The sequence below is a fragment of the Thiohalorhabdus denitrificans genome, from assembly GCF_001399755.1.
GTDB lineage: Bacteria > Pseudomonadota > Gammaproteobacteria > Thiohalorhabdales > Thiohalorhabdaceae > Thiohalorhabdus > Thiohalorhabdus denitrificans.
This window is the reverse complement of sequence record NZ_LJCP01000011.1, coordinates 1-227,046: the sequence shown is the minus strand read 5'-3', so window position 1 is coordinate 227,046 and position 227,046 is coordinate 1. Positions and strand designations below refer to the sequence as shown.

Below are 227,046 nucleotides of genomic sequence, written 5' to 3'. Positions count from 1 at the left end.
ATCGCGTACGATTCATATTTTACGCACTCGGCACCCGAAATCGCAGATACAGGCGGGGGTTTGGGGACCGTAAGGCGGCTGCGGCGGGCGTTCGCAAATGGGTATATGAATTGGCGTTATGGCACCGCCCTAATACCCGTAATCCGCGCCGGCGCATCCATTGCCCCACTGCTCCCCTCCTTGAAACGGAGGTTGGATCTTCGTTTTCGCTATCTACCAAGAGCAAGCGAGGGTTCCCGGGTGCTCGACGTGGGTTGTGGCAATGGAACATTCCTGCGCTGGGCCCAAAAAGCGGGTTGGGAACCCTACGGCATAGAACCGGATGCAAAAGCAGCCGAGCAGGCTAGGGGGATCGGGCTCAATGTCCAGGGAGGTTCGGTAGAGGCGGTTCGCGATTACAACCATTTCTTCGATGCAGTGACTCTAAGCCATGTGATTGAACACCTCCATGATCCGTCCGAAACCCTACGTCAGTTGAGACAGGCCATGAAGCCCGGGGCCCACCTGTACATCGACACCCCAAACCTAAATAGTCTCGGACACCAACGCTTCGGTCGACATTGGCGTGGCCTTGAACCACCGCGTCATTTGGTGCTCTTCACCCGTCCCTCCCTAACCGAGTTGCTTCGTCGTACTGGTTTCGATGAAATTCGTTATATTAAGCGTACTGAAGTTGCCGGACATATACATTCTGTAAGTAAACATTTGTGCCAGGGTGGATACCCGTACCCAGAGCCAAAACTTTTTCCGGACATAGCGGCTCGTGTCGCCTCAATGCGTGGGCTGTTAAACCCTGATCATCTGGAATTCGTGACGGTGGTGGCCCGTGCGTCATGCAGTCCGGCAAAAAGGTCCTAGCAGATATGAGGATTTCCATTGCAATGGCGACCTACAACGGCGCCGACTATCTGCAGGAACAGCTTGACAGTTTCGTCGCGCAGACTCGTCAGCCAGATGAGTTAGTTGTGTGTGATGATGGCTCGACGGATGGCACGAAAGGAATACTGCACCGGTTCGCGCGTAAGGCGACCTTCGAGGTGCGGATCGTGGAAAATGAAGTCAATATCGGCTATAAGAAAAATTTCGAAAAAACCATGACATTATGTTCAGGCGACATAATATTTTTAAGTGATCAAGATGATGTATGGTTCAAGGAAAAGATTTTCAAAGTAATACAGGATTTTTTAGGCAACCCGGAAAAAATGGTAGTAATTAACGATCAGTTTATTGCCGACGAACGGCTAAGTAATAGCGGTGTTACTACGTTAGGCAACACAAGGGCTCTGGGATATAAGGATTCCTGGTTTGTTTGGGGTTGCTGTACGGCCTTTCGAAAAGAGTGGGTAAAACTTGCCTTACCAATTCCAGAATACATCAAATCACATGATATTTGGATCAATAATTTAGCGGAGGCTCTTGGTACCCGGTTTATACATGAAGACCCTTTGCAGTTATATCGCAGGCATGGCAGAAATGCCTCCGAAGCTGAAACTAATAAATGCAAAAAGCTTTCGCAATTTACTTTATTAAAGATGTACGGCCTGAATGATGCCCGTGAAGGCTGGAAAAAAGAAATCAGAGATTTGGAGCCATACCAAGAGCATTTGAATGGCCGCCGGAAGGATTTCGTTGAATTTTTTTGGGATAAAACGCTGGATGAGGCCTTGGATAGGATGAAAGAGAAACGGGAATCCTTGGATCATAGGATTACAATAGTTTCTTTGCCTCGCTGGCGGCGTTGTTTTCCTTTGTATGCATTCTGGGTTTCTGGTGGGTATCGATATATGTCGGGATGGAAAAGCGCCCTCAAGGACCTTATTAGGCCATGAGAGACCTTCCATCGGGATCAAAAAATTGTTTGGGGCAGAGATGCGTTTTACATGTCTTGACATCGCTCGATTTCGGTGGTGTCGAAAAACATATCGAACTTCTTGCTGATGAGGTAGAGGGCTCCGAGCATGTGCATTGCTTCTGTGCCATTGGGCAGGGTGGGTTTGTTTCTGACAGACTCGAGGCCAGAGGCAGCCCGGTTTGTTGCCTAGAAAAGCCAGAGAGGATTCCCAGTTTAGGAGCGGTTCTTGCGCTCTATCGACTTTTCCGACGTTTGAGGCCGGAAGTCGTGCATACCCATGGTGCCGAGGCGAACTTTCATGGACTGATTGCTGCTTGGCTTGCCCGGGTGCGGGTGCGCATTGGTGAGGAAATTGGCATTCCTACCCATGGTGGTCGGGCAAAATGGGTGTTTCGCTTGATCTATTCCCTCGCACACCGTGTCATCGGTGTTTCTAATGCAGTCAGGGATTGGCAGATTCAGAGCGGTGAGGTTCCGCCGCACAAGGCGATCCGCATTTATAACCCAGTCCGGCTGCCTACTACTAAATCCCAGGTTTACGATCCCGAACAGGTTTTCCGTATTGGTTTTGTGGGGCGCCTTGAGCCAGTGAAAAACCCGTTGGCGCTTGTCGATGCGGTTGCAAGGGTTATGGAGTGGGGTGTAGTTGCTGAGCTGTGGATAATCGGGGATGGTAGTCAGCGTGAAGAGGTTGAGCATCGTATTGAGCAGCGTGGCCTGACCGGGAGCGTGTGTCTGTGGGGGTACCGTGAAGACCCCGTGGAATATGTATGCCAGTGCCACCTATATGTTCAGCCGTCCTTGTCGGAGGGGTTCGGGATCGCCCTGGTGGAGGCCATGGCCTGCGGAGTCCCGGTGTTGGCCACCGCCGTCGGCGGAGCCCCCGAAATCATAACCCATGGGGAGACAGGGTGGTTGATTGACGACTCGGATGCAGGGCCCCTGGCGGAAGCGCTCATGGAGATTTGGCAGCAGCGAAGTTACCTTTCCTCCATCGGTGTAGCCGGTCGATTGGCGGTGGAGGGGCGGTTTGCGCCAAGCATTTACGTCAAGCAACTTGATTCTCTTTACCGTACCCTGCTTGCGAACAAGTGATTCTTTCCTGTTGAAAAAACGAACCTTATCGTGAAGAAGATACGTGTACTGCATTGCCTGGAAACTGTCGGTTCCGGAGGTGTCGAGCAAACGCGCTTATCCCTGGCTAAAAGGCTTGACCCCGACCGCTATGAACAGCGCTTGGTTTGCACGAAGGCTATCGGGGGGTTGCCCGACCAGTTCGAGCAAGCGGGTTGTTCCATAACCGAGGTAGGCAAGTTTAGAGGAATTTTTGATCGTCGACCGTATCGAGAAGCCTTCAGGATAGTCAGGGGGTTTCGACCTGACATCATCCATGGTGCTGTTTACGAGGGCGTTGCATTGGCGGCTGTGGCCGGCCGGTTGGGGCGGGTGCCGGTTATAATCGGTGAAGAAACCAGCGACCCACAGAACCGGAGCTGGAAGGGCAGCCTGCTATACCGGATTATAACTGCATTCACTGATCAAATGGTGGCGGTTTCTCCCGCGGTGGAATCCTACCTCCGGCAAGATATCAGGTTGCCCGAGAGCAAGGTCAGCATGATTGCCAATGGTGTGCCCAAGAAACAGCCGGCGAAGCCGGAGGTTGTTGCGCGGGTACGGGAAGAACTGGGAATTGGGCCTGAGGATTCCATTATCGGGACAGTAGGCCGGCTGTTTGACGGGCACAAGCGGGTGAGTGACCTCATTCGCGCCCTCCCCCTAGTCACCCAGTGTGTGCCAAACGTCAAGTTGCTTGTTGTGGGTACGGGGCCGGACGAGGACATCTTGCGTGATTTGGCCGTTGAACTTGAGATCGCAGATAGGGTGATTTTTGTTGGGTATCAGGCCGATACCCAACCTTATTATCAAATGATGGATATTTTTGCCTTGGCATCGGCCCGTGAAGCTTTTGGAATGGTATTGGTGGAGGCGATGTTTTCCGGGCTCCCCATTGTGGCTACACGTGCGGGCGGTATTCCCCGGGTGGTGGATGAAGGCGAGACAGCTTTATTGATTGACCCATACAGTCCGCAGGAACTCGCAGCCTCGCTTGTTCACCTGCTCGACGATCCGGAGACTGCTCGTGCGATGGGTAGTCGGGGGGGCATCCGGGCCAAAGAACATTTTAGTGAGGAGCGTTATGTCTATGACGTGGACCATCTCTACACGCGGCTGATGGCTGAACGCGGGTTGGGATGAAGATTTTATTCGTGACTTGGGACGGACCACAGGTTTCTTACCTGGAGGGTCTCTTCCTGCCTATCTTTCGTCGATTGGCGGACGAAGGTTTTGTGTTCCACGTGCTCCAGTTTACCTGGGGGAATAAACAGAAAATTTCACGTGCGCGGACAGCCTGCGAATCATCCAGCATTCCGTACCGGTCTGTGCGGGTCTGGCGAAGGCCTGTATCCGCCGGCTCTCTGCTAACGGCTTTGTACGGGCCTAGGGCGATTAGGCGCACCATTCGTGAGTGGGGGATCGATGTCGTCATGCCCCGCAGTACCTTGCCGGCCCTGTCGACGTTGCTTGCCTTGCGTGGCCGTAGCCTGCCGATGGTCTTTGACGCGGATGGCCTGCCCATAGATGAGCGGGTGGACTTTGACGGGCGATCGCCATCCGGTCTTGTTTATCGCTTTCTGCGCGATATTGAGGCGCAGGCTTCCCGTCGGGCCGATGTGGTTCTTACCCGGTCGTCTCGGGGGGGGCAAATCCTGCATGCACGCGCTGGAGCGGGCACCGCACCGGAACGTTTTTATGTGGTGGGCAACGGCCGGGACGGGGACCCATTCAATCCCCAGGAAGAAAGTTATAGGGAATCGGTCCGGGAGAATCTGGGGCTTCCGCGGAATGCTCCTCTTTTGGCGTACGCGGGCTCGATGGGGGAGCAGTATTGTGTTCCTGAGATGTTGGGCCTTTTCGAGCGCGTGCTCTCGCGGCGGCCCGACGCTCGGCTGCTTCTTTTGACGGGCTCGCCAGAGGCCGTTCCTCCCGCCCTTTCCTCCTTCCCGCATCTTAAAGAAGCGGTAACTACCCTGTCCCTGCCCCCAGATCAGGTCCCAGGCTACCTCGCTGCGGCTGACTTGGGGCTGGCCCTGCGTTCGCCCAAGTTTTCCATGCAGGCGGTGGCGCCCATCAAGGTAGGGGAATATCTATTGTGCGGGCTCCCGGTGGTGGCCACTTCCGGCATCGGGGATACGGATACTTTATCGGGAGACGTCCGCTATCTTCTGGAAGACATGAGCTCGAGGGAGCTGGACGAAGCGGCTGATTGGTTCGTGGATATGGTTCTCCCCCACCGAGAGGTCTTTCGTGACCGTTGCCGTCACGCGGGCGAGGCCAGTTTTTCCCTAGAGGCCAGCGTAGCGTCGTACTTAGCCGCCTTTACTTCGCTTCCCGGCGGGGAAGATTTGGCTGGGGTGGCGGAAAGGCCGGTTCTTGATGGCTGAAGGGCCGAAGGTTCTCTTCCTAACCAAATACGCCCGAAAGGGGGCAAGCAGCCGCTACCGGACCTTTCAATTTCTGCCCTATTTGGAGGCGGCGGGTTTCCGCTGTACCGTCTCCCCGCTGTTTGACGATTCCTATCTTGCCCACAAGTACAGCAGCGGCCGGGCCCGTTGGAGGGATGTGGTGGGCGCCTTCGGGGGTCGGCTGCGGGCGATACTTGGATCTCGCCGTTTCGATCTGGTCGTCATCGAGAAGGAATTGCTCCCGTATAGCCCGGCGCTTCTCGAACGGCTGCTGGGTTGGGCCGGTGTCCCTTATGTAGTTGATTACGACGACGCCCTTTTCCATCAATACGATCGCCACCCCCGGCCGTGGGTGCGGTGGCTCCTGGGCCGCAAGATTGCCCGGGTAATGCGGGGTGCGGCCCTGGTGACGGCGGGCAACGAATATCTGGCCGGTTACGCGCGGCGGGCGGGTGCGCCTCGGGTGGAGGTCCTGCCGACGGTGGTGGACCTCGATCGGTATCCGGCACCCGCCGGACCTGGGGGGAACGCAGTCTTCACCATCGGCTGGATCGGTTCGCCGACCACCGCGCAGTACTTGGAAAAGATTGCCCCGGCCCTGGCCAGGGTCTGCGCCGATGGGCAGGCCCGTGTCCGGCTCATCGGTTCCGGAAAGGTGGACTTGCCTGGTGTGCCCCACGAGGTGATCCCCTGGCGGGAAGGCGAGGAGGCCGAGCAGCTGCGGGCGATGGACGTCGGCATCATGCCGCTGCCGGATACCCCGTGGGAACGTGGCAAATGCGGGTTCAAACTGATCCAGTACATGGCTTGTGGGCTGCCTGTGGTTGCCTCCCCGGTCGGTGTAAATGCCGATATCGTAGAAGACGGGATCAATGGCTATCTGGCGGGGGACGAGGAGGCCTGGGTGGCCGCTCTAAACCGGCTGAAAGGGGAGCCCGAGCGGCGCCAGGAATTTGGTAAAGCGGGTCGCAGCAAGGTGGAGGGGGAGTACAGCTTGGAGGTTACCGCCCCCCGTTTTGCAAGGCTCCTCTGGGAGCAGTGTTCTGACTCTCCGTAAAGCATCTTTGGTGTCTGTAGGGTAAACGCAAGGCCCATCCGGCACGGAGATGCGGATCCGCGATGAGGCCTGAATGGCGCTGGCCGTCGGGCCTGTTGGGCAGCCACACTCGGGAAAACCAAGAGGATGTATTGCCTGATATGTGGCCCTACTGGCTGCTCTTTCTGATCCCTTTCCTCGGCACTCTGGGGCCGATTCGTCTCGATCCCCGGGCCTTGAACCTGGCCTGGTTCGGGGTGGCGACCCTGTTTGCTCTCATTATCGGCCTGCGGCACCAGGTGGGCGGGGACTGGGGGAGCTATCTGCTGCATTTGCGGCTGGTTTACGAAATGGGGATATTCGGGGCCCTGGCCCATGGGGATCCCGGGTACTACTTTGTTAACTGGCTCGTGGCCCAGCTGGGTGGGGACATCTACTGGGTGAACCTGGTCTGTGGGGCCCTGGTGATGATGGGGGTGGTCACCTTCGCCCGCCAGCAGCCCCTGCCCTGGCTGGCCCTGCTGGTGGCGGTGCCGTATCTGATCGTCGTGGTGTCCATGGGCTACACCCGCCAGTCCGTGGCCCTCGGCCTGGCCCTGCTGGGACTGGCCGCGCTGAACAATGGCCAGGTCCGGGGCTTCGTGGCCTGGGTGGTCTTGGGCGCCCTGTTCCACAAATCCGCCGTCCTCCTCCTGCCCATCGCGGCCCTGGCGGCAAGCCGGCGCCGGTTGTGGAATTTCTTCTGGGTGGGGGTGACCGCTGCAGTAGCCGCCGGTTTGTTGGTCTGGGATTCCAGTCAGGCCCTTTGGGCCAACTATGTCGAAAGCGGCTACGAGTCCAAGGGCGGTCTGATCCGGGTGGCCATGAACGCTGTCCCTGCGGCATTGTTCCTGATGTTCCACCGGTATCTGGCCCTGGGGTATTCAGAGAGGCGGCTTTGGTGGTGGATGTCGGTGCTCGCGTTGGCCAGTCTGCCGCTGGTGCCGTTCGCCTCCACGGCGGTGGATCGGGTTGCGCTGTATTTCATTCCCCTGCAGATGTTCGTCTTCTCTCGCCTGCACCTGATAAGGAACGAGTTGGATGAGCGGGGCTTTATAATTCTAGGGGTTGTGGGCTATTACGCACTCGTCCAGTGGGTTTGGCTGAACATGGCCACCCATGCCCCTTATTGGCTTCCCTACCAGTTCGCCCTCTTTCACTAAGGCCCGGAATGCTCGTAACCCTCTCCGCCAATACCGCCTGGTACCTCTATAATTTTCGTTCCGGGGTAATTCGGGCCTTGATGGAGCGTGGCTACCGGGTCGCTACCCTGGCGCCTCCGGATGCCATGAGCGAGCGGCTGGCGGAGCTGGGCTGCGAGGTCATCGACTTCCCCATGGACAACAAGGGCAACGACCCTGTCCAGGACCTGCGTACCATCTGGCGATACAGGCGGATGTATGCTTGTCTGCAGCCCGACCTTGCCCTGCACTTCACTATCAAGCCGGTCATCTACGGCAGCCTCGGAGCGCGGTTGGCGCGGGTGCCCTGCATAAACACGGTCACGGGGCTGGGTACGGCCTTCATCCGGGAGGGCTGGCTGACCCGCATGGTGGAGGTCCTCTACCGCGTCTCCCAGCGCTGGCCCAGCCGGGTGTTCTTCCAGAACGGCGATGACCTCGAGCTATTCCTCCGACGGTCCCTGGTCCGCCGGGAGCTCATCGGCCAGCTCCCCGGGTCCGGGGTGGACCTGTCCCGCTTTCAGGTGTCCGCCATGGAGAAGATAGAGGCGCCGGTATTCCTGTTGGTCGCCCGCATGGTCTGGGATAAGGGGGTGGGGGAATTCGTGGAGGCGGCTCGAATCCTCCGGGGCCACTATCCGGCGGTGCGCTTCCAGCTCCTCGGCCCGCTGGGCGTGGAGAACCGGACCGCGATCCCCCATGAGACCTTGGAGGAGTGGGTCGAAGAGGGCCTCGTGGAATACCTGGGCGAGGCCGACGACGTGCGCCCCCACATTGCTCGGTCCAGCTGCGTGGTACTGCCTTCCTACCGGGAAGGCACGCCCCGCACCATGCTCGAGGCCGCGGCCATGGGCCGGCCGGTCATCACCACCGACGCCGTGGGATGCCGGGAGGTGGTGGATGACGGGGAATCGGGGTTCCTCTGCCAGCCGCGGGATGCCGAAGACCTTGCCCGGCAAATGACCCGCTTTCTGGAGCTGGAGATGGGTGAGCGGGAGACCATGGGGGTGGCCGGGCGGGCCAAGATGGAGCGCGAGTTCGATGAGCGGATCGTCATCCAGCGCTATTTGGAGGCGATCGACGAAGCCGTGGACCAAGCGGCTGTAAGGCCTGCCTGATACAAGCCGGTTCCTTTTTGCCTACCAGGTAAGCGCGGTTCGCTTCCCGGGCCGGACTTGATCCGGGGCAAATTGCCCCGGCTTGACGGGAGATTGTGTGTGCAAATCGCCTTAGGATAGTAGAGACGCCTGGGCCGGGCATTTTTAAAGGTTTGTTCCTGTTTGGAGGGGGGCGCCCGGCTAGGGGGTGCCATAACAGAATTGGCATTCTCCTTTCATATGGCACCCGTACCATGCTACGGTATTACCTGATCGCCCGTTCGGTAAGGCTCCTCCTTTGGAGCGGGCAGGCCCTGCTTGTCGCTGGCGGGAGCAACCCCGGTTCTCTGTGCCCAACGTGGCATGGTTAGAGCCTGGTTACAGCCAAGTCCTTCGGATTTTAGTCCTACCTGAACATTCACGTTGCCTCGGCTTTGCGCCCTGGCGGGAGTGTTCGTTTTTTGTGCAAGAAATCGGGCTCGGGGCGCCGATGCATGCATAGTCCAAAACGGGCCGACTGACAGCGAAACCAAAGCGCCAGCTTGGCTGGCGATTACAAAACACTGGCTTGCCGGGGGGGAGGCCTTCACGCTCACAAGGGACAGGGTGGGCCATGGCCTATTTTCTTCCGTTCTCGGTTTCCCTCTTGCTTATCCGGCTCCTTATGCCGGTTTCTCATCGGTTAGGGTGGGTGGATCGTCCCGGCGGACATAAGGTCCACAAGCAGACCACGCCTGTGATCGGGGGTCTGGGGGTTGCGGCCGGGACGCTTGTCACCCTGTTGTGGCTTGAGCCTTCGGCGGTAAGTGGTTGGGAGGTCTACCTCATGGCCTCCCTGGTGCTGATCGGTGTTGGGGCCTGGGATGACCGGGCCCCGTTGCCCGCGCTTCTCCGGATCGCGATCCAGTGCCTGGTGACCTACTGGGTGGTGGCTTACGGCGGCATGGTGGTGGAGTCGCTGGGGACCTTCCCGATTATTGGGGAGCTGCGGCTGGGCCCCCTGGCGGAGCCTTTCACCGTCCTGGTCACCGTCGGGCTGATGAACGCCCTGAACATGTTGGACGGCCTGGACGGCCTCCTGGGCGGGGTGGTGATGGCCATCCTCGGGGTGCTGGGCCTGGCGGCCCTCACCGGGGGCGCCCAGGATTACGGCCAATTGGCCCTTGTGGTCCTCACGGCTGTGGCCGCCTTCTACATCTACAACTTCCGCTGGCCGGGCCGAAACCGGGCCCTGGTGTTCCTGGGGGACGCCGGGAGCACCTGGCTGGGCCTGACCCTGGCCTGGCTGGCCATCGGCATCTCCCACACCACGCCCGCCGCCCTGGACAAGGCCGCCGTGGCTTGGGTCCTCGCCCTCCCGGTTCTGGATACCTTGTCCACCATCGCCCTGCGACTGAGCAAGGGCAAGCACCCCATGGAGCCCGGCCACGAGCATATCCATTTCGTCCTCCGGGACCATGGGGTATCCGTCAATGCCACCGTGCTGCTCGTGACCGGCCTCACCGCCGTCATGGGACTGGTGGGCCTGGGCATGGCCCGAATCGGCTTGGCGGACTATTGGATCCTGACCGCCTTCCTCCTGCTCTTCATCCTGTATGCGGAGTCCATCCAGCACCTGAGGCGCTTGGGTAGCTGGTTCGGATGGCTGCTCCCGAAGGGGGCTCGGGAGCGGTCCCAGGGCCCTGGCGCCTAGCACCGCCTCCTAACGGGCCGAAGGCCTATGTGAGGGCGGTATCCGGGAAATGGTGCTGAAGGGTGGGCACCGGACCGTTCGTGCGGGCCGGCTCAGCCAAGGGCGCCTACCGGTTGTTCTGCTTCTCCTTCCGAGTCCCGCTCCCCGGCGGGCGGCGTTGCCGCGAACCCCTCCGGATACAGCACGCCCAGGGCATGCAGGTAACGGGCCAGGACGTCCCCCTGGGCGTCCAGGTACCGCCGGGCGGCCGACCCCAAGGCCCGGCGCCGTTCGGGGTCGGCCAGGAGCTTGGCCACCACCCCCTCGAGAGCGGCCGCATCGGCTACCTGGATCGCACCCCCTGCCGCACGGAGCGCTGCGGTCTCGTCCGGAAAGTTTTCCATATGGGGCCCCGTGACCACCGGCTTGCCGAAGGCGGCAGGCTCCAGGAGGTTGTGCCCGCCACGCGGCACCAGCGAGCCGCCCAGGAACACCGCATCGGCATGGGCCATGAATCGTGTCAGTTCGCCCAGGGTGTCCACCAGGTAGATGTCCGTTTCCTCGGTTACCGGCTCGTCACGGCTCCGGACCGCCACCTGGAGGCCCTGTGCCTTGAGCTCCTGCAGGATGCGGTGGCCTCGCTTGGGGTGGCGGGGGGCGATGACCAGCACCCGCCCCTGGTGGTTCATACGCCGCCACATACCTCCCAGGCGGGCCTCTTCTCCGGCGTGGGTGGAGCCGGCAAGGAGGAAGGGCCGCGGGATGGGCGGCTCCGGGGAAGCGTCCGCAACCGTGTCCAGGGTCCGGGCATGCTTGAGGTTCCCCAGCACCTGGATGCGGTCCCCGGCGAGGCCGAGCCGTTCGAAGCGTCGGGCATCTTCCTCGGACCGGGCCAGACAGCTTTCCACGTTTCTCAGGGCATCGCGGAGAATGGCACGCACCCAGGCGGGCGCTTGCAGGGTGCGCTGCGATAGGCGGCCGTTGAGCAGGAACAGGGGAACCCCCGCCCGGCCACAGGCATTGAACAGGTTGGGCCAGAGCTCGGTCTCCACGATCAGGGCGCAGCGGGGCTGGGCCTGGTCCAGGAACCGGCGAACGGCGCCGTGGCGGTCAATGGGTAGGTAGGCGTGCTGGGCGCCTTCCGGCAGCTGGCTGGCGGCCGTCTCCGCCCCGCTGGTCGTGCAGGTGGACAGGAGAATGCGTTTGCCGGGGTGTGTCCGGGCGATGGCATGGACGAGGGGCAGGGCGGCCTGGGTCTCGCCGACGGAGACACAATGGATCCAGTAGTCGTAGGGCCCGGCGGGAAACCCCCACCCGAGCCGCTGCCGGACATAGCGCCTGCCCCGTTTTTCGGTGGCCGCACGCCAGAGGATATACCCGGTCGCAGGGAGGGCGGCCAGGGGCGCCACCAGTCTGTAGGGGTCCAGGGACATGGGGGTGGATTCCTTGGCGAACAGCGGGGCTAATCCTGCACTGTAAAGACACGGTTGCAGCTCGAGCAATAATAGCGGCGGGAGGAGGGGAGTAGCCGCATCCACCACCGGCGCCGTATGCGGTGCAGGGCCATGCTATTGCAAGATGGGCATTCCGGTGGTTTGTGGAGAGGTGCGCCCTGAGATCGGGCCGCGGGGCCTGGCCTGTTCTGCTCCTTTGCGGACTGCATGCCTTCTCCCCTCTTGCAAAGCCCGGGATCCATCCCCGGGGGATGGGTAAAGGCAAACGTAAAATGGTGGGCTCGAGGAGGGGAATTAGTGAAAACCCTTACACTGCGCGGAATATGCCCTTTTCCGGCCGCGCAAGGGCCCTTCAGCTCGGGGCGGTAAGGAAATGCACGTCCCGCTGGGGAAAGGGAATGGTTATGCCGTGCTCCCGGAACAGGGCGTCGATCCGGAAGCGGAGGTCCGAGGGCACCGTGAGGACGTTGTCGAGGTGGGTGAAACAGCGCAGCTCGAAGAGCAGGGCGCTGTCGCCGAAGTCCCGGAAGAACACCGCCGGCTCCGGGTCCGGGTAGACCCCCGGGTGCTCCCGGGCGGTCTGGAGGAGGAGCTCCCGGACCTGCTGGGTATCGGAGCCGTAGGCCACCCCCACGGTGATGATCAACCGCGTGCGGTAGTCGGAGTGGGTCCAGTTGGTGACCGTGAAGGACACCAGCTCGGAGTTGGGCACGATCAGCTCGGCGCGGTCGTAGGTGCGCACCACGGTGGAGCGTACCCGGATGTGCAGCACCTCCGCCCACTGGCCCTGGTATTCCACCACGTCGCCCACCTTGATGGGGCGCTCGAAGAGCAGGATCAGGCCGGAGACGAAGTTGTTGATGACGTTTTGCAGGCCGAAGCCGATGCCCACGGACAGGGCGCCGGCGATGATGGCGAGGTTGGTGAGGTCGAAGCCGGCGGCGGAGATGGCGATGAAGCCGCCCACCACCAGCACCGCGTAGAACACCAGCGACGAGATGCTGTTGCGCAGCCCGATGTCGGGGGTGAAGCGGGGCAGGACGCGGTGGTGGAGGCCCGCCCGCAGCCAGCGGCCGAAATAGAACACCACCAGGAACACGGCCAGCCCCACCCCCAGCCCGACCAGGGAGAACTCGTACTGGCCGATCTGGAACCCGAACAGCACTGGCCGGATGGACCACCAGACCCGCTCCAGCGGGAACTGCCAGAGGGCCAGGACGCTGAGCACCCCGCCCAGCAGCACCACGCCCCGCACCAGGACGGCGAGCAGGTCCACGACGTTGGCCTGGCGGTCCGGGGTCAGGATGGGGGCGAGGCTTTCCGGCGGCCTCCCCTGCTTGAGGCGGCCGATGCCGCGCGCCAGGCCGGTGGCCAGGGCGCCCGCCGCCAGCAGGAGCAGGATGGAGGCCAGGAGGTTGAGGAGCAGGAATCCGGCCAGCCGGTAGTGGCCCGTGGCGGCCAGGGCCGGCAGACCCAGGGCGGTGGCGGCCACCAGGAGCCGGCCGAGCCCGAGGGCCAGCTCCCGCGCCGGGGCCAGGCGCTCCCCGGCCTCGGCGCCGCCGATGCTGCGCCAGCCCGCACGGTGGCGCAGGCCCCACAGGGGCGGCAGGGCCAGGAGGGTAAGCAGCAGGGTGACCACCGACTGCAGCTCCACGGGGAGCGGGTAGTTCTGGTGGGCGATGAGCAGGAAGGCCGCCACACCGGTCACGGCGAACAGGCCGCGCCCGGCGTTCCAGAGGCGCTTGACACCCGGCTGGTCGAGCCGTTTGGCCAGGTCGTCGGACTCGAAGGGCCGCAGGAGGACCGGGAACAGGGCCACACCGAGGCGGTAGACGGCGAACAGGCCCAGGGCCACCTCCAGCAGGAAGGCCGAGGGCAGGTCGCGGGCCTCCACCAGCTCCAGGGCCCCCACCAGCGCGGCGGGTACGGCCAGGGAGAAGGCCCGGTCGCGCACCGCCCACGCCAGGCCCTGCCCCAGGTGGCCCAGACGGCTGCGGCGCGTGTCGTCCCCCCGCCCACGGCCCCAACGGTCCGCCGTGCGGCGCAGGTACCAGCCGATGGCCAGGCCCGCCACCAGGCCCAGCCCGAGGCCCCAATGGACTTCCTCCGCGGTGGGCAGGCCCCAGCCGGGACGGATGGAGGCGATGGCCACCGCCTGGCCGCCGGCCTTCTCCAGGGTCTCGGGGGCCCAGGGGTACGGGCCTTCCTCCACCACCGTCTCCATGGGCACCTCCGCCTCGCCGGCCAGGCTGAGCAGCGGCAGGAAGGGCAGGGCCAGAAGGAGGGGCAGCGCCAGCAGGCCGACGAAGGACAGGCGCCCGAAGGCGGTCTTGCCGGATTCCTCCATGGGGGTCCTCAATCGGTGGTGGCGCCGAGGTGGGCCTCATGGGCGAGGCGGGCGTATTTGGCCAGGATGCCCCGGGTGTACCGGGGGGCCGGCGGCTCCCAGCCCTCCAGGCGCCGCTCCAGCTCCGCCCGATCCAGGTCCACCGCCAGCAGGCGGTGCGCGGCGTCGATGGTGACCCGGTCGCCCTCCTCCAGCAGGCCGATGGGGCCGCCGGCGGCCGCCTCGGGGGCCACGTGGCCCACCACCATGCCGTAGGTGCCGCCCGAGAAGCGGCCATCGGTGATCAGGCCCACCGAGTCGCCGAGGCCCTGTCCCACCAGCGCGGAGGTGGGGCCCAGCATCTCCCGCATGCCCGGTCCGCCCTTGGGGCCTTCGTTGCGGATCACCACCACGTCGCCGGCATTGATCTCGCGGTTCTCGATGGCGTCCATGGCGGCGTCCTCGGAGTCGAAGACCCGGGCCGGGCCGGTGATGGACGTGGTCTTGAGCCCGGAGATCTTGGCTACCGCCCCGTCCGGGGCCAGGTTGCCCTTGAGGATGGCCAGGTGCCCCTGCGGATACACGGGGTCGTCGAAGGGGCGGATTACCTCCTGGCCCGGGTCCGGGTCCGGCGGCACATCCGCCAGGACCTGGGCGACGGTCTCCCCGGTGACCGTCAGGCAGTCGCCGTGAAGGAGGCCGCGGTCGAGCAGCATGCGCATCACCTGCGGCACCCCACCGGCGTGGTGGAACTGGGTGGTGACGAAGCGCCCGGAGGGCTTGAGGTCGCACAGCACGGGCACCTGGCCGCGGATCCGCTCGAAGTCGTCGATGGACAGGTCCACCTCGGCGGCGCGGGCGATGGCCAGCAGGTGCAGCACCGCGTTGGTGGAGCCGCCCAGGGCCATGACCACGGCGATGGCGTTCTCGAAGGCCTCGCGGGTGAGAATGTCGCGGGGCCGGATCTGCGCGTGGATGGCGTGCGCCAGAGCGTGGGCGGAGTCCTCGGCGGACTTGGCCTTCTCCTCGTCCTCGGCGGCCATGGTGGAGGAGTAGGGCAGGCTCATGCCCATGGCCTCGAAGGCGGAGGACATGGTGTTGGCGGTGAACATGCCGCCGCAGGATCCGGCGCCGGGGCAGGCGTTGCGCTCCACGCCCTGGAGGTCCTCCTCGGCGAGTTTGTGGGCCTGGTATTTCCCCACCGCCTCGAAGGCGGAGACGATGGTCAGGTCCTCGCCCTTGTACCAGCCGGGCTTGATGGTGCCGCCGTAGACGAACACTGCCGGGATGTTCATGCGGGCGATGCCGATCATGGCCCCGGGCATGTTCTTGTCGCAGCCGCCGAGGGCGATGACGCCGTCCATGGACTGGCCCTGGCACACCGTCTCGATGGAGTCGGCGATCACCTCCCGCGACACCAGGGAATACTTCATACCCTCGGTGCCCATGGAGATGCCGTCGGAGATGGTGATGGTGCCGAACAGCTGGGGCATGGCCCCGGCCTCGTGCAGGGCCTCCTCGGCGCGGCGGGCCTGGTCGCCGATCTTCACGTTGCAGGGCGTGATGGTGCTGTGGCCGCTGGCCACGCCGACGATGGGCTTGCCGAAGTCCTCGTCGCCGAAGCCCACGGCCCGGAGCATGGCGCGGTTGGGGGTGCGCCGCACCCCCTCGGTGGTGGCGCGGCTGCGGCGGTTATCCGGCATGGCGTGGTGCCCCCTGTTTGGACCGAAGAATCACCCTTACCAGACTACCCGCTTAGGGGGCCAGCAGGCTGCCCCTGGGTCCAACGGCGTCCGAGTCCGCATAAAGCCGTCCGTAGGAGCTCACTTTAGTGAGCGATTACCCTCCCGAGCCCTGGCGGCTCAATTCCGCCATCGCCCGCTAAAGCGGGCTCCTACGGGTGCCCCGTCGCACCGGCTGAGTCCCTCAGCCCTCCACCTGCGACAGATCGCGCACGGCGCCGCGGGCGGCCGAGGTGGTCAGCGCGGCGTAGGCGCGCAGGGCCTGGGTCACCGGACGCTGGCGCTCCGCGGGCCTCCAGGCCTTGGCACCGCGCTGCTCCATGGCGGCCCGGCGGCGCTCCAGCTCGGCCTCGTCCGCGTCGATGCCGATGGAGCGGCCGGGGATGTCGATGACCACCGTGTCGCCCTCCTCCACCAGGCCGATGGGCCCGCCCTGGGCCGCCTCCGGGGAGACGTGGCCGATGGACAGCCCGGAGGTGCCGCCGGAGAAGCGCCCGTCGGTGATCAGGGCGCACTGCGCCCCCAGCCCCTTGGACTTCAGGTAGCTGGTGGGGTAGAGCATCTCCTGCATGCCGGGGCCGCCCTTGGGGCCCTCGTAGCGGATGATCACCACGTCGCCAGCGTTGATCTTATCCCCGAGGATGGCCTCCACCGCCGCCTCCTGGCTCTCGAAGATGCGCGCCGGGCCGGTGAACTGCAGGATGGATTCGTCCACCCCGGCGGTCTTCACGATGCAGCCCTCCGGGGCGAGGTTGCCGTAGAGCACCGCCAGCCCGCCGTCGGGGCTGTAGGCGTGCTCCACGTCGCGGATGCAGCCGTTCTCGCGGTCCAGGTCCAGGGACGGCCAGCGGGTGGCCTGGAAGAAGGGGTCCTGGCTGGGGATGCCCGCCGGCCCGGCCAGGTAGCGGCTGACCACCGCCTCATCCTCCGTACGGCGCACGTCCCAGCGCGCCAAAGCCTCGTCCATGGTGGGGCTGTGCACGGTGGGGAGGTCGGTGTGCAGCAGCCCGCCGCGCTCCAGCTCGCCGAGGATGCGCATGACGCCGCCGGCGCGGTGGACGTCCTCCATGTGGTACTGGTTGCTGGAGGGCGCCACCTTGGACAGGTGCGGCACCCGCCGCGACAGCCGGTCGATGTCCTCCATCTGGAAGTCCACCTCGCCCTCGCGGGCCGCCGCCAGCAGGTGCAGCACCGTATTGGTGGAGCCGCCCATGGCGATGTCCAGGGACATGGCGTTCTCGAAGGCCTCGAAGGTGGCGATGGAGCGCGGCAGGACGGTCTCGTCGTCGCCCTCGTAGTAGCGCTTGGCCAGGTTCACCACCAGCTCGCCGGCTTCCTCGAACAGCGCCCTGCGGTCGGCGTGGGTGGCCAGCAGCGAGCCGTTGCCCGGCAGGGAGAGCCCCAGGGCCTCGGTGAGGCAGTTCATGGAGTTGGCGGTGAACATGCCCGAGCAGGAGCCGCAGGTGGGGCAGGCGGAGCGTTCCACGTTCTCCATGTCCTCGTCGGACAGCTCCGGGTTCACGGCGTAGACCATGGCGTCCACCAGGTCCAGCTTGGTGTCCTTGCCCGCCAGCTTGGTCTTGCCCGCCTCCATGGGCCCGCCGGAGACGAACACCACCGGGATGTTCAGCCGCATGGCGGCGTTGAGCATGCCGGGGGTGATCTTGTCGCAGTTGGAGATGCACACCAGCGCGTCGGCGCAGTGAGCGTTCACCATGTACTCGATGGAGTCGGCGATCAGCTCCCGCGACGGCAGGCTGTAGAGCATGCCGCCGTGGCCCATGGCGATGCCGTCGTCCACGGCGATGGTGTCGAATTCCTTGGCGATGCCGCCCGCCTGCTCCACCGCCCCGGCAACCAGCTGGCCCAGGTCCTTGAGGTGGACGTGCCCGGGCACGAACTGGGTGAAGGAGTTGGCCACCGCCACGATGGGCTTGCCGAAGTCGTCGTCCTTCACGCCGGTGGCCCGCCACAGGGCGCGCGCGCCGGCCATGTTGCGGCCGTGGGTGGTGGTGCGGGAGCGGTATTGCGGCATGGGAGTCGTCTCCAGAGGCTAAGTCGATGATGAACCGCCAAGGACGCCAAGGACGCCAAGGACGCCAAGGACGCCAAGGACGCCAAGGACGCCAAGGACGCCAAGCGCGCCAAGAAGGCGAAAAGGCCCAAAAATGTCGGAAAACGGAGTGTAGGAGCGGCGGCCCCCGCCGCGATGCCTTTCGGTCTGGGGGACGTTATTCGGCAGGTCGCCGCGAGGGGCCGCCGCTCCTACAGGAGGATTTTGCCGTTTGGGGCCGTTTCTCCTTGGCGACTCTTGGCGTCCTTGGCGGTTTGGCGTTTTCTGTTTTTAGGAACCGCCGTGCTCGGCGGCCAGCGCCCGCAGCTTGGGCACCTCCAGCCCCGCCTCGTCGGCGTAGCCGATGGCGCGCGCCAGCCGGTCCGGGGCGGAGCGGCCGGTGTTGCCGTGCTCGGGGTCGGCGAGCATGGCCTCGGCCATGCCGGCCACCAGCCGCTCGCGGTCCAGCTCGGCGCCGGTGAGCCAGGCCTGGATGTCCATCACCTCGTCGGCTACCTGCTGAGCCAGCTCGCGGTGGTGGTTCCACAGCTCGCCGGTGGTGCCGCCCGTCTCCAGCCCGGCGATGTTGGTGGTGAGGATGTAGACGTTCTTGCGCACCAGCTCGAAGAGCATCTCGTCGTAGTCGTCCACTCGGCGCGCGCCGATGCCGATGCCGTCCAGGGCGTTCACCAGCAGGTCGGCGCCGGGGCCGTAGGCGGGCGAGGCGATGATGGGGTTCACCGCCTTGCCGGGCTTCTTCTCGAACCACACCGCGCTCACCGTGGGCTGCGGCAGGTCGTGGGCCTCCCAGTCGCGGGGCAGGAGCTCGTTCTGGATCAGGCCCACCCGGTCCCGCCAGGCCGGGGGCAGATCGGCCAGCACGGTATGGAGGTCCTTCTCGCCCACGGTAACCAGGGCCAGGGCGGGGTCCGGAACGGCCGCTGCCGCCTGCTCCGGGTCCATGTCGCGGGTGACCGGATAGACGGGATGGCCGGCACGCAGAAGGCCGTGGGCGAACACGCTTCCCATCTCGCCGGCGCCGATGAGCACGACGGGCTGGTGCATGGAGAACCTCCCTTTGCGAGTCGGTAATCGGGTCCAGGGCCGGCCGGTACGGGGCCGCTCTCCCTACTCCTGCGCCTTCTGGCGCAGCTCCTGCAGCCGGGAGCGGGCTTCCTCCAGCTTCCGGCGGAGCTCCTCCAGCTGCTTCTTGGCCTGTTCTTCTTCTTCCTTGAGCCCCTCGATCCGCTCCAGGTAGCGGACGTAATTCTGCTCGTTGCCGAGCCGGACCTTCTCCCCCTCGATCCGGTTCTCCCGGGCCTGCTCGTAGATCTGCCGGGCCTTCTCCACCTGGTCTTCCAGCTTCTTTGCCTGGATCTCGGCCTCGGAGATGTTCACGTCGGCGGCGCCGCCGTCCTCCTCCTGGTCGGGTTCGGATTCCTGCTCCTGGCCAACCTCCGGGCGGGGGGCGCCGGACTCGATCTCCAGGCGCTCCACGTCCTGCTGGCCCGGCGGGGGCGCGTCGGAGTAGTGGACGGTGCCGTCCTCGTCGGTCCACTTGTAGACGGTGGCCGCCGTGGCCGGGACGGCCAGGCAGACGCCGAGAGCCAGGAGCAGCGGGGCGGCCTTCCCCCGGATGGGAGCGAGGCGCGGCTGCCGGGCGTTGGCGGGCAGTGGCATGGGTTCGGGTCCCCCTTCTTTCCGTGTGCTCAGGCCCCGGAAGGGGCCGTCTCGCCGCTTTCCCCGTGCGGCACGTGCAGATGCACCTGTACGTCGTGGGCCTGGGTCTGCGCCCGGATCTCCTCCCGCAGCCGCTCGGCGATCCGGTACGCCTCGCCGAGGGTGTGGCTCGCGTCCACCTCCACGGCCAGCTCCAGGGTGATCCGTCCACCCAGATAGTGGACCGTATAGTCGCGGATGGCGAGATCGTGCTCCAGGGCCTCCGTGCACCGGAACACCTCGGCCATGATCTCTTCCCGGTTGGGAAGCAGCGGGATGCCATGCTCGTCGTTCTCCGGGTCCACGTGCACCAGCACCTCGGAGACATCGGGATGGCTCCGGATGAGGTGCTTGCGCACCCGCTCGGCGATCTGGTGGCCCTCGGAGACGCTGACGGTGCCGGGCACCTGCACATGCACGTCCACCAGGGCCTCGGGGCCCATGCGCCGGGTCTTGAGGCCGTGCACGGCCTTGACCCCCTCGATGCGCAGCATCTGCCGGTGCAGACGCTCCACCTCCTCGCGCTCCAGGGAGGTGTCCACCAGCTCCTTGATGGCGTCCCAGCCCAGCTTGCCGCCGGCCCAGATCACCATGGAGGCCACCGCCACGGCGGCCACGGTGTCCAGCACCACCAGGCCCATCATGGAGCCGGCGATGCCCACCAGGGCGGCCACCGAGGAGAGGGCGTCGGTGCGGTGGTGCCAGGCGTTGGCCACCACGCTGGAGGCCTGGTACTTGCGCCCGATCCGCACCTGGATGCGGAACAGCCACTCGTTGGCGCCGATGGAAAAGGCGGCGGCCACCAGGGCGGGCCAGGTGGGCAGGGCGATCTCGCCGGCGGCGAGCCGGGTGGCGGCGTTTACGGCGATGCCCAGGCCGGCACCGATGAGGATCAGCCCCAGGACCACGGTGGCCAGGGTTTCGAAGCGGCCGTGGCCGTAGGGGTGGTCGGCGTCCGGCTCCCGGGCGCCCATGCGCACCGCCACCAGCACCAGGGCGTCGGTGAGCAGGTCGGAGAGGGAGTGCAGGCCGTCCGCGATCAGCGCCTGGGAGTTGGCGAAGACGCCGAACACGGTCTTCACCAGGGCCAGCACCAGGTTGGTGACGGCGCCGATCACCGTCACCTTCTGCGCCGCCGCGGTGCGCTCCGGATCGGAGGCCGCGGAGCCGGGGCCGGCCTCAGGCGTCGTCATCGTCCGCGCCCACCCGCAGGACCACCACCAGCTCGTCGCCCTCCTCGCGGGCCTCCAGGACGGTGTGGCCGTTGACCCGGCACCAGGCCGGGATGTCGTGCAGCACGCCCGGATCGCTGGCGCGCACCTCCAGCTCCGTGCCGGGCTCCAGCTCGGCGATGCGCTCCCCGGCGCGGATCACCGGCATGGGGCACAGCAGGCTGCGCGCGTCGAGGAATTCCCGTTCCTTCTCCTCAGACATGCCATTCCTCGGGGATCTGCGCGGGCGGCATGGGCGCCACCTCGGTCACGTAGGGCTCGCCGCCCGGCGGGGTGATCTCCGCGCGGATGCTTTCGGCGCTGCGGCCCTTGCCGTAGCGGGCCGTGATGCGCGCCGCCGTCTCCAGGTCCGCCTCGTCGGGCTCGCCCTGCACCAGCGCCAGCGGTCCCGGGTAGTCCAGGTCGCGCACGGCGTGGAAGCGCTTGCGGTAGCCGTTCATGAAGCGGTTCTCGCCGTCCTCGCGGGCGATGATCAGCTTGTAGTTGGGCGCCGGGCGCAGGTGGCGGCCCATCTTCAGCAGCATGACGTCGTCGAGGTCGTACTCCTTGCTCCCGCGGGCGCTCCACAGGTCCGCCAGCTTGCGGGAGAAGTTCTCGTCGGTGAGGAAGCAGCAGCCGCCGGCCGGCTGGCTGTACTCCTCGAAGCCGTACCGCTCGGCCAGCTCCATCTGCGGCTTGCGCGAGCGCCCGGTGAAGTCGTAGAGGCGCTCACGGTCCACCCAGCCTTCCCGCTCGGGGAGCGTGGGCGCCAGCTGCTTGGCGCACAGGGGGCGCAGCAGCCGGTCGTCCGCCCCGGATTCCTTCTCGATAATGGGGAAGGTGTCGCGCCGCTGGGACTTGGGCCGCTGGCCGATCACCTCGCCGGTGATGATGAAGTCGAAGCCGTTTTCCTCCATCCACTCGCGGGCCTTGGCCACCATGAAGCCCTTGCAGTCCAGGCAGGGGTTGAGGTTCTGCCCGTAGCCGTGCTTGGGGTTGGTGACGACCCCCACGTATTCCTGGGAGATGTCGACGATGTGGAGCTTGATCCCCACCTGCTCGGCGGACCACAGGGCGTTGTTGCGCTTGGCCTTGTCCTTGTCCTTCTGACGGATGGCGTGGGTATGGCCCTCCACGCAGAAGCCCGTGAAGAAGTTGATGCCTTCAACGTGGACGCCCTGCTCCTTGGCCACCGCGGCGGCCAGCATCGAGTCCAGCCCGCCGGAGAGCAGTGCCACGGCCTTGGGCTGCTCGCTCATTCCGCCTTCCTCCTGCATGTATGTGCGCTCCCGTCGAGGGGAGAAACAAACCTTGTGGAACGGTACATCCGCCCCCGGGGCAAATTCCCCCGAGGGCCCGGTTGGGCGTAGAATTCCAGCCCCGGATGGTAACGTATTGGCGCAGAAAATTCCCATGGATGGGAGCTCCGCCCCGAGGGGGCACGGATTCCCACGCTCAGGAGACGTCCATGACCGAAAAAGGTTCCCGAATCCCCGACGAGGACCCCCAGGCCATCCTCGACCGCGCCCGGCAGCGCGCCCGGGAAAAGGGCAAGGACTTCACGGGCGAGATGACCCCCGAGGAGGCCTACGCGGTGCTGGAGAAGCTCCCCAACGCCCAGCTGGTGGACGTGCGAACCCAGGCGGAGCGGGACTTCGTGGGGTACCCCGCTCTGGGCACGCACGTGGAGTGGGAGACCTACCCGGGCATGGAGTACAACCCGGACTTCCCCGCCCAGCTGCAGTCCGAGGTGGGTACCGACACCTCCCAGGTGCTGGTGTTCATGTGCCGCAGCGGCGGGCGCTCCGGCAAGGCCGCGGAGGCCATGGCCCGGCAGGGGTACGCCGAGACCTACAACCTGCTCCAGGGCTTCGAGGGCGACAAGGACGAGCAGGGCCACCGGGGCAAACAGGGCGGCTGGAAGGCCGCCGGGCTGCCGTGGGAGCAGAAGTAGCCACGGGTTCTGCCGGCTCGGCCCGCAAACCCACACCCTCGCCAAGGTCCACGTAGGAGCCCGCTCCGGATCGCCCGCTAAAGCGGGCTCCTACAGCCTTTGCCGGGCGGTATCAGTCGCCGAAGCGCCGCTCCCAGCCCAGGTGGAAGGTGACGTCGGGGGCCCGCTCCGGCGTGAGGTCCTCGGAGACGCCGAGGTCCAGGCGGCCCCAGGCCGGCAGCTCCACCTCCGTGCCCAGCCGGGCCTCCGCCGCCGGTTTGCCCAGGGTGCCCACCTCGCTGCGGTAGAAGGGCGTATGGACGTCCACCTGGGCGCGCAGGGTGAAGGTGGACCCGGGCCGGACCGCCCCCGCCAGCCGCAGGAAGCCCGCCCAGTTCCGGTGGAGCTCGGCCAGCACCCCCGAGCCGGTCATGGCCACCATTCCCGCCGCCCCGTGCAGGGCCCCCGGACCGAGCCACGTGGCTCCGGGCAGGGTGCCCCCCGCCCACAGGCTGGTGTCCCAGCCGCCGCTGCCGAGGAGCCCGTCCGGGTCGCCGGTGGGCGCCTCCACCCGCACCCCCACGACGGCCCTTCCCTCCCCGTCGTCTTCGGCCACGGGGAACCGCGCCCCCAGCGCCACGTCCCCCAGGCCCGAGGCCGAGCTGTCCCGGCGCAATAGCGTTTCCCTGTCCTCAACCACTACGTAGAGCAGTTCGTCCGTCGGGCGCCGGCCCCGGTTGCCCTCCGGAAGCCCGAGGGCGCTGTGCCAGATGTCGAGGGTCCCGTCCAGGAAGCCCCCCGAATGGGCCACGTGGGGCACCTCCAGGGTCCACTCCCCCAGCCGCCGGGGCAGGGGGCCCGAGACGCTCAGCGTGGTCCGCTGGGTCTCCCCGTCGAACAGCACCCCGCTCCGAGCACCCCCCTCCAGCACGTCGTGGCTGGCCCGGTCCAGGTCGAGGCGGAGCCGTAGGCCTCCCTCGGGCGCGCCGACGGGCTCCGTGTCCCGGGGCAGGCCGTAGACCTGCTGAACAGGGGAGAGCGTGGCCGTGGGCAAGGAGGGCCGGAGCCCCTTGCCCTCGGCCTCGGGCGGCTGGCAAAGCCCGAAGCCGGCCAGGGCGGCGAGGAGTCCGGGCAGGGGGAACGGTAGCCCCCCGGGCCGGCGGTTCTGGAAGGATGCTTGGGACAAGGTTCACGGGCTAGGTGGCGAATGGGGCGGCGATGGTACCGCAAAAGGCGCCCTTCCGGGCCGGCAAAGTCCCCCATCAACCCTGGGACAGAGGGATCGGTTGTCGCAAACAATGTCCGATTGCACTTCTTTTTCGGGACATTGGTCTTCAGAACCCTTCATTCTCAGGAATTTGACAGGAAACACTGGACGGGAGTAAAAGCAGGGGCCCGGAAAAATCCGGAAAGCCTTTGTGTCTTCCAGCCGGGAAGTGGGTACCTGCCGCAAGGGGTCGTTGGTCGGGCACCGGGCCCGCAAGTTTGGGGCTGTTCCCGGTTTGGGTAGGCACGGGCGAAACAAAAGGGGAAAAGGAGGAAGTGATGAACGGCACGAAGGTTTCCATGCTGGCCGCCGCCCTGGCGGTGCCTGTTGGTCTGGTGGGCTGTGGTAGCAGCGGTGGTGGCGGCGGTGGTGGAACCGTCACCTATACGGGCAGCACCAGCGAGGCCGAGATCGACGAGAGCAACGGCTCGGATGCCCTGAGCGGGGTGCTATCGGGATCCACCACGGCGGCCAGCTCCGAGGATACGGTTTCCGCTGTGGAGGGGTCTCTCCCCACGGAGGCCGTAAATGTCCTGCAGGTGGGACTGGACCGGGCCAAGAAGGGCCTTGATCAGGAGGTGTCAGGCGGTGGCCAGGAAGTGCTCGCCGGGGCGGATTACACCGAGGAAAAGTCCTGCCCGGAAGGGGGAAGCTATTCCTTCACCCTCAAGGACAACGACGGCAACGAGGCCCTCAGTGACGGGGACGAGATGGTTTACTCCTTCGACAGCTGCGTGGAGGAGGATGGCCTGACCTTTGATGGGGGGTTTGCGGTTGCCTACACCGCGGGCGCTGCGGACGGGATGGACATCGATTGGTCCATGGATTTTCGCGACCTCACCATGCAGGGGTCGGGGATGGATTTCGGTGTGGACGGCGATTTCCGGATGCTGAGCGGCACCGAGGCCCAGAATTACGACGCCGAGGGTGACGGGCCCGGGATGCCGCACGAGGCTCCGGCCTCGGTGGACATGGTGATGGTGGCCAATATCGAAATGGTGGATTTCGCCCAGGGCGAGCAGTTCCTGCTCGAGAACGCGGAGATCTGGGCCGGTTCTGACGATAGTACTTTGGACCCCGTCCTGGTCTATCACGGCACCGACCCCGAAAACGGCAAGGTGTACAAGAGCTGCCTGGGGGACCTGGGCTGCGTGACCGTGGACCATGATAAAACCACCTACTTCACCTGGTCCGATTACTCGACCAATTCCAACCCCTATCCGGCTACCGGCGTCCTGCGGGTCAATGGTGGAAACGGTACCTGGGTAAAGCTTGACGCGAACACCGGGGATAACTCCACCGTCTATGTGACTACCTCGGATAAAACGCTAGACATGGAGCCAATGGACTGGAGCGAGGTCTCCGCAGCCACCATGGACACCCTTTTGCAGTAAGGAAAGGGGCCCCGGTCCTGAACGAGCGCCGGGCGGCAAGCCCGGCGCTTTTTAATGGCTGGGGCGGTTCAGCTCTGGCAGGCCGGGCAGAACACGCTGGCGCGGCCCTGGATCTGGCGCTTCTCCAGCGGGCCGCCGCACTTGGGGCATTCCTCGCGGCCCTCGTCGCGGGAGCGGGTGAGGTAGGTCTTGGGGAGCTGCTGGGGGTTGGCCTGGCACTGCACGGCCTTCTGCAGGGTGGCCTGCACCGCCTCGCGCAGGCGGTCGGCCTCCTCGTCGCTCAGGTCGGAGGCGCGGTGATCGGGGCGGATGCCCGCCTGGAAGAGGATCTCGTCGGTGAACAGGGGGCCGAGGCCGGCGATGAGGGTGGGCTCCAGGAGCAGGCCCTTAATCTGGGCCCGCCGGCTCTTCAGGGCCTCCCGCCACTGCTCGGGATCGGGCTGGCCGTTCAGGGCGTCGGGGCCGAAGGTGCCCAGGTCGGGGACCTCGGCCTCGTCCCGCAGGAGGGTGAGCCAGGTACGAGCCTGCGGGTCCACCACCGCCAGGCCGCCGCCGTCCTGGAACAACAGCCCGAGCCGGGTGCTCTTGGGCGGCTCCTCCTGGGGGCGGACCTGCTCGACGCTGGCGCTGGCGCTGAGGCCGAGGAGCAGCGCGGCCTCGCCGCCCACCTCCAGCAGGAGGTAGTTGCCGAAGCGGGCGATCCCGGTGAAGGAGGCCCCGATCAGTCCCTCCCGCAGCTCGTCGGCGGGGATCTCCCGCAGGATTCGCTCGTCCAGAACCGTCAGGGCATGCAGGGGACGGTTGAGGATCTTGGGATCCAGGCGCTGACGGCTGATCTCGATCTCGGGTAGTTCCGGCATGGTATCCGATGGTGGCGCATAAGGGGGGTCGAGCCGAGGGGCTCGACTCTCGCGGAAAGAGAGGGTACCAGCTTCCCGGCGGGCGTGCATTGCCGCTGTACCCGGAACCGGTAGCGGGCATGATACCGGATTCCCGCGGGTGGCGGGCATCGGGGGAATCATGACAAAAACCCCCGGGGGCCCGCCAGCCTTTCCCTTGAGGCGGGTCAGGGTCCGGGGCGGGAACGGCCCCGCCCATAGGCCCGTGCTTCCGCGATTCGGCCGCCCTGTGTCACAATTTAACGTTTGGGTGGTCCCGGCCCGCGTTGGTGGTGCCGGGGCTTGTTCGTCAGGGGAACCCCGATACCGGCAGGGTCGCCATGGAGCGTGAATACAACCCCCATGAGGTGGAGCGGGCCGTGCAGGCCCGCTGGGAAACGGAGGACACCTTCGCCGCCGCGGAGGATCCGGAGCGGGAGAAGTTCTACTGCCTCTCCATGTTCCCGTATCCGTCCGGCCGGCTGCACATGGGCCACGTGCGCAACTACACCATCGGCGACGTGATCGCCCGCTACCAGCGCATGGAGGGCAAGAACGTCCTGCAGCCCATGGGCTGGGACGCCTTCGGGCTGCCCGCGGAGAACGCCGCCATCGCCCGTGGCGTCTCCCCGGCCGCCTGGACCCGCCAGAACATCGAGGAGATGCGCGGCCAGCTCAAGCGGCTCGGCTTCGGCTACGACTGGAACCGCGAGCTCGCCACCTGCGACCCCGACTACTACAAATGGGAGCAGTGGCTGTTCGTGCGCCTCCTCAAGGAGGGCCTGGCCTACCGCAAGAAGGCGGCGGTGAACTGGTGCCCCAACGACCAGACCGTGCTCGCCAACGAGCAGGTGGTGGAGGGGACCTGCTGGCGCTGCGACACGCCCGTGGAGCGCCGCGAGATCGACCAGTGGTTCCTGCGCATCACCGACTACGCCGACGAGCTGCTCGAGGAGCTGGACAACCTGCCCGGCTGGCCCGACGAGGTGCGGGCCATGCAGCGCAACTGGATCGGCCGCTCTGAGGGCGTGGAGGTGCGCTTCCCCGTGGAGGGCGCCGAGCGCGAGCTGTCGGTGTTCACCACCCGGCCCGATACCCTCATGGGCGTTACCTACGTGGCGGTGGCCCCGGAGCACCCCCTGGCGCAGGCCGCGGCGGAGCGCGACAGCGACGTGGCCGCCTTCGTGGAGCGCATGAGCCACCGCTCCACCGCCGAGGGCGACCTGGAGGCCCAGGAGAAGGAGGGCATCCCCACCGGCGACTACGCCCTGCACCCCGTCACCGGCGAGCGCCTCCCCGTGTACGCCGCCAACTTCGTGCTCATGGAGTACGGCGAGGGCGCGGTGATGGCCGTGCCCGCCCACGACCAGCGGGACTTCGAGTTCGCGGGCAAGTACGGCATCCCCGTCCGCGTGGTGATCCGCCCCGAGGACGGCGACCTGGAGGCCGCCGCCATGGAGGAGGCCTTCACCGAGCCCGGGGTGCTGCAGAATTCCGGCGACTTCGACGGCCTCACCTCCGCCGAGGCCTTCGGCGCCATCGCCGACCGGCTGGAGACCCTGGGCCGGGGCGAGCGCCGGGTGAACTACCGGCTGCGCGACTGGGGCGTGTCCCGCCAGCGCTACTGGGGCGCGCCCATCCCCGTGATCCACTGCGAGGCCTGCGGCGCCGTGCCGGTGCCCGAGGAGGACCTGCCGGTGGAGCTGCCGGAGATGGAGCTCCACGAGGCCGGCTCGCCCCTCAAGCAGGCCCCCGAGTTCTACGAGACCGCCTGCCCCGAGTGCGGTGGCCCGGCGGTGCGCGAGACGGATACCTTCGACACCTTCGTGGAGTCCTCCTGGTACTTCGTCCGCTACGCCTGCCCCGACAGCGGCACCGCCATGGCCGACGAGCGCGCCCGCTACTGGCTGCCGGTGGACCAGTACGTGGGCGGCGTGGAGCACGCCGTGCTGCACCTGCTCTACGCGCGCTTCTTCAACAAGCTCATGCGCGACGCCGGCCTGCTGGACAACGACGAGCCCTTCCAGCGCCTGCTCACCCAGGGCATGGTGCTGAAGGACGGCGCCAAGATGTCCAAGTCCAAGGGCAACGTGGTGGACCCGCAGGAGATGATCGACCGCTTCGGCGCCGACACCGTGCGGTTGTTCATCCTCTTCGCGGCGCCGCCGGACCAGGCGCTGGAATGGCAGGAGGAGGGGGTGCAGGGCATGCACCGCTTCCTCCATCGCCTGTGGCGGCTGGTGGGGGGTTACGCCGAGGGCGGTACCGCCCCGGCGCTGCCCGCCGAGCTTCCGGAGGAGGCCGCCGAGCTGCGCCGCCAGGTGCACGAGCTGGTGCAGCGGGCCAGCGTGGACGTGCGCGAGCGCTACCACTTCAACACCGCCGTGGCCGCGGCTATGGAGATCACCAACGCCCTGTCCAAGGCGGCGGAGGCCACCGACGAGGCGACTCGGGCGGTGGTGGGCGAGGGCCTGGACGCCGTGGTGCGGCTGCTCGCCCCCATGACCCCGCACGTCGCCAACGCCCTGTGGGCGGGCCTGGGCAAGGAGGGCGCCGTGGAGGACGCCGCCTGGCCCGAGGCCGATCCCGCCGCCCTGGAGCGGGACACCATCGAGCTGGTGGTGCAGGTGAACGGCAAGAACCGCTCCCAGATCCAGGTGCCCGCCGACGCGGACGAGAACACCATCCGCGAGCAGGCGTTGGCCAACGAGCGGATCCGGGAGGTGGTGGGCGATACCCCGGTGCGCAAGGTGATCGTGGTGCCGGGCAAGCTGGTGAACGTGGTGGCCAAGTGAGCCGGGATCGGCTCGGATCTCCGGAAGGGCCCTTTGGGAGCGGCTATCAGCCGCGACCTGGAGGTGGCCTGTTCGGTCGCGGCCACTGGCCGCTCCCACAGGGGGTCCACTGGTTACGGCCTGCCCGGGTGCTGCTGCTCCTGGTTCTCATCGCCCTCACCGGCTGCGGCTACCGCTTTCCGGGCGTGGGTGCCTTTCCCGCCGGGGTCGAGCGCGTCTACCTGGAGGCGGAACCGGAGGACTCGCAGCTGGTCCGCGCCCTGGAGGACGCCCTGAACCGGGACCGGGCCGTGGATCTGGTCGATTCCCGCGCCGGGGCCGAGGCCGTGCTCCGGGTGGAGGGCGGGGAGGCCACCAGCAGCGCCGCCGCCATCGGCGCCACCGGCGAGGCCACCGAGTACGAGGTGACCCTGCGGGCGGATTACCGCCTGCTCCGGCCCCGGGTGGACGGCGTCGCGCCGGAAGGCGGGGAAGCCCCGGGGGAAAGCGAGAAAGCCCCGGAGGAAGGCGAGGCCCGGGAGGAAACCGACAAGGCGGAGCCCGACTTCGAGGTCCTCCGGGAGCGGAGCGGACTGGTGGAGAGCAGTACCTACCCCTACGACCCCGCCACCAGCCCCGCCGCCGAAGAGGCCAACAAGCGCCGGGCTGCCCGCCAGGCCGCGGAGGCGCTGGCCGAAGGGATCCTGGATTCCATCAAGAGCGGGTTCTAGGGGCCCGTAAGGCCGGAGCCCGCTGCAGCGGGCGATTCCTCGAATGCGCCCCGGGGGGCAGAAGGGGCGCACCCCCGACCAGATGACGAGGCAACCCTGACATGGCCCTGCGCTCGGTGGAGGAGCTGGAGAAGCGGCTGCACGGTCAGCCGCCGCCGGTGATCCTGGTCCACAGCGACGCCCCGCTGCTGCGGGAGGAGGCGGCGGAGCGGGTGCGCTCGGTGCTGCTGGCCGACCCGGAGGTGGAGCGCCACGCCTTCCGCGCCGACGACCAGGTGGACTACACCGCCATCCGCCAGGAGCTGGCGGCGCCCTCGCTGTTCGCCCCTCGGCGGCTGGTGGAGATCCACTACGGCGGCGGGGCGCCCAAGGACGAGGGCGGCAAATGGCTCCAGGAGTACTGCGCCGACCCCGCCCCGGACGTGGTGCTGCTGCTGACCGCCGGCTACCAGTCCAAGAAGGACCAGCAGAAGAAGTGGTTCCGGGCGGTGGAGGAGGCCGGCCTCACTCTGGCGCGGTTTGCCCCGCGCCGCCACGAGCTGCCCGACTGGCTGCGCGGCCGCGCGGCGGGCTACGGTCTGGAGCTCTCCCCCGACGCCCTGACCTTGTTGGCGGAGCGGGTGGAGGGCAATCTGGAAGCGGCGGCCGGCGAGGTGGAGAAACTCGCCCTCTACACCGGCGGCCCGGCGCGCCTGGACGTGGACGGTGTGCTGGCGGCGGTGGGCGACCAGGCCCGCTTCTCGGTGTTCGACCTGGCGGAGGCCGCGCTGGCCCGGGATCCCCGCCGCACGGTGCGGGCGGTGGCCGCCCTGCGCGCCGAGGGCGCGGAGCTGCCGGCGGTGGTGGGGGCCATGGCCCGGGAGGTGCGCAACGTTATCGTCCTGCGGGACCGCCACCGCCGCGGCGGGGATTTGGAGGCGGCCTGCAAGGAGCTGAAGCTCTTCCCGCCGCGCAAGCAGGCCGCCCAGAAGCTGGCCCGAAATCTGGGCGAGGGCGAGGCGGAGCGGGTGCTCGCCGCCCTGGCCCGGGTGGACCGCATGAGCAAGGGCGCCGAGGCCGGTGACCCCTGGGCCGCCCTGGAGGACGCGGCGCTGGCGCTGGCCGGGGTGGAGACCGGCCTGCCGGCGGGGGCCTGACGGCGCAATCGGGCGAAAGGTGGTCGCGACGGGGGCCGTCGCTCCTACGGGCGGACCGCCTGGAGTAGAAGCCCGATTCAGCGGGCGAGTGCCAGCATCATCCACGGTGGCCGGGATGGAATCGCCCACTAAAGTGGGCTCCTACGAGGAAGCTCCAGCGGGAGCAAGGGGGCCATTGTAGGAGCGGCCGTCCCGGCCGCGACCGGATTGGCGGCTTCCGGGGGAATGCCCAGACGGGAAGTGTGGGAGCGGCTACCAGCCGCGACCCCGGGGTTGGCCGGTTCGGTCGCGGCCACTGGCCGCTCCCACAGGGGGGACCGGGGGATCGTGGCGGTTCCGCCGCTGCAAATGGGTAGAAGGACCAGTCGGGCACGCGCTTTGGGAGGAAGGACCATGGACGACGTTACCGCATACGTGCAGGAGCTGGGCCGCACGGCCCGCGAGGCCGCCCGGCAGATGAACCGGCTGGACCCCGGCCTCAAGGACAAGGCCCTGCTGGCCATGGCCGACCGCATCGAGGCCGAGAAGTCGGACATCCTCGCCGCCAACCGCGAGGACCTGGAGCGCGCCGCTTCCGAGGGCCTGGACGCCGCCCTGGTGGACCGCCTGGAGCTGAACGAGGACCGGGTATCGGCCATGGCCGACGGCCTGCGCCAGGTGGCCGGCCTGCCGGACCCGGTGGGCGCCATGAACGACCTGAGCATGCGCCCGAGCGGCATCCAGGTGGGCAAGATGCGGGTGCCCCTGGGCGTCATCGGCATCATCTACGAGTCGCGGCCCAACGTCACCGCCGACGCCGCCGCCCTGTGCCTGAAGTCCGGCAACGCCGCCATCCTCCGCGGCGGCAAGGAGGCCATCTCCTCCAACCGCGCCATCAGCCACATCATGCGCACGGTGCTCGCCGAGGTGGGCCTGCCGGAGGGCGTGGTCTCGGTGGTGGACACCCCCGACCGCGCCGCGGTGGGGGCGCTGCTCGGCATGCCCGAGCACGTGGACATCATCATCCCGCGCGGCGGCAAGGGCCTCATCGAGCGGGTGGCGGCGGAGTCCCGGGTGCCGGTGATCAAGCACCTGGAGGGGGTCTGCCACACCTACATCGACGCCGACGCCGATCTGGACAAGGCCGCGGACATCGCCGTTAACGCCAAGACCCAGCGCTACGGCACCTGCAACACCATGGAGACCCTGCTGGTGGACGCCGCCGTGGCGGGGGCCGTCCTGCCGGGACTGGGCGAGCGCTTCCTGGACGCCGGGGTGGAGCTGCGCGGCTGCCCCCGCACCCGGGAGCTGGTTTCGGGGGCCAAGGAGGCCGGCGAGGAGGATTGGGCCACCGAGTACCTGGGCCCCATCCTGGCGGTGAAGGTGGTGGACGGCCTGGACGCCGCCATGAACCACATCGCCGCCTACGGTTCCGGGCACACCGACGTGATCGTCACCGAGAACTACACCAGCGCCCGGCGTTTCCTGCGCGAGGTGGATTCCTCCTCGGTGATGGTCAACGCCTCCAGCCGCTTCGCCGACGGCTACGAGTACGGCCTCGGCGCGGAGATCGGCATCTCCACCGACAAGCTGCACGTGCGCGGCCCCGTGGGCCTGGAGGGCCTGACCACGGAGAAGTTCGTGGTGCTGGGCTCCGGGCAGACGCGGGGCTGAGGGCGGCGTGACCGAGGGCACGGGCGCATTGGATCCCCTGGGCGGAGAGGGGCCGCTGCTCCTCATGGGCGGCACCTTCGATCCCGTCCACTACGGCCACCTGCGGCCCGCCGAGGAGGTCCGCCAGCGGGTGGGGGCGGAGCGGGTGGTGCTGGTGCCTTCCGGGGAGCCGCCCCACCGCGCCGCGCCCAAGACCCCGGCGGCCCACCGCCTGGCCATGACCCGGGCGGCCGTGGCGGGCTTCCCCACCTTGGGGGTGCTGGACTGGGAGGTGCAGGCGGCCGGGCCCTCCTACACGGTGCGCACCCTGGAATGGCTCCGGGAACGTTTGGGGCGTCGGCCGATACTAATTATTATAGGTAGCGACGCCTTCACCCAACTCAACCACTGGCACCAGTGGGAGCGCATGCTCGACCTGACCCACATCGCGGCCGTCCGCCGCCCCGGAACCTCCCTGGAGGCCCTGGAGCCGGAGCTGGCCCGGGCCCTGGAGGGGCGCTGGACCGAGTCCCCCGCAGTGTTCCATGAGCAGCCCGCGGGGGCGGTGATGGCCTTCGATGTGACCCGCCTGGACATCAGCGCTACCGCCATCCGGGAGATGGTCGGCGCGGGGGCGAGCCCGCGCTTCCTGCTGCCCCACCAAGTGGAGGAATACCTTTCCGCTCATGGCCTCTACCGCCAAGAACCGTAAGCCGACGGCCAGCAAGCAAGAAGCGGATCGCCTGCTGGAGATCATCCAGACGGCCCTCGACGACCGCAAGGCGAAGGACGTGCAGACCCTGGACGTCTCCGAGCGCAGCGGCTTCGCCGATTACTTCGTGATCGCCACCGGTACCTCCGACCGCCACGTGGGCTCCATCGCCAATCACCTCCAGGAGGAGGTCAAGCACGCCGGGTTCCAGCCCGGCGGCATCGAGGGCGCCGACGGCGGCGACTGGATCCTGCTGGACCTGGGCGGGGTGATCGTGCACGTCATGCGGGCCGAGACGCGGGCGTTCTACAACCTCGAAGAGCTCTGGAGCGACATCCTGTCCGGGGATTCGGACAGCGGGTCCGGGCCGGCCTCGGATCAATAGGCCGCCAGTCCCCGTATGACCGATCCCGTCCCCCTCTACCTCGCCAGCCGTTCGCCCCGCCGGGCGGAGCTCCTGGAGCAGATCGGCATCCCGCACAGGCCCGTGGAGTCGTCCGTGGACGAGACCCCGCGGGCCGGGGAGGCGCCCGCCTCCTACGTGGAGCGCCTGGCCCGGGACAAGGCCGCCGCGGGGGCCGCGACCGTGGGCCTCCCGGACCGCAAGGGCGCCCTTGTCCTCGGCGCGGACACCGCCATCGAGCAGGACGGCAGCATCCTGGGCAAGCCCGGCGGGCCGGGGGACGCGCGACGGTATCTCCAGTCCCTGTCCGGCCGGGAGCACGAGGTGCTGTCCGCCGTGGCCGTCACCGACGGCCGCCGCACCGAGAGCCGCCTCAACCGCACCCGCGTGCGGGTGCGGCCCCTGGAGGCGGCGGAGATCGAGGCCTACATCGAGACGGGGGAGCCCATGGACAAGGCCGGCGCCTACGCCATCCAGGGCCGGGGGGCCGTGTTCGTGGAGGAGATCACCGGGAGCTATTCGGCGGTGATGGGATTGCCGCTGTGCGAGACCGACCAGCTGCTGCGGGGCTTCGGAGCCGGGACGCTTTGAGCGGCAGCGAGATCCTCATCAACGTCACCCCGCAGGAGGTGCGGGTGGCCATCGTCGAGAACGGCCTCCTCCAGGAGGTCCACATCGAGCGGCCCCGCACCCGCGGCATCGTCGGCAACATCTACAAGGGCAAGGTGGGCCGCGTCCTGCCCGGGATGCAGGCCGCCTTCATCGACATCGGCCTGGAGAAGGCCGCCTTCCTGCACGCCTCCGACGTCCTGCCCCCCGAGAACACGGACCTCCCCCGCAACGGCCAGGAACCGAAGATCACCGAGCTGCTCCGAGAGGGCGACGAGGTGGTGGTGCAGGTGAACAAGGACCCCCTCGGCACCAAGGGGGCCCGGGTCTCCACGCAGATCACCCTGCCGTCGCGTTTCCTGGTGTACATGCCCTACATCGACCGGGTGGGGGTGTCCCGCCGCATCGACGGGGTCGAGGAGCGGACCCGGCTGAAGGAGGCGGTGGAGGCCTTCCACCCGCCCGAGGAGCCGGGCGGATTCATCGTGCGCACCGTGAGCGAGGGAGTCCGTGAGCAGGAGTTCGAGCGCGACGTGCGCTTCCTGCGCCGGCTGTGGGAGTCCCTCCAGGCCGACATCCGCACCGCCAAGGCCCCCGCCCTGATCCACGAGGACTTCACCCTGCCCATGCGGGCCATGCGGGACATGGTGGACGATCAGGTGGACAAGGTGCGCATCGACTCCCGGGAGACCTGGGACCAGATCCAGACCTTCGCCCGCGACTTCGTGCCCGAGGTGGCCGACCGCATCGAGTACTACCCCGGCGAACGGCCCATCTTCGACCTCTACTCGGTGGAGGAGGAGATCCAGCGCTCCCTGGACCGCACCGTCTACCTCAAATCCGGCGGGCACCTGGTCATCGACCAGACCGAGGCGCTTACCTCCATCGATGTGAACACCGGCGGCTTCGTGGGGCGCAAGACCCTCGAGGAGACCATCCTCAAGACCAACCTCGAGGCCGCGCAGGCCATCGCCCGCCAGCTCCGCCTGCGCAACCTGGGCGGCATCATCATCATCGACTTCATCGACATGGAGAAGGCCGACCACCGCGAGCGGGTCTTCCGCGCCCTGGAGTACGCCCTCTCCCGCGACCGATCCAAGTCCCACCTGGTGGGCTTCTCCGAGCTGGGCCTGGTGGAGATGACCCGCAAGCGCACCCGGGAGTCCCTGGAGCGCCTGATGACCGAGCCCTGCCCCTACTGCCAGGGCCGGGGCCGGGTGAAGTCCCTGCAGACCGTCTGCTACGAGATCTTCCGCGAGACCCTCCGCGAAGCCCGCCAATACCCCGCCGAGCAGCTCCTCATCCTCGCCAACCCCTCCGTGGTAGACGTCCTCCTCGACGAAGAGAGCAAGGGCCTCGCCGACCTGGAGGCCTTCATCGGCAAGTCCATCACCCTGCGCTCCGAGGCCGGCTACACCCAGGAGCAGTTCGATGTGGTGGTGCTTTGAAACCTGGCTATTACTAACCGGTCCCAAGCCCCCATGGAAATTTGCCGGGAACGGGGCAGGTAGGCATGTTGGAAAAAGTGGGGCAAGGGTGCCGGAATGGCAGTAAAGAATGACTTTTTTTAACCGCGGCCGTGGCGGAGGGGCTCACCCAGAAAAGGCAGCACATCGGCTGCCTTTTCATAGCAAAACAGACGTTGGATGCTAATAAATTTAATTAGTACCCAACAGTGCTGGTCGCGCTAGAAAACAGCATTCCGCCAATAACAATTTGGATAACAATCATGGCTGCGATTCCGGCTGTTACGGAAATGGCAATCCTTTTTACGCCTTGTTTCCTCTCTAGCTCGTCGCTCCCAACAATTTGCATAACACCCTTAAAGCCTTGCCAGATCATGGCAATTATGATGGCAAGGTAGATGAGTGAAAGAAAAATTACAGAGCCCACTATTCCCTCCTGTGGTTAATTTCCCCTATAAATTTATTAGGGGTGTGGGGTTTAGGTGTTTCTAATTATAATAAATTTCTTGGAGCGTTTGAATAGGAGTTAGGGTTTAATGATTTATTTTTTTAAAATTTTAATTCCCAACGTCCAAGGTAAGGTTCTGGGTTGTTTCGCTAACAAAAGCTAGCTGTATGAGGTCTCTCTTCAGGAAGATAGGTTAGCAAGGGCTTATTTCGGTCAACGATAACCGCAATATGCTTTGTGCTGGGATGAGGCTCTCATTAGCGGACACATAGAGCGAACTCGGTCCTCGGCAATATAGGACGCTTACCGGTTCCAGGGTGTTGTCCGTCTCAACGGAGAAGCCAGAGTCTCCAGCGCTTCTGGGCCCCCAAGCCCTGGGGATTGGCCGAAACATCACCGGATCCAGCGTTCGAGTAAGCCGAACTCCCTGAACCACTGCACCCTTTAAGGGCCAAGGCCGTAGCCAGGAGGCTGGGGTTCATAAGCCGAAGGCAATTGCCCGGCTGAGCAGCAGGGCTCGCCCCTTACCAGGTTGAAAGCCGCCCCCTCGGGGGCGGCTTTCTTCGTCGCGGCGGAAGGACCGCCTAGCGCCGCAGGATCTTGATTCCCTCCACGTGGCTGTCTACGAGGTGGTCGTATTCGGCCTCCAGGTCGAATTGCACGATGGCCGCCTCCGCGGCGTCGCCCGCCAGGCCGCCCTCGATGCTGCCGCTGGCGGAGCCCTGGCGGGTACCGGTGACGGTGTAAATGATGTCGCCCTCCATGCCGTCCGCTACGAACACCGCCGGGTTGCCGTCCTGGCCGAGGCTGGCCCGCGACGCGCCGGTCAGCGCCAGGGTGGCGTCGTAGTTGCCGCCGTCGTTGAAGGTGAATTCGGCGCCGGTGAGGTCCTGGTTGACGAAGTCCACCGTCAGGCTGGCGCTCTTCAGGTTCCAGTTGCGGCCAACCCCGCTGTGGGCGCTGGTGTCCACCAGCGCCGGCCCCGTGGCGTTGGTGGCGGTGTAGGTGGCGCTGCTCACGCCCGCGTTCACCAGGGCGTCCATCTCGGCGGCGGTGGTGTAGTTCTGGGTCTTGGCGTAGAACAGCGAGCCGCTGCTGTCGAGGTAGTCCGTGCCGCCGTGGTCGATCTGGAAGTCGCCGGTCCAGCGCCCCCAGGAGATGCCGAGGCCCGCGTCGCCGCCGGACTCGGCGAGCTGCATGGACTCGTAGCGCACGGAGGGGTCGCCGAGGTTGCTGCCGGCGCGCACCAGGACCACCCGGCCCTGGTTGTCTACCCACACCTCGCCGAGGGAATTGGTGTCGAAGGCCCCGCCGTCGGCGGCGGAGACGCCCGTGCCCTGGAAGTCGGCGGGATCGCCCGCCCAGCCCGCGGCCACCAGCCCCTTGTAGTCGTTGGCGTCGGCGAACATGTCCGGCGAGCCCCAGGCGTCCACGTCGGTGGCCTCCTGGAAGCTCATCCGGGGCACGGCGTCGGCGGGGTCGGCGTGGGTGGCGGGGCCGCCGGTCGCGGCGCCCTTAGCGGCGCCCAGCCCGGAACCGCCGCCGTCGCCCTGCTCCCCGGACCGGCTCTGGCCCGCGCCGGAGGCGTCCCGGGCGACCGTGGTGCCCTCGAGGAGACCGGCCGGCGGCGTGATGATGCGGCGGGCGGGGTCGGCGGCGCTGGCGGCGTGGAAGTACTGCCCCGCGCCGAAGCGGGCCTGGCCCCGGTCGTTGTCCACGGTGATCTCGCCCTCGCGGACCGCGCCGTACAGGCCCTCCTGGGCCCCGCCGGAGCAGTCGCCCTCGCAGACCCGCAGGGCGTAGGCGGTGCCACGGACGCCGATGGACGCCACCGGGGTGTCCAGGCGGTACTCCTGGTCCTCCTTGCCGCCCTTGATGGCGCCGGTCACGGTGCGCAGGCCGCCCTCGACCAGCCGCAGGAAGGCCCCGGCCTTCTTGCCCTGCCCGGCCTCCTCGCGGTAGCGGAAGACGGTGAACCGCGTGTCCGGCTTGAGGGCCACCAGGCCGCCGTCCCGGAACCGGATCTGGGCGCGGGCCCCTTCGCCGCTGATCAGGATCTCCTTCTCCTGGATGATGGAGCCGCGGCGGAGGTCGCGCTTTTCGCCGTTGGGGCCGACGGCGAAGACCTCGCCGGTCTCCATGACCACCTTGCCGATGACCCGGTTCTCCGCGTGGGCCGGGGCGGACAGGGCGGCGGCCAGGGCCGCGGCGGTGAGGAGGGTGCGTTGCGGGTTGGTGCTCATGGCCGCTCCTTCAGTCGAGGTCGTAGCGGACGCGGAGCCAGTACCGGGTCCGTTCGTAGGCGTAGAGGTCGAGGTTGGCGTCGTTCACGGCGTACGAGGCCCGGGGGCCGACGCGCAGCCCGGCGGCGGGCGTCCAGTCCAGGCCCGCCTCGGCCTGGTACAGGGTCTCCTCCCGGGCCTCCCCGAACAGGGCCTGCTCGCCCGCGTACTCGCTCCGCCGGACGGTGCCCGTGGCGGTGAACAGGAACGGGCCGGAGGGGGCCACCGACAGGCCGAACCGTCCGCCGACCATGTCGCGCTCGGCGATGGCGCTGGCCGCCTCGGTGTCCTCGTCGGGGATCTCGCTGCCGTAGAAGCCGTTCAGGGCGGTGCGCACCTGCCAGGGCAGGTTCCAGACCTTGGAGAGGCCGAGGCCGGCGTTCCAGAGGATGGAGTTGCGCACTTCCTGCTCGGGGTAGGCGAGGCGGTCGCCCCGGGCGGTCCAGGACACCTGCCACGTCTCGCCGACGCGGACCTTCCCATCAAAGAAGACCCCGTAGGCGTCCTGGTAGGGCTCGCTGTCGAGGTAGAACCGGCGTCCGGAGGCGCCGAGCCGAATGTCCACGGGCCCCACCCACCACTGCGCGCCCAACTGGGCGGCCCCGAGGGCGGTGTCGTACGGGGTCGCCTCGGCGTGCATGGTCCGGGAGCCGTCCACCTGGAGGAAGAAACCCCGGTACGGCGTGGTGGGGACGGTGAGTCCGAGTCCGGCCCGGACTTGCCCGAAGTTGTCGTCGATGGCCTTGGACTCGTCGTCCAGTTGCAGGGCCAAAAGGCCGTCCATGATGGTCACCGAGTCATCGGCGGTGGCGCTGTTGACGTTGGAGTCGTGGCCGCCGGCCAGCTCGATGTGGCCGGTGAAATCGGTGTGCCGCTTGTGGTCGCGGGAGCGGATGGCGGCGAGGTAGCCGTCCACGGCCTCCGCCACCTCCGGCGGGGTGTCCTTGTCGTCGAGGGTCTCGAACTCCTCCTCGGCCCGGCGGTCCTCGCCCATGAGGTAGTAGGCCCGCGCCAGTTCGAGGCGCGCCCGATCGAGGTCCGGCTGGCGGAGGAGAACCCGCTCGAGGGCCATGGTCCCCTCGGTGTAATGGCCGGTGTCGACCGCAGCCACCCCGTAGTAGAAGTCGAACCGGGGGGTTCCCTCGTATTGATGGCGATATTCAAGGCCTAATTCGTAGGCCCTCTCAGGCTGTCCGGATTCCACCCAGACACTGAGCTTTTCAATGATGTTCGGAGCGCCCCAGGCAGGGGTGGTGAAGAGCAGTACGAGGAGGGTCAGGTTGATGCGTTTTGGCATGGAGTTCCCGTTGGAAGAGGTTTAAAGACAAAAAATCTTGTCCCCTTCCACCGAGACCAGCTTAAACCAGGCGGTTCCAAAGGCCTTAAGCTGTGGATTCAGCAGGGAAAGCCAGCCTTGCAAAAGGCTTCCCGCTGGGAGTCGCCGGCGGTTCCCGGAAAAGCGGGATTCCCGTTTGTGCCGACGGGCCGGAATTTCGGTAGGGGGACGAAAAAGCCCGCTAGGGCAAACAGCTAATCTGATCCCAGGAGATGATCCCGGTATCCCCCCCCCACCAGAGAAAACGGAGTTTAAAGCCGCTTCGGACACTTTTCAAATTTTGTCCGGGCATTGTCTATCGGAGTGGGTTCTGGGTGCGAACCTCCACGGAGCAAAAAATAGGCACAAGTTATTGAATTTTTTATATGGTACGGGGACCGCGGAAAGATAAGGGTTATGGGGGCTTAAAAAAGAAAAATGGCAGGAAGGGCTGAATCCTCGGGCGGCCCGGGAGTGAAGACGGAGTACATCCGTTTTCGAGGGCCTGAACGCTAGAGTTGGGGAGGCCAGGCTTACCACTTGGTACGGGGGGGATTGGCGAACTCCCCCCTGGCATCGCCTTACGGAGGTCCGTGATAGGGGCAGGCTCGGGCCCCGGCCAGGAATGGTGTTTGACGCTTGTTGGGGGTCTTTCGCTGGGGGTGGGAATTGCGTTTTGAGTGAAACCCCCGAAGGGCCCATGGCAGGCCTACCGGTAGGAATATTCCCACTCGTTGTCCGCCAAGGCTTCCAACACGCTCCCCATGATGAGCCCCGCATGGGTGTGATAGAGGCCCATCCGGCACCTTACGGGCTCGTGCAGGCCCGTGCGCGCCTTGGCCTCGAACTCGCTCCAGGAGATGATCGGTAGGTCGTGCCGGGCGGCGTCCACCCCCAGCCAGGCGTCGTCGGTGAAAATCATCTCCAGGCCCGGATGGTCGGGGACGTTGACCCGTACCGGCAGGCGCCGGCTGCGCATCAGCCGCACCCGGATGCGGTTGTAGCACTCCGCATCGATCCGCTTCGGCCGCACGCGTAGCGGCGTCAGTCCCTCGAGGATCTCGCTCACGGCCCCACCCTCCACCGGTCCCGGCTTCCGGTCCGTGTCCGCGCGGCTCAGCGATTCATCGCTGGATCCGCATCGGGCACCCCCTGCTCGAACACGCTGCTCGCCCGGATGTCCTCCGCCTTGATGGTCTTGAGGTCGGCCTTGGTGAGGTTGGTGTCGCCGGCGAACAGGCGGTTGGCCTGGCGCAGCCGGGCGCGGTCGATGGCGTTGCGGATGGAGCGGGCGTTGGCGAAGTGCGGCATCGCCATGCGCCGCTCGATGTATTCCTGGAAGGCCTCCTCGGCCTCCAGGCTGAAGTCGTAGTTGAGGTCGCCCAGCATTATCCGCGCGATCTCCATCAGCTCGCCCCCCGAGTAGTCGGGGAAGTCCAGGTGGTGGGCGATGCGGGAGCGCATGCCCGGGTTGCTCTGGAAGAAGCGGTCCATCTTGTCCGCGTAGCCGGCCAGGATCACCACCAGATCGTCGCGATTGTCCTCCATGACCTGCAGCAGGATCTCGATGGCCTCCTGGCCGTAGTCCCGCTCGTTCTCGGGGCGGTACAGGTAGTAGGCCTCGTCGATGAACAGCACCCCGCCCATGGCCTTCTTGAGCACCTCCTTGGTCTTGGGCGCGGTGTGGCCGATGTACTGGCCGACGAGATCGTCCCGGGTCACCGCCACCAGGTGCCCCTGCCGCACGTACTCCAGGCGGTGCAGGATCTCGGCCATGCGCATGGCCACGGTGGTCTTGCCGGTGCCCGGGTTGCCGGTGAAGCACATGTGCAGGGTGGGCGTCTCGGTGGTGAGCTGCATCTGCTTGCGCGCCCGGTCCACCAGCAGCAGGGCGGCGATCTCCCGGATGCGCTGCTTGACCGGCTCCAGGCCCACCAGCTCGTGGTCGAGCTTGTCGAGCACCTCCTGCACGTTGGAGGCGTGGAACTCCGCCTCCAGGTCGATGGGGGTGTCGTCGGGCGGTTCCCCGCCGGACGGCCCCGCTTCCTGGTTCTCGGGCAGATCTTCCGGGTTTACTTCCTGCATGGGTGGATACTCCTCGAAAGAGTGCTGGGTCAGCCTGGTTCCCGGAAGGGCCTGGGGCCCTTGCGGTACGCGGTCCTGGGGTGCGGCCCGGGCGAAAGGCGGTCGCGACGGGGGCCGTCGCTCCTACTACGCCCTTCAGCCATTAGGTGCAGGAGCCCGCTTCAGCGGGCGATTGCCGGAATAGGCGACGGGGTCCGATTCGGATTCGCCCGCTGAAGCGGGCTCCTACACCGGTATTGCGGCGCAGAAGGGGGCCGGGGCGGCGCCCGGCCCCTCGGCCGTGCCTCAGCGGTATCGCTCGCCCTCCGGCCGGTCCTGCGTGACGTAGGGCTGGATCGTGTAGCGGATCGTGCGCCCTTCGTCCTCGGTGCGGACCAGCCGGAAGCCCGGCTCCTCCTCGGTGGGCCGGTTGACGATGAAGGACAGCCGCGGCGTCTCCCAGCCCCGGTTGGAGTCGAAGCCCGTCACCCGGATGTAATGGCTGGGGAAGGCCTTGCGGCACTCGTTGATCTCGTACAGGACGGCCGCCGGGTCCTTCACGTCGAACATGGGCATGCCCCACATCTCCCAGTAGGTGTTGCGGGGATGGGGGTCGTCGGTGAACTCCACGTTCACCGCCCAGCCGTTGGCCAGGCAGTACTCCACCTGGCTCTTGATCTCCTCGTCGGTTAGATCGTGCAGGAAGGAGAAGGTCCCCTGCGTGATCCGGCTGCCGGGATTGGTCATTGCCATGGTGTCGCCTCCTCAGCTGCTGGCCGTCGTCTCGGGGACGAAGTCGGCGGTGTCCGTGGACTCGTAGTTGAAGGAGATGTCCTTCCAGGTATCCAGCGCCTGCTTGAGGGGCGTGCACCACTTGGCCTCCTTCTGCAGGATGTCCGGGCCCTCCTCCATGATGTTCCTGCCCTCGTTGCGGGCCTTGACCATGGCTTCCAGCGCGACTCGGTTGGCGGTGGCGCCGGCCTGGATGCCCATGGGGTGCCCGATGGTGCCGCCGCCGAACTGCAGCACCACGTCCTCGCCCAGATAGTGCAGCAGCTGGTGCATCTGCCCGGCGTGGATGCCGCCGGATGCCACCGGCATGGTCTTGTTGAGCGACGCCCAGTCCTGGTCGAAGAACAGGCCCTGCTGCAGGTTCTGCGGCACGTACTCCTTGGTCAGGGTGTCGTAGTAGCCGGCGATCATGTTGGGATCGCCTTCCAGCTTGCCCACCACGGTGCCGGCATGGATGTGGTCGACCCCGGCCATGCGCATCCATTTGGAGATCACCCGGAAGCTCACGCCGTGGGTCTTCTGGCGGGTGTAGGTGCCGTGCCCGGCGCGGTGCAGGTGGAGAATCATGTTGTTCTTGCGCGCCCACTTGGCCATGGACTGGATGGCCGTGTAGCCGACGATCAGGTCGATCATGATGATCGGCGACCCGAGCTCCTTGGCGAACTCGGCGCGCTCGTACATATCCTCCATGGTGGGGGCCGTGACGTTGAGATAGTGCCCCTTCACCTCGCCGGTGGCCGCCGACGCCCGGTTCACCGCCTCCATGCAGTAGAGGAAGCGGTCGCGCCAGTGCATGAAGGGCTGCGAGTTGATGTTCTCGTCATCCTTCACGAAGTCCAGCCCGCCTTTGAGCGCCTCGTAGACCACGCGCCCGTAGTTGCGGCCGGACAGCCCCAGCTTGGGCTTGGTGGTGGCGCCGAGCAGCGGCCGGCCGAACTTGTCGAGGCGCTCGCGCTCCACGACGATGCCGGTGGGCGGGCCCTGGAAGGTCTTGAGGTAGGCCACCGGCATGCGCATGTCCTCGAGGCGCAGGGCCTTCAAGGCCTTGAAGCCGAACACGTTGCCGATGATCGACGCGGTGAGGTTGGCGATGGAGCCCTCCTCGAACAGGTCGAGGTCGTAGGCGATGTAGGCGAAGTACTGGGCATCCTGGCCGGTGCCCTCGCCGGTGTTCGGCACCGGGTCCACGCGGTAGGCCTTGGCCCGGTACAGCTCGCAGTCCGTCAGCCGGTCGGTCCACACCACGGTCCAGGTGGCCGTGGAGGACTCGCCGGCCACCGCGGCCGCCGCTTCCTCCGCATCCACGCCCTGCTGCGGCGTGATCCGGAAGCAGCAGATCACGTCGGTGTCCTTGGGCTCGTAGTCGGGCTCCCAGTAGCCCATCTTCTTGTAGGGGATGACGCCCGACTTGTACCGCTCCTTCGGGTCCTGAATCTGCCCTTCGTTACCCATGGCCGGTCCTCCTGCTGGTTGGCACCTGTTGGCCGACCCCGGAACGATGCGTCCTATTCCGGAGTGTTTCACTCAGGAATAGAGTGGTACACCTGAGTCATAGCTAACAGTCGAAATGTTTTTGCCATTCCTTAGATGCGGGTCTATGGATCCGCGGAGGGACCGACCATGGAGCGGCCGACCATGAACCTGCGCCGGCACGCGAGCCTGCGCCAGCTGGAGGTCTTCGAGGCCATCGCCCGGCTGGGCAGCTTCAAGCGCGCCGCGCAGACGCTGCACGTGACCCAGCCCACGGTGTCCATGCAGATCCGGAAGCTCAGCGAGGCGGTGGGCATGCCGCTTTTCGAGCAGGTGGGCAAGCGCGTCTATCTCACCGATGCGGGGCGCTCCCTGTACGAGAGCTGCCGGGAGATGTTCGGCAGCCTGGAGCGCTTCGAGATGGACGTGGCCAACATGAAGGGGCTCACGCAGGGGCGCCTGCGGCTGGGGGTGGTGACCACCGCCAAATACTTCGCGCCGCGTCTGCTGGGGGGATTCTGCGAGCGCTACCCCGGGGTGGACGCCTCGCTGAAGGTGACCAACCGCGAGCGCGTCCTGGAGCGGCTGCAGAGCAACGAGGACGACCTCTACATCTTCGGCCAGCCGCCGGCGGGGGTGGACGTGGAGGCGGTGCCCTTCCTGCGCAATCCCCTGGTGGCCCTGGCCCCGCCGGGCCACCCGCTGGCGGGCCGGGCGGGGGTGCCCCTGGCCGAGCTGGGGGAGTACCCGTTCCTGGCCCGCGAGCCCGGTTCCGGAACCCGCCTGGCGGTGGAGCGCCTGTGCGACGAGCACGGGGTAACGCTCCGGGTGCGCATGGAGCTGGGCAGCAACGAAGCAATCAAGCAGAGCGTGGCCGCGGGCATGGGGGTATCGGTGCTTTCGGAGCACACTCTGGCGGGCGGGGGCGAGGAGGTGGCGGTCCTCGACCTGGAGGGCTTCCCCATCGAGCGCCACTGGTACCTGGTCTATCCGGCGGGCAAGCAGCTGTCCGTCGCCGCCCGGGCCTTTATGGACTACCTGCTGGCCGAAGGGGCGCGCATGGCGGAGTCGGGGGTCTCGGAGATCCCGCGCTCGCCCCAGGGAGGGTGGCCGGTGGGCCCTGCCGCGGATCGTGAGCCCCCAGGGCCGGAAGGGCGGTCCTAGGGTTGCCGGTAGGCTGCCATGGGCCGGTAGCGGGGCCGTCGGGGCGGGAGCGCCGGGAGCTCAGAGGCCCCAGCGCTCCCGGGCGGCCGCGAAGGCCTCCGGGTCGGCCCCGGCGAGGCGCAGCTCCTTGTCCTTGCCCTTCGCGCCCCGCTCCACGCTGGCGGCGGATTTGGGGAGGCCCAGCTCCTTGGCGAGGAACTGGGCGAGGTGCTTGTTGGCGGCGCCCTCCACGGGCGGGGCGGTGGTGCGCACCTTGAGGGCCCCGCCGTGAAGGCCGGCGACCTGGTCCCGGGCCGCCTTGGGCTGCACGCGCAGGCGCAGGATCAGGTCCTCGCCGTCCCAGCGGAAGAAGGCCTGCTCCGCCACGGCGCGGGCCTACATCCCGTAGGCGAGCTGCTGCAGGCTGCTTACCACGAGGATGCGCAGGAACTCGATGCCGAGCAGGACCACGATGGGGGAAAGGTCCAGGCCACCCACGGGGGGGATGAGGCGCTGGGCGGGGCGCAGGATGGGGTCGGTGATCTGGGTCAGGGCGCGGACCAGGGGGTTGGCGGGGTCCGGGCTCACCCAGGACATGAGCACCCGGATCAGGATGACCCAGAAGGCCAGCCGGAGGATGGCGTTGACCAGGAAGGCGACGGCGTCGATGAAATTGGCGGCGAATCCCATGGGTGCTCCTAGAACGGGTTGATACTTCCCACGGAGGACAGGAGGTTCACGAAGGATAGCATTGGAGGCAAGAATTCAGCTTCCCAGCTCCCGGGAGCGCCGGGCGGCGGCGGCCACGGCGTCCATGAGGGCGGTGCGCAGGCCGCCGCGCTCCAGGGCCTCCAGGCCGCGGGCGGTGGTGCCGCCGGGGCTGGTGACGCGGCTCTTGAGCACGGGGCTGGGGTCGCCGGTCTCCCGGGCCAGGGCGGCGGCGCCGCCGGCGGTGTGCACCGCCAGGGTGCGGGCGGTCTCGCGGTCCAGGCCCTCGGCCACCGCCGCCTCCTCCAGGGCCTCCAGGATCAGGAAGAAGTAGGCGGGGCCGCTGCCGGAGACGGCGGTGACGATGTCCATGTGCTCCTCCTTGGCCACCCACACCACCTCGCCGGCCGCCTGCATGACGGCCTGGGCGGTGTCCCGGTGCTCGGCGGAAGCCTCCGCGTCGGCGCAGAGGGCGGAGATGCCCGCGCCCACCAGGGCGGGGGTGTTGGGCATGACCCGCACCAGGGGGCTTTCCATGCCCAGCCATGCCCCCAGCTTGGCCAACGGGATGCCCGCGGCCACGGAGATCACCAGGGGCCGCGCCTCGCGCAGGACGGGGCCCAGGTCCAGGGCCACGGTCTCCATGACCTGCGGCTTCACCGCCAGCACCACCGTCGCCGCCTCCCGGGTCGCCTCGGCGTTGTCCGCGGTGGTGCGCACCTGGTAGCGGGCGGTCAGGTCGGCGCGACGGTCGGCGTCGGGCTCCGCCACCACCAGCTGGTCGGGCCGCCAGCCGGCGTCCACCAGTCCGCCGATGAGGCTGGCCGCCATGTTGCCGCCGCCGATGAAGGCGATGGGGGTCTGCGCCGCCATGGGCTTCTCCTTTGGCTAGTCCGTCTTTCCGGGGTAGGTTCGTTCGCCGAATAGGGCCGAGCCCACCCGCACGTGGGTGGCGCCTTCCTCCACGGCCACCTCGAAGTCCCCGCTCATGCCCATGGACAGGGTGTCCCAGGGCGGCCCCGGCACCGTCTCCCGCAGCTCGGCGAGCAGGCCGGCGAGGCGCCGGAAGGCGGGGCGCGATTCCTCCGAAGTCGCACCGGGGGCCGGGATGGCCATGAGGCCGCGCAGGCGGAGATGGGGGCATTCGTCCCGGATCCGGGTCGCCAGTGCCGGGGCCTCCTCCGGCGCGCAGCCGGACTTGCTGGCCTCGTCGCTGATGTTCACCTGGAGGCAAACGTCCAGGGGCGGCTGGCCGGTACGGTGGCGGTCCAGGGCGCGGGCGATCTTTGCCCGGTCCACCGAGTGCACCCAGGGAAAGGCCGTGGCCACCCGCCCGGCCTTGTTGCTCTGCAGGGGGCCGATGAAGTGCCAGTCCAGCGACAGGTCCGCTAGCTCCGCCTGCTTGGCCTCCGCCTCCTGGACGTAGGACTCGGCGAAGGCCCTCTGGCCCGCCTCCGCGAGGGCGCGCACGGCCTCGGCGGGGAAGGTCTTGGACACCGCCAGCAGGGTGACCGCCCCGGGGTCGCGGCCGCCGCGCCGGGCCGCGGCCGCGATCCGCTCGCGGATGTCCGCCACCCGCCTGCCGTATGCGGAGGATTCGTCCATGCGCCTGCTCCGGGCCTCGTTTCGCGGGAAGGGGAATATTATGGGCCCCCGCCGCGTCCGGGCAAAGCGGGGATGCAGAGGGTCCCCGTAGACGGTAGGATTGCCCGGAACCGGTCAGCAGGAAACCGTAAGGGGGACGCAGATGGCGATGGACATTTCCGAACTACTGACCTTCGCGGTCAAGCACGGGGCGTCGGACCTGCACGTGTCCGCCGGCGAGCCCCCCATGATCCGCGTGGATGGCGATATCAAGAAGATCAAGGCCCCGGCCCTGGACGAGAAGCAGGCCCACGACCTGATCTACGACATCATGACCGACGACCAGCGGAAGAACCTGGAGCAGGAGCTGGAGGCGGACTTCTCCATGGAGGTCCCCAACGTCTCCCGCTTCCGTGTCAACGCCTACCACCAGGATCGGGGCCTGGCGGCGGCCTTCCGGACCATCCCTTCGGAGATCCTTACCCTTGAGGACATCAAGGCCCCGGACATCTTCCAGCAGATCGCCGAGAAGCCCCGCGGCCTGATCCTGGTGACCGGCCCCACCGGCTCGGGTAAGTCCACCACCCTCGCCGCCATGGTGAACTACATCAACGAGACCCGGCAGGGCCACATCCTCACCATCGAGGACCCCATCGAGTTCGTGCACCCCACCAAGAACTGCCTGGTGAGCCAGCGCGAGGTGCACGCCCACACCCACAGCTTCGCCAACGCCCTGCGCGGCGCCCTGCGCGAGGACCCGGACATCATCCTGGTGGGCGAGCTGCGGGACCTGGAGACCATTCAGCTGGCCCTCACCGCCGCCGAGACCGGCCACCTGGTGCTGGGCACCCTGCACACCAGCTCTGCGCCCAAGACCATCGACCGTATCATCGACGTCTTCCCCGCCGCGGAGAAGGACATGGTGCGCGCCATGCTCTCCGAGTCGCTGCAGGCGGTGATCTCCCAGGCCCTGCTGAAGAAGAACGGTGGCGGCCGGGTGGCGGCGCACGAGATCATGCTCGGCACCCCCGCCATCAAGAACCTGATCCGGGAAAACAAGATCTCCCAGATGGTCTCCTCCATCCAGACCGGCCAGCAGATGGGCATGAAGACCCTGGACCAGGACCTGCAGCGCCTTATCCAGAACCGGGTGGTCACCACCGAGGAGGCGCTCACCAAGGCCAACAACCCCGAGTCCGTTCGGGCGGCCTGACCGCCTCCGGCCCCCTTCCCGCCCGGGGAGCGGGAACTACACTGGACCTTCGGAACGGCGGAAGAGGAGGCTGGGGATATGGCGGAGCCGCGCTGCACCGTGGACATCATCATCCACGATCCGGGGGACCGGGTTCTGCTGGTGGAGCGGGCCAACCCGCCCCACGGCTGGGCGCTGCCGGGCGGCTTCGTGGACCCCGGGGAGGCCCTGGACGGGGCGGCGCGCCGCGAGGCCCGGGAGGAGACCGGCCTGGAGCTGGAGGAGCTCTTCCAGTTCGCAACCTATTCGGCCCCGGAGCGCGACCCCCGCGGCCACACCATCTCCACGGTCTACGTGGCCCGCCCTGCCGGCGAGGCGCGGGCGGCCAGCGACGCCGCCAGCCTGGACTGGTTCCCGCTGGCCGACCCGCCCGAGACGGCCTTCGACCACGGCGCCATCCTCGCCGACTATCGGCGTTTCCTGGAGACCGGGGAGCGGCCGCGGCTGCCCTGAGCGATCCGCTCCCCACCGGCGCACGGCCCGATCAGAAGCCGCCGCCCATCTGGTCCTGCATCTCCAGGTAGACGTTGTAGGCGTTGCGGCGGTGGGTGGCGTCGAAGGCGGGCAGCCCCTCGTACTCGGACCAGTCGGTCTCGGCGTAGGCCTCCTCGAAGGGCACGAGGTTCTCCACCGCCTCGCCCATGCGCTCGCGCAGCTTGGAGATGTAGCCCCGCATGAATTCCACGGCCGCGGCGGCGTCCTTGTCGGCGGGGCCGTGGCCCGGAATGATCATCCGCGGCTCGGGCTCCAGCTCCGCCACCCGCTCCACGCCGGCCAGCCAGTTCTCCGAGTCCACGTTGTCGCCCACGAAGGGGATCCGGCCGTCGAAGAGGATGTCCCCGGAGAAGACTACGTTGGGCCCGTGGACGATCATCAGGGTGTCGTCCGGGGCGTGGGCGGGGCCGACGTGGACGAGCTCCACGCGCTTGTCGCCCATGTCGAGCACCTTGCGGTCGCCGAAGGTCTCGTCGGGCCCCACGATGCGGGTGTCCTCGTCCACCCAGGGGAACAGGGCCTCCCGGCGCTGCTTCAGGCGGGCCTCCGCCCCCGGGCCGCTCACGTAGCGCTCCGCCGTCTCGTGGGCGAGGATGGTGGCGTCGGTGTGGTCCTGGAAGGCCTGCAGGCCGTAGATATGGTCGGCGTGGTAGTGGCCGATCACCACGTGCGTCACGGGCTTTTTGGTAACGCCGCGGATCTTCTCCAGGAGCTTCCAGCCCAGCGAGGGGGTGCCCAGGGCGTCGTAGACCACCACCCCCTGCTCGGTGACCACGAACCCGGCGTTGGACATGAAGCCCTGGTTGTCGGCATCGGGGACCCCGTTGCGGCCAATGACGTAGTAGACGTCCTCGGCGGCCTGCTCCAGCTCCATGGAGATGTCCGCCTCCGCGTAGGAAACGTCCTCCCAGGAGACCGACTCCGCGCCCGCCGCGGGGGCGAGGAAGCCGAGGCCGAGGAACAGCGTTATCCACCAGTGGCGGCGTATGGCTCGCGACATGGAGTCCCTCCGATATGTTGACCGACCGAGGAAACGACCTTAACCGTTCTGCTGATGGGGGAAAATAGCATGCAAGGCGATTCGAGCGCGTCCGCCCTGGCCCGGGTCACGCTGCCCGAGGATGGCGGTTCGGCCAGCCGGGCCGTGGTCTGGCTGCACGGCCTGGGCGCCGACGGCCACGACTTCGCCCCCCTGTTCCAGGGGGTGGAGGAGCGCCTGCCCGGGCTGCGGGTGGTCCTGCCACACGCCCCGCAGCGCCCGGTGACCCTCAACGGCGGCATGCGCATGCGGGCCTGGTACGACATCGTCAGCCTGGAGCCCGACGCGGAGCAGGATCTGGACGGGATCCGGGCCTCTGCCACCCTGGTTGGGGGGCTGCTCGACGAGCTGGAGGGGGAGGGCATCCCCGCCGAGCGGACGATTCTGGGCGGTTTCTCCCAGGGCGCCGCGCTGGCGCTGTGGACGGGCCTCGGGCGGCCCCGCCCCCTGGCCGGCATCGTGGCCCTTTCCGGCTACCTGCCCGCCGATCCCCCGCTGGCGGAGGCCCAGCGGGAGACACCCATCTTCCTGGGCCATGGCCGCCACGACGGAGTAGTGCCCTTCCCCCTCGGGGAGACCGCACGCGACCGCCTGCGGACCCTCGGCTGCCGGTCCGTCACCTGGAACCCTTACGAGCTGGACCACGGCGTCGACGCGGAAGAGGCCGGGGACCTGCTGGCCTGGGTGGAGGGGGTGCTGGGGGAATAGGGTTGAGGCCGGTTCGGGCGACCGGCGCCAAACCGGCTTGGTGCGTCGGCGGCCGTTGGATCCCCGCTAGGGGAACGTGCCAAGCACCACGTCCCGCTGGCGCAGGTCGGCGAGGATGTCCGCGCCGAACGCCACCACCCGCTCAGGGTCGGGGTGGGCGATCTCGGCGGCGATGCGGCGCAGCAGCTCCGCTCCGGGGGCCGGCTCCTGTTCCATCAGCTCCAGGAGGCGGGCGGTGACGGGGTTGATCTCCAGGAAGCCGACGGCATCGGCGCGGTCGCGGTAGACCACCAGGCAGGTGGGCGCCCCCGGCGGTTCCTCGGGCCGGAAGTCGGGGCCGATGCGGTGCACGGGGGAGCGGTAGCGGAGGCTCCAGGCCAGGGGCGAGCGCACGGGTGTTCCGGTGAGGAGGTCGCCGTCCGGGTCGGCGGGGACGCCGGATGGGTCCTCGTCCGCCGTGTACAGGGCAAGCTCCGCCCATTCGTAGTGGGCCAACTCCGGCAGAAAGGGCGGGTCCTCCGGCCGCTCGCCCCGCCCCTCGGCCAGGTAGGCGAGGAATTCCTCGGCCACCCGGGGGAAATAGGGCGTGGCGGCGCGGTGGTCGGCGAGGAAGTCCGCCACCAGCTCCCGCCAGGCCTCCTCGTCGAGAGTCCGGCGCAGGACGGGGAAGGTGGAGGCGAGCAGGCCGTGGAGGTTGTTGAATACCAGGCGCCGGTAGACGGAGCGCCCCCGCTCGTCGAGGCCCGGTGGGGGCGGATGGCGGTCCGGGTCGCGCAGGTGGGCGGTGAGGGCCTCCTGCTGCTCGCGCAGGGCCGCCGGGGGCGCGGGCTCGTCCCCGCCCCGCCGGCTCATGCCTCGGCCTCCGCATGCCGCTCCTGGGCGCGGCGGATGGCGGCCACCTCCTCCAGCAGCTCCGGAAGCGGCGGGATCTCGGTGTCCCGCTCCAGCAGAGTGGGCAGCGGGCCGAAGCGCCGGTAGGCGGTGTCCAGCAGGTCCCAAACGGGGTCGATCACCGGCGCGCCGTGGGTGTCGATGAGGAGGTCCGGGGCCTCGCGGCGATGGCCGGCGATGTGGAGGTAGGCCACGCGGTCGGCGGGCAGGGCGTCCAGGAAGGCCATCGGGGCGTAGCCGTGGTTGGCGCTGTTCACGTAGACGTTGTTGACGTCCAGCAGCAGGTGGCAGTCGGCCTCCTCGGCCACGGCGGCGGTGAACTCCGCCTCGCCCATCTCCTGTCCGGGCGCGGCGTAGTAGGAGACGTTCTCCAGGGCCAGGGGCCGCTCCAGGTGCTCCTGGACCCGCTGGACGCGCCCGGCCACGTAGCGCACCGCCTCCTCGGTGAACGGGATCGGTAGCAGGTCGTAGAGCTGGCCGTCGTCGGCGCAGAAGGAGAGGTGCTCGCTGTAGACGGCCACGTCCAGGCCGTCCAGGAAGCCCTTGAGGGCGTCGAGGTGGGCGTGGTCGAGCGGGGCGGGGCCACCGATGTTGAGGGACAGGCCGTGGGCGGCCAGCGGGCGGCCCTCCACCGCGCGGCGGAAGTCCTTTCCGCGGGCGCCGCCCACGCCGATCCAGTTCTCCGGGGTCACCTCCAGGAAGTCGAGGTCGGCCCCCGGCTGCTCCAGGAGGGGGGCCACTAGGGCCCGGCGCAGGCCGAGCCCCGCCCCGTTCAAACCTCCTGTCGGGAGGCCGTCAGCCACCGGCGCACTTGCCCTCACCGCATTTCCCTTCGCCGCCATCCTTCTTGTCCTTGGCGGCCTTGTCCTTTTCGCCCTTGGATTTGTCGGAGTCGCTCATGCCGCCGCACTTGCCTTCTTCCCCTTTCTTATCGTCGTCGGTGGCGCCGCCGCACCGGCCCTCCGCCTGGTTTTCGGCCACCATGTAGCCGCTGCCGAGGTCGGCCACTTGAAAGGGGTTGGTATCGGCCTGGGCGCCGAGCGAGCCCAGGGCGAGGCCTCCGGCCACCGTGGCCCCGAGCATGTAATTGAACCCGTTGCTGCCGGTCTTGCGCTCATCCGTCATGGTTCGCCCTCCCGTTTGGAAATGGCCTTCGTTCCGCGCCGGTCGGCTGTGCCCGCGCGGGCGAAGGGGTCAGGACCGTGCGCTAATGGTCAGCCCTTGATACGCACTCTACCCCTGGACGATTTCCAGAAAAAACCCAATTTTTCTGGAAAGCTCGTCCAGACCTATAGGATCAGCGGTTCCTTCGGATGATCCGCGAGGGGGGAAAAGCCTAAATGGGGGGCGAGCGGCCCTGTTTGGTCCGGGCTTGCCCCCAGGGTCGCCGCCACGAACGGGTCCGTGAGGGTTGTGACGGCCCTTGTCCCGGTCCCCGAAGCCAATCCGTACAGCATGGGGGCGGGCTCTTATCGTTCGTGCTCCTTTAGGTAGCGGGCGGTCACCGCCAGGGCGTCCGGGTTCACGGAGATGGTGTCGATGCCCGCTTCCACCAGGAACTGGGCGAACTCCGGATAGTCGCTGGGCGCCTGGCCGCAGATGCCGATCTTGCGGCCCTTGGCCTTCACCTTGCGGATGGCCTCGGCGATGAAGCGCTTTACCGCCTCGTCGCGCTCGTCGAACAGGGGCGACACCAGGGCCGAGTTGCGGTCCACGCCCAGGGTGAGCTGGGTCAGGTCGTTGGAGCCGATGGAGAAGCCGTCGAAGATTTCGGCGAACTCCTCGGCCAGGATCACGTTGGTGGGCAGCTCGCACATGATGTAGACCTCGAGGCCGTCCTCCCCCTGGCGGAGGCCGTTGGCGGCCAGCTCGGCCCGTACCTTCTCGCCCTCCTCCACGGTGCGGCAGAAGGGCACCATGATCTTCATGTTGGTGAGCCCCAGCTCATCGCGGGCACGCCGGATGGCCTCGCACTCCATGGCGAAGCCTTCCCGGTAGGCCTCCGAGTAGTAGCGGGAGGCCCCCCGGAAGCCGATCATGGGGTTCTCCTCCTCCGGCTCGAAGTACCGCCCGCCGATGAGGTTGGCGTACTCGCTGGACTTGAAGTCGGACATGCGGACGATGACGTCCTTGGGCCAGAAGCTGGCGGCGATGGTGGCCAGGCCCTCGGAGAGGGTGCGCACGAAGAACTCGTGGTTGTCGGCGAAGCCCTCCGTGCGGCGGCGGATCTCCGCCCGGTCCTGGTTGCTGGTGCGGTTGGGGTGGAGCAGCGCCATGGGGTGGACGGCGATCTCGTTGTTGATGACGAACTCCATCCGCGCCAGGCCCACCCCGTGGTTCGGTACCTGGGCGAAAGTGAACGCCCGCTCCGGATTGCCCACATTCATCATCAGGCCCACGGACTCGGGCAGGGACCCCTCGTCGACCTGCAGGTCCTCGACGGTGTAGTCCAGCTCGCCCGCGTAGATGTAGCCCGTGTCCCCCTCCGCGCAGGACAGGGTCACCCGCTGGTCCGGATCCAGGACCTCGGTGGCGTTGCCCGCCCCCACCACCGCCGGGATCCCCAGCTCCCGGGAGACGATGGCGGCGTGGCTGGTGCGCCCCCCGCGGTTGGTGATGATGCCGGCGGCCTGTTTCATGATCGGCTCCCAGTCGGGATCGGTCATGTCGGTTACCAGGATGTCCCCGGTGTTGAACTCCTTCAGGGCCTTGGGGCTCTCCACCACCCGCACCGGCCCGGTGGCGATGGCCGACCCCACGCTGCGGCCGGACACCAGCACCTCGCCGGTCTCGTTCAGGCGGTAGGCGCGCATAAGCCCCGGCTTCTTGCCGGCGTGCACCGTCTCCGGGCGGGCCTGGAGCATGAACAGCTCCCCCGTGTCCTGATCGCGGGCCCACTCCATGTCCATGGGGGTGGGCTTGCCGTGCACGGCGGAATAGTGCTTCTCCACGGCCACCGCCCAGCGCGCCAGGGTCAGGGCCTCCTCGTCGGAGAGCACGAAGCGGTTGCGCTCCCGGGCCGTCACGCGCTCGTTGTAGGCGTTCCCGTCCTCCCCGTAGACCATGCGCAGGGCCTTGTCCCCCAGCTTGCGCCGGATCAGGGCGGGCTTGCCCCGCTCCAGGAGGGGCTTGAAGACGTAGTACTCGTCGGGGTTCACGGCCCCCTGGACCACGTTCTCGCCCAGGCCGTAGGCGGCGGTCAGGAACACCGCGTTTTCGAAGCCGGATTCGGTGTCGATGGAGAACATCACCCCCGCCGCGCCGTGGTCGGCGTAGACCATCCGCTGCACGCCCACGGACAGGGCCACGTCCAGGTGGTCGAAGCCCCGCTTGGTGCGGTAGGAGATGGCGCGGTCGGTGAACAGGGAGGCGAAGCACTTGTGCACCGCGCGGACCAGGTTGTCCGCGCCCCGCACGTGCAGGTAGGTCTCCTGCTGCCCGGCGAAGCTGGCGTCGGGGAGGTCCTCGGCGGTGGCCGAGGAGCGCACCGCCACCGCCATGTCCTCGAGCCCGGACTCGGCGCACATCTGCCGGTAGGACTCCCGGATGCCCTGCTCCACCTCCTCGGGCAGGGTGGCGTCGAGGATCCAGCCGCGTGCGCGCTCGCCGGCGTAGGCGAGGTCGGCGCGGTTGGTGATGTCGAGGTCCCGGAACAGCTCGCGCAGCGGCTCCCGCAGCCCGGCCTGGTCGAGCAGGGCGCGGTAGCCCCTGGCGGTTACGGCGAAGCCCCCGGGCACCCGCACCCCGGCCGCGGCCAGGTTGCGCGTGATCTCGCCCAGGGAGGCGTTCTTGCCGCCCACCTGGGCCACCATGTCCATGCTCAGGTCCTGGAACCAGATGATGTGGGGGATTTCGTCCATGGATCTCTCCGTATCCGGGTGCCGGGGCGGGACCGGGGGCGGAGCCCTTACGGGCGCCTTCCATCCTCGTCTTCATGCGGGCGGGTCCGCTATACTATGCGCATTGGCAGCCGGGGGCGGCCGCTTCCGGAGCCAGTGTGACGCGGAAATCCACCCCGGGAAAGGGGCCGCAGCCAGCGCGGGAACCGCACCATGAACAGCACCGACCTGACGGGCCACCTGCTGATCGCCCTGCCCACGCTCCAGGATTCCAACTTCGAGCATAGCGTGGTCTACATCTGTAACCACGGGGACGATGGGGCCATGGGGGTGATCCTCAACCATCCCTCCACGGTGACCCTGGGACAGGTCCTGGACCAGTTGGAGATCCCGCCCACGGACCTGGGGGTGCAGGAGGAGCCGGTGTTCTCCGGCGGTCCGGTGCAGCCGGAGCAGGGCTTCGTGCTGCATTCCCCGGACCGCCTGTGGGACCAGAGCCTGCCGGTGAACGAGTTCAGCGCCCTCACCAGCTCCAGGGACATCCTGGAGGCCATTGCCGGCGGCGAGGGCCCGGAGCGGTTCCGGCTGACGCTGGGCTACGCCGGCTGGGGGGCGGGCCAGCTGGAGGGCGAGCTGCAGCAGGACGCCTGGCTCACCGTGCCCGCCAGCCCCGCGCTGCTGTTCGAGACCCCCTTCACCGATCTGCGCGAAGCCGCTGCCCGTTCCTTGGGCATCGACATGAGCCTGCTGGTGCAGCACGGCGGGCATGCGTAGCGGATAGCCGGCGTCCGGACCCTTGAAGGACCCCCCGTAGGAGCCCGCTTCAGCGGGCTCCTGCAAGGGCTCGGCCCCCTGGGGTAGGAGGCCACCGCCCCCAAGCGAACCAAACCACTCCCGCAAGGTGTGACGCATTCATGAATGCCCCCGCCAGCCCGGCCGCCGCGGATGCCCTGCCCCGCCACTTCCTGGGGCTGGAGGACGTATCGGCGGCCACCATCAACCGCATCCTGGAGGAGGCCACGCGCTTCCGGCATCTGGTGGAGCAGCCGGACAAGAAGACGGACACCCTCAAGGGCCGCACGGTCATTAACCTGTTCTTCGAGTCCAGCACCCGCACCCGCACCAGCTTCGAGCTGGCGGGCAAGCGCCTGTCCGCGGACGTCATCAACATCAATGCCTCCGCCTCCGCCACCCAGAAGGGCGAGACCTGGATGGACACGGTGCGGACGCTGGAGGCCATGACCCCCGACGCCCTGGTGATCCGCCACGCCGAGAGCGGGGCCCCGCACCTGGCCGCCGGGGCGCTCACCAGCCACTGCTCGGTGATCAACGCCGGCGACGGCGCCCACGAGCATCCCACCCAGGCCCTGCTGGATATCCTGACCATCCAGCTGCACAAGGGGCCCATCCAGGGGTTGCGCGTGGCCATCGTGGGCGACACGGCCCACTCCCGCGTGGCCCGCTCGCAGATCCATGCCCTGCACACCATGGGCGCCGATGAGGTCCGGCTCATCGGCCCCAAGACCCTCATCCCGGCGGCGGCCGAAGAGGCCCTCGGCGTCCGGGTGTTCCATGACGCCGACGCCGGCCTCGAGGGGGTGGACGTGATCATCATGCTGCGCATGCAGATGGAGCGCATCCGCGGGGCGGCGGTGCCCAGCCAGCGCGAGTACTTCCGGCTCTACGGCCTGGACCGGCGGCGGGTCGGACGGGCGGCCGACGACGTGCTGGTGATGCATCCCGGGCCCATGAACCGGGGGGTGGAGATCGCCTCGGAGGTCGCCGACGGCCCCTACTCGGTGATCCTGCCCCAGGTCACCAACGGCCTGGCCATCCGCATGGCGGTCCTGAAGCTCCTGGCGGGAGGGGAATCCGCATGAGAACGCTGATCCGCGGCGGCCGCGTCATCGACCCGGCGAGCGGCCGCGACGAGGTGGCCGACGTCGCCATCGCCAACGGCCGCATCCAGGCCATCGGCGACGCCCCCGGGGACTTCGGGGCGGACCGGGTCATCGACGCCGACGGCCTGGTGGTCTGTCCGGGGCTCGTGGACATGCACGTCCACCTGCGCGAGCCCGGCCAGGAGTGGAAGGAGGACATCGAGAGCGGCAGCCGCGCCGCCGCCGCGGGCGGGGTCACCTCGGTGGCCTGCATGGCCAACACCCGGCCCGTGAACGACCGCCGCTCCGTGACCGAGCAGATCAAGTCCACCGCCCAGCGGGTGGGGCTGAGCCGGGTGCATCCCATCGGCGCCATCACCCGCGACCTGGCCGGCGAGACCCTCACCGAGATGCACGAGCTGGCCGGGGCGGGCTGCGTGGCCTTCTCCGACGACGGCCGTCCGGTGCCCGACGCCGGCATCATGCGCCGGGCTCTGGAGTACGCCGCCACCTTCGATTACCTGCTGATCCTGCACGAGGAGGAGGGGGCGCTGTCGGCGGGGGGCGCCATGAACGAGGGGGCCCACGCCACCCGCATGGGCCTGCCCGGCATCCCCAACGCCTCCGAGGACGTGATGATTGCCCGCGACGTGATCCTCGCCGAGCTCACCGGCGGGCGCATCCACATCGCCCACGTGGCCACGAGCGGCGGCGTTGAGCTGATCCGCCAGGCCCAGGCCAGGGGCCTGCCGGTCACCGGCGAGGCCGCGCCCCACCACCTGTTCCTCACCGACACCGACGTGGGCGCCTTCGACAGCCACGCCAAGATGGCCCCGCCCCTGCGCAGCCCGGAGGACCGCGCGGCGGTGCGCGCGGCGGTGGCCGACGGCACCCTGACCGCCATCGCCACCGACCACGCCCCCCACGAGGCCGACGCCAAGAGCGAGGCCTTCGCCTGCTGCGCCAACGGCGTCACCGGCCTGGAGACGCTGTTGGGCCTGACCCTGCGCCTGGTGGACGAGGAGGTTCTGGACCTGCCCAGCGCCCTGGCGCGGGTCACCAACGGCCCCGCGGAGGTGCTGGGCCTGGAGGCGGGCCGGCTCGGGGTGGGCGAGGTGGCGGACGTGTGCCTGTTCGACCCGGAAACCGAATGGACGGTGGAGCCGGAGCGCATGTACAGCCGCTCGGTGAACACCCCCTTCGCGGGCTGGCGGCTGCGGGGCCGGGTGACCCACACCCTGGTGGGCGGCCGGCTGGCGTATCCCTTCGGGGACGCCGAGTGACCCGGCGCGAGGCCTCCATCTTCGTCGAGGACGCCGAGGTCCTCGCCCACCGGGCGTGGCCGGGCGAGCAGTTCGAGCTGCGGGTGCGGGCGCCGGAGACGGCCGCCCGCGCCCGGCCGGGGCAGTTCGCCCACCTGCGCTGCGCCCCCGAGCTGCCCATGCGCCGGCCCCTGTCCATCCAGCGGGTGGAGCCGGAGGCGGGGGTGGTGGAGTTTCTCTACAAGCGCCTCGGCCACGGCACGCGCCTGCTGGCCCGGCGGGAGCCCGGCGAGGCCCTGAGCCTGATGGGTCCCATCGGGCAGCCCTTCCGGGTGGACGAGGCCGTCCACTACCCGGTGCTCATCGGCGGCGGGGTGGGCATCCCGCCCATGGTGTTCCTGGCCGAGACCCTCAAGGACCGCAGCGATGTGGCCCCGGCGGCCTTCCTCGGCTCCGAGGTGCCCTTTCCCTTCGAGACCCGCCCCTCGGAGCTGGAGCTGCCCGGCCTCCCGACCGAGGCCACCCATGCCGACGCCCGCCTGGAGGACTGGGGCGTACCCAGCCGCCTCGCCTCCCTGGCCGGCCTGCCCGGCGCATATGAGGGGTACGTTACCGACCTGGCCCGTGCCTACCTGGAGCCCCTGGCCCCCGCCGAGCGTCGCCGGGCGGCCATCTTCGCCGTGGGCCCGGAGCCCATGCTGGCGGCGGCCGCCCGCTTGGGTCGGGAGCTGGGGGTGGCCACCTGGGTCTCCCTGGAGGAGTACATGGCCTGCGCCGTGGGCGGGTGCGCCGGATGCACGGTGCGCGTGGAGGAGCCCACCGGTCCGGCCATGCGGCGGGTGTGCGTGGACGGCCCGGTGTTTCCCGCCGAGCGGGTCTTCCCCGAACCGTAGTGCGGTCTTTCTGCATAGGAGCCCGCTTTAGCGGGCGATCCTGGGCCCGGGCCCCGAGTCACTCCTCCATCACCCGCTCCAACCGGTTCCGGTATTCCGACTCGGGGGCGATTTCCTGGATCAGCTGCAGCATCTGCCGCGCCATCCGTGGGTGGCCCGCCTCCTGGTAGAGCTTCCCCGCCTCGTAGAACTCCCGCGAGGCCTCGCCGTCCCGACCCTCCCCCCAGTGGGCGGTGCCCAGATTGTAGTGGGCGGAGATGTGCTCCGGGTCCAACCGGATGGCCTCCCTGTAGGCCTCCATCTCCTTCTGGATCTCGCCGCTGTGGGCGTAGGCCACCCCCAGGTTGTAGAAGGCCTTCGCCGAATCGGGCCGGAGCTCGGTGGCCCGCTTCAGCGCCTGGGCCGAGGCCCGGGGGCGATCCTGCTGGGCGAGGGCCACGCCGAGCTCCAGGTGGGCTTCGGCCTGACGGGGATCCATGTCGATGGCGTCCCGGTACAGGGCGACGGCCGCCCCCCACTGATGGTTGCGCGCGTAATCCTGGCCGTGGTTGAGGAAGGTCCGGGCCTCCTCTCGGAGAGGCGCCGGCTGTTCCACCCCGGCCGCCGTCGCCGCCGCGGCCCCGAGCGTGCCCAGCAGGGCACCGCCCACCAGAAAGGCCCGGAACCCCGCACTCCGATGGGGTTCGCGATGATAGCGATGGGCCATGGTTTACCTCCGTGCTCGGGTATTGCCCGCCATGGATAGCAGGCTCTTGGGAAAAGGGGAACTCTTTTTGGAAGGCCGGAGCGCGGGGAAGGTTCCCGGGCTCGGAGGCCTATTCGGGGCGCGACCGAGCGGTTATTCTGTGGCCTTTGTCCGAGTGGCAGTCCGCCCCGCGGCGCACTGGCCCCGGTCCCCAACCCCCAGCAGGAGAAACGGATGGCAGCAGGGGAGCCCATTCGGGTTCTGGTCGTGGACGATTCGGCGGTGGTCCGCTCCGTGTTGAAGAAGGGGCTGGAGGAGGCCGGCGGCCTGGAGGTGGTCGGTGTCGCCCATAACGGCCGCCAGGGCCTGGAGATGGTGGGGTCACTGAGGCCGGACGCGGTGATCCTGGATGTGCTCATGCCGGAGATGACCGGCATCGAGTTCCTGGACCACCTGCAGCCGGGGCAGGCGGGGGCCCCCGTGGTGCTCATGTTCAGCTCCATGTCCAAGCAGGATGCGGAGGTCACCGTGGAGTGCCTGTCGCGGGGCGCCGAGGAGTTCATCAACAAGCCCGACCCGGGCCGGACGGGGATGCGCGAGCCCCTGGAGGAGACCGTGGACGATCTGGTCCGGACGGTCCGGGAGCTGGTGCGGGCCCGGCGGGAGCCGGGCCCGGATGGGGGCGGTCGCCGGGGAAAGGCGGCCCGGGAAAGCCCGTCCGGGCAGGGGGGCATGCCCGCGGGGTTCCAGCCGGACCTGGTGGTGATCGGCAGCTCCACGGGGGGCCCGCAGACCCTGCACGCCATCCTGGGGGAACTGGACCCGGAAGGGGCGGTCCGGGTGCCGGTCCTGCTGGTCCAGCACATGGCGCTGGGCTTCACCGGGGCCTTCGCCCAGCGGCTCGGGGACCGGGGGCCGTTCCGGTGGCGGGAGGCCGAGGACGGCGAGAAGATCCCGCTGGGCGCCGGGCTCGTGGCCCCCGGCGACTACCACATGCGCGTCTCCCGCGACGCCAAGCGCCTGACCGTCCATCTGGATCACCGGGAGCGGGTAAACTCCTGCCGCCCGGCGGTGGATCCGCTGTTCATCTCCGCCGCCGAGCTGCAGGGCACGCGGGTGCTGGGGATCGTGCTGACGGGCATGGGCCGGGACGGCCTGGAGGGAGCGCGCCGGATCCGCGAGGCGGGCGGCATGGTGGTGGTCCAGGACGAGCGGAGTAGTGCGGTCTGGGGGATGCCGGGGGCCATCGCCCAGGCGGGCCTGGCGGACGCGGTCCTGGAGCCGGGGGAGATCGCTGCCCTGCTGGACCGGGTGCTGTTCTCCCGGGCCACCTCGGCGTGAGGTCCCGCCCATGAGCGAGCTCAGCCCGTATTCCTTCGATCTCCTGGCGCGGTTCCTGAAGAAGGAGTCGGGGATCGTCCTGAAGCCGGAGAAGAGCTACTCCCTGCGCTCCAAGCTCCAGCCCCTGGCCCGCGAATGGGGCTATGACGGCCTGAACGACCTGGTGGGCCACGTGTACCGGGAGCGCCACAATCCCGAGGTGGTGGAGGCCATTCTCAACGCCCTGACCATCAAGGAGACCAGCTTCTTCCGGGACGGCCGCCCCTTCGAGGTGCTGCAGAGCCATGTCATCCCGGCAATTGCCGAGGAGCGAGCCGGGCGGGAGCTCAAGCTATGGAGCGCCGCTTGCTCCACGGGGCAGGAGGCCATTAGCCTAGCCATCAACCTGCGGGAGGCCCTGCCGCCCGAGCGGGCCGACCAGTGCATGGTGGTGGGCACGGACGTGAGCCAGAAGGCCATCTCCCGGGCCAAGAGCGCGGTCTATTCCGAACTGGAGATGCAGCGGGGCCTGCCCCCGGACATACGGCGCCGGTATTTCGAGCCGGTGGAGGGGGGCTACCGTCCGGTGCCGGAGATCCGAAGCATGATCCGCTACCGAACCATGAACGTCCTGGAGGCCGATTTCCCCCTGTCCCGGTTCGACCTGGTCCTGTGCCGCAACGTCCTCATCTATTTCGACGAGGAGGGTCGGCGGAAGGCCATGGACACGGTCCACCAACGCCTGGTGGCGGGCGGGTACCTGTTCACCGGGGCCGGAGAGGACGCGCAGCGAATGGACAGCCGGTTCGAGCGGGATCGGATCGACGGCGTCCAGTGCTTCCGCAAGGGCGGGGAGGGCTAGTCTCCCGCCCAGGCTTGAACGGCAAAAACGTGGAGGAGCCCATGCCCCTGACGCGGGTAGTAACCAACCAGGAGCTGTCCACCAGCGAGGAGCGCCGCCGCCTGCTGGGCGCCCTCTCGGAGCGCACCGCCGAGCTGCTGGGCAAGCCCGAGAGCTACGTGATGGTCACCCTGGAGACGGGCCGGGACGTCCTGTTCGGCGGCAGCGACGAGCCGGCGGCCTACGTGGAGCTGGCTAGCCTGGGCTTGCCCCAGGACCGGACCCAGGAGCTGTCGGCGGGGCTGTGCGACGTCCTGAACGACCGGCTAGGGGTTCCACCGGGGCGCATCTACATCCATTTCCAGGACGTGGAGCGCCACCTCTGGGGCACCAACCGCACTACCTTCGGCTGAGTCGCCGGATCACCGGGCCGGACCCCGGTGGGGGCACGGCCCGGCGGGTCTAGTCCCCGGTCCCCGCAGCTTCCCGCGCGGAGTCCGCCCGGTCGGCGAACAGGCTGGCCACCTCGCGGGGGTAACGCTCCTTCACCACCTTGCGCCGGATCTTCAGGGTCGGGGTTACCTCGCCCGCTTCCTCGGTGAAGGGCTGCGGTAGCACACGGAAGCGCCGGACCTGCTCCCAGGCGGGCAGGTCCTGCAGGGCGTTATGGACGGCGCTGCGGATCAGGCGCGTGACCGCGCCGTCCTCCGGGTCCTCCGGCGGCGAATCGGCGCCCAGCTGCTCGGTGACCTGCTGCCAGTTGGGCACGATCAGGGCCCCGAGGTAGGCCTCGCCGTCCCCGAACACCACCGCCTGCTGGATCAACGGCTGGGCCCCTAGGCGCAGCTCCACCCGCTGCGGGGGGATGTTCTTGCCCCCCGAGGTGACGATGAGGTCTTTCTTGCGGTCGGTGACGTACAGGTAGCCGGCCTCGTCCATCCCGCCGATGTCCCCCGTGCGCAGCCAGTCTCCGGCGAAGGTCTGCGCGGTCTCCTCCGGCTTGCCCCAGTAGCCCCGCATCACGGAGGGCCCCCGGACCAGGATCTCCCCGTCCTCCGCCGCCCACGCCTCCACGTTGGGCAGCGGGGGCCCAACGGTTCCCGGGCGGATGGCTTCGGGTGGGTTAACGCTTACCACCGGACTGGTTTCCGTCTGACCGTAGCCCTCCAGGATGGGGATCCCCGCCGAGCGGAAAAACGCGGCCACCTCTGGAGCCAGGGGGGCGCCGCCGCTCACCAGCAGGCGGACGCGGCCGCCCAGGCGCTTGCGCAGTCGTCCGCCCAGCAGACGCCGGCCGAGGGCCCGCCGCAAGGGGCCGCCCCCCTCCGCCCAGGCCAGGGTCAGGCCCGCCAGGCGGCTCCGCTCCGCTTGGGCCATGGCGCGCTCGTGGAACAGCTGGAAGAGCCGGGGCACCGCGAGCAGGATGGTGGGGCGGGCGGTGGCCAGGTCCGAGGCGACGGACTGGGGGCCCCGGGCATAGGCCACCTCGGCCCCGGCGAGGTAGGCCAGGAGGTGGCCCGTGGTGCGTTCAAAGATGTGGGCCAGGGGCAGCACGGAGAGGAAGCGGTCGCCTTCCTCGACGGAGAGCACCTCCAGGATCCCCTCCAGATTGGCCAGCAGGTTGCCGTGGGTGAGCTCCACGCCCTTCGGCCAGCCCGTGGTCCCGGAGGTGTAGACCAGCGTGGCCAGCTGGTCCCGGTGGATGCTGTCGGTGCGCATGCGGACGGTGGCCCGGTCCACCGCCTCCCCGGCAGAGAGGAAGGCTTCCCAGCTGCGGAAGGGCGGCTCCAGCGCCTGGTCGCCGGGATCGCGGACCGCTACCGGGGGCAGGTAGGAATTCCGCGCCGTCAGCGCCGACAGGTCCGCCAGGGACTTCGGGCCCTGGATGCAGATCAAGGAGGGCCCGGAATCCTCCAGCAGGTAGCGCAGGTCCGTGGGCTGCTGGCCCTGGTAGAGGGGCACCACCACCAGGCCCAGCAGCTGGGCGGCCCAGTCCACCGCGGCCCAGAAGCGGCCATTGGGCCCCATCAGGGCCACCCGATCCCCGGCCACCAGGCCGGAGCCGGCGAAGGCCCGCGCGATGTCCACTACCTCCTCGGCGAACGCCCGCGCGGTGACCGGATGGAAGCGGTGCCCGTCCGGTTCCAGGCAGGCGGTAGCCTCGGGGTGGGCGGCAACGCGGTCCAGGAAGGCGGCCCCCAAGTTGGAAGCGTTCCGGATCCGTTCCAGGGGGGAGGAGGCGAGGGCTGGTTGCGTCGGTGCCTCGTCTACCATGGTGGGGCCTTTCAGTCGCCGGCGCGGATCAGGCTGCCCAGTCCGGCGTCCAGCAGGGCCCCCTCCACCCGGGTCCGGGTGGAGCTGGGGCACTCGTCGCTCTGGGCCAGCTCGGCGAGCTCCCGGGTCTGGGTCGTGGAAAAGGAGCGCAGGACCCACTTGATGCGCAGCAGGGCCCCGGCGCTCATGGACAGATCGTCCACCCCCATGCCGGCGAGCAGCAGGGCGCCCACCGGATCGGCGGCCATCTCGCCGCACACGGAGACCGGGCGGCCCTCGCCGTGAGCCTCCTCCACCACGGTCCGGATGGCGTGCAGCACCGCCGGATGGAGGGAGTCGAACAGGCTGGCCACCCGGGCGTTGTTGCGGTCCACGGCGAGGAGGTACTGGGTCAGGTCGTTGGTGCCGATGGACAGGAAGTTCACCCGCCGGGCGATGGCCGCGGTCTGGAAGACCGCCGAAGGCACCTCGATCATGGCCCCCACCGGAAGCTCCGGGGCCGACTCACCCACGGCCGCCAGCTCCTTGCGGGCCCGTTCGATGAGCCTCAGGGCCTCGTCCAGCTCGTCCACGGTGGTGACCATGGGCAGGAGCACCCGGACGTTGCCCGAGGGGGCTGCCCGCAGGATGGCCCGGAGCTGGGTGAGGAAGATCTCCGGGTGGTCCAGGGACAGGCGCAGCCCCCGCCAGCCCAGGAAGGGGTTGTCCTCCTGGATGGGGAGGTAGGGAAGCAGCTTGTCCCCCCCGATGTCCAGGGTGCGGATGGTCACCGGCCGCGGGGCGAAGGTCTCGAACACCTGGCGGTAGATGCGGATCTGCTCCGCCTCGCCCGGGAAGCGGTCCCGGGTCAGGAAGGGCAGCTCGGTGCGGTACAGCCCGATCCCCTCCGCCCCGGAGCGCAGGGCGGGATCCAGGTCCGCCAGGAGCCCCGTGTTGGCGTACAGGGGAATGACCCGGCCGTCGGGGCTCTCGGCGGACTGGTCGCGCAGCACGGCAAGGCGCTCGGTGAGGGCCGCCTCCTCGGCCTCCAGGCGCTGGTACTCCTGGAGGATCTTGGGGGAGGGGTCCACGTACACCCTTCCGCTGTAGCCGTCCACCACCACGCGCTTGCCGTCGATGAGGGCCACGGGCAGGTCCTCCACGCCCATGACGGCGGGGATTCCGAAGGCGTGGGCGAGGATGGCCACGTGGCTGCCCCCCGATCCCGTGGCGCTGATGACCCCCTTGAGGTGCCCCTCGGGGACGCTCGCCATGTTGAGCGGCGAGATCTCCTCGCCCACCAGCACCGTGTCCGAGGGAAGCTCGCCGTCGTGGCGATGGCTGCCCTGCTGGAGGTGGGCGATGAGGCGCCTGCCGAGGTCGCGCATGTCCGCCGCCCGCTCCCGCAGGTAGGGGTCGTCCATGTTCTCGAAGGCCTCGATGTACTCCCAGACCACGTCGCGCACCGCCGCCTGCACCCAGGTGCCGGCGTCGATGCGGGCCTCCACGCGGCGCTGGAACCCCTTGTCCCGGAGGATGTGGAGGTAGGCGTGGATGAGGTCGGCGTCCTCCTCGTCGATGCGCTCGTTGAGGTTGCCGCCCAGCTCCGCCATCTCCTGGTCGGCTGCGTTCAGGGCCCGCTGGAACTCGCGCTTGTCGCTCTCGGGGTCCTCGCAGGGGCGGTCGGCGATGGCGGACAGGTCCGCCGGCGGGTACACCGCCCAGGCGGTGCCGATGGTGATGCCCTGCGCGCCCCCCTGTCCGGCCAGGAAGGCCTCGACACGGGGCGTCCCTTCCTGCTCGCCGCCCTCCGTGGGGGCGGTGGAGCGGATCCCCAGGCGCTCCAGGACCTGGGCGTGGGCGATCACCCCGCCCAGCTGCGCCGCGGCGGTGAACAGGAGCGTGGCGTGCTCCTCGTCGAAGCGCTCCGACTTGGTCCCCTGGACGGAGATGACGCCGAGCACCTCGCCGCGGTGCAGGATGGGTACCCCGAGGAAGGCCGGGAAGCGCTCCTCCCCCGTTTCGGGGAAGTAGCGGAACAGGGGGTGCTGGCCGGCGTTGTCCAGGTTCACCGGCTCCTCCTCGCGGGCCACCAGCCCGACCAGCCCCTCCCCGGGGCCCAGGCGCACCCGGCCCACCGACTCCGGATTGAGGCCGTCGGTGGCCCGCAGCACCCAGCCGCCCTCCACCTCCGGGTCGGAGAGGTAGACGGTGCACACCTCCGTGCTCATGGCACGGCGCAGGCCGGACACCAGGATGGCCAGCGCCTGCTGGAGGTTGGGGGCGCGGCCCACCTCCTGAGTGATGCGGTGCAGGGTGCGGAGGACGTTAGTCGGCTTCACGGCGTTCCTCGTCGGCGGCCCAGCGCGGGACCAGTTCGTGGTCCACCTCCAGGTGGTCCAGAACCCGCGCCACCACGAAATCCACCAGCTCCTCCACGGTGGCAGGCCGGTGGTAGAAGCCCGGGTTGGCGGGCAGGATGGTCACCCCCATTCGCGCCAGCCGGGTCATGTTCTCCAGGTGGATGAGGGACAGCGGGGTCTCCCGGTGCACCAGCACGAGCTGCCGGCGCTCCTTGATGGTGACGTCCGCGGCCCGCTCGATCAGGTTATCACTGGTGCCGTTGGCGATGGCGGCTACGGTGCCCGAGGTGCAGGGGCACACCACCATGGCCCGGGGGGCGTTGGAGCCCGAGGCCACCGGCGCCGTCCACTGCTCGCGGCCGTACACCCGCAGGGTGTTCGATCCGCATCCCAGGTGGGTCACCAGCGCTTCGCGCATGGCCTCGGGCTGGGCGGGCAGGTCCAGGTCCGTCTCCTGGCCCAGCACCACCTGGGCCGCCTTGGAGACGATCAGCTCCACTCGCACGCCAGCGGCCAGGAGCTGCTCCAGGAGGCGCAGCCCGTAGGCGGCGCCGGAGGCGCCGGTCCAGGCGAGGGCGATGCGGTCCGCCCCGTGGGAAGACTGGGATGCCACTTACCCGCTCCGGCCGTCAGACACTGAAATACTTGGCCTCTGGGTGGTGGCAGACGATGGCGGAGGTGGATTCCTCGGGGTGCATCTGCTGCTCGTCCGCCATGGTGATGCCCAGGCGGTCCGCCTGCAGGATCTGCAGCAGGGGCCGCTGGTCCTCCAGGTTGGGGCAGGCCGGGTAGCCGAAGGAATAGCGGGAGCCCCGGTAGCCCTGCTTGATCAGCGCCTGCGGGTCGCGGTCGTCCTCACCGGCGAAGCCCAGATCGGCGCGAATCTGCTTGTGCACCCACTCCGCCAGGGCCTCGGTGGTCTCCACGTTGAGGCCGTGCAGGTACAGGTAGTCGGTGTAGCGGTCCTCGTTGAACCACTCGCGGGCCACGTCGGAGGCGTGCTGACCCACCGTGACCACCTGCAGGCCGATCACGTCCATCTCCCCGGATTCCTTGGAGCGGAAGAAGTCGGCGATGCAGAGGTTCTTCTTGCCGTCCTGACGCGGGAGGGTGAAGCGCTGCAGCTCCTCGCTCCCGTCGGGGTCCGTGTAAAGGACGATGTCGTTGCCCTCGCTCTGGCAGGGGAAATAGCCGTAGACCGCCTGGGGGGTCTGGATCTGCTCCCGCTCCACCCGGGCCAGCATGTCGTTGAAGATGGGGTCCACCTCCTGCTTGGCCCACTGCCAGTACTCGTCCTTCTTGCGCCCCGCCTTTTTGAAGCCCCACTGGAACTGGTAGAGCATGGTCTTGTTGATGTAGGGCACCAGGGCGCGCACCGGGATGTGCTCGAGCACGCGGGTGCCCCAGAAGGGCGGGGTGGGAACGGGGTTATCGGTGGCGACGTCGGAACGGATCACTTGTTCGGTCATGGTCTTACCTATGCTGGGCGCCGCGTACACGCCTTTCGTCCAACCTTAAATCACTATCAGGTCGGCGGGAAAATGGCAAAAGCCGCGTAGCGGGGCCGTTAAAACCGGGTAAATCTGTCGGGTTTTACGCCTAAAAAAGGGGCCGCGCCCGGCGGCCCCCTGACTGCGGGTCAGGAGCCGCCGGTTACTCGGCCTCTTCCTGCTCCGGCTGGGCGTTGCCGGTGAGGCGGTCCATGAGCTGGAGCCCGGCGAAGGCGTCCTTGGCGTACTCCACCACACCGTCGCCGTAGGCCTCGGAGCAGTCCTGTTCCACGAAGTTGCGGGTCAGGGCGGCGCCACCCAGGAGCACCGGGGTCTTGATGTCCCGGCCGCGCATCTCCTCGAGGTTGTCCTTCATGATCACCGTGGACTTCACCAGCAGACCGGACATGCCGATGACGTCGGCGTTGTTCTCCTCGGCGGCCTCGATGATGGCCTCGCAGGGCTGCTTGATGCCGATGTTGACCACGTTGTAGCCGTTGTTGGTGAGGATGATATCCACGAGGTTCTTGCCGATGTCGTGGACGTCGCCCTTCACCGTGGCCAGGACCATGGTGCCCTTCTCCTCGCCTTCCTTCTTCTCCATGAACTGCTCGAGGTGGGCCACCGCGGCCTTCATGGTTTCGGCGGCCTGGAGCACGAAGGGCAGTTGCATCTCGCCGGCGCCGAACAGCTCGCCCACCACCTTCATGCCGCCGAGCAGGTGCTGGTTGACGATCTCCAGCGGCTCGTACTTCTCCATGGCCTTGTCGAGATCTTCCTCGATGCCGTCGCGGTCGCCGTCGACGATGCGCTCCTTGAGCACCTCCTCGATGGTCTCCGGCTTCTTCTTCTCCGGCCCGCCCTTGGCCTCCTTGTCCTTGAACAGCTCGATGAACTTGTGGAGCGGGTCGTAGCCTTCCTCGCGGCGGTCGAACAGCAGGTCCTCGGCGACCTTGTACTCCTCCTCGTCGATCTTGTGCTTGGGCAGGATCGCGGAGGAGTGCATGATCGCGGCGGTGAGGCCGCGGCGCTGGGCGTGGTGCAGCATCACCGAGTTCAGCACCTGGCGCGCCGCCGGCTTCAGGCCGAAGGAGATGTTGGACAGGCCCAGCACGATCTGGACTTCGGGCATCTCGTTGGCGATGGCCTCGATGGCGTCCAGGGTGTTGATGGCGTGCTTGCGGTCTTCCTCGTTACCCGTGCAGACCGTGAAGGTCAGCGGGTCGTACATCAGGTCGTGGGCCGGCAGGCCGTGCTGGTTTACCGCGAAGTCGTAAAGACGGCGGGCGATCCGCATCTTGTCGTCGACTTCCTTGGCCATGCCGTCTTCGTCGATGGTCAGGGCGATCACCCCGGCACCGTACTTCTTGGCATAGCCAAGCACGGTGGCGGCCTTCTCCTCACCTTCCTCGAAGTTGATGGAGTTGATCAGCGCCTTGCCGCCGTAGAGCTTCAGGGCGGTCTCGATGACCGGGGTCTCGGTGGAGTCGATCACCAGCGGGATGGTGACGTCGCCGCGGAAGCGGGAGATCACCTCGGTCATGTCGCGGACCTCGTCGCGGCCCACGTAGGCGGTGCACACGTCCAGGGTGTGGGAGCCTTCCTTGACCTGGTCCTTGGCGACGCGGGTGATGCCGTTCCAGTCCTCCTCATTGAGGAGCTCGCGGAACCGCTTGGAGCCGTTGGCGTTGGTGCGCTCGCCGATGGCCATTACCGCGTTCTCCTGGCGGAAGGGCACCTGGTTGTACAGCGAGGCCAGGGCGGGCTCCAGCTTGACGTCGCCGCGGTCCTTGGGCGCCTGGAAGCCGATCTTGTCGCGCAGCGCCTTCATGTGCTCCGGCGTGGTGCCGCAGCAGCCGCCGATCAGGTTGACGCCGTCCTCTTCGACGAAGCGGGCCACCCAGTCGGCCATCTCCGCGGGCTGCAGGGGATAGGTGGTCTTGCCGTCCACCAGCATGGGCAGGCCGGCGTTGGGCAGCACGGAGAAGGGCTTGGGCCAGTTCTCGCCGAGCCACTTGACGTGCTCGGACATCTCCGCGGGGCCGGTGGCGCAGTTCATGCCCATCATGTCCACGTCCATGGCGTCCAGGATGGTGGCCGCCGCCTGGATCTCGGTGCCCACCAGCATGGTGCCCACGGTCTCGATGGTCACCTGGGAGATGATGGGCAGGTCCACGCCGGCCTCGCGCTGGGCCAGGCGGATGCCGTTGATGGCGGCCTTGATCTGCAGCGGGTCCTGGGAGGTCTCGGTCAGGAACACGTCCACGCCGCCGTCGATCAGGCCCCGGGCCTGCTCCGCGTAGGAGTCTTCCAGGGTGTCGTAGTCGATATGGGCCAGGCTGGGCAGTTTGGTGCCCGGGCCCATGGAGCCCACCACGAAGCGCGGCCAGTCGTCGGTGGCGAACTCATCGGCCACCTCGCGCGCCTGCTCGGTGGCGATGCGGTTCAGCTCGCGGGTGCGCTCGGTGAGGTCGAATTCGGCGAGCACCAGCTTGTTGGAGCCGAAGGTGTTGGTCTCCACCGCGTCGGAGCCGGCCTCGTAGAAGGAACGGTGAATGTCCTTAACCACGTCGGGCCGGGAGTCACAAAGGATCTCCGAGCAGTTTTCCAGACCCAGGAAGTCTTTCTCGAGGTCCAGGTCGTATTCCATCAAAGCGGTGCCCATCCCGCCGTCCAGGATCAGCACGCGCTCTTTGAGTCGGTCCATGAAACGGCTCATCAGAGGCTCCTCTAGTAATCGTTGAGGTGTGAGGAGTAAGGAGTGAGGAGAAAACCGATGCGGGGGGTGAGAAGCGGTTACGCCTCACCCCTCACGCCTCGCTCCTCACAGCCCCAAGTTCTGCCAGATGCGCTTGGTGGCCTCGGCCTTGTTCAGAGTGTAGAAGTGGATGCCGGGGATGCCCTGGGCGAGCAGATCCTCGGCCTGCCGGGTGGCGATGTCGATCCCCAGCTCCTTCTGCGATTCGGTGTCGTCGCCGAAGTGCTCCATGCGCTTGCGGATCCATGCCGGGATGTCGGCGCCGCACATCTGGGAGAACCGGTCGATCTGCTTGAAGTTGGTGATAGGCATCAGCCCCACCTTGATGGGGATGTCCACGCCCATCTTCTGCACATCGTCCACGAACTTGTAGTAGGACAGGTTAGTGAAGAAGTACTGGGTGGTGGCCACGTCGGCGCCCGCCTTTACCTTACGGACGAAGTTCTCCATGTCCGTGACCGGGTCGGGAGCCTCCGGGTGGAACTCGGGGTAGGCGCCCACCACCACCTCGAAGGAGGGGAAGTCGCTCTTGATGAATTCCACCAGTTCGTTGGCGTAGCGGAAGCCGCCCTCCTTGAAGGCCTCCTCGTCCTCGGGGATGTCGCCGCGCAAAGCGATGACCCGCTTAACTCCGGAGTCCTGGTAGCGCTGCAGGATCTCGCGGATGTCCTCCTTGCGCGAGCCGATGCAGGACAGGTGAGGGACGGCCTCAAGCCCGGCCTCCTTCTGGATCCAGTCCACCGTGTCGAACGTGCGCTCCCGGGTGGATCCGCCGGCGCCGAAGGTCACCGAGCAATAGGCCGGATTCAGCGGCTTGAGCTCGTGGACCGCTTCCTGGAGCCGCTTCTCGCCCTCGTCATTCTTGGGCGGGAAAAACTCGAAGGAAAATTCGTAATTTTCCCGTTTGAAACCCATATTCGTATCCTCGCTTCGCGGTAGATGCCTGGCGGCCTCGCCGCTTTCGAAAAATCCCCATTGGTGGGCCGCCCCGGCGGGACGGCCTACGAATGGGGACGAACCCCATTCGGGAGGAGGGCGGACCTCCTCCTACCGATGCCTACCGCGCCGATTAGTAGCGGTAATGCTCCGGCTTGTACGGCCCCTCGACCGGGGTGCCGAGGTAGTCGGACTGGTCCTTGGTCATCTCGGTCAGATGGCCGCCGAGACCCTCCACGTGGACCCGGGCCACCTCCTCGTCGAGGTGCTTGGGCAGCACGTAGACCTTGTTCTCGTACTGGTCACCCTTGGTGAACAGCTCGATCTGGGCGAGAACCTGGTCCGAGAAGCTGTTGGACATGACGAAGCTGGGATGGCCGGTGGCGTTGCCCAGGTTCATCAGACGGCCCTTGGACAGCAGGATGATGCGCTTGCCGTCGGGCCAGATGACGTGGTCCACCTGCGGCTTGATCTCGTCCCACTCGAGGTTGGACAGGCCCGCCACATCGATCTCGTTATCGAAGTGGCCGATGTTGGACACGATGGCGTTGTCCTTCATCTGGTCCATGTGGGCGCGGGTGATCACGTCCTTGTTGCCGGTGGCGGTGACGAAGATGTCGGCCTCGGGGGCCACCTCGTCCATGGTGCGCACCTCGAAGCCCTCCATCTGGGCCTGCAGGGCGCAGATGGGGTCGATCTCGGTGACCGCCACGCGCGCGCCCATGGCCTTCAGGGACTGCGCGGAGCCCTTGCCGACGTCGCCGTAACCGGCCACCACGGCGTACTTGCCGGCCACCATCACGTCGGTGGCGCGCTTGAGGCCGTCCAGCAGCGACTCGCGGCAACCGTACAGGTTGTCGAACTTGGACTTGGTCACCGAGTCGTTGACGTTGATGGTCGGGGTCTTGAGCTGACCCTGCTTCTCCATGTGGTACAGGCGGTGGACACCGGTGGTGGTCTCCTCGGTGACGCCGCCGATCTGCTCGAGAAGCTCGGGATACTTCTCGTAGACCATGGCGGTGAGGTCGCCGCCGTCGTCCAGGATCATGTTGGGGGTCCAACCGTCCGGGCCGTGGATGGTCTGCTCGATGCACCACTCGTACTCTTCCTCGGTCTCGCCCTTCCAGGCGAACACCGGGGTGTTCTCGGCGGCGATGGCCGCGGCGGCGTCGTCCTGCGTGGAGAAGATGTTGCAGGAGCTCCAGCGCACTTCGGCGCCCAGGTGCTGCAGGGTCTCGATGAGCACGGCGGTCTGCACGGTCATGTGGATGCAGCCGGCGATCCGGGCACCCTGCAGGGGCTGCTTGGAGCCCCACTCTTCGCGCAGCTTCATGAGACCGGGCATCTCGGTCTCGGCGATCTTGATCTGCTTCCGGCCCATACCGGCCAGGCCGATATCGGCTACCTTGTAATCTTCAGCCATTCTCTAAAGCTCCTTCATATCGCGAAACGGAACCGTTGCCGTAATTCGCGAAGCAAAAAGACAAACTGTTAGAAAGCCCCGGCTAGACCGGGCCAGCCGGGGCGACCGCGGCGTCCGCGAAGCTTAAAGCCCGGCGTCGGCCTTGAGGCCCTCGGCCTTGTCGGTCTTCTCCCAGCCGAATTCCGGCTCCGGCCGGCCGAAGTGGCCGTTGGAGGCGGTCTTCTTGTAGATCGGCCGCAGCAGGTCGAGCATCTGCACGATGCCCTTCGGCCGCAGATCGAAATGCTTCCGGATCAGCTGCTCGATCTTCTCCTCGTCGATCTTGGCGGTGCCGAAGGTCTCGACGTGGACGGAAACCGGGTTGGCGATGCCGATGGCGTAGGCCACCTGCACCTCGCACATGTCGGCGAGGCCGGCCGCCACCACGTTCTTGGCCACGTAGCGGGCGGCGTAGGCGGCGGAGCGGTCCACCTTCGTGGGATCCTTACCGGAGAAGGCGCCGCCGCCGTGACGGCCCATGCCGCCGTAGGTGTCGACGATGATCTTCCGGCCGGTGAGGCCGCAGTCGCCCACGGGGCCGCCGATCACGAACCGGCCGGTCGGGTTGATGAAGTACTTGGTGTCGTCGGAGAGCATGGAGGAGGGGATGATCGGTTTGATCACCTCTTCCTGGATGGCCTCCTTGAGGTCATCGTGGCTGACGCTCTCGTCGTGCTGGGTGGAGATCACCACGGCGTCGATGGCCTTGGGGGTGTTGCCCTCGTAGCGCACGGACACCTGGGACTTCACGTCAGGACGCAGCCAGGGAAGCTTGCCGTTGTTGCGCAGCACCTTCTGCTGCTCGGTCAGCTTGTGGGCGTACTGGATGGGCATGGGCATGAGGTCTTCGGTCTCGTTGGTAGCGAAACCGAACATCAGGCCCTGGTCACCGGCGCCCTGGTCGAGGTCGAGGCCGGTGCCTTCGTCCACGCCCTGAGCGATGTCCTGGGACTGCTTGTCCAGGCCGATGAGCACGGCGCAGGTGTTGCCGTCGAAGCCCATGTCGCTGCTGTTGTAGCCGATGTCGGTGATGGTCTTGCGGACCACGTCGGTGTAATCGACGTTGGCGCCGCTGGTGATCTCACCGGAGATGATGGCCATGCCGGTGTTCACCATGGTCTCGCAGGCCACACGGGACATGGGGTCCTGCTCAAGCAGGGCGTCCAGAATGGCGTCCGAGACGTTGTCGGCCACCTTGTCAGGATGGCCTTCTCCAACCGATTCGGAGGAGAAGAGATATTCGCGTGCCATACCCGAAATGCTCCTCGTGTTGCAAAAAGTTGAGGGTTGATGAAATCTTTGGGGCGCGCCGGAGCCCTCCGGCGCGCGGTGCTACAGGAAACTCGCCGCCCGCCTCGCCCGTTCATGCCGGGATACATACCCCGGCGGGACGGGGCGGGGTGACCCGGATCAGCCGCGAGGCTTGTAGGCCACCTGCTGGATGAAGTCCACCTCGTCGCGGTCGTACGGCTTCTCGAAGTCGCCGTAACGGACTACGTTGATGAAGCCCGCGTCTTCCAGCAGGTGGGAGACGTAGTCCTGCCGCAGCGGGTACATCTTGAGCTGGAACTTGGCGCCGTCCGGGAATACGTACTCGAAACGGGCCAGGTAGCGGTTCAGCTCCGCGGGGTAGGCATCCACGCCCTTGCCGGAGTAGTAGTAGTTGTGCTTCGAGCTGTAGCCGTGCTCCAGCATGGAGTCGTAGTTGCGGTGGTCGATGACGACCATGCCGCCGGGCTTCACCACCTTGAACATCTCCTCCAGGGCGTCCCGCCGGGCCTCGTGCTCGAACAGGTGGGTGAAGGAGTTGCCGAGGCAGAGCACGGCGTCGAAGGTGTTCTCGCCGAGGTCCTTGGAGAGCTTGACCCAGTCCACGGTCTTGGTGCTCTCGAGGTCCACGCCCACCTGCTTGGCGTTCTCCTCGGTCTTGCGGACCATGTTGTCGGAGCCGTCGGAGGCGGTCACCTTGAAGCCATTCTTGGCCAGGGTGATGGCGTGGTAGCCGGTACCGCAGGCCACATCGGCCACGGTCTCGCAGTTGGAGGCCGCCAGCAGGCGCTCGTAGAAGCCGCCTTCGCCCTCCTCACGATTTTCCCAGCCGACCAGGTGGTCCCAGTAGTCGGCGAAGTCCGGGGTGTACTGCTCATGCTCGAGCCCGGTGTTCTCGTTTCGAATCCCCATAGGAGAAACTCCTCCCTCGATGATAGACGGATATTGGCGAATTCTGGCGGCCGCTAGGGGCGAAGGGCGGGTTGGCGCAGTGCCCGGGCGTGGTCGCCCCGAGGGGCGTAACGGGTGCGGCGCGCCCCGGAACCCCGGGGCGCGCGAGCGGGAGCCGAATCACGAACGGCCTTCGCGATGGTGTGCGGAGGTAAGCACGACGGCCCGCGCGGGGCGGAGGATCCACCGGCGCGGGCTTCGGAAGATGGTGCAGCCTGGAGCGGGACCAGCGGTCGGCGGCCAGGGATGTGTGCAAAGCACGAAGCGGTGTCAGGAAGCAAGAAGTCGCCTGCTCGGTTTGAACTGCACGGTATCCTATCACCAACTTCAAGCATGACCAAATGCGCTTCCCCCGCCAGTGCGGGGATTTGCGGAAAAAGGTGCGGCATTGCCGGGAATTGGCCGGCCTCCCGACCGGCCCGCCCGGGCGGGGTGAAGCCCGGGTCGGTCATTGACAGCATCACCAATCACCATACAATGTTTTCGCCGAGAAGAAGTGAAAATTTGTGCGGCCCAGACGATCCCGATGGGAGAGACCCCGCCGTAGGCGGGGCGCCGAAGGGGAAACTCCTCCCGGAAGCTCTCAGGCAAAAGGACCATCGGGGGATGGGGCTCTGGAGAGACCTGGCCGTGGCTCCCGTGCGGGGCGCCGGCAGGGCACCGAAGGGGTAGCTTCGCTCCAAACTCCCTGATCGCCCTTCGCATGGGCAGGGATTTTGCGGCGAAGTGAACTCTCAGGTTTCCAGTACAGAGGGGAGGATGGCACGGGTGTGCCGTCCTCCCCTTTTTTATTGGGCGATGACGGCCGATCCCGCGACACGGGAGGAAGCCACGATGGACCAGCAGCCGATCAAGTTCCACGGCGGCAATGCCTCGCGCATGCCCTCGTGGATCCGATATGCCCTGGGCGACGCCCGGGATAGCAAGTACGGGGCCACGGCCCGGGCGGTGCACGGCAACCGCCTGGTGACCATCTGCGAGGAGGGCAATTGCCCCAATCGCGGTGAGTGCTGGAGCCGCGGCACCGCCACCTTCATGATCCTCGGCGAGACCTGCACCCGCGCCTGCGGCTTCTGCTCGGTGGCCACCGGCAAGCCCGGCGTGCCCGCCGACTATTCGGAGGCGGAGCGGGTGGCCGACGCCGCGGCCCAGATGGATCTGTCGTACGTGGTGCTCACCTCGGTGAACCGCGACGACCTGGACGACGGCGGCGCCGGCCTGTTCGCCGCCACCGTGCGGGCCTTGCGCGCGCACAAGCCGGAGATGGGGGTGGAGCTGCTCACCCCCGATTTCCGCAAGGTGGTGGACCCCGCGGTGGCCACCATCGCGCCGGAGGCCCCGCTCGTCTGGGGCCACAACGTGGAGACCGTGCCGCGGCTCTACAAGCCGGTCCGCCCGGGCTCCGACTACGCCCGCTCCCTCTACGTCCTGGAGCGCGCCGCGGCCATCGAGGGCGTGGAGGCCAAGTCCAGCCTCATGCTCGGCCTCGGTGAGACGGAGGCCGAGGTGCTCGCCGTCATGCGCGACCTGCGCGAGGTGGGCGTGACCCGGCTGGCCCTGGGCCAGTACCTGCGGCCGGCTCGGGACAAGCTCCCCGTGCAGGAATACATCCATCCCGACCGGTTCGCCGCCCTGGAGGAGGCGGGCCGGGAGATGGGCTTCTCCTGGATCAAGGCCGGCCCGCTGGTGCGGAGCTCCTACCACGCCGAAGAGGTCCAGGGCTAGGCGCGCCGCCGGTGCTCCGGCGGCCCGACGGAAGCAACAAGGGAAAGCGACCATGGGGCTGAGAACGCCACTGTATGACACCCATGTCTCCAGCGGGGCCAAGATGGTGCCCTTCGGGGACTGGGATATGCCGCTGCACTACGGCTCGCAGGTGGAGGAGCACCACGCGGTGCGCCAGGCCTGCGGCATCTTCGACGTCTCCCACATGCTGGTGGTGGACCTCACCGGGAACGAGGCCCGGCCTTTCCTGCGTAGGCTGCTGGCCAACGATGTGGCCAAGCTGGACGATGGGGAAGGGCGGGCCCTGTACACCTGCATGTGCACGGCCGACGGCGGCGTAATCGACGACCTCATCGTCTACGCCATGCGGGAGGACTGGTTCCGCATGGTGGTCAACTCCAGCCGCCGGGAGACCGACACCGACTGGATCCGGGCCCGCCGGGACGAGGCCTATCCCGGGGTGGAGATCACCGAGCGCCACGACCTCTCCCTGCTCGCCGTGCAAGGCCCGCGCGCCGAGGAGATCCTGCCGCCCCTGCTGGGCACCGCCGCGGCCGAGTCGGTGAACGCCCTCAAGGGGTTCCAGGCGGCGGTGGTGGACAGCGAGCTGGGCGAGCTGTTCGTCGGCAAGACCGGCTATACCGGGGAATCGGGGTACGAGATCGCCCTGCCCGACGACGACACGGTGGCTTTCTGGAACGCCGTGGTGGAGGCGGGGGCCCGCCCGGCCGGCCTGGGAGCGCGGGATACCCTGCGCCTGGAGGCGGGTCTGAACCTGTATGGCAACGACATGGACGAGACGACCACCCCTCTGGAGGCGGGACTGGCCTGGACCGTCGCCTGGGAGCCGGCGGACCGCGACTTCATCGGCCGCGCCGCCCTGGAGCGGCAGCGCAGCGAGGGCCCGCAGCGCAAGCTCATCGGCCTAGTGCTGGAGGGTAAGGGCGTGCTGCGCAGCCACCAGGAGGTCCACTTCGACGGCCTCGAGGAGGTGGGGGAGATCACCAGCGGTACCTTCTCGCCCACCCTGGAGCGCGGCATCGCCCTGGTCCGGGTCCCGGCGGCGGCCGCCGAGCCGGGCCGCGCGGCCAAGGTGGTGGTGCGCAGCCGCGAGCTGCCCGCCAAGCTGGTTCGGCCGCCGTTCGTGAAGGCCGGCCAGGCCAATTTCGAAATCTGACTGCAAATCCCCGCCGAACAAGCCCTGTACAAGGAGGGAACGCCATGGATGTCCGGGATGATCGCCGCTACACCAAGAGCCACGAGTGGGTGAAGGAGGAGAGCGACGGCACGGTCTCCATCGGGATCACCGATTACGCCCAGGACCTGCTTTCCGACGTGGTGTTCGTGGAGCTGCCCGAGACCGGGAACACCGTCGCCACCGGTGACGAGGTGGCGGTGGCGGAGTCCGTGAAGGCCGCTTCCGACATCTACGCCCCCATCTCCGGCGAGATCGTGGCCGCCAACGAGGACCTCGAGGATAGCCCGGAGAAGGTCAACGAGGAGCCCTTCGACGGCGGCTGGATCTTCCGCATGAAGCCCAGCGACCAGAGCGAGGTGGAGGCGCTCATGGGTCCCGAGGCCTACCGGGAGCTGTGCGAGTCCGAGGAGTAGCGCATGCCTTTCATTCCGCACACCGAGGCGGATGTCCGCGAGATGCTCGACACCATCGGGGTGTCGAGCGTGGAGGAGCTGTTCGCGGAGATCCCCGAAAACATCCGGGCCAAGCCTCTGGAGAAGGTGCCCGAGGGGCTCTCCGAGATGGAGCTCATGCGCCTGATGCGCGAGCGGGCCGCCCGCGACGAGGCGGGGCTGCGCACCTTCGTCGGCGCGGGGGCCTACGAGCACCACATCCCCGCGGCGGTCTGGGAGCTGGCCACCCGCGGGGAGTACTACTCCGCCTACACGCCGTACCAGGCGGAGGCCAGCCAGGGCACCCTGCAGACCATCTACGAGTTCCAGACCATGGTGGCGGGCCTCACCGGCCTGGAGGCCGCCAACGCCAGCCTCTACGACGGCGGCACGGCCCTGGCCGAGGCCATCCTCATGGCGGTGCGTGCCCACAAGGGCAAGAGCCACAAGGTGCTGGTGCCCGAGACCGTGCACCCCTCCTACCGCCGGGTGGCCCACAGCTTCTGCGAGGCGCAGGGCATCACCCTGGAGACGGTGCCCTATGACGAGGCCACCGGCGTCGTGGACCCCGGCGCCCTTGTCGGGGAGGCCAACGAGCACGCCGCCCTGGTGGTACCGCAGCCCAACTTCTTCGGCCGGCTGGAGGACGCCGAGGCCCTGGCCTCCTGGGCCAAGGAGCGCGGTGCCCTGGTGATCGCGGTGGTCAACCCCATGTCCCTGGCCCTGCTGACGCCCCCGGGCGAGTGGGGGGCGGACATCGCCGTGGGCGAGGGCCAGCCCCTGGGACTGCCCATGTCCAGCGGCGGGCCCTATCTGGGCCTGATGGCCACCACCAAGAAGCTGGTGCGGCAGATGCCCGGACGACTGGTGGCGCGCACGGTGGACACCGATGGCAAGGAGGGCTTCGCCCTGACCCTGCAGGCCCGCGAGCAGCACATCCGCCGGGCCAAGGCCAAGTCCAACATCTGCACCAACCAGGGCCTGGCCATGACCGCGGCCACCATCTACATGGGTCTGGTGGGGGAAGAGGGTCTCAAGCAGGCGGCCGGGGTAAGCCACACCAACACCCGCAAGCTGGTGGACAGGCTCACCGCCATCGACGGCGTGGAGCAGCGCTTCGACGGGCCCTTCTTCCACGAGGCGGCCCTGCGCCTGCCCAAACCGGCCGGCAAGGTGGTGGAGGCGCTGCAGGATCACGGCATCCTGGCGGGCTTCGACCTGGGCCGGGAGTACGACGGCCTGGACGACACCCTGCTGGTGTGCGCCACCGAGACCAAGACCGACGCCGACCTGGACGCCTTCGCCGAGGCCCTCAAGGCGGTGTTGTAGAACAAGGGGCAGGAACCGCGGAGACGCGGAGAGCGCAGAGGAAGGCGGAAGTTTGCCCGGGCCCAATCGAGGCGGGTGCGGAAAGCTTCCCCACAGCCGCCAGATCGGGCCCCAAGGAGGCCGGCGCTGTTTTCCTCAGCCTCCTCCGCGCCCCTGCGGTCAATCCGCTGCCTACGAGCGCCCCGAACCCCTGAGGGGCCCGATTACCGACGAGGAAGCATCCATGCTGATCTTCGAGCATAGCCGCGAGGAGCGGACCAACCGGGCGCAGATGCCCCGCGGGGAGGTGGCCCTGGACGACCTGCCGGAGGGCCAGCGCCGCGGCTCCGGGCTGGGCCTCCCGCAGGCCAGCGAGATGGACGTGGTCCGCCACTACACCCGGCTGTCGCAGCAGAACTTCTCCATCGACACCCAGTTCTATCCCCTGGGGTCGTGCACCATGAAGTACAACCCGCGGGGCGCCAACGAGGCCGCCATGCTGCCGGGCTTCCTGAACCGCCATCCGGAGACGCCGGCGCGCTTCAGCCAGGGCATCTTCTCCGTGCTCTACGACCTGCAGGAGATGCTGGCCGACATCTGCGGCATGCACGCGGTGTCGCTGGCGCCGGCGGCGGGGGCCCAGGGCGAGTACGCCGGCGTGGCCATGATCCGGGCCTACCACGAGGCCCACGGCAACCACGACCGCGACGAGATCATCGTCCCCGACTCCGCCCACGGCACCAACCCGGCCACCGCCTCCATGGGCGGCTTCAAGACCGTGGAGATCGCCACCAAGCCCGACGGCGACATCGACCTGGAGAGCCTGGAGGAGGCCCTGTCGGAGCGCACCGCGGGGCTGATGATCACCAACCCCTCCACGCTCGGCCTGTTCGAGCGGGGCATCAAGGAGATCGCCGACAAGGTCCATGATGCCGGCGGCCTGCTCTACTACGACGGCGCCAACCTCAACGCCATCCTGGGGAAGGTACGGCCCGGCGAGATGGGCTTCGACGTCATGCACTTCAACCTGCACAAGACCTTCTCCACGCCGCACGGCGGCGGGGGACCGGGCGCGGGGCCGGTGGGCGTGAGCGAGCGCCTGCTCCCCTTTGTCCCCGTGCCGCTGGTGGCCGAGGGCGAGGACGGCTCCTACTTCCTGGAGTACGAGCAGCAGCGCCCGCAGACCATTGGCCGCATGACCGCCTTCCCCGCCAACATCGGGGTCCTCCTGCGCGCCTACGCCTACATCCGCATGGTGGGGCGCGAGGGCATGGAGCGCATCGCCGAGCACGCGGTGCTCAACTCCAACTATCTGATGGAGAAGCTGCGGCCCCACTACAAGGTGGCGTACCCGGAGCGGCGGGCCATGCACGAGTTCATCCTCACCCTGGAGGACCTGGCCAAGTCCGAGGCCCACGTGGCGGCCATGGACGTGGCCAAGCGCATGCTCGACTACGGGGTTCACGCGCCCACGGCCTACTTCCCGCTGTCGGTGCCCGAGTGCTTCCTGGTGGAGCCTACCGAGTCCGAGGCGAAGGAGACCCTCGACCACTTCGCCGACGTGCTGGCCAAGGTCCGGCAGGAGGCCGAGTCGGAGCCGGAGACGGTCAAGAACGCCCCCTATACCCTCCCCGTGAAGCGCCTGGACGATGTGCGCGCGGCCAAGGAGCTGGACCTGGCCTGGAACGGGGAGCGCAAGGCGGCCGGCTAAACAAGCCGGCCCCTGCGGCCCGATTACCGAAAAACCCCACGAAGGAGTAAACCATGAGCGCCCTGATCGCCGGATCCTTCGCGTTCGACAACATCCTGGTGTTTCACGACAAGTTCAAGAACCACATCCTGCCGGACAAGGTCCACATCCTGAACGTGGCCTTCCTGGTGCCGAGCATGCGCCGCGAGTTCGGCGGCACCGCCGGCAACATCGCATTCAACCTCAAGCTGCTGGGCGATGACCCCATCGCCATGGGCGCGGTGGGCACCGACTTCGGCCCCTACGCCGAGTGGATGGACAAGCACGGCATCTCCCGCAAGTACGTGAAGGAGATCCCGGAGCACTTCACCGCCCAGGCCTTCATCACCACCGACGAGGACGACAACCAGATCACCGCCTTCCACCCGGGCGCCATGGGCGAGGCCCACCAGCAGAAGATCGCCGATGTCACCGAGAAGGTGGAATGGGGGATCGTCAGCCCGGACGGCAAGGACGCCATGATCGAGCACTCCAAGCAGTTCAAGGAGGCGGGCATCCCGTTCATCTTCGACCCGGGCCAGGGCCTGCCCATGTTCTCCGGTGACGAGCTGCTCGAGCGCGTGGACGAGGCTGAGATCCTGGCGGTGAACGATTACGAGTGGCAGATGGTGCAGGACAAGACCGGCCATACCGCCGAGGACCTGTCCAAGCGTGTCTCCACCCTGATCGTCACCAAGGGCGGCGAGGGCTCCGAGATCTACACCCAGGACGGCATGGTCCACGTGCCCACCGCCAAGCCGAACTCCATCGAGGACCCCACCGGCTGCGGCGACGCCTACCGCGCGGGCCTGCTGTTCGGCCTGACCAACGGCTTCGACTGGGAGACCACGGGGCGCATCGCCGCCACGATGGGGGCCTACAAGATCGAGTCCAAGGGCCCCCAGAACCACTCGTTCACCATCGACGAGTTCAAGGCCCGGATGGAGGAGAACTTCGGCAGCAGCTTCTAGGCCGAGGCGCCCCCGAGCCAAAAGGCCCGCCCCGCCAGGGGCGGGCTTTTTTTGTGCGGCTTCCGGGGCAGGGGGTTGTCCCGTGAAGAGGGGGAGTCAGTACCGGCGGCCGGCCCAGGCGATCCGGCCCAGGACCCGGAGCCCGGAGCGATCCTCCCGGGGCATGGTGAGCTCGGGATAGACGGGGTTGTCGCAGCCCACGCGCAGGGCGCCGTCCGGCAGGGGGACGGCGCGGCGGGGAACGGCGATCCCCTCGAGCAGGAAGAGGTACAGCCCGGCGGTCTCCACGCGCGTCGCCCGGGCGTCGGCCAGTACGAGGTCGCGGGGCTGGAGGGTGGGGGCCATGGCGTCGTCCGGGCTCTCGGCGAGCAGCAGGGATTCCGGGTCCAGGTGCTGGGATTCCAGCCAGGTCCGTTGGAAGCGCAGGGGGGCGATGCCGTCGCCGAACCGGGAAGGGGCGACCCATTCCGATTCCGAGGTGTAGGCCCCGTTGCCGTCGCGGATCCCCCCCGGGCCGGGGCCCCCGCTTCGAGGGGTGCCGTAGGCCAACCATTCGAGGGAGACGTCTCCCGCATCCGCCAGGGCCGCCGCGGTGGCCAGGGAGGGGATGTTGTCGCCCCGGATGTACCGGAAGAGCTGGCTCTCGCGAACGCCTGCCTTGGCGGCGAGGCGCCGCTTGCCCCCAACCCTGTCCGCAAGGGCGGCGATGCGCTCGCCCAATCCGGACAGGGGGGCATGGGTAGGGTCCTGAGGCGTTTCGGGGGCGGGTGGGCTCATTGCTTGGGGGTGACTGTCGGATAGGTTTGTTTGGTGGTGCCGTTTTTGGTATGTTTCTACCGTTTTTGCGTTATGGGCTGCCAAATGGGAGCGGCATGGACTGGGACCCCGCGGACATCGTGGCTGCCTTGCACAAGGCCGGATGGTCGCTACGGCGGCTGAGCTTTGCCCATGGCTATCGGTCGGACGCCCTGAAGCATGCGCTGCGGCGCCCCTATCCGCGGGCGGAGCGGCTCATCGCCGAGACGCTCGGCCTGGAACCGCGGGACCTATGGCCCAGCCTTCACGGGGCCGAAGACCCCGAGGATCCGGAGGCGACGGATAGGCGGCCCTCGGACCCCTGTACCCATGGGGACAGCGGGCAGGATACCACCCCGGGGGAATGAGCCAATGCCAGGAGAGGAGCGCAACGCAGGGTGCGGGGACTGCCCCGCTTGTCGGGACGCCGGCCCACCGGAGGCTTGCCTGGAGGGAATCCTGGAGGGGCTGGGGGCGGGCGGCCTGCTCACGGACCGGGGCCGGACCATCCATTGGGTCAGTGAGGCCTTGCAGGATTGGTGGGGCCTGCATCCGGAACATTGGCTGGGGCGGCCGCTGGAGGCCCTGGGCGCCCACCCCGCCATCGGGCCCTGGATCGGACCCTTGCTGGCCGGGGACGCCGCTACTCCCGCTGGCCCTGTCTATTGCGAGGTGGGGGGCAGCTGGTTCCGGGTGACGCGTAATCGGGGGCCGATACCCCGCCTGGAGGGTGACCTACTGGGAGTGGTGGATCTCACCAGCGAGGGGCGCCGCCTGCGGCGGCTGGAGCGCGCGGCCGTCAGGGACGACCTGACCGGCCTCCCCAATCGCCGCAGCTTCCGGGAGCGGCTGGGGGCCGCGGTGGACGGCTCCTGCCGGCACGGCTACCCCGTCAGCCTCGCCTATCTGGACCTGGACGATTTCAAGCGGGTCAACGACCGCCTGGGCCACGTTTCGGGAGACGCGGTTCTCCGGGCGGTGGGAGAGACCCTGGCGGGGTTCGTGCGCCGCGAGGACACCGCGGCCCGCCTGGGTGGGGAGGAATTCGCGATCCTGTTCTCCCACACGGCCCCCGAAACGGCCCGCGCCAAGGCGGAGGAATTCCGCGAACGGCTCATGCGGGCTGCCCTGCCCGGCCCCGAAGCGGCCCCCGGATCCGTGCTGACGGTCAGCATCGGGACGGCCGGGGGTAAGCTCGCGGGCCTGGGCCGGAGGGAGGAGGCCCTCGGCGAGTGCCTGCTGGCGGCGGCGGACCGGGCCCTGTACGCGGCGAAGGCCGAGGGGAAGAACCGGGTCCGCATGGGGGTGCTGCCGGGGCCGGTCAGACGTCCTCCTTGAGCTCCCCCTCCCACGAGCAGTCGTCCCCGATCCACACCGCCGCTCCGCCGGCGATGTTGTAGACCTCCTCGAAGCCCATCTCCTGGAGGGTGGCGGTGGCCATGGCGCTGCGCCCTCCCGATTTGCAATAGAGCAGGATGGGGCGCTCCTGGGCCCGGCACAGGACGGGATGGGGGTTCTTGTAGTCGGGGTCGGCGGCGGATTCCAGGATGCCGCGGGGGACGTTGACCGCACCGGGGATGTGGCCCATGGCGAACTCGTCCGGCTCCCGCACGTCGAGGATCAGGACCTCCTCCCGATCCTCGAGGATCTCTTCGGCACTGTCCGGGTCGATCTCACGGATGCGTCCGCGGGCTTCGGTGACGAAATCCTTCAGGGCCTTGGCCATGGTCGTTCCTCGGTAAGGTCTTGGTGCAATGTGGGCGGGGAATGGTACCGCAGAGACGCGGAGGGCGCAGAGGACGACGGTGAGGAGGCAGGGCGGAGCCCGGCACGAGGCCAAACGGGCCGCAGGTCGGTTATTGTTTGGTCTCCGCGTCCTCGGCGCCTCAGCGGTTAGTCCCCCGTTGGCTCCGGCCCCTCGGCCAGAGCCGCCTCGAAGGCCGGGCGGTCGGTGATGGGGGCCGAGCATTCGGTGCCGTGGCAGAGGTAAGCAGTCACTTCGCCGCGGGGCGTGCGGTTGCCCAGCGCCTCCGGCAGGTCCGCCGCATCCTCCGGTATTCGGTAGATGCGGCGGCGGGGATGATAGCCGGTCCGGGCGGCACGCTGCCATTCCGCGGCCGCTGCACCACCGCGGAGGGTTGCCAGGGTGGGCGGCTGGACAGCGTCCTCCAGGGCCGTGATCAGCGCCACGTAGGCCCCCGGATGGGCCTTCAGCTCCGGCATGAACAGGCGCAAGGCCCGCTCCGCGGCGTCCAGGTAGCGCGGCTCCCCGAGCAGGTGGCCCAGCTCCAGCAGGCCCTGGGCCGCGGCGCCGTTGCCGGAGGGCAGGGACTGGTCCAGGCCCGGTTTGGGGCGATGGATCAGGGCCTCGTGGTCGTGGGCGGTCATGAAGAAGCCGCCTTCGCCGGAGTCCTCGAAGCGTTCCAGCAGGGTGTCGGCCAGCTCGCGGGCGAAGGCAAGGTCGGCGTCCCGCCAGTCCTCCTGGAGCAGCTCCAGGAGACCGTTAAGCAGGAAGGCGTGGTCCTCCAGGTAGCCGGGCTGGTGCGAGACGCCGTCCTTGTGCACCGCGAGCAGGCGATCCCCGTCCCACAGCCGCTGGCGGATGAAGTCCACGGCGGCGCGGGCCAGTGCGCCGTAGCGGGTCTCGCCGGTGGCGCGGGCGGCCCGGGCGAGCCCGCCGATGAGCAGGCCGTTCCAGGCGGTGAGGACCTTTTCGTCCCGGCCGGGATAGGTCCGGTCCTGCCGGGCCGTGAACAGCCGCTCGCGGGCGGTGGCCAGGAGCTGGTGGGCCCGCTCGGCATCCATGCCCAGCTCCGTCGCCGCCTCCTCCGGCTCGCGGATCCGCTTCAGGTGGTTGCTGCCCTCGAAGTTGCCGGCCCGGCTCAGCCCGTAGACCCGGGTGGCCACCGCCAGCTCCGCCTCCCCAAGGAGCGCGGATACCTCCCCGTAGGACCAGAGGTAGTAGGCCCCCTCCACCCCCTCGCTGTCGGCGTCCAGGGTGGCGTAGAAGGCCCCCTCGGGATGGCGCATCTCCCGCTCCAGCCAGCCCACCGTCTCGCCGATGGCCTCGGCGTAACGCCGTTCCCCGGTGCCGGCGTGGGCGTCGGCCAGCACGCCGAGGAGCTGCGCGTTGTCGTAGAGCATCTTCTCGAAGTGGGGAATGATCCAATCGGCGTCCACGCAGTAGCGGAAGAAACCGCCGCCCAGGTGGTCGTACAGGCCGCCGTCCACCATGGCCCGCAGGCTGTGCCGGCCCATCCCTCCCGCCCGGACGTCGCCGTCCAGGGCTTCCCGGCGCAGGCAGAAAACCACCTCCCCGGCGTGGGGGAACTTGGGGTGCCCGCCCCAGCCGCCGTGCTGGGGGTCGTAGTCGCCGTCCAGGTCGCCCCGCAGCCGCTGCACCGCCTGGCCATCGAGGGGCTCCGCCCCGGCGGGACTGATGCTCCGCAGGCCCTCCACCACGGCGTCACCGTTCTGGGCCACGGCCTCGCCGTTATCCCGATAGAATTCGGCCACCTTCTCCAGCACCTCCCCGAAGCCCGGCATGCCGTACTTGGCCTCCCGCGGGAAGTAGGTGGCGATGAAGAAGGGCCGTTGGTCGGGGGTCAGGAAGGCGGTAAGCGGCCACCCACCGCCGCGTTGGTTCATAAGCTGATGGGCGAGCTGGTAGATCTGGTCCAGGTCGGGGCGCTCCTCCCGGTCCACCTTGATGGGAACGAACAGGCGGTTCATGCGCTCGGCCAGGTCGGGATCCTCGAAGGATTCATGGGCCATGACGTGGCACCAATGACAGGCGGAATAGCCGATGGAGAGCAGGATCGGCCGCTCCAGGTCCCGCGCCAGCTGAAGGGCGGCCTCGTCCCAGGGCTGCCAGGCCACGGGGTTGTCGGCGTGCTGCTGCAGGTAGGGGCTGGAGCAGGCCCCGAGGCGGTTTTCGGTGAGCACCTCGCCGGCCATGATGGGCTCCTGCGGTAGGTGGAAAGGAAAAACCTACCAAATTGGTCAAGATGCAAAAAGTGAGAAAACCGCCAAGTGCGCAAAGAACGCCAAGGAAAACAGAAACCGGCGATCCGGTTAGCTCAGAAGCTGTGGTTGTGGGAGCGGCTATCAGCCGCGATTAGCCAAAAGGGTGGCTGGCCTAGTCCCTCCCAATACGGCCTGGGGTGGGGCTTTAACCAATTCCCGAACTAAACCGAATAGGCAGTAGACAGAAAACCTCTCGTCTTGGGTCTTCTTGGCGTCCTTGGCGGTGATCCGCGCAGTTAGCCGATCCAGACGCTCTGGACGTTGGTGAACTCGCGGATGCCCTGCTGGCCGAGCTCGCGGCCGTACCCGGAGGCCTTGATCCCGCCGAAGGGCAGGCGGGGGTCGCTTTTCACCATGCCGTTGACGAACACGCAGCCCACCTCCAACCGCTGGCCCACGGCCTCCGCCCGCTCGCGGTCCGCGGACCACACGGCGCCGCCCAGGCCGTAGCGGCTGCGGTTGGCCAGGGCTACCGCAGCCTCGTCGTCGGGCACGCGAAAGACCGGGGCCACCGGGCCGAAGGTCTCCTCATCGGCCACGGGCATGCCCTCGGTGACCCCGTCGAGGAGGGTGACCGGATAGTAGTAGCCCTTCCCGGGGGGCATCTCCCCGCCCATGAGCAGGTCGGCCCCGGCCTTGACGCTGTCCCGGACCTGGCGGTGCAGAGTGTCGCGCAGGTCGTGCCGGGCCTGGGGACCGATGTGGGTTTCCGGTTCGGCGGGGTTGCCGAGACGGAGTTCCTCCAAGTGCGCCCGGAAGCGCTCCAGGAAGTCGTCGGCCACCCGGTCGGCGACGATGAAACGCTTGGCGGCAATGCAGCTCTGGCCGCTGTTGATGGTGCGGGCGGTGGCCGCCACCCGGGCCGCCTCGTCCAGGTCGGCGTCCTCGAGCACCAGGAAGGGATCGGAGCCGCCCAGCTCCAGGACGGTCTTCTTGATGGCCGCCCCGGCGGTGGCGGCCACCTTGCGACCGGCCGCCTCGCTGCCGGTGAGGGTGACGGCCCGGACCCGCGGGTCGTTGATGACCGCCTCCACCCGGCCGGAGCCGATGGCCAGGTTCTGGAAGGTGCCCCGGGGCAGGCCGGCCTCCGCCAGGATCCCCTCGATGGCGGCGGCGCAGGCGGGGACATTGGAGGCGTGCTTGAGCAGCATGGCGTTGCCCGCCATCAGGGTGGGGGCGGCGGCGCGGAACACCTGCCAGAAGGGGAAGTTCCAGGGCATCACCGCCAGGACCGGGCCCAGCGGGGCGTAGCGCACGTAGCTGCGGCTGGCGTCCGTGTCGATGGGCTCCGAGGCCAGGAAGCGCTCGCCCTGCTCCGCGTAGTAGTCGCACGCCCAGGCGCATTTCTCCACTTCGCCCCGCGCTTCCTTGACGGGCTTGCCCATCTCGCGGCTGATGAGCTCGGCGTATTCCCCCGTGTTCTGGCGGAGCAGGGCGGCGGCCGCCTGCAGCACCTTGCGGCGCTGGGAGAAGGTGGTGGCGGACCAGGCGGAGAAGCCTTCCCGGCTGGCCTCCAGGGCCGTTTCCAGCTGCTGGTCGGTGAGCTCCTCGAAGACCTCCAGGACTTCCCCGGTGGCGGGATTGATCGATTCCATCACCATGGTTGCCGCTCCTGCTGTGTGGGATGGCGGGGGAGGGCGGCGGCCGCCGAGCCTCCTTGACGGGAGGCAGGCCCCATTTGAGAATAAACTCCCTTCAAGCAAGGGATAAAGGGCCCCGTTTCCGCGCGGGTGACGGGGCTTCCCCTATGCCCTCCCGAAGGGCTCCAGGCTGACGGACGGGGCCCGACCACAGTTTCAAGCATAAAAGCCTGGGGAGAAACGGATGAGCATCAAGCGGGTCTGTGTGCTGGGCGGCAGTGGGTTCGTGGGCCGCCACGTGGTCCACCGTCTCCACAAACACGGCTATGAGGCCCGGGTGGTCACCCGCGATATCGCCCGCCATCAGGACATGCGGGTCATGCCCGGCGTGGAGGTGGTGGCGGGCAACCCCCTGCGCCAGGCCGATCTGGACCGGCATTTCCGGGACGTGGACGCGGTCATCAATCTGGTGGGCATCCTCGCCGAGAAGCGGCCCGGACGCCGGGACTATCCGCCGGAGCGGCGTGGCGATTTCCACGCCGCCCACGTGGAGCTGCCCCGCATGGTGGTCAAGGCGGCCAAGCGGGCGGGCATCCGCCGGGTCCTGCACATGAGCGCCAACGGGGCGGACCCGCTGGCCCCCAGCCAATACCAGCGCTCCAAGGGCCTGGGCGCCCGAATCATGCGGGAGGCCGGCGAGCGCAGCGAGGGGCTGCCGGAATCCTGGCTGAACGGGCCCAAGATGACCCGCGGCGAGGGCCTGGACGTCACCATCTTCGAGCCGAGCATCATCTTCGGGGAGGGCGACAGCTTCTTTACCCGCTTCGCCAAGCTGTTGCGGCGGACGCCGGCGGTGTTCCCCCTGCCCAAGGGGGATACCCGCTTCGCTCCGGTCTGGGTGGAGGATGTGGCCGAGGCCTACGCCAAGGCCCTCGGCGACCCGCGCACCCACGGGGAGACCTACCAGCTGTGCGGACCCCATGAGTACGCCTTCGCCGACATCATTCGCATCATCGCCGAGCTGGAGGGCGTCAACCGGCGCGTGTGGTCCATGCCGGACTGGCTGGCCTGGGTGCAGGCCGCCTTCCTGGAGCGGGTTCCGGGGAAGCCCCTGACCCGGGACCAGCTCCTGAGCCTGGGCGAGGACAACGTCTGCGACGGACCCTTCCCGGAGATCTTCGGGATCGACCCGCAGCCCGTGGAGGCGGTGGTGCCCACCTACATCGGCGACCGGAACCGCTCCATGGACGATCTGTACAAATACCGGGCCGCCGCCCGGCGGGATCAGTGAGCCCGCGCCGGTCTGGGGAGGGATGAATGGTAGAATTTCTGCAGGACAACTGGCTTCTGGTGGCCGGCCTCGTGGTGCTGGCCGGGATCATGTTCAAGGGCCCCATCACCATGTGGCTCACCGGAATCCGCTCGGTGGACCCGGCCGAGGCGGTCCGCCTGGTCAACCAGGAGGGCGCCCAGGTGGTGGACGTGCGCGAGGATCAGGAATGGCAGCAGGGGCACATCCCCAACGCGGTGCATGTGCCGCTGGGCCAGATCTCCGACCGGCTTACGGAGCTGGAGCGCTACAAGCAGTCCGAGACGCCCCTGGTGATGGTCTGCCGCTCCGGCAACCGTTCGGCCAGCGCGGCGCTGCGCCTCCGCAAGGCCGGGTTCACGTCCGTCTACAACCTCAGCGGCGGCACCATGGCCTGGCAGCAGGCCGGCATGCCGCTGGAGAAGTGATCCCCGAGGAAGGACGATCATGGCACGAGTCGAGATGTACGCCACCCGGATCTGCCCCTACTGCAGCATGGCCGATGCCCTCCTGCGCTCCAAGGGCGTGGAGCCGGAGAAGACCCTGGTGGACGTCCATACGGAGGAGCGCGCGCGCATGCTGGAGCGCTCGGGGGGACGGCGCACGGTGCCGCAGATCTTCATCAACGGCCAGCATATCGGCGGTTTCGACGAGCTGAAGGCCCTCGACCAGAAGGGGGGGCTGGATCCCCTGCTGGCGGAGGCCGCCGCGGAAAAGTAGCGGGCCTCCCTGGGGCCCGGAACGGTGGGTACGGTCACGCGCGGACGACGGGAGCGGGTATGAGTGAAGAGCAGGGCGCCTCGGGGGAACAGCCTGTATTCGCCTTGGAGCGGGTGTACGTCAAGGATGTCTCCTTCGAATCCCCCAACGTGCCGGATGTGTTCACCTGGCAGGGGCAGCCGCAGGTGAACGTGGAGCTGGGGACCCAGGGCAGGGTGGTTAGCGACCAGGGCCATGTGGAATCGGTGCTCACGGTGACCGTGCGCTCCACCCATGAGGACCGGACGGTCTTTATCGCCGAGGTGCAGCAGGCGGGGCTGTTCCGGGTGTCGGGGGTTCCCGATGAGCAGCTGGAGCAGCTCATGGGGATCAATTGCCCCACCATCCTGTTCCCCTACGCCCGGGAGGCCATCTCCAATATGGTGACCCACGGCGGGTTCCAGCAGCTCCTCCTGGATCCGGTGAACTTCCAGGCCCTCTACGAGCAGTCCCGTCAGCAGCAGGCGGGGGAAGCCGGGGAGCATTGATCGTGGCCGGATGGCGCGTCGGTGCGGTTGCGGTCCTGGCGGGACTCGCCCTGTTGGCGGGCAATCCCGCCGGGGCCGCCCCCTACAAGTCCATCGACGCGGGCAAGGTGAACCTGCGGGCCGGCCCCGGAACGGAACACCCGCGGCAGTGGGTGGTCAGCTACGGCTATCCCGTGCGGGTCCTGGAGACCCGGAACGGCTGGGCCCGGGTGGAGGACTACGAGGGCGACGTGGCTTGGGTGGCCGAGCGCCTGCTGTCCGATCGGCGCACGGTGCTGGTGACCAAGCGGCTGGTGAACGTCCGCGAGGGGCCGGACACGAGCCACGACATCGTCTTCCAGGCGGAGCAGCACGTCCTGTTGCGCTACCTCGGCAAGCGGGACAATTGGGTGCACGTCCAGCATGCCGACGGCGAGAAGGGCTGGGTGTACGCCGCGCTGGTGTGGGGGGACTGAGCATGGAGCGGGCCGCCGTCCTGGGGGCGGGCGCCTGGGGCACCGCCCTGGCCATCCACTTGGCCCGGTGCGGCTTCCGGGTCCTCCTCTGGGACCGGAGCCCCGAGCGGGCGGCGGCCATGCAGGAGGCCCGGGAGAACCGGGACTACCTGCCCGGGGTCCCCTTCCCCGAGGAGGTGACGGTCACCGCCGACATGGCGTCGGTGGCGGGCTGCCGGCGCCTCGTGCTGGCGGTCCCCAGCGCCGTGCTGCGTGACGTGGCAACGGCCGTGGCCGCCCATGCGGATTCCGGGTCCTGGGTGGTCTGCGCCACCAAGGGCCTGGAGGAGGGGTCGGGCAAGCTGGCCCACGAGGTCCTGACAGAGGTGTTTGGCGAGCGCACCGCCGGCTGGGCCGTCCTCTCGGGGCCCAGCTTCGCCGACGAGGTGGGGCGGGGCCTGCCCACCGCCATCACCGTGGCCCAGCCCGATCTCGGCCGCGCCGAGGCCATGGCCGCCTGGTTCCGCTGCGACCCCGTGCGGGTCTACACCAGCGACGACCCGGTGGGGGTGGAGCTGGGGGGCGCGGTCAAGAACGTCATCGCCATCGCCGCCGGCATCGCCGACGGCATGGGCCTCGGCTACAACGCCCGCGCGGCCCTCATCACCCGGGGGCTCGCGGAGATGAGCCGGCTGGGGGTGGCCTGGGGCGGTCAGGCCGAGACCTTCGCCGGCCTCACCGGGCTGGGGGACCTGGTGCTCACCTGCACCGGGCCCCTTTCCCGCAACCACCAGCTAGGCGAAACCCTGGGCCGCGGCACCGCGGTGGACCGTGTGCCCGCCACCCTGTGGCGCCGGGCCGAAGGGGTGCGGGCCGCCCGCGCCCTGCACGCCAAGGCCCGCGAGCTCGGCGTGGAGATGCCCATCACCGAGCAGGTCTACCGCGTCCTGTACGAGGGGGAGGATCCGCGGCAGGCCCTGCACAGCCTGATGCACCGCAGTCCCAAGGCGGAGCAGCCCCTGAGCGCCCGGGACGATCAAGCCTGAGCCCCCTGCTGCGGGACGCGCGGAACTTCCAGCGAGGGTGTGAGCCCAATATCCAGGCCCGCTGCGTCGCCCCGGCCACGGAGGGGCGCGCGGGCGCACTTCGGCCGGAGGGAGAGATGGCGGACAAGATCGCCGAGATGAAACGTCTGATGGTGGAAGCGCTCCTGGAGCGCCAGGGGCGGTGCTTCGTCCACGTGGTTCCCTCAGTGGGCGAAGAGGCCTCGGCCCTGCCCGCGGAGTACCTGGACCGGGACAGCTGCACCCTGGCGTTGAACATGGCCACCCAGGTGCCGGTGGTCAACGAATGGGGCGTGGAGGTGTCCACCCGCTTCGGGGGGCGCGCCTTCAACTGCGCGGTGCCCTGGTCGGCGGTGGTCCAGGTGTTCGATCCCGACCAGCAGGCGGCGGTGCTGGCCTGGCTGTTCCCTGTCCAGGAGGGCGCGGACAGTGAGGACGGATCCGAGGAGGCCGCCGCGGACACCGAGGGCGCCTCGGAGGACACCTCCAACGACACCGGCCGGGAGGGCAAGCGCGCCGGCCATCTGAAGGTCATCAAGTAGGACGGCCCGTCCGTCCCAACCGCTCAGATCGGGGTGGGCCAGGGAGTCGCTCGCCACAAGGCGGGAGGAAAGTCCGGGCTCCACAGGGCAGGGTGCCGGGTAACGCCCGGCGGGGGTAACCCCGGGAAAGTGCCACAGAAAGCAAACCGCCTCGCCCCCATGGGGCGGGGTAAGGGTGAAAGGGTGCGGTAAGAGCGCACCGCGTCGTCGGTAACGGCGGCGGCACGGTAAACCCCACCCGGAGCAAGGCCGAATAGGGGAGCATGGGCGTGGCCCGCGTCGCTCCCGGGTAGGCTGCTCGAGGCGGTCGGTAACGGCCGTCCCAGATGAATGGCTCCCACCCGTCGCCCTCTGGACGGCGGGGACAGAACCCGGCTTATCGGCCCACCTCGATTCCTATTCATTGCTGGAAAGACCGGAAGGTCCTCAAGCCCGCCTGATGGCGGGCTTTTTTGTTTGGTTTTATGGCGGATTCGGATATCCCGGGCGGCCGGGGAATTTCCTTGACGGGGGGGTAGGCCCTTAATAGAGTTCGCTGAAGGGGGACAAAGTGGGATGCAGTGGGGTACGGTGGGACAATGTTCCGTGGGGCCTTCGAGCATACGATGGACGAGAAAGGACGTTTGTCCATTCCGTCCCGGTATAGAGAGCTGCTGGAGGCCAACAGCCACGGACAGGTCGTGGTAACGGTGGACCCGGACCGCTGCCTGGCCGCCTACCCCTTTCCGGAATGGGAAAGCATCGAGTCCCGCCTGGGGGAGATGTCCATGCTGCGCCGGGAGGTGCGCCAGTTGGAGCGCTTTCTGGTGGGCAACGCGGTGGAGTGCGAGCTGGACCGCCAGGGGCGCATCCTCGTTCCGCAGACCCTGCGGAGCTTCGCGGGTCTGCAACGCGAGGTGGTGGTGGCCGGCCAGATCAAGAAGTTCGAGATCTGGGACCAGGAGCAGTGGTCCCAGCAGCAACAGCAGTGCCTGGATTCCATGGAAGGTGCCATGGAGGTCCTGGCGGAGCTGGGCCTGTAAGCGGGTCCGGCCGGGAATGGAGGCTGCACTGGGTGATGGCGGCGGAAGGGAGGCAACATCTCCCGGTCCTGGCGGAAGCGGCGGTGGACGCCCTCCGGCCGGGACCGGACCGCCGTCTGGTGGACGCCACCTACGGGCGGGGCGGCCATGCGCGGCTGATCCTGGATAGGCTCGGCGAGACCGGGGAGCTGCTGGCCCTGGACCGGGATCCGGAGGCCGTCGCCCATGGGCGTGCCGAATTCGCGTCCGACCCCCGCTTCCGGATCCTCCGTCACCCCTTTTCCCGGATCGGCCCGGCCGTGGCGGAGGCGGGCTGGACCGAGGGCGTGGACGGGATCCTGGCCGATCTGGGGGTTTCCTCGCCGCAGCTGGACGACGCCGCCCGGGGTTTCAGCTTCCGCGAGGAAGGACCGCTGGACATGCGGATGGACCCCGGGGCGGGCCCCAGCGCCGCCGAATGGCTGCGGGAGGTGGACCCCGGCGAGCTGGAGCGGGTCCTGCGGGAGTACGGGGAGGAGCGCCACGCCCGGCGGGTGGCGCGCGCCATCCTGGCGGCCCGGGAGCGCCTTGCTACCACCGGGGACCTCGCGGAGGTGGTCCGTGCGGCGGTTCCGGGGCGCGGCGAGCCGGGCAAGGACAAGGCCACCCGCACCTTTCAAGCGGTGCGGATGGCGGTCAACGACGAGCTGGGGGAGCTGGAGGCCTTCCTCGAGGCGGCGGTGGAGGTGCTCCGGCCGGGCGGAAGGCTGGTGGTGATCGCCTTCCATTCCCTGGAGGACCGCATGGTGAAGCGGTTCATCCGCGAGGAGGCCCGAGACTGCGTCTGTCCCCCCGATTTTCCGGTATGCCGCTGCGACAAGGCGGCGCGCCTGCGGCCGGTGGGCAAGCCCCTGCGTCCCGGGCCCGAGGAGCGGGAGGTCAATCCCCGCGCTCGGAGCGCCATCGCCCGGGTGGCGGAGCGGCTGGCGGCGTGAGGCGGGCGGGCGCCGTGGCGGTCCTTGTGGCCCTAGTGCTGGCGAACGCGATGGCCGTGGTGTGGGTCCGGGAGGAGGCCCGGCAGCTGGACCTCACCATCCAGGAGCACCGCGACCGGGTCCGGGCGCTGGAGACGGAATGGGGACGGTTGCAGCTGGAGCGGGCCGCCCTCGGGGCCCGCAGCCGGGTGGAGGAGCTGGCGCGCGAGCGGCATGACATGCACACCCCCGACCCCGGGGAGATCTGGGACTTTCGGCCATGAAGCTCGCCTGGCGGGGACGGTTCGCATATTTCCTCCTGCTTATGGGGTTTCTGGGCATCACCGTCCAGCTGCTCCGGGTGCAGGTGGTGCGCGCCCCCGACCTGCAGGAGAAGGCCCGGCAGCAGGCGTTCCACAAGGTCCGGGTGCCCGCTATCCGCGGCGCGGTGCTGGATCGGAACGGCGCCCCCCTGGCGGTGAGCACCCCAGTGAAGTCGGTGTACGCGGCCCCGCCCGAGGTGGCCACGGGGCGGGGAGACCTGGAGCGGCTGGCCCGGGCCCTGGACATGGAGCCCCGGGCCCTGCGCGAGCGCCTGGAGCGGAGCAGCCCCTTCGTCTATTTGCGGCGGCAGGTGCCGCCCAGCGTGGCCGAGGCCGTGCAGGCCCTCGGCATCAACGGCATCGGTACGGTGCAGGAATACCGCCGCTACTACCCGGCGGGTGAGGTGGCGGCCCATGTGGTAGGGTTCGCCGGCGTGGACGGCATCGGCCTGGAGGGGGTGGAGCTGGCCTACGACCGGACCCTGAGCGGCACCCCCGGCAGGCGCTTGGTGGAGCGGGACGCCCTGGGGCGGGACATGCGCACCCTGCGGGTGGAGAAGCCGGTGCGGCGGGGCGACGACCTGCGCCTCAGCCTGGACAGCCGGCTCCAGTACGTGACCTACCAGGCCCTCAAGGAGACGGTGGCCCGGTACGAAGCCAAGGCGGGCATGGCGGTGGTGGTGGACCCCCATACCGGGGAGGTGCTCGCGCTGGCCAACGTCCCCTCGTACAATCCCAACCGCCGCGGCGGGCAGGGCGGGGCCGCGAAACGCCGCAATCGGGCCATCACCGACGCGATGGAGCCGGGATCCATTCTCAAGCCGTTCACCGTGGCCGCCGCCCTGGAGGAAGGGCAGGTGCGGCCGGATACCGAGGTGTTCTGCGAGAACGGGCTGATGCGCGTGGGAGGCCACGCCATCCACGATGCCCATCCCATGGGCGAGGTCCCCGTGCAGGAGGTGATCCAGAAATCGAGCAACATCTGCGCCGCCAAGATCGCCCTCGATCAGGACAACCAGCAGCTGTGGGGTCACCTGCGGGGCTTCGGCTTCGGGCTGCGGCCCGGTACGGGCTTCCCGGGGGAGGCCAGCGGGGTGCTGCGTCCCCCCTACCAGTGGAACCGCTTCGAGCGGGCCACCATAGGCTTCGGCCACGGCATGACCGCCAGCGCCCTGCAGGTGGCGCGCGCTTACGCGGTGCTGGCCAATGGCGGGGTGCGCCTGCCGCTCACCCTGCGGCGGGTGGGACCCGATGAGGTGGTTCCGGGCAAGCGGGTCCTCGGCCGGGAAACGGCGGAGGAAATGGCGGAGATGCTGAGCCTGGTGGTGGGCCCCGGGGGAACGGGCAAGCGCGCCGCCCTGGAGGGGTACGGGGTGGCGGGCAAGACCGGCACCGCGCAGAAGCCGGAAAAGGGCGGCTACGCGGAGGACAAATACCTGTCGGCCTTCGCCGGCTTCGCTCCCGTGAGCAACCCCAGCCTGGTGGCCGTGGTGATGGTGGATGAGCCCCAGGGCGAGCACTACGGCGGCAAGGTGGCGGCCCCCGCTTTCCGCCGCATCATCGCCCAGGGGCTGCGCCTGCGGCAGGTCCCGCCGCGGCCCAGCGAGGAAGGGGGCGGACCGCCGCCCCCGTTGCGGCAGGCCCGCGGGACCGGGGAGCCCGCCGCCGCGTCGGGGTCCGCGTCATGAGGTGGGAACAGCTGGTCCCCGAGGCGGTGGCCGAGGGCGCCGGCTGGCTCCCGGTGGAGGCGGTGGCCGCCGACAGCCGCGCGGTGCGCCCCGGCACCCTGTTCTTCGCCCTCCAGGGGACGACGGCCGACGGCCACGACTACATCGGCGAGGCCATCGCCGCCGGGGCGGTGGGCGTGGTGGCGGAGCGCGCGGTGGATCTGCCGCCGGAGGCGCCGCTGGCGGTGCATCCCGGGGCCCGGCGGCTCCTGGGCGAGGCGGCGGCGCGCCTGGCGGACCATCCGTCCCGGGACCTGCCGGTGGTGGGGGTAACTGGGACCAACGGCAAGACCACCCTGGCCTGGCTGCTGGCGGCCCTGTTCGACGACGGGGCGGTGATCGGCACCCTCGGCTGGGGGCGGCCCGACGCCCTGCACCCCTCCGGGGAGACCACCCCGGATGCCGTGACCCTGCAGGAGCGCCTGGGCTACCTGCGTACTGAGGGGGTGACGGGGGTGGCCATGGAGGCCAGTTCCCACGCCCTCGACCAGGAGCGGCTCGCCGGCACCACGCTGACCGGGGCCGTCTGGACCAATCTGACGCCGGAGCACCTGGACTACCACGGGGATCTGGGCGCCTACCGGGCGGCCAAGCGGCGGCTGCTGGAGCGTCCGGGGCTGAGCTTTGCCGTGATCAACGCCGAGGACCCCGCGAGTGGGGACTTCGCCGCGGCGGTGGCCCCCGGGGTCCCCCTTTGGCGGTACGGCCTGGAGGTGGGGGGCGTGCGCATGGAGCAGGCGGAGTGCGGCCCGGAGGGGATCCGCCTGCGGGCCGCCACCCCCCGAGGCGAGGTTGCGGTGCGCTCTGCCTTGGTAGGCCGGGTGAACCTGTCCAACCTGCTCGCGGCGGTGGCCGCCGGCCTCGCCCTGGGGCTGGAGCCCGCCGAGGTGGGGCGGCGCCTCTCGGTCGCGCCCCCGGTGCCCGGCCGTATGGAGAACCTGGGTACGACGCCCCGCGGGGCCCGGATCTGGGTGGATTACGCCCATACCGCCGACGCCCTCGAGCGCACCCTCGAGGGGGCCCGGGAGCTCACGGAGGGCTCCCTGTGGTGCGTCTTTGGGTGCGGCGGGGAGCGGGACACGGAGAAGCGGCCGGCCATGGGCGCGGTGGCGGCACGCCTCTGCCAGGAGGTGGTGCTCACCTCGGACAACCCGCGCGGCGAGGACCCCGAGGGGATCATCGCGGCGATCCGGGCCGGAATGGGAGAGAGCGAGCCGGTGGCGATCCCGGACCGCGGGGCGGCCATCGAGCACGCCCTGGAGGCGGCTGGCGCGGGAGACGCGGTGGTGATCGCCGGCAAGGGCCACGAGCGGGAGCAGGAGCTGGCCGGGCACCGCATACCCTTCAGCGACCGAGAGGCGGTCCGCCATTGGCTGGCGAGCTTCCGGGAGGCCGCGGGCCATGATGAATCTGGCTGAGGTGGCGGAATGGACCGGCGGTCGCCGCCACGGCGAGGCCGTGGTGTCGGAAGTGGATACCGATACCCGTCGCCTCCGGCCCGGGGCCCTGTTCGTGGCCCTGCGCGGGGAGCGCTTCGACGGCCACGACCACCTCGACGCGGCCCGCGAGGCGGGCGCCGCGGCGGCCCTGGTGGAACGGGGCGCGGCGGCCGGTGATCTGCCCCGGGTGGAGGTGCCCGACACCGGCCAGGGGGTGCTGGATCTGGCCGCCGGCTGGCGGCGCAGTCTGCCGGCTTCGGTGGTGGCGGTGACCGGCAGCTGCGGTAAGACCACGGTCAAGGAGATGCTGGGGGCGGTGCTGGGCGCCGCCGGGGGCCTGAGCCACGCCACCCCCGGCAACTGGAACAACACGGTGGGCGTGCCCCTGACCCTGTTCGGACTGGGGCCGGAGCACCGCTACGCGGTGGTGGAGGCGGGCATCAACCAGCCCGGGGAGATGGACCGCTTGGCGTCGGCGATCCGGCCGGACGTGGCGGTCATCACCAACGCCGCCGCCGCACACCTGGAGGGCCTGGGGTCCCTGGAGCGGGTGGCGGAGGAGAAGGGCCGTCTCCTGCACGGTCTGGGTCGCGAGGGGGTGGCGGTTCTGAACGCCGATTCCCCCTTCGGGGAGCAGTGGGCCCGCGCGGCGCCCGGACCGGTGCTGCGTTTCGGCCTGGAGGCCCCGGCGGAGGTGCAGGGGGAATGGGCGCCGGAGGGCGATGGCGGGCGCCTGTGGCTGCGGCTGCCCGATGGGGAGGCGGAGGCCCGCCTGCCCCTGCCGGGCCGCCACAACGCGCGCAACGCCTTGGCGGCGGCCGCCGCGGCCGCCGCCCTGGGCATTTCTGCGGCGGACGTGGCCCGCGCCCTCGAAACGGTCGCCCCCGTGGAAGGGCGGCTGCGTTTGCGCCGGGGCCGGGCGGGCCTTACCGTCCTGGACGACACGTACAACGCCAACCCCGCCTCCCTGGAGGCGGCCCTGGAGGTGCTCGCCGAGGGCCCGGGCCGTACCTGGCTGGTCCTGGGGGACATGGGGGAGCTCGGACCCTCCGGGGCCGAGCACCACCACCGGGCGGGGGAGCAGGCCCGGGCCCTCGGCGTGGACGCGCTCATCGGGGTCGGCGCCCTCGCCGGCGAGGCCGCCCGGGGCTTCGGCGCGGCCGCGCGGAGCGTCGCCGACTGGGAGGAGGCCGCGGACATCCTGGAGACCGAGGCGGCGAGCGGGGACCGGGTGCTGGTAAAGGGGTCGCGGACCATGCGGCTGGAGAGGCTGGTGGCCCGCCTTAGGGGAGACGACTAGGTGCTGTATCACCTGCTATTCGAACAATGGGGGGACTTGCCCGGCTTCTCCCTGTTCCAGTTCATCACCTTCCGCACCATCGCGGCGACGCTCACGGCGCTGATCCTGTCCTTCCTGGTGGGGCCGTGGATGATCGCGCGGCTGAGCCGCTACAACATCGGCCAGACCGTGCGGGAGGAAGGCCCCGAGAGCCACCTGCCCAAGGCGGGAACGCCCACCATGGGAGGGACCCTGATCCTGGTGGCGCTGGTGGTGCCCACGCTGCTGTGGGCGGACCTCAGCAACCGCTATGTGTGGGTGGTGCTGCTGGCCACCGCGGCCTACGGGGTGATCGGCCTGGTGGACGACTACCTCAAGCTGGCCAAGCAGGACCCTCGGGGCATCGGGGCGGCCAACAAGATGGGGGGGCAGCTCCTGGTGGCCACGGCGGCCGCCGTGTACATGTACAGCCTGGCCGACGCCCCCGTGGACACGGCCCTGGCGCTGCCCTTCATCAAGGACGCCCTGATCCCGCTGGGGATCGTCTACATCCCGCTAACCGTGCTCGTGGTGGTGGGGACCTCCAACGCGGTAAACCTCACCGACGGTCTGGACGGGCTGGCCATCTTCCCGGCCCTGATGATCGCCTTCGGCCTGGGGATCTTCGCCTACGTCACGGGCCACCTGGGATTCGCCGAATACCTGCAGATCCCCCATGTGGACGGCGCGGGGGAGATGGCGGTGATCTGCGGGGCGCTGATCGGCGGCGGGCTGGGCTTTCTGTGGTTCAACGCCTACCCGGCCCAGGTGTTCATGGGCGACGTGGGGGCCCTGGCCCTGGGCGCCGCGCTGGGGCTGATGGCCGTGGTCGCCCGCCAGGAGATCGAGCTGGTCATCATGGCCGGCATCTTCGTGGTGGAAACCCTGTCGGTGATGATCCAGGTGGCCTCCTACAAGCTCACCGGCCGGCGGGTGTTCCGCATGGCGCCGTTGCACCACCACTTTGAGCTGCAGGGCTGGCCGGAGCCGCGCATCGTGGTGCGGTTCTGGATCATCACGGTGATCCTCGTCCTGGTGGCCTTGTCCACGCTGAAGATCCGCTAGGGAGCGCGAGATCGTCATGACCGCCGAAGCCCCCCGGATTCCCGCCGCCGCCCGCGCCGACCTGGCCGGGTGGCGCGTGGCCGTGGTGGGGGCGGGCAGCACGGGCCGGAGCGCCGTGCGCTTCCTGCAGGCGGCGGGCGCTCGCGTGGCGCTCACCGACAGCCGTCAGGATCCCCCGGGGCTGGAGGGTCTGGACCGCAACGAGGTTTTGGCTGGGGGGCTGTCCCTGGGCGGCCTCGACGGCGACCTTCTGGCGGCCCAGGACCTGGTGGTGGCCAGCCCCGGCGTCCCGCCGACGGAGGCGGCCCTGCAGCGGGCCCGGGCGGCGGGGGTGCCTGTGATCGGCGACGTGGAGCTGTTCGGTCGCTACGCCGGGGCCCCGGTGGTGGCCATCACCGGCTCCAACGGCAAGAGCACCGTGACTACCCTGGTCGGTGCCATGTTCGAGGCGGCGGGCCGCTCGGTGCGCGTGGGCGGCAACCTGGGGACCCCTGCCCTGGACCTCCTGGACGGTGCCGCTCCCGACGCCTACGTGCTGGAGGTCTCCAGCTTCCAGGCCGAGGGCCTGGACCGCTTCCGGCCCGGAGTGGCCGTGCTGCTGAACCTGAGCGCCGATCACCTGGACCGTTATCCGGACGAGGTGGCGTACTTCGACGCCAAGCTGGCCCTGTTCCGCAACATGGGTGAGGGCGACACCGCGGTGCTGAACGCCGACGATCCGGAGGTGCGGGAGCGGGCGCAGGCGGTGCCGGCGGAGGTGCGGCGGGCCTGGTTTGGCGCCGGCGCCCCGGCGGCCGGCGGGGCCGGGCGAGTGGAGCGGGCGGACGGCCCGTGGCTGGCCCTGGGGGGTCCGGAGGGCCCCGAGCCGGTGCTGCCGGAGGCCGAGTGGCCCCTGGTGGGGATCCCCAACCGCCAGAACGCCCTGGCTGCCCTGGCCGCCGGACGGGCCGCCGGCCTGGAGCCTGAGGCCCTGGCGGACGCCATGCGGGGATTCCGTGGGCTCCCCCACCGCATGGAGCTGGTGGCCACCGTGGGCGGAGTGCGGTATGTGAACGATTCCAAGGGCACCAACGTGGGGGCCGTGGCCTCCGCCCTGGAGGGGCTGCCGGGACGCTGGGTGTGGATCGCCGGCGGCATCAACAAGGGCGGGGATTTCACGGTCCTGCGCCCCCTGCTGGCGGAGCGCTGCCGGGAGGCGGTGCTGATCGGCGAGGCCGCCGGGGAGATCGCCGCCGCCATCGACGGGGCGACCCCGGTCCACCAGGCCGGCGACCTGCACGCCGCCGTGTGCCGGGCCGCCGCGGTGGCGGAGGCGGGGGACACGGTGGTGCTCTCGCCGGGCTGCACCAGCTTCGACCAGTATCCCGGCTTCGCGGCCCGCGGGGAGGACTTCCGGCGGGCGGTGACGGCCCTGGAGGAGAACCATGCCTTCCGCTGATATCCAGTGGCGGCGCGTCCTCCCGGACCCGCCCCTGCTGGGGGCGGTGGCGGCCCTGCTCGGCCTGGGGCTGGTGATGGTCTATTCCGCCTCGGCGCCCCTGGCCACGGAACAGGTGGGCAGCTCCTTTTACGTGGTGGGCAGGCAGCTGGTCTATATCCTGCTGGGCCTGGCGGTGGGAGCCGCCTGCACCCTGACTCCGCCGGAGGTGTGGCGGCGCCTAGCCCCCTTCGTGCTGCTGGCGGGGCTGATCGCCCTGGTGCTGGTGCTGATCCCCGGGGTGGGGGAGCGGGTGGCGGGGGCCGCCCGTTGGCTGGACCTGGGGGTGGCCCGGGTCCAGGTCTCGGAGCCGTTCAAGGTGGCGTTCATTCTCTACCTGGGCAGCTATCTGGTGCGCAAGGGGGAGGCGCAGCTCGGCACCTTCGTCCACGGCCTCCTGCCCATCCTGGTGATCGCGGGGCTGTCGGCGGCCCTGTTGCTGCTGGAGCCGGACTTCGGCGCCGCCGCCCTGGTGGTGGGCACGGGGCTGGTGATGGGCTTCCTCGGCGGCATCCGCCTGCGCCACCTGCTGGCGGCCGCCCTGGGCGTCCTGCCCTTCGCTGCCTGGGCGGTGTTCGGCAGCGACTACCGCTACCAGCGGGTGGTGGCCTTTCTGGACCCCTGGGCCGATCCCCTGGATTCGGGGTTCCAGCTGCGCCAGTCCCTGATCGCCTTCGGGCGCGGCGAGTACGGCGGGGTGGGTCTGGGGGACGGCATCCAGAAGCTGTTCTACCTCCCCGAGCCCCATACCGATTTCATGTTCGCCGTGGTGGGCGAAGAGCTGGGGCTGGTAGGGACGCTGGCGGTGCTGGTCCTCTATGGCGTGGTGGTCCGGCGCGGCTTCGTCATCGCCGAGCGGGCCGGGGATGCCTACGGCCGCCTGGTGGCCCAGGGGATCACCTTCCTCCTGGGCTTCCAGGCGCTCGCCCACATGGGGGTCAATCTGGGCCTGCTCCCCACCAAGGGGCTGACCCTGCCGCTGATGAGCTACGGCGGCTCCAGCCTGGTGACCACCCTGGCCGCCCTCGGCATCCTGGCCTCCATTGATCTCCACCGGCCGGGCCGGGGAACGGGAGGCGGCCGGGCCGCTCCCCGGCAGCTGGCGGGGGCGGCGGCGTGACGGGGCCGCGCGGCGACCTCCGGCCCGAGAAGGCCCGCAGGGGGCAGGGCCCGGTGCGCGTGGTCATCGCCGCGGGCGGCACCGGCGGCCACGTCTTCCCGGCCCTGGCGGTGGCCGATGAGCTGAGCCGACGGGGCGTGGAGGTCCATTTCGTGGGGACCGGCGCCGGGGTGGAGGCCCGCGCCGTTCCCGCCGCCGGCTACCCCTTGCACCGCCTGGAGATGCGTGGCCTGCGGGGCAGCGGTTGGCGGCGCTGGGCGGCGCTTCCCTGGGCCCTGGGCCGGGCCGTGGCGGCGGCGGGGCGCACCCTGCTGCGCCTGCGCCCGGCGGCGGTGCTGGCCATGGGCGGCTACGTGGCCGCGCCGGCGGGCCTGGGGGCCTGGGTGACGCGGCGCCCCCTGGTGCTGCACGAGCAGAACGCCGTGCCCGGGCTCGCCATCCGTTTGCTGCGCCGCCTGGCGACCCGCATCCTGACCGGGTTCCCGGAGGCGGCCGAGCGTCTGGGTCCCCGGGCCCGCTGGGTGGGCACGCCGGTGCGGACGGAGCTGCTGGGCCTGGAGGAGCCGGCAAGGCGGTACGCCGAGCGCGGCGGCCCCTTGCGGGTGCTGGTGTTCGGCGGCAGCCAGGGGGCACGCTTCCTGAACCGCGAGGTGCCCCCGTGCCTGGCCGGCCTGGCGGAGGAGCGGCCGGTCACCGTCTGGCACCAGGCCGGGCGGGACGAGGGGGAGGCCGTGGAGCGGGCCTATGCCGACGCCGGGCTGGAGGCCACGGTCACGCCCTTCATCGAGGACATGGCCGCCGCCTACGCCTGGTGCGACCTGGTGTTCTGCCGCGCCGGGGCGGCCACGGTGGCCGAGCTGGAGGCGGCCGGCGTGCCCGCCGTGCTGGTGCCCTTCCCCCACGCGGTGGACGATCACCAGCGCAAGAACGCGGAGGCCCTGGTGGACCGCGGCGCAGCGGTGTGCCTGACCCAGGAGGAATGGGAGGGCCGGGAGGTCATCGGTCTGTTGAGGAATCGGCTAGCCGATCGGGAGGCGCTGGCGGCCATGGGCGAGGCGGCCCGTGGCCTCGCCCGCCCCGAGGCGGCCAAAGCGGTGGCGGATAGCTGCCTGGAGGGAAGGGAACATGCCGGATAACAGGCCCTTTGAGGCGGCGGAGCGGCCGGCCGGGCCGGAGCGCCACCACCGGATCCATTTCGTGGGGATCGGGGGCGCGGGGATGAGCGGCATCGCCGAGGTGCTGCTGGCTCTGGGCTTCCCGGTAAGCGGCTCGGACCTCAAGGAGTCGGCCACGGTGGCCCACCTGCGGGAGCTGGGCGCCAGGGTGCATATCGGCCACGACCCGGAGAACGTGGCGGGGGTGGACGTGGTGGTCACCTCCTCGGCGGTGAAGCGCACCAACCCCGAGGTGGCCGCCGCCCTGGACGCCGCCATCCCGGTGATCCCGCGCGCGGAGATGCTGGCCGAGCTAATGCGCTTCAAGCGCGGGGTGGCGGTGGCGGGCACCCACGGTAAGACCACCACCACCTCGCTGGTGGCCACGCTGCTCCACGAGGGCGGCCTGGACCCCACCATGGTCATCGGCGGCCGCCTCAACAGCATCACCGGCAACGGCATGCTCGGCGAGGGGGACTACCTGGTGGCGGAGGCGGACGAGAGCGACGCCTCCTTCCTCTACCTCCATCCCCAGATGGCGGTGGTCACCGGCATGGACCCGGACCACATGGACACCTACGGCGGCGACCCGGAGCGCCTGGAGGCCGCCTTCCTGCAGTTCCTGCAGCAGGTGCCCTTCTACGGCCTGGCGGTGCTGTGCCGCGACCACCCGCGGGTGCGGGAGATGCTGCCGCGGCTCACCAAGCCCTGGGTCACCTACGGCTACGATTCGGAGGCCCATTACCAGGCCCGCAACGTGGCCGCGCGTGGGAGCCGCATGACCTTCGAGTGCTGGCGTTACGGCGAGGAGGCGCCGCTGGTGGAGGTGGCGCTCAACCTGCCGGGGCGGCACAACATCGCCAACGCCCTGGCCGCCATCGCCGTGGCCGACCGCCTGGGGGTGGCCCCCGAGGCCATCCGCCGGGGGCTGGAGGGCTTTTCGGGTGTGGGGCGGCGCACGGAGGTGCGCGGCGAGCGCGACGGCATCCTGTACGTGGACGACTACGGCCACCACCCCGAGGAGGTGCGGCTCACCCTGGCGGCGGTGCGCGAGGCCTGGCCGGAACGCCGCCTGGTGGTGGCCTTCCAGCCCCACCGCTACACCCGAACCCGGGATCTGCTGGAGGAGTTCGGCGGGGCCTTTGGCGAGGCGGACGAGCTCCTGCTCGCCGAGGTCTATCCGGCCGGCGAGGAGCCCATTCCCGGGGCGGAGGGCCCGGACCTCCACGATGCGGTGGTGCGCCATGGCCATCCCCGTGCCCGTTTCGTCGGCCCGCTGTCGGGGATGGCGGAAGCCCTGGGCGAGACCGCCCGGCCCGGCGACGTGGTGCTGACCCTCGGCGCCGGGGACATCGGCGCCCTGGCCCGGGAGCTGTGCCCCGGGGAGGAGGCGGGCCCGTGAGCGCCCCCGCCCAGCGCTCCCGGCTCCGGCGCGACGTGCCCATGGCGCCGCGCACTACCTGGCGGGTGGGCGGCGCGGCGGAGCGGCTGTTCTCCCCCCGTACCCTGGAGGAGCTGCAGGCGTTCCTGGCCTCCGGGGAGGCGGTGGAGCCGCTGCTGTGGGTGGGGCACGGCTCCAACCTCCTGGTGCGCGACGGCGGCGTGGGCGGGACGGTGATCTGCACCCGCGGCGGGCCCAAGGCCCTGGAGCGCCTGGCGGACGACCGGGTGCGCGCGGAGGCGGGGGTCAGCTCCGCGCGGGTGGCCCGGTTCTGCGCCGAGCAGGGGCTGGCGGGGGCGGAGTTCCTGGCGGGCATCCCGGGGGCCATCGGTGGCGCCCTGGCCATGAACGCCGGGGCCTACGGCGCCGAGCTGGCCGACATCCTGGCGGCGGTGGAGGTGATCGACCGCCGGGGTGCAGTGCGCACCGCGGATCCGGCGGAGTTCGCCTTCAGCTACCGCCACTCCCGCCTGCCCGAGGGGGAGTGGTTCGTGGCCGCTCACCTCCGGTTGGAGCCGGGCGACCCGGAGGCCATCCGGGAGCGGACCGACGAGCTGCTGGATCACCGCGGCCGCACCCAGCCGGTGAACCTGGCCAACGCGGGCTCGGTGTTCCGCAACCCGCCCGGCGACCACGCCGCCCGCCTGATCGAGGCGGCGGGCCTGAAGGGCACCCGTCTGGGCGGGGCGGAGGTCTCCGAGCGCCACGCCAACTTCATCGTCAACCGGGGCCAGGCCTCGGCGGCGGACATCGAGGGCCTGATCCGGCTGGTGCAGGAACGGGTGGCGGAGGACGCCGGGGTTACCCTGGAGCCGGAGGTGCGCATCGTGGGGCGCGAGCCATGAGCGGTCCGGTGGCGGTGCTCTACGGCGGCCCCAGCGCCGAGCGCGCCATCAGCCTCGCCAGCGGCGAGGCGGTGGCCGCCGCGCTGGAGCGCAAGGGGTATCCGGTGGCCCGCATCGATGCCGGGCGCGACCTCCCGGAGCGCCTCCGGGAGGTCGGCGCGGAGCGGGCCTGGATCGCCCTGCACGGCCCCTTCGGGGAGGACGGGGTGGTGCAGGGCTGCCTGGAGACCATGGGCGTGCCCTACACCGGCTCGGGGGTGCTGGGCTCCGCCCTGGCCATGGACAAGCTGCGCTCCAAGCGGGTCTGGCAAGCGGCGGAGTTGCCCACTCCGCCGGTGGTGGACCTGGGCCGGGAGCCCCTGGAGACGGTGCCCGCGCGCCTGGGCTGGCCGGTGATGGTCAAGCCCGCCTGCAGCGGCAGCTCCCTGGGCATGGCCCGCGCCGAGGGGACCGAGGAGCTGGAGGCCGCGCGGGAGGCGGCGGCCGCCTACGACGATACCGTCTTCGCCGAGGCCTGGGTGGACGGCGCCGAGGTGACGGTGGGGATCCTCGACGGCGCGCCCCTGCCGGTGCTGCGGCTCGAGGTCGAGCGCGGCTTCTACGACTACGCGGCCAAGTACGAGCACGGCGCCGGGACCCAGTACCTGCACCCCACCGGGCTCGGCGCCGAGGTGGAGGAGCACTGCCAGCGACTGGCCCTGGACGCCTTCGACACCCTGGGCTGCCACGGTTGGGGCCGGGTGGACATGCTGGTGGGCGATTGCGGGGTGCAGGTGATCGAGGTGAACACCGTACCCGGCATGACCGAGCACAGCCTGGTGCCCAAGGCCGCCGCCCACGCGGGGATCGGCTTCGACGACCTCGTGGAGCGCATCCTTGCCGCAGCGGCGCCGTGAAGGCGGGAGGAGGGGCCTTCCGATACCGCGCCTGCGGTACCTGTTCCTCGGGGCGGGGGCCCTGGCCGCCGCCGTCTGGGTGGCGGGGATGCTGGACGACGCCAGGGCCTGGCTCGACCGCCAGAGCCCGGTGCGCAAGGTGGCCATTGGCGGCGACCTGCGGCACACGGATCCGGAGGCCCTGGCCCGCTGGCTGGGCGACCGGCTGCAAGGAGGCTTCTTCACCGTGGACCTGAGGCGCCTGAAACGGCAGTTGGAGGCCCGCCCCTGGGTACGGTCGGCGCGCATCGGGCGCCAGTGGCCCGATACCCTTCGGGTGCGGGTGGCGGAGCATAGCCCGCGGGCCCTGTGGTCCGACGGCGGCCCCTGGTTCCTGGTGAGCCGGGAGGGGACGGTGTTCAAGCCCCGGGACCTCGACGATGAGGCGGGTCTGCCGCGGCTGGCCGGCCCCCGCGACCGGCTGGGAGCCCTGCTGGAACGCCTGGCGACCCTCCGGGCCCGCCTGGAGGATCACCGGGTGAGCCGGCTCCGGGTGGATGCCCGCGGGGCCTGGTCGGCGGAGGTGGACGGCCGGGTCCTCCTCCGCTTCGGGCGCAGGAACTGGGAGCGACGCCTGAACCGTTTCCTCCGGGTGGAGCGGGAGTGGGAGCTCCTGGAACGTACCGTCAGCCGGATCGATCTGCGGTACCCCGACGGCCTGGCCGTGGCCCCCGAGGCGGAGGCGGGGCAAGGGGACCGGGCGGCGACCAAACACCCCCCGAACCAAGGGTGACATAGGGTGGAAATGACCAGGAACACGGACAACAACCTGATCGTCGGCCTCGATATCGGCACCTCCAAGGTCTGTGCCGTGGTGGGCACGCGCACCGCGGACGGCGGCCTGGAGATTATCGGTATCGGGCGCCACCCCAGCCGCGGGCTCCGCAAGGGGGTGGTGGTCAACATCGAGTCCACGGTGGCCTCCATCCGGGCGGCGGTGGAGGAGGCCGAGCTCATGGCCGGCTGTACCATCGAGTCGGTTTGGGCGGGCATCGCCGGCAGCCACATCCGCGGGCACAACTCCCAGGGGGTGGTGGCCATCAAGAACCAGGAGGTGGACGAGGCCGACGTCCAGCGGGTCATGGAGAACGGCCGGGCCTTCGCCCTGCCCACGGACCAGAAGATCCTCCATGTGCTGCCCCAGGAGTTCATCATCGACAACCAGGAGGGTGTCCGCGAGCCCATCGGTATGTCCGGGGTGCGCCTGGAGGCCAAGATCCACGTGATCACCGGGGCGGTGTCGGCGGTGCAGAACATCATCAAGTGCGTGCGGCGCTGCGACCTGGAGGTGAACGACGTGGTCCTGGAGCAGGTGGCCTCCAGCGCGGCGGTCCTCTCCGACGACGAGCGGGAGCTCGGGGTGTGCATGGTGGACATCGGCGGCGGCACCTCGGACATCGCCGTGTACACCCAGGGCAGCCTGCGCCACACGGCGGTCCTGCCGGTGGGGGGTGACCAGATCACCAGCGACATCGCCTTCGCGCTGCGCACCCCCACCTGGGCCGCCGAGGAGATCAAACAGAGCTACGGCTGCGCCCTCACGGATCTGATCCAGGAGGACGAGGAGATCGACGTGCCCAGCGTGGGCGGGCGGGAGCCGCGCAAGCTGGCCCGCCAGACCCTCACGGAGATCATCCAGCCGCGGGTGGAGGAGCTGTTCAACCTGGTACAGGAGGAGCTGCGGCGCTCCGGCCTCGAGGAGGTGGTGGCCTCGGGGATCGTCCTTACCGGCGGCTCCAGCCAGATGGAGGGCATGCAGGAGCTAGCGGAGGAGATCTTCCACGCGCCGGTGCGGATGGGCTTTCCGGAAGGAGTGGGCGGGCTCAACGACGTGGTCCGCAACCCCATGTACGCCACCGGGGTGGGGCTGGTGGAGTTCGGTCGCGAGCACGGCCGGGATCCCTCCATCCGGGACTGGAGCGGCTCCGGTTGGAAGACCATCGTGAAGCGCATGCGGGCGTGGTTCCGCGAGAATTTCTAACCGTCATTTCCGGGCCGCGGGCACGGGCCCGGGCGGGAAGGGATGGGCGCGGATGAGAGCAGACGGTTTCGATCCAAGGAACGGCAAAGCGAGCCGCGCTCGTTGCAGCTGTTGCCGCGCGTCCTCGCCGCTGCCGGCGGCTGGGATACCGGTGCGCCGGGGAGTGACCGGGCGCACCGGAGCGGGCTTGCGGGCCGGTACCGCATCCGCCGGCTGTGTCGAGGAAGCGGGCCAAGGCTAGCGTCAGGAGGAGGGGAGCGATGTTCGAACTGGAAGATACGGTGGGTCAGGACAGCGCCACCATAAAGGTGGTCGGGGTTGGCGGCGGTGGTGGCAACGCCATCTCCAACATGGTGGCCTCCAACCTGGACGGGGTGGAGTTCATCGTCGCCAACACCGATGCCCAGGCGCTGCGTCGCATCAACGTGGAGAACAAGATCCAGCTCGGGGCCAACATCACCAAGGGCCTGGGTGCGGGTGCGTCGCCGGAGGTGGGCCGCCAGTCCGCCGAGGAGGACCGTGACCGCATCCGGGAGGTCCAGGCCGGCTCGGACATGGTGTTCATCACCGCCGGCATGGGTGGCGGCACGGGGACCGGCGCCGCGGCGGTGTTCGCCCAGGAGGCCAAGGAGCAGGGCATCCTGACGGTGGCGGTGGTTACCAAGCCCTTCGAGTTCGAGGGCAAGAAGCGCCAGCAGCAGGCGGAAGCGGGCATCGAGGCCCTGTCCAAGCACGTGGACTCGGTGATTACCATCCCCAACGAGAAGCTCCTCCACGTGATGGGGCGCAAGGCCAGCCTGCTGGACGCGTTCAAGCGGGCGGACGACGTCCTCCTGAACGCGGTGCAGGGCATTTCCGAGCTGATCACGCGCCCGGGCCTGATCAACGTGGACTTCGCCGATGTCCGCACGGTGATGTCGGAGATGGGCATGGCGGTGATGGGGTCCGCGGCGGCCTCCGGCGACGACCGGGCCGAGGAGGCGGCCAATCACGCCATCTCCAGCCCTCTGCTGGAGGACATGGACCTCTCCGGGGCCCGGGGCGTGCTGGTGAACGTCACCGCCGGCATGGACATGGCCATCAGCGAGTTCGAGTCGGTGGGCAACGTCATGCGGGAGTTCGCCTCCGAGGACGCCAACGTGGTCATGGGCACGGTGCTCGACCCTGAGCTGAGCGACGAGCTGCGGGTGACCGTGGTGGCCACCGGTCTGGGCGAGGCCAAATCCCGGCCCAAGCCCATGGCGCCGGAGCCCCAGGCGGCGGTGCGGCCCAAGAAGGAGAGCACCGAATCGCTGGATACCCCCACCTACCTGCGGCGTCAGCGGGAGCAGGGGCAGGGGAGCCAGCTCGATCAGGACGATCTGGACATTCCCGCGTTCCTGCGCAAGCAGGCCGACTGACGGACCGTTTCTATAAGGACGGATTTGCGGTAGGATAACCGTTTACAAGGAACCCGTCCGGTCCACAGGCGGACGCCCACGCGGCGTCCAGGAGGGTGGGTCCGGTCCCCTCCACAGGTGCATAGGCCATGGTCGCTCAACGGACACTGCGAAACTCCATTCAAGGGACCGGGATCGGTCTCCATTCCGGCGAGAAGGTGGCGGTGACCCTCCATCCCGCTCCCGAGGACACCGGCATCGTCTTCCGGCGCGCCGACCTTCCCGAGTGCCCGGAGATCCCCGCCTGGGTGGAGAACGTGGTGGAGACCACCCTCTGCACCACCCTCGGCGTCAACGGCATCCGGGTGGCCACGGTCGAGCACCTGATGGCCGCGTTCGCCGGCTTGGGGATCGACAACGCCTACGTGGACCTCGACGGTGCCGAGGTCCCCATCATGGACGGGTCGGCCGCTCCCTTCGTCTTCCTCCTCCAGTGCGCCGGGGTGCGGGAGCAGGAGGCGGCCAAGCGGTTCATCCGCATCAAGCGCCGCATCCAGGTGTCCGACGAGGACCGCAAGGTCAGTTTCGAGCCCTGTAACGCCTTGCGCATCCACTTCCAGATCGACTTCGACCATCCCCTGATGCGGGATAACAACGAGGTGGAGCTGGACTTCTCGGAGACCGCCTTCACCCGGGAGATCAGCCGGGCCCGCACCTTCGGCTTCGCCCGGGACGTGGAGCGTCTGCAGGAGCAGGGGGTGGCCCTCGGCGGCAACCTGGACAACGCCATCGTGGTGGACGACCACAGGCTCCTGAACGAGGAGGGGCTCCGCTACCACGACGAGTTCGTCCGCCACAAGGTGCTGGACTCCATCGGGGACCTGTACCTCATGGGGCACCCGGTGCTGGGCTGCTTCCGCGGCTACAAGTCCGGCCACGCCCTCAACAACCGCCTGCTGCGGGCCCTGCTGGCCGATTCCACCGCCTGGGAGATGGTCGAGCGGGAGGAGTGCTCCCTGGAGCCCCGCCCCTACCTGGACCCGCTCCCCTCCCACTGAAGCGCGGGAACGGGCGCGTTGTTCGTCCTCCGTCTGACGCTGTTCCTGGGCGGCCTCGCCGCCCTTGCCTCCCTCCTGCTCTGGGTGGTCACCCGGAAGCGGGCCTTCCTGCGCGGGTTCGTCCGCATCCTGCAGGTGGTACTGATCCTCCTCCTCATCGCCCTCGGCTACTTGTTCGGAGGCCGGTTGTACGCGGGCCTTTAGCCGCGACCTGACCGCAGGCCCCGACCGCGCCAGGGGACCCTGCGCCCACTCTCCCGTGGAGGCGCAGGGGAGCCATCGTCCCCACGGCCTACTACGCCCCGCCGTCCTCCCCGGGCGGGGTGTGCAGGTGGTCCGCCAGGCGCAGCAGGGCGGCCCGCAGGTCCGGATCGGCCACCTCGGCGGCGCTGTCGGCCACCCGGGCCGCCGCCTCGGGACTGTACCGCCGGTGGCGGGGCGGCGGTGTCCGCTGTCCCACGGGCCGGACCACGGGGCGCAGCTCCTGCAGGCCGGCCAGACCTTGGGCGCGCAGCCGCCCGGCGAGCTCGTCCGCCTCGAAGCGCAGCCGGGTGGCGTTCCCTGGGTTGGCGACGCCGATGGTCAGGACGGTGCCGTCCCAGCCTTCCACCCAGGCGTGTTCCCGCCAATTCGGGCCCGCCACGCCGTCCCAGATCCGGGTAACGGCCGCAAGCCGCTCAAATTCCTCGGTCATGCCCTGCTTGCGCAGCAGGGCCCGTATGGTGCCGGCGACAGAATCTGGACGAAATTTGGTGTAGCGCATAATGTCCTGCGGAGGCAGCTTCCCTTGCGGGGGCAGGTTTGCTAGTTTTTATGGTGCTTGAGGAAGAAAAATCCCGCCGTCGCAGAGGAAGAAAAAGTGGCACGGAACTGTAAAGAGAGTTACTGCCTGGTGCTGACACGGGGATCCACCGGGCGGCCCCTCCATGTCAGTTTCAGTCGCACCACCCTCTTCGGGGGGATTGTATCGTTTCTGAGCTTCATGGCCGCGTTCGCCTATCTCGCCTCCCAGTTCCTCCTCACCCCCCCCGACGCCTCCACGCTGAAGAAGAAATACGAACAGCGGCTGGCACGGGTCGAGGCCGAGCGGGTGGACCTGCAGGAGGATATCAAGCGGTTCCGGGAAACCCGCGAGGGAATGGAAGCGGCCATGCAGGCCCTGGGTCAGCAGATAGGCACCATGCAGGCCCGCGTGACCCGGCTGGACTCCCTGGGCGAGCAGGTGGTCAAGGTGGCCGGCCTGGACGATGGCGAGTTCGATTTCGCCCCGGATCCGGCGGTGGGCGGCCCCGAGGAAACCCTAGAGGGGCAGGGCGGACCGGTGAAGCTGGGCGGACAGGACCTCACCGAGCTGGCCCGGGAGGTGGAGCGGCTGTCGGAGCGGATCGCCAACCGTCAGGGGCAAATGGAGCTGCTGCGGGGCATGATCGACCGGCGCAACGTCCGGCAGCAGATGCGTCCCGACGGCTGGCCCACCGACGGCGGCTGGCTCTCTTCGCACTTCGGGCGCCGTATCGACCCCTTCTCCGGCAATCCGAGCTACCACGACGGCGTGGACATCGCCAACAAGGAAGGCGCCGAGGTCAAGGCCATCGCGCCGGGGGTCGTGACCTGGGCCGGGGACCGATACGGCTACGGCAAGCTGGTGGAGATTGACCACGGCAACGGCTACCGCACCCGCTACGGGCACAACCAGGAGGTGGCGGTAGAACTGGGGGAATCCGTGGAGAAGGGGCAGCAGGTCGCTTCGGTGGGCAACACGGGGCGCTCCACGGGTCCGCATATCCACCTGGAGGTGCTGCGCGAGGGAAAGGCCATCGATCCGCGCAAATTCCTGGACCGGTAGTCCGCCGTTCCGCTATCGTACCCCCGCTATCTCGCCCAGAGAACCATTCGCCCGAATACGTGACCAAGGGATAGCCCCGCTTTCCGGAGCCCCGGAAAGCGGGCGTATCGCGGCCCTTCCCCAATCGCCAGCCAAACGGACCAAGCATGCTGACCAAGCTGATCGGTAAGACCTTCGGAACCCGGAACGAACGCCTCCTGAAGCGCTACCACAAGCTGGTGGAGCGGGTGAACGAACAGGAGGAGGCCGTACGGGCCCTGAGCGACCAGGACCTGGCGGCGCAGACCGAGCGGTTCCGGGAGCGCCTTGCCGGAGGGGAGAAACTGGACGATCTGCTCCCGGAGGCCTTCGCCACGGTCCGGGAGGCCAGCTACCGGGTGCTGGGCATGCGCCACTTCGATGTCCAGCTCATCGGCGGCATGGTGCTCCATGACGGCAAGATCGCCGAGATGAAGACGGGTGAGGGCAAGACCCTGGTGGCCACCCTGCCTGCCTACCTGAACGCCCTCCCGGGGGAGGGCGTCCACGTGGTCACGGTGAATGACTACCTGGCCGGCCGCGATGCGGAGTGGATGGGCCAGGTGTACCGCTTCCTGGGCCTCTCCGTGGGCACCATCCGGGCCAACATGCCCACCGAGGAGCGCCAGCAGTCCTACGCCTGCGACATCACCTACGGCACCAACAACGAGTTCGGTTTCGACTTCCTGCGGGACAACATGGCGTTCCGCAAGGAGAACCAAGTCCAGCGGGAGCACGCCTTCGCCATCGTGGACGAGGTGGACTCCATTCTCATCGATGAGGCCCGCACGCCGCTGATCATCTCCGGGCCCACCGAGGACCGCACCGACCTCTACTACAAGATCGACCGCATCATCCCCAACCTGGAAGCCGAGACCGACTACGCGGTGGATGAGAAGGCGCGCCAGGTGACCCTCACCGAGGACGGCAACGAGAAGGCGGAGCGTCTCCTGGACGAAGCGGGATTGCTGAACGAGGGCGACCTCTACGACGCCGCCAACGTCAACCTGGTGCACCACGTAAGCCAGGCCCTGCGCGCCCACGCCCTGTTCACCCGGGAGAAGGACTACATCGTCCGCGACAACCAGGTGGTCATCATCGACGAGTTCACCGGGCGGATGATGCCGGGCCGGCGCTGGTCCGACGGCCTCCACCAGGCGGTGGAGGCCAAGGAGGGGGTGGAGATCCAGAACGAGAACCAGACCCTGGCCTCCATCACCTTCCAGAACTATTTCCGGCTCTACGACAAGCTCTCCGGCATGACCGGCACCGCCGACACCGAGGCGGTGGAGTTCAAGCAGATCTACGACCTTGAAGTGGTGGTGGTGCCCACCCACAAGCCCATGGTTCGCGAGGACCTGGACGACGTGGTGTACCGCACCAAGGGGGAGAAGTTCGACGCCCTGGTGGAGGAGATCCGGGACTGCTACGAACGCGGCCAGCCGGTGCTGGTGGGCACCGCCTCCATCGCGGTGTCCGAGGAGCTGGACGAGCAGCTCAACCAGGCCAAGATCCCGCACAACGTCCTGAACGCCAAGTTCCACGAGAAGGAGGCGGAGATCATCGCCCAGGCCGGCCGGCCGGGGACGGTGACCATCGCCACCAACATGGCCGGCCGTGGCACCGACATCGTACTCGGCGGCAACCTGGACCTGGAGCTGCGGGCCATCGAGGAGGACGACAGCCTCTCCGAGGAGGAGAAGGACCGGCGCCGCGAGGAGACCCGCCGGGACTGGCAGGAGCGCCACGACCGCGTGGTGGAGCTGGGCGGGCTGCATATCGTCGGCACCGAGCGCAACGAATCCCGGCGCATCGACAACCAGCTGCGGGGCCGCGCCGGCCGCCAGGGCGACCCCGGCGCCTCCCGCTTCTTCCTGTCCCTGGAAGACGACCTCATGCGCATCTTCGCCTCGGAGCGGGTGAGCGGCCTCATGCAGCGCCTCGGCATGCCGGAGGGCGAGCCCATCGAGCACCCCTGGGTAAACAAGGCCATCTCCAACGCCCAGCGCAAGGTGGAAGGCCGCAACTTCGACATCCGCAAGCAACTGCTGGAGTACGACGACGTCAACAACCAGCAGCGCCAGCTCATCTACGAGCAGCGGCGGGAGCTCATGGAGTCCGAGGACATCTCCGACACCGTGGAGGCCTTCCGCGAGGCCGTGCTGGATTCGGTGTTCCACCAGCACATCCCGCCGCAGTCCGTGGAGGAGGAGTGGGATACCGCCGGCCTGGAAGAAGGCCTCTACCACACCTTCGGCCTCCACCTGCCCGTCCGCCAGTGGCTGGAGGAGGATCCCGACCTCCACGAGGAGCCCCTGAAGCAGAAGCTCTGGGAGGCGATCACCGATTTCTACCGGGAGAAGGAGGCCTCCGTCGGACCGCAGGTGATGCGTGAGTTCGAGAAGGTGGTGGCCCTGCAGGTTCTGGATACCCAGTGGAAGGACCACCTGGCCGCCATGGACCACCTCAAGGAGGGCATCCACCTGCGCGGCTACGCCCAGCGGCAGCCCGTCCAGGAGTACAAGCGGGAGGCCTTCAGCATGTTCGAGGCGCTCCTGGACCGGTTCAAGCAGGAGGTGGTGGAGCTGCTGTACAAGGTTCAGGTGCGCGCCGAGTCCGACCTGGAGGCCTTCGAGGAGGATGCCTCCGAGCCGGCGGACATGGAGTACCAGCACCCCACCGCCGAGGGGGCGGTGGCCTCCGAGGTGGTGGGCTCAGAGGGCGGCCATGCCGCCCGGGCCGAGGCCGAGCCGGCCGAGGAGCCGCAGACCGTCCGCCGGGAGGGCCGCAAGGTGGGCCGCAACGAGCCCTGCCCCTGCGGCTCCGGGAAGAAGTACAAGCAGTGCCACGGGAAGGCGAGCTAGCCATGGCGGTGGGTCCGGACAACCGGCCCGAGCTGGCATCGGTTTCCGGGGTCCGGCTGGGGACGGCCGCGGCCGGCTTCAAGGATCCCGACCGGGAGGACCTACTGCTGGTTGCCCTGGCCCCCGGTAGCCGGACCGCAGCGGTGTTCACGCGCAACCGCCTGCGTGCCGCACCGGTGCTGGTGGCCGAGGAGAACCTGGCCACCGCCGCACCCCGCGCCCTGCTGGTGAATTCGGGCAACGCCAACGCCGCCACCGGGCAGCCCGGCATGGAGGTGGCCCGGGAGAGCTGCCGCCTGGTGGCCGAAGCCCTTGAGGTGGATGCCGACACGGTGCTGCCGTTTTCCACGGGCGTTATCGGGGAGCCCCTCCCCCTGGAGCCCTTCGACGGGGCCCTGCCGGTATGCGTCAGCCGGCTCCGGGAGGAGCCGGAGGCCTGGTGGGCGGCCGTCGAGGCCATCGGCACCACCGACACCCGACTGAAGGGGGCGAGCCGTACCCTGGAGGTGGCGGGGACCCCGGTCCACATCACCGGAATCGCCAAGGGGTCCGGCATGATCCACCCCAACATGGCCACCATGCTCGCCTTCGTGGCCATGGACGCCCCGGTGGCGGACGAGCCCCTGCGGGTTATGCTAGAGACGGCCGTGGCAGAGAGCTTCAACCGCATCAGCGTGGACGGGGACACCTCCACCAACGATGCCCTGACCCTCTCCGCCACCGGACAGGCCGCCATGGCTCCGGTGGATTCCGTCACGGACCCCAGGTACAACGAGCTCGCCGAGGCGGTGACGGGGGTCTGCCGGGACCTCGCCCTGGCCATCGTGCGCGACGGCGAGGGGGCCACCAAGCTCCTCACCATCCGAGTGTCCGGCGCCGCCGCAGACGCCGAGGCCGAGGCTGTCGCCGACCGGATCGCCCGATCGCCCCTGGTGAAGACCGCGGCCTACGCCAGCGACCCCAACTGGGGGCGGCTCCTCGCGGCTGCGGGCGCCGGGGCGCCGGAGGACCTGGACTGGAGCCGGGTGACCCTGCACCTCGGCGAGGTATGCGTGGTACGCGGCGGGGTGCGGGCGGACGATTACACCGAGGCGGCCGGACAGGCGGCCATGGCGCCCGAGGAGGTGACCGTGCACCTCGACCTGGGCCGGGGCCGCGGATCCGCCCTCCGCTGGACCTGCGACTTCTCCCACGAGTACGTGACCATCAACGCCGAGTACCGCACCTAGGTACCCGCGGCTGTGGGGACCGCAGAGACGCGGAGGGCGCCGAGAAAAGCCCCGCAAAGGCCGGCAGGACCCTTTGCCCGGAGGAAGGATCCCCTTTCCCTCTGGATTCCCTTTTCCCCATTCTCGTTTCCTTCTCCGTGACCTCAGCGGTTAATCCAGCATCGAACAGGGGCAACCGTGGCCGTCGACCCTGAGCTCCATGTGGCGGTGGGATTGGTTCGGCGGGAGGGGTGTTTCCTCCTCGGAAGCCGGGACCCCGACAGGCCGGGAGGCGGGATCTGGGAATTCCCGGGCGGCAAGCTGGAAGCCGGTGAGACGGCGGAGGCGGCCCTGCATCGGGAGCTGGCCGAGGAAGTGGGCATTCACGTTCACTCGGCCCACACCTACCCGGCCTACGACCACCGTCAGCGGGACTACGCCGTGCGCCTGTATCCCTTCCTGGTGATGGAATTCCGCGGCAGGCCCAGGGGGCTGGAGGGCCAAGCCGTGCGCTGGGTGGCGGAAGCGGAGCTGTGGGCGGAGGCCGACGCCATGCCCGGCGCCAACGCCCCCCTGCTCCACCACCTGGCCGAATGCGGCCTGTTCGGTCCCCGCTAACCCCCGCGCCTTCCGATCCGGAAGGCTTCCCGCGTTTACCCTTCCAGCACAGCCAGCAGGCTCCGTACTGCCCAGGAGACGTCCGGGGCGGCCAGAATGGCGTCCATGCAGGCCACGCCCTGGGCACCGGCCTGCCGGGCCGTGGCGGCGTTGGCGGGGCTGATGCCGCCCAGCGCAACCACGGGAACGGGGCTACCCGCGGCCAGGGCGGCGAACCGCTCGGGCCCAAGGGGGCGGGCTTCGGGGTGGCTGCGGGTCTCGAACAGGGGGGAGAGCAGGGCGAAGGACGCGCCTACTTGCCGGGCGCGCTCCAGCCCGGCGCGGTCGTGGGCGGCCACGCTCAGGGGCCCGTCCCATTGGTCGGCGGCCGGGCGGGGGAGCCCCTCGGGCAGGTGGAGGCCGTCGGCCGCCACCGCCCGGGCCAGCCCGGGCCGGCCGTTGACGAGGAGGCGCGCGCCGCGCGCGCGGGTTGCCTCGCGCAGGGCGGTGCCGAGGACCAGGGCCTCGTCCTCGGGCAGGTCGCGGTCGCGGAGCTGAACGGCTGGAAGGCCCGCATCCAACGCCCTTTCCACCACCTGGGACAGGGGTCGGCCGCCGGTGCGGTTGCGATCGGTGATCAGGAGGAGGGGGGGAGCCTCAAGCGTTTTCGGCCTCCATGGCCTCAGCGATGGGCCCCTGTAGCTTGGTCAGCGCCTTGCGCTCGATCTGACGAACCCGCTCGGCGGAGATCTGGAGCTCGTCGGCCAGCTCCTGGAGGGTGGCCGCCGGGTCGGTAAGCCAGCGCCGCTGGATGATCTCGCGGCTGCGCTCGTCCAGGTTCGCCAGGGCGCTGGCCAGCGCCTCGCCGGTACGCTCCTTGTGCTCCGATTCGGCCAGCTCCTCCTCCACGGATTCGCCGCCGTCGGGGAGCATGTCCACCCGGGTGTCGCCGTCTTCGTCCTCGCCGATGGGCTCGTTGAGGGACTGGTCCCCTCGGGACATCACGGCGTCCATCTTGAGCACCTGCTCCTCGGGCACCTGCAGGTCGTCGGCGATGTCGCGGGCCTCCTCGCGGGACAGCCAGGAGAGGTGCTTCTTGGCCTTGCGCAGGTTGAAGAACAGCTTGCGCTGGGCCTTGGTGGTGGCCACCTTGACCATGCGCCAGTTGCGCAGGATAAACTCATGGATCTCGGCCCGGATCCAGTGCACGGCGAAGCTCACCAGCCGGACGCCCCGGTCCGGATCGAAGTTCTTCACCGCCTTCATGAGGCCGATGTTGCCCTCCTGGATCAGGTCCGCGAAGGGCAGGCCGTAGTCCTGATAACCGCGTGCGATCCGGACCACCACCCGCAGGTGGGACAGGACCAGGGCGCGGGCGGCTTCCAGATCCTCCTCGCTACGGTACCGCCGGGCGTAATCCTGCTCCTCCTCCCAGGAAAGCAGGGGGAGCCGGCGTACGTAGGACAGATAGCTCTCCAGAGAGCCGCTATGGGCGTCAATCGAGAGGGTGAGGCTCTTGGAAGCCATGGGCTGGACCTCCCCTGGTTGCAAAAGGGTTCCGGACTCGGCTGGCGACGAAGCGCCCCGATGCCTTGCCGGGGGACGTAAGTCGTTACGCCGTCGCCGTTATTCCTTAGAGGCCGTTTCCCATCCGAAGTTCCGGGGGCGTGGCCCGGTCTCCCTCCTAAGGTGGGGGCCAGCCCGAAGGATTTCAAGGGGTCGCCCGGAAGGGCGGTCCCCTTCAGGCGGGCTCGATCTCCCGCAGGTGGCGGCGGACCGCCACCCGCGAGCCCAGCCAGCCGAGGGCGCCGCCTGCCAGCAGCAGGTAGCCGTAGAAGCCCGCGCCGGGTCCTTCCAGGCCCAGGCGCGCCCCGTAGCGGGCGGCGAGGTCGGCCACGGCCGCGTCCAGAAAGGCCAGGGCAACCGCCACCAGCACCCCCGCCCCCACCGCCGCCAGGAGGCCCTGAATCAGGCCCGCGTACAGGAAGGGCCGGCGCACGAAGGCGTCGGTGCCGCCGATCATCTTCACCACCTCGATCTCCCGACGCCGCGCGGCCACGGCCAGGCGGATGGTGTTGCCGATGACCAGGATCACCACCCCGCCCAGGACCAGGGCGATGCCCCCGCCGAGGCTGCCCAGGAAGTCCACCACCGCCTGGAAGCGCTCCACCCACTGGCGCTCGTACTGCACCTGATCCACCCCCGACCAGCCGCCGATGTCCTCGGCCAGACCGGACATACGTTCGGGGGCGCGCTGGGCCGGGGCGACGGTGACCCGGAAGCTGCCCGGCAGGGGGTTGTCCGGCATTCCCGCCAGGGCGTCGCCGAGCCCCAGTAGGTCGGCGGCCTCCTCCAGGGCCTCATCGGGGGGCGTGAACGCCACCGCCCGGACGCCGTCGAGACCGCGGAGCCGCTCCTCCAGGGCCTCACGGTCCGGGGGATCGTTGGGGACGAGGAAGACGTTGAGGGTCCCCGGGGCGTCGAAGCGCTCCGTGAGGCGCTCCAGGTTATCGGTGGTCACCAGGAGGGTGGCGGGCAGGGCCAGGGCGAGGGCCAGGACCAGGGTGGTTAGCAGGGTGCTGCCCGGGGCCCGCCCGAGCTGGGCCAGGGCGTCGTCCAGGGCCTCGCGGTGTTGGTGGAGCCGGATGCGGGGGTTCATTGAGCGGCCAGCTGCCCTTCTTGCAACTGGATCTGCGGCAGGCCCAGCCGCTCCGGTTGCCCCAGGTCGTGGGTGGCCACCAGCACCGTCACGCCGAATTGGTGGAACTCGTGGAACAGGTTCATGACCTCGTTGGCCAGCTTGTGGTCCAGGTTGCCGGTGGGCTCATCGGCCAGCAGCAAGGACGGCTTGTTCACCAGGGCGCGGGCGATGGCCACGCGCTGCTGTTCGCCGCCGGAGAGGGTGATGGGCGCCTTGTTCTGGTGGCCCTCCAGGCCCACCTTGGACAGGGCCGCCTGCACCCGGCCCCGGATGCGGCGGTGGGGGAAGCCGGCCACCCGCAAGGCCAGGGCCACGTTGTCGAACACCGTGCGGTCGTAGAGCAGCTTGTGGTCCTGGAAGACGGTGCCGATGGCCCGGCGCAGATGGGGGATGCGGCGGCGCGGGATGCGGGTGATCTCCTCGTCGCCGAAGAAGATCCGCCCTCCCGAGGGCCGCTCCATGGCGGTGGCGAGCTTCAGTAGGGTGCTCTTGCCCGCCCCGGAGTGGCCGGTGAGGAAGTGCATGGAGCCTGGGGCCAGGTCCAGGGAGACCCCCTGCAGGGCCGTATGGCCCTGGGGGTACCGCTTGGAGACCCGGTCAAGGCGCAGCATCGCCCGCATCCGTTCCGGTGTCGAGAAGGGCGTCCACGTAGGCCTCCGGGTCGAAGGGGCGCAGGTCCTCCACCCCCTCGCCGATGCCGATGTAGCGGATGGGCAGGCCCAGACGCCGCACCAGGGAGACCGCGATGCCGCCCTTGGCGGTGCCGTCCAGCTTGGTCACCACCAGGCCGGTAAGGGGCACCGACTCGTGGAACTTCTCGGCCTGGGCAATGGCGTTCTGGCCGGTGGTGGCGTCCACCACCAGCCAGGTCTCGTGCGGGGCGTCCTCGTCCAGGCGGTTCACCACCCGCCGGACCTTGGCAAGCTCTTCCATGAGGTTGGTCTTGGTGTGCAGCCGGCCCGCCGTGTCGGCGAGGAGGACGTCCGCTTCCCGGCTGGCGGCGGCCTGCACGGCGTCGTGGATCACCGAGGCCGAGTCCGCCCCGGTGTCCTGGGCCACCACCGGGCAGCCGCAGCGCCCGCCCCACTGCTGGAGCTGCTCCACCGCCGCCGCCCGGAAGGTATCGCCGGCGGCCAGCATCACCGACAGGCCCTCCTCCTGGTACCGGGCGGCCAGCTTGCCGATGGTGGTGGTCTTGCCCACGCCGTTGACCCCCACCACCAGCACCACGCGCTGGTCGGCCCCGGGCTGCCAATCCAGGGGGTCGGCGGGGGCGGACACGGCCTCCACCAGGTGCTCGCGCAGCGCCTGCACCAGCGCCTCGGGGTCGTCGAGGTCGCGGCGTTTGACCCGCTCGGTGATGGCCTCGATGATCTCGGTGGTGGCCTCCACACCGACGTCGGCGGTGATCAGGAGGGTCTCCAGCTCCTCGATGAGCTCGTCGTCGATCTGCTTCTTGCCCGCTACCAGCCGGGCCAGACCCTCGGTGAAGCTGCCGCGGGTCTTGGCCAGGCCCTGCTTCATGCGGGCGAAGAGTCCCCGCCGGCCGTTGCCGTTGTCGGCGGGCTCCTGCGATTGGTTCTTACGCTTGAACATGCGCTCTCACTGCGTTGGGGGTGCGGCGGGCGAATCGCCGCCCCATGATAACCTGGAAGGCCCCGGATGCGCAGGATCCTTAACCTAGGAGAAGACATGCTCAAAGGTCCAGCTGCCGTGCGCCTGTTCTCCGCCCTGGGCGCCCTGGTACTGGCGGCCGCGCCCGCCCAGGCCCAGGAGGAGGTGGTCTCCCGCACCCTGTCCAACGGCATGGAGGTGCTGGTGAAGTCCGACCACCGCGCGCCGGTGGTCACCTCCATGGTCTGGTATCGGGTCGGCGGGCTCGACGAGCCCCGTGGCCGGACGGGCATCTCCCACGTGCTCGAGCACATGATGTTCAAGGGCACGGAGGAGGTGGGCCCCGGCGAGTTCTCCGAGATCATCGCCCGCAACGGCGGCCAGGAGAACGCCTTCACCGGCCAGGACTACACCGCCTATTTCGAGCAGCTCGCCGCCGATCGCTTGGAGGTGGCCCTGCGCCTGGAGGCGGACCGCATGGTCAACCTCCTGCTGCCTCCCGAGGAGTTCGAAAAGGAGGTCCAGGTGGTCATGGAGGAGCGCCGCCTGCGCGTGGAGGACAACCCGCAGGCCAAGGCCCGGGAGGTGCTGTCCTCGGTGGCCTTCGACGCCAGCGGCTACGGCGACCCCATCATCGGCTGGATGCCCGACCTCAAGGCCCTCACCGTGGAGCAGACCGAGGCCTGGTACCGCGAGTACTACGCCCCCGCCAACGCTCGCCTGGTGGTGGTGGGCGATGTGGAGCCCGAGGAGGTCTTTGCCAAGGCCGAGGAGCACTTCGGCGCCCTGAAGGGCGGCGAGGAAGGGCCGCAGCGGCCCGACTACGGGGCGGAGCCGGGGGGCGAGCGCCAGGCGGACATCACCGGCCGGGCCCGGGTGCCGTACCTGGTGGCCGGCTACCGCGTGCCCAACCTGCCCGCGTCCGAGGAGGAGTGGGAGCCCTACGCCCTGCGGGTCCTGGCCGGGATCCTGAGCGAGGGGCGGTCCGCCCGCTTCCCGGCGCGGCTGGTGCGGGAGCGGGGCGTGGCCGCCGCGGCGGACACCTACTACGACCCCGCCAGCCGGGACTCCGGGCTGTTCTACGTGGACGGCGTACCCGCCCGCGGCACCTCCCTGGCGGACCTGGAGGAAGCCCTGTTGGCGGAGGTCCGCGCCCTGCGGGAGGAGCTGGTGTCCGGGGAGGAGCTGGACCGGGTCAAGCGCCAGATCGAGGCGGCCGAGGTGTTCGAGCGCGACTCGGTGTTCTACCAGGCCATGCAGATCGGCATGCTGGAGACCATCGGCTACGGCCACGAGTACCTGGACACCTACGTGGACCGTATCCGCGCGGTGACCCCCGAGCAGGTCCGGGAGGTGGCCCGCAAGTACCTCCAGCCCGGGCGCCGCACGGTGGTGCGGCTCCACCCCGAAAAGCCCCAATCCGCGGAGGAGGAATCGTGAGCACAGGAACGGCGACGGGGATGCTCCGGAAGGGCGCGCGCGCCCTGGTGCTGGCGGCCGGACTGGGCCTGGCCCTCGGGCCGGGGAACGCCCCGGCGGAGCCCCGGGAGGACGGGGCGGGGGAGGGCGAATATTCCGTCCCCATCGAGACCTGGCGGATGGACAACGGGGCGCGGGTCTATTTCGTGCACCGCCCCTCGCTGCCCATGGTCAGCGTCCGGGCCACCTTCGACGCAGGCAGCGCGCGGGATCCCGAGGGACGCCACGGCCTGTCCGCCCTGGTGGCGCGCATGCTGGACGAGGGCGTCGGCGACCTATCCCCCGACGCCTTCGCCCGCGAGGTGGACGGGCTGGGCATGGACTTCGGGGCCTCGAGCAGCCGCGACACCTTCTCGGTGCAGGTCACCAGCCTCACCAGCGAGGACACGGAAGAGCAGGCCCTGGACCTCATGGCCCGGGCCCTGCGGGATCCGGCCTTCCCCGAGGCGGCCCTGCAGCGCGAGCGCCAGCGCCAGATCATCTCCATCCGCCGCGACCGGGAGGATCCCCAGACCGAAGGGGTAAAGGCCTTCTTCCGGGCCGTCTACGGCGACCACCCCTACGCCCACCCCGGCAAGGGCATCCCGGAGCACCTCCGGGGCATCGGCCGCGAGGACCTGCGGGACTTCGCGGAGCGCCACTTCGTGGGGGCCAATGCCACCATCGCCGTGGTGGGGGATCTGGAGCGGAAGGAGGCGCGGCAGCTTCTGGCGGACTCCCTGGGCGGGCTTCCCGAGGGCTCCCGTCCCGAACCCCTGCCCGAGGTCCCCGAGCTCGACGGTCCCCGGCAGGTTTTCCTGGAGCGCGACGTCACGCAGTCCCACGTGCTCATGGGCCAGCCCGCCATCCGACGCGGCGGGGAGGACTACTTCCCCCTCCTGGTGGGCAACTACAGCCTGGGCGGCGGCGGCTTCGCCTCCCGCCTGATGGGGGCGGTGCGCGAGGAGCGCGGCCTGTCCTACAGCGTGTTCAGCACCTTCCGCGGCCTGCAGCGCCGGGGTCCCTTCGTCGCCGGGCTGCAGACGGCCAACGAGAACCTCGAAAAGGCCCTGGAGGTGCTGCAGGGCGAGGTAACGGAGTTCATCGAGAACGGGCCCACCGAGGAGGAGGTGGGAGCCGCCCAGCGCTACCTCACCGGCTCCTTCCCGCTGGATATCGCCGGCAACAAGGACATCGTGAGCAACCTGGCCACCATGGGCTTCTACGGCCTTGGCGAGAACTACCTGGAGCGCTACATCCCCCGGGTCCGCGCGGTGGACGGACAGGCCATCCAGGCCGCCATGGGCGGCCGCCTCGACCCGGCGCGTATGGTCACGGTGGTGGTGGGGGCCAAGCGTCCCGAGGGCTTCGAGGAGCTCGAAACGGGGCAGTGAGGGGGAAAAGCCGATAGGTTTCCATGACAAGGCATGTTGTGGGAACCTATAGCCCGAACTGTCCCAGTTGAGGCAGGGGCGTTGTCCGGGGCGGGGTTCCCCGTACGAGTGGCATGGCTCGCCCCCGTAATGGGCCACAGCCGGAGGGAAGAAACATGGCCGATGTCGTACAGCGGGTGCTGCTGGTGGAGGATTCCGCTTCCTCCCGGCAAATGCTGGAGCATATCCTGCGTTCCGGCGGGTTCGATGTGATCTCCGCCGAGAACGGGCAGGAGGCGCTGGAAAGCCTGCAGCTGCGGCGCCCGGACGCCATCGTCTCCGACATCATGATGCCGGAGATGGACGGCTACGAGTTTTACCGCGAGGTGCGCAGCCAGGGCCGGTACGCCCTGGTGCCGTTCCTGTTCCTCACCGCCAAGGAGGAGGTTCAGGATCAGGTCTACGGCCTGTCCCTCGGCGCGGACGACTACATCACCAAGCCCATCGAGGCCGAGGAGCTGCTGGCCCGGATCCGCACCGCCCTCAAGCGTACCGAGCGGTTCTTCCAGGTCTACCAGCGCGACCCCGTCACGGGCATGATGATGCCGGAGCCCTTCCGGGAGCAGGTGATGGCCGAGGAGTCGCGGGCCGAGCGCTTCGGACGGCAGTTCAGCGTGCTCACCCTCAAGCTCGACCAGCTCTCCAGCTATCGCAAGGAGTTCGGCGATTTCACCGCCGACGCCTTCCTGGAGCAGGTGGGCAAGCTGCTGGGCCAGAACATGCGCAAGTACAACCAGATCAGCCGTTCCGGGATGGACCATTTCACCGTCCTGCTCCCCGAGGCCGGCGCCCAGGACGCCCAGGACGCCGGGGCCATCTGGAAGGACCGCATCGCCGGCCAGCGCTACACCACCCCCCAGGGCGGGCGCGAGCTGGACCTGACCGCCACCGCCATCACCGCCACCTATCCGGAGGACGGCGGCACCAGCGCCCTGCTGGAGCACTGCGGAGTGGGGCTCGAGCGGAAGTGGTGAGCGCCGGGCCGCCCCGGTCCGGATGAGGAACGCGCCGTGCGGGTGATCGGCGGACAGGCCAAGGGGCGCAGCCTGCGGGTGCCCAGGGGCAAGGGGGTGCGCCCCACCGCCGACCGGGTGCGGGAGACCCTGTTCAACTGGCTCCAGGGCGAGGTGGAAGGCAGCGTCGCCCTGGACCTGTTCGCCGGCAGCGGCGCCCTGGGGATCGAGGCCCTGTCCCGGGGCGCGGACCACGCCACCTTCGTGGAATCGGCGCGCCCGGCCCAGGCCGCCCTGCGGGAGAACCTCGCCCTGTTCGGCGAGGATCCCCGCATCCGGGTGCTGTCCGCCTCGGCGTGGCGGTTCCTGGACGGCGCCGCGGAGCGCCCCTTCGACCTGGTCTTCCTCGATCCCCCCTTCGGCCACGGCTGGGCCTCCCGCGCCGCGGCCACCTTGGAGGAGGGCGGCTGGCTGGCTCCGGAGGCCCGGATCTTCCTGGAGGTGGGCGGCGACGAAGACCCCCCGGAGGTCCCGGCGGGCTGGCGGGACGACCGGCGGGGCACCTGCGGCGAATCCGCCTTCCATCTCTACCGGCGGGAGGGCTAGCCCCGCCCAGGGGAGGAAAGCCGTGACAGCGAAAGTACCGGGGCGGGATCCCCGGGTGGCCCTGTACCCGGGCACCTTCGATCCCATCACCAAGGGCCACGAGGACCTGATCCGCCGGGCGAGCCGCCTATTCGACGAGGTGGTGGTGGCGGTAGCCGCCAACTACGCCAAGGGGCCCTGGTTTCCTCTGGAGGAGCGCGTTGCCTTGGTGGAGCGGGTCATGAGCGACGTGCCCAACCTGCGGGTGATCGCCTTCGACCGGCTGCTCATCGACATCGTCCACGAGCAGGGCGCTGGCGTGATCCTGCGCGGCCTGCGGGCCATTTCCGATTTCGAGTACGAGTTCCAGATGGCCTCCATGAACCGCAAGCTGGATGCGGACGTGGAGACCATGTTCCTGATGACCGGCGAGTCCTATACCTACCTCTCCTCCGGGCTGGTGCGGGAGATCTACCGCATGGGCGGCGACGTCTCGGCCTTCGTCCACTCGGAGGTGGTGAGCGCCCTGAACCATCGCCTGGGCCCTGGCACGGGGCCCGGGTCCGGGGAGGATTGAAGCGGTGTCCCTCTACATCACCGACGAGTGCATCAACTGCGACGTCTGCGAGCCCGAGTGCCCCAACGAGGCCATCTACCAGGGCGAGGAGATCTTCGAGATCGACCCCGGGCGCTGCACCGAGTGCGTGGGGCACTACGACGAGCCGCAGTGCGTGGAGGTCTGCCCCGTGGACTGCATCCTCCCCGATCCCCAGCGGCGCGAGAGCGAGGAGACCCTCTTCGCCCGCTACGAGGCCCTGATGGACGAGGCCTCCTGAGCCGGCCCCGACTCCCGCGCGGCACCGTTCCAGGAGCACCCATGTTCCGGCCCACGCCAAGCCTCCGGCGCTTCTTCCCCTTCCTGATGATCCTCCTGCTCCTCCCGCTACCCGTCCTGGGGGATGGAACGCCGGGGAAGGCAGCCGTGGTAAGCGCCCACCCCAAGGCCACCGAAGCGGGGCTGGAGGTCCTGGAGGCCGGCGGCAACGCCTTCGACGCGGCGGTGGCCGTCTCCGCCGCCCTGGCGGTGGTGGAGCCCTACGGCTCGGGCCTGGGCGGGGGCGGCTTCTGGCTGCTGCGCACCGCGGACGGCCGGGAGGTCATGGTGGACGGCCGCGAGGAGGCGCCGGCGGCGGCCACCCCGGACATGTACCAGGACGCCGAGGGCCAGGTGATCGAGGGGGCCTCCATCAACGGCCCCAAGGCGGCCGGGGTGCCCGGCGAGCCTGCGGCCCTGGCGCACCTGGCCGAGAAATACGGCGCCCTGCCCCTGGCCGAGAGCCTGGCCCCGGCCATCCGCTACGCCCAGGAAGGCTTCGCCGTCACCGAGCACTACCGCACCCTGGCGGAATTCCGCCAGGAGGTCCTGCGCCGCCATCCGCGCGCCGCGGAGGTGTTCCTCGCCGAGGGCGAGGTGCCCGAGGTCGGCACGGCGATCCGCCAGCCGGACCTGGCCCGAACCCTGGAGCGGCTCGCCGCCGAAGGCCGGGACGGTTTCTACACCGGCCCGGTGGCCCGGGAGCTGGCGGAGAGCAACCAGGCCGCCGGGGGCCTCATCACCCGGGAGGACCTGGAGGGCTACGCGGTGGTGGAGCGGGAGCCCGTCGCCTTCGACGTGGCTGGCCACCGCGTGGTCTCCGCCCCACCGCCGTCCTCCGGGGGGGTGGCCCTGGCTCAGATCCTGCGCATGCTGGAGGCCAAGGACTACGCCGGGCGCAAGGGGGCCACCCGGACCCACCTGTTCATCGAGGCCATGCGCCGGGCCTACCGCGACCGGGCGGTCCACCTCGGCGACACCGACTTCGTGGACGTGCCCCTGGACCGTCTGACCAGCCGGGACTACAACGCCGGCCTGGCGGCCACCATCCATCCCGAAAAGGCCCTGCCCAGCGCGCACCTGCCCGGCCCCCCGGCGGCCATGGGGGGACGGAACACCACCCACTTCTCCATCCTGGACGGGGAGGGCAACCGGGTGGCCGCCACCCTGTCGATCAACTACCCCTTCGGCAGCGGTTTTGTGGCCGGGGACACGGGCGTGGTGCTGAACGACGAGATGGACGACTTCGTGGCCAAGCCCGGAGAGCCCAACGTCTATGGGCTGGTGGGCGGGACGGCCAACGCCATCGAGCCCGGCAAGCGGCCGCTGTCGTCCATGAGCCCCACCTTCGTGGAGGGCCCCGAGCGGACCCTGGTCGTGGGCACCCCCGGCGGTTCCCGCATCATCACCATGGTGGCGCGGGCGGTGGCGGGCTTCGTCTACGACGAGGGCGGCCCCGAAGCCCTGGGGCACTGGGTGGAGCGGCCCCGCTACCACCACCAGTACCTGCCCGACGAGGTCCAGCACGAGCCCGGGGCCTTTCCCGAAGGGGGGCGCGCCGCCCTGGAGGAGATGGGCCACACCCTGGCGGAGATGGACCGCACCTACGGGGACATGCAGGCGATCCTGTGGAACCGCGAGAGCGGAAGTTTGAAGGCCGCAGCGGACCCCCGGGGCGAGGGAGAGGCGAAGGTGCTGAGCCCCACGGCCCCCTAGCGGCCTCCCCATTGCCCCCGGTCCGCGCGCTTCTCAGGGGCCGGGGGCTTCACCTTCGAACCGCACCAGCCTCCCCGCCTGCCCTCTGTTCCCCCACCGGCACCCGTATGGACCATGAAGAGGCCCCGCCGGGGAGGCGGGGCCCATGAACCGCACGGCAGGTGGCTCAGCTTACCTTGGTGAGGCGCAGGTAGGGCTTGAGCTCCTCGAAGCCCTGCGGGAATCGCTTCTCCGCCTCCTCGTTGCTCACCGTGGGCGGGATGATGACCCTGTCGCCCTTCGTCCAGTCCGCCGGGGTGGCGATCCCGTGGGCGTCCCCCACCTGCAGGGCGTCGATCACCCGGAGGATCTCGTCGAAGTTGCGGCCCACCGACATGGGGTAGGTCATGGTCAGGCGGATCTTCTTCTTGGGGTCGATGATGAAGACCGAGCGCACCGCGGCGGTGCTGCTCTCCTCCGGATGGATCATTTCGTAGAGCTTGGAGATCTTGAGGTCCGCATCGGCCACGATGGGGAATTCTAGGGTGGTGTTCTGGGTCTCGTTCACGTCCTCGATCCACTTGACGTGCTCTTCCACGGTATCGGTGGAAAGCCCCAGCGGCTTGACGTTGCGGGCCTCGAATTCCTTGGCCAGTTGGGCGGTACGCCCCATCTCGGTGGTGCATACGGGGGTGAAATCCGCCGGGTGGCTGAAGAAGAAGCACCAGGAGTCGCCGATCCAGTCGTGGAATTTGATGGTGCCCTTGGTGGTCTCGATCTCGAAGTCCGGTGCGGTGTCGCCGAGGTGAAGTGCCATAGGATGCTCCTTTCGCGGTTGGTGGGGAGGTCCTACCCGTTGGACACTCCGCGCGGGCCAGAATCCTCCCAACCGGGCTCCCTGCGGGCATCCCTTATCCAGGTTTTCGAGGGGGAAATCGCTCCGGTCTACCGCTGGCAGCCCGGGCAGAAGAAGCTCGACCGCTGGCCGATGACCACCTTGCGGATGCCCCGCCCGCAGACGGGGCAGGCCTCCCCCTCCCGACCGTAGACCGCGAGCTCCTGCCGGAAATAGCCCGGGGCGCCCTCGCCGCTGGTAAAGTCCCGCAGGGTGGTCCCGCCCGCCGCGATGGCCTCCTCCAGGACCGCCGCCACGGCCGCCGCCAGCAGGACGTAACGGTCCCGTCCGACGCGGCCCGCCTCCCGGCCGGGATGGATGCCCGCCCGGTACAGCGCCTCGCTGGCGTAGATGTTGCCCACCCCCACCACCACCTGGGCGTCCATGAGGAAGTTCTTCACCGCCAGGCGCCGGCCCCGGCTGCGACGGTACAGGTAGTCGCCGGTCAGCTCGGGGGAGAGGGGCTCCGGGCCCAAGCCGGCCAGGCGGGGGTGGCGCTCCGGCGGCTCCGGGGTCCAGAGGACGGCCCCGAAGCGGCGGGGATCGCGCAGGCGCAGAACCATTCCGCCCTCCAGCAGCAGGTCCACGTGGTCGTGGGCGGTGGGCGGGGTTTCCGCGGGCACCACGCGCAGGCTCCCCGACATCCCCAGGTGGAGGAGGAGGGTTCCCGAGGATTCCAGGCGCAGCAGGAGGTATTTGGCGCGCCGCTCCACGGCCGCCACGCGGCGGCCACGCAGGATCGCGTCCAGATCCTCCGGAACCGGCCAGCGCAGGCGGGGCTCCCGGACCCGGGCGCCTTCCAGCCGCCGGCCCTCCACGTGGGGAGCGATGCCGCGGCGGGTGACCTCCACTTCCGGCAGCTCGGGCACGGTTACGTATCCTCGGGGTAGGGGGTTAGGGGGAGAGGCAGCCGCCGGCGCCCAGTAGGGCCGCCGCCAGCACGGCGACCTCCCCCAGCTCGCAGGCGGTGTCCAGGACCGGGGTGTTGAAGCCGCCCAGCACGCGCTTGGCAACCCAGCGCAGGAGCGCGGCGAGCAGGGCCAGGGCGCCGAGGGCCGCCAGGGGGCCGGAGGCGGCCAGGGCCACGAGGATGGCACCGGCCAGGGTCCCCACCAGCACCGCCGCCCGGTCCATGCGGGGGATCCAGGGCAGGTCGCCGGGCTCGGCGGCGTGGGGCGTGGTGGCCAGGAGGGTCGTCAGCAGCACGCGGCCGGCCACGGGGGCCGCCAGCAGGCTCGCCCAGAGCTGATGGTGGATCAGGCAGCCCACCGCCGCCGCCTTGGCGGCCGTCACCAGCACCACCGCGCCCACGGCCCCGGCCCGGGGCCGGTCGGCGCGCATGATCCGCAAGGTGCGCCGCCGGTCCCCGCCGCCGGCGACGAAGGCGCCGAGGGTTTCGGCCAACCCCCGCAGGTGGCTGGCCCCCGTGAGCCCCACCCACAGCGCCGTGACGAGCAGGGCCGCCAGGACGGTGGGTAGGCCCTGGAGGAGGAGGGCGGCCGCCACCAGCCCCGCCCCCGCCACCAGCCCCGCCAGGGGGTACCAGGGCGCGGCCCGGGCATGCTCGGCAAGGGTGGCCCGGGCGGTGCCCGGCACGGGGATCAGGGTCAGGTCGGCGACGGCCAGCAGCGCCGGGTGCAAGTCAGCCTTCCGGCGGCCGGGGAGCCAGATGGCCGAGCCGGGGCCGGCCGTAGGGGGACTGGAAGCGGGCCCGCCCGGCGTAGGGGATCTGGAGCTGGAAGAGGTTCTCCAGGGGCATCCCCAGGTTGTGGGCGATGATGGTGCGCAGCACCCCGGCATGGCCGACGATAAGCAGGGGGCCGTCACCGGGAAGGTGCTCCTCGTAGGCGGCCAGCACCCGCCGCGTAAAGTCCTCCATGGGCTCCGTGCCCGCGGGACGGTTGCGCCAGGGGTCGCGCAGGAAGGCCTCCAGGGCCTCGGGCTCCTCCGCGCGGAGCTCGTCCAGGGTCCGGCCGGACCAGGGCCCGTAGTCCACCTCCATCAGGCGCGGGTCGCTGACCGTTTCCAGGCCCATGGCCCCGGCCAGGGCCTCGGCGAAGGCGGAGCAGCGCAGCAGGGGCGAGGTGACGATGCGCCGCCAGGGGCGGTGGGAGCCGACGGCGTCCCACATCTGCTCCCAGCCCCGCTCGGTGAGCGGATCGTCGGTCTGGCCGCGGTATTTTTTGCCTCCCTCGGGCTCGCCGTGGCGGAGGAGGTCGATGGTGTCTTCCATGGCGGTGTCGTCTTGCTCTTGGGACAGGGGTTCGTTGTCCCCATTTTATCGGAAGACAGGCCGCCCGGCAGGGTTGCAGGCGGTCGGCGCGGGGGCCATACTCAATTCCCGCAAAAAGGCTGGGCCTGTTTTTTAGACCTTGTCTAAATTTTTCGTGGATGATAATAATACGCTTACATTCTTGATCGCTAAACGCTTGGACAAGGAGAGGGGTATGAAGGCGACTGAACGGTTGCATTCCTGGGGACGGCGGGGAGGCTCCCTGTTAGCGGCGGCCGGCGCGCTGTTCATGGCCGGCAACGCCGCGGCCTACGACTGGCAGACCCTGCCCGAGGAGGCGCCCTCCCCGGAGGACAACCCCACCACCGAGGAGAAGGTGGAGCTGGGCAAGAAGCTGTTCTTCGATCCCCGCTATTCCGCGACGGGCACGGTCTCCTGCAACACCTGCCACAACGTGATGGAAGGCGGTGACGACGGCCGGCCCACCTCCATGGGCGTGCACGGCAAGACCGGCCCGCGCAACGCCCCCACGGTCTGGAACAGCGCCTTCCATGCCTCTCAGTTCTGGGACGGCCGCGCCGCCACCCTGGAGGAGCAGGCCAAGGGCCCGGTGCTCGCCGAGGTGGAGATGGGCGTGGAGGCCCTGGAGGTGGCCCTGGAGCGGGTGGCGTCCATCCCCGGCTACCGCGATATGTTCAAGGAGGCCTTCGCCGACGACGAAGAGCCCGTCTCGGTGGAGAACGCCGCCAAGGCCGTGGCCGCTTTCGAGCGCACCCTGATCACGCCCAACAGCCCCTACGACCGCTACGTGCAGGGCGACACAGACGCGCTCACCGAGCAGCAGGTCCGCGGTATGAAGACCTTCAACGAGGTGGGCTGCACCTCCTGCCACAGCGGGCCCAACTTCAGCGGCAACCAGCTGAAGCAGGAGAAGGGCGAGGGCGTCTATCAGAAGTTCCCCGCGTTCAGCGACAACGAGTACGTGGAGAAGTACCATCTGACGGACGACAAGGGCCGGGCCAAGGCCACCGGTGATGAGGCGGACGCCCACATGTACAAGGTGCCCACCCTGCGCAACGTGGCCCTGACCGCGCCCTACTTCCACAACGGGCTGGTGGAGACCCTGCCCGAGGCGGTACGGGTGATGGCCAAGACCCAGCTCAACCGCGACCTGACCGAGCAGCAGGTGGCCGACATCGTGGCCTTCCTCGAGGGTCTCACCGGGGAGTTCCCGGAGATGACCATGCCTCGCCTGCCCTCCAAGTCTGGCGAGAGCATCGTCCCGGCCACCGCCGCGGACGAATACGAGGGGGACGGCGGCGGCCACTAAGCCGATCCCCTCGATCCTGAAAGCGCCCGCCTACCCGGCGGGCGCTTTTTTATGGAACCTTTCCAGCTTTCGGGTGCTCCCGGGGGAGGCCGCCGGCCGGTACGGGCCTCAGTGCTTGCCGGGCTCCAGGGCCACGCCCCGACGGTCCCAGTTGATGTAGGCCTCCAGCTGGAGCATCTCGGCCGAGTCCAGCGCGAGCTCCTCGCCGTCCAGGGTGTTGTCGACGCACCAGTTGATCATGTCCCGCAGCTCCACCACCTCCCCCATCTGCTGCCGCCAGTCCTTCAGTTCCTCCTCCATGAACTCGTCCGCCGCCGCCGGCTGGACGGCAAGGGCTAGAACCCCTAGGCCTTCAGCCCGTCTCTGCCCATGGCAAGGGCAAGGCCGTCGGTGAAGGCCCGGTCCGGCTCGTGGCAGCTGGCGCAGCTGATGGTACCGTCACCGCTGAAGCGCTGTTCGTTGAACAGGCGTTCTCCGAGTGCGACCTTGGCTTCGGTGACCGGGTTGTCCTCGGGCACCGGCACCGGCGGCAGGCCGAGGGAGGGATCCCCGGGATCGGGATTCTGCGCCCAGGCAGATGGTCCGGCCAGCAGCAGGGCACCGCCCAGGACCATCGGTATGAGGCGACACATTGCGCTCCCTCCTCGTACAACCTTCCAGGTTTATACTTAGGTTAAAGTGGCGCCAGGGAATAAATAAGTTCAAACCACTGAAAAAATTAAGTTATTAAGAAAACTTTAATATTCCAAGGAAGACAAGAACGGTCCGTCTGCCGCGGGAGGGCATCCGGGAAGGGGGATACCCCCCAACCCCCTGTCCGCGGGGGCTGCGGGCCGATTGGGCGGGCTGCGGAGGTCGGGGAGGGGCGCGGCGGTACGTCCAGCGGGTCCGTGCCGTTGGCCCGAATGTACAACGGACCCCCCGGATGTCGTTGCCCAACGACAAAGAAAAAATCCTTTAAAAACAGAGTATAGAAAGGGGTGCTGGTGAAGGGGCGTTGCCAAGTGGGGACAGGGTAAGACCCGTTTTGGAGGCGTTGGCAGGGTTGAGTTATAGGCCCTTTTTTATGTTTTTGAAATTAATGGTTTTTTTGTTTTGGCACGGGGGTTGCTATATAGGGGGTGAACCGCTCCGCAGGCGGTTATCGGGACCGAAGCTCAAACGCTTAAGGAGGCCTGCCATGACGGGGCGACTGCTTTTTCTCCTGATCTTCGTGGCCATGGCCTGGGGTCTGCCCAAGCTCATGTAGCCCGCCCCCCCCTCGGGGCATAGATACCGACTTCAAGCTGGGCCGGGAAATGTGGGGGGAGCACAGCCGGCGGGCCCACCCCCAGGGCCCCTAAGAATGCACCTGGTTCCATGGGAATCCCCGTGATCCGGGGTGTGGGGGACAGCCCTCCTTCGGGAGGGCTTTTTTTATGTCCAAAGGCCGCCGCGGCGCGTCCGCCTCGGTAGCTTCCCGCCTGTCCCGTAGGATACATTGATCCTTACGGGCCGCACTCGCGGCCTCTCTCCGTTTCAGCGTCCAATGCAGCCCAAGCAAGGGGGTGGGAGAGGGTGACCGCAGCCAATCGCCTCATGATCGACATGACCAACTTTTTCGCCGACGCCGTGGGCGAGAGCGGCGTGGAGGCCTCGGAGGTGGAGGCCCTGAGCCCCCGTTTGGAGGGTCTCCGGGAGCGCCTCCAGGGGTGGCGCGCCGGGAAGGAGCCCAGCTTCTTCCACCTGCCCTTCGAGCCGGAGCACCTGGAGACCGTCTACGAATGGGGCCAGGAGATCACCGCCGGCTTCGAGCAGCTGCTCGTCCTCGGCATGGGCGGCTCCAGCCTCGGCGGCGAGATGCTGGTGCACTGTTTGGGGGGCTCCGAGGAGTTCAGCGACGTCCTGTTCATCGACAACGTGGACCCCGTGCGCATCGAGGAGACTCTGGAGGGCGTGGAGTGGAGCGATACCATGGTCCTCGCCATCTCCAAGTCCGGGAATACGGCGGAGACCCTGGCCCAGCTCCTCACCCTGCTGCCCCACATGGAGCGGGCCATCGGCGCCCGCGCGGTGAAGGACCACCTCCTCATCATCACCGAGGACGAAGGCGGCGGCCTCGCCGAGGTGGGGCGCACCCTCCGCGCGCCCATGGTGCCCCACCCGCCGGTGGGCGGGCGCTACTCGGTGCTCTCCCCGGTGGGGCTGCTGCCGGGCTACGTGGCCGGCGTGGACGTGGAGGGCATCATCGACGGCGCGGCGAGCATGGCCGAGCGCTGCCTGAGCGCCGACATCCGCGAGAACCCCGCCTTCTGGGGCGGCGCCACCCAGTACCTCCTCGCCGAGCAGGGCAAGAGCCTCACCGTGCTCATGCCCTACTTCGAGCGCCTCAACAAGGTGGGCTCCTGGTTCCGCCAGCTGTGGGCCGAGAGCCTCGGCAAGCTGGACGCCGAGGGGGAGAACCGCGGCCTGACGCCTTCCCGGGCCATCGGCGCCACCGATCAGCATTCCCAGCTCCAGCTCTACCTGCAGGGCCCCGCGGACAAGCAGTTCACCCTCTTCATCGCCGACGAGATGATCTACTACGGCGACCGCATCCCGGCCCGCTTCAAGGACATCCCCGCCGTTTCCCCCCTGGCGGGCCACTCCGTGGGCGAGCTGCTGGCGGCGGAGTTCATGGCCACCCGCGAGACCCTCACCCGCAACGGCCGCCCGAACCGCACCATCCGCATGCCGGCCCTGGACGCCTTCACCCTGGGCGAGCTGATCATGCTGCTGGAGATGGAGACGGTGGTGGTGGCCGAGCTGCTGGGGGTGGATCCCTTCGACCAGCCGGCGGTGGAGGAGGGCAAAGTCCTCACCCGCGAGTACCTGGCCCAGATGGAAGGACAGCTGTCCCTGTGAGGGGGGCTCGCGCCCCCGCCCCGTTCCTGTGGGAAAATGCCCGGTAGGGCGCGAGGCCCTTCGTAGGAGCGCACTTTAGTGCGCGATCCCGTTAGGATGCCGCGTCCTGTCGGTAGATCGCCCGCTAAAGCGGGCTCCTACGGCCGACGGCGCGCCCCATGGCACGCATCCAACCGCCCAGGAGGCAGCATGGCGACCATCTTCACCAAGATCATCAACGGCGAAGTCCCCGCGGAAAAGCTCGCGGAGGACGACCGCTTCCTGTCCTTTCTGGATGTCCGTCCCATCCGCCCCGGCCACACGCTGGTGGTGACCAAGCAGGAGACGGACTACATCTTCGACCTGGACGACGACACCCTCGGCGGTCTGCTGCCCTTCGCCAAGCAGCTCGCCGATCCCATCCAGCGGGCCACGGGCTGCAACCGCGTGGGAATCATGGTGGCCGGGCTGGAGGTCCCGCACTGCCACGTCCATCTGGTGCCCATGGACCGCATCAGCGACCTGGACTTCGGCAAGGCCAAGGACGCCACCGCCGACGAGCTGGCGGAGATGGCGGCCCGCATCCGGACGGAGCTGTAGACCCGACCGGACTCCTGGCCAAGAGGCTATTGTGGGAGCGGTCCGTGACCGCGACCTTCAGCGAGTCCATGGCTGGATCTGGCCAAAATTTGGTCGCGGTCACGGACCGCTCCCACAGCGCCTTATTTGCTCGATGGCAAAGCAAAAAAAGGCCCGCCCCCGGAGGGGCGGGCCTTTCTGCGTCCACGGCGCCGGGTTCAGCCCACGGGCATGGGGATCACGCCCAGGAACGAGCCCACGGTGATCAGCGCCGCGATTACGGCGAGCACCCCGAAGAAGGGCCACTTCTCACGGGTGAACATCACCCAGGCGCTGGCGAGGATGGCGGGGATCACCACGAAGACCCCCAGGGCCATGCCGAACATGGCCAGCCCCTCGCCGGTGGTCAGGTAGGACAGGTACCAGTGGTCCCCCGAAGGCCGGTCGATGCCGGTGCCCTGCCACACCCCGGCCACCTTCTCGCCCTCCCAGATGCGGGACAGCAGAATGGCCGGGGAGATCTTGCTGTCCGGGGTGAGGAAGCTGATCACCTGCCCGATCACGGCGACCACCGCCGAGAGGATGGTACCCCAGTAGATGGTGTCGCCGTAGACCACCCCGGCAAAGGGAATCTCGGGGCGCTGCTCGTTGCTCTGCTTTTCCTGGCTCATTGGTGCCCCTCCTTCTAGAGAACCGGGATGTCGATGCCCATCAGGGTCTCAAGGCCGCGCGAGATCAGCTTCAGGCTGGTGAGGAACAGAAGCACGATCAGGATGTAGCGGATGAAGTTGGCCTTGACCCGGGCGAGGATGTGGGCGCCCATGATTCCGCCGATGACCTGGCCCAGCATCCAGGGCACCGCCAGGGCGGCGATCAGCGCGCCGGCCTTGATGTACGGCCAGATGGCGGCGCTGTTGCCCATGGCCAGCAGCACGCCGCTGCCCGCAGCGGAGATCTTCAGGGGCGTGGTCATCACCAGGTTGAGCACCGGGACCACCGCCCAGCCGCCACCGAGGCCGAAGAAGCCGCCGGTGAAGCCCACCAGCAGGAACAGGATGCCGCCGAGACCCACGCGGGTGGACTGGTAGTGCACCACCCGGCCCAGGGATTCCTCGTAGTAGGAGCCCTTGAGGCCCACCCACTCGCTGAAGCGGCTCACCTTGCCCGGCTGCGGGTACTCGGTGTTCGCGCCGCCGACGATGAACATGGCGGCGATGAACACCAGGATCAGGCCGAGCAGCAGGCGCACGATGCCGTCGCCCGTGGCCCCCATGGTCTCGGACAGGGCGATGGCGGCGTAGGAGCCGAGCATGGCGCCCAGGATGATGGGGATGGCGCAGTAGAAGACGATCTTCACGTCCGCCAGGCCCTTGCGCATGAAGGGCCCGGAGGACACCAGACCGCTGAACATCGCCACCACCAGGCCGGTGGAGCGGATGATCAGGGTATCGATGGTGGTGAAGGCGAGCATGATGGGCGTGAACAGGACGCCGCCGCCCACCCCTGCGATCACCGCGACGATGGCGATCAGGGTGCTGAGGATGAAGGAGGCCAGCACCAGCAGGAAGGCCGCGTTGGCGTCCAGCACCTCCGTCCCGGAGAGCTGGTTGAAGGCGCCCATCACGAAATAGGCCAGGATGCCGAGCCCGATCAGCAGCGAGAGCTCGGGAACCCTTTTGACAAGCTTCTGCATGCAGTTCCCTCCCGTGGCGAAGGTGGGCCTGGGCGCCGGGAACCGGGCCGCCAGGCTATGTCAAAAAAGAATCATCTATGCCCAAAAAGAAAAACCGATCCGGGATTCGACAAAGCGCGCAAACTGTGTGGGCGCACCGAGAAAATACGCGGGAAAACGGAAGAACGAAAGGGGCCGGGAAGGGCAAAGGAGGGGTGTTACCCCGAAGGGGTATGGGAAAAACGAATCAGGTGGGCCGCCGGACCCCCTGGGTGGCCCCGGTCTGCGTGGTGGACTGGGCGGCCACGCGGTTGGCCCAGGCGCCCAGGGCGCGCACCGTGTCCTCGTGCAGACCGGCCAGATCGTCCGGCCCCAGCTGTCGCTCGATGACCCCGGTGAGCAGCGCCGCGGTGAAGGCGTCCCCCGCGCCGGTGGTGTCCACCACCGTCACGGACTCCCCCGAAAGGTCCACCCGGCTGGACGGGGTGGCCATGGTGGCGCCGTCGGCCCCGCGGGTGACCGCAACCAGCCGGACGCCGTGGTCGAACAGGTGCGCCAGGGCCCGGTCCTCCTGCTGGGCGCCGGTGAGCTGGAGCAGCTCCTCCGCGCTGGCCTTGAGGAGGTGGGCCCGCTCGATGGCCGAGCGCGCCCCCTCCAGGGCGCCGGGGCGGGTCTCCATGAGGGCCGGGCGCAGGTTGGGGTCGTAGCTCACCAGGCCGCCGTGGGCGCGGACCTTGTCCGCCGCCGCGCGGGTGGCGCCCGCCGCCGGCTCGCTGTACAGGGAGATGCTGCCGAAGTGGAAGACCCGGGCCGCGTCGAGCAGCCCGGCGGGGATGTCCTGCGGCCGGAGCAGCTCGTCCGCCCCGGGGTTGCGGTAGAAGCGGAAGTCGGGGACCTTGCCTTCACCGTACTGGATGAAGGCCAGGGCGGTGAGGGCCTCCCGGGTGCTGGTGAAGCCGCTCGTGTCCACGCCCCCGTCGCCCAGGTGCTGCTGGAGGAGCTCCCCGAAGGGGTCCTGTCCCCGCTTGCCCACGAAGGCGGCGGACACCCCCAGCCGGGCCGCGGCCACCGCCACGTTGGCCGGGGCACCCCCGGGGTGCGGACAGAAGCAGCCCCGCTCGTCGGGGACCATATCCACCAGGCATTCGCCACAGCTGATCAGTTCCGGCATGGCACCTCCTTGCCTCCCCTAATGCCCCGGAAGCCGGGGCGTGTCAAGCGCAGAGCCTCCCGGCCCCGACACCGGCCGGTTATCATGAGGGACGGGAAACCCAGCGAAGGGAGCGCCTATTATGCGGGTCCTGGCCGGAGACGTGGGCGGCACCAACGCGCGCCTGGCGCTAGTGGAGGCAGGGGCGGGGGCCCTGCGCGTGACCGCGGAGGAGTGGCTGCCGAGCGCGGACTACCGCGGGCTGGAGGACCTCCTGCGCGCCTTCCTGGACCGCCACGGCGGCCCCGCCGTGGAGGCCGCGGCCTTCGGCCTGCCGGGGCCCGTGCTGGGCGACCGGGTGCGGACCACCAACCTGCCGTGGGAGGTGGAGGCCGGCTCCCTCGGCCTGGTGCTGGGAACGGCCCGCGTGCGGCTGCTCAACGACCTGGAGGCCACCGCCCGCGGCATCGCCGAGCTGGCGACGGAGGACGTGGAGACCCTCGCCGCGGGCGAACCCGTCCCCGGCAGCAACCGGGCCCTGATCGCCGCCGGCACCGGCCTGGGCGAGGCCGGCCTGTTCTGGGACGGGGCCCGCCACCGCCCCTTCGCCACCGAGGGCGGCCACGCCGACTTCGCCCCCGCCGACGAGAGGGACCGCGCCCTGCACCGGTACCTGGCAGAGCGCCACGGCCACGTGAGCTGGGAGCGGGTGGTGTCCGGGCCGGGCCTGGTGAACATCCACGCCTTCCTCACCGCCCATCGCGGCCGGGCCGTTCCCGACCGGCTGGAGGCGGCCATGGCGGAGGGCGACCCGGCCGCCGCCATCGCGGCCGCCGCCGAGGACGGCTCCTGCCCCGTGTGCACGGAGGCCATGGAGCGGTTCGTGCGCTACTACGGCGCCGAGGCCGGCAACCTCGCCCTGAAGCTCATGGCCACGGGCGGCGTCTACCTGGGCGGCGGCATCGCCCCGCGCATCGCCGCCCGCCTCCGCGAGCCCGCCTTCCTGGAGGCCTTCCGCGCCAAGGGCGCTATGACCTCCCTCCTGGAGCGCATCCCCGTGCGCCTGATCCACAACGACCGCGCCGCCCTCCTCGGCGCCGCCCGCCACGCCGCCTCCGGCTGACCGCACCGGACCCCTCCCCCCGCCCGCGGCTTCCCCCGATGGTCGCCGCCGCGGCGTTCTGATACGCCGGTAGGGAGCCAGCCATCACCGAGCCGGGGGGAGCTGATGGAGGAAGACCGGAGCGCGGCGCCCGGCCCCGAGGGGCGGGGGTCCCTCGCGCAGCTGTTCGAGGACGGAGGGCTGCTCCAGCACCTCTTCCACCATTCCACCGAGGGGTTCCTGGCCCTCGATTTCCGGACCCTGGAGACCGTGGAGGTCAACGACGCCTTCTGCCGGATGCTGGGGCGCTCCCGGGCGGAGCTGATCGGCGAACGGCCCGACGCCTGGCTGGCCCCCGAGGACCGGGAGCCCTTCTGGAAAACGGCGGTGCGCCGGGGCGAAGAGGACAGCCGCCAGTACGAGGCGCGCCTGGTGGCCCGGGACGGCACCCGCGTGCCCGTGCTGGCCAACGCCAGCACCTGGTCCGCCGGGCCGGAGGGGCCGGCTATGTCCCTCGTCTTCGTCACCGACCTCACCCGCCTCAAGCGCACTGAGGAGCTTTCCGAGCAGCTCATGCACGTCCTGGAGGCCTTCCCCGGCCTAATCGGCATGTGCGACGGCCACCTGAACTTCCTCTACCACAACGCCTACGCCAAGGAGTTGCTGGGCGCCGACCGGGCGGAGGGCGTCACCATGCGGGGAACCCACCCCGAATGGGCCTTCCGCGTCATGCGGGAGGAGGCCTTCCCCACGGCGGCCAACGAGGGGTATTGGGTGGGCGATAGCGCCCTTCTGGACAAGACCGGCCGGGAGGTTCCCTTCCTGGTCACGGTGGTGGCGCACCACGACCGCGCCGGGGAGGTGCGGCGCTATTCCCTGGTAGGCATCGACCAGTCCGTGCAGAACCTCGCCGAGGAGAGGAGGCATCGCTACGCCGAGCAGCTGCGCAGCATCAGCCGGCTCATCTCCCTGGAAGGGCTCACCTCCCTGCTCGCCCACCAGCTCAACCAGCCCCTGGCGGCGCTGGGCAACTACGCGGTAGCCGGCCAGCGGCTGGTGCCCCAGGAATGCCCCGAATCCACGCGCCTCCGGGACCTGCTGGACAACATGCAGCGGGAAACCCGCAAGGCCAGCGATACCCTGGTGCAGGTGCGCAAATTCCTGAAGGGGGAGGGGCCGGACTTCCACGCCCTGGACCTGAACGACCTGGTGCGGCGGTTGCCGCCCTTCCTCCAGGAAGGCACCGCCTCGGGCCGCGTGCCCGTCCGCCTCCAGCTGGCGAAGGGGCCGGTTACGGTTGTGGGCGACCACCTGCAGCTCCAGGAGGTCCTGCACAACCTCGTCCACAACGCCCGGGAGGCCAATCGCGAGCGGAGCCCGAGTGACCCGGACCCCGTGGTCCTCCGCACCCGGCGGCAGGGCGGGGAGGCCCAGGTGGACGTGGTGGACGCCGGCCCCGGGCTGCCCCCGGAGATGGGCACCGACGTGCTCGTCCGCCCCTTCTACACCACCAAGAAGGGCGGCATCGGCCTGGGGCTCTGGGTGGCCTACACCATCCTGGAGGGCCACAAGGGCCGGCTGGAGGCCTTCGACAACCCCGACGGCCCCGGGGCCACCTTCCGCGTTCGCCTGCCCGTCGAGCCCTAATCCCGCGTCGGCGCCAGCCCCAGGAAGCGGTCCCGCTCCTCCCGTTCGGTCAGCAGGCGCAGGGTGTCCGGGGAGGTGGCGGCATCCAGGTAGGCGTAGCCCGCGTAGTCCCCGTTATCCGCGTTGCAGAGCTCCACGGTAAGGGCCAGGCGGAAGAGGTTGGGGGCGTCCGAAAGCGCTTCGAGGTCGCCCTGGTAGCTGCAGCCGTCCGCGCCGCTGCCGGTGACCGAGCCAAGGCTGTTCACGGAGAGGGAGAGCGTCCCGCCGTCGCGGGTCTGGGACCAGGTTCCCGTCAGATCCTCCAGGGAGACGGACTCTTCGAAGGCGTCCGCAGGGCCCAGGTCCAGGTCCCCGTCGCGCTCCGTGCCGGTGACCGTCGCCGTGAGCTCCTCCTCCGGGGCCACCGTGGCGGACACCGAGCCGGCCCCCTGCGCCTCCCCGACCGCCGAGTAGGCGCGGAAGTCCCCCTCCAGCGCCACCGGATCCTCCCCGGAGTCCGCCGTCCGCGACAGCCCGCCGGCGTAGGCTGCATCCGCCCCCGCGCTCACCACCACCAGCTCGCCTTCCCAGAGCACCGCCGTGGCCGAATCCCCCGCGGCGGCCCCTTCCAGGGTGAGGGTGCCCGTCCAGATGCCGTCCATCGAGCCTGCGCCCGTGCCGTCCTCCTCCTCGCCGGAAGACTGGGAGAACGCCACCCCCCAGCCGTTTTCCAGCTTGCAGCCGGAGGTGAGGGTGGTGATTGCCAGAAGGCCGAGGATTACCGAACCTGCCCGCATGGAATCCTCCCGGGGGAGAGCCAGCCTCGAATACAGGGAAGTGTTCCTTCACCCTTAGGGGAACCCTCTACCAAGCCTACCAGGACGACCCGTGGATTCTGGCTGGTCGTTGCACATGCCGGAACGCACCGGTCTGGCTCATGGCCGGGCCCCTTTCGGGTAATCAGCGCCTCCGGGGGGCCGGAGGCGGTGCGGGGGTGTTCCCTGCGTGCCGGCCTTCTGGAAAGGGAAATCCCGGAGGAGGGTTGGGGCTAACCCTTTGAATTCGGACGATAGTCCCGGAGGGCGGCGGTGTCCAGGCGGGCGGGGGACACCGGGTGGTTGCGCGGGAGCGGCGGGACTCGGCTACAATCCTCCCTTTGGCGGTGCGAGGGAGTACGGGATGAGCGAGTTCGCGGAGCGCTATTGGGGCAGCTTCACCGGCTGCATCCGTTGGGAGCAGGCGGAGGCCGTGGCCGAGCGGCTGGCGGCCACGGAGGGCCCCTGGTATGTGGTTTCGCCGGAGGAGGGCGCGGCGGCGGCCGTGGAGGAGCTCGCCCCGACCGAGGCCGCCGAGCGCCTGGGCGGCCACCTCGCCGAGATGCAGCGGCTCAAGAAGGGCCCCTACTGCAACCTCGCCTTCGTGGACGACGCCGAGGATCCCCGCTTGATCAAGCTCTTCCACCCCAAGCGCGCGGGGGACGCCTGCCGGGTAGGCGGCGACCCCATCCCGCCGTGGGTGGTGCTGAGCCGCTACCCGGTGGACCCCGCCGTCTTCGCCCCCGCCCGCGAGGAGCCCCAGGGGTCGTGGTGGCAGCGCATGATCCGCATCGGCTCCCCGGATTGAGCGGCATGGAGGGGCTCAATCCGCAGCAGCGCAGCGCCGTGCTCACCACCTCCGGGCCCCTGCTGGTGCTGGCGGGGGCGGGCTCGGGCAAGACCCGAGTCATCACCGCCAAGATCGCCCACTTGGTGGAGAACGAGGGCCTGCCGGCGCGCTCCATCATCGCCGTCACCTTCACCAACAAGGCCGCCCGGGAGATGGAGGGCCGCGTCCGCGAGCGCCTGGCGGGCGGCTCGGCGCGCGGGCTCACCGTGTCCACCTTCCACCGCCTGGGCATGAAGATCCTGCAGCGGGAGATCAAGCGGCTTGGCTACCGCGAGCCCTTCTCCATCTTCGACACCGAGGACCAGATCGGCCTGGTGCGCGGGCTCATGCAGGAGACGGGCAACTTCGGCGCCACCCAGCCCGACGAGGTGCGCGGGCGCATCTCGGCGTGGAAGAACGACCTGGTGGGCCCGGAGGCCGCCCTGGAGCAGGCGGCCAACGACGACGACCTCCGCGCAGCGCGGGTCTACGCCCGCTACCAGGAATCCCTGCACGCCCACAACGCCGTGGACTTCGACGACCTCATCGGCCTGCCGGTGCGGCTGTTCGAGGAGCACCCCGACGTGGCCGACCGCTGGCGGGAGCGCTGCCGCCACCTGCTGGTGGACGAGTTCCAGGACATCAACGGCGCCCAGTACGCCCTCATGCGCAAGCTGGCGGGGGAGAACGGCAGCTTCACGGTGGTGGGCGACGACGACCAGTCCATCTACGCCTGGCGCGGCGCCTCGCCGGAGCTGCTTAATCACCTGCAGGGGGACTACCCGGGCCTGCAGGTGGTCAAGCTGGAGCAGAACTACCGCTGCAGCGGGCGCATCCTGAACGCCGCCAACTGCCTGATCGCCAACAACCCCCACCTGTTCGAGAAGCGGCTGTGGTCGGACCGCGGCGGGGGCGAGGCCATCCAGGTGCTGGAGGCCAAGGACGCCGAGCACGAGGCGGAGCGGGTGATCTCCGCGCTGCTGCGCCACCGTTTCCAGAACGCCAGCCGCTACGGCGACTACGCCATCCTCTACCGCTCCAACCACCAGTCCCGCGAGCTGGAGCGGGCCCTGCGCGACCAGGGCATCCCCTACCAGCTCTACGGCGGCATGTCCTTCTTCGACCGCGCCGAGATCCGCGACGTGGTGGCCTACCTGCGGCTGCTGGCCAACCCCGACGACGACATGGCCTTCCTGCGGGCGGTGAACACCCCGCGGCGCGGCGTGGGGGCGGAGAGCCTGGAGCGCCTGGCCGGGCTGGCCAGCGAGGCGGGGGCGAGCCTGTGCGCCGCCGCCGGCGACCCGGCCCTGCGCGACCAGCTGCCCAAGCGGGCGGCCGCCGGGCTGGCGGAGTTCGCCGGCCTCATCGACAACTACGGCGCCCGCTGCGACAACGAGGATCCGGGCCAGGCGGCCCGCGATCTGGTGGAGGAGATCGCCTACAAGGACTTCATCGCCGAGCGCGCCGAGAGCGACAAGGGCGCCGAGCGCCGCGCGGGCAACGTGGACAATCTCCTCAACTGGCTGGACCGCTTCCGCGAGGACAACGAGGACACCGAGGACGACGTCATGGGCGGGTTCGTGCGCCGCCTCACTTTGCTGTCCGCCCTGGACCGCCAGGAGGACGCGGAGGAGGCCGACGGCGTGCACCTGATGACCCTGCACACCGCCAAGGGCCTGGAGTTCCCCTACGTCTTCCTGGTGGGCATGGAGGAGGAGATCCTGCCGCACCGCAACAGCCTGGAGGCGGGCTCGCTGGAGGAGGAGAGGCGGCTGGCCTACGTGGGCCTCACCCGTGCACAATATGGCCTCACGCTCTCCTGGGCGCGCAGCCGCCGGCGCTACGGCGAGACCCTGGAGTGCGAGCCGTCCCGGTTCCTCGACGAGCTCCCCGCCGAGGAGCTGCGCTTCGACCGCCTGGAGGCCGAGGACCCCGAGGAGAACCAGGCCCTGGGCGCCGCCAGCCTCGATCAGATGCGCAATCTGCTGAACTAAATCTCCGCCTCCGCGGTCCCACGGTGCGGACATCATTAGTGTCAGCTTTATTGCCGCTTGCAGATAGGCCACAATAGGGCCACGTCGAACGAGCACCGTTTCCTGTAAGGGGAGTTCGTGCGTGATAGGCTGGCGCAGCTCGAGGCCGAGCTGGCCCGATTGGCGGCGGAAGTCCAAGACCTGCGGGCGGAACGGGATCGCTTGAAGCGCGAGCTGGAGTCGGGCGAGGCCCTCCGCGGGCAGGTGGAGGGACTGCGGCAACGCAACCAGGACCTGGAGGCGGAGCGCGGCCGGCTGCGCGAGCGGTTGGCGGCCCTCCTCCGCCGGGTGGACGGGGCGATCGCGGGCGGCGAATGAAAAAGGACGGCACCGAAACCGTACCGGTCGTGATCCTGGGCAAGGAGTATCCGGTCCGGTGTCCGGCCAACGAGCGGGACCGCCTGGAGCGGCTGGCCCGGTTCGTGGACGAGAAGATGCGGGAGGTGCGCGATTCCGGGGCCGCCCTGGGCACCGACCGGGTCGCGGTGGTGACCGCGCTGAATATCGCCAACGAGCTGTTCGAGGTACAGGACAGGCGACGCGAGGAGGCGGAAGAGGTAGGAGCCCGGACTTCCCGGATGCTGGAGACGGTCCAGCGCCTCTTGGACGAGGAGAGCGACGAGGACGGGCTCGCCGACCGAACAGCCGAATAGCCGATTTGACATCCCCTGCGGTGTTCGCAAAAGCCGAAGCGTAACTTGAACCAACACTTTTGAACCCAGGGAGCCCTCACTTGGCGTGGAAGAGAGCCCGGACGCCGGGTTCCGGAAGCGTTAACGGGGCACCCACTTGTTGAGCGTGGGTTCAAATACGCGGCGTAGCGGCACCAGCGGGGGATGTTTTTTTATGCATAACGAATCGAGCGCCACCAAGAAGCGGCGGATCCGCAAGGAGGTGCGCAAGGCCCGCCGGGCCTTGTCCCGCCGCGAGGTTCGCCGCAAGAGCCAGGCGGCGGCTCGGTTCGTGGCCCGCACGGGGGCCTTCCACCGGGCGGAACGGGTGGCCTTCTACCTGGCCGCCGACGGGGAGCTGGATCCCCGCTACCTGGTGGAGCGCGCCCGGAAGCTGGGCAAGCACTGCTTCCTGCCGGTGATCGACACCAAGCTCGGGGGCCGGCTGGCCTTCGCCCCCTACACGCCCGACACCCCCCTGCAGCCCAACCGGTTCGGCATCCCCGAGCCCGCCGTGCCCCGCGCCTTCTGGGTGGGCCCGCGGCGGCTCGACGTGATCTACGCCCCCCTGGTGGCCTTCACCCCGGAGGGCGGCCGGCTCGGCATGGGCGGCGGCTTCTACGACCGCACCCTGGCCCACCGCCGCCACCTGACGCTGTGGCGGCGGCCGCGGGTGTTCGGCCTGGCCCTGGAGCTGCAGAAACGGGAATGGCTCCCCGAGGAGCCGTGGGACATCCCGGTGGACGGGGTCGCCAGCGAGGCGGGCCTGTACCCGGGATGGAGCAGTTTTCGTTGATGACGATTGCAGAAATGGAGGTCGTGCCGGCGGCCCCGCCGCCGGGTTGGTGACCAATGATGCGGAGGATACACGGTGGAAACCTTGATCGGACTGGCCGTCGGCCTGCTCCTGGGAGCGGCGTCGACGGGCGCAGGGATGTATATACGCTCCCGCCGGTCCCGCCGGGCGCTGGAGGACCGCCTCGCCGAGGAGCGGCAGCGCCTGGAGGAGGACCTTGAGCGCAACCTCCTGCGGCGGGAGCAGGAGATCCGTGAGGAGGCGGAGCGCAAGGCCGAGGAGCGGGCCGAGGCCCGGGAGGCGGAGGCCAGCAAGCGCCTGGAAGAGGTGAGCGAGCGCGAGCGGGAGAGCCGGGAGCGCGAGGAGAAGGTCATCCGCAAGCTGGAGGCCCTCGACGAGAAGGAAACCCACCTGGTCGAGCGGGAGAACCGCCTGGAGCAGGAGAAGAAGGACCTGGAGAACCGGCGCCGGGAGGTGGACCAGCTCGAGGAGGAGCGCAAGAAGCGCCTGGAGGAGGTGAGCGGCTACAGCCTGGAGGACGCCCGCAAGGAGCTGGTTTCCGTCCTGAAGGACGACGCCCGCCGCGAGGCCGAGAGCTACGTCCGCGAGGTGGAGGCCGACGCCAAGTCGCGCGCCCAGGCCAAGGCCATCGAGGTCATGGCCACGGCCATCCAGCGCTGGGCAGGGGAGTACGTGGCCGAGCGCACGGTATCGGTGGTCAACCTGCCCGGCGACGAGATGAAGGGCCGCATCATCGGCCGCGAGGGCCGCAACATCCGCGCCCTGGAGCGCGAGCTGGGCGTGGACATCATCGTCGACGACACCCCCGGGGCGGTGGTGGTCTCCTGCTTCAACCCCATGCGCCGCACCATCGCCGTGCGCGTCCTGGAGGAGCTGGTGGAGGACGGCCGCATCCACCCGGAGCGCATCGAAAAGGCGGTGAAGAAGCAGCAGGAGACCATGGACGCCGAGGTCAAGGAGGCCGGGGAGAACGCCCTCATGGACGCCGACGTCCACGGGGTGCCCGAGGACCTGGTGAACATCGTCGGCCAGCTCAAGTTCCGCACCAGCTACACCCAGAACGTGCTGCACCATTCCGTGGAGGTGGCCCATTTCGCCGGCATCATGGCCGGCGAGCTGGGGCTGGACCCGGTCCTGGCCCGGCGCGCGGGCCTGCTCCACGACATCGGCAAGGCGGTGGACCACGAGCACGAGGGCGGCCACGCGGCCATCGGCGGCGACCTGGGGCGCAAGTACAAGGAGAAGGCCGAGGTGGTCAACGCCATCGAGGGCCACCATTTCGACGTGGACGCCATCTCCCCCTACACGCCGCTCATCCACGCCGCCGACGCCCTGTCCGCCGCCCGCCCGGGCGCGCGCCGGGAGCAGATGACCAGCTACATCAAGCGCCTGGAGGAACTGGAGGAGATCGCCGGCCGCTTCCCCGGCGTGGCCCAGGCCTACGCCCTGCAGGCGGGGCGGGAGCTGCGGGTGATCGCCCGCCAGGACGAGATGGACGACCAGGGCGCGTTCCTGCTCTCGCGCAAGATCGCCCACGAGATCGAGGACGAGCTCACCTATCCCGGCGAGATCAAGGTGACGGTGATCCGGGAGACCCGGGCCACCGAGGTGGCCCATTAGGGGGCAGGCCGGGACGATGAAAGCCGGTTGCGGTCCCATGTAGGAGCGGCGTCCACGCCGCGACCGGCACGTTGGTCCAACGGCGTCGCGGTCACGGACCGCTCCCACAACGGCCCGTTTCGACCCCAGGGGCACCTTTGCCCGGCTTCTGTGGGAGCAGCCAGTGGCTGCGACAGGCTTCTTTTGCCAACGGCGTCGCGGCCACTGGCCGCTCCCACAATGGGCCGTACCGGCCCCAGGTGGCCGACGGTAGCGATTTTTTCTGGAACCAGGACGCAGAACAACGATGAATATTCTTTTTGTGGGCGACATTTTCGGCAAGCCCGGCCGCCGGATCTTCCGGGACGAGATCGACAACCTCAAGCAGCGCCTGGAGGTGGACCTGTTGATCGTCAACGGCGAGAACGCCGCCGGCGGCTTCGGCATCACCGAGGAGATGGGCGAGGAGATCCTGGCCAAGGCCGATGTGATCACCTCCGGCAACCACATCTGGGACAAGAAGGAGACCCAGCCCTACATCGGCCGCCAGCGGCGGCTGCTGCGCCCGCAGAACTACCCCCCGACGACGCCGGGGCGGGGCTGGTACATCTACGAGAGCGCGTCCGGCGAGCCGGTGGGCATCCTCAACCTCATGGGCCGGGTCTTCATGGACCCCGTGGACTGCCCCTTCCAGACCGCCGACCGCATCCTGGCCGAGAAGCCGGACCACGTGAAGACCGTGTTCGTGGACATGCACTGTGAGACCACCAGCGAGAAGTGGGCCATGGGCTGGCACCTGGCGAGGCGCGTCTCCGTGGTGGTGGGTACCCACACCCACGTGCCCACCGCCGACGAGCGCATCCTCAAGGGCCACACCGGCTTCATCTCCGACGTGGGCATGACCGGCACCTACGACTCCGTGATCGGCGTGAAGAAGGAGAACGTCCTCAAGCGCATGGTCCACAAGCTGCCCGAGCGCTTCGAGGCCGCCAGCGGCCCGGCGGAGCTGAACTCCGTGCTGGTCCAGGTGGACGAGGAAACCGGCGCCTGCACCAGCATCCGCCGCATCCGGGTTAGCGAGGAGGACTAGCCCGCCCAGGCTGGACAGTAAGGCCCGGATCCGGGTATTATTCCGCCCTTGACCAAGCGCGATTAGCTCAGCTGGATAGAGCGTCGGCCTCCGGAGCCGAAGGTCGCAGGTTCGAATCCTGCATCGCGCACCAACCGATGCGCTGGACCCAGGGGGGCCTAGGCGAATGCCTAGGCCCCCCTTTTTTGTTCGGCAGGTCCTCTGGTATCCGGAAAGGGATGGAGGTCTGCCCCCCGTCCGAGGGGACTACGGGAATGCCCCTTCGTGGATAGGGGCGCCCCTCATGCAGGGGATGGAGGGGAACACCCTAATTCCCCGGTAGACCAATGGAGATTGCAAGCAGACAATGGCCCGAATGATCATAAAAGGCCGGATGAAGGCATGAGCCAGTCACCGCCGGAAGAGGCCGGTCCCACCCCCGCGTCCTTTCCCGTGGTAGGCATCGGTGGCTCGGCGGGGTCTCTCAAGGCCCTGCAGGAGCTGCTCGAAACCCTCCCCGAGAAGTCCGGCGTGGCGTTCGTCGTCGTGACCCACCACCCATCGGGCCACCGCAGCATGCTGCCCGAGATCCTCGAGCAGAGCTGCGACTTGCCGGTGGTGGAGGCGACAGGGAGTACCCCGCTGGAGGCCGACCACGTCTATATCGCCATCCCCGATGCGGGGGAATGGAGGCTGGCGGACGGTTTCCTGGTGCGGGAGGAGGCGGGTACCGGGGAGCCGGAGGATTCGGCCCCCGGTGGCGCGCGCCGCAAGAGCCTGCCCCACGCGGTGGATACCTTCTTCCGCTCCCTGGCGGCGGAGCGGGGGCGCCAAGCCGCGGCCATCGTGCTCTCCGGAACGGGGACGGACGGCACCCTGGGGATCAAGGCCATCAAGGCCGAGGGCGGCATGGTGATGGCCCAGGACCCCGCCTCCGCGGAGTTCGGGGGCATGCCCACCAGCGCCATCAACACCAATCTGGTGGATTACGTGCTGTCCCCGGGCGACATGGGCGCCACGCTGCTTCCCTATCTGCAGGGGCTCGTCGACCGCAAGTCCACGGCCACCAAGGAGCTGCTGGACGTTCCCGAGAAGACCCTGGACCGGATCCTGGAGAGCCTCCGCGAGCGCACCGGCAACGATTTCTCCGGCTACAAGCAGAGTACCCTCCTCCGGCGCCTCGAGCGGCGCATGCATGTGCACCGGATCGAGGATCCGGAGGAATACGCCGACTACCTCGCGCGCAATCCCGCGGAAACGGACCTCCTGTTCCGGGAGGTCATCATCAGCGTTACCAACTTCTTCCGGGACCCGGAGGCTTGGGAGGCCCTCGCCGATGGGTTCCTCCCCGATCAGCTCCGGGCGGCCGCGGACGAGGAGCGCGAGTTCCGGGCCTGGGTGATCGGCTGCGCCACCGGCGAGGAGGCCTATACTTTGGCCATCCTCGTCACCGAGTGTATGGAGCGCCTCGAGCGGAGGCCCCCGGTGCAGATCTTCGCCACGGACGTGGACTCCATGGCCATCGACACCGCACGGGGGGGGCGGTATGCGGCCGGGATCGCCGAGGACCTCACCGAGGAGCGGCTGGCCCGGTTTTTCGTCGCCGAGCAGGATGCCTACCGGGTCAGCAAGGAGATCCGGGACATGGTGGTGTTCGCCGAGCACAACGCCCTGCGCGATCCGCCCTTCACCCGCCTGGACCTGGTCAGCTGCCGCAACCTGCTGATCTACCTGGAGCGGGACCTGCAAAGGGAGCTCCTCCCCCTGTTCCGCCACGCCCTTCGGCCGTTGGGCCTGTTGTTCCTGGGCGCCTCGGAGTCCGTGGACGACTTCGGCGAGATGTTCACGGTGCAGAACAAGCGCTGGCGGATCTATCGCGCCGGCCCGGAGGAGGAGCGCCATCCGCTGCCCATGAAGCCGGGCCAGCGGCCCGAGCTTCCGCGCACGGGCCACCCCGGCCCGGCGGAGGGGCAGGGGGGAGAGCCCTCCGTGGACCTGACCCGGAATATGGAGCAGCTCCTCGCCAACCAGTTCGGCCCCCCGAGCGTTTTGGTGAACGACCGCGGGGAGGCCCTGTTCTTCCACGGCCGCACGGGCCGCTTCCTGGAGCCTGCCCGTGGCCCCATCCAGAACCAGCTCCTGGAGATGGCGCGCCCGGGCCTGCGCGCCCCGTTGAGCAAGGCGCTGCGCGATGTCACCAGCGCCGGGGCCGAGGAGGCGGGGCAGAGGGTCCACCTCCAGGCCGACGGGGAGGCCGAGGAGGTCCTTCTGGAAGTCCGGCTGGTTCGCGCCCCCCGCGCCCTGCGCGGATTCCGCCTGGTGACCTTCCGGACCCCGGCGGCCGCGGAGCCCGAAGGCCCGGAGGAGGCGCCGCGGGAAGCCCCGGAGCCGGCCGAGCGGGCCCCCGAGGACCGGGTCGTCCAGCTGGAGCGGGAGCTGGAGGCGGCCCGGCAGGACAAGCAGGTGACCGTGGAGGAGCTGCAGGCCTCCAACGAGGAGCTCCAGTCCCTCAATGAGGAGCTCCAGTCCATGAACGAGGAGCTGCAGAGCAGCAACGAGGAGCTCGAGGTCTCCAAGGAGGAGGTGGAGTCCCTCAACGAGGAGCTGCGCAGCGTCAACGCCGAGCTCGAGTCGCGCGTCCAGGAGCTTTCCGGCGTCAACGACGACCTGAAGAACCTGCTGGACAGCACGGAGCTGGCCATCGTGTTCCTGGACGAGGACCTGCAGATCAAGCGGTTCACGGAGGCGGCGCGCCAGCTGATCTCCCTGCGGCCCATGGACGTGGGGCGGCCCATTCAGGAGCTGACCACGGAGCTCCAGTACGAGGCCCTGACCGAGGACGCCGAGGAGGTGCTGAGCACGCTGGTCCCCAAGGAGGTGGAGGTGCAGAGCACCAGCGGCCACTGGTTCCAGGCGCGGCTGCGGCCCTACCGGACCACCCAGAACCAGATCGGCGGGCTGGTCTGCACCTTCCGGGACATCCAGACCACCAAGCGCATGGAATTCCGGGAAGCCTACTTCCGGGCCATCGTGCAGACGGTGCGGGAGCCCCTGCTGGTGCTGGACCCGGAGCTCCGGGTCCAGTCCGCCAACGACGGCTTCTACCGGGTGTTCGGGCTCCGGCCCCAGGAGGTGGAGGGCCGCCACCTGTTCGAGATGGGCGGGGGGCAATGGGATCACCCCGAGCTGCGGGCGCTGCTGGAGGAGGTGCTGCCCACCGACGAGAGCTTCCAGGACTTCGAGCTGACGGCCGATTTCGGGGACCAGGGGCCGGAGCGGGTCTGGCTGAACGGCCGGCAGCTCCAGCGGGATACCGGCGAGCCCGAGCTGATCCTGCTTACCATGGCGACGGCGAACGCGCCCTCTCCCTAGGGAGGAAGGAGTGCCCAATGGCCGATGAGGAATCCCCCTCCGGCAAGGAGAATAGCCTGCGACAGCGGGCGCGCGAGCGCCTGGGCGCGCGGGGCACCGACGTTTCCGTGATGTCGCTGGCGGACACCCAGGCGCTGGTGGAGGAGCTCCAGGTCCACCAGGAGGAGCTGGCCATCCAGAACGAGGAGCTCCAGGAGATCCGGGAGGCCCTGGAGCGGGCCCGGGACCGCTATCGGGACCTCTTCCAGCACGCCCCGGTGGGCTACCTCATCCTGGACACCCACGGGCACATCCTGGCGGCCAACTGGCAGGCCACGGAGCTGCTGGGCGCCAACCGCAGCGAGGCGGAGGGGCGCCCCTTCTCAGGGTATGTGAGCCCCGACTCCCAGGACGCCTGGTTCCTCCACCGGCGGGCCCTGGCCCGGGAGGGGGGGCGCCAGCGGACCGAGCTGGTCCTGGCCCCCGTCGGTGACCAGCCGCGGATCGTGCGGGTGGAGACGGTCCCTGAAGCGGGCCTCGATGCGGAGGAGCCGCGCTACCGCAGCGCCCTCATCGACATCACCCAGAGCAAGGAGGACGAGGAGGCGATCCTGGAGGGGGAACGGCGCAAGGACGAGTTCCTGGCCCTGCTCGGCCACGAGCTTTCCAACCCCCTGACCCCCATCACCTCCCTGAGCGAGCATCTGCTGGAGAACTGGGACCAGATCGATGCCGAGCGGGTGCGGGAGGCGGTGCTGATCATCCGCCAGCAAAGCCACCACCTCGCCCGCATGGTGGAGGAGCTGCTGGATCTGAGCCGGATCAAGCAGGGGCGCCTCATCCTACGCAAGACGGAGGTGGATGCCCGCGAGATCGCCCGGCAGGCCCTGGATGCCGTTTCCCCCCGGCTCGAGGAGCAGCGGCAGGTGCTGGAGGTGGCGCTGCCCGAATCCCCCCTGACCACCTTCGCCGACCCCACCCGCCTGGAGCAGATCCTGAGCAACCTCCTCCGCAACGCCTGCAAGTTCACCCCTGCCGGGGGGACCATCAGCCTGTCGGGGACCCGCGAAGGGGAATGGGTGCTGTTCACTGTCAGCGATACGGGCACGGGGATCCCGTCCGAGCATCTGTCCGGGATCTTCCACGACATCGGCCATAAGCCCTACCAGGACCAGGATTCCGGCGGACTGGGGCTGGGGCTCTCCCTGGTGCGTCGCCTGGTGGAGCTGCACGAGGGACAGGTCGAGGCCCGCAGCCCGGGCGAAGGGCAGGGCTCCACATTCCGCGTCTGGCTGCCCGGCCGTTAAAAGGAACGAGCCCCATGCTGCCCATCACCGACGGCATCCAGCTCTCCGCCCTGGGGGTGCTGCTCGTCCCGCTGCTGGTGGCGGCGGGGCTGTACCTGCTCCACCGCCTGGACCGCCGCGACCGGGAGGACTGATCAACCTCTTCCCGGAGCCCGCTCGTCTCGCTAGGTTGGGGGGTACGGACACCCGCGCAGCCCGGGAGGGCCCGTTGGCGATCTTCCCCGTCGGTCGGGCCGCCGGTAGCGGCCCGCCGGGACCATAGGCCGTTACCTTGGCTTCCAGCCTGCTCCTGGAGGGGGGCCTGGCGGCGCTTGCCTTCCTGCTGCTGGCCGCCTACCACCTGCGTCTGCTCCGCCGCGTGCGGCGGCGCCCCGAGTCCACCGCCCTCGGACTGGCGGATCGCGTCCGCGACCGCTGGGTGGAGATGGTGATGACCGAGCGCCGTGACATCCTGGCGGTGCAAACCCTGCGCAACTGGACCATGGCCGCCACCTTCCTGGCCTCCACGGCCATGCTCATCGCCCTCGGCATCCTGAGCGTCGCCGCCACCAGTCAACGGATCGTGGAGGTGTCCCGGCTTCTGACCTTCCTGGAGGGGGCCACCCCGCGCCTCACCCTGGTCAAGCTCATGGTGCTGGCGGGGGTCTTCCTGTTCGCCTTCTTCAGCTTCACCCTCGCCATCCGCTACTACAACCACGCCGGTTACCAGCTGGCCCTGCCCCCCGACCGGGAGCCCCGCCTGTCCCCGGCGCTGGTGGCCCGCGGCCTGAACCGCGGTGGCCTCCACTACACCCTCGGCATGCGCGCCTACTACCTGGCGGTGCCCCTGGCCCTGTGGCTGTTCGGCCCGGAGCTGCTCCTGCTCGCCGCCCTGCTGGTGCTGCTGGCCCTTTCCCGCATGGACCGCCCCTGAGGGTCGTACCCGTCGGGAGGCTGCTCCCGAGGCAGGCCTGGGAAGCTGAAGGCTCCTACCTAGGGTGTGGAAGCGCCCCAGCCAATGGGGCAGGGTGAGGGAAAGGAGGTCGATCCCGACCCTATGAACGCACCCCGATCGCCCATCCTGCGCGAGGGCCGCAACTGCTGGCGGCTGTGCCGGGCGGACCGGCTGGCCCTCCTGGTGGACGGCCAGCGCTATTACCCCGCCGTGGTGGACAGCCTGGCCCAGGCGCGCCATGCCGCCTGGATCCTGGCCTGGGACATCGACGGCCGGATGCGCCTGGACCGCGGCCCGGTACCCGACGACCTGCCCCCCACCCTGGCGCGGTACCTGGACGCCCTGTGCGAGCGGCGCGAGGGGCTCCACGTGCATGTCCTGCTCTGGGACTACTCCATGATCTACACCCTGGAGCGGGAGCCCTTTCCCAGCATGAACCTCGGCTGGCGCACCCATCGGCGGGTCCACTTCCGCATGGACGGCGCCCATCCCGTGGGGGCCTGCCATCACCAGAAGGTGGTGGTGGTGGACGACGCGGTGGCCTATACGGGCGGCTTCGATCTGAGCAAATGGCGCTGGGACACCCCCGCCCACCGCGCCGGCGATCCCGTCCGCACGGATCCCGAGGGAAATCCCTATCCGCCTTTCCACGACGTGCAGTGGGTGGTGGACGGCGAGGCGGCCCGTGCCCTGGGGGAGCTGTGCCGGGACCGCTGGGGTCGGGCCGGGGGGCGGAGCCCGGCGGTGCCCCGCCCGGAGGGCGACCCGTGGCCGGCGGGGGTGGAGCCGGATCTGCGCGGGGTGCGGGTGGCGGTCGCGCGCACCCATCCCGCCTACGGCGACCGCCCCGAGGCCCGCGAGATCGAGGCCCTGCACCTGGACGCCATCGCCGCGGCCCGGCGCTTCCTCTACATCGAGAACCAGTACCTCACCAGCCACGCCGTGGGCGAGGCCCTGGAGGCGCGCCTGGCGGAGACCGACGGCCCCGACGTGGTCATCGTGCTGCCCCTGCGCAAGGACGGCTGGCTGGAGCGGCAGACCATGGATGTCCTGCGCAGCCGACTGCTGCGCCGGCTGCGCGCGGCGGATCGCCACGGCCGCCTGCGGGTCTACTATCCGCACATCCCCGGTCTGGAGCCGGATTGGGTGAGCGTTCACGCCAAGGTGCTGGTGGTGGATAACCGGCTCATCCGGGCGGGGTCCGCCAACATGAGCAACCGTTCCATGGGATTGGATACGGAATGCGACCTCGCCCTGGAGGCGGGGCCCGACGACACCGAGGTGCGGGCGTTCATCGCCGGGGCCCGCAACCGACTGCTGGCCGAGCACCTGGGGGTGAGCGAGGCGGAGGTGGCCCGTGCCCTGGAGGAGGCCCCCTCGCCAGTGGCGGCGGTGGAGGGCCTGCGCACCCTGGAGGGCCGGAGCCTGCGGCCCCTGAACGGCACGGTGAGCCCCTCCTCGGAGCGGGTGCTGCCGGATGCGGCGGTCATCGACCCCGAGCGGCCCATGGACCCCGACGAGTTCGTGGAGGTCTACGTGCCTCCCGAGGACCGCAAGACCGGCCGGCGCCAGGCTTTGCTCTTTGCGGGCCTGCTCCTGGGCCTAGTGATCCTCGCCGTCCTCTGGCAGGTGACCCCCCTGGATGAGTGGTTCCAGGCGGAGCGGGTGGCCCGCTGGCTCGAGCACATCCGCTACAGCCCCCTGGCCCTGCCGGTGGTCATCGGGGTGTACGTGGTGGCGTCCCTGCTGACCCTGCCCCTGGCGGTGATGATCGTGGGAACGGCCATCGCCTTCGGCCCCTGGCTGGGGTTCGCCTACGCCATGGTGGCCGCCCTGCTCACCGCCGTGCTCACCTACGGGGTGGGGGCCGCGCTCGGCCGGCAGTCTGTGGCCAACCTGGCCGGGGCCCGCCTCAACCGCATCAGCCAGTGGCTGGCCGACCGCGGCGTCCTCGGTGTGGCCACCCTGCGGGTGCTGCCGGTGGCGCCCTTCGTCATCGTCAACCTGGTGGCGGGGGCGGTGCACATCCGCTTCCGCAGTTACTTCTGGGGCTCGGCCATCGGCATGATCCCGGGGACGCTTGCCATCTCGGTGTTCGCCGACAGCCTCCTGGCGGTGCTCGTCGACCCCAACTGGACCGGGATCGGTGTCCTGGCGGGCGTCACGGCCGGCGTGGTGGCGGGCACGCTGCTGGTGCGCCGCTGGATGCGTGGCCGCGCGGCCCGCTCCGGGGAAGGGGGGGCAACCCTTGGCTGAGGGGGGAAGGCCGGGGGACGACCGGGTCGGGGTGCGCGTGGCCACCTACAACATCCACAAGGGCGTGGGCCGGGACCGCCGGCGGGACCCCGGGCGCATCGCCGCGGTGATCCGCAACCTGGGGGCGGGGGTCTTGGCCCTCCAGGAGGTGGATACCCGCCAGGGCCATCTGCCATGGGTCCACGAGATGGACTACCTGGCGGAGACCTCCGGCTACACGGCGGTGGTCGGGCCTACCCACACCCGTTACGACTACCACTTCGGCAACGTGGTCCTGTCCGCCCACCCCGTGAGCGCGGTGCGCCATGTGGATTTGAGCATCTACCGCCGGGAGCCGCGCGGCGCCCTGGAATTGGAGCTGCAGGTGCACGGTACGCCCCTGCGGGTGGTGGCCACCCATCTCGGCCTGTACCCCGGCGAGCGCCTGCGCCAAGTGCGCTGGCTCCTGGAGCACCTCGGCGGGGTCCCGGCGGAGCCCACCGTGCTCCTGGGCGACCTCAACGAATGGCTGCCCTGGGCGCGTTCCCTGCGGCTGCTGCACCGGGTGTTCGGCCGGTCCCCCGGGCCCCCGAGCTTCCCGGCCGCCTTCCCCGTCCTGGCCCTGGACCGCATCTGGGCCCATCCCAGGGAGGGGCTGGAGGACGTACGCGCCTGGAACACTCCCCACGCCCGCGGTGCCTCCGACCACCTCCCGGTGACCGCCCATTTCGAGTTCTCCCGGGCCGGGGTCAGCGCCGACGATAGGTATCGAAGTCCCGCTCCAGCTCCTCGGGATCGAGCTGTGCCGCGTTGACCATCTCGCCGGCCAGGAGTACGGGCTCCCCCTCCGCCCGCCAGCGGTCGCGCTCGGCGGCCGAGGCCCGCGGGGAGAACCAGCCCAGCCCGGCGTACAGCAAGCCGATCAGGGGGGACAGCCAGCAGGCCACGGCGAAGGGCGCGTAGGCCAGGGTGGGGATGCCCAGGGCGCCGGCGGTGAAGGCGCCGCCGGCGCTCCACGGCACGAGCGGATTGATCAGGGTGCCGCCCTCCTCGATGGAGCGCGACAGGTTGAGCATGGACAGCCCCCGGCCCCGGTAGACCGGGCCGAACATGCGGCCGGGCAGGGCCACCGCCAGGTAGGGGTCGCCGGTGACCAGGTTGGTGCCCACGGAGCCACCGGTGCTGGCCGCCACCAGCGACAGGCGGCCGCGCACGCGCCGAACGATGGCGTTCAGGAGCACCTCCAGGCAGCGGGTCTGTTCCAGGATGCCGCCGAAGCCGAGGGCGATGAGCACCAGGGAGATGGTCCACATCATGGACTGGATGCCGCCCTTGGACAGCAGCTCGTCCACCGCCTCCACCCCGGTGGCGCTGGAGAAGCCGTCCTGCATGGCGGCGGAGATCTCCGGGACGCTGGCCCCCTGGCCCAGGTAGGCGGTGACCGCCCCGGCGAGGACACCGAAGAACAGGGTGGGCAGGGCGGGGAAGCGCCGCACCGCCAGCACCAGCACCAAGAGGGCCGGGAGCAGCAGCAGGGGGTGGAAGGCGAACTGCCCCTCCAGGGCCGCCATGATGGCCTCCACCCGCTCGGCGTGCAGGGCCTGGCCGGCGTAGCTCTGCCCCAGGAGCCAGAAGAGGGCCGCCGCCGTAAGCATGGCGGGGACGGCGGTGGCCATCATGTTGCGGATGTGGCTGAACAGGTCGGTGGAGGTGACCGCCGGGGCAAGGTTGGTGGTGTCCGAGAGGGGCGACATCTTGTCGCCGAAGAAGGCCCCCGAGACGATGGCGCCGCCGGTGAGGTGGGCGGGGATGCCCAGCCCCTCGCCGATGCCCACCAGGGCCAGGCCCACCGTGCCCACCGTTCCCCAGGAGGTGCCGATGGCCACCGAGACCAACGCCGGCAGGACCATGGCGGCGAGCAGGAAGTACTCCGGGGTGATGAGCTGCAGCCCGTAGTAGATGAGCAGGGGCACGGTGCCGGACAGGATCCAGGTGCCGATGATCATGCCCACCGTCATGAGGATGGCCACCGAGGGCAGCCCCACGTGGACCACGTGGTAGAGTCCGGTCTCCATGTCCCGCCAGCGGTAGCCCCAGGTCCAGGCGAGCAGTCCGGTAAAGGCGATGCCCAGGGCCAGGGGGATCTGGGGGGCGAATTCCTCGAAGACCGCGAGCTGCACCAGCATGAGGACCATGGTCACCACCAGGGGCAGCAGGGCCATGGGCGGGCTCGGCTTGGGCAGCTCGCCGCCGGGCGCGGGGGGTTCCGGGGTCATGGGCTCCCTTTCCGGGTTGGTCGGGGCTCGCCGGATTATAACGTCCCGTCCGCGCATGTCCCGGGTCCGTCTTGACGCCGCCCCACTGCTGGTCCATGCTCAGGCCTCCGCGCTGACCGACCGGTCAGCCCCGTTCCGAAGCCCGGCCCCCGTCATCCGCAAGCTCTTGCAAGGGAACCCCGAGCCATGATCAAGCGCATGATCCTTATGGTGCTTGCCCTCGCCGTCGTCTTCGGGGGCATCTTCGGCTGGAAGTTCTACCAGGGCATGCTCATGCAGGAGTACATGGCCTCCCAAAAGCCGCCTCCGGTGACGGTGACCACCGAGGAGGCGAAAGCGGAGACCTGGCAGCCGGAGCTGAAGGCGGTGGCGAGCCTGCGGGCGGATAACGGGGTGGCCGTGAGCCCGGAGCTGGATGGGCGGGTGGCGGAGATCGCCTTCGATTCCGGCCAGGAGGTGGATGAGGGCGATCTTCTGGTGGCCCAGAGCACCGCCACCGAGGAGGCTGAGCTGGAGCGGCTGCGGGCCCGCCGGGATCTCGCCGAGGCCCGGCTGCGTCGCCAGCGCAAGCTGGTCCAGCAGAACCAGACCTCCCAGGAGGCGGTGGACGAGGCGGCGGCCGAGCTGCAGAGCCTGGAAGCCCAGATCGAGGGGCAGCGCGCCCTCATCGCCAAGAAGCACATCCGGGCCCCCTTCGCCGGGGTGCTGGGCATCCGGCACGTGGACCGCGGCCAGTTCGTTTCCCCGGGGCAGGACCTGGTGACCATTCAGGCGCTGGAGCCCCTGCATGCGGATTTCGACCTGCCGCAGCAGAGCCTGGGCCGGGTGCGCGTGGGTATGCCGGTGCGCCTCACCGTGGACACCTTCCCGGACCGGACCTTCGAGGGCGAGGTCACGGCCATCGAGCCCGAGGTGGCCCAGGAGACCCGCAACTTCCCCGTGCGCGCCACCTTGCCCAACGAGGACAGGGCCCTGCGCCCGGGCATGTTCGCCCAGGCGGCGGTGCAGCTTCCCGAGCAGCGGGACGTGATCACCCTGCCGCAGACCGCCGTCTCCACCGACCCCTACGGCGAATCGGTGTTCATCGTGGAGGAGGCCGAGGGCGAGGAGGACGCCCCAACCGTCACAAAGCGCTTCGTGCGCACCGGCGAGCGCCGTGGCGACCAGGTGGCCATCGAGGACGGCGTGGAGCCCGGCGAGACGGTGGTCACCAGCGGCCAGCTCAAGCTGGAAGAGGGGGCCCGCATCCGGGTGGACAACAGCGTCCAGCCCGCCAACGATCCCGATCCCCAACCGGCGAACAAGTAGGGCCGGGGCATGAACGTCACCGACATCTTCATCCGGCGCCCGGTGCTGGCCACGGTGGTCAGCCTGCTGATCGTCCTGCTCGGCGTGCGCTCCTTCCAGCTGCTGAACGTGCGCGAGTACCCCGAGACCACCAACGCGGTGGTCACGGTCAGCACCGCCTACCCCGGCGCCGACGCCGAGCTCATCAAGGGCTTTATCACCGCGCCGCTGGAGGAGGCCATCGCCACAGCGGACGGCATCGATTACCTGGAGTCCACCTCCGTCCAGGGCACCAGCCAGATCCAGGCCCACATCGAGCTCAACTACGACCCCTACAAGGCCCTGACCCAGATCTCCTCCAAGGTGGACCAGGTGCGCTCGGAGCTGCCCGAGGCCAGCGAGGAGCCCACCCTGAACGTGGAGGTGGGCGAAACCACCGCCACCATGTACATCAACTTCCACAGCGAGGAGCTGGAGACCAACCAGGTCACCGACTACCTGAACCGGGTGGTGCAGCCGGAGCTGAACACCGTGCTCGGCGTGCAGGAGGCGGAGCTGCTGGGCGGGCGGCCCTTCGCCCTGCGCGCCTGGCTCAAACCGGACCGGATGGCCGCGGTGGGGGTGAGCCCCGCCGACGTGCGGCGGGTGCTGGAGGCCAACAACCACTTGGCGGGGGTGGGGCGCACCAAGGGCTCCATGGTCAGCGTCCGCCTCAAGTCGGAGACCAGCATCCACTCCGTGGAGGCGTTCGAGGACCTGGTGGTGAAGCGCACCGATGCGGGCACCATCCGCCTGTCGGACGTGGCCGACGTGGAGCTGGGCGCCGAGACCTACGAGAACCAGGTGGTGTTCAAGGGGACGCCCGGCACCTTTATCGGCATCCAGGTGACCCCCACCGCCAACCCCCTCGACGTGGTGCCGCGCGTGCGGGAGACCCTGGCGGAGCTGGAGCCTCAGTATCCGGCCACGCTGGAGCACACGGTGGTCTACGACGCCACGGACTTCATCGAGGAGTCCATCACCCAGGTGCAGAAGACCCTCCTTGAGGCCTTCCTCATCGTTGTGGTGGTGATCTTCCTGTTCCTGGGGTCGTTGCGTGCCGTGGCCATCCCGGTGGTGGCCGTGCCCCTCTCCCTGGTGGGGGCGGGCTTTCTCATGCTGGCCTTCGGCTACTCGGTGAACATCCTCACCCTGCTGGCCATGGTGCTCGCCATCGGGCTGGTGGTGGACGACGCCATCATCGTGGTGGAGAACGTTCACCGCCACATCGAGAACGGCGAGCGGCCCTACGACGCCGCCATCTACGGCGCCCGCGAGCTGGCCGGGCCCATCGTCGCCATGACCCTCACCCTGGTGGCGGTGTTCGCGCCCATCGGCTTCATGGGCGGCGTCACCGGCACCCTGTTCTCGGAGTTCGCCTACTCCCTGGCCGGGGCGGTGGTGATCTCGGGGATCGTGGCCCTGACCCTGTCGCCCATGATGGCCTCGCGCATGCTCAAGTCCGACGAGGAGAGCGGCAGCCGCCTGGCCGCCTTCCTGGACCAGGCCTTCGACAAGCTGCGCTGGGCCTACGAGCGGCTCCTGCACCGGACCCTGAACTACACCCCGGTGTGGGTGGTGTTCGCCGTGGCCGTGCTGGGCAGCGTCTTCTTCCTGTACACCGGCGCCCAGAACGAGCTGGCCCCGGACGAGGACCAGGGCTCCCTGTTCGTGATGTCCACCGGGGCACCGGATGCGACCCTGGACCAGACGCGCATGTGGACCGACATGTACAACCCCATCTTCGAGTCCTTCGAGGAGACGGCGGTCTACTTCAACGCCAACGGGATCTCCCCCGGCGGCCCGCCGGCGCCCAACAGCGCCTTCTCCATCATGCGCCTGAAGCCCTGGAGCGAGCGCGAGCGCACCGTGATGGACCTGAAGCAGGAGCTGCAGGGCAAGCTGGGCTCGGTCCCGGGACTGGACCCGGCGGTGTTCCTGCCGCCGGCGCTACCGGGCTCCGGCGGCGGGCTTCCCGTGCAGTTCGTCATCGGCACCACCGACGATCCCGCGGTGCTGAACGAGGTCTCGCAGGAGCTGAAGAAGGCGGCCGAGGAGTCGGGCCTGTTCGCCTTCGTCGACACCGACCTCAAGTACGATCTGCCCCAGGCGCGCATCCAGGTGGACCGGGACAAGGTGGCCGATCTCGGCCTCACCATGCAGGAGGTGGGCAACGAGGTGGCCTCCATGCTCGGCGGCGCCTACGTGAACCGCTTCAGCATCCAGGGCCGTTCCTACAAGGTGATTCCCCAGGTGCAGCGGGTGGACCGCCTGAACCCGGAGCAGCTGGAGAGCTACCACATCGAGGCCCCCGACGGCTCCATGATCCCGCTGTCCACGGTGGTCTCCCTGGAGCGGGAGGTGCAGCCGGAGCAGCTCAACCGCTTCAACCAGCTCAACAGCGCCACGGTCTCCGCTGCGCCCATGCCCGGGGTCACCATGGGGCAGGCCCTGGAGTTCCTGGAGTCCAAGGCGGACGAGATCTTCCCGCGAGGGTACAGCATCGACTACGCCGGGCAGTCGCGGAACTACGTGGAGGAGGGCGCCCAGCTGGTGACCACCTTCTTCCTGGCCCTGGCGCTGATCTTCCTGATGCTGGCCGCCCTCTACGAGAGCTGGCGGGACCCGCTGGTGATGCTGGTCTCCGTGCCCATGTCCGTCGCCGGGGCCCTCATCTTCCTGTTCCTCGGCTTGGCCACGGTGAACATCTACACCCAGATCGGCCTGGTGACCCTCATCGGCCTGATCAGCAAGCACGGCATCCTGATCGTGCAGTTCGCCAACCAGCTCCAGGAGGAGGGCTACTCCAAGCGCCGCGCCATCGAGGATGCCGCCGGCATCCGGCTGCGTCCCGTGCTCATGACCGCCGCGGCCATGGTCTTCGCCGCCCTGCCGCTGGTGCTGTCCAGCGGGGCGGGCGCGGAGAGCCGCTACGCCCTGGGCCTAGTGATCACCACCGGTCTGTCCATCGGTACCCTGTTCACCCTCTTCGTGGTGCCCACCATGTACATGGTCCTGGGCAAGGAACACGGGCGCGGGGAGGCGGAAGAGCCCGCATCCTGAGTCCCCCACCCCCGGGCTCGTGGAGGCCGCCCTGCTTGGGCGGCCTTTTTATTGGGCTGGGATGATTCTCATTTGATGCGGATCAAGGGCCATGGGCCCCTGCCCGCACGCCCGGGCGGTTTCCCCGTCTAACTGTATGAATCCTTGACACGCGACGAGGGGGGGAGCCATGTCCCGAGGCCAAGGGCAATGGGACCACCAGCAATGGGCGGAGCATCTGCGCGAGGTGCGGAGCGCCCTCAAGAAGCGGGATGCCATCGACCGGAACCTGGAGGGCGCCGCCACCTACGGTTCCGCGGAGGAGGCCCTCCGCGAGCGCTCCGCCTGGGCGGCCCGGGCCAAGGCGCATCTGCGACGGATGGCGGTGTTGGCCGAGGCAGCGCCCGACCCGGACAACGCCCGGGGGGTGGTGGGGCGCCTGGACCGCTGGCGGGCGCGGTCCCGCTGAGGGTTGGCAGGGGGCGGCATGCACCTCGCCGACCGGAACGTGGTGGCCACGGTGCGGGATCGTGCCTACGCCGAGGCCCGCCGGGCCCTGGGTGAGCTCGGGGACGTGACGGGGACGGCTACCCAGCCCGGGGGAGGAGCGGTTGCTGGACGGCTTCGTCCAAGAACCCCTGGCGGGGAAGGGCAGGGAAACGGGCGTGGACTTCCGGAACAGGATCGGATTCTGGACGTGGAGACGGTAGGGCAGCACGGCGAAACGGCCCTGGGGTGCCGGGCGGACCTGCGCCGCTCCCCCTTCCTGCACCAGGACGGAGCAGGGTGGCGTGGGCGACCGTTCCTATTTGGACCCGCGCCGTACCAGCTCGCGCTCGCGCTCCCGGGTCACCACCTTGACCAAGTCGTGCATGTACTCGGTGAAAAGCTCGAGGAGGTCGTCCACGGTGATGATGCCCTGGAGCTCCCCCGAGGCGCTCACCACCGGCAGCCGCCGCACCCCCCAGCTCTGCATGCGCAGCAGGGTCTCCCAGAGGTCGTCCTCCTCGCGGGCCAGGGCCGGCTCGGCGCTCATGACATCGCCCACGGTAACCTCGTCCACCCCTACCTCTTCCGCCAGCACCTCCACCACCAAGTCGCGGTCCGTGACGATCCCCACCGGGATCACCTCCCCCTCGAAGCGCTCCACCACCACCAGGTCGCCCACGTGGTGGTTGCGCATGAGGCGGGCCGCGTCGCGGATGGAGCGCTCCCGCTCCGTGACCGCCACATCCCGGTTGCAGTACTGGCCGATGCCCTGGGGCGGGAGGACGGAGCGGGTGGCGGCGCTCATTCCAGCTCCTCCCGGGTCATGTTCTCCAGGCCCTCCGCATCCCGCACCTTGAAGCCCCGCTTGGACACCTCCACCAGTTCCAGCTCGTGGAGGCGGGCCAGCCCGCGGCTCAGAGTCTCCGGGGCCAGGCCGAGGAAATTGGCGAGGTCCCGCTTGGGGATGCGGAAGGTGGCCGCGGAGGCCGCCGAGGTCGGGGTCCGGCGGTGCAGCTCCGCAAGGAAGTGCGCGATTCGGTAGAGGGCCGAGCGCCTGCTGAAGAGGCGATGCCGGGTGCCGTTGCGCGCGATGCGCTGGCTCATGGCCCGTAGCAGCTCGGTGTGCAGGCTGCCGGAGCGGCCCGACATGGCCACGGTGAAGGGCAGGGCGCAGATGCTGGTGGTGTCCAGTGCCCGGGCGGTCTCCGTGTGCCGGCCCTGGGCGATGGCGTCCAGGCCCAGGATGTCCCCGGGCAGATGGAAGCCGGTGATGGTGGCCTGGCCCCTGGAGTCGGTGTGAAAGGTCTCCATGAGGCCGGACCGCAGCAGGTAGAGGCATTCGAAGGTGTCGTCCTGCTCGAAGGCCTCCTCGCCCTTGCTTAGTGGACGGCCCCGCAGGATGCGAGCGTCCAGGTTCCGGCGCTCGTTGTCGTCCAGGTGGCCCGCCAGGCACGCGGGCAGGTTGCTGCACCGGTCGCATTCCGCGCCCAGGGATTCGACGGCGGCCGTTCGAGGGCGCCTGTGTGCTGTCATGATGCGGCCCCCTCAGTGCGCGTAGCGGGCGGGGGAGACTCCGGGAGACGCACCCGAGCCTCGTTCCGCCCAGCCTTGCAGGTACGCCGCCGCCTCCTCCGGGAGGGAGCTGTAGGACAGGACCAGGTGGTTCTTGTCGCACCGCACCACGCGCGTGGGAAGGCGAAAGCGGCTCTCGGGCTCCGCGAGATCGAACTGCACCTCCACCTCCAGGTCGGTGTTGCGCTCGTAGCGCAGGGGCCCGCAGTAGAGCTCCAGGCTCTCGGGGGTGAAATGCTTCGCGGAGCAGATGGCTACGGGAATGCTGTTGTGGTAGAGCAGTACCCGGTCAGGCAGCGTCGAGCGGTTCGCTAGGGTCGCCATGGGTGGCCTCCTGTGGGTGTACAAACCTGTCCGGCTCGGAGTCCCCGCCGGGGAGAGCCGGTGTCGCGATGCTCCTCCCTCAGGAGGTGGGCTGGTTGGCCCGCTTGACTTGAAAGGCGTACCGCCCCTTGGCCAGATACCGGGTGATCTCCAGGTTCAGGCTGTACCCCTGGTTGGAGTGGATGGTCAGGGGGCCATCATAGTCCGTCGGCTTGCGGTTCTTGCCCTTGAGCTCCATATCCCCGTAGACGCGGGGCCGACCCCATTCATCCTCCTCCTGGTCCAGGCGGAAATTGACCACCGAAATGAATTCCCGATCTTTTACGAGGTAGCCGAGGTTCTTGCGGCCACGGGTTGAGAAGTTAAAGCTCACTGTCGACCCCCTTCGAGGTTTGGTTGTCATAGTCGGAATACACGCCGTCGCGTTCATCGAGCTGGCTCCGTAACCGGCCGGCCGAGTCGGCGAGGCCGTTCCGGATGAGCAGCTCCTCCGTCCGGTGCAGGACGCTGTCCAAAGGAATACGCCCCCGCAGGAAGGCCCAGATCACTTGGCCCAGCTGGCGACGCTCCGCTTGCGACACATGGGGGGAGAGCTCGTCCCACGCCGTGCCCAGAACGGCGCCGAGGCCCTCTTTGGTTACGGGTTCCCGCAGGGCCCCCAGGTAGGCCTCCAGATAGGAGCGCGCGATCTGCTCCGCGGGGTAGGTACCGGCCTCCGCCGCGGTGACCAGGGTGGAGAGCCGCGCGTGCTCCCGCGGGGCCCGGGCCATCACGACCGGCCCCTGCTCCTCGTGAAAGGCCTTGAGGGCGGAAACCGGGTCGGCCCTCTCGAACAGCTCCCGCCAGCGCCGTATGGCCCGCTCCCGGCGTTGGTATTCCCGTCGGACCCGCGCCCTCGGCTCTCCACCCGAGGCCCACCGCCCGGAGGCCCGCGCGACCCCCTTCAGCCCTGGATATCGGGGTCCCTCGCGTTCCGTCTTCTCTGCAAGCGGAATCAGCTCCACGCCCTCCGGAAAGATCGGGCTCACCCGCTCCCTCCCCATGGGCTGCCGCCCGTTCGCCACGGACTCTCCTGACTGCACCATCTGATTGACCCCGATACGGACTGTGTCGGTGCGCATGGAGCGCCCCTGCCTTCCCGGGACCCAGGCCTCGGTTGGAGGCTCGGTCACCGGACCGTTGGGCCGGGTCCGGCAGGCTTCCGTGCGACTCCTTGCCGGTTCGGCCAGAAAGCGGGAATTACACCCCGCTCGGTAGCGTTCTTTTTAGGACACAGGGGAAAGGGGTCCAATTGGGATGTTGGCTTAAATTTTTAGGGGAAAACCCTAATGCAAGAGGAAGATGCGGGGCCTCGCCGGTTGTTCCGATATTTCTTTGGCACCCCTTCGGCAGAAGGCGGGAAGATGAAATATGGTTCCCGCCCTTATGCAATTCCCGACAAACAGTGGGGTACTTGATCTGGATTGGTGGTTGGCGGGTAGGCGGCCCGATGGCTGTGGCTATACGGTGGAATTCCGGGATTCCTTACGTCCCTGAACGTTTCCCCGTAATTGTTTTGTGGGATACCAGGGACGGCCCCGGAAAAGGGGGGCGGGAGCGCGCCAAGGCGACGGTCCTCCCGCCGGCGCGGCGGAGACCGCCGTCCCAGCCCGGCTGCAGGCCATGGGGAAGGACGGTATGAGGGAAAGCTTGGAGCAAACGGGTGGGTTGAAGGTGCCGTCGCGGATCCCCCTTCACGTACGACGGGGGCGCCGGCAGAAGGACGGGGAAGAGGGGCCGTTCGGGCCGGACTCGGAGCCCCTGGAAGAACAGCGCGCGGATTTCTACGAGTCCTCCCCCGTTCCCCAGATCGTCTGTCACCGCTCGGGGCGGGTGTACTCCCTGAATCGGGCCGCCCGGGACCTGCTCGGTCGGTCAGGATCCAGCATCCTGGGACGGCCCCTGCAGGGCTTCCTGTCCAGGCCCGATGGGAGAAGGTTCGAGACCTTCCTGGAGGAGGTGCTCGCCGGGGAGGGTGGGGCCGGTCTGGAGGTGCGCCTGGAAGCGGAGCCGAGCCGGGTGCAGGAGGTGGCCCTGGAGGGCTCGCCGGGCGGGCCGATGGGGGACGGCGAGGGCCTGGTGCTGCTCGCGGCGCGCGATGTCACCCGGCAGCGCGCGGCGGAGGAGATCCGCTACCGGGGCGAGCGGGCGCTCCGCGCCCTGAACGCCACCAACCAGGCCGTGCGCTGGGCCCCGGACGAGGGCACTCTGCTCCAGGAGATCTGCCATTTCCTGGTGCGCGGGGCCGGCTACACCCTGGCGTGGATCGGTGAGCCGGCCGGGGAGGACGGGGAGCCCATCCGGGTGCTGGCCTCGGCGGACCTCGATGGCTGCCTGGAGCGGATCCAGGACCCCATCGCCTGGGGTTTCCTCCCCCACGGACGGGGCCCCTTCGGTCGGGCCCTGGAGACGGGCAAGCCCGCCATGGTGGCCAACGTCGCCATGGACCCGCAGTACGACCTCTGGGGAGAGCAGGCGGCCGGTCAGCGCTTCCGCTCGGTGCTGGCCGTGCCCTTGCAGGACGAGCGCCGGGTACACGGTGTGCTGTGCATCTACGCCGAGGAGGCCGCGGCCTTCGACGCCTACGAGCTGAACATGCTCTGCCGCCTGGCGGACGAGACCGCCAACGCCATGGCCTCCTTCCGGGCCCGGGAGGCCCAGCACCGGGCCGAGCGGGAGCGCGACCGGCTGCTGGAGCTTCTGAACGCCACGCCGGACGCCGTGGCCATCGCGGATCCGCTGGGGGAAATCCTGTACGCAAACCCGGGAGCTTTCCGGATGGCGGGGCGGAGCCCGAGCTGCGACTCTGGCAGGGCCTTCCTAGGGGATTTCCTGGCCCCTGTTGCGGCGGAGCGCCTCCGCCGGGAGGGTTTCCCGCAGGCCCGGGAGGCCGGGCTCTGGAGGGGGGAGGCGGCCCTTCGCGACGCCGAGGGGCAAGACATTCCCGTGGCCATGGTGGTGGTGGCGCACAAGGACGGAGCGGGGCGCGTGGAGCGGTTCTCGGTTATGGCCCATGACCTCAGTCAATTCAAGAGCCAGCAGGCGGAGCTGGAGCGCGTTCGCCGGCTGGTGAGCCTGGGGGAGCTGGGCTCGGTGCTCGCCCATCAGCTGAACCAGCCGCTGGCCTCGGCCATGAATTTCGCCCAGGGGTCCCTGCGGCGGCTGGAAGAGCCCGACGAGGCCGGCAATATCCGATTCGGCCTCGAGCAGGTGGTGGGCTACGTGCGCCAGGCCGGGGAGATCGTCTGGGGGGTGCGGCATTTCCTGCGCAGCGGGGAGCCGAAGGCCCGCCCCATGTCGCTTAACTCCCTGATTCAGAGGTTGACACCGGACCATTTGCAGGGCGGGATGGAAGCTGCCCGGCTCGAGCTGGACCTGCAGGCGGAGCTGCCGCAGGTCCAGGCCGATCCCATTCTGCTCCAGGAATGCCTGAGCAACCTGGTCCGGAACGCCGAGGAGGCCATCGCGGCGCGGTCGGCGCAGGAGGCCCTGGAGGACAAGGGCGTAGTCACCCTGCGCACGCGGCGGTATTCCCGGGAGCTGGTGGAGGTGGCGGTGGAGGACGAGGGCATCGGTCTGCCCGAGGATCTGCGCGAGGATCCGGTCCAGCCGCTATTCACCACAAAAACCGGGGGAATGGGTCTGGGGATCTCGATATGCCGGTCCATCGTGGAATCCCACGGGGGCCGGTTCTGGGCGGCGCCGAACGACCCCGAGCCCGGAACCACTTTTCATCTGGCATTACCTGTCTGCCAAGAACCATGAAACTGTGAAGAGGGTCCCGATGCGCCAGGAAAAGGATATACCAACCGTTTTCGTCGTCGACGATGACGCGGGAATGCGGGATTCGATCCGATGGCTGCTGGAGTCCGTGAACCACAAGGTGGAGGTGTACTCGGACGCCCAGGAGTTCCTGGAGGGTCTGGACCCCGAACAGCCCGGCGTGGTCCTGCTGGATATCCGGATGCCCGGGGTGAGCGGCCTGGAGCTGCAGGAATGGCTCCGTGACCGCGGTCTGGAGATCCCCGTGATCATCCTCACCGGCCATGCCGATGTTCCCGCGGCGGTCCGGGCCATGAAGGGCGGGGCCCTGGACTTCATCGAGAAGCCCTACAACGCCCAGTACCTGATCGAGACCGTGCAGAAGGCCATCGAACAGGATCAGCAGCGCCGGGAGCTGGGCAGCCGCCGGGAGGAGCTGCGCCGCCGGGCGGCCCGCCTGACCACGCGGGAGAGCCAAGTGGCCAAGCGCGTGGTGCAGGGCTACTCCAACAAGGCCATCGCCCGCGAGCTGGATCTTAGCCCCAAAACCGTGGAAGTGCATCGGGGCCGGGTCATGGAGAAGATGGAGGCGGGCTCCACCGCCGAGCTCGTCCAGATGCTGATCGCCGCCGAATGGACCACGGAGGAAGAGGAAGCCTGAGCCTTCCGCCTTCCCCTGGCGAAGACCCACGCCCGTTTCCCGGCGTCCCCCCGCGGCACCCCCGTTCGCGGGGACGCTCCTGCCTCCAGCCGTTCCGACGGACCGGTTCCCGGGGGTCCGGACTTGCTTCCCTGGGTCCTGAATCCGCTCCCGGCCCGGCCCGCGCCCGGCTTCCGCCTGGCGGGGCCGTGAAGGGGAGAGCCATGCCCGGCGATCTTCCGGTCGGCAAGCTGCCCCCCGAGCTGATGGCCCGGATCCTCGCCCGGGCGCCGTGCGAGGATCCCCGGGTGCTTCAGGGCCCCGGGGTGGGGCTGGACTGTGCCGTTGTGGAGGCGGGGGCGTCCCTGCTGGTCTTCAAGGCGGACCCCATCACCTTCGCCACCGACCGGATCGGCGAGTACCTCGTCCGCATCAACGCCAACGATATCGCCACCAGCGGCGCCGAACCCCGCTGGCTCCTGGTGACCCTGCTGCTGCCCGCCCACCGGTGCACTGCCGCCGAGGCCGAGGCCATCGCCGAGCAGATCCACGCCGCCTGCCGGGCGGAAGGCATCGCCGTCATCGGCGGGCACACCGAGGTGACCCACGGCCTGGACCGTCCCATCGCCGCCGGCGCCCTGATCGGCGAGGTGGCCCGGGAGGACCTGGTGACCCCGCGCGGCGCCCGCCCCGGGGACCGGCTCCTGCTGACCAAGGGCGTGCCCATCGAGGCCACCTGCGTCCTGGCCAGTGAATTCCCGGAGCGGCTCCGGGGGGTGCTCGATCCGGAGGACCTGGAGCGGGCGCGGGACTTCCTGCGCGAGCCCGGCCTGGACGTGCTGCGGGATGCGCGCATCGCGCGCGGGGCCGGGCGGGTCACGGCCATGCACGATCCCACCGAGGGCGGCCTGGCCACGGCCCTGTGGGAGCTGGCCGAGGCCTCCGGCCGGGGGCTGGTGGTGGATCCGGAGGCGGTGCCCGTTCCGGAGCTCTCCCGGCGCGTCTGCGACGCCTTCGCCATCGATCCCCTGGCGGCCATCGCTTCCGGCGCCCTGCTCCTTGCCGCGGCGCCCGGCGACAGCCCGGCGATCATCGGGGCGCTGCGGGCGGCCGGCATCGACTGCCGGGAGATCGGCGAGGTCGGGGAGGGACCGGCCGGCGTCCGCCGGCCGGACGGGAGCCCCCTGGCCCGCCCGGAGCGGGATGAGATCGGCAGGGTCTTCGAGGGCTGAGTGCGGCCCGGAATCGGGCCTAGCGGGAGTCGCCCCGGGTGTCGGCGCTTTCCGGGGAGGGGGGCCGGGCCGGGGCGGGTGCTCCGACGGGCGCCGGACCCTCGAGCCGGGTACCCAGCTGGCCGATCAGCTCCTCCAGCAGGGCGGCCCGTTCCCGGTAATGGTCGCCGTGGGCGCTGTCCAGCGCCTCCTCCGCGGCCCGCTGGTACCGCAAGGCGGCCTCCTGGAGGAGGGTCCGGATTCCCTGGCGGCTGTTCTCGCTGTACATGGTGATCGCCTCATCCTGTTCCTTGCTGCGATGCCTCGTGGGCACCGTACGGGCCAGGATAGGGCTCCTCCGTTACAGGTTTGTGACGGCTCACTCCAGCAGGGCCGGATGGCCCGCCAGCTCCTCCTCGAAGCCGAAGTTGCGCAGGTCGCGGATCCGCATGGGGTAGAGGACGCCGTCGAGGTGGTCGCATTCGTGCTGGACCACCCGTGCATGGAACCCGGACACCTCCCGGTCCAGGGGCTCACCGTCGGGGGTAAATCCGGTGTAGCGCAGGCGGGAGTGGCGGGGGACCAGGCCGCGGAAACCGGGGATGCTCAGGCAGCCCTCCCAGTCCTCTTCTATGGCCCCGGGCTGGGGGTGGAGTGTGGGGTTGATCAGGGCGGTGGCCGGGACGTCCTCCGCCCCCGGGTAGCGGGGGCTGGAGGCTACGGCGAACACCACCACCCGCCGGGGCACGCCGATCTGAGGGGCCGCCAGGCCCACGCCCCCGTGGGCCGCCATGGTGTCCCATAGATCCCGGATCAGGTCGTGCACCTCCCCGGAGTCCAGATCGGCCACCGGCTCGGCCGGCTCCAGCAGACGCCCATCCCCCATGCGGAGCACTTCCCGTACCGCCATCTCGCCCTCCTCCGGAGCACCGGTGGGACCCTCCCGGGCGTCGCCCCGGCATTTCGGTCCACCACCCCTGCCTAAGCCAAAAACGGGCGGAATGCAATGCTCCCGACCCCCGGGGCTCCGGGAGCGATCCCCAAGGGGCAGCACCAAAGGGGCCATCGGCGACGGCCGATGGCCCGGGAAGACGGCAGCGAGCGGGGCTACTCCGCCATGGAGGCGATCCACGCGGCGATCTGGCCCAGCTGCTCGTCCTTGCCGGCGGCCTGCGGCTGCGGCGGCATGGGGGTCCCGCCGGTGACGTCGGCCCAGGTCCCGGAGGAGCCGTTCTCAACCGCCGCCTTCATCCGTTCCAGGATCTTGGCCTTGTCCCCGCCGTATTTCTCCGCCACATCCACATAGGCGGGACCGACCAGCTTGTTCTCGGCGGCGTGGCAGGCGGTGCAGCCCAGGGACTGGGCCGCGGATTTGCCCTCCTGGGCGTGGGCTGTGGAGCCCCAGATCAGGCCGGTGGCGAGAAGGATGGTGCCCGTGGCTATGGGGTTGCGCATGGTGCCCTCCGGTCGGGTTGTGGTGCGCGGTGCGTAAAGTTACATATTGTATGCGTCTTTCTACACCTTCCCGCTCGCTAGGACAATAACCCCATCGGAGGTTGGAAATCAGCCTAAGGGACGTGCGGGAGCGGTGACGAGGACGAGGGAGTGTCCGGGGCGCCCCCCATGCTAGGATGCCCCTTTCGGCGCGCGGCGACCCCGGAGGCGCAGGCATGGCACAGGCGCGGATGGCGTGGGAGCACCTGGTCACCCAGGAGCGGCTGGGCAGGGAGGAGGAGCCCGCCCCGCAGCGGCACCGGACCAATTTCCAGCAGGACTTCGACCGCATCGTCTTCTCCTCGGCCTTCCGGCGGCTGCAGGACAAGACCCAGGTCTTCCCCCTGGCGGAGAGCGACTACGTCCGCACCCGGCTGACGCACAGTTTGGAGGTGTCCTGCGTGGGCCGTTCCCTGGGGACCAAGGTGGGTGAGGAGGTGGCCGCCCGTGAGCGGTTCGAGGTGGTGGACCCCGGGGACTTCGGCTCCATCGTGGCGGCGGCCTGCCTGGCCCACGACATCGGCAATCCCCCCTTCGGCCATTCCGGCGAGGACGCCATCCAGCACTGGTTCGCCACCAGCAATCTCGGCGCCGAGGCCCTTGCCCCCCTGTCCGAGCAGCAGGCGGCGGAGTTCCGGCGCTTCGAGGGCAACGCCCAGGGCCTGCGGGTGGTCACCCGCCTGCAGAACCCGGATAACGAAGGCGGCCTGCAGCTCACCTTCGCCACCCTCGGGGCCGCCCTGAAGTATCCCCGGCCCGCCCACCGTACCGATCCCGCCGATGGGGTCAGCGGCAAGAAGCACGGCTACTTCGCCGCCGAGGAGGAGCACTTCCGCAGGGTGGTGGAGCGGACCGGCATGCTGCCCCGCGATCCGGAGGCGGGCGTCTACTGCCGCCACCCCCTTGCCTTCCTCATGGAAGCGGCCGACGACATCTCCTACCAGATCGTGGACTTCGAGGATTCCTACCGGCTGGGCCTGCTCAGCTTCGAGGACGTGGCGAGCCACATCCGGCCCATCCTGCGGGACGACGACCGGGTGAACGCGCGCCTGGCCCAGATCGGCTCGGAGAAGGAGCGGGTGGAGTACCTCCGGGCGCGGGCCATCAACCAACTGGTGGAGGAGACCGCCACCGCCTTCCTGGAGCGGGAGGAGGAGATCCTGGCCGGGCGGTTCGACCGGGAGCTCAAGGAGCTGATCCCCTCGGCGGAGGCCATGGCGGAGATCGAGCGCACTTCCTTCGAGCGCATCTACAACGCCAAGGGCGTGCTGGAGATCGACGCCGCCGGGTTCGGGGTGCTCGGCGGCCTGCTGGAGACCTTCTTCGGGCCGGTGCGGGAAACCGCCGAGGCCGAGCGCGCGGGGCGGCTCCGGGAGGCCTCCGCCCACAGCCGCACCGTGGCCCAGCTGGTGCCGGAGCAGTTCCTCTACGACGGGGTCACGGGCGAGCGCCTCACCGACCCCTACCTGCTGCTGCTTAACCTCACCGACTTCGTCTCCGGCATGACCGACGGCTACGCCGTTTCCCTGTACAAGAAGCTCACCGGGATCTCCCTGCCCCACCGCGGCTGAGGGCCCGGGCCGGGCTTTTCACGTTGGCCTCCGGCGGCTAGGATTCCCCCATGATCCATCCGGGAAAGCCCGCCCGGGCCGGGCGGGGGAACGGTCAGGAGGCTTGGCATGTGGCAGGCGAAGACGGGGTTCTATGGGGCCTGCGCGGGGGGCGTGGTCCTGTTCATGGCCGCCGGTTACCTCTGGGTGGGCCCGGCGGCCGCGGCCGGGCCCCCGGTGCTGCTCGGCGCGCTGGGGCTGGGCCTTCTGCTGCGCTGTTTCCACGACTAGTACGGCCTGGGCGGCTTCGCCCGACGGGCCGGTAGGCGCCCACTTCAGGAAACCGATCGCCCACTGAAGTGGGCTCCTACGAGTGCGCTTCGGCGGGGGCTGGCGCGTCCGGGAGTCATCGGCTGGAAGCCTTTTCCTCGGGCACGCCGTCCCGGAAACGCAAGCGCTCCCCGGTGCGGGCCGGGACCCGCTCCCCGGGGGAGAGGATGCCCACCAGATTGAGGGGGTCGGTGGCGGCCACCGTTACGGTGCGCTCCTCCCGGCCGCGCTTGCGCACCTTGCGCAGGGCCCCCACCGCCTCCGGCAGGGCGAACTGCTCGCCGGAGAAGCCGGCCACGAAGCGCCCGCCGCGCACCTCCCCGCGGTCCTCCAGGCGCCGATAGACGCGCAGCAGCTCCCGCCAGGGCGGCAGCCAGTCCGGCTCGCGCGCCAGTACCGCCCGGAAGACCACGCCGTAGCGCTCCAGCAGGGTCCAGGCGGCGGCTTCCACGGCGGCTGGGTCGTGGGCGGCCTCCGGGTCCGGTCCGGCGGCGGGGTGGACCGGTGCCCAGCGGCCCGCCTCCTCCACCCCCCGCTCGGGGGCCGCCAGCGGGCGCCTCCGGCTCCGGCCGCCCCGCCGGGGGCGTCCACGTGCCTCCGTCGGCTTCAGCAGGGCCCGCAGGCCGGCGAAGCTGTCGCTCGACGCCCGCCCCCAGGCCACCAGCTCGCCCAGGGCCTCCTCCACCTCCGTGCGCAGCATGCCCGCGCAGCCCACCAGCTCGTCGAAGAACTGGGCGCCGCGCTCGCGGAGGCAGGACTCCAGCTTGGCCGCCTTGCCGGACAGGCCCTCCTCGGAAACCGCCACCGTGGACGCCAGGGCCTTCCAGTCCGGCAGGTTCTTGCGCTGCACCAGCGCCACCGGGGCGGTGCGCACGGAGCCGGCCCGCCGGGCCTTGCCGCGCGCCACACCGGGCGGAGTGAGGCGGGTCCACACCACCCGGCCGGAAAGGCAGAGCTGGTCGAGCCACTGGGGATCGTAGCCGGGCAGGCGGGCGGGCAGGATGTCGCTCTCCCAGGCCGCCGCCGGGGCCTCGAAGCCCTCCAGCTGCTCGATCACCGCCAGCAGGGCCTCCGGGCCCTCGCGCTCCTCTTGCGCGGGCTCGCCGGCCAGGGCGTGCCATTCCAGCAGGAAGCGGGTGTAGTCCGCCGGCTCCACCGGCTCGATCTCGCGGCGCAGGCGGTCCAGGGTGTGGCGGTGGAGGCGCGCCAGCAGGCGGCGCTCGCACCACTCCTCGCCGACCGCCTCGGGGGTGAAGCGGCCGCGGAAGGCGGCGCCCTCCGTCTCCAGGGCGGCCAGGGCCCCCTCCACCGCGGGGGTGGGAACGCCAAGCGCGGCGGCCAGGGCTTCGGCGGTGGTGGGGCCGAGGCCGTCCAGGCGGCCGCGTACCAGCTCGCGCAGGGCCTCCTCCGCCTCGGGTAGGGGTTCGGGCTCCGCGGCCGGCCGCGGCTCCAGGGTCGCCTCCGGATGCACGGCGCGCAGCTGGCCCAGGCGCTCCACGGCCGCCCACAGCACCGGGCCTTGAGGGGGGCGCACCCGGAAGGCGCGTCCCTCGCCCCGCAGGGTCTCGAAATCCGCGCCCCAGCCGTGGGCGCCGCCCTCCTCGGCGGTGACCGCCCCCAGCAGGTCAAGGGCATCGTGCAGCTCGTCGCGGTCGCGGGCCTCGGGCCAGGCCTCCTCGCGGACCCGGGCGATGGCGTCGGGGTCCAGGCGGCCGATGTCGGCGGCATCCGCCGGATCCAGGTAGCGCCGCGCCTGCACCATGCGGGTGCGCCGCTCCTCCGCGGGGGCGTCGTCGAGGAAGGCGTAGGGCCGGGCGTTCAGAATCTCGTGGCACAGGGGCGAGGGCTCGGTGAGGTCGGCGGCCACCACCCGCACGCCGCCGTCCCGCATCTTGGTGAGCACTTGCTCTAGCCCGGCGATATCCATGGCCTCATGCAGGCAGTCGTGGATGGTCTGGCTCACCAGCGGGTGGTCCGGCACCTCGCGGTCGCCGGCCAGGTTCTCGAAGCAGGCGATCTGGTCGGGGAACACCGCGCTAATGAGGTCCTCCGACTCCATGCGCTGCAGCTGGGGCGGGGTGCGCCCGCCATTGCGAAAGCGCCGGATGGCCAGGGCGGTGGTGGCGTTCCAGCGCCAGCGGGTGGTGAACAGCGGCGCGTCGAGCAGGGCCTGCACCAGGATCTCGCGCACCGTCTCCGGGCTCAGGTAGCGGGCCACCTCTTCCAGGGGGAAGCTGTGCGCGGTGGCCAGGGACAGGATCACCGTGTCCTCGGTGGCCGCCGCCTGCAGCTCGAAGTTGAACTTGCGGCAGAAGCGCTTGCGCAGGGCCAAGCCCCAGGCCTTGTTCACGCGGCTGCCGAATGGGCTGTGCAGCACCAGCTGCATGCCGCCGGACTCGTCGAAGAAGCGCTCCAGGACCACCGTGTCCAGGGTGGGCAGCGCGCCCAGGGCGAGGCGGGCGGCGGCGAGGTAGGCGACCGCCTGCTCGGCGGCGGGGCGGGGGACGCCGTCGGTCTCGGTGAGCCAATTTACGGCGGGTGCCAGGGAGCGGTCTTGCCCCTCCAAGGTTGTCGCGACGGGGGCCGTCGCTCCTACGGAATGGTCGCCGCCCTCGGATGGTCGCGGCCGGGAGGCCGCTCCTACACCCGGTTCTTCGGCATCTGTAGGAGCGACGGCCCCCGTCGCGACCTCTACCCCGGGATCCCCATTCGGCCCCAGCCCCAGCCGCTCCTCCACGCCGCGGCGGAGGTCGGAGACGTAGCGGCTCAATTCCTCCGTACGCCCCGGCGCCTCGCCGAACCAGAAGGGCAGGCTGGGCGGCAGGCCCTGGGCGTCCTCCACCCGCACGCGCCCGGCCTGGATGCGCAGGAAACGGTAGCTGCGGTTGCCGAGCTGGAAGACGTCGCCGCTCATGGCCTCCAGGGCGAAGTCCTCGTTGACCGAGCCGATCACCTGCCCCTCCGGCTCCAGCACCACGTCGAAGTCGCCCTGGTCGGGGATGGTGCCGGCGCAGGTCACCGCGGTGAGCCGGGCGCCCCGGCGCGGGCGCAGCACGCCGTTCACAGTGTCGCGGTGGATGAGCGCCCCCTTGCGGCCGCGCCCGGTGGCAAAGCCTTCGGCGACCATTCGCACCGTGTCTTCGAAGTCCTTGTCGGACAGGTCCCGGTACGGGTAGGCGCGGCGGCAGCGGGCCCGCAGCTCCGCCTCGGTCAGCTCGCCCTCGGCGGCCACCTCGGCGGTGACCTGCTGGGCGAGCACCTCCAGCGGCGCCGCCGGGATCCACAGGCGGTCCAGCTCGCCGTCGCGGGCGGCGCGCACCAGGGCGATGCACTCCACCAGGTCGTCGCGGGACAGGGGGAACAGCCTTCCCTTGGGAGTGGCCGCCACCGCGTGGCCGGAGCGGCCCACCCGCTGCAGGAAGTTGGCGATGGTGCGGGTGGAGCCGAGCTGCGCCACCAGGTCCACGGCGCCGATGTCGATGCCCAGTTCCAGGGAGGCGGTGGCCACCAGCACCCGGATCTCGCCGTGCTTGAGCGCGCGCTCCGCGGCCAGGCGCCGGTCGCGGGACAGGCTGCCGTGGTGGGCGGCCACCTGCTCCTCGCCGAGGCGCTCGCCCAGGTGGCGGGCCACCCGCTCGGCGGTGCGTCGGGTGTTGGCGAACACCAGGGTGGTTCGGTGGCTGGCGGCCAGTTCGGCCAGGCGGTCGTAGACCTCCGCCCACACCTCGTTGGCCATCACCGCTTCCAGCGGGGAGTCCGGCACCTCCACCGCCAGATCGGCCCGGCGGAAGTGGCCGGCGTCGATGATGCGGCAGTCGGGGCTGCCCTCGGCGTCCAGATGCCCCGTCCCCACCAGAAACCGGGCCACCTCCACGATGGGCTTCTGGGTGGCCGACAGGCCCACCCGGGTGAGGGGCCCCTCGGCGAGGGCCGCAAGGCGCTCCAGGGACAGCGCCAGGTGGGCGCCGCGCTTGGAGGGGGCCAGGGCGTGGATCTCGTCGACGATCACCGTGCGGGCGGTTCCCAGCATCCCCCGCCCGGACTCCGAGGTGAGGAGGATGTGCAGGGACTCCGGCGTGGTCACCAGGATGTGCGGCGGGCGCTTGCGCATGGCGTCGCGCTCGGCCCGGGGCGTGTCGCCGGTGCGCACCATGGTGCGGATGCCCGTGGGGGCGGAACCGGCCGCCGCCAGGCGCTCCTCGATGCCCGCCAGTGGGCCCTCCAGGTTGAGGCGGATGTCGTTGGAAAGGGCGCGCAGGGGCGAGACGTAGACCACCTGCACCGCGTCCTCCAGCGTCCCGGCCTCGGCCTGCCGAACCAGGTCGTCCAGTGCGGCGAGGAAGGCCGCCAGGGTCTTGCCGGAGCCGGTGGGGGCGGCGATCAGGGCGTGGCGGCCCGAGGCCACCGCCGGCCAGGCCTGCTCCTGCACCGGCGTGGGCTCCCGGAACACGTCCCGGAACCAGCCGGCTACGGCGGGATGGAAGGATTCGAGGCCCATCGAGGTCCCATCGGCGATGGATGCGGAGTCGGGGAAAGCGGGGGCCGGAATTGGCCGCACCCCGCCCGGAGAAGACACCGGGAAGCGCCATTCTATCCCTTCCGGCCCACCGGTTTCCGCCTTACAGGTCGAACTCCAGGCTCAGTCCCCAGTAGCGCACCTCCTGGGAGTAGAACTGGCCGTAGGGGGAAGGGCCCTCGTGCCAGGTGAGCAGCAGGCTCAGTCGCTTGTCCACGTTGCGCCGCGGCAGGGTGGGGCGGAATTCCACGCCGAAGACGGCGCTCCAGCCGGGCTCCCAGTCGTTGTGCTCGAAGCCCTTGGCATCCAGCCCCCCCACCCAGTAGGCGGCCCCCCGCTCGGGGGGGAGCAGGGGGAAACGGGCGAACCGGAAGTCCATCCCGAGGTGGGCCAGCCCCCGCTCCAGCCCCTCCGGCTCGCGGCGAAAGAGCCACTCGCCACCGCCGTAGACGCGGAAGGGTCCCAGGTCGCGGGCATAGAGCCCTTCCAGGGCCTCGTAGTGCAGGTCGATCCGCTCGGTGTTGTTGCGCAGGAGGAATTCGTCCCCCAGGTGGGAGCTCTGGTGGTAGACCCGGAGGCGGAGGCTGTGGGGGCCGGTGCGGTGGGCGAGGGGCAGGCCGATGGTGTAGTCGGCGTTCACCAGGTCCATGGAGGGCGAGCCCAGGTCGAACTGGGCGAACACCGCTCCCGACAGGCCCAGCTGCCACCCTTCCCAGGGAGAACGGTTCGTCCACTTGATCAGGCCGTATTCGTCCCCGTAGGCCACGGCGGCTACGGTGGTCCTAGCGTCCCGGAGATCGGCATCCACGACGCTGACGTGGAACCGCGGCCGCTTGGGGTCGGCGAGCAGGGGCTCGAACAGGTGGCCGGCGGGCAGGAACACGGTTTCCGCGGCCCCGGGCGAGGGGAGGAGGGCCGCCAGGGCGAGGGCCGCCCCGCCCAGGGACCGTCCCGGGCCGCTCCGGGGCTCCTGCGCAACCGTCGGTGTCCGGAGGGGGGGATTCGGTGCCAAGATCTTCCCTGCCGGTTGGTGGGGAAGCAGTCAGAGGAGCAGCCAATGCCCATCCTGCCGGGTTCCGGACCCCTTCCGCATGCGGGGGAATTGCTTAGGCGGGCAACGTGGGTCGGGGGAGTGCTCCTGGTCGTCCTGGGCCTGCCGCCGGTGGGCGCGGGGCTGACGGAGGGGGTGGTGGCGGCCTACGGGGACTGGCCCCCGGCCCCCCTGGGCGGGGAGCGCGCCCCGGGGTTTTCCTGGCCGGTGTTCCTGGCCATCGCGGCGGTGGTGGCGGCGGTGCTGGCCCCCTTTCTGCTCCGCGTGCTGCGGGCGCCCACGCCGGAGGCCTTCCGCCCGGCGCGGGTGCCCTTTCCCTGGTGGGCCTGGCTGGGCCTGGCGCTGGTGGCGGGGTCCTGGGCCGTGGCCTGGGGGGCGCCCGATGCGTGGGTGGCCCTGCGGCGGCACGCCTTCACCCCCCTGTGGCTGGGTTTCGTGCTGGTGGTGCACGGCCTGGTCCAGGTGCGCGCCGGCCATTCCCTGCCGGCGCGCCATCCCGGCGCCTTCCTTCTGCTTTTTCCCATCAGCGCGGGGTTCTGGTGGGTCTTCGAGTACCTCAACGGATTTGCCGAAAACTGGAGCTACCTGGGCACCGGGGAGCAGGAGGGGTGGGCGCGCTTCCTGGCCTCCAGCCTGCCCTTCGCCACGGTGCTGCCCGCCGTCCTCGGGGTGCGGGATCTGCTGGCCACCTTCCCCCGCCTGGAGGCGGGACTCGAGCGCATGCCGGGGATCGGCGCCGCTCGGCGCCGTCCCGTGGCCGGGTGGGTGGTGGCGGCGGGCGCCCTGGGCCTGGTGGGCATCGGCCTGCTGCCGGAGATCCTCTATCCCCTGCTCTGGGTGGCCCCGCTGCTGGTGCTGGTGGGGCTGCAGGAGCTGGCCGGGGAGCGCTCCCTGCTGGGCGTCCTGGCGGCGGGGGACTGGCGGCCCGTGTGGCGGGCGGCCCTGGCCGGCCTGGTGTGCGGCTTCTTCTGGGAGCTGTGGAACTGGGGAAGCCTGGCCCGCTGGGAATACACCGTCCCCTACGTGGATCGCTTCCACCTCTTCGCCATGCCCATTCTGGGCTACGCGGGCTATCTGCCCTTCGGCCTGGAGTGCGTGGCGGCGGTGACCCTGGTGCTGCGGCGCAACCGGGCCCGGCTCCTGTGGGGCCCGGTGGGGGGTGCCGGCCAGGGCTAGCGGGTCTCCAGGCAGTCCCCCGGACGGATGGGGGGACGGGGGCCGAGCAGGTCGAGGATGGCCGCCGCCACCCGCTCGGGAGGGATGCCCTGGCGGCGCCCGGAGACCCGCTCCTGCATCTCCGTGGCCACACGCCCCGGGCAGACGGCGTAGACCCCCACCTTCTGGGGATCCACCTCCGCGGCCAGGGCCTCGGTCAGCCCGCAGACGGCGAACTTGGAGGCGGAGTAGGCGGCCAGGCCGGGGATGCCCGCGCGCCCGGCGCCGGAGGAGAGGTTGACGATGGTGCCGCCCGTCTCCAGCAGGTGGGGTAGAACGGCGCGGCAGCCGTACAGCACGCCGCGCACGTTGACCTCCACCGCCGCGTCCAGCTCCGCCACCGGCATCTCCGCGAAGGGACCCGACCAGGCCACCCCGGCGTTGTTCACCAGGGCGTCCACCCGCCCGAAGCGCGACCGCCCCTCCTCGATGAAGGCCTGCACATCGCCGTAATCGCTGACGTCCACCACCCGAACGGCCAGTTCGCCCCGGCCCTCCAGGTCCGCCCGGGCCTGCTGGAGGGAGGTTTTGTGCGGGGCGCCGATGAGCACGCGATGGCCCCGCTCCAGGGCCAGGGCGGCGGTGGCGAAGCCGATCCCCCGGGCGCCGCCGGTGATCAGCAGGTTCCGGGGGGGTTGGGGGTCGCTCATAGGGGGCGCTCCTCGGGGCTGGACCAGCGAACGGGCACAACCCTCATTCTGCGCATGCTCCCGACCTGACGGAACCCGGGTCCGGAGGTCTCCCCGGCCGCCGGCGACTGCTATGGGTGGAAAGGAGACCGACGGTGCGTGGCAGTCCGAGGGAACAGGGAGGAATCGTGGTGCGAAAACCGGGGGGAATGCTGGGGGTCAGGGGATGGGCGGGGGTGGTGCTGGTCCTGGCGGGCGGCCTATCATGCCCACCGGCCTCGGCGGGGGGCGGGGTCGCCCTGCAGGGCGGGATTAGCAACGGCGGCCCCGTGGACGCCCGCCGCCTGGATGTGAGCGGCCGCTGGGCCGTGGATCGCTGGGCGGCGGGCAATTGGGCACTGATTCCCCTGGCCGAGCTCACCGTGGGGAGGTTGTGGGCCCAGGACGCGGGCCGGGGGGAGGAGGACGCCCTCACCGAGGGTGGGGTCCGCGCCGTGCTCCGGCTACGCCGCCGCTCCTGGGACCGCCTCTTCCTCGAGGCGGGCTGCGGCCCGGTGCTGCGCTCCGGCGATCGGCTCGGGTCCCTGGATCTCGGCGGCCGGCTCCACTTCCGCACCGATGTGGGCATCGGCGCCCGATTGGGAGCCGCGCGGCGCTGGGCGTTGTCCTACGGGTACTCGCACACTTCCAACGCCCATCTGGCGACCCCCAACCCGGGGATCAACTTCCATATCCTCCGCATGCGGTATTCGTACTGAGACCGCCACGACAACGAGGTTCCATGAACGCGGTCAACGTCGGTCCCTTCGTCCTTTCCTATCCCCGCCTCTTCGCCCTCCTGAGCCTCGCCGTCGTCCTTGCGGCGGCCGCCTGGCTGCGCCGCCGCGATCCGGAGATTGGGGACTGGGGCATGCCGGCCATCCTGGTGGGAGGGGTGGCGGCGCGGCTGGCCTACGTGCTCGCCCACCTGGAGGCCTACCGCGCCGAGCCCTGGAGCGCGCTGTTCTTCTGGCAGGGAGGCTTCGCGCCCCTCTGGGGGGTGGTGGCGGCGGCCCTGTACGCACTATGGCGGTATCGCGGGTCCCGGGCGCGGCAGGCGCGCGCCCAGCTGCCGCTGGCGGCGGGACTGGGGGTCTGGCTGGCCCTGTCGGGGGGCCACGCCCTGATCGCCGCCGGCGACGGGCCCGGGCTGCCCGGGGGCTCCCTGCCCACCCTGGCGGGGGAGTCCCGGGCCCTCGGCGACCTGGAGGGCCGGCCGGTGGTGGTGAACCTGTGGGCGAGCTGGTGCCCGCCCTGTCGCCGCGAGATGCCCCGCTTTGCCCAGGCGGCCCGCGCCCGCGAGGAGGTGGCCTTCGCCTTCGTCAACCAGGGGGAGTCCCGGGAGCAGGTGGCCGATTTCCTCGGGGACTACGGGGTGGCCCCGGCGACCGTTTTCCTGGATCATGAGCGCCGCGTGGGGGCCCATTACGACGCTGCCGGGCTGCCCGCCACCCTGTTCTATAATGCCCGCGGCGAGCTGGTGGCCTCCCACGTGGGCGAGGTCTCCCGCGCCGCCCTGAACAGCCAACTGGACCGGATAACCGAGCCCTGAGCCCCGCTCAGGAACGCCACGAGGTGCTGCATGGATACCTTTTCCCGCTTTGTCCGCCTCCCGCGGCCGCGCGCCCTGACCTTCCTGTCGCTGCTCGCCGGCATGGCGGCCCTGCCCGCCTGCGCCGAGCGGCCCGAGGATCTGCCTCCGGCGGTGAAGGCCATGGAGGGGCAGGGGCTGGAGGTGGTCAACCGCTTCGAGGCCCCGGGCGGCCTCACCGGCTACGCCGCGCGCGCCGGCGGCCAGGAGGTGATCCTCTACGCCACCCCCGACGGCGAGCACGTCCTGGCCGGTACCATGCTGGACGCGCAGGGCAACAACCTCACGCGGCAGCAGATGGCCGAGCACATGCCCGGGCCGGATATGTCGGATGCCTGGGCCGACCTGGAGGCGGCCAACTGGGTGGCCGAGGGGGCGGAGGACCCCAAGCGGGTGGCCTACGTCTTCACCGATCCCAACTGCCCCTACTGCAACGCCTTGTGGAAGGCCAATCAGCCCTACTACGAGGAGGGCCTCCAGGTGCGCTACCTGCCCGTGGCCATGCTCAAGGAGTCGAGCCTGGGCAAGGCGACGGCCATCCTAAGCGCCGAGGACCCGGCGGAGGCCATGGGGCGCCACGAGCGGTCCTTCGGGGAGGGCGGCATCGATCCGGTGCCGGCGCCCGAGGGGCCGGAGGCGCGGAAGGTGCACGCCAACACCCAGCTAATGCAGGAGCTGGGGGTGCGGGGCACCCCGGCGGTCTTCTACAGGACCGGGTCGGGCGGGGTGAAGTCGGTGAGCGGCATGCCCGGCCTGGACCGGCTGGCGGAGATCTACCGCCTGCCCAAGCAGGACACGGGCGATCCCTCGCTGAGCCGGTTCCGGTAGGCTAGGGCTGCCCGCCCCGCGCCTCGCGCCGCTGCTCCAGCCACTGCCACAGCCAGCCCCCGGGCCGGTCCTTGCCGGTGGCCACGTAGGCCAGCACCTTCTGGTCGGTGAGGATCCACTCCATGTAGCCGCCCACGGCCCCCCGCCCGCAGAACAGGATGCGGTCCCCGGGGTGCAGGGCGGTGTCCAGCCCGGGAAGTAGCCACTCGGTCGCCCCGCGGCACAGCAGGAGAGGGATGGCGGGTAGCCATTCCTCCCGCTGCCGGAAGTCGGTGAGGAGATGGCGCAGGCACAACCGCTCCCCCTCGGCGATGGCCTCCAGGACCGCCGGGGCCGTGTCGGGTAGTATGTCCAGGGTCCATGTCTCTGGTAGGTCTTCCCCGGTCACGGCGCTGATGCGGCTGATCAGCACGTTGGCCCAGTCCTCGTCCTGCTCCACCGCTCGTTCCAGGAACCGGGCCAGCAGCGGCGTGTTGATCACCCCCAGCACCTCGCGGGTGAGGATGGTGCTGGGGTTGACGGTCAGGTCGAGGTCCGCGGCCTCGAAGATGGCGCGGTTGGAGTCCCGGTTCTGGCGGGCCACGGTGAACAGGTTCGGGTTCAGCTGCCGGGCGGTGAGGATGATGGAGAGGTTGTCGGGGTCGTTGTCGGTGCCGGCGATGATGCCGTCGGCCTGGCGGATCTCCGCCCGTTCCAGGGTCTCGGCCTCGGTCCCCCGGCCTGCCACGGTGCCCACGGCGGCCCCCGTCTCGCGGGGGCGGGCCTCCACCACCACCACGTGCTGCCCCTCCCGGTGGAGCCGTTCCCGCAGGGCCTTGCCGAAGCGGCCGAAGCCGCAGAGCACCCAGGTGCCGCGCGGCGGCACCAGGGGTCGTGCCACCGGCTGGTGCTCGATGCCGGTGAGCCAGGCGTAGAGCAGGTACATGGCCGGCGCGCGCAGGGCCAGGGCGAAGCGGTCGGCGAACCGCTCGAAGGGGTTGATGATGCGGTCCGTGCCGAAGGAGGCCAGGTTGGCCTCGGTGTCGCGGTAGCGGGCCCGGCAGATCACTGTTACCCGCGGCGCCAGGAGCTTGGCGGCGATGGCGGTGGACAGGTTGTCCTGCTCCAGGCGGCTCACGGCGATGACTCCGGCGCACTCGCGCCGCCTCAGGCCGGCCATTACCAGCACCTCGGGGTCGCTGGCGTCCGCCTGGATCCCCGGCACCTCGCGGGCCAGGCCCTCCACTTTGAGCATGTCGATGCGCCCTTGGTCCCGGTCCACCACCACGGGCTTGATGCCCTCGTCGGTGAGGGCGCGCACCAGCAGGCTGCCCCCCTCACCGTAGCCGCAGACGATGTAGAAGGGCTCGGAGATGCGCCGCACGCCGCGCCGGAAGTTGCTGATGCTCACTACCCGGCGGAAGGCGGGGTCCTGGAGGATGGCCAGCAACGAGCCGATGGCGTACAGCCAGGCGAACACCGTGGCGTAGATGGCGAACATCATCCACAGCCGCTGGGCAGCGGTGAACTCGTAGGGGATCTCGCCGAAGCCGATGGTGGGGCTGGTATAGGTCACTACGTAGAAGGCGTGGAAGAAGTCCATGCGCCACGGGTTGCCCTGGTCGTCCTGCCCCGGGACCAGCACCAGACCGATGATGGCCACCGCGTAGGCGAGGATGAGCACCAGCAGGGGCGCCCGCATGCGGCGGAAGAGGAGGAAGATTACCTCCTGCACGGCAAGGGACCTCCTGCTTCAGGCAGGGACGCCTTGGGCGAGCTCTCGCCCATCAGCGCCGCCCCAGGCTGGTCTCCACCACCAGCAGCACCACCGAGATGATGTTGGCCAGCAGCGCCCCGCCGGACAGGGACACGATGGTGGACATGACATGGGGAGTCATGCCCTGGCCGGTGACGTGGAGGGCCCAGCCCCACACGATGGCCGCCAGGATGAGCTGGACGTCGGCCACCAGGCTGGTGGCCAGCAGCAGGGCGCCGATCTGGGTGCGCTCGCCGAGCTTCATCACCGTGGCGATGAGGCTCACCACCAGGGCGGCGAACAGCTCGTAGACGTTATGGTGGGTGGGGTTGTCGAGCTCGCCCAGGTAGAAGCCATAGTTGATGGTCAGGGCCAGCACGATGACAAAGGCGAAGACCGTCTTTTCCAGGTTCATGGGGCCTCGGTTCCTCTCTGTCCCCGGGGTGCGCGAAGTCCCATGGTAGGCCAGGCGCCGACGCCGCCATAGGGGTACCGGGGCCGTCCGCGACGGAGGGAGTGCAGGTGGCGGGATACCGCTACGAGGAGGTGGCCCGGGCCATCGCCGACCAGGTGGAGGACGGGGTGTACGGCCCCGGGGACCGCCTGCCGGGGGTGCGCAAGCTGGCCCGCCAGTTCGGGGTGAGCGTGTCCACGGTGGTGGCCGCCCAGCACCTGTTGGAGGACCAGGGGGTCATCGAGGCCCGCCCGCGCTCCGGCTACTACGTCCGTCTCCAGCCCCGGCGCCCCGCCGAGCCCCCCGAGACCACCCACCCCGAGGGCCAGCCCACCCGGGTCACTGGCCAGGCCCTGGTGCTGCGCGTGGTGCAGGCCGCCAACGAGCCCCACATGGTCCAGCTCGGCGCCGCCGTGCCCCACGCCGACTTCCTGCCCACCCAGGGTTTGCAGCGGGCCTTTTCCAGCGTGCCGCGGCGCTACCCGGGCCGCGCCACCGACTACCCCTTCCCGCCCGGCCCACCGGAGCTGCGCCAGCAGATCGCCCGGCGCATGGCCGACGCCGGCTGCCGGATCTCCCCCGAGGAGATCGTGGTCACCAACGGCGCCCAGGAGGCGCTGGTGCTCTCCCTCCGCGCCGTGGCGGAGCCGGGCGACGTGGTGGTCATCGAGTCGCCCACCTTCTACGGCCTGTTGCAGGCCATCGAGGGCCAGGGCATGCAGGCCCTGGAGATCCCCACCGACCCCGACGAGGGCATCTCCCCGGACGCCCTGGCGCTGGCCCTGGAGCAGTGGCCGGTGGCGGCGGCCATGCTCATGCCCAACTTCGGCAATCCCCTCGGTCACTGCGCCTCCGAGGGGCGCAAGCGGGAGGTGGTGGCGCTGCTGGAGGAGCGCGGGGTGCCGCTCATCGAGGACGACGTCTACGGCGATCTGGCCTTCGAGGCGCCGCGGCCCTGGGCGGCCAAGGCCTACGAGGCCCGGGGCGGGGTGCTGTACTGCGGCTCCTTCTCCAAGACCCTGTCGCCGGGGCTGCGGGTGGGGTGGGCGGCGCCCGGCCGCTTCCGGGACCGGGTGGAGTACCTGAAATACGCCGCCAGCGCGGCGACGCCCGCCTATCCAGGCTTCGCGGTGGCGGAGTTCCTTGGCCGCGGCGGCTACGACCGCTATCTGCGCCGGGTGCGGGGCGACTACGCCCGCGCCGTGGCCCGGGTGAGCCGGACGGTGGCGGAGCACTTCCCGCAGGGCACCCGGCAGACCCGGCCCGGAGGGGGATTCGTGCTGTGGGTGGAGCTGCCGGAGTCGGTGGACGCCCTGGCGCTGTATCAGTCCGCCCTGGCGGAGGGCATCAGCCTCGCCCCCGGCCCCATGTTCTCGCCCACCCAGAAGTTCCGGAACTTCGTCCGCCTCAACTGCGCCCAGCCCTGGAACGCCGCCTTCGAACAGGCCCTGCGGCGGGTGGGGGAGCTGGCCCGGGAGCGGGCGGGATAGGGCTACCGGGGCCGGGACCAGAGGCGTCGCGGCCCCTGGCCGCTCCCACAGGGGCAGGCAACCGTGGGCGGGCCGCCCCTACATGCGCGCTAGGGGTCCTGGCTTTCCCACGGTCCCGGCATCTTGAAGCCCACGGTGGTGCCGCCCTGGTCGTTGGGCCGCGCCCACAGGGCGCCGCCGTGGCTCTCCACGATGGTCCGGCAGATGGCCAGCCCCATGCCGAGCCCCTGGGCCTTGGTGGTGTAGAAGGGCTCGAACAGGTTCTGCCGCGTAGCCTCTTCCATGCCACCCGCTTGGTCCATGACCTCCACCAGCACCTCGCCGTTGTCGCCCTTCCGGGTGCGAATGCGGATGGGACGGCTATTGAGGCCCCGCTCCTCGTAGGCCTCCAGGGCGTTGACCGCCAGGTTCACGATCACCTGCTTGAGCTGGGTGGCGTTGCCGGTAACCGGGGGCAGGTCCCCGGCCAGCTCCGTCCGGAGCGTGCCCGCGTGCTCCTCCAGGAACCTCGCCATCAGCCGGCCGGACTCCCGGATGACCCCGTTGATGTCCAGCGCCTCCTGGAGGGAGTCGCTGGGTCGCAGCATCTCCCGCACCGAGCGGATGAGGTCCCCGGCGTAGCCCACCTGCTCCGAGAGCCGGGCCATGGCCTCCCGGGCCCGGTCGTAGCGGGATTCCGGGGCTGCCAGGTCGTTGCGCGCGGCGGCGGCGTAGTTGTTGATGGCCGCGAGGGGCTGGTTGAGGTCGTGGGCGAGGGTGGAGGCGATCTCGCCCACCAGGGCCGCCCGGGAGAGCTGCTCCAGCTCCCGCTGATGCCGCCGGTTCTCCGCCTCGAGCCGTTTCTGCTCGGAGATGTCGGTGAGGGTGGCGAGGTAGGCGAAAGCGGCGCCCGCGGGCTCGGTGACGGTGGTGTCCAGCCGCACCGGCAGCGGCTCCCCGTCGGGGCCCTGCAGGGAGAGCTCGGCGGTGACCCGCTCCCGGGAGGAGGCGGCGCGGCGCAGGTGCTCGAACAGCGGCTCCTCCTGGCCGGGGGCCAGGAAGTCCGTCATGGGGCGGCCCAGGAGGTGCGCGCGCTCCCGGCCGAGCAACCCGGTGGCGGTGAGGTTGGCCTCGCGGATGAGGCCCTCGGGAGTCAGGGTGACGAAGCCCACCGGGGCGGAGTCGTAGAGGTCCATGTAGCGGTTGCGCGCCGCCTCCAGGGCCTCCTGGGTCTCGCGGAGCAGCGCGTTCTGCAGCTCCAGCTCCCGCTGATAGGCGAGCAGCTCGCCGTGGTCCTGCGGCTGCTGCGGGGCCGGGTCCTGCGGGGGAATGGAGGAACCGCTAGCTGCCCCCGGTTCTGGGCTTTTGTACCTGGCGGTCATGTCTTGCGGACGCTCCCGGTCCGGCGCGTCGCCCGGAATCCCCTTGCCGTTATCCGGAGGCGGCGCGGCGACCTGCTGCTCGAATAGGGTTTCCCGTGTGCCCCGGCCCCGCCATCCCGTCGGGGACGCCGCCGAGCGGGTCCTGGCCGCGAGAATGCGGGACCGGGAGGCTTGCACCTATAACCTCATCCATTGTAGGGCCTCCGGTCCTTACGTCCAGGGTAATCCCCCATGGGGTGGGTGTCACCCCGGATGGTTGCCCCTGCGGGCCTTGAATCCGGGCGTACCCGGCCCGATCCGGTAAACCGCACGTTCCTGGGCCACAGGGGGTAGACGGAGCCGTGAAGGCGGAGCGCAGGGAGACCTGTCTGATGGGGCCTATGAGCCGCTTCGAGCAGGTGGTGGCCCTGCTGCTGGGGGTGCCATCGCGGTGGAAGCGCGAACAGGAGGAGGCGTCCGGGGGACGCGGAACCGCCGCGGAGGGCGCCTGCAAGGTCCGGGGACGCCCCGTTCCTAGGCGCCCTTCAGCTTCCGCGCCAGTTCGGCCACATGGCCGCCCTGGAACCGGGCGATGGCCAGCTCGTTCTCCGAAGGCCACCGGCTGCCGTCCCCTCGCGCGAGGGTGCCGGCTCCGTAGGGCGAGCCGCCGGTGATCTCGTCCATGTTGAGCAGCCCCGAACAGGAATAGGGGACTCCGGCGATCACGAAGCCCAGGTGCAGCAGGGTGGAGTGGAAGCTGGTGATGGTGGTTTCCTGGCCGCCGTGCTGGGTGGCGGTGCTGGTGAACACGCTGCCCACCTTGCCGATCAGGTCCCCGTTCAGCCACAGCCTGCCGGTCTGGTCGAGGAAGTTGCGCATCTGGGCGGTCATGTTGCCGAAGCGGGTGGGGCTGCCGAAGATGATGCCGTCGTACTGGGGCAGTTCCTCCACCTCGGCCACGGGGGCCGGCTGGTCCAGCTTCACGCCGACCTCCAGGGCCCGATCCTCGGGGATGAGTTCGGGCACCCGCTTTACCGTAACCTCCGTGTCCGGCGTCTGCCGGGCTCCTTCGGCCTCGGCGTTGGCCATAACCTCCATGTGGCCGTACATGCTGTAGTAGAGCACCAGGATGCGCGTGGTCATGGTGAGTCCTCCCGGATTATGGGGGGTTGCCGGGCAGGTCCCGCGGCCTATTGGCGCACCAGAACCATGCCGAGGAAACCATCCCGGCGCTCCCCCTCGGCGAGCAGCCAGAGCTCATCCAGCCCGGAGGCCGCACCCGCCACCTCGGCGTCCAGGAAGGCGAAGCCGGTGTAGTCGCCGCTGTCGCCGGGGCAGTTCTCGAGGGAGAGGTCCACCGCGAAGAGGTTGTGGCCCCGCTGCAGCAGCTCGAGGCCGCCGTTGAGGACGCAGCCCTCGGTATCGCTGCCCTCCAGCCCGCCCAGCCCGTCCACGGTGATGGTGAGGGTGCGGTTGTTCCGGGTCACCGACCAGCTCCCCGTCAGGTCGGAGAGCACCACCTCCTGGCGGAAGCGGTCGCTGAAGGCGAGGTCCAGCTCGCCGTCCTCGCGGGTGCCGGAAACGGTCCCCCGCATGCTGGTCTCCGGGTCGATGGTGACCGCCATCCGCCCCGTCCCCGCTGTCCCGCCGGACAGATCGTAGGACCGCACGGGACCCTCCGCGGCTACCGTACTGGCGGCGGTTTCCGCCTCGGTGGAGAAGGTGTCCCCGACGGGCTCGACGGGGCGGGAGAAGCTCGTCTCGGTGGTGAACCGGGTGTCCCGGGTCAACGGGTCCTCGGAGGTGGGGCCGGGGTCCAGGGTAAAGCCGGGGTCCAGGATGGAGTCGCCCTCGGCGGAGGCCTCCCCGGACGTCTCTTCCCGGGTCGCGGTGTCCCGCCGGGCCAGGCTCCCCGCGAAGCCCGCGTCCGGCCCGGGCGCCATCATCCGCACCTCGCCGTCCCAGACCACGGCGGTGACCGACTCCCCGGCGAGCCCCTCGTCCTGGGTCAGGGTGCCCCGCCAGATCCCGTCCGCCGCCGACAGGCCCGTCCCCTCGCCGTCGCCCTCCACGGCGAAGGCCTGGAAGGATCCCGGCTCCAGGTCGCAGCCGGTGGCGGCCAGGGCCAAAAGCAGGATGCCGGCCGGACCGGTTCTCCCCATGGCGGCCTCCTTCCTGGTGCCCCCGGCGCTCAGTAGCGGAAGTGCTTGATCTGCTCGCCGCTGACGCCCAGCTCGTGCATGGCCTCGATGCCGATGGCCAGGTGGTCCCGTGCCCAACGATTGGTTACCGCCCGGTCCGAGGCCTCGGTCTTGATGCCGTCGGGGGTGAGCGGCAGGTCCGAGACCAGCAGCAGGGCGCCCCGGGCGATTTCGTTGGCGTGGCCGACAACGAACAGTGTGGCGGTCTCCATATCCACGGCAATCGGGGTCATCCCTTCCAGCCGGCGAATGAACTGGTCGTCGTGCTCCCACATCCGCCGGTTGGTGGTGTACACCACGCCGGTGCGGTAGTCGTGGCCGCGGTTCAGGATCTTCTCGGAGACCAGCTTGTGGAGCTTGAAGGAGGGCAGGGCGGGCACCCGGGGCGGGAAGTAGTCGTCGCTGGTGCCCTCGCCGCGGATGGCGGCGGTGGGCAGGATGAAATGGCCGATCTCGGTGGACTCCTTGAGGCCCCCGCACTTGCCCAGGAACAGCACGCCGCGCGGCTGCCGGGCGATGAGCAGATCCATGATGGTGGCCGCGTTGGCGGTGCCGATGCCGAAGTTGATGATCGACAGGCCCCGGTCGTTGGAGGCCGCCTGCATGGGCCGGTCCGTCCCGTGGATCCAGGCGCCGAACTCCTCCGCGAACGCTTCCACGTAGCTGTAGAAGTTGGTGAGCAGGACATGGTCCCCGAACCGGTCCAGAGGCATGCCGGTGTAGCGCGGCAGCCAGTCCCGGGCGATGGCAAGGCGATCCGGCATGGGGACTCCGGGGTCGATGGCGTGGTCCTGCCTCTCAACCTAGCCCCGTTTCGGAACGTGAAGCTATCCGGCGGGTCCCGAAGTCCGCGCGGTGTCCGGAGGCGTAAGGGAAAACCCTGATTCCCCTGGCCGGTCAACCCGATATCCTGTGTCCGCCCTTCGGGCAAGAATCCCGTTTTCGATTGTGGATGGGAGCGAAAAGGGGGAGGCAGCATGCCTCCGGGTCTTCCAGACGCATCCGCTCAACCCGGAATTTGGAAGGAGGAATCGGCCGTGGAGAAACGTGGCCTCCGGCGCCGTCCCGTGCATCTGAACGTCCTGGTCCGCCACCGGGGCCTGCCCGTGGCATTCTGCTCCACCCTGGACATGAGTCTGGAGGGTGCGCGGCTGTACTGCGGGCCCCTGGGGCTGGAGCCGGGCAGCACCGTGGAGGTGGACCTGTCCCTGCCCGAGGGCGACGACGCCTACCTGCGCCTGCCCGGACGGGTGATCCATTGCGACGATGGGTGCATGGGGGTGCGCTTCACGGTCGTGGACGGCGCGGACGTGGACACCCTGGACGGGCTCCTGGACCGTGCCCCGCGGGCGGATGGGGAGTTCCGGGAGGCCGGCGCCTGCTATTCCATCTTCCTGTGAGCCCCGCAAAGCCCATGAACAAGGCCAGGTAAAGCGACCCCTTTGGAGGAGCTCGTGGGAGGGGGCTACGACCCCGACCGTTTGCCTGGCCTCGCTTCAGGTCGCCGTCCCGGACCGCTCCCACAGGCCTCCTTTCGGCAAATGGCTCCTGTAAGGCTTCCCTTCGGGTCGACTCAGTAACCCGGTGCAGCGTCCTCGGGGGCTCGACGGTAGCAGACCAGGGTGTCCCCGGTGGCCGGCTCCACGGGCTGCTCGGGGGATTGGAAGACCACCCGGCCGTCCCCCCGCACCAGAAGCAGCACCTCGGCGCCGGCGGGGCAGCCCTCGAGGAAGTCCTCGTAGGTGAACTCCTCGGTCAGCCGGGTCTTCTGGAGGGTCCACCCCAGGTAGTGGCGCTCCATCATCCGCTCGTGGGTGGCCTCCTCGCTGAAGGCGATCTGCCCCCGGAAGGGCAGGCTGAAGGCCTGCGTATCGCTCTCCACCTCCCGGCCCGGCGCCAGCTGGAAGACGTTGCCCCGGCCCAGCTCCGGGGACAGCTGGGTGCACAGCAGGGCGTTGTAGGCGTCGTTGTCGGTGGCCGCCAGCAGGTAGCCCATGCCGGTGAGATCCAGCCGTTGCTGGCCGAGGTCGGAGAGCAGCTCCCCGGACTGGGTGGGGATCCCCGCCATGCGCGCCGGGCGCAGTCGGTTCCAGGAGCTGTCCGCCAGCAGCACGGGCACCTCCAGCTCCTGCAACAGGGTGGCCAGCCGCACGGTCCAGCCGTTGGCTCCCACGATGAGCACGCCGTCCCGCCGCGAGGCGACCAGGTCCAGCCGCCGGGCCAGCCAGTTGATGGTGAAACCGTGGAAGAGGGCGGTGGCCAGGATCACGGTGAAGACCAGGGGCAGGATCCGGCCCGCGTCCTCATACCCGGCGCCCGCCATGGCCGGCCCCACGATCCCCGCCATGGCCGCGGTGACGATGCCCCGTGGCCCCACGAAGGCCACGAACAGACGCTCCCGCCAGGTCATGGGGGCGCGGATGGTGGCGAGCAGCACCGCCGCCGGCCGGACCCCCACGATCATGGCCGCCACGAAGAGCGCGTCCCCCAGCCCCAAAAGCCCCAGGGTCTCCAGGTCCAGGTTCGCGGTGAGGAGCACGAACAGCCCCGAGACCAGGAAGACCACCACCTGCCCCTTGAAGCGCCGCAGCTCCAGGGTGCTGGCCAGCCCCATGTTGGCCATCACCACCCCCATCACGGTGGTGGCCAGCAGGCCGGCCTCCTCCTGGAACAGGTTGGCCACCGCGTAGATCAGCAGCACCGCGCCCAGCATGCCGGGGGCCTTGAGGAACTCCGGCATCCAGCCGCGGGCGAGCACCCGGCCGAGCAGGTAGCCGCCGCCCCCGCCGAGGACGGCGGCCGTGCCGACGGCCAGGGCCATGCCCTCGGCCACCAGGAGGACGGCGCTGTCGTCACCGAACAGGAGGAGGTACTCGAAGGTGAGGATGGCCAGCAGGGCGCCGATGGGGTCGTTGATGATTCCTTCCCACTTGAGGAAGGAGGCCGGGCGCATCTGCAAGCGGGCTTGGCGCAGCAGGGGGCCCACCACGGTGGGGCCGGTGGTGACCAGGATGGCGCCCAGGGCGGCCGCCACCGGCCAGGACAAGTCCGCCACGTAGTGGGCCGCCACCGCGGCCAGCCCCCAGGTGAGCGCCACGCCGAGGGAAACCAGTCGCAGCACGCCGCGGGCGGTGTGCCGCACCTCGTGGAGCTGGAAGCTGAAGGCGTCCTCGAAGAGGATCACGGCCACGGCCAGGCCCACGAGGGGCGTCAGCAGGGGGCCGAGGAGCCGGTCGGGCTCGATGAGGCCGAGCACCGGGCCCGCGAGCAGGCCGGCGAGGATCATGAGCACCAGCGCCGGCTGGTTGAGGCGCCAGGCGATCCACTGGGCCGATAGGCCGAGGACCACCACCAGCATGATGGTCAGCTCGGCGGGGAGCTCCATGGCCGTGGCCGCGGGGATCAGTCGTTCTCCCCGCGCGGGACGTAGCGGCCGCCGGAAAAGGCCTTGAAGAACTGGCCCAGTTCCGGATGGTCGATCTGCTCGCCGCTGGGGTCGGGCTCCAGGTTGCGCTCCGCCACGTAAGTACGGTGGCCGGCGTTGTGGACCAGGACCTGGTACCAGGGCCGGTCTTTCGGCGGGCGGCTGGTGGCCATTAGCTGGTACCAGGCCTCGGTACCCCGGAACTCGGGATCCACGCCCACGATCACCCCGCGGTAGTTGAAGCGGCGGTGGTGGACGAGCTGGCCGACACGGAATCGGGGCGAATCGTCGCTCATGGCTCGGTCGGTTTCCGGTGGGGGTGCGAAGGCTTATCCATACGCTACGACAAGGGGTTGGGTTGGGCAAACCGGCAGGTTCCCCACGGGGGTATCCGGCCGGCATCCGGGTGTTGATGCCCCGCAGGCTAATTGTTTTACTTCAAAAGAATCTTATAGCGCTGAGACGCCTTAGGACACTGGACAGGCGATGCCATCCCAATCCGCTTCGCCGGTTATCGATATAGAGGCCTTCAAGTCCATCTGCGAGGGCTGCAGCATCCGGGAGCTCTGCCTTCCCTGCGGCATGGATCGGGATGATCTGGAACGGCTCGACCGGATCATCGAGCGCAAGGCCCCCCTGGCGGCCGGGGACCTCGCCTACGCCGAAGGCGACCCCTTCCGGGCCCTGTTCGCCGTGCGCTCGGGGGTGGTCAAGACCTACCTGTTGGAGCGGGAGGGCGAGGAGCACATAACGGGCTTCCACTTTCCCGGGGAGCTGGTGGGCTTGGACGCCATCGCCAGCGGCACCCACACCTGCTCCGCCAGGGCCCTGGATACCACCAGCCTGTGCGAGATCCCCTTCGGCCGGCTGAACGAGCTGGCCGGGCGGATCGACAGCCTGCGCGAGCAGCTGTTCCGGTTCATGAGCCGGGAGATCCATCAGGACGAGCAGGAGCGCCGCAACCGGTCCCGGGCCGATGCCGACCCCCGGTTGGCGGCCTTCCTGCTGGATGTCTCGGAACGTTTCTCCCGGCTGGGGTTTGCCCCCTTGGACTTCGGGCTCAAGATCTCCAACCAGGACTTGGCCAGCTACCTGGGCGTGGCCCCGGAGACGATCAGCCGGCTGTTCCGCCGTTTCCGGGACCAGGGTCTGGCCACGGTCAAGAGCAAGCGGGTCCAGATCCACGATCCGGAGCGGCTGCGGGCGCTTGCCTGCACCCAGGCCGGGGGGTAGGGGGTCCCTGACAGCCCTGGCCGGGGATCCCCTTGGGGAACAAGGGCCTCGATGCTTCTGATAAGCTGGTCGTCCTCCCCCGGGTGCGGGGGCACGGGGCCGGTCGTGGTCCGGCCGGAGGAAACAAGGGACAAAGGGAGAGACCATTGCGCACGAGGGGCTGGATTGGATGGCTGGCATTGGCCGCGGGCCTTACGTTCCTGGCCGGTCCGGCCGGGGCCTATGACGAGCTGGAGGTGGAGGAGCGGGCCCTGCGGGTGATGGATGCCCTGCTGCCTTCCGAGATCGAGACCCGGCAGAAGACCATGGAGGAGGCCGAGGTGTCCGGCTGGGTGCACGTGGTCTACGAGGCCCAGTCCGACCGCGGCTGGATCCCCGTGGAGCTCTTCGTCCGCGAGGGGGCCGACTACACCTTCATGGGCAAGATGTATTCGCTGGATCCCTCCCGAGACGCGGACGCCAAGGCCGAGGCGGCCATGGACAAGCGCTTGCCCGAGCAATTCGAGCGCGAGCTCCTGCAGTCCCGGGACACCCCCCTGGAGGGTGTCCGGGAGTACCTGTACGAGGTGGAGGTGCCCCAGCGCGGGCCCCAGCCGGTGACCGCCTACGTGGGCGAGGACTTCGGCGTGGTGGGTCAGCTGTTCGGGCCCGACAACGCCAACCTCACGGAGGCCGCCGAGCAGAAGTGGGCCGGCAGCCAGGTGGACTGGGAGGAGCTGGTGAAGGGCCTGGAGCCGGTGTTCGGCCCCGGGGATACCGAGGTCAAATTCGCCATGTTCACCGACCCCGACTGCCCCGCCTGCCAGCGGGCCAAGGGCCGCATCGAGGCGCTCGTGGAGGAGCACGGCGACGATCTAACCGGGTATCTGCTGTGGCTCCCCCTGGACATGCACCAGCACGCCAAGCCCAAGGCGGAGGTGCTGGCCTGCACCGCTCCGGAGCGGCAGTCGGCCCTGTTCGATGCCCTGGAGGGGACCCAGCCCAACAGCACCGAGGACGTCTACACCATCCTGGAGAACCAGGAGGTCACGGTGCCCAAGCCGGTGCGGGAATGCGTGGCGTCCGGCCAGGGCGAGGAGCGGCTGGAGCGCTACAAGGGCTTCGCCGACCGCATGCAGGTGCATTCCGTGCCTTCGGTGTACTTCGATGGGCGGCTGTTCAAGGGCTTCCCCGAGCAGAAGGTCCGGGAGGCCCTGGCCGGGGATTCCTGATCCTGGCGAGGTAAAGGGTGGGCCGGTTGGGTCCGCCGGGAGGCCATCGCCTGGGGGGACTTCGCGTCCCCCCTTGTCTGTTTCAGGGCGCGTGGTGGGAGAAACGGGGCCCTGCGGTCAGGGTCGCAGCACCAGGGCGTCGATGCCCTCCGCCGCCAGCCGGCTCCGGACCGTCTCGGCGGCGGAGCGCCCGGCGTAGGGGCCCAGCCGCACGCGGTACCAGGTGCCTCGGCTCGCCAGGTCGGCCTGCACGACCCGGGCCCGGAAGTCCCGGAGGGCGAGGCGGGCTTTCAGGGACTCCGCCGCCTCCGCCTCGCGGAAGGAGGCCACCTGCACCAGGAAGTCGCCGGCGTCATCGGGCCGCGGCGTCTCCGCGACGCCGTTTCCCGACCCGCCCGCGGGATCGGGGCGCCGGGTGTCCTGCGCGGGGGGCTCCGTGTCCCCCTCCGCCGGTTGGTCCCCGGGCGGATGCTCGGAGACCTCCACCTCCATCTGCGGCAGCAGGGTGTAGAAGCGGTAGCCCTCCTCCTCCCGGTCGCTCCGCTCCTCCGGGGACGGTGCGGGGTCGGTCTGGGGCTGCGGCGGGGGGACGTCCTCGGGCTCCGGCGGTTGGTCCGGGCTGGGGGCCTCCCGCTGCGGCTCGGCGGGCCGGGTCTCCCGCTCCCCGTCCCCGCCAAGGAGGTAGAACGGAAGCAGGATCAGCAGGCCCAGCCCGATGCCGCCGAGGAACCAGAGGATGGCCTGCAGAAGGCCGATCCGGGCTTGGCCGCGCCGGGAGCGGCTGCCGCGGCCGGGGCCTTTGCGCCGTTTCTTCGTGGTCCGGCGACCGGAGGAGCGGGCCATGGGCAATTACATCCTGTCGGGGGCTTCCACGCCGAGCATGTGGAGGCCGTTGCCCAGGACCTGGCGGACCGCCTCCACCAGGGCGAGGCGGGCGCGCCGCAGTTCGGGGTCGTCCACCAGCACCCGGTGGGAGTTGTAGAAGGTGTGGAGCTCCGCCGCCACCTCCTGGAGGTAGCGGGCCACCCGGTGCGGCTCCCGGCTCACGGCGGCCGCCTCCACGGTCTCCGGGTAGCGCTGCAGACGACGCAGCAGCCGGCCTTCCTTCTCCTCCAACAGCCGGGACACGTCCGCATCCGCCAGCTCGGCGGACGTGGGCAGGGCCTCGCCGGCTTCTTCCAGCTTGGCACGGATGCTCTGGACGCGCACGTGGGCGTAGTGGATGTAGTAGACCGGGTTGTCCTCGGTGTGGCGTTTGGCCAGCTCCAGGTCGAAGTCCATATGCTGGTCGGAGCGGCGCAGCACGTAGAAGAAGCGCGCGGCGTCGCGGCCCACCTCGTCCACCAGCTCGCGCAGCGTCACGTACTGCCCGGAGCGGGTGGACATGGGCACCTTCTCGCTGCCGCGGTAGAGGTTGGCGAACTGCACCAGCTGGATCTCCAGGCCCTCGGGGTCCTGGCCCAGGGCCTGCATGGCCGCCTTCACCCGCGGCACGTAGCCGTGGTGGTCGGCGCCCCAGATGTCGATGAGGTGGTCGTAGCCGCGGCTGTACTTGGCCCAGTGGTAGCCGATGTCGTTGGCGAAGTAGGTGGCCACGCCGTCGGCGCGGGTCACCACGCGGTCCTTCTCGTCGCCGAAGTCGGAGCTGCGGAACCAGGTGGCGCCGTCGGCCTCGTACAGCTGGCCGTTGTCGCGCAGGCGGGCCAGGGCCTTTTCCACCGCGCCCTCGTCCACCACGTCCTGCTCGTGGGCCCAGCTGTCGAAGGCCACGCCGAAGGCGTCCAGATCGGCGCGGATCTCGGCGAGGATATGGTCCAGGGCGCGCCGGGAGACCGCGTGGAAGGCCTCCTCGCCGATGCGCTCCCGGATCTCCCGGATGTAGCGGTCCATGGCCTGTTCCGGGTCCTCCGCGTCCTCCGGATAGGCGAAGCCGCAGTCCAGGGCGTCCCCGAATTCCTCCCGCACCTCGCGGGCGATGTCCCGGATGTAGGGGCCCTGGTAGCCCTTCTCGGGAAAGGTCCCCTCTGCCCCCTGGACCAGATCGCGGTAGCGGCTCATGACGCTGGCGGCGAGGATGTTCATCTGCCGGCCGGCGTCGTTGACGTAGTACTCGCGCTCCACGTTGTAGCCCGCGGCCTCCAGCACCCTCGCCAGGGCGTCGCCGTAGGCGGCGCCGCGGCCGTGGCCCACGTGCAGGGGCCCGGTGGGGTTGGCGGAGACGAACTCCACCTGCACGCGCTCGCCGCGGCCCACCGCGCCGCGCCCGTAGCCGGCGCCCGCCCGCAGGATCTCCGGCACCACCGCCTGGAACACCGACTCGGCGAGGTGGAAGTTGATGAAGCCGGGCCCGGCCACCTCCACCCGCTCCAGCTCGTCGGTCTCGGGCAGGGCCGCCACCAGGGCCTCGGCCACTTCCCGGGGCGGCTTGCCGGCGGGCTTGGCCAGGCGCATGGCCAGGTTGGTGGCGAAGTCGCCGTGCCCCTCCTCCCGGGGCCGCTCCACCTGGACCTCCGGCGCGGTGTCCGGGGGGACCAGGCCCTGTTCCTGGATGGTCTTGAGGGCGGCCTCGAGGAGCTGCACAAGTCGCGCGTTCAAGGGGGTCTCCATGGCTGGGCGGGGATTGCAACGATCCAGGACCGGGACCGGACGGTCCCGGGGCGTGTGCCAAGGCGGAATAGCATAACCGAATCCGGGAGAACGCCCCAAGCCGGGGGACGGCAAAGGGGGGTCGGTCCTGGTATTCTCCCCCTTCTGCCGTCGGGCCGGAGGTGGGGGCTCAGGAGCCGGAGCGCGGTCCGCGGTGCATGAGGGCCCGGGCGTGGCCGTTGGCGGGCCAGACGTAGTCCAGATCCGCGGCCACGGTGAAGGCGTAGACGCGCTTCCCGCCCTCCGCACGGCTGTAGGTGCGCTCCACCCGGTAGCGCCCCTCGGTCAGGGGGCGCACCGACCACCCGGAGTCCGTCCAGCCGGTGCGCGGCTCCACCTGGCGGAGCACCTCCGCGACGGTGCGTCCGCCGTAGCGGAAGGGGTCCGCCGGTGCGGAGCGCACGGCCTCCAGGGCGGCCTCCTCCGGCTCCGGACCCTCGGGATCGGGCAGGTCCGGCCCGCCCACCAGGTGCTGGAGGAGCACCAGGAGTAGGATCGCCGCCCCCAGCAGGGCGGCGGGGATGAGCCAGAGGTTGCGCGAGCCGGGTGCGGCCATGGGCGGTGGGCTCCTGCTGTGGGCCGGGGAGCGGGGATCCTCCCCCGGTGACGGTCCGCCATGGTACTAGGGAAGGGGATCCGTAGCCGAGGGCCCGGCGCCCGGAAGGCCGGAGCCCCGGCTGCGCCCGGAGGCCTGCGGGCGCCGCACGGGACGCGGGGCCGTACCGACCGACGCCACAGAAGGGGAGAAACGGATGCCCATGCTCCTGAACCTGACCATCGCCCTGGTGGGCCTCCTGCTCCTGGTCTGGGGGGCCGAGCGCTTCGTGCACGGTGCCGCCGGCCTGGCCCGGAGCCTGGGCGTCTCCACCCTGGTCATCGGCCTGACCGTGGTGTCGCTGGGTACCAGCGCGCCGGAGCTGCTGGTGAACTTCACCGCCCAGCTCACCGGGGCCCCCGCCATGGCCTTCGGCAACGTGGTGGGGAGCAACATCGCCAACATCGGCCTGGTGCTGGGGGTCTCGGCGCTGCTGCTGCCGCTCACGGTGCACTCCCAGGTGCTGCGCCGGGAGTATCCCCTGCTGCTGGGGGTCACCATCCTGCTCGGCGCCATGATCATGGACGAGGGGCTGCAGCCCCTGGAGGGTGTGCTGCTCACCATCGGTCTGGTGGGGTACGCCTACTGGACCTTCCGGGACGCCCGCCGCGCCAAGGACGACCCCTTCCTCGCCGAGGTCACCGAGGACGTGCCGGAGGCCCTGCCGGTGGGCAAGGCGGTGCTCTGGCTGCTGGTGGGGCTGGCCGGGCTGGTACTGGGCAGCCGGGGGCTGGTGTTCGGGGCCGCGGAGATGGCCCAGGCGGTGGGGATCTCCGATCTGGTGATCGGTCTGACCCTGGTGGCCTTCGGCACCAGCCTGCCCGAGCTGGCCGCCAGCCTCGCCGCCGTGGCCAAGAAGGAGGACGACCTGGTGGTGGGCAACGTGGTGGGCTCCTGCCTGCTCAACATCCTCCTGGTGCTGGGGGTGCCCGCCATGATCGGCGGCATGCCGACGGGCCCGGAGGCCGTGTGGCGCGACCTGCCGGTGCTCATCGGCCTGACCCTGATCCTGGGCCCCCTGTTCATCAACGGCCCGCGCGGCAGCTACCGCATCAACCGCCTGGAGGGCGGCGTGCTGATGGTGGCCTACGTGGGCTACGTTTTCTGGGTGATCCAATCCTCCCTCGGCGGGGGTGGTGCATAGATAGGAGCGTTGCATGGGCGATCTGAAGGCGCTGATATTCGACGTGGACGGGACGCTCGCGGAGACCGAGCGCGACGCCCACCGCGTGGGCTTCAACCAGGCCTTCGAGGAGGCCGGCCTGGAGGACCGCTGGGACGCCGAGCTGTACGGCGAGCTGCTGGCGGTGCCCGGCGGCAAGGAGCGCATCCGCCACTACTGGACCCAATACAAGGGCGAGCCCGACCCCGATTGGGAATGGGTCAAGGGCCTGCACGAGCGAAAGGCGGAGATCTACACCGAGCGCATCCGGGACGGCCTGGTGCCGCCGCGCAGCGGCATCCTGCGCCTGCTGGGCGAGGCCCGTGAGGCGGGGGTCCGCCTGGCCATCGCCACCACCACCACCCGCGCCCCGCTCATGGAGCTGCTGGCTCACACCCTGGCTCCCGAGGCCGCGGACTGGTTCGAGGTGATCGTGGCCGGTGACGAGGTGGCGGAGAAAAAGCCCTCCCCGGACGCCTACCACAAGGCCGTGGCGGACCTGGGCCTGCCGGCGGAGCAGTGCCTCGCGGTGGAGGACTCGCCGCCGGGGGTGGAGGCGGCGGTGGCCACGGACCTGCCGGTGATCGTGACCACCAGCGAGTACACCCGCGAGCGGGAGTTCCCCGGAGCCCTGGCGGTCTTCGACCGGCTCGGCGAGCCCGACAGCGATCCCGCCCGGCGGCTGGCCGGCGGCGCCCCGCTTCCGGAGCACGGCGCCGTGGACCTGGCCTATCTGCGGGAGCTGTTCGCCAGCCGGGTGGCCGATCGCGAAGCGGAGGCCTGAGGTGGCGGAGCCGGGCGACCTGCCTCCCGATCCGCGGCAACTCCTGCACGACGCGGACCCCAAGCGACGCCTGGACTATCTGGTGGGGCGGGCGGCCATGGCGCCCTCGCCCTACAACACCCAGCCGTGGCGCTTCCGCAGCAAGGACCCGGCGGTGGTGGACCTGCAGCGGGACGAGCAGCGCCGCCTTCAGGAGGCCGATCCCGATGGGCGGCTCCTCTTCCTGGCTCTGGGCGCGGCCCTGGAGAACTTCCTGATCGCCGCCGCCGACCTGGGGTTCGCGCCCGAGCTGGAGGAATTCCCCGAGGGGGAGGAGGGGGCGACGGTGGCCCGCATCCACCTGCCGGAGCCGGGGCCCCTGCCCGAGCCGGACCCGCGGGTGGGGCTCCAGGCGGTGCGGCGTACCGCCCACGGTCCCCTGCACGGCCCCGCGGACGAGGCCATGCGCCAGGCGGCGGAAGGCCTGGACCTGGAGGGGGTCCACCTGGACTGGGTGGCGGAGGCGGAGCGCGAGCCGCTGATCGCCATCGCTGTGGAGGCGGTGACCCGGCGCTGGCGGCGGCGGGCCTTCCGCCGCGAGTTGTGGCGGTGGCTGCGCAAGGACGCCGCCGCGCTGGAGCAGGAGCGGGACGGCATGGCCCTCACCAACCGCCGGCGGCTGCCGGGCTGGGTGGCCGCGGGGGCCCGGCAGGCCATGCTGCGCGTCCCCGGCCTCATGGGACCCGGGCGCAAGGCGGCCCGGCGCCTGCGCAAGGCCCCGGCCCTGCTGGCGCTCTCCACGGAGGGGGACGGCGCCGGGTACTGGCTCGCCACAGGGCGGGCCTACCAGCGCCTGGGGCTGGAGCTGGCCCACGCCGGCGTGGCCCTGGGGCCAGAGGCGGCGCTCACCGCCGATCCCGAGGCCCGGCGGCGCACCGCGGAGCTCCTTGGCCGGGACCACCCCCAGCTGGTGGCCCGCGTGGGCCGGGCCCGTCCGCGGCCGGGCCTGCCCCGGCGACGCCTGCACCGGGTCCTCAACCCGCCCTCGCCGAACTTCCCGCTGTACCCGCGCTCGGATTGAGGGAAAGGCCAGGCGCCGATTAGTCTGGTGTGCGCTCTACAGCGCCCTCGCTGCGCTTTGAATTGGCGAAACTGGATAGCGATCGCGACGGGGGACCGTCGCTCCTACCGACGCCGGACAGGCCCGTAGGAGCGACGGTCCCTCGTCGCGACAACCATCCAGGGGCCGAGAGGTGGGGCCTTCGAGGCGTAGGCCAAAAAAAGGCACGGAGGCGCACTCCGTGCCTTTTCTGCCGGGTTCCGCGGATCCCCCCTACAGCGCCGGGTTCGTATACCGCCGGTGGATGTCGTCGATGGCGGCGAGCAGGTCGTCGCCCAGGGTCACCTCGGCGCTGTCGATGTCGGCGTCGAGCTGCTCCATGGTGGTGGCGCCTATGATGGTGCTGGTGGTGAAGGGCTGCTGGCGGACGAAGGCCAGGGCCATCTGGGCCGGGTCCAGGCCCGCCTCCCGGGCCAGGTTCACGTACTCGCGGCAGGCCGGCTCCACCCCGGGCTTGGCGTAGCGGTTGCCGAAGTCTGGATAGAGGGTGAGGCGGGCGCCCTCGGGCTGGCCGCCGTCCAGGTACTTGCCGGTGAGGTGGCCGAAGGCCAGCACCGAATAGGCGAGCAGGCCCACGTTCTCGCGGTAGCTCACCTCGTCCAGGCCGTTCTCGAAGGCGCGGTTGATGAGGTTGTAGGCGTTCTGCACGGACACTACGTGCGGCAGGCCGTGCTCCTCCGCCATGCGGGTGAACTGCATAACGCCCCAGGGCGTCTCGTTGGACAGGCCGATGTAGCGGACCTTGCCGGCGTCCACCAGCTCCTTCAGCACTTCGAGCTGCTCGCGGACCGGGTGGGCCTCCCACTCGCGCTGCGGATCGAACCGCGCCTCGCCGAACTTGGGCACGTTCCGGTCCGGCCAGTGGATCTGGTAGAGGTCCACGTAGTCGGTCTGCAGACGCTTCAGGCTGCCCTCGATGGCCCGCTCGATGTTGCTGCGGTCCACCACCGGCAGCTCGTCGCCGCCCCGGATCCACGGCAGCATCTGCGAGCGGCCCACCACCTTGGTGGCGAGCACGATGTCCCCGCGCTTGCCGGGGTTCTTGGCGATCCAGTCGCCGATGTAGGACTCCGTGCGGCTGTGGGTTTCCGCCTTGGGCGGAACCGGGTACAGCTCGGCGGTGTCGATGAAGTTGATGCCCCGCTCCAGCGCCCGGTCGATCTGGGCATGGGCGTCCTCGCGGGAGTTCTGGTCACCGAAGGTCATGGTGCCCAGGCAGATCTCCGACACCTGCAGACCACTGTTGCCAAGCGGGTTATAGCGCATCGCGGGCTCCGTTAGGTTGATTCGGTTCGCACCAAACGCCGAGGCGGCGTCCATCCGCCGGCCCGAAGGCGGGGCAGTATTGCCCAACGGCCGCCCGCGGTACAAGCCGGCCGTCCCGGTTCCCCCGGGGCGGGGCCGGCAATTGAACGCGGCGGCCGTTTTGTGGGATCATCTCCGAGGCCACTGGCCCGGCCCCCCTCCGAAAAATCGATCGCCCCTTCGAGGCGAGGACGGCTTCCCGGAATCGCCGACCGAACAGGATACGCACCGGCCATGACCGAGCATGAGGGCAACGACGTAGCCAGGATCCAGGACGACCCTTGCATGATCATTGTCGAGGGCGTCACCCAGAGCGGGGGCAAGTTCCGTCCCAGCGACTGGGTCGAGCGCTTCGCCGGTAACGCCGCCACCTTTGGCGACGATAACCGCCTCCACTATTCCCCGTACATCAAGCCCACCGTCTACAAGGGGGTGAAGGGGCTGCTGGTGGACCCCGCCCTGCGCGAGGAACGCCCCGAGCTCTTCCAGCAGCTGGTGAGCTTCGCTCGCGCCAACCGCCTCCGAATTCCGCGGACCTGCGGCGTCTCGGAGCTTCAGGAGCTGGTGGAGGAGTTGGAGGCCGAGGAGCCGAGCTAGGCGGCCGGATCGAAGGTGTAGGAGCGAGCTCCAGCTCGCGACCTGCCCGACCGGTTGCAAGACGTAGGCGCTCTGCAGCGCCTCCCTGCTCGTTAGGTCAGGAAGTTGAAGTGGTCGCGACGGGGGCCGTCGCTCCTACCGGCGCGGGATAGGCTCGTAGGAGCGGGGCCCCGGCGCGACCGCTGCAGAGCGCTCCCCACCGTCCAGGGCCTCACTCCTCGCCGAGCTGGTAGTGCTTGCGCACCGCCTCGTGGATGTCCCAGGTGCAGTTCATCCCCTGCGGGAAGGTCACCAGGTCGCCCGCGGCGAAGGTTACCGGCTCCCCTTCCTCGGGCTCTACGGTGACCCGGCCCTGGAGGAGGTAGCAGACCTCCTGCTCGTCGTAGGTCCAGGGGAAGCGGGATTCCCCCTTTTCCCAGATCGGCCAGTCGAAGACCCCGAGGTCGCGGAGCTCCTCCTCGCTGGGCTGGCGGACTTCGATGCGGCTCATGGCCTCTCCTCGCTCGGTGGTGGGGTGGGGTTCGGCAAATGCGCGTCAGTGTAGGGTAGGGCAGGCAAGGCATGTCAATTTCCGACTGGGTGCGCCCCGGGATCCGGGCCATGGCCGGCTACCAGCCGGGCGAGCAGCCCGCCCCGGGCCAGCGCGTCATCAAGCTCAACACCAACGAGAACCCCTATCCCGCCCCGGCGGTGGTGCTGGACGCCCTCCGCGAGGCGGCGGCCGGCGAGGCCCTGCGGCGCTATCCGGTCCCCGACGCCCGGCCCGTGCGCGAGGCGGCGGCGCGCGCCTACGGCCTCGACCCCGACCAGGTGGTGGTGGGCAACGGCTCCGACGACCTGCTCACCATGCTGCTGCGCACCTTCGTGGGGCCCGGGGAGAACGTGGTGGCCCCCGCGCCCACCTACTCCCTCTACGAGACGCTCACCAACATCCAGGGCGGCGCCTACCGCGAGGTGCCCTGGGGCGTGGGCGGCTCCCTGCTGGTTCGCGCCATCGCCGACGCGGATCCGGCCCTGGTGTTCATCACCCGCCCCAACGCCCCCTTCGGCTTCGCCTGCGGACTGGAGCAGGTGGCGGCGCTGTGCCGGGCGGTGGACGCCCCCGTGGTCCTGGACGAGGCCTACGCCGACTTCGCGAGCGACAACGGCCTCGCACTGCTCGCCGAGCACCCCAACCTGATCGTCACGCGCAGCTTCTCCAAGGGCTTCTCCCTGGCCGGCCTGCGCCTGGGCCTGGGCTTCGCCCATCCCGAGGTGGCTGCCGAGCTGCACAAGGTGCGCGACTCCTACAACGTGGACGCCCTGGCCCAGGCCGGCGCCGCGGCCGCCCTGGACAACCTCGACGCCTACCGGCCCAACCTGGACGCGGTGGTGGCCGAGCGCGCCCGGATGACCCAGGCCCTGCGCGAGCGCGGCTTCCGCGTGGCGGAGAGCCAGGCCAACTTCCTCTTCGCCCGCGTCCCCCACGGCGACGCCCGCCCCTGGTACGAGGCCCTCAAGGAGCGGGGCATCCTGATCCGCTACTTCCCGGACGAGGAGCTCGCCGACGGCCTGCGCATCAGCATCGGCACGCCGGAGGAGAATGAGGCGTTGTTGGGGGTGTTGGATGGCATTTCCGGCGGGTGAGAGCTAGCCGGAAGGTCGCGGCCGGGAGGCCGCTTCTACACCCTCGCTAAAGGGCGAGACCCTTTTCGGGAAGAGCTCTGCCTGGACCCCACCAATGTTGAGCGAAGGTGTAGGAGCGAGCTCCAGCTCGCGACCCGGTTAACCAAGGATCCAGTCCGGCCCGTCACCCTCTCCCAGCCACACGGCATCCCAATGGGGATAATCTCCCACCCTTTCAGCCAATCCCGCCCTTAACGGATTGGCCACGATGTAGCGGGCGGCTTGGAGGAGGTCCTCGTCCCGCCGCAGGGCCCGGTCGTGAAACCCGGCTTGCCATACGGGCGCCTCGTCCTCGGAGAACAGCGATTTGATTTGCCTTCCGCTGTAGGATTTCACCGACCGCATTAGTCCGTCCAGGCTGGTTGAGCCCTTTAGGATCACCATCCAATGCAGGTGGTCCGGCATGAGCACATAGGCCAGAGAATACGCCCTTCCAGCGTCTTGCTGGTGGCGCAAAGTGCTCACCACTAACCGGGCGGCCTTGATGTTGCGGAAAACCGGCCGGCGTTGGTTGGTTACGGTTGTCAGTATGTAGGCCTGTCCCCCGATGGATACCCGGCCTTTGCGTAGTTGGTGCTGGCCGCGAGCAGCCCCCGTGGTAGCCATCATGGCTCCCCCCTTTGGTCGCGGCCTGGAGGCCGCTCCTACACCTTCGTTTTACGGCAAGTGCTTTACGCCCCCACACCCCTCCGCTCAAAAAGCTCCCCCCAATTCACCGACCGCCCCGGTCCCGTCACCAGCCGCACGTGCTTGGGCTTTAGCTCGCGGGGGTCGTGGACGCCGCAGGCGTGGGCGATGGTGCCCACCTCGTGGGTCATCTGGTCCACGTAGTGGCGCACCCGTTCCCCCTTGTCGGCCGGGTCGAGGCCTTTCTGCAGGCGGGGGTTGTGGGTGGTGATGCCGGTGGGGCAGGTGTCCTGGTCGCAGCGCAGGGATTGGATGCAGCCCAGGGCGAACATGAAGCCCCGCCCCGAGGCGACGAAGTCCGCGCCTACGGCCAGGGCCCAGGCCACGCCCTCCGCCGTGACCATCTTGCCGGAGGCGATCACCCGCACCCGCGGCCGCAGGCCGTGCGCGTCGAGCTTCTCCACCAGGATCGGCAGCGCCTCGGTGCGTGCCATGCCCATGTTGTCCATGAGGCTCATGGGCGCCGCGCCCGAGCCGCCCTCGGCCCCGTCGAGGGTGATGAAGTCCGGGGCGGCCTCCGGGCCGCGGCGGTGGATCTCGGCGGCCAGGGTATCGAGCCAGTCCGGGTCGCCCATGACCATCTTGAAGCCGGTGGGCTTGCCGGTGACCTCCCGGACCCGCTCCATCATGTCCAGCAGCTCGGGGACGCTGTCCACCTCCGGGTGGCGGTTGGGGCTGATGGCGTCCCGGTAGGGCGGGATGCCGCGGATGCGGGCGATCTCCGGGGTCACCTTCACCCCCGGCAGGATGCCCCCCTTGCCCGGCTTGGCGCCCTGGGCCAGCTTGAGCTCGAACATGCGCACCCGCTCGTGCCCGGCCACCTCCCGCAGCCGCCCCTCGTCCAGTCCGCCCTCGGGGCCCCGCACGCCGTACTTGGCCGTGCCGATCTGGAAGACCAGGTCGCAGTCGCCCTCCAGGTGGTAGGGGGACAGGCCGCCCTCGCCGGTGTTCAGCCAGCAACCGGCCCGCTCCGCGCCGCGGGACAGCGCCTGGATGGCGGGTCGGGACAGGGCGCCGTAGCTGAGGGCGGAGACGTGGAAGAGCCCGCTGGTGTTGTAGGGACGGGCGCAATGGGGCCCGATGGTGACCGGGGAGGGGGCGCAGGAGTCCGTGTCCAGGGTGGGAAAGGGACAGTTGTTGAACTGGATGGTGCCGGGTCGGCGGATGTCCTTGGTGGAGCCGAAGGCGGCCGTGCCGGGCCGGTTGCGGGCGGCGCTGTAGACCCAGCTGCGCTCCGCGCGGTTGAAGGGCAGCTCCTCGCGGTCCATGGCGTACAGGTAGCGGCGGAAGAAGCGCCCCAGGAGCTCCAGCAGGGAGCGCATGTGCCCGATCACGGGGAAGTTGCGGTGGATGGCGTGGCGGTTCTGGGTGATGTCGCGGACGAAGACGATCACCAGGGCCAGGGCCGCCGCGCCCACCACCACGATGAACACGGTGGCCATCCAGCCGAGGAGGGTCAGGGCCAGATTCTGCGAGCCGGTGAGCATGGTCGTCGGGCGGTCCCTCCGGGTTCGGGTGTCGCCAGCCAGCGGCAGGTGATTTCGGACAACGGGGCTGGCATGATATGGACGGCCTCGGTGCGGTGTCCGCCGTACCGGAAACAGTCAAGAGGGTACGCCCTCGATCACATACACCCAAACAGGGGGGATGGACATGCAACGCAAGCTGGTCCTGGGAGCGATGGTGGCCGGCCTGACGGCCGCCGCCCCGGCGGTGGGGGCGGAGAACCCCGTCTACTTCGGCGGTGGCGTGGGCATCCAGTCCGCCACCGGCCACGACGACGGCCTCGGCATCGCGGCCAAGGCAGGCGCCCAGCTGGACGGGGTGACCCCGGGCTTCGGGGTGGAGGGCGAGCTGACCACCTCACTCATGGACCCGGAGGGGGCCAACGGCGTCGATACGAGCTTCACCACCCTGGGCGGCTACGCCACCTACATGGTGCCGCTGCCGAACCGGCGAGTGTCCCTTAAGGCCCGGCTGGGGCTGGCCTGGGTGGATGCCGATCCCGAGGTGGGAGGCAGCGATTCGGATGTGTGGGTGAGCTGGGGCCTGGGCGGCCAGTATCGGATCAGCAGCCAGCTTTCCGCCTTCCTGGAGCACACCCGCTACGATTCGGACTTCGATCAGCTCACCGGCGGCGTGCTGGTGCACTTCTAGCGTGGGAAACGGCTCGCGGCGAGGACGCCGCTCCTACAGGTGCCCCGTTTGTCCTTGTAGGAGCGGCCGTCTCGGCCGCGATGTCGATTCAGCGGGCCCGGTCCGTGGCCACCGCGCGTCCCAGCCCGCCGAAGAAGGCCCACCCCACCCAGTACAGCGCCAGCATCCCCGTGATCCCCAGCAGCACCCACCCCAGCAGATCCTGCTGATCGATCAGGTAGCTGTTGCACAGCCGTACCGGCGACTGGATGTAGAGCCAGCCCATCACCCCCAGCATGGGGATCAGGTTGGCCCAGAGGGCAGCGCGGGCCAGGCCCGGCAGGCGGGGCCAGCTGCGGCCCAAAGGCACCCCCGCCAGCAGGGGCAGGGCCAGAAATTTGGCGACCTCCCAGGCGGGCTCCTGGAGGGCGGCGTCCAGCGAGCGGGGCAGGAGCCAGAAGGCCAGGGTGAAGGCAGCCAGCAGCACGCCGGGGGCGCCGTGCCGGTTGAACCCGGCCAGCTCGTCCGCCCGCACCGGCCCGAGCCCCCGGCCCAGCCACCAGCCCGCCGCCACCAGCAGCGGCAGCTGGGCGGCCATGTGGCCGGCCAGGGTGGCCTCCAGGCCGGTGCGCACGGGGGACAGGGCGAGCAGCGCCCACATGCCGATGCCCGCCGCCAGCCAGTTGCGGGTGGATCGCGTCATGACGCCCCTCCCCTATGAGCCGGTTGTAGGAGCGACGGCCCCCTTCGCGGCCTGCCGGAATCGGACCTCCCGGGCAAGGGACGGGAGGCCTGAACGGGGCCCCTGTAGGAGCGGCCTCCAGGCCGCGACCCGGTTTCGCCAAATGAACCAGCCACGGGATCGCAGGGCATCCATCCGGCGTGCCCGTTCGGGTAGGGGGGCGCTCTCCAGCGCCCCCGCCGCTTGTAAGTTTGGCGCAACTGGGTGGCGGTGCCTGCCCTGCGGCAGGCCCGCTGCCGGTTAAACTGGCGCAACTGGGTAGCGGTCGCGAGCTGGAGCTCGCTCCTACACCTTCGTTCGGGGTGGGGGGCTGGACGGTGGTGGGCGCTTTGCAGCGCCCCCCGCTGCTGGTTAGTCAAGGAATTGAAGCGGTCGCGACGGGGGCCGTCGCTCCTACGGGGGTGCTGGTAGGTCTTCAAAGCCGCTCCTCCACCGCGTCCACCACCTGCTCCGGCTCGTCGTCGGGATAGATCCCGGCCAGGCGGCCCTCGCGGTCGATGAGGTAAAAGGCGGCGTTGTGCATGAAGTCGCCCTGGCCGTCGGGCAGCACCACCACGCCGAAGGCGTCCAGCGCTTCCTCCAGGCCGCCGCGCGGCCGCGCCACCCACCAGTGCTCCGGCTCGGCGCCGTAGCGGCCGCCGTATTCGGCCAGGCGTTCCGGCCGGTCGTAGTCCGGATCGAAGCTCAGGCTGAGAAAGCGCACCTCCTCGCCCACGGCCTCCTGGGGCAGGCCGGCGCGGATGCGCTTCATGCGCATGCCCAGCATGGGGCAGGCGTGGGTGCAGCGGGTGTAGATGAAGGTGGCCACCACCAGCTTGCCGCGCAGCTCGCGGAGCCGGGCCTCCGCCCCCGACTGCAGTTGGAGGCGGAGGTCCGGCACCGCGCGCGGCTGCTCGGCCACGGCGATCCGGCGGGCCGTCTCGGCCGTCAGGGCCCGGAAGCCGTCGGTTGCCCAGAAGAGGGTGGCCGCCCCCAGGACGGCCACCCCAAGGGCGCTAAGCCACGCCCGCATCCGGCGCCTCCCGTCGCCCGGCCAGGAACTGGCCGAAGAAGCGCCCCACGAGAACGGTGGTGGCGACCAGCACCAGCGCGGCGAACAGCGCGCCCCACTGGGCGTAGGGCACCCACTCCGGCAGGTACTCCGCGAAGCGCCTCGGCGCGCCCTCGCGGCCGCCCATCAGGAACATGCCCACGAAGCCCACGCCGCCGAGGGCGTACAGCCAGAAGGCCGGGGCGTCCAGTGCGCTTCCCCCGCCGTTGCCGTAGGTGCGGGCCATCCAGACCATGAAGCCCAGGGCCATGGCCATGACGCCGAGCAGCAAGTAGAAGTGGAAGTGCCCGGGCACCCACAGGGTGTTGTGCATCACCTCGTTGACCACGATGGTGGCGTCCACCATGGCGGGGATGGTGCCCGCCGCCCAGCCGAAGGCGGACAGGGTCAGCAGCCCGGAGGCCAGGTCCCACTTGATGCCGCTGCGGTAGAGGATGGTGATGGCGCCGTAGGCGGTCACCGCCAGCACCGGCAGGCCGCTGGTGTAGGAGATGATCTGCCCCATGACGTGCATCCACTGGGGTTGGGCGAAGTCCATGAGGATGTGGTGGGGGTAGACGATGATCACCATGACCGTGGAGGCCGTCCAGGCCCCGAGGAAGGCCTTGGTGCTGGACTTCCAGGGCCGGCCCGTGTAGCGCGGCAGCAGGGCGTAGACCGCGATCACCCCCATGTAGATGGTGGCGTTGATAAACACGTGGCCGAAGAAGTAGATCATGTTCTTGGCCAGCAGCGGATCCACCTCGAAGGCCGGGAAGTACAGGTTGATCAGGCTCATCACCACGATGGCGGCGCCCGACACCAGCCCCAGGATGTTGACGATCAGCACCATGGTGGAGGCCACCACCGGCGCCGGCGGGGCGTTGCCGTCGTTGTGGCCGAACAGCTGCGGCCAGCCCAGGCCCTTGCCGAGCCCGCCGTAGCGCTGGACGATGCCGCGCGCGGTGTCCAGGTGCAGCAACAGGAAGCCCACGCCGATCAAGAGCAGGCCGGTGAGGAAGGAGGCCGTCCCGGTGGTGGACCACATGCCCATGGGCTTGGCGGGCAGCGGATAGAGGAAGGTCCAGCCGCCGGCGTAGCCGCCCAGCAGGATGCCGCCCAGGATCAGCACCACGCCGATCAGGAACAGCGCCAGATTGGTCCAGGCGATGCCCAGGGACAGGTGCACGTGCTGGCGCAGGAAGTACCACATGATGCCCGCCCCGGCGAGGCCCGCCAGGCCCACCATGCCGGTGCCGTGCAGGGTGAGGATGCGGTAGAACCAGTCGGGGGCCACGCCTATTAGGTCGCCCTGGGCCAGGCGCATGACCAGGCCGAAGGCCATCATCAGGAGCAGCAGGACCCCGGCTGTGCCCATGTAGGCCAGCACCACCTGGCGTTCGGGGCGCCCGAGGTCGGTGTCGGGCTGATACGGATTACTCATCGGCTATCCCTCCTTCTCGGCCGTGACCTGGATCTCGGCGGTCATGTTGTGGTGCGGGGGGCCGCAGTACTCCAGGCACATCACCCGGTAGGTTCCCGGCTCGCGGAAGGTGTGGCGCAGCTTGTTGGTGTACTCCGGCATGGCCTGGGTCTGCGCCACCACCTCGTCGTCGGCGTTGTAGATGGCGAAGCCGTGGTTCACGTCCGCGGAGGTGACGTTGAACTGCACCGTGCGGCCGGCGGGGAGCTCCGTGCGGCTCATGTCCCAGTACCACTGCTGCCCGGTGACCTCCACGGTGACCGCGGCGGAACCGTCGTCCTCGCCGTGGGTGGGGCCGTAGGGCAGGCCGGCCAGGGTCTCGACCGACAGCCAGCTGCCCACGGCCACGAGGCCCCAGAACCAGAGGGCCCGGAAGCGGTAGAACCGCTTCTGGACCGGCCCGTATTCCGTGGGATCCCCCGAGCGCATGACCACGAAGAGGAAAACCGCGGCGAGGAGCAGGACCCCGAGCAGGGATACCTGCCACGCGATCTCCTGGTACATGAGGGCGTCCTCCGTTAAAGTTGCAATGGGAATGCAACTTTAAATTCGACCGGGTTCAAAAGCAACCCCTGATGAACGAGGTGTCTAATGTCCTCAGGATTCCTGTGGGTACCGCCTAGCCGGGGGCCCGGGGAGGGATTACAATGCCGGGGTTTGGAAGGGAAACGCCATGCGCCTGACGCGACATACCGATTACGCCCTGCGGGTGCTCATGTACCTCGGCGCCCGCGACAACCGGCTGGCCACCATCACCGAGGTGGCGGAGGTCTATAAGATCTCCCGCAACCACCTGGTGAAGGTGGTGAACGTGCTGGGCCGGGAAGGCTACCTGCAGACCGTGCGCGGCAAAGGCGGGGGCATCCGCCTGGGCATGCCGCCGGAGCAGATCGTGGTGGGCTCGGTGGTGCGCACCATGGAGGAGCACCTCGACATCATCGACTGCGTCGGCACCGAGTGCCCCATCATCGCCCCGTGCCGTCTGCGCACGGCCCTGGGCGAGGCCCGGGACGCCTTCATGGCCGTGCTGGACGGCTACACCCTCGCGGACCTGGTGGTCCCGCAGGCAGACATCCTCCACGCCCTGTTCGACGCGGCGCCGGCGGAGTAGGGGGCGCGGCCGGGACGGCCGCTCCTACGGGAGCCGAACCGTAGGTGTAGGAGCGAGCTCCAGCTCGCGACCTCGGCGGAGGGCTAAAAGCCGTCGTCGCCTGGAAACCGATCCTACGGGCCTGTCCCGCTGGGGTAGGAGCGGCGGCCCCGCCGCGACCGCCGAAGGGGTCCCGCCGGAACCGCGACCATTGCGCTCATTGCCGGCGCGCCTACAATGGGCCGCGCCGTCCAACCCGTTGAATTTCCCCTTGGGGTAACCGGACCGATACCCATGGTGGCCGCTACCGCACCCCATAGCCGCCCGCGCCCCCGAGGCTGGGCCGCCGCCTTCTGGGCGCTGGTCCTGCTCGTGGCCGGCATGCCCTGCCTGGCCATGGATATGGACATGGGGGGAACCGCGGCCTGCCCCCACTGCGGGCCCATGGACCACGACGGGGAGATGGAGCACGGCGACACCTGCCTCCACTGCGACCTGGAGGTCGCCCGCACCGCCGTCGACCCCAACGCCCCGGGGGCCCCGCTGCTGGCCCTGCCGCCCACCGGGGCGCCGAGCATCGGCTCGGCCCGGCTCGCCGAGCCCCGCGCCGGCCCGTCGCCGCCTGTTGTCGCCGATTCCCTCCCGCGCTATCTCGCCCTCGAGCGCTTCCTGATCTGATCCGTACCGCTCCGTGATGCGCCGGCGCCCGGTTCCGGGCACCGGTGGTGTACGTCCTGCCAACCAGGAGCGGTACCGTGCGTATCCCCGCGTCGTTGATCCTCTGCTTGTTCGCCGGTCTGGCGGCCGCCGCGCCGCCGGGTCCGGTGCTGACCCTGGAGCGGGCCGAGACCCGCAGCCTCCAGAATCACCCCTCCCTGGACGAGCTCCGGGAGCGCATCCGCGCCGCCGAGGAGCGCGCCGTGGCCGAGGGCGAGCTGGACGACCCCCGCCTGTCGGCGGGCTTCTCCAACGTCCCGGTGGACACCTTCGACCTCGACCAGGAGCCCATGACCCAGGTGCAGGTGGGCCTCCACCAGGACTTCCCGCCGCCGGGGACGCTGGGTCTGCGCGAGCGCCAGGAACGGCAGAAAGGGGAGGCCTACCGCTGGCGGCGCGCCGACACCCGTGCCGAGCTGGTGCGCCGGGTGCGCAAGGCCTGGCTGGAGCGCTTCTACCTCGACCGCGCCCTGGCGGTGGTGGCGGAGAACCTGGAGCTGTTCGAGGAGCTGCTGTCCATCGCCCGCTCCCAGTACCGGGTGGGCGAGGGCCTGCAGCAGGAGGTGCTGCTGGCCCAGCTGGAGCGCGACAAGCTCCTCGACAAGCAGACGGACCTGGAGCGCCAGCGGGCGGCCGCCGACAGCCGGCTCGCCAAGCTCCTGACCGGGCGGGAGTACCGCTTCCGCCTCCCCGAGGCCCTGCCCGAGCTGCCCGATCCCCCCGCCCGCGATGCCCTGGGCGATACCCTGCCGGAGCACCCCAAGGTCCGCGCCATGGACGCCCGGATCCGGGGGCAGCGCACGGGCGCCGATCTGGCCCGGAAGGCCGCCCTCCCGAAGATGGGGGTGGACCTTACCTACGGCCACCGGCCCGGCAGCGCCTCGGACGGGGAGGCGTGGGCCGATTTCGTCACCGCCCGGTTCCGCGTGTCCCTGCCGCTGTTCACCGCCGACCGCCAGGACCGCGAGCTGGCCGCGGCCCTGGCCGAGCGCGACGCCCTGGAGCACAAGCGCCGCAACATGCTGCTCGACCTGCGCAGCGCGGCGCGCTCCCAGCGGGCGGCCCTGGAGGCCTCCAAACGCCGGGTGGAGCTCTACGAGGACACCATCATCCCGGAGAGCGCGCAGACGGTGGAGGCCTCCGTGGCCGCCTACACCACCGGACGGCTGGGCTTCCTCGACCTGGTGCGCTCCCGCATCGAGGACTTCGAGCACCAGCTCGACAAGTGGCGCCTGCGCGTGGACGTGGAGCAGGCCAAGGCGGACCTGCTGTACCTGGCCGCCGACGGGGAGGGGGAGCGGTGATGGGCGAATGCCGTATCAACCGGAAGGCGGTCGCGGCGGGGGCCGCCGCTCCTACAAGTGGCCCAATTGAAGGTGTAGCAGCGAGCTCCAGCTCGCGATATGCCCGAACGGGCCTTTGCGGTCGCGGTCTGGAGACCGCTGCTCCTAAAGGGGCCTCATTTGCCGTCGTGGGAGCCCGCTTTAGCGGGCGATTCCCGAATCGGGCCATCGCCCAGCAGAGCTGGGCTCCTACAGGTCTTTCTCGGCAGATGGGGCCCGGCCGGTGGTCGCGACGGAGACCGTCGCTCCTACGGGCCTATCCAGCCGTTGTAGGAGCGACGGCCCCCGTCGCGACCGGCCCAATTCCGCCCCAAATCAAACCGGAATCCGCATCCCCGGCCAGCCCCCCTGTGGGAGCGGTCATCGGCCGCGACGCCTTTCGGTTGGATGGCCCCCGGCCCGACAACCCGGTCGCGGCTGATAGCCGCTCCTACACAAGCCCGGTGGCCTATTTGCCCGTTCCGGACAACCAGATTCCCCAAGGAAGCCCCCAATGAGCTCGAACCTGAAATCCACCCTGCTCCTGGTACTCGGCGTGGCCCTGGGGGCGGGGGCTTTGTTCGCCGTGAGCGTTTACCAACCCGCCTGGCTGGGCCTGGAGACCGGCGCCCCTGCCGGAGACGGCAAGGCCGCGGAAGACCAGGCGGCCAAGAACGGCGATGGCGACGGCGACGGCGAGGAGGAGCGCGAGATCCTCTACTGGGTCGCGCCCATGGACCCCTCCTACAAGCGCGACGAGCCCGGCAAGTCGCCCATGGGCATGGACCTGGAGCCCGTCTACGCCGACGAGGCCGCCGGCGAGCCCGGCACCGTGGAGGTGAGCCCGGCGGTGGTGAACAGCCTCGGCGTGAAGACGGCGGAGGCCGAGCGGCGCACCCTCTCCCGGACCCTGCGCACCGTGGGAACGGTGGGCTACGACGAGCGCAAGGTGAGCCACATCCACACCCGCGTGGAGGGCTGGGTGGAGAAGCTGCACGTGGACGCCGAGGGCGACCGGGTGGCCGTGGACGACCCCATCCTGGAGATCTACTCCCCGGAGCTGGTCACCGCCCAGGAGGAGTACCTGCTCGCCCTGCGCCGGCGCGATCGCCTCGGCGGCGGCGACGGCTCGCCGGCGGAGAGCATGGTCCGCCAGGCCCGCGAGCGGCTGCTGTTCTACGGCGTTTCGCGCCAGGAGATCGACGAACTGGAGCGCAGCGGCGAGATCCAGCCCACGGTGGTGCTGCGCGCCCCCCACGCCGGGGTGGTGACCGAGCTCGGCGTGCGCGAGGGCATGCGCGTCACCCCCGAGAACAACCTCTACACCGTGGCCGACCTGTCCAGCGTCTGGGTCATGGCCGACATCTACGCCTACCAGGGCGAGTGGGTGGCCAAGGGCGACCCCGTCACCCTGGAGCTGCCCTTCTACCCGGGGCGCCAGTGGGAGGGGAAGGTGGAGTACGTCTACCCCTACATGGACCCGCAGACCCGTACCGTCCACGCCCGGCTGGTCTTCGACAACCCCGACGGCGTCCTCAAGCCGGAGATGTTCGCCACCGCCATCATCCACGCCGACCCCAAGGAAGATGTGGTGGCGGTGCCCAGCGAGACGGTGATCCGCACCGGCAAGCGCGAGGTGGTGGTCACGGCCCTCGGCGAGGGCCGCTTCCGGCCCGTGGAGGTGCAGACCGGCGTGGAGTCCGGCGAATGGGTGGAGGTCCGCAAGGGCCTGGCCGCCGGAGAGCAAGTGGTCACTTCCGGCCAGTTCCTGATCGACTCGGAAAGCGACCTGGGCGCCGGCATGGAGCGCATGGAGGACGGCGAGCAGCAGGACATGGAGGGCATGGACCACGGCGACATGGACAACGGCTCCGGCAACGGCGACGGCGAGGACATGGACCATGACTCCATGAACGGGGACGAGGGCGCATCCGGAGAGTCCATGGATCACGAAAACATGGATCACGAATCCATGGAGGAGGGCGGCCAGCAGGGCGATGCCATGGACCACGAGGGCATGGACCACGAGGGTCATTCCATGGAGGACATGTCCTCGGCCCCGGAAACGAAGCCGGTAGGAGCGACGGCCCCCGTCGCGACCACCCGAATGGTGCCTCCCAATCCGCCCGGGATTTACACCCCAACACCATCCCCCGTAGGAGCGGCCGCCCCGGCCGCGACCGGCCGAAATGCAACGACAATCGCGACGGGGGCCGTCGCTCCTACAACGGCCCCTTACCCCACGGTCGGGGCGTTTTATGCCCCCGTGGCCAAATCCACCGAACGGCATCGCGGCCGGGACGGCCGCTCCTACCCTGAATCTATTGGTGGAGCGGTTGGCCTATCCCCAACGGGTGCCCGTTTTGGGCAGGTCGCGGCGGGGGCCGCGGCTCCTACAGCTAACGGCGGCGCGGGGGTCCGTTCATGATCCGCCGCGTCATCGAATGGTCCCTGGCCAACCGCTTCCTGGTGGTCGTCGGGGCGCTGCTGCTCCTGGGCTGGGGCATCTTCGCCATGCTGCGGACGCCCCTGGACGCCATTCCGGACCTGTCCGACGTGCAGGTCATCATCAAGACCGAGTACCCCGGCCAGGCGCCGCAGGTGGTGGAGGACCAGGTCACCTATCCGCTCACCACCACCATGCTCTCGGTGCCGAACACCAAGGCGGTGCGCGGCTATTCCTTCTTCGGCGACAGCTTCATCAACGTCGTCTTCGAGGACGGCACGGACATGTACTGGGCCCGCTCGCGGGTCCTGGAGTACCTAAACGAGGCGGCCTCCGAGCTGCCCGAGGGGGTCCAGCCCTCCCTGGGGCCCGACGCCACCTCCGTGGGCTGGGTCTACCAGTACGCCCTGGTGGACCGCAGCGGCGAGCACTCCCTGGCGGATCTGCGCTCCCTGCAGGACTGGTTCCTGGAGTACGAGCTGCAGACCGTGGAGGGGGTCTCCGAGGTGGCCGCCGTGGGCGGCATGGTGCGCCAGTACCAGGTGGTGGCCGACCCCGAGAAGCTGCTCGCCCTGGACATCCCGCTCTCCAAGGTGAAGAGCGCCCTGCAGCGCGGCAACCAGGAGGCCGGCGGCTCGGTGATCGAGATGGCCGAGGCCGAGTACATGGTGCGGGCCACCGGCTACATCGACGGCCTGGACGACCTGCGCTCCATCCCCCTGGGCGTGGACGAGGACGGCACCCCCATCCACGTGCGCGACGTGGCCGAGGTGCGCCACGGCCCCGAGCTGCGCCGCGGCGTGGCGGAGCTGAACGGCAACGGCGAGGTGGCCGGCGGCATCGTGGTCATGCGCCACGGCGAGAACGCTTTGGCCACCATCGACCGGGTGAAGGACCGCCTGGACCAGCTGAAGGAAGGGCTGCCCGAGGGCGTGGAGATCGTCACCACCTACGACCGCTCCGGGCTCATCCTCGACGCCGTGGACACCCTCCAGGAGCGGCTCATCGAGGAGCTGATCATCGTCGCCCTGGTGGCGCTGATCTTCCTGTTCCACCTGCGCTCCACGCTGGTGGCGGTGGTGGCCCTGCCGCTGGGGATCCTGGGCAGCTTCGTGGTGATGTACTACCAGGGCATCAACGCCAACATCATGTCCCTGGGCGGCATCGCCCTGGCCATCGGCACCATGGTGGACGGCGCCATGGTCATGATCGAGAACGCCCACAAGCAGCTGGAGCGCGACCCGGACGCCGACCGCTGGGAGGTGGTGCGCCGCGCCAGCACCGAGGTGGGCCCGGCGCTGTTCTTCAGCCTGGCCATCATCGCCCTGTCCTTCGTGCCGGTGTTCGCCCTGGAGGCGCAGGAAGGGCGCATGTTCGCGCCGCTGGCGTTCACCAAGACCTACGCCATGGCCTTCGCCGCCGGGCTGTCCATCACCCTGGTGCCGGTGCTCATGGGCTACTTCATCCGCGGCCGCATCCGGAAGGAGACGGCCAATCCGGTGAACCGGGCCGTGGCGGGCCTCTACCGGCCGGTGCTCGGTTCCGCGCTGGGCTGGCCCAAGACCACCGTGGCCCTGGCCGCGTTGGTGCTCGCCTCCACCTACTATCCCTACAGCAAGCTGGGCTCGGAGTTCATGCCGCCGCTGTGGGAGGGCGACCTGCTGTACATGCCCACCACCGACCCCGGCATCTCCATCGGCAAGGCGCGCCAGCTCCTGCAGCAGACCGACAAGATCATCCAGTCCTTCCCGGAGGTGGAGACCACCTTCGGCAAGGTGGGCCGCGCCGACACCGCCACGGACCCGGCGCCGCTGACCATGATCGAGACCACCATCACCCTCAAGCCCCGGTCCGAGTGGCGCGAGGGCATGACGGTGGAGAAGCTCAAGCGCGAGCTGGACGAGGCCATCGACTTCCCGGGCCTGTCCGACGCCTGGACCATGCCCATCAAGACGCGAATCGACATGCTCGCCACCGGGATCAAGACCCCGGTCGGCATCAAGGTGGCCGGCCCCGACCTGGAGGGCATCCAGGAGCTGGCCGGGGAGATCGAGGAGGTGGTGGCCGAGGTGCCCGGTACCGCCTCCGCCTACGCCGAGCGCAGCGCCTCCGGTCGTTACGTGATCGTGGAGCCCGACCGCGAGCTGGCCGCCCGCTACGGCCTTAACGTCGCCGACGTGCAGGAGGTGGTGCAGAGTGCCGTGGGCGGCATGGAGGTCACCGAGAGCGTGGAGGGCCGCGAGCGCTACCCGGTGAACCTGCGCTACCCGCGCGAGTACCGCGACAGCCTGGAGGAGCTGCGTCAGGTGCGCGTGGCCACGCCCACCGGCGCCCAGGTGCCGCTCACCCAGGTGGCCGACATCCGGGTGGAGGACGGCCCGCCCATGATCAAGAGCGACAACGCCCGCCTGAACGGCTACATCTACATCGACCTGGCCGGGGTGGACGTGGGCACCTACGTGGAGCGGGCCAAGCAGGCGGTGGCGGAGCAGGTGGACATCCCCGCCGGCTACTCGCTCACCTGGTCCGGGCAGTACGAGTACATGGAGCGGGCCATGGCCAAGCTGCAGCTCCTGGTGCCGCTGACCCTGGTGATCATCGCCCTGCTGCTGTACCTGAACTTCCGCCGCCTCACCGAGGTGGCCGTGGTCCTCGGCACCGTGCCCTTCGCGTTAGTGGGCGGCTTCTGGCTGTTCTACCTGCTCGGTTACGACCTCTCCATCGCCGCCGGGGTGGGCTTCATCGCCCTGGCCGGCGTGGCCGTGGAGATCGGCGTGGTGATGCTCGTCTACCTGAACCTGGCCGTGGAGCGCTACCGCCAGGAGGGCCGGCTGGAGGAGGAAGGCGGCCTGCGCGAGGCCATCATGGACGGCGCCCTGCGCCGCATCCGCCCCATCGCCATGACCGTGCTCGCCACCACCCTGGGCCTGCTGCCCATCATGATCGGCCACGGCACCGGCTCGCAGGTCATGAAGCGCATCGCCGGGCCTATGGTGGGCGGGATGGTGACCACGACCATCCTGACGTTGATCGTGATTCCGGTGGTTTATCGGTGGGTGCAGGGGCGGTATATGAGAAGAGAGTAGGAATCGGAAGGTAAACTTGAGAGGCGAGACCTCCAGGCCACCTATCCTCAGATGATAATAGGTGGACGTCGTCGCCTTAATCTAAACCTTAGGCTATAAAGGCGTGGGGTCTTTAAAATATGGGGGCGCCTTGAGGTAGACCTAAGAGTGGAATGCACCAGTTAGGTGGGTTCTAAGAACCGCTACCAAGAACTGATCAGCCTAGCCCTCTGATAAAAAACCGCAAATTTTTAAAAATTAACAGAGAGTACCGCCACCTGGAAATTTTACCGGATGGCGAGCCCATCTCACCCCTCAAATTTTACAAACGGGATAAGGGGCAACAGGAGCGGTTAAGGCAGGATAGGGCTCCCTACCTGGGCCCCCCTGGAAAAAAACGCCTCCGAATTCCGGAAGGATCAGGAAGCGGAAAAGGCCGCCCCCTAGGAAGGGGAGGCGGGAAGAAATCCTCCCGTTAAGGCAGGAGGACGGATTGATATCTAGGCTGCCCAACCAGCAGGAAACGACAACCCATTAAGAAAAACCCAAAACTGGAGTTGACCCGCTTTCGTGGACACCTGACCCTTTGGCTTGAAAGGAGTCCACGATGGCCAAGTCGCAAGCCCGGTATTCCGCGGAATTCCGGGAGCAGATGGTGGAACTGGTCCGGGCGGGCCG

At 69.5% G+C, this 227,046-nt stretch carries 204 protein-coding genes, 1 tRNA gene, 2 other RNA genes, 1 pseudogene and 1 riboswitch; of the genes and pseudogenes, 121 read left to right on the top strand and 87 right to left on the bottom strand.

Annotation, left to right across the window (positions count from 1 at the left end):
- Positions 1 to 105 precede the first annotated feature (105 nt).
- From AN478_RS13640 to AN478_RS10490, 9 genes are all read left to right on the top strand, one after another.
- Positions 106 to 858, top strand: a complete 753-nt coding sequence (locus AN478_RS13640) for a class I SAM-dependent methyltransferase (RefSeq protein WP_082433032.1) — start codon at positions 106 to 108, stop codon at positions 856 to 858.
- 23 nt (positions 859 to 881) lie between these two features.
- Positions 882 to 1,829: a glycosyltransferase family 2 protein gene (locus AN478_RS13635; RefSeq protein ID WP_231627393.1), complete on the top strand. Its 948-nt coding sequence runs from the start codon at positions 882 to 884 to the stop codon at positions 1,827 to 1,829.
- 56 nt (positions 1,830 to 1,885) lie between these two features.
- A complete protein-coding gene (locus tag AN478_RS13630) occupies positions 1,886 to 2,947 on the top strand; it encodes a glycosyltransferase (RefSeq protein ID WP_074471260.1) in 1,062 nt (353 codons plus the stop codon).
- Positions 2,948 to 2,977: 30 nt separating this feature from the next.
- On the top strand, positions 2,978 to 4,108 hold the full coding sequence (locus tag AN478_RS10515) for a glycosyltransferase (RefSeq protein ID WP_231627392.1): 1,131 nt from the start codon (positions 2,978 to 2,980) through the stop codon (positions 4,106 to 4,108).
- On the top strand, positions 4,105 to 5,355 hold the full coding sequence (locus AN478_RS10510; protein WP_054966566.1) for a glycosyltransferase family 4 protein: 1,251 nt from the start codon (positions 4,105 to 4,107) through the stop codon (positions 5,353 to 5,355). The genes AN478_RS10515 and AN478_RS10510 overlap by 4 nt, the downstream gene beginning before the upstream one ends.
- Positions 5,348 to 6,433 (top strand): glycosyltransferase family 4 protein, encoded by a 1,086-nt coding sequence (locus tag AN478_RS10505; protein ID WP_054966565.1) that lies wholly within the window; start codon positions 5,348 to 5,350, stop codon positions 6,431 to 6,433. The genes AN478_RS10510 and AN478_RS10505 overlap by 8 nt, the downstream gene beginning before the upstream one ends.
- A 140-nt stretch (positions 6,434 to 6,573) precedes the next feature.
- Positions 6,574 to 7,614, top strand: coding sequence for an EpsG family protein (locus tag AN478_RS10500; protein ID WP_054966564.1), 1,041 nt, complete (start codon positions 6,574 to 6,576; stop codon positions 7,612 to 7,614).
- Positions 7,615 to 7,622: 8 nt separating this feature from the next.
- Positions 7,623 to 8,750 carry a glycosyltransferase family 4 protein gene (locus AN478_RS10495; protein WP_054966563.1) on the top strand — a complete coding sequence of 376 codons (1,128 nt, stop codon included), beginning with the start codon at positions 7,623 to 7,625 and terminating at the stop codon, positions 8,748 to 8,750.
- 805 nt (positions 8,751 to 9,555) lie between these two features.
- Positions 9,556 to 10,422 carry an MraY family glycosyltransferase gene (locus AN478_RS10490; RefSeq protein ID WP_054966562.1) on the top strand — a complete coding sequence of 289 codons (867 nt, stop codon included), beginning with the start codon at positions 9,556 to 9,558 and terminating at the stop codon, positions 10,420 to 10,422.
- Between the two features lie 92 nt (positions 10,423 to 10,514).
- Here AN478_RS10490 and AN478_RS10485 read toward each other — a convergent pair whose 3' ends face one another.
- The 9 genes from AN478_RS10485 to AN478_RS10445 all read right to left on the bottom strand — a co-directional run bounded on the left by AN478_RS10485 (position 10,515) and on the right by AN478_RS10445 (position 22,165).
- A complete protein-coding gene (locus tag AN478_RS10485) occupies positions 10,515 to 11,834 on the bottom strand; it encodes a 3-deoxy-D-manno-octulosonic acid transferase (protein ID WP_054966561.1) in 1,320 nt (439 codons plus the stop codon).
- A 373-nt stretch (positions 11,835 to 12,207) separates the two neighbouring features.
- Positions 12,208 to 14,202 carry a mechanosensitive ion channel family protein gene (locus AN478_RS14760; protein ID WP_054966560.1) on the bottom strand — a complete coding sequence of 665 codons (1,995 nt, stop codon included), beginning with the start codon at positions 14,200 to 14,202 and terminating at the stop codon, positions 12,208 to 12,210.
- An 8-nt stretch (positions 14,203 to 14,210) separates the two neighbouring features.
- The gene (ilvD, locus tag AN478_RS10475) at positions 14,211 to 15,884 is read right to left on the bottom strand and encodes a dihydroxy-acid dehydratase (protein WP_054966559.1); all 1,674 of its coding nucleotides are present in this window, start codon (positions 15,882 to 15,884) and stop codon (positions 14,211 to 14,213) included.
- Between the two features lie 223 nt (positions 15,885 to 16,107).
- Positions 16,108 to 17,958, bottom strand: a complete 1,851-nt coding sequence (ilvD, locus tag AN478_RS10470; RefSeq protein ID WP_054966558.1) for a dihydroxy-acid dehydratase — start codon at positions 17,956 to 17,958, stop codon at positions 16,108 to 16,110.
- Between the two features lie 309 nt (positions 17,959 to 18,267).
- The gene (locus AN478_RS10465; protein WP_054966557.1) at positions 18,268 to 19,041 is read right to left on the bottom strand and encodes a ketopantoate reductase family protein; all 774 of its coding nucleotides are present in this window, start codon (positions 19,039 to 19,041) and stop codon (positions 18,268 to 18,270) included.
- Between the two features lie 63 nt (positions 19,042 to 19,104).
- Positions 19,105 to 19,656 (bottom strand): DUF4124 domain-containing protein, encoded by a 552-nt coding sequence (locus tag AN478_RS10460; protein ID WP_054966556.1) that lies wholly within the window; start codon positions 19,654 to 19,656, stop codon positions 19,105 to 19,107.
- Between the two features lie 29 nt (positions 19,657 to 19,685).
- Positions 19,686 to 20,888, bottom strand: coding sequence for a cation diffusion facilitator family transporter (locus AN478_RS10455; protein ID WP_054966555.1), 1,203 nt, complete (start codon positions 20,886 to 20,888; stop codon positions 19,686 to 19,688).
- Positions 20,875 to 21,129: a sulfurtransferase TusA family protein gene (locus tag AN478_RS10450; RefSeq protein WP_054966554.1), complete on the bottom strand. Its 255-nt coding sequence runs from the start codon at positions 21,127 to 21,129 to the stop codon at positions 20,875 to 20,877. Before AN478_RS10450 ends, AN478_RS10455 begins: the two co-directional genes overlap by 14 nt.
- Positions 21,122 to 22,165, bottom strand: coding sequence for a tRNA (5-methylaminomethyl-2-thiouridylate)-methyltransferase (locus AN478_RS10445; protein WP_054966553.1), 1,044 nt, complete (start codon positions 22,163 to 22,165; stop codon positions 21,122 to 21,124). Before AN478_RS10445 ends, AN478_RS10450 begins: the two co-directional genes overlap by 8 nt.
- Positions 22,166 to 22,374: 209 nt before the next feature.
- On the opposite strand from AN478_RS10445, the gene AN478_RS10440 reads away from it, so the two are divergent.
- On the top strand, positions 22,375 to 22,860 hold the full coding sequence (locus AN478_RS10440) for a rhodanese-like domain-containing protein (protein WP_054966552.1): 486 nt from the start codon (positions 22,375 to 22,377) through the stop codon (positions 22,858 to 22,860).
- Between the two features lie 112 nt (positions 22,861 to 22,972).
- Here the strand turns inward: AN478_RS10440 and AN478_RS10435 are convergent, their stop codons facing one another.
- Positions 22,973 to 24,025, bottom strand: a complete 1,053-nt coding sequence (locus AN478_RS10435; protein WP_054966551.1) for a DUF3187 family protein — start codon at positions 24,023 to 24,025, stop codon at positions 22,973 to 22,975.
- Positions 24,026 to 24,384: 359 nt separating this feature from the next.
- Between AN478_RS10435 and AN478_RS10430 the strand changes: the two genes are divergently transcribed.
- Positions 24,385 to 25,500, top strand: a complete 1,116-nt coding sequence (locus AN478_RS10430) for a hypothetical protein (protein ID WP_054966550.1) — start codon at positions 24,385 to 24,387, stop codon at positions 25,498 to 25,500.
- Between the two features lie 68 nt (positions 25,501 to 25,568).
- Here AN478_RS10430 and AN478_RS10425 read toward each other — a convergent pair whose 3' ends face one another.
- Positions 25,569 to 26,360 (bottom strand): Fpg/Nei family DNA glycosylase, encoded by a 792-nt coding sequence (locus AN478_RS10425; RefSeq protein ID WP_054966549.1) that lies wholly within the window; start codon positions 26,358 to 26,360, stop codon positions 25,569 to 25,571.
- A 359-nt stretch (positions 26,361 to 26,719) separates the two neighbouring features.
- On the opposite strand from AN478_RS10425, the gene leuS reads away from it, so the two are divergent.
- The 8 genes from leuS (at position 26,720) to rng (ending at position 35,823) form a co-directional block, all read left to right on the top strand.
- A complete protein-coding gene (gene leuS / locus AN478_RS10420; RefSeq protein ID WP_054966548.1) occupies positions 26,720 to 29,173 on the top strand; it encodes a leucine--tRNA ligase in 2,454 nt (817 codons plus the stop codon).
- Positions 29,174 to 29,301: 128 nt separating this feature from the next.
- On the top strand, positions 29,302 to 29,883 hold the full coding sequence (locus AN478_RS10415) for an LPS-assembly lipoprotein LptE (RefSeq protein WP_054966547.1): 582 nt from the start codon (positions 29,302 to 29,304) through the stop codon (positions 29,881 to 29,883).
- A gap of 101 nt (positions 29,884 to 29,984) precedes the next feature.
- The gene (holA, locus tag AN478_RS10410; protein WP_054966546.1) at positions 29,985 to 31,019 is read left to right on the top strand and encodes a DNA polymerase III subunit delta; all 1,035 of its coding nucleotides are present in this window, start codon (positions 29,985 to 29,987) and stop codon (positions 31,017 to 31,019) included.
- A gap of 393 nt (positions 31,020 to 31,412) precedes the next feature.
- Positions 31,413 to 32,672, top strand: a complete 1,260-nt coding sequence (locus AN478_RS10405) for a glutamate-5-semialdehyde dehydrogenase (RefSeq protein WP_054966545.1) — start codon at positions 31,413 to 31,415, stop codon at positions 32,670 to 32,672.
- A gap of 7 nt (positions 32,673 to 32,679) precedes the next feature.
- The gene (gene nadD / locus AN478_RS10400; RefSeq protein ID WP_231627391.1) at positions 32,680 to 33,363 is read left to right on the top strand and encodes a nicotinate-nucleotide adenylyltransferase; all 684 of its coding nucleotides are present in this window, start codon (positions 32,680 to 32,682) and stop codon (positions 33,361 to 33,363) included.
- The gene (gene rsfS / locus AN478_RS10395) at positions 33,338 to 33,748 is read left to right on the top strand and encodes a ribosome silencing factor (protein ID WP_054966544.1); all 411 of its coding nucleotides are present in this window, start codon (positions 33,338 to 33,340) and stop codon (positions 33,746 to 33,748) included. Before nadD ends, rsfS begins: the two co-directional genes overlap by 26 nt.
- Positions 33,749 to 33,763: 15 nt before the next feature.
- Positions 33,764 to 34,357 (top strand): Maf family protein, encoded by a 594-nt coding sequence (locus tag AN478_RS10390; protein WP_054966543.1) that lies wholly within the window; start codon positions 33,764 to 33,766, stop codon positions 34,355 to 34,357.
- The gene (gene rng, locus AN478_RS10385) at positions 34,354 to 35,823 is read left to right on the top strand and encodes a ribonuclease G (protein ID WP_054966542.1); all 1,470 of its coding nucleotides are present in this window, start codon (positions 34,354 to 34,356) and stop codon (positions 35,821 to 35,823) included. The genes AN478_RS10390 and rng overlap by 4 nt, the downstream gene beginning before the upstream one ends.
- Positions 35,824 to 36,037: 214 nt before the next feature.
- Here rng and AN478_RS10380 read toward each other — a convergent pair whose 3' ends face one another.
- The 7 genes from AN478_RS10380 to AN478_RS10350 all read right to left on the bottom strand — a co-directional run bounded on the left by AN478_RS10380 (position 36,038) and on the right by AN478_RS10350 (position 44,194).
- Positions 36,038 to 36,268, bottom strand: a complete 231-nt coding sequence (locus AN478_RS10380) for a hypothetical protein (protein WP_054966541.1) — start codon at positions 36,266 to 36,268, stop codon at positions 36,038 to 36,040.
- A 605-nt stretch (positions 36,269 to 36,873) separates the two neighbouring features.
- Entirely contained in the window at positions 36,874 to 38,532 is a 1,659-nt protein-coding gene (locus tag AN478_RS10375; protein ID WP_054966540.1) for a FecR family protein, read from the bottom strand.
- Between the two features lie 10 nt (positions 38,533 to 38,542).
- Positions 38,543 to 39,868 carry a porin family protein gene (locus AN478_RS10370; protein WP_054966539.1) on the bottom strand — a complete coding sequence of 442 codons (1,326 nt, stop codon included), beginning with the start codon at positions 39,866 to 39,868 and terminating at the stop codon, positions 38,543 to 38,545.
- A gap of 727 nt (positions 39,869 to 40,595) precedes the next feature.
- The gene (locus AN478_RS10365; protein WP_054966778.1) at positions 40,596 to 40,955 is read right to left on the bottom strand and encodes a hypothetical protein; all 360 of its coding nucleotides are present in this window, start codon (positions 40,953 to 40,955) and stop codon (positions 40,596 to 40,598) included.
- Between the two features lie 47 nt (positions 40,956 to 41,002).
- Entirely contained in the window at positions 41,003 to 41,971 is a 969-nt protein-coding gene (cbbX, locus tag AN478_RS10360; RefSeq protein ID WP_082433027.1) for a CbbX protein, read from the bottom strand.
- Between the two features lie 285 nt (positions 41,972 to 42,256).
- Positions 42,257 to 42,703 carry a ribulose bisphosphate carboxylase small subunit gene (locus AN478_RS10355; RefSeq protein ID WP_231627390.1) on the bottom strand — a complete coding sequence of 149 codons (447 nt, stop codon included), beginning with the start codon at positions 42,701 to 42,703 and terminating at the stop codon, positions 42,257 to 42,259.
- A 12-nt stretch (positions 42,704 to 42,715) separates the two neighbouring features.
- Positions 42,716 to 44,194 (bottom strand): form I ribulose bisphosphate carboxylase large subunit, encoded by a 1,479-nt coding sequence (locus AN478_RS10350; RefSeq protein ID WP_054966537.1) that lies wholly within the window; start codon positions 44,192 to 44,194, stop codon positions 42,716 to 42,718.
- Positions 44,195 to 44,362: 168 nt separating this feature from the next.
- On the opposite strand from AN478_RS10350, the gene AN478_RS10345 reads away from it, so the two are divergent.
- Positions 44,363 to 45,376 (top strand): LysR family transcriptional regulator, encoded by a 1,014-nt coding sequence (locus AN478_RS10345; RefSeq protein WP_231627389.1) that lies wholly within the window; start codon positions 44,363 to 44,365, stop codon positions 45,374 to 45,376.
- Between the two features lie 60 nt (positions 45,377 to 45,436).
- Here AN478_RS10345 and AN478_RS10340 read toward each other — a convergent pair whose 3' ends face one another.
- The 4 genes from AN478_RS10340 to AN478_RS10325 all read right to left on the bottom strand — a co-directional run bounded on the left by AN478_RS10340 (position 45,437) and on the right by AN478_RS10325 (position 47,668).
- A complete protein-coding gene (locus AN478_RS10340) occupies positions 45,437 to 45,742 on the bottom strand; it encodes a DUF167 family protein (RefSeq protein ID WP_054966536.1) in 306 nt (101 codons plus the stop codon).
- Between the two features lie 9 nt (positions 45,743 to 45,751).
- Complete coding sequence (locus tag AN478_RS10335) at positions 45,752 to 46,045, bottom strand: YggT family protein (RefSeq protein ID WP_054966535.1); 294 nt, start codon at positions 46,043 to 46,045, stop codon at positions 45,752 to 45,754.
- A gap of 75 nt (positions 46,046 to 46,120) precedes the next feature.
- A complete protein-coding gene (proC, locus tag AN478_RS10330) occupies positions 46,121 to 46,936 on the bottom strand; it encodes a pyrroline-5-carboxylate reductase (protein WP_054966534.1) in 816 nt (271 codons plus the stop codon).
- Between the two features lie 15 nt (positions 46,937 to 46,951).
- The gene (locus AN478_RS10325; RefSeq protein ID WP_054966533.1) at positions 46,952 to 47,668 is read right to left on the bottom strand and encodes a YggS family pyridoxal phosphate-dependent enzyme; all 717 of its coding nucleotides are present in this window, start codon (positions 47,666 to 47,668) and stop codon (positions 46,952 to 46,954) included.
- 148 nt (positions 47,669 to 47,816) lie between these two features.
- On the opposite strand from AN478_RS10325, the gene AN478_RS10320 reads away from it, so the two are divergent.
- Together AN478_RS10320 and AN478_RS10315 are read left to right on the top strand one after the other, a co-directional pair.
- On the top strand, positions 47,817 to 48,860 hold the full coding sequence (locus AN478_RS10320; protein WP_054966776.1) for a type IV pilus twitching motility protein PilT: 1,044 nt from the start codon (positions 47,817 to 47,819) through the stop codon (positions 48,858 to 48,860).
- Positions 48,861 to 48,938: 78 nt separating this feature from the next.
- Entirely contained in the window at positions 48,939 to 49,352 is a 414-nt protein-coding gene (locus tag AN478_RS10315) for an NUDIX domain-containing protein (RefSeq protein WP_054966532.1), read from the top strand.
- 31 nt (positions 49,353 to 49,383) lie between these two features.
- Here the strand turns inward: AN478_RS10315 and AN478_RS10310 are convergent, their stop codons facing one another.
- Positions 49,384 to 50,268, bottom strand: coding sequence for an MBL fold metallo-hydrolase (locus AN478_RS10310; RefSeq protein ID WP_054966775.1), 885 nt, complete (start codon positions 50,266 to 50,268; stop codon positions 49,384 to 49,386).
- A gap of 195 nt (positions 50,269 to 50,463) precedes the next feature.
- Here AN478_RS10310 and AN478_RS10305 point away from each other — a divergent pair, with 195 nt between their 5' ends.
- Complete coding sequence (locus tag AN478_RS10305) at positions 50,464 to 51,141, top strand: alpha/beta hydrolase (protein ID WP_054966531.1); 678 nt, start codon at positions 50,464 to 50,466, stop codon at positions 51,139 to 51,141.
- Positions 51,142 to 51,207: 66 nt separating this feature from the next.
- On the opposite strand, the gene AN478_RS10300 is transcribed toward AN478_RS10305, so the two are convergent.
- The 4 genes from AN478_RS10300 to ppsA form a co-directional block, all read right to left on the bottom strand.
- Positions 51,208 to 51,993, bottom strand: coding sequence for an HvfC family RiPP maturation protein (locus AN478_RS10300; RefSeq protein ID WP_054966530.1), 786 nt, complete (start codon positions 51,991 to 51,993; stop codon positions 51,208 to 51,210).
- Positions 51,990 to 52,808, bottom strand: a complete 819-nt coding sequence (locus AN478_RS10295) for an HvfB family MNIO-type RiPP peptide maturase (protein ID WP_231627387.1) — start codon at positions 52,806 to 52,808, stop codon at positions 51,990 to 51,992. The genes AN478_RS10300 and AN478_RS10295 overlap by 4 nt, the downstream gene beginning before the upstream one ends.
- A 19-nt stretch (positions 52,809 to 52,827) precedes the next feature.
- Positions 52,828 to 53,157: a hypothetical protein gene (locus AN478_RS10290; RefSeq protein WP_231627386.1), complete on the bottom strand. Its 330-nt coding sequence runs from the start codon at positions 53,155 to 53,157 to the stop codon at positions 52,828 to 52,830.
- Positions 53,158 to 53,501: 344 nt separating this feature from the next.
- Positions 53,502 to 55,892 carry a phosphoenolpyruvate synthase gene (ppsA, locus tag AN478_RS10285; RefSeq protein WP_054966528.1) on the bottom strand — a complete coding sequence of 797 codons (2,391 nt, stop codon included), beginning with the start codon at positions 55,890 to 55,892 and terminating at the stop codon, positions 53,502 to 53,504.
- A 192-nt stretch (positions 55,893 to 56,084) separates the two neighbouring features.
- Here ppsA and AN478_RS10280 point away from each other — a divergent pair, with 192 nt between their 5' ends.
- The 4 genes from AN478_RS10280 (at position 56,085) to AN478_RS10265 (ending at position 59,906) form a co-directional block, all read left to right on the top strand.
- Positions 56,085 to 56,645: a YqgE/AlgH family protein gene (locus AN478_RS10280; protein WP_054966527.1), complete on the top strand. Its 561-nt coding sequence runs from the start codon at positions 56,085 to 56,087 to the stop codon at positions 56,643 to 56,645.
- A 140-nt stretch (positions 56,646 to 56,785) separates the two neighbouring features.
- Positions 56,786 to 57,751 (top strand): aspartate carbamoyltransferase catalytic subunit, encoded by a 966-nt coding sequence (locus AN478_RS10275; protein ID WP_054966526.1) that lies wholly within the window; start codon positions 56,786 to 56,788, stop codon positions 57,749 to 57,751.
- Positions 57,748 to 59,034 (top strand): dihydroorotase, encoded by a 1,287-nt coding sequence (locus tag AN478_RS10270; RefSeq protein WP_054966525.1) that lies wholly within the window; start codon positions 57,748 to 57,750, stop codon positions 59,032 to 59,034. The genes AN478_RS10275 and AN478_RS10270 overlap by 4 nt, the downstream gene beginning before the upstream one ends.
- Positions 59,031 to 59,906 (top strand): dihydroorotate dehydrogenase electron transfer subunit, encoded by an 876-nt coding sequence (locus tag AN478_RS10265; protein WP_054966524.1) that lies wholly within the window; start codon positions 59,031 to 59,033, stop codon positions 59,904 to 59,906. Before AN478_RS10270 ends, AN478_RS10265 begins: the two co-directional genes overlap by 4 nt.
- A 58-nt stretch (positions 59,907 to 59,964) precedes the next feature.
- Here the strand turns inward: AN478_RS10265 and AN478_RS10260 are convergent, their stop codons facing one another.
- Positions 59,965 to 60,612: a tetratricopeptide repeat protein gene (locus tag AN478_RS10260; RefSeq protein WP_054966523.1), complete on the bottom strand. Its 648-nt coding sequence runs from the start codon at positions 60,610 to 60,612 to the stop codon at positions 59,965 to 59,967.
- A gap of 213 nt (positions 60,613 to 60,825) precedes the next feature.
- On the opposite strand from AN478_RS10260, the gene cheB reads away from it, so the two are divergent.
- The 3 genes from cheB to AN478_RS10245 are packed head-to-tail and all read left to right on the top strand — an operon-like array spanning position 60,826 to position 63,165.
- Positions 60,826 to 61,932, top strand: a complete 1,107-nt coding sequence (gene cheB / locus AN478_RS10255; RefSeq protein ID WP_054966522.1) for a chemotaxis-specific protein-glutamate methyltransferase CheB — start codon at positions 60,826 to 60,828, stop codon at positions 61,930 to 61,932.
- 10 nt (positions 61,933 to 61,942) lie between these two features.
- Positions 61,943 to 62,773 carry a CheR family methyltransferase gene (locus tag AN478_RS10250; RefSeq protein ID WP_054966521.1) on the top strand — a complete coding sequence of 277 codons (831 nt, stop codon included), beginning with the start codon at positions 61,943 to 61,945 and terminating at the stop codon, positions 62,771 to 62,773.
- Positions 62,774 to 62,814: 41 nt separating this feature from the next.
- Positions 62,815 to 63,165 (top strand): phenylpyruvate tautomerase MIF-related protein, encoded by a 351-nt coding sequence (locus tag AN478_RS10245; protein WP_054966773.1) that lies wholly within the window; start codon positions 62,815 to 62,817, stop codon positions 63,163 to 63,165.
- A gap of 49 nt (positions 63,166 to 63,214) precedes the next feature.
- On the opposite strand, the gene AN478_RS10240 is transcribed toward AN478_RS10245, so the two are convergent.
- From AN478_RS10240 to AN478_RS10205, 8 genes and pseudogenes are all read right to left on the bottom strand, one after another.
- Positions 63,215 to 64,954, bottom strand: coding sequence for an AMP-dependent synthetase/ligase (locus AN478_RS10240; protein ID WP_054966520.1), 1,740 nt, complete (start codon positions 64,952 to 64,954; stop codon positions 63,215 to 63,217).
- Between the two features lie 83 nt (positions 64,955 to 65,037).
- A complete protein-coding gene (gene ptsP / locus AN478_RS10235) occupies positions 65,038 to 67,347 on the bottom strand; it encodes a phosphoenolpyruvate--protein phosphotransferase (RefSeq protein ID WP_054966519.1) in 2,310 nt (769 codons plus the stop codon).
- A complete protein-coding gene (locus AN478_RS10230; RefSeq protein WP_054966518.1) occupies positions 67,334 to 67,981 on the bottom strand; it encodes a flavin prenyltransferase UbiX in 648 nt (215 codons plus the stop codon). The genes ptsP and AN478_RS10230 overlap by 14 nt, the downstream gene beginning before the upstream one ends.
- 16 nt (positions 67,982 to 67,997) lie before the next feature.
- Positions 67,998 to 71,577: pseudogene (gene metH, locus AN478_RS10225) on the bottom strand (methionine synthase).
- Positions 71,578 to 71,682: 105 nt separating this feature from the next.
- Positions 71,683 to 72,531 carry a methylenetetrahydrofolate reductase [NAD(P)H] gene (metF, locus tag AN478_RS10220; RefSeq protein WP_054966517.1) on the bottom strand — a complete coding sequence of 283 codons (849 nt, stop codon included), beginning with the start codon at positions 72,529 to 72,531 and terminating at the stop codon, positions 71,683 to 71,685.
- A gap of 154 nt (positions 72,532 to 72,685) precedes the next feature.
- Entirely contained in the window at positions 72,686 to 73,975 is a 1,290-nt protein-coding gene (ahcY, locus tag AN478_RS10215) for an adenosylhomocysteinase (RefSeq protein ID WP_054966516.1), read from the bottom strand.
- A 123-nt stretch (positions 73,976 to 74,098) separates the two neighbouring features.
- Positions 74,099 to 75,265 carry a methionine adenosyltransferase gene (metK, locus tag AN478_RS10210; protein WP_054966515.1) on the bottom strand — a complete coding sequence of 389 codons (1,167 nt, stop codon included), beginning with the start codon at positions 75,263 to 75,265 and terminating at the stop codon, positions 74,099 to 74,101.
- Positions 75,266 to 75,424: 159 nt separating this feature from the next.
- Positions 75,425 to 76,195 carry a class I SAM-dependent methyltransferase gene (locus tag AN478_RS10205; protein WP_054966514.1) on the bottom strand — a complete coding sequence of 257 codons (771 nt, stop codon included), beginning with the start codon at positions 76,193 to 76,195 and terminating at the stop codon, positions 75,425 to 75,427.
- 556 nt (positions 76,196 to 76,751) lie between these two features.
- Positions 76,752 to 76,843: riboswitch (glycine riboswitch) on the top strand.
- A gap of 225 nt (positions 76,844 to 77,068) precedes the next feature.
- Here AN478_RS10205 and lipA point away from each other — a divergent pair.
- From lipA to AN478_RS10175, 6 genes are all read left to right on the top strand, one after another.
- Positions 77,069 to 77,959 carry a lipoyl synthase gene (lipA, locus tag AN478_RS10200; RefSeq protein ID WP_054966513.1) on the top strand — a complete coding sequence of 297 codons (891 nt, stop codon included), beginning with the start codon at positions 77,069 to 77,071 and terminating at the stop codon, positions 77,957 to 77,959.
- 52 nt (positions 77,960 to 78,011) lie between these two features.
- Positions 78,012 to 79,136, top strand: a complete 1,125-nt coding sequence (gene gcvT, locus AN478_RS10195; protein WP_054966512.1) for a glycine cleavage system aminomethyltransferase GcvT — start codon at positions 78,012 to 78,014, stop codon at positions 79,134 to 79,136.
- Between the two features lie 44 nt (positions 79,137 to 79,180).
- Positions 79,181 to 79,570 carry a glycine cleavage system protein GcvH gene (gene gcvH / locus AN478_RS14140; protein ID WP_054966511.1) on the top strand — a complete coding sequence of 130 codons (390 nt, stop codon included), beginning with the start codon at positions 79,181 to 79,183 and terminating at the stop codon, positions 79,568 to 79,570.
- Positions 79,571 to 79,573: 3 nt separating this feature from the next.
- Positions 79,574 to 80,917 (top strand): aminomethyl-transferring glycine dehydrogenase subunit GcvPA, encoded by a 1,344-nt coding sequence (gcvPA, locus tag AN478_RS10185; protein WP_054966510.1) that lies wholly within the window; start codon positions 79,574 to 79,576, stop codon positions 80,915 to 80,917.
- A gap of 223 nt (positions 80,918 to 81,140) precedes the next feature.
- A complete protein-coding gene (gene gcvPB, locus AN478_RS10180) occupies positions 81,141 to 82,607 on the top strand; it encodes an aminomethyl-transferring glycine dehydrogenase subunit GcvPB (protein ID WP_054966509.1) in 1,467 nt (488 codons plus the stop codon).
- Between the two features lie 53 nt (positions 82,608 to 82,660).
- A complete protein-coding gene (locus AN478_RS10175; RefSeq protein WP_054966508.1) occupies positions 82,661 to 83,596 on the top strand; it encodes a carbohydrate kinase family protein in 936 nt (311 codons plus the stop codon).
- A 96-nt stretch (positions 83,597 to 83,692) separates the two neighbouring features.
- On the opposite strand, the gene AN478_RS10170 is transcribed toward AN478_RS10175, so the two are convergent.
- Positions 83,693 to 84,373: a S24 family peptidase gene (locus AN478_RS10170; protein ID WP_082433023.1), complete on the bottom strand. Its 681-nt coding sequence runs from the start codon at positions 84,371 to 84,373 to the stop codon at positions 83,693 to 83,695.
- Positions 84,374 to 84,468: 95 nt separating this feature from the next.
- On the opposite strand from AN478_RS10170, the gene AN478_RS10165 reads away from it, so the two are divergent.
- Entirely contained in the window at positions 84,469 to 84,759 is a 291-nt protein-coding gene (locus AN478_RS10165; protein WP_074471266.1) for a helix-turn-helix domain-containing protein, read from the top strand.
- 4 nt (positions 84,760 to 84,763) lie between these two features.
- On the top strand, positions 84,764 to 85,729 hold the full coding sequence (locus tag AN478_RS10160) for a GGDEF domain-containing protein (RefSeq protein WP_054966506.1): 966 nt from the start codon (positions 84,764 to 84,766) through the stop codon (positions 85,727 to 85,729).
- Here the strand turns inward: AN478_RS10160 and AN478_RS10155 are convergent.
- The 3 genes from AN478_RS10155 to AN478_RS10145 form a co-directional block, all read right to left on the bottom strand.
- The gene (locus AN478_RS10155) at positions 85,713 to 86,117 is read right to left on the bottom strand and encodes a rhodanese-like domain-containing protein (protein ID WP_054966505.1); all 405 of its coding nucleotides are present in this window, start codon (positions 86,115 to 86,117) and stop codon (positions 85,713 to 85,715) included. The genes AN478_RS10160 and AN478_RS10155 overlap by 17 nt on opposite strands.
- Before the next feature lie 167 nt (positions 86,118 to 86,284).
- Positions 86,285 to 88,348 carry a thioredoxin domain-containing protein gene (locus AN478_RS10150; RefSeq protein WP_054966504.1) on the bottom strand — a complete coding sequence of 688 codons (2,064 nt, stop codon included), beginning with the start codon at positions 88,346 to 88,348 and terminating at the stop codon, positions 86,285 to 86,287.
- Between the two features lie 305 nt (positions 88,349 to 88,653).
- Positions 88,654 to 90,018, bottom strand: coding sequence for an NAD-dependent succinate-semialdehyde dehydrogenase (locus AN478_RS10145; RefSeq protein WP_176758726.1), 1,365 nt, complete (start codon positions 90,016 to 90,018; stop codon positions 88,654 to 88,656).
- 223 nt (positions 90,019 to 90,241) lie between these two features.
- Between AN478_RS10145 and AN478_RS10140 the strand changes: the two genes are divergently transcribed.
- From AN478_RS10140 to AN478_RS10020, 26 genes are all read left to right on the top strand, one after another.
- The gene (locus tag AN478_RS10140) at positions 90,242 to 91,288 is read left to right on the top strand and encodes a complex I NDUFA9 subunit family protein (protein WP_054966503.1); all 1,047 of its coding nucleotides are present in this window, start codon (positions 90,242 to 90,244) and stop codon (positions 91,286 to 91,288) included.
- A 26-nt stretch (positions 91,289 to 91,314) separates the two neighbouring features.
- A complete protein-coding gene (locus tag AN478_RS10135) occupies positions 91,315 to 91,734 on the top strand; it encodes a rhodanese-like domain-containing protein (RefSeq protein ID WP_054966502.1) in 420 nt (139 codons plus the stop codon).
- A 19-nt stretch (positions 91,735 to 91,753) separates the two neighbouring features.
- Entirely contained in the window at positions 91,754 to 92,026 is a 273-nt protein-coding gene (grxC, locus tag AN478_RS10130; protein WP_054966501.1) for a glutaredoxin 3, read from the top strand.
- A 59-nt stretch (positions 92,027 to 92,085) separates the two neighbouring features.
- Positions 92,086 to 92,553 carry a protein-export chaperone SecB gene (gene secB / locus AN478_RS10125; RefSeq protein WP_054966500.1) on the top strand — a complete coding sequence of 156 codons (468 nt, stop codon included), beginning with the start codon at positions 92,086 to 92,088 and terminating at the stop codon, positions 92,551 to 92,553.
- A 2-nt stretch (positions 92,554 to 92,555) separates the two neighbouring features.
- Positions 92,556 to 93,008, top strand: coding sequence for an SH3 domain-containing protein (locus AN478_RS10120; RefSeq protein ID WP_074471283.1), 453 nt, complete (start codon positions 92,556 to 92,558; stop codon positions 93,006 to 93,008).
- 2 nt (positions 93,009 to 93,010) lie between these two features.
- On the top strand, positions 93,011 to 94,033 hold the full coding sequence (locus AN478_RS10115) for an NAD(P)H-dependent glycerol-3-phosphate dehydrogenase (RefSeq protein ID WP_054966498.1): 1,023 nt from the start codon (positions 93,011 to 93,013) through the stop codon (positions 94,031 to 94,033).
- Between the two features lie 116 nt (positions 94,034 to 94,149).
- Complete coding sequence (locus AN478_RS10110) at positions 94,150 to 94,593, top strand: ClpXP protease specificity-enhancing factor SspB (protein WP_054966497.1); 444 nt, start codon at positions 94,150 to 94,152, stop codon at positions 94,591 to 94,593.
- A gap of 30 nt (positions 94,594 to 94,623) precedes the next feature.
- Positions 94,624 to 94,988: RNase P RNA component class A (rnpB, locus tag AN478_RS11635), an RNA gene on the top strand.
- 183 nt (positions 94,989 to 95,171) lie between these two features.
- Positions 95,172 to 95,615 carry a division/cell wall cluster transcriptional repressor MraZ gene (gene mraZ / locus AN478_RS10105; RefSeq protein ID WP_054966496.1) on the top strand — a complete coding sequence of 148 codons (444 nt, stop codon included), beginning with the start codon at positions 95,172 to 95,174 and terminating at the stop codon, positions 95,613 to 95,615.
- 35 nt (positions 95,616 to 95,650) lie between these two features.
- On the top strand, positions 95,651 to 96,589 hold the full coding sequence (gene rsmH / locus AN478_RS10100) for a 16S rRNA (cytosine(1402)-N(4))-methyltransferase RsmH (protein ID WP_054966495.1): 939 nt from the start codon (positions 95,651 to 95,653) through the stop codon (positions 96,587 to 96,589).
- Positions 96,586 to 96,852, top strand: coding sequence for a cell division protein FtsL (gene ftsL / locus AN478_RS10095; protein ID WP_054966494.1), 267 nt, complete (start codon positions 96,586 to 96,588; stop codon positions 96,850 to 96,852). Before rsmH ends, ftsL begins: the two co-directional genes overlap by 4 nt.
- A complete protein-coding gene (locus AN478_RS10090) occupies positions 96,849 to 98,579 on the top strand; it encodes a peptidoglycan D,D-transpeptidase FtsI family protein (protein ID WP_054966493.1) in 1,731 nt (576 codons plus the stop codon). Before ftsL ends, AN478_RS10090 begins: the two co-directional genes overlap by 4 nt.
- Positions 98,576 to 100,036, top strand: coding sequence for a UDP-N-acetylmuramoyl-L-alanyl-D-glutamate--2,6-diaminopimelate ligase (locus AN478_RS10085; RefSeq protein WP_054966492.1), 1,461 nt, complete (start codon positions 98,576 to 98,578; stop codon positions 100,034 to 100,036). Before AN478_RS10090 ends, AN478_RS10085 begins: the two co-directional genes overlap by 4 nt.
- Positions 100,020 to 101,357 (top strand): UDP-N-acetylmuramoyl-tripeptide--D-alanyl-D-alanine ligase, encoded by a 1,338-nt coding sequence (locus AN478_RS10080; RefSeq protein ID WP_074471267.1) that lies wholly within the window; start codon positions 100,020 to 100,022, stop codon positions 101,355 to 101,357. The genes AN478_RS10085 and AN478_RS10080 overlap by 17 nt, the downstream gene beginning before the upstream one ends.
- Positions 101,358 to 102,440, top strand: a complete 1,083-nt coding sequence (mraY, locus tag AN478_RS10075; RefSeq protein ID WP_054966491.1) for a phospho-N-acetylmuramoyl-pentapeptide-transferase — start codon at positions 101,358 to 101,360, stop codon at positions 102,438 to 102,440.
- 16 nt (positions 102,441 to 102,456) lie between these two features.
- A complete protein-coding gene (murD, locus tag AN478_RS10070) occupies positions 102,457 to 103,878 on the top strand; it encodes a UDP-N-acetylmuramoyl-L-alanine--D-glutamate ligase (protein WP_054966490.1) in 1,422 nt (473 codons plus the stop codon).
- Complete coding sequence (ftsW, locus tag AN478_RS10065) at positions 103,865 to 105,037, top strand: putative lipid II flippase FtsW (RefSeq protein WP_074471268.1); 1,173 nt, start codon at positions 103,865 to 103,867, stop codon at positions 105,035 to 105,037. Before murD ends, ftsW begins: the two co-directional genes overlap by 14 nt.
- Before the next feature lie 53 nt (positions 105,038 to 105,090).
- The gene (gene murG, locus AN478_RS10060) at positions 105,091 to 106,173 is read left to right on the top strand and encodes an undecaprenyldiphospho-muramoylpentapeptide beta-N-acetylglucosaminyltransferase (protein ID WP_054966770.1); all 1,083 of its coding nucleotides are present in this window, start codon (positions 105,091 to 105,093) and stop codon (positions 106,171 to 106,173) included.
- Positions 106,163 to 107,593 (top strand): UDP-N-acetylmuramate--L-alanine ligase, encoded by a 1,431-nt coding sequence (gene murC / locus AN478_RS10055; protein ID WP_054966489.1) that lies wholly within the window; start codon positions 106,163 to 106,165, stop codon positions 107,591 to 107,593. Before murG ends, murC begins: the two co-directional genes overlap by 11 nt.
- A complete protein-coding gene (gene murB, locus AN478_RS10050; protein ID WP_054966488.1) occupies positions 107,590 to 108,477 on the top strand; it encodes a UDP-N-acetylmuramate dehydrogenase in 888 nt (295 codons plus the stop codon). The genes murC and murB overlap by 4 nt, the downstream gene beginning before the upstream one ends.
- On the top strand, positions 108,474 to 109,373 hold the full coding sequence (locus AN478_RS10045) for a D-alanine--D-alanine ligase (protein WP_054966487.1): 900 nt from the start codon (positions 108,474 to 108,476) through the stop codon (positions 109,371 to 109,373). Before murB ends, AN478_RS10045 begins: the two co-directional genes overlap by 4 nt.
- Positions 109,354 to 110,145, top strand: coding sequence for a cell division protein FtsQ/DivIB (locus AN478_RS10040; RefSeq protein WP_054966486.1), 792 nt, complete (start codon positions 109,354 to 109,356; stop codon positions 110,143 to 110,145). Before AN478_RS10045 ends, AN478_RS10040 begins: the two co-directional genes overlap by 20 nt.
- 12 nt (positions 110,146 to 110,157) lie before the next feature.
- Complete coding sequence (ftsA, locus tag AN478_RS10035) at positions 110,158 to 111,393, top strand: cell division protein FtsA (protein WP_054966485.1); 1,236 nt, start codon at positions 110,158 to 110,160, stop codon at positions 111,391 to 111,393.
- 260 nt (positions 111,394 to 111,653) lie between these two features.
- Positions 111,654 to 112,793, top strand: coding sequence for a cell division protein FtsZ (ftsZ, locus tag AN478_RS10030; protein ID WP_054966484.1), 1,140 nt, complete (start codon positions 111,654 to 111,656; stop codon positions 112,791 to 112,793).
- Positions 112,794 to 112,921: 128 nt separating this feature from the next.
- A complete protein-coding gene (lpxC, locus tag AN478_RS10025; RefSeq protein WP_054966483.1) occupies positions 112,922 to 113,830 on the top strand; it encodes a UDP-3-O-acyl-N-acetylglucosamine deacetylase in 909 nt (302 codons plus the stop codon).
- Between the two features lie 18 nt (positions 113,831 to 113,848).
- Positions 113,849 to 114,034, top strand: a complete 186-nt coding sequence (locus AN478_RS10020) for a hypothetical protein (RefSeq protein ID WP_054966482.1) — start codon at positions 113,849 to 113,851, stop codon at positions 114,032 to 114,034.
- A gap of 91 nt (positions 114,035 to 114,125) precedes the next feature.
- On the opposite strand, the gene AN478_RS10015 is transcribed toward AN478_RS10020, so the two are convergent.
- Positions 114,126 to 114,593: a DciA family protein gene (locus AN478_RS10015; RefSeq protein ID WP_054966481.1), complete on the bottom strand. Its 468-nt coding sequence runs from the start codon at positions 114,591 to 114,593 to the stop codon at positions 114,126 to 114,128.
- 96 nt (positions 114,594 to 114,689) lie between these two features.
- On the opposite strand from AN478_RS10015, the gene AN478_RS10010 reads away from it, so the two are divergent.
- From AN478_RS10010 to AN478_RS09995, 4 genes are all read left to right on the top strand, one after another.
- Positions 114,690 to 115,676 (top strand): M23 family metallopeptidase, encoded by a 987-nt coding sequence (locus AN478_RS10010; protein WP_176758727.1) that lies wholly within the window; start codon positions 114,690 to 114,692, stop codon positions 115,674 to 115,676.
- Positions 115,677 to 115,822: 146 nt separating this feature from the next.
- Positions 115,823 to 118,558, top strand: a complete 2,736-nt coding sequence (gene secA, locus AN478_RS10005; protein WP_054966479.1) for a preprotein translocase subunit SecA — start codon at positions 115,823 to 115,825, stop codon at positions 118,556 to 118,558.
- Between the two features lie 2 nt (positions 118,559 to 118,560).
- Positions 118,561 to 119,787: a bifunctional glutamate N-acetyltransferase/amino-acid acetyltransferase ArgJ gene (gene argJ, locus AN478_RS10000; protein ID WP_054966478.1), complete on the top strand. Its 1,227-nt coding sequence runs from the start codon at positions 118,561 to 118,563 to the stop codon at positions 119,785 to 119,787.
- Between the two features lie 177 nt (positions 119,788 to 119,964).
- A complete protein-coding gene (locus AN478_RS09995) occupies positions 119,965 to 120,384 on the top strand; it encodes a (deoxy)nucleoside triphosphate pyrophosphohydrolase (protein ID WP_054966477.1) in 420 nt (139 codons plus the stop codon).
- A gap of 35 nt (positions 120,385 to 120,419) precedes the next feature.
- Here the strand turns inward: AN478_RS09995 and AN478_RS09990 are convergent, their stop codons facing one another.
- From AN478_RS09990 to ftsY, 5 genes are all read right to left on the bottom strand, one after another.
- On the bottom strand, positions 120,420 to 121,001 hold the full coding sequence (locus AN478_RS09990; protein WP_399354456.1) for a thiamine phosphate synthase: 582 nt from the start codon (positions 120,999 to 121,001) through the stop codon (positions 120,420 to 120,422).
- Between the two features lie 19 nt (positions 121,002 to 121,020).
- Entirely contained in the window at positions 121,021 to 121,890 is an 870-nt protein-coding gene (gene rpoH, locus AN478_RS09985) for an RNA polymerase sigma factor RpoH (RefSeq protein ID WP_054966475.1), read from the bottom strand.
- Between the two features lie 214 nt (positions 121,891 to 122,104).
- Positions 122,105 to 123,022 (bottom strand): permease-like cell division protein FtsX, encoded by a 918-nt coding sequence (gene ftsX, locus AN478_RS09980; RefSeq protein ID WP_054966474.1) that lies wholly within the window; start codon positions 123,020 to 123,022, stop codon positions 122,105 to 122,107.
- Entirely contained in the window at positions 123,019 to 123,675 is a 657-nt protein-coding gene (ftsE, locus tag AN478_RS09975) for a cell division ATP-binding protein FtsE (protein ID WP_054966473.1), read from the bottom strand. Before ftsE ends, ftsX begins: the two co-directional genes overlap by 4 nt.
- The gene (gene ftsY / locus AN478_RS09970) at positions 123,662 to 124,660 is read right to left on the bottom strand and encodes a signal recognition particle-docking protein FtsY (protein WP_054966472.1); all 999 of its coding nucleotides are present in this window, start codon (positions 124,658 to 124,660) and stop codon (positions 123,662 to 123,664) included. Before ftsY ends, ftsE begins: the two co-directional genes overlap by 14 nt.
- Positions 124,661 to 124,756: 96 nt before the next feature.
- On the opposite strand from ftsY, the gene AN478_RS09965 reads away from it, so the two are divergent.
- The 7 genes from AN478_RS09965 (at position 124,757) to ggt (ending at position 131,697) form a co-directional block, all read left to right on the top strand.
- Positions 124,757 to 126,118 (top strand): M16 family metallopeptidase, encoded by a 1,362-nt coding sequence (locus AN478_RS09965; RefSeq protein ID WP_054966471.1) that lies wholly within the window; start codon positions 124,757 to 124,759, stop codon positions 126,116 to 126,118.
- Entirely contained in the window at positions 126,115 to 127,530 is a 1,416-nt protein-coding gene (locus AN478_RS09960; protein ID WP_143004069.1) for a M16 family metallopeptidase, read from the top strand. Before AN478_RS09965 ends, AN478_RS09960 begins: the two co-directional genes overlap by 4 nt.
- Positions 127,531 to 127,685: 155 nt before the next feature.
- Positions 127,686 to 128,543 (top strand): response regulator, encoded by an 858-nt coding sequence (locus AN478_RS09955; protein ID WP_054966469.1) that lies wholly within the window; start codon positions 127,686 to 127,688, stop codon positions 128,541 to 128,543.
- Positions 128,544 to 128,579: 36 nt separating this feature from the next.
- Entirely contained in the window at positions 128,580 to 129,128 is a 549-nt protein-coding gene (gene rsmD / locus AN478_RS09950; RefSeq protein WP_054966468.1) for a 16S rRNA (guanine(966)-N(2))-methyltransferase RsmD, read from the top strand.
- Between the two features lie 22 nt (positions 129,129 to 129,150).
- Complete coding sequence (gene coaD / locus AN478_RS09945; RefSeq protein ID WP_082433019.1) at positions 129,151 to 129,684, top strand: pantetheine-phosphate adenylyltransferase; 534 nt, start codon at positions 129,151 to 129,153, stop codon at positions 129,682 to 129,684.
- Between the two features lie 4 nt (positions 129,685 to 129,688).
- Entirely contained in the window at positions 129,689 to 129,943 is a 255-nt protein-coding gene (locus AN478_RS09940) for a YfhL family 4Fe-4S dicluster ferredoxin (RefSeq protein ID WP_054966466.1), read from the top strand.
- 41 nt (positions 129,944 to 129,984) lie between these two features.
- Positions 129,985 to 131,697, top strand: coding sequence for a gamma-glutamyltransferase (gene ggt, locus AN478_RS09935; protein WP_054966465.1), 1,713 nt, complete (start codon positions 129,985 to 129,987; stop codon positions 131,695 to 131,697).
- Positions 131,698 to 131,863: 166 nt separating this feature from the next.
- Here ggt and AN478_RS09930 read toward each other — a convergent pair whose 3' ends face one another.
- From AN478_RS09930 to AN478_RS09915, 4 genes are all read right to left on the bottom strand, one after another.
- Complete coding sequence (locus tag AN478_RS09930; RefSeq protein WP_054966464.1) at positions 131,864 to 132,493, bottom strand: peroxiredoxin; 630 nt, start codon at positions 132,491 to 132,493, stop codon at positions 131,864 to 131,866.
- A gap of 128 nt (positions 132,494 to 132,621) precedes the next feature.
- Positions 132,622 to 133,440 carry a bifunctional DNA-formamidopyrimidine glycosylase/DNA-(apurinic or apyrimidinic site) lyase gene (gene mutM / locus AN478_RS09925; protein ID WP_054966463.1) on the bottom strand — a complete coding sequence of 273 codons (819 nt, stop codon included), beginning with the start codon at positions 133,438 to 133,440 and terminating at the stop codon, positions 132,622 to 132,624.
- 25 nt (positions 133,441 to 133,465) lie between these two features.
- Positions 133,466 to 134,212, bottom strand: a complete 747-nt coding sequence (locus tag AN478_RS09920) for an adenosylcobinamide-GDP ribazoletransferase (RefSeq protein WP_054966462.1) — start codon at positions 134,210 to 134,212, stop codon at positions 133,466 to 133,468.
- Between the two features lies 1 nt (position 134,213).
- On the bottom strand, positions 134,214 to 134,804 hold the full coding sequence (locus tag AN478_RS09915; protein ID WP_054966461.1) for a histidine phosphatase family protein: 591 nt from the start codon (positions 134,802 to 134,804) through the stop codon (positions 134,214 to 134,216).
- A 214-nt stretch (positions 134,805 to 135,018) separates the two neighbouring features.
- Between AN478_RS09915 and AN478_RS09910 the strand changes: the two genes are divergently transcribed.
- Positions 135,019 to 136,134 (top strand): cytochrome-c peroxidase, encoded by a 1,116-nt coding sequence (locus AN478_RS09910; protein WP_176758728.1) that lies wholly within the window; start codon positions 135,019 to 135,021, stop codon positions 136,132 to 136,134.
- Between the two features lie 108 nt (positions 136,135 to 136,242).
- Here the strand turns inward: AN478_RS09910 and AN478_RS14530 are convergent, their stop codons facing one another.
- Entirely contained in the window at positions 136,243 to 136,434 is a 192-nt protein-coding gene (locus AN478_RS14530; protein WP_054966460.1) for a hypothetical protein, read from the bottom strand.
- Positions 136,435 to 136,478: 44 nt separating this feature from the next.
- Entirely contained in the window at positions 136,479 to 136,766 is a 288-nt protein-coding gene (locus AN478_RS14795; protein ID WP_082433016.1) for a cytochrome c peroxidase, read from the bottom strand.
- A 925-nt stretch (positions 136,767 to 137,691) separates the two neighbouring features.
- Here AN478_RS14795 and AN478_RS09895 point away from each other — a divergent pair.
- On the top strand, positions 137,692 to 139,017 hold the full coding sequence (locus tag AN478_RS09895) for a glucose-6-phosphate isomerase (protein ID WP_143004070.1): 1,326 nt from the start codon (positions 137,692 to 137,694) through the stop codon (positions 139,015 to 139,017).
- A 189-nt stretch (positions 139,018 to 139,206) separates the two neighbouring features.
- The gene (locus AN478_RS09890) at positions 139,207 to 139,596 is read left to right on the top strand and encodes an HIT family protein (RefSeq protein WP_054966457.1); all 390 of its coding nucleotides are present in this window, start codon (positions 139,207 to 139,209) and stop codon (positions 139,594 to 139,596) included.
- Between the two features lie 197 nt (positions 139,597 to 139,793).
- Here AN478_RS09890 and AN478_RS09885 read toward each other — a convergent pair whose 3' ends face one another.
- From AN478_RS09885 to AN478_RS09875, 3 genes are all read right to left on the bottom strand, one after another.
- Entirely contained in the window at positions 139,794 to 140,246 is a 453-nt protein-coding gene (locus AN478_RS09885) for a hypothetical protein (protein WP_054966456.1), read from the bottom strand.
- A gap of 14 nt (positions 140,247 to 140,260) precedes the next feature.
- The gene (locus AN478_RS09880; protein WP_054966455.1) at positions 140,261 to 141,268 is read right to left on the bottom strand and encodes a sulfite exporter TauE/SafE family protein; all 1,008 of its coding nucleotides are present in this window, start codon (positions 141,266 to 141,268) and stop codon (positions 140,261 to 140,263) included.
- 226 nt (positions 141,269 to 141,494) lie between these two features.
- Complete coding sequence (locus AN478_RS09875) at positions 141,495 to 142,418, bottom strand: carbohydrate kinase family protein (protein ID WP_054966454.1); 924 nt, start codon at positions 142,416 to 142,418, stop codon at positions 141,495 to 141,497.
- A gap of 121 nt (positions 142,419 to 142,539) precedes the next feature.
- Here AN478_RS09875 and glk point away from each other — a divergent pair, with 121 nt between their 5' ends.
- Positions 142,540 to 143,520, top strand: coding sequence for a glucokinase (glk, locus tag AN478_RS09870; protein ID WP_054966453.1), 981 nt, complete (start codon positions 142,540 to 142,542; stop codon positions 143,518 to 143,520).
- 105 nt (positions 143,521 to 143,625) lie between these two features.
- The gene (locus AN478_RS09865; RefSeq protein ID WP_054966452.1) at positions 143,626 to 145,146 is read left to right on the top strand and encodes a PAS domain-containing sensor histidine kinase; all 1,521 of its coding nucleotides are present in this window, start codon (positions 143,626 to 143,628) and stop codon (positions 145,144 to 145,146) included.
- Here AN478_RS09865 and AN478_RS09860 read toward each other — a convergent pair.
- On the bottom strand, positions 145,143 to 145,922 hold the full coding sequence (locus AN478_RS09860; RefSeq protein ID WP_054966451.1) for a hypothetical protein: 780 nt from the start codon (positions 145,920 to 145,922) through the stop codon (positions 145,143 to 145,145). The two genes, AN478_RS09865 and AN478_RS09860, sit on opposite strands and share 4 nt — an antisense overlap.
- A gap of 382 nt (positions 145,923 to 146,304) precedes the next feature.
- Here AN478_RS09860 and AN478_RS09855 point away from each other — a divergent pair, with 382 nt between their 5' ends.
- The 14 genes from AN478_RS09855 (at position 146,305) to AN478_RS09795 (ending at position 161,599) form a co-directional block, all read left to right on the top strand.
- Positions 146,305 to 146,748 carry a hypothetical protein gene (locus tag AN478_RS09855; RefSeq protein ID WP_054966450.1) on the top strand — a complete coding sequence of 148 codons (444 nt, stop codon included), beginning with the start codon at positions 146,305 to 146,307 and terminating at the stop codon, positions 146,746 to 146,748.
- Positions 146,709 to 148,763 carry a UvrD-helicase domain-containing protein gene (locus tag AN478_RS09850; protein ID WP_317622996.1) on the top strand — a complete coding sequence of 685 codons (2,055 nt, stop codon included), beginning with the start codon at positions 146,709 to 146,711 and terminating at the stop codon, positions 148,761 to 148,763. The genes AN478_RS09855 and AN478_RS09850 overlap by 40 nt, the downstream gene beginning before the upstream one ends.
- Positions 148,764 to 148,880: 117 nt before the next feature.
- Complete coding sequence (locus tag AN478_RS09845; RefSeq protein WP_054966448.1) at positions 148,881 to 149,120, top strand: cell division protein ZapB; 240 nt, start codon at positions 148,881 to 148,883, stop codon at positions 149,118 to 149,120.
- A complete protein-coding gene (locus AN478_RS09840; RefSeq protein ID WP_054966447.1) occupies positions 149,117 to 149,455 on the top strand; it encodes a cell division protein ZapA in 339 nt (112 codons plus the stop codon). The genes AN478_RS09845 and AN478_RS09840 overlap by 4 nt, the downstream gene beginning before the upstream one ends.
- 9 nt (positions 149,456 to 149,464) lie before the next feature.
- A non-coding RNA gene (gene ssrS / locus AN478_RS13615) (6S RNA) lies at positions 149,465 to 149,642 on the top strand.
- A 6-nt stretch (positions 149,643 to 149,648) separates the two neighbouring features.
- The gene (locus AN478_RS09835; RefSeq protein WP_054966446.1) at positions 149,649 to 150,269 is read left to right on the top strand and encodes a 5-formyltetrahydrofolate cyclo-ligase; all 621 of its coding nucleotides are present in this window, start codon (positions 149,649 to 149,651) and stop codon (positions 150,267 to 150,269) included.
- Positions 150,270 to 150,344: 75 nt separating this feature from the next.
- The gene (gene rny / locus AN478_RS09830) at positions 150,345 to 151,910 is read left to right on the top strand and encodes a ribonuclease Y (RefSeq protein WP_074471269.1); all 1,566 of its coding nucleotides are present in this window, start codon (positions 150,345 to 150,347) and stop codon (positions 151,908 to 151,910) included.
- A gap of 286 nt (positions 151,911 to 152,196) precedes the next feature.
- On the top strand, positions 152,197 to 152,979 hold the full coding sequence (locus AN478_RS09825) for a TIGR00282 family metallophosphoesterase (protein WP_054966444.1): 783 nt from the start codon (positions 152,197 to 152,199) through the stop codon (positions 152,977 to 152,979).
- A 56-nt stretch (positions 152,980 to 153,035) separates the two neighbouring features.
- Positions 153,036 to 153,112 (top strand) — tRNA-Arg (locus AN478_RS09820).
- Between the two features lie 248 nt (positions 153,113 to 153,360).
- Entirely contained in the window at positions 153,361 to 156,330 is a 2,970-nt protein-coding gene (locus AN478_RS09815; RefSeq protein WP_074471270.1) for a chemotaxis protein CheB, read from the top strand.
- A gap of 17 nt (positions 156,331 to 156,347) precedes the next feature.
- Positions 156,348 to 157,616 carry a PAS domain-containing sensor histidine kinase gene (locus AN478_RS09810; protein WP_054966443.1) on the top strand — a complete coding sequence of 423 codons (1,269 nt, stop codon included), beginning with the start codon at positions 156,348 to 156,350 and terminating at the stop codon, positions 157,614 to 157,616.
- A 271-nt stretch (positions 157,617 to 157,887) separates the two neighbouring features.
- Positions 157,888 to 158,529 (top strand): DUF599 domain-containing protein, encoded by a 642-nt coding sequence (locus AN478_RS09805; protein ID WP_231627383.1) that lies wholly within the window; start codon positions 157,888 to 157,890, stop codon positions 158,527 to 158,529.
- A gap of 123 nt (positions 158,530 to 158,652) precedes the next feature.
- Positions 158,653 to 160,806, top strand: coding sequence for a VTT domain-containing protein (locus AN478_RS14755; protein ID WP_054966442.1), 2,154 nt, complete (start codon positions 158,653 to 158,655; stop codon positions 160,804 to 160,806).
- Complete coding sequence (locus AN478_RS09795) at positions 160,799 to 161,599, top strand: endonuclease/exonuclease/phosphatase family protein (protein WP_074471271.1); 801 nt, start codon at positions 160,799 to 160,801, stop codon at positions 161,597 to 161,599. Before AN478_RS14755 ends, AN478_RS09795 begins: the two co-directional genes overlap by 8 nt.
- Here the strand turns inward: AN478_RS09795 and nhaC are convergent.
- Positions 161,535 to 163,061, bottom strand: a complete 1,527-nt coding sequence (gene nhaC, locus AN478_RS09790) for a Na+/H+ antiporter NhaC (RefSeq protein ID WP_054966441.1) — start codon at positions 163,059 to 163,061, stop codon at positions 161,535 to 161,537. The two genes, AN478_RS09795 and nhaC, sit on opposite strands and share 65 nt — an antisense overlap.
- A gap of 186 nt (positions 163,062 to 163,247) precedes the next feature.
- Between nhaC and AN478_RS09785 the strand changes: the two genes are divergently transcribed.
- The 3 genes from AN478_RS09785 (at position 163,248) to AN478_RS09775 (ending at position 167,898) form a co-directional block, all read left to right on the top strand.
- On the top strand, positions 163,248 to 164,369 hold the full coding sequence (locus AN478_RS09785) for an efflux RND transporter periplasmic adaptor subunit (protein WP_054966440.1): 1,122 nt from the start codon (positions 163,248 to 163,250) through the stop codon (positions 164,367 to 164,369).
- Between the two features lie 9 nt (positions 164,370 to 164,378).
- Positions 164,379 to 167,450, top strand: a complete 3,072-nt coding sequence (locus tag AN478_RS09780; protein ID WP_054966439.1) for an efflux RND transporter permease subunit — start codon at positions 164,379 to 164,381, stop codon at positions 167,448 to 167,450.
- A gap of 169 nt (positions 167,451 to 167,619) precedes the next feature.
- Positions 167,620 to 167,898 (top strand): hypothetical protein, encoded by a 279-nt coding sequence (locus AN478_RS09775; RefSeq protein ID WP_054966438.1) that lies wholly within the window; start codon positions 167,620 to 167,622, stop codon positions 167,896 to 167,898.
- Between the two features lie 336 nt (positions 167,899 to 168,234).
- Here the strand turns inward: AN478_RS09775 and AN478_RS09770 are convergent, their stop codons facing one another.
- The 5 genes from AN478_RS09770 to AN478_RS09750 all read right to left on the bottom strand — a co-directional run bounded on the left by AN478_RS09770 (position 168,235) and on the right by AN478_RS09750 (position 170,935).
- Complete coding sequence (locus AN478_RS09770; protein ID WP_054966437.1) at positions 168,235 to 168,723, bottom strand: CBS domain-containing protein; 489 nt, start codon at positions 168,721 to 168,723, stop codon at positions 168,235 to 168,237.
- Complete coding sequence (locus AN478_RS09765; protein ID WP_054966436.1) at positions 168,720 to 169,451, bottom strand: helix-turn-helix domain-containing protein; 732 nt, start codon at positions 169,449 to 169,451, stop codon at positions 168,720 to 168,722. The genes AN478_RS09770 and AN478_RS09765 overlap by 4 nt, the downstream gene beginning before the upstream one ends.
- Positions 169,452 to 169,463: 12 nt before the next feature.
- Positions 169,464 to 169,814: a hypothetical protein gene (locus AN478_RS09760; RefSeq protein WP_054966435.1), complete on the bottom strand. Its 351-nt coding sequence runs from the start codon at positions 169,812 to 169,814 to the stop codon at positions 169,464 to 169,466.
- A gap of 79 nt (positions 169,815 to 169,893) precedes the next feature.
- A complete protein-coding gene (locus AN478_RS09755; protein WP_054966434.1) occupies positions 169,894 to 170,187 on the bottom strand; it encodes a hypothetical protein in 294 nt (97 codons plus the stop codon).
- Positions 170,177 to 170,935, bottom strand: a complete 759-nt coding sequence (locus AN478_RS09750; protein WP_054966433.1) for a DUF1722 domain-containing protein — start codon at positions 170,933 to 170,935, stop codon at positions 170,177 to 170,179. Before AN478_RS09750 ends, AN478_RS09755 begins: the two co-directional genes overlap by 11 nt.
- A gap of 556 nt (positions 170,936 to 171,491) precedes the next feature.
- Here AN478_RS09750 and AN478_RS09745 point away from each other — a divergent pair.
- The 3 genes from AN478_RS09745 (at position 171,492) to AN478_RS09735 (ending at position 175,487) form a co-directional block, all read left to right on the top strand.
- A complete protein-coding gene (locus AN478_RS09745; RefSeq protein WP_176758729.1) occupies positions 171,492 to 173,618 on the top strand; it encodes a PAS domain-containing protein in 2,127 nt (708 codons plus the stop codon).
- Positions 173,619 to 173,637: 19 nt separating this feature from the next.
- Entirely contained in the window at positions 173,638 to 174,276 is a 639-nt protein-coding gene (locus AN478_RS09740) for a response regulator transcription factor (protein WP_054966431.1), read from the top strand.
- A 203-nt stretch (positions 174,277 to 174,479) separates the two neighbouring features.
- Positions 174,480 to 175,487 carry an AIR synthase family protein gene (locus tag AN478_RS09735; protein WP_054966430.1) on the top strand — a complete coding sequence of 336 codons (1,008 nt, stop codon included), beginning with the start codon at positions 174,480 to 174,482 and terminating at the stop codon, positions 175,485 to 175,487.
- 19 nt (positions 175,488 to 175,506) lie between these two features.
- On the opposite strand, the gene AN478_RS09730 is transcribed toward AN478_RS09735, so the two are convergent.
- The 3 genes from AN478_RS09730 to AN478_RS09720 form a co-directional block, all read right to left on the bottom strand.
- Positions 175,507 to 175,755 (bottom strand): hypothetical protein, encoded by a 249-nt coding sequence (locus tag AN478_RS09730; protein WP_054966429.1) that lies wholly within the window; start codon positions 175,753 to 175,755, stop codon positions 175,507 to 175,509.
- Between the two features lie 90 nt (positions 175,756 to 175,845).
- Positions 175,846 to 176,376: a peptide deformylase gene (def, locus tag AN478_RS09725; RefSeq protein ID WP_054966428.1), complete on the bottom strand. Its 531-nt coding sequence runs from the start codon at positions 176,374 to 176,376 to the stop codon at positions 175,846 to 175,848.
- 197 nt (positions 176,377 to 176,573) lie between these two features.
- Positions 176,574 to 176,921, bottom strand: coding sequence for a c-type cytochrome (locus AN478_RS09720; RefSeq protein WP_054966427.1), 348 nt, complete (start codon positions 176,919 to 176,921; stop codon positions 176,574 to 176,576).
- A 215-nt stretch (positions 176,922 to 177,136) separates the two neighbouring features.
- On the opposite strand from AN478_RS09720, the gene AN478_RS09715 reads away from it, so the two are divergent.
- The gene (locus AN478_RS09715; RefSeq protein ID WP_231627381.1) at positions 177,137 to 178,531 is read left to right on the top strand and encodes a deoxyguanosinetriphosphate triphosphohydrolase; all 1,395 of its coding nucleotides are present in this window, start codon (positions 177,137 to 177,139) and stop codon (positions 178,529 to 178,531) included.
- 108 nt (positions 178,532 to 178,639) lie between these two features.
- Positions 178,640 to 178,801, top strand: coding sequence for a hypothetical protein (locus AN478_RS13975; protein WP_156344092.1), 162 nt, complete (start codon positions 178,640 to 178,642; stop codon positions 178,799 to 178,801).
- Positions 178,802 to 178,916: 115 nt separating this feature from the next.
- On the opposite strand, the gene AN478_RS09710 is transcribed toward AN478_RS13975, so the two are convergent.
- Complete coding sequence (locus tag AN478_RS09710) at positions 178,917 to 183,338, bottom strand: DEAD/DEAH box helicase (protein ID WP_074471272.1); 4,422 nt, start codon at positions 183,336 to 183,338, stop codon at positions 178,917 to 178,919.
- 121 nt (positions 183,339 to 183,459) lie between these two features.
- Positions 183,460 to 184,368 (bottom strand): DUF1207 domain-containing protein, encoded by a 909-nt coding sequence (locus AN478_RS09705; RefSeq protein WP_176758730.1) that lies wholly within the window; start codon positions 184,366 to 184,368, stop codon positions 183,460 to 183,462.
- Between the two features lie 120 nt (positions 184,369 to 184,488).
- Here AN478_RS09705 and AN478_RS09700 point away from each other — a divergent pair, with 120 nt between their 5' ends.
- Positions 184,489 to 185,583: a hypothetical protein gene (locus tag AN478_RS09700; protein WP_054966425.1), complete on the top strand. Its 1,095-nt coding sequence runs from the start codon at positions 184,489 to 184,491 to the stop codon at positions 185,581 to 185,583.
- Here the strand turns inward: AN478_RS09700 and AN478_RS09695 are convergent.
- Positions 185,580 to 186,272 (bottom strand): SDR family oxidoreductase, encoded by a 693-nt coding sequence (locus AN478_RS09695; RefSeq protein ID WP_054966424.1) that lies wholly within the window; start codon positions 186,270 to 186,272, stop codon positions 185,580 to 185,582. The genes AN478_RS09700 and AN478_RS09695 overlap by 4 nt on opposite strands.
- Positions 186,273 to 186,439: 167 nt before the next feature.
- Between AN478_RS09695 and AN478_RS09690 the strand changes: the two genes are divergently transcribed.
- Genes AN478_RS09690 through dsbG form a run of 3 tightly spaced genes read left to right on the top strand, consistent with a single transcriptional unit; the run spans position 186,440 to position 188,709 of the window.
- Positions 186,440 to 187,009, top strand: coding sequence for an acyloxyacyl hydrolase (locus AN478_RS09690; protein ID WP_143004072.1), 570 nt, complete (start codon positions 186,440 to 186,442; stop codon positions 187,007 to 187,009).
- Positions 187,010 to 187,032: 23 nt separating this feature from the next.
- Positions 187,033 to 187,842: a TlpA disulfide reductase family protein gene (locus tag AN478_RS09685; RefSeq protein WP_054966422.1), complete on the top strand. Its 810-nt coding sequence runs from the start codon at positions 187,033 to 187,035 to the stop codon at positions 187,840 to 187,842.
- 30 nt (positions 187,843 to 187,872) lie between these two features.
- Positions 187,873 to 188,709, top strand: coding sequence for a thiol:disulfide interchange protein DsbG (dsbG, locus tag AN478_RS09680; RefSeq protein WP_054966421.1), 837 nt, complete (start codon positions 187,873 to 187,875; stop codon positions 188,707 to 188,709).
- 1 nt (position 188,710) lies between these two features.
- Here the strand turns inward: dsbG and AN478_RS09675 are convergent, their stop codons facing one another.
- Complete coding sequence (locus AN478_RS09675; protein ID WP_054966420.1) at positions 188,711 to 190,423, bottom strand: potassium channel family protein; 1,713 nt, start codon at positions 190,421 to 190,423, stop codon at positions 188,711 to 188,713.
- 52 nt (positions 190,424 to 190,475) lie between these two features.
- Entirely contained in the window at positions 190,476 to 190,859 is a 384-nt protein-coding gene (locus tag AN478_RS09670; protein WP_054966419.1) for a DUF6394 family protein, read from the bottom strand.
- 107 nt (positions 190,860 to 190,966) lie between these two features.
- On the opposite strand from AN478_RS09670, the gene AN478_RS09665 reads away from it, so the two are divergent.
- Positions 190,967 to 192,388 carry an aminotransferase-like domain-containing protein gene (locus AN478_RS09665; RefSeq protein WP_054966766.1) on the top strand — a complete coding sequence of 474 codons (1,422 nt, stop codon included), beginning with the start codon at positions 190,967 to 190,969 and terminating at the stop codon, positions 192,386 to 192,388.
- Positions 192,389 to 192,477: 89 nt separating this feature from the next.
- On the opposite strand, the gene AN478_RS09660 is transcribed toward AN478_RS09665, so the two are convergent.
- From AN478_RS09660 to AN478_RS09645, 4 genes are all read right to left on the bottom strand, one after another.
- The gene (locus AN478_RS09660; protein WP_054966418.1) at positions 192,478 to 193,749 is read right to left on the bottom strand and encodes a two-component system sensor histidine kinase NtrB; all 1,272 of its coding nucleotides are present in this window, start codon (positions 193,747 to 193,749) and stop codon (positions 192,478 to 192,480) included.
- A gap of 513 nt (positions 193,750 to 194,262) precedes the next feature.
- Positions 194,263 to 194,871, bottom strand: a complete 609-nt coding sequence (wrbA, locus tag AN478_RS09655; RefSeq protein ID WP_054966417.1) for an NAD(P)H:quinone oxidoreductase — start codon at positions 194,869 to 194,871, stop codon at positions 194,263 to 194,265.
- Between the two features lie 47 nt (positions 194,872 to 194,918).
- Complete coding sequence (locus tag AN478_RS09650) at positions 194,919 to 195,890, bottom strand: hypothetical protein (RefSeq protein ID WP_054966416.1); 972 nt, start codon at positions 195,888 to 195,890, stop codon at positions 194,919 to 194,921.
- Between the two features lie 29 nt (positions 195,891 to 195,919).
- Entirely contained in the window at positions 195,920 to 196,693 is a 774-nt protein-coding gene (locus tag AN478_RS09645) for an AMP nucleosidase (RefSeq protein WP_054966415.1), read from the bottom strand.
- A 273-nt stretch (positions 196,694 to 196,966) separates the two neighbouring features.
- Between AN478_RS09645 and AN478_RS09640 the strand changes: the two genes are divergently transcribed.
- Positions 196,967 to 197,329 carry a PilZ domain-containing protein gene (locus tag AN478_RS09640; RefSeq protein ID WP_054966414.1) on the top strand — a complete coding sequence of 121 codons (363 nt, stop codon included), beginning with the start codon at positions 196,967 to 196,969 and terminating at the stop codon, positions 197,327 to 197,329.
- Positions 197,330 to 197,502: 173 nt separating this feature from the next.
- Here AN478_RS09640 and AN478_RS09635 read toward each other — a convergent pair whose 3' ends face one another.
- The gene (locus AN478_RS09635; protein WP_054966413.1) at positions 197,503 to 199,314 is read right to left on the bottom strand and encodes a cation:proton antiporter; all 1,812 of its coding nucleotides are present in this window, start codon (positions 199,312 to 199,314) and stop codon (positions 197,503 to 197,505) included.
- 17 nt (positions 199,315 to 199,331) lie between these two features.
- Positions 199,332 to 199,649, bottom strand: coding sequence for a heat shock protein HspQ (hspQ, locus tag AN478_RS09630; RefSeq protein ID WP_054966412.1), 318 nt, complete (start codon positions 199,647 to 199,649; stop codon positions 199,332 to 199,334).
- Positions 199,650 to 199,839: 190 nt separating this feature from the next.
- Between hspQ and fnr the strand changes: the two genes are divergently transcribed.
- Both fnr and AN478_RS14750 read left to right on the top strand, forming a co-directional pair.
- The gene (gene fnr, locus AN478_RS09625; RefSeq protein ID WP_054966411.1) at positions 199,840 to 200,586 is read left to right on the top strand and encodes a fumarate/nitrate reduction transcriptional regulator Fnr; all 747 of its coding nucleotides are present in this window, start codon (positions 199,840 to 199,842) and stop codon (positions 200,584 to 200,586) included.
- A gap of 179 nt (positions 200,587 to 200,765) precedes the next feature.
- Positions 200,766 to 201,797, top strand: coding sequence for a thioredoxin domain-containing protein (locus AN478_RS14750; protein ID WP_054966410.1), 1,032 nt, complete (start codon positions 200,766 to 200,768; stop codon positions 201,795 to 201,797).
- 117 nt (positions 201,798 to 201,914) lie between these two features.
- Here AN478_RS14750 and AN478_RS09615 read toward each other — a convergent pair whose 3' ends face one another.
- The 3 genes from AN478_RS09615 to AN478_RS09605 all read right to left on the bottom strand — a co-directional run bounded on the left by AN478_RS09615 (position 201,915) and on the right by AN478_RS09605 (position 204,999).
- A complete protein-coding gene (locus AN478_RS09615) occupies positions 201,915 to 202,640 on the bottom strand; it encodes an SPOR domain-containing protein (RefSeq protein ID WP_054966409.1) in 726 nt (241 codons plus the stop codon).
- A gap of 6 nt (positions 202,641 to 202,646) precedes the next feature.
- On the bottom strand, positions 202,647 to 204,392 hold the full coding sequence (gene argS, locus AN478_RS09610; RefSeq protein WP_143004073.1) for an arginine--tRNA ligase: 1,746 nt from the start codon (positions 204,390 to 204,392) through the stop codon (positions 202,647 to 202,649).
- Positions 204,393 to 204,573: 181 nt separating this feature from the next.
- Positions 204,574 to 204,999 (bottom strand): hypothetical protein, encoded by a 426-nt coding sequence (locus tag AN478_RS09605; protein WP_054966407.1) that lies wholly within the window; start codon positions 204,997 to 204,999, stop codon positions 204,574 to 204,576.
- A gap of 196 nt (positions 205,000 to 205,195) precedes the next feature.
- Between AN478_RS09605 and AN478_RS09600 the strand changes: the two genes are divergently transcribed.
- Genes AN478_RS09600 through AN478_RS09590 form a run of 3 tightly spaced genes read left to right on the top strand, consistent with a single transcriptional unit; the run spans position 205,196 to position 208,044 of the window.
- Complete coding sequence (locus AN478_RS09600; RefSeq protein WP_231627380.1) at positions 205,196 to 206,182, top strand: calcium/sodium antiporter; 987 nt, start codon at positions 205,196 to 205,198, stop codon at positions 206,180 to 206,182.
- 13 nt (positions 206,183 to 206,195) lie between these two features.
- Positions 206,196 to 206,984, top strand: coding sequence for an HAD-IA family hydrolase (locus AN478_RS09595; RefSeq protein WP_054966406.1), 789 nt, complete (start codon positions 206,196 to 206,198; stop codon positions 206,982 to 206,984).
- 1 nt (position 206,985) lies between these two features.
- Positions 206,986 to 208,044 carry a hypothetical protein gene (locus AN478_RS09590; protein WP_054966405.1) on the top strand — a complete coding sequence of 353 codons (1,059 nt, stop codon included), beginning with the start codon at positions 206,986 to 206,988 and terminating at the stop codon, positions 208,042 to 208,044.
- A gap of 252 nt (positions 208,045 to 208,296) precedes the next feature.
- Here AN478_RS09590 and AN478_RS09585 read toward each other — a convergent pair whose 3' ends face one another.
- Complete coding sequence (locus tag AN478_RS09585) at positions 208,297 to 209,349, bottom strand: NADP(H)-dependent aldo-keto reductase (protein WP_054966404.1); 1,053 nt, start codon at positions 209,347 to 209,349, stop codon at positions 208,297 to 208,299.
- Between the two features lie 273 nt (positions 209,350 to 209,622).
- Here AN478_RS09585 and AN478_RS09580 point away from each other — a divergent pair, with 273 nt between their 5' ends.
- On the top strand, positions 209,623 to 209,985 hold the full coding sequence (locus AN478_RS09580) for a DUF3579 domain-containing protein (RefSeq protein WP_082433012.1): 363 nt from the start codon (positions 209,623 to 209,625) through the stop codon (positions 209,983 to 209,985).
- A 211-nt stretch (positions 209,986 to 210,196) separates the two neighbouring features.
- Here the strand turns inward: AN478_RS09580 and AN478_RS09575 are convergent, their stop codons facing one another.
- Positions 210,197 to 210,475 (bottom strand): cupin domain-containing protein, encoded by a 279-nt coding sequence (locus AN478_RS09575; RefSeq protein ID WP_054966403.1) that lies wholly within the window; start codon positions 210,473 to 210,475, stop codon positions 210,197 to 210,199.
- A 71-nt stretch (positions 210,476 to 210,546) separates the two neighbouring features.
- On the opposite strand from AN478_RS09575, the gene hisC reads away from it, so the two are divergent.
- Complete coding sequence (hisC, locus tag AN478_RS09570) at positions 210,547 to 211,611, top strand: histidinol-phosphate transaminase (RefSeq protein WP_054966402.1); 1,065 nt, start codon at positions 210,547 to 210,549, stop codon at positions 211,609 to 211,611.
- A 138-nt stretch (positions 211,612 to 211,749) separates the two neighbouring features.
- On the opposite strand, the gene AN478_RS09565 is transcribed toward hisC, so the two are convergent.
- Both AN478_RS09565 and AN478_RS09560 read right to left on the bottom strand, forming a co-directional pair.
- Complete coding sequence (locus tag AN478_RS09565) at positions 211,750 to 212,259, bottom strand: REP-associated tyrosine transposase (RefSeq protein WP_231627379.1); 510 nt, start codon at positions 212,257 to 212,259, stop codon at positions 211,750 to 211,752.
- Positions 212,260 to 212,321: 62 nt separating this feature from the next.
- Positions 212,322 to 213,824, bottom strand: coding sequence for an FMN-binding glutamate synthase family protein (locus tag AN478_RS09560; RefSeq protein WP_054966401.1), 1,503 nt, complete (start codon positions 213,822 to 213,824; stop codon positions 212,322 to 212,324).
- A gap of 166 nt (positions 213,825 to 213,990) precedes the next feature.
- Here AN478_RS09560 and AN478_RS09555 point away from each other — a divergent pair, with 166 nt between their 5' ends.
- On the top strand, positions 213,991 to 214,494 hold the full coding sequence (locus AN478_RS09555) for a porin family protein (protein ID WP_176758731.1): 504 nt from the start codon (positions 213,991 to 213,993) through the stop codon (positions 214,492 to 214,494).
- Between the two features lie 88 nt (positions 214,495 to 214,582).
- On the opposite strand, the gene AN478_RS09550 is transcribed toward AN478_RS09555, so the two are convergent.
- The 4 genes from AN478_RS09550 to AN478_RS09535 all read right to left on the bottom strand — a co-directional run bounded on the left by AN478_RS09550 (position 214,583) and on the right by AN478_RS09535 (position 218,232).
- Complete coding sequence (locus AN478_RS09550; protein ID WP_054966399.1) at positions 214,583 to 215,176, bottom strand: hypothetical protein; 594 nt, start codon at positions 215,174 to 215,176, stop codon at positions 214,583 to 214,585.
- A 454-nt stretch (positions 215,177 to 215,630) separates the two neighbouring features.
- Entirely contained in the window at positions 215,631 to 216,227 is a 597-nt protein-coding gene (locus AN478_RS09545) for an SCO family protein (RefSeq protein ID WP_054966398.1), read from the bottom strand.
- Positions 216,211 to 217,689, bottom strand: coding sequence for a cbb3-type cytochrome c oxidase subunit I (locus AN478_RS09540; protein ID WP_054966397.1), 1,479 nt, complete (start codon positions 217,687 to 217,689; stop codon positions 216,211 to 216,213). Before AN478_RS09540 ends, AN478_RS09545 begins: the two co-directional genes overlap by 17 nt.
- Before the next feature lie 3 nt (positions 217,690 to 217,692).
- Entirely contained in the window at positions 217,693 to 218,232 is a 540-nt protein-coding gene (locus tag AN478_RS09535) for a cupredoxin domain-containing protein (RefSeq protein ID WP_054966396.1), read from the bottom strand.
- Positions 218,233 to 218,401: 169 nt separating this feature from the next.
- On the opposite strand from AN478_RS09535, the gene AN478_RS09530 reads away from it, so the two are divergent.
- The 5 genes from AN478_RS09530 to AN478_RS09510 all read left to right on the top strand — a co-directional run bounded on the left by AN478_RS09530 (position 218,402) and on the right by AN478_RS09510 (position 226,389).
- Positions 218,402 to 218,839 carry an Rrf2 family transcriptional regulator gene (locus AN478_RS09530; protein ID WP_054966395.1) on the top strand — a complete coding sequence of 146 codons (438 nt, stop codon included), beginning with the start codon at positions 218,402 to 218,404 and terminating at the stop codon, positions 218,837 to 218,839.
- Between the two features lie 273 nt (positions 218,840 to 219,112).
- A complete protein-coding gene (locus AN478_RS09525) occupies positions 219,113 to 219,496 on the top strand; it encodes a hypothetical protein (protein ID WP_054966394.1) in 384 nt (127 codons plus the stop codon).
- A 77-nt stretch (positions 219,497 to 219,573) separates the two neighbouring features.
- Positions 219,574 to 220,839: a TolC family protein gene (locus AN478_RS09520; RefSeq protein ID WP_176758732.1), complete on the top strand. Its 1,266-nt coding sequence runs from the start codon at positions 219,574 to 219,576 to the stop codon at positions 220,837 to 220,839.
- 532 nt (positions 220,840 to 221,371) lie between these two features.
- A complete protein-coding gene (locus AN478_RS09515; RefSeq protein WP_054966392.1) occupies positions 221,372 to 223,285 on the top strand; it encodes an efflux RND transporter periplasmic adaptor subunit in 1,914 nt (637 codons plus the stop codon).
- Complete coding sequence (locus AN478_RS09510) at positions 223,282 to 226,389, top strand: efflux RND transporter permease subunit (RefSeq protein WP_054966391.1); 3,108 nt, start codon at positions 223,282 to 223,284, stop codon at positions 226,387 to 226,389. The genes AN478_RS09515 and AN478_RS09510 overlap by 4 nt, the downstream gene beginning before the upstream one ends.
- Positions 226,390 to 227,046: the final 657 nt, after the last annotated feature.

Coding starts and splice junctions, on each gene's coding strand:
- AN478_RS13640 (WP_082433032.1), top strand. CDS start 106: ATGAATTGGCGTTATGGCACCGCCCTAATACCCGTAATCCGCGCCGGC.
- AN478_RS13635 (WP_231627393.1), top strand. CDS start 882: ATGGCGACCTACAACGGCGCCGACTATCTGCAGGAACAGCTTGACAGT.
- AN478_RS10510 (WP_054966566.1), top strand. CDS start 4,105: ATGAAGATTTTATTCGTGACTTGGGACGGACCACAGGTTTCTTACCTG.
- AN478_RS10505 (WP_054966565.1), top strand. CDS start 5,348: ATGGCTGAAGGGCCGAAGGTTCTCTTCCTAACCAAATACGCCCGAAAG.
- AN478_RS10500 (WP_054966564.1), top strand. CDS start 6,574: ATGTGGCCCTACTGGCTGCTCTTTCTGATCCCTTTCCTCGGCACTCTG.
- AN478_RS10495 (WP_054966563.1), top strand. CDS start 7,623: ATGCTCGTAACCCTCTCCGCCAATACCGCCTGGTACCTCTATAATTTT.
- AN478_RS10490 (WP_054966562.1), top strand. CDS start 9,556: ATGGCCTCCCTGGTGCTGATCGGTGTTGGGGCCTGGGATGACCGGGCC.
- AN478_RS10485 (WP_054966561.1), bottom strand. CDS start 11,834: ATGTCCCTGGACCCCTACAGACTGGTGGCGCCCCTGGCCGCCCTCCCT.
- AN478_RS14760 (WP_054966560.1), bottom strand. CDS start 14,202: ATGGAGGAATCCGGCAAGACCGCCTTCGGGCGCCTGTCCTTCGTCGGC.
- ilvD (WP_054966559.1), bottom strand. CDS start 15,884: ATGCCGGATAACCGCCGCAGCCGCGCCACCACCGAGGGGGTGCGGCGC.
- ilvD (WP_054966558.1), bottom strand. CDS start 17,958: ATGCCGCAATACCGCTCCCGCACCACCACCCACGGCCGCAACATGGCC.
- AN478_RS10465 (WP_054966557.1), bottom strand. CDS start 19,041: ATGCACCAGCCCGTCGTGCTCATCGGCGCCGGCGAGATGGGAAGCGTG.
- AN478_RS10460 (WP_054966556.1), bottom strand. CDS start 19,656: ATGCCACTGCCCGCCAACGCCCGGCAGCCGCGCCTCGCTCCCATCCGG.
- AN478_RS10455 (WP_054966555.1), bottom strand. CDS start 20,888: ATGACGACGCCTGAGGCCGGCCCCGGCTCCGCGGCCTCCGATCCGGAG.
- AN478_RS10450 (WP_054966554.1), bottom strand. CDS start 21,129: ATGTCTGAGGAGAAGGAACGGGAATTCCTCGACGCGCGCAGCCTGCTG.
- AN478_RS10445 (WP_054966553.1), bottom strand. CDS start 22,165: ATGAGCGAGCAGCCCAAGGCCGTGGCACTGCTCTCCGGCGGGCTGGAC.
- AN478_RS10440 (WP_054966552.1), top strand. CDS start 22,375: ATGACCGAAAAAGGTTCCCGAATCCCCGACGAGGACCCCCAGGCCATC.
- AN478_RS10430 (WP_054966550.1), top strand. CDS start 24,385: ATGAACGGCACGAAGGTTTCCATGCTGGCCGCCGCCCTGGCGGTGCCT.
- AN478_RS10425 (WP_054966549.1), bottom strand. CDS start 26,360: ATGCCGGAACTACCCGAGATCGAGATCAGCCGTCAGCGCCTGGATCCC.
- leuS (WP_054966548.1), top strand. CDS start 26,720: ATGGAGCGTGAATACAACCCCCATGAGGTGGAGCGGGCCGTGCAGGCC.
- holA (WP_054966546.1), top strand. CDS start 29,985: ATGGCCCTGCGCTCGGTGGAGGAGCTGGAGAAGCGGCTGCACGGTCAG.
- AN478_RS10405 (WP_054966545.1), top strand. CDS start 31,413: ATGGACGACGTTACCGCATACGTGCAGGAGCTGGGCCGCACGGCCCGC.
- rsfS (WP_054966544.1), top strand. CDS start 33,338: ATGGCCTCTACCGCCAAGAACCGTAAGCCGACGGCCAGCAAGCAAGAA.
- AN478_RS10390 (WP_054966543.1), top strand. CDS start 33,764: ATGACCGATCCCGTCCCCCTCTACCTCGCCAGCCGTTCGCCCCGCCGG.
- AN478_RS10375 (WP_054966540.1), bottom strand. CDS start 38,532: ATGAGCACCAACCCGCAACGCACCCTCCTCACCGCCGCGGCCCTGGCC.
- AN478_RS10370 (WP_054966539.1), bottom strand. CDS start 39,868: ATGCCAAAACGCATCAACCTGACCCTCCTCGTACTGCTCTTCACCACC.
- cbbX (WP_082433027.1), bottom strand. CDS start 41,971: ATGCAGGAAGTAAACCCGGAAGATCTGCCCGAGAACCAGGAAGCGGGG.
- AN478_RS10355 (WP_231627390.1), bottom strand. CDS start 42,703: ATGGCAATGACCAATCCCGGCAGCCGGATCACGCAGGGGACCTTCTCC.
- AN478_RS10350 (WP_054966537.1), bottom strand. CDS start 44,194: ATGGGTAACGAAGGGCAGATTCAGGACCCGAAGGAGCGGTACAAGTCG.
- AN478_RS10345 (WP_231627389.1), top strand. CDS start 44,363: ATGGAGCGGCCGACCATGAACCTGCGCCGGCACGCGAGCCTGCGCCAG.
- AN478_RS10335 (WP_054966535.1), bottom strand. CDS start 46,045: ATGGGATTCGCCGCCAATTTCATCGACGCCGTCGCCTTCCTGGTCAAC.
- proC (WP_054966534.1), bottom strand. CDS start 46,936: ATGGCGGCGCAGACCCCCATCGCCTTCATCGGCGGCGGCAACATGGCG.
- AN478_RS10325 (WP_054966533.1), bottom strand. CDS start 47,668: ATGGACGAATCCTCCGCATACGGCAGGCGGGTGGCGGACATCCGCGAG.
- AN478_RS10320 (WP_054966776.1), top strand. CDS start 47,817: ATGGACATTTCCGAACTACTGACCTTCGCGGTCAAGCACGGGGCGTCG.
- AN478_RS10315 (WP_054966532.1), top strand. CDS start 48,939: ATGGCGGAGCCGCGCTGCACCGTGGACATCATCATCCACGATCCGGGG.
- AN478_RS10310 (WP_054966775.1), bottom strand. CDS start 50,268: ATGGAGCTGGAGCAGGCCGCCGAGGACGTCTACTACGTCATTGGCCGC.
- AN478_RS10305 (WP_054966531.1), top strand. CDS start 50,464: ATGCAAGGCGATTCGAGCGCGTCCGCCCTGGCCCGGGTCACGCTGCCC.
- AN478_RS10300 (WP_054966530.1), bottom strand. CDS start 51,993: ATGAGCCGGCGGGGCGGGGACGAGCCCGCGCCCCCGGCGGCCCTGCGC.
- AN478_RS10290 (WP_231627386.1), bottom strand. CDS start 53,157: ATGACGGATGAGCGCAAGACCGGCAGCAACGGGTTCAATTACATGCTC.
- ppsA (WP_054966528.1), bottom strand. CDS start 55,892: ATGGACGAAATCCCCCACATCATCTGGTTCCAGGACCTGAGCATGGAC.
- AN478_RS10280 (WP_054966527.1), top strand. CDS start 56,085: ATGAACAGCACCGACCTGACGGGCCACCTGCTGATCGCCCTGCCCACG.
- AN478_RS10275 (WP_054966526.1), top strand. CDS start 56,786: ATGAATGCCCCCGCCAGCCCGGCCGCCGCGGATGCCCTGCCCCGCCAC.
- AN478_RS10270 (WP_054966525.1), top strand. CDS start 57,748: ATGAGAACGCTGATCCGCGGCGGCCGCGTCATCGACCCGGCGAGCGGC.
- AN478_RS10260 (WP_054966523.1), bottom strand. CDS start 60,612: ATGGCCCATCGCTATCATCGCGAACCCCATCGGAGTGCGGGGTTCCGG.
- cheB (WP_054966522.1), top strand. CDS start 60,826: ATGGCAGCAGGGGAGCCCATTCGGGTTCTGGTCGTGGACGATTCGGCG.
- AN478_RS10250 (WP_054966521.1), top strand. CDS start 61,943: ATGAGCGAGCTCAGCCCGTATTCCTTCGATCTCCTGGCGCGGTTCCTG.
- AN478_RS10245 (WP_054966773.1), top strand. CDS start 62,815: ATGCCCCTGACGCGGGTAGTAACCAACCAGGAGCTGTCCACCAGCGAG.
- metF (WP_054966517.1), bottom strand. CDS start 72,531: ATGGGTTTCAAACGGGAAAATTACGAATTTTCCTTCGAGTTTTTCCCG.
- ahcY (WP_054966516.1), bottom strand. CDS start 73,975: ATGGCTGAAGATTACAAGGTAGCCGATATCGGCCTGGCCGGTATGGGC.
- metK (WP_054966515.1), bottom strand. CDS start 75,265: ATGGCACGCGAATATCTCTTCTCCTCCGAATCGGTTGGAGAAGGCCAT.
- AN478_RS10205 (WP_054966514.1), bottom strand. CDS start 76,195: ATGGGGATTCGAAACGAGAACACCGGGCTCGAGCATGAGCAGTACACC.
- lipA (WP_054966513.1), top strand. CDS start 77,069: ATGGACCAGCAGCCGATCAAGTTCCACGGCGGCAATGCCTCGCGCATG.
- gcvT (WP_054966512.1), top strand. CDS start 78,012: ATGGGGCTGAGAACGCCACTGTATGACACCCATGTCTCCAGCGGGGCC.
- gcvH (WP_054966511.1), top strand. CDS start 79,181: ATGGATGTCCGGGATGATCGCCGCTACACCAAGAGCCACGAGTGGGTG.
- gcvPA (WP_054966510.1), top strand. CDS start 79,574: ATGCCTTTCATTCCGCACACCGAGGCGGATGTCCGCGAGATGCTCGAC.
- gcvPB (WP_054966509.1), top strand. CDS start 81,141: ATGCTGATCTTCGAGCATAGCCGCGAGGAGCGGACCAACCGGGCGCAG.
- AN478_RS10175 (WP_054966508.1), top strand. CDS start 82,661: ATGAGCGCCCTGATCGCCGGATCCTTCGCGTTCGACAACATCCTGGTG.
- AN478_RS10170 (WP_082433023.1), bottom strand. CDS start 84,373: ATGAGCCCACCCGCCCCCGAAACGCCTCAGGACCCTACCCATGCCCCC.
- AN478_RS10165 (WP_074471266.1), top strand. CDS start 84,469: ATGGACTGGGACCCCGCGGACATCGTGGCTGCCTTGCACAAGGCCGGA.
- AN478_RS10160 (WP_054966506.1), top strand. CDS start 84,764: ATGCCAGGAGAGGAGCGCAACGCAGGGTGCGGGGACTGCCCCGCTTGT.
- AN478_RS10155 (WP_054966505.1), bottom strand. CDS start 86,117: ATGGCCAAGGCCCTGAAGGATTTCGTCACCGAAGCCCGCGGACGCATC.
- AN478_RS10150 (WP_054966504.1), bottom strand. CDS start 88,348: ATGGCCGGCGAGGTGCTCACCGAAAACCGCCTCGGGGCCTGCTCCAGC.
- AN478_RS10145 (WP_176758726.1), bottom strand. CDS start 90,018: ATGGTGATGGAATCGATCAATCCCGCCACCGGGGAAGTCCTGGAGGTC.
- AN478_RS10140 (WP_054966503.1), top strand. CDS start 90,242: ATGAGCATCAAGCGGGTCTGTGTGCTGGGCGGCAGTGGGTTCGTGGGC.
- AN478_RS10135 (WP_054966502.1), top strand. CDS start 91,315: ATGGTAGAATTTCTGCAGGACAACTGGCTTCTGGTGGCCGGCCTCGTG.
- grxC (WP_054966501.1), top strand. CDS start 91,754: ATGGCACGAGTCGAGATGTACGCCACCCGGATCTGCCCCTACTGCAGC.
- secB (WP_054966500.1), top strand. CDS start 92,086: ATGAGTGAAGAGCAGGGCGCCTCGGGGGAACAGCCTGTATTCGCCTTG.
- AN478_RS10115 (WP_054966498.1), top strand. CDS start 93,011: ATGGAGCGGGCCGCCGTCCTGGGGGCGGGCGCCTGGGGCACCGCCCTG.
- AN478_RS10110 (WP_054966497.1), top strand. CDS start 94,150: ATGGCGGACAAGATCGCCGAGATGAAACGTCTGATGGTGGAAGCGCTC.
- mraZ (WP_054966496.1), top strand. CDS start 95,172: ATGTTCCGTGGGGCCTTCGAGCATACGATGGACGAGAAAGGACGTTTG.
- rsmH (WP_054966495.1), top strand. CDS start 95,651: ATGGCGGCGGAAGGGAGGCAACATCTCCCGGTCCTGGCGGAAGCGGCG.
- AN478_RS10090 (WP_054966493.1), top strand. CDS start 96,849: ATGAAGCTCGCCTGGCGGGGACGGTTCGCATATTTCCTCCTGCTTATG.
- AN478_RS10085 (WP_054966492.1), top strand. CDS start 98,576: ATGAGGTGGGAACAGCTGGTCCCCGAGGCGGTGGCCGAGGGCGCCGGC.
- AN478_RS10080 (WP_074471267.1), top strand. CDS start 100,020: ATGATGAATCTGGCTGAGGTGGCGGAATGGACCGGCGGTCGCCGCCAC.
- murD (WP_054966490.1), top strand. CDS start 102,457: ATGACCGCCGAAGCCCCCCGGATTCCCGCCGCCGCCCGCGCCGACCTG.
- ftsW (WP_074471268.1), top strand. CDS start 103,865: ATGCCTTCCGCTGATATCCAGTGGCGGCGCGTCCTCCCGGACCCGCCC.
- murC (WP_054966489.1), top strand. CDS start 106,163: ATGCCGGATAACAGGCCCTTTGAGGCGGCGGAGCGGCCGGCCGGGCCG.
- AN478_RS10045 (WP_054966487.1), top strand. CDS start 108,474: ATGAGCGGTCCGGTGGCGGTGCTCTACGGCGGCCCCAGCGCCGAGCGC.
- ftsA (WP_054966485.1), top strand. CDS start 110,158: ATGACCAGGAACACGGACAACAACCTGATCGTCGGCCTCGATATCGGC.
- ftsZ (WP_054966484.1), top strand. CDS start 111,654: ATGTTCGAACTGGAAGATACGGTGGGTCAGGACAGCGCCACCATAAAG.
- lpxC (WP_054966483.1), top strand. CDS start 112,922: ATGGTCGCTCAACGGACACTGCGAAACTCCATTCAAGGGACCGGGATC.
- AN478_RS10015 (WP_054966481.1), bottom strand. CDS start 114,593: ATGCGCTACACCAAATTTCGTCCAGATTCTGTCGCCGGCACCATACGG.
- secA (WP_054966479.1), top strand. CDS start 115,823: ATGCTGACCAAGCTGATCGGTAAGACCTTCGGAACCCGGAACGAACGC.
- argJ (WP_054966478.1), top strand. CDS start 118,561: ATGGCGGTGGGTCCGGACAACCGGCCCGAGCTGGCATCGGTTTCCGGG.
- rpoH (WP_054966475.1), bottom strand. CDS start 121,890: ATGGCTTCCAAGAGCCTCACCCTCTCGATTGACGCCCATAGCGGCTCT.
- ftsX (WP_054966474.1), bottom strand. CDS start 123,022: ATGAACCCCCGCATCCGGCTCCACCAACACCGCGAGGCCCTGGACGAC.
- ftsE (WP_054966473.1), bottom strand. CDS start 123,675: ATGCTGCGCCTTGACCGGGTCTCCAAGCGGTACCCCCAGGGCCATACG.
- ftsY (WP_054966472.1), bottom strand. CDS start 124,660: ATGTTCAAGCGTAAGAACCAATCGCAGGAGCCCGCCGACAACGGCAAC.
- AN478_RS09965 (WP_054966471.1), top strand. CDS start 124,757: ATGCTCAAAGGTCCAGCTGCCGTGCGCCTGTTCTCCGCCCTGGGCGCC.
- AN478_RS09955 (WP_054966469.1), top strand. CDS start 127,686: ATGGCCGATGTCGTACAGCGGGTGCTGCTGGTGGAGGATTCCGCTTCC.
- ggt (WP_054966465.1), top strand. CDS start 129,985: ATGTTCCGGCCCACGCCAAGCCTCCGGCGCTTCTTCCCCTTCCTGATG.
- AN478_RS09930 (WP_054966464.1), bottom strand. CDS start 132,493: ATGGCACTTCACCTCGGCGACACCGCACCGGACTTCGAGATCGAGACC.
- AN478_RS09915 (WP_054966461.1), bottom strand. CDS start 134,804: ATGGAAGACACCATCGACCTCCTCCGCCACGGCGAGCCCGAGGGAGGC.
- AN478_RS09910 (WP_176758728.1), top strand. CDS start 135,019: ATGAAGGCGACTGAACGGTTGCATTCCTGGGGACGGCGGGGAGGCTCC.
- AN478_RS14530 (WP_054966460.1), bottom strand. CDS start 136,434: ATGGAGGAGGAACTGAAGGACTGGCGGCAGCAGATGGGGGAGGTGGTG.
- AN478_RS14795 (WP_082433016.1), bottom strand. CDS start 136,766: ATGTGTCGCCTCATACCGATGGTCCTGGGCGGTGCCCTGCTGCTGGCC.
- AN478_RS09890 (WP_054966457.1), top strand. CDS start 139,207: ATGGCGACCATCTTCACCAAGATCATCAACGGCGAAGTCCCCGCGGAA.
- AN478_RS09885 (WP_054966456.1), bottom strand. CDS start 140,246: ATGAGCCAGGAAAAGCAGAGCAACGAGCAGCGCCCCGAGATTCCCTTT.
- AN478_RS09880 (WP_054966455.1), bottom strand. CDS start 141,268: ATGCAGAAGCTTGTCAAAAGGGTTCCCGAGCTCTCGCTGCTGATCGGG.
- AN478_RS09875 (WP_054966454.1), bottom strand. CDS start 142,418: ATGCCGGAACTGATCAGCTGTGGCGAATGCCTGGTGGATATGGTCCCC.
- glk (WP_054966453.1), top strand. CDS start 142,540: ATGCGGGTCCTGGCCGGAGACGTGGGCGGCACCAACGCGCGCCTGGCG.
- AN478_RS09865 (WP_054966452.1), top strand. CDS start 143,626: ATGGAGGAAGACCGGAGCGCGGCGCCCGGCCCCGAGGGGCGGGGGTCC.
- AN478_RS09860 (WP_054966451.1), bottom strand. CDS start 145,922: ATGCGGGCAGGTTCGGTAATCCTCGGCCTTCTGGCAATCACCACCCTC.
- AN478_RS09855 (WP_054966450.1), top strand. CDS start 146,305: ATGAGCGAGTTCGCGGAGCGCTATTGGGGCAGCTTCACCGGCTGCATC.
- AN478_RS09840 (WP_054966447.1), top strand. CDS start 149,117: ATGAAAAAGGACGGCACCGAAACCGTACCGGTCGTGATCCTGGGCAAG.
- AN478_RS09835 (WP_054966446.1), top strand. CDS start 149,649: ATGCATAACGAATCGAGCGCCACCAAGAAGCGGCGGATCCGCAAGGAG.
- AN478_RS09825 (WP_054966444.1), top strand. CDS start 152,197: ATGAATATTCTTTTTGTGGGCGACATTTTCGGCAAGCCCGGCCGCCGG.
- AN478_RS09815 (WP_074471270.1), top strand. CDS start 153,361: ATGAGCCAGTCACCGCCGGAAGAGGCCGGTCCCACCCCCGCGTCCTTT.
- AN478_RS09810 (WP_054966443.1), top strand. CDS start 156,348: ATGGCCGATGAGGAATCCCCCTCCGGCAAGGAGAATAGCCTGCGACAG.
- AN478_RS14755 (WP_054966442.1), top strand. CDS start 158,653: ATGAACGCACCCCGATCGCCCATCCTGCGCGAGGGCCGCAACTGCTGG.
- nhaC (WP_054966441.1), bottom strand. CDS start 163,061: ATGACCCCGGAACCCCCCGCGCCCGGCGGCGAGCTGCCCAAGCCGAGC.
- AN478_RS09785 (WP_054966440.1), top strand. CDS start 163,248: ATGATCAAGCGCATGATCCTTATGGTGCTTGCCCTCGCCGTCGTCTTC.
- AN478_RS09780 (WP_054966439.1), top strand. CDS start 164,379: ATGAACGTCACCGACATCTTCATCCGGCGCCCGGTGCTGGCCACGGTG.
- AN478_RS09775 (WP_054966438.1), top strand. CDS start 167,620: ATGTCCCGAGGCCAAGGGCAATGGGACCACCAGCAATGGGCGGAGCAT.
- AN478_RS09770 (WP_054966437.1), bottom strand. CDS start 168,723: ATGAGCGCCGCCACCCGCTCCGTCCTCCCGCCCCAGGGCATCGGCCAG.
- AN478_RS09765 (WP_054966436.1), bottom strand. CDS start 169,451: ATGACAGCACACAGGCGCCCTCGAACGGCCGCCGTCGAATCCCTGGGC.
- AN478_RS09760 (WP_054966435.1), bottom strand. CDS start 169,814: ATGGCGACCCTAGCGAACCGCTCGACGCTGCCTGACCGGGTACTGCTC.
- AN478_RS09750 (WP_054966433.1), bottom strand. CDS start 170,935: ATGCGCACCGACACAGTCCGTATCGGGGTCAATCAGATGGTGCAGTCA.
- AN478_RS09745 (WP_176758729.1), top strand. CDS start 171,492: ATGAGGGAAAGCTTGGAGCAAACGGGTGGGTTGAAGGTGCCGTCGCGG.
- AN478_RS09740 (WP_054966431.1), top strand. CDS start 173,638: ATGCGCCAGGAAAAGGATATACCAACCGTTTTCGTCGTCGACGATGAC.
- AN478_RS09735 (WP_054966430.1), top strand. CDS start 174,480: ATGCCCGGCGATCTTCCGGTCGGCAAGCTGCCCCCCGAGCTGATGGCC.
- AN478_RS09730 (WP_054966429.1), bottom strand. CDS start 175,755: ATGTACAGCGAGAACAGCCGCCAGGGAATCCGGACCCTCCTCCAGGAG.
- def (WP_054966428.1), bottom strand. CDS start 176,376: ATGGCGGTACGGGAAGTGCTCCGCATGGGGGATGGGCGTCTGCTGGAG.
- AN478_RS09720 (WP_054966427.1), bottom strand. CDS start 176,921: ATGCGCAACCCCATAGCCACGGGCACCATCCTTCTCGCCACCGGCCTG.
- AN478_RS09715 (WP_231627381.1), top strand. CDS start 177,137: ATGGCACAGGCGCGGATGGCGTGGGAGCACCTGGTCACCCAGGAGCGG.
- AN478_RS13975 (WP_156344092.1), top strand. CDS start 178,640: ATGTGGCAGGCGAAGACGGGGTTCTATGGGGCCTGCGCGGGGGGCGTG.
- AN478_RS09710 (WP_074471272.1), bottom strand. CDS start 183,338: ATGGGCCTCGAATCCTTCCATCCCGCCGTAGCCGGCTGGTTCCGGGAC.
- AN478_RS09695 (WP_054966424.1), bottom strand. CDS start 186,272: ATGAGCGACCCCCAACCCCCCCGGAACCTGCTGATCACCGGCGGCGCC.
- AN478_RS09685 (WP_054966422.1), top strand. CDS start 187,033: ATGAACGCGGTCAACGTCGGTCCCTTCGTCCTTTCCTATCCCCGCCTC.
- dsbG (WP_054966421.1), top strand. CDS start 187,873: ATGGATACCTTTTCCCGCTTTGTCCGCCTCCCGCGGCCGCGCGCCCTG.
- AN478_RS09670 (WP_054966419.1), bottom strand. CDS start 190,859: ATGAACCTGGAAAAGACGGTCTTCGCCTTTGTCATCGTGCTGGCCCTG.
- AN478_RS09660 (WP_054966418.1), bottom strand. CDS start 193,749: ATGACCGCCAGGTACAAAAGCCCAGAACCGGGGGCAGCTAGCGGTTCC.
- wrbA (WP_054966417.1), bottom strand. CDS start 194,871: ATGACCACGCGCATCCTGGTGCTCTACTACAGCATGTACGGCCACATG.
- AN478_RS09650 (WP_054966416.1), bottom strand. CDS start 195,890: ATGGGGAGAACCGGTCCGGCCGGCATCCTGCTTTTGGCCCTGGCCGCC.
- AN478_RS09645 (WP_054966415.1), bottom strand. CDS start 196,693: ATGCCGGATCGCCTTGCCATCGCCCGGGACTGGCTGCCGCGCTACACC.
- AN478_RS09635 (WP_054966413.1), bottom strand. CDS start 199,314: ATGGAGCTCCCCGCCGAGCTGACCATCATGCTGGTGGTGGTCCTCGGC.
- hspQ (WP_054966412.1), bottom strand. CDS start 199,649: ATGAGCGACGATTCGCCCCGATTCCGTGTCGGCCAGCTCGTCCACCAC.
- fnr (WP_054966411.1), top strand. CDS start 199,840: ATGCCATCCCAATCCGCTTCGCCGGTTATCGATATAGAGGCCTTCAAG.
- AN478_RS09615 (WP_054966409.1), bottom strand. CDS start 202,640: ATGGCCCGCTCCTCCGGTCGCCGGACCACGAAGAAACGGCGCAAAGGC.
- AN478_RS09605 (WP_054966407.1), bottom strand. CDS start 204,999: ATGGCCGCACCCGGCTCGCGCAACCTCTGGCTCATCCCCGCCGCCCTG.
- AN478_RS09600 (WP_231627380.1), top strand. CDS start 205,196: ATGCCCATGCTCCTGAACCTGACCATCGCCCTGGTGGGCCTCCTGCTC.
- AN478_RS09595 (WP_054966406.1), top strand. CDS start 206,196: ATGGGCGATCTGAAGGCGCTGATATTCGACGTGGACGGGACGCTCGCG.
- AN478_RS09585 (WP_054966404.1), bottom strand. CDS start 209,349: ATGCGCTATAACCCGCTTGGCAACAGTGGTCTGCAGGTGTCGGAGATC.
- AN478_RS09580 (WP_082433012.1), top strand. CDS start 209,623: ATGACCGAGCATGAGGGCAACGACGTAGCCAGGATCCAGGACGACCCT.
- AN478_RS09575 (WP_054966403.1), bottom strand. CDS start 210,475: ATGAGCCGCATCGAAGTCCGCCAGCCCAGCGAGGAGGAGCTCCGCGAC.
- hisC (WP_054966402.1), top strand. CDS start 210,547: ATGTCAATTTCCGACTGGGTGCGCCCCGGGATCCGGGCCATGGCCGGC.
- AN478_RS09565 (WP_231627379.1), bottom strand. CDS start 212,259: ATGATGGCTACCACGGGGGCTGCTCGCGGCCAGCACCAACTACGCAAA.
- AN478_RS09560 (WP_054966401.1), bottom strand. CDS start 213,824: ATGCTCACCGGCTCGCAGAATCTGGCCCTGACCCTCCTCGGCTGGATG.
- AN478_RS09555 (WP_176758731.1), top strand. CDS start 213,991: ATGCAACGCAAGCTGGTCCTGGGAGCGATGGTGGCCGGCCTGACGGCC.
- AN478_RS09550 (WP_054966399.1), bottom strand. CDS start 215,176: ATGACGCGATCCACCCGCAACTGGCTGGCGGCGGGCATCGGCATGTGG.
- AN478_RS09545 (WP_054966398.1), bottom strand. CDS start 216,227: ATGCGGGCGTGGCTTAGCGCCCTTGGGGTGGCCGTCCTGGGGGCGGCC.
- AN478_RS09540 (WP_054966397.1), bottom strand. CDS start 217,689: ATGAGTAATCCGTATCAGCCCGACACCGACCTCGGGCGCCCCGAACGC.
- AN478_RS09535 (WP_054966396.1), bottom strand. CDS start 218,232: ATGTACCAGGAGATCGCGTGGCAGGTATCCCTGCTCGGGGTCCTGCTC.
- AN478_RS09530 (WP_054966395.1), top strand. CDS start 218,402: ATGCGCCTGACGCGACATACCGATTACGCCCTGCGGGTGCTCATGTAC.
- AN478_RS09525 (WP_054966394.1), top strand. CDS start 219,113: ATGGTGGCCGCTACCGCACCCCATAGCCGCCCGCGCCCCCGAGGCTGG.
- AN478_RS09515 (WP_054966392.1), top strand. CDS start 221,372: ATGAGCTCGAACCTGAAATCCACCCTGCTCCTGGTACTCGGCGTGGCC.
- AN478_RS09510 (WP_054966391.1), top strand. CDS start 223,282: ATGATCCGCCGCGTCATCGAATGGTCCCTGGCCAACCGCTTCCTGGTG.